The 229018-nt window shown below is 67.3% G+C and carries 195 protein-coding genes, 2 tRNA genes and 1 pseudogene (1 of these 198 cut by a window edge); 97 read left to right on the forward strand and 101 right to left on the reverse strand.

Annotated elements, in window-relative coordinates; all coding sequences use genetic code 11:
* Positions 1-275 precede the first annotated feature (275 nt).
* The gene (locus tag AC07WJ_RS07075; RefSeq protein WP_494933857.1) at positions 276-740 is read left to right on the forward strand and encodes a MarR family winged helix-turn-helix transcriptional regulator; all 465 of its coding nucleotides are present in this window, start codon (positions 276-278) and stop codon (positions 738-740) included.
* A gap of 33 nt (positions 741-773) precedes the next feature.
* On the opposite strand, the gene AC07WJ_RS07080 is transcribed toward AC07WJ_RS07075, so the two are convergent.
* From AC07WJ_RS07080 to AC07WJ_RS07095, 4 genes are read right to left on the reverse strand one after another with little or no spacing between them, the layout of a single operon-like run.
* A complete protein-coding gene (locus tag AC07WJ_RS07080; protein ID WP_494933858.1) occupies positions 774-1385 on the reverse strand; it encodes an EthD family reductase in 612 nt (203 codons plus the stop codon).
* A gap of 7 nt (positions 1386-1392) precedes the next feature.
* A complete protein-coding gene (locus AC07WJ_RS07085; RefSeq protein ID WP_494933859.1) occupies positions 1393-2103 on the reverse strand; it encodes a hypothetical protein in 711 nt (236 codons plus the stop codon).
* Between the two features lie 29 nt (positions 2104-2132).
* Positions 2133-2768, reverse strand: a complete 636-nt coding sequence (locus tag AC07WJ_RS07090) for a flavin reductase family protein (protein WP_494933860.1) — start codon at positions 2766-2768, stop codon at positions 2133-2135.
* 55 nt (positions 2769-2823) lie between these two features.
* The gene (locus AC07WJ_RS07095) at positions 2824-3726 is read right to left on the reverse strand and encodes an IclR family transcriptional regulator (protein ID WP_494933861.1); all 903 of its coding nucleotides are present in this window, start codon (positions 3724-3726) and stop codon (positions 2824-2826) included.
* Positions 3727-3842: 116 nt separating this feature from the next.
* Between AC07WJ_RS07095 and AC07WJ_RS07100 the strand changes: the two genes are divergently transcribed.
* The 11 genes from AC07WJ_RS07100 (at position 3843) to AC07WJ_RS07150 (ending at position 15128) form a co-directional block, all read left to right on the forward strand.
* A complete protein-coding gene (locus tag AC07WJ_RS07100; RefSeq protein WP_494933862.1) occupies positions 3843-4658 on the forward strand; it encodes an SDR family NAD(P)-dependent oxidoreductase in 816 nt (271 codons plus the stop codon).
* Between the two features lie 35 nt (positions 4659-4693).
* On the forward strand, positions 4694-6475 hold the full coding sequence (locus AC07WJ_RS07105; RefSeq protein WP_494934744.1) for an FAD-binding protein: 1782 nt from the start codon (positions 4694-4696) through the stop codon (positions 6473-6475).
* Positions 6476-6518: 43 nt separating this feature from the next.
* Entirely contained in the window at positions 6519-7676 is a 1158-nt protein-coding gene (locus tag AC07WJ_RS07110) for an ABC transporter substrate-binding protein (protein WP_494933863.1), read from the forward strand.
* A gap of 23 nt (positions 7677-7699) precedes the next feature.
* Positions 7700-8575 carry a branched-chain amino acid ABC transporter permease gene (locus AC07WJ_RS07115; protein ID WP_494933864.1) on the forward strand — a complete coding sequence of 292 codons (876 nt, stop codon included), beginning with the start codon at positions 7700-7702 and terminating at the stop codon, positions 8573-8575.
* A 4-nt stretch (positions 8576-8579) separates the two neighbouring features.
* Positions 8580-9539 carry a branched-chain amino acid ABC transporter permease gene (locus AC07WJ_RS07120; protein ID WP_494933865.1) on the forward strand — a complete coding sequence of 320 codons (960 nt, stop codon included), beginning with the start codon at positions 8580-8582 and terminating at the stop codon, positions 9537-9539.
* Positions 9536-10327, forward strand: a complete 792-nt coding sequence (locus tag AC07WJ_RS07125; protein ID WP_494933866.1) for an ABC transporter ATP-binding protein — start codon at positions 9536-9538, stop codon at positions 10325-10327. Before AC07WJ_RS07120 ends, AC07WJ_RS07125 begins: the two co-directional genes overlap by 4 nt.
* On the forward strand, positions 10324-11064 hold the full coding sequence (locus AC07WJ_RS07130; protein ID WP_494933867.1) for an ABC transporter ATP-binding protein: 741 nt from the start codon (positions 10324-10326) through the stop codon (positions 11062-11064). The genes AC07WJ_RS07125 and AC07WJ_RS07130 overlap by 4 nt, the downstream gene beginning before the upstream one ends.
* 57 nt (positions 11065-11121) lie before the next feature.
* Positions 11122-12825 carry an FAD-dependent oxidoreductase gene (locus AC07WJ_RS07135; RefSeq protein ID WP_494933868.1) on the forward strand — a complete coding sequence of 568 codons (1704 nt, stop codon included), beginning with the start codon at positions 11122-11124 and terminating at the stop codon, positions 12823-12825.
* A 10-nt stretch (positions 12826-12835) separates the two neighbouring features.
* Positions 12836-13078: a DUF2783 domain-containing protein gene (locus tag AC07WJ_RS07140; protein WP_494933869.1), complete on the forward strand. Its 243-nt coding sequence runs from the start codon at positions 12836-12838 to the stop codon at positions 13076-13078.
* An 83-nt stretch (positions 13079-13161) separates the two neighbouring features.
* A complete protein-coding gene (locus tag AC07WJ_RS07145; protein WP_494933870.1) occupies positions 13162-13950 on the forward strand; it encodes an SDR family NAD(P)-dependent oxidoreductase in 789 nt (262 codons plus the stop codon).
* A 227-nt stretch (positions 13951-14177) separates the two neighbouring features.
* Complete coding sequence (locus AC07WJ_RS07150; protein ID WP_494933871.1) at positions 14178-15128, forward strand: MBL fold metallo-hydrolase; 951 nt, start codon at positions 14178-14180, stop codon at positions 15126-15128.
* 367 nt (positions 15129-15495) lie between these two features.
* On the opposite strand, the gene AC07WJ_RS07155 is transcribed toward AC07WJ_RS07150, so the two are convergent.
* The 8 genes from AC07WJ_RS07155 to AC07WJ_RS07190 all read right to left on the reverse strand — a co-directional run bounded on the left by AC07WJ_RS07155 (position 15496) and on the right by AC07WJ_RS07190 (position 24673).
* The gene (locus tag AC07WJ_RS07155; RefSeq protein WP_494933872.1) at positions 15496-16560 is read right to left on the reverse strand and encodes a ketopantoate reductase family protein; all 1065 of its coding nucleotides are present in this window, start codon (positions 16558-16560) and stop codon (positions 15496-15498) included.
* A 33-nt stretch (positions 16561-16593) separates the two neighbouring features.
* A complete protein-coding gene (locus AC07WJ_RS07160) occupies positions 16594-17472 on the reverse strand; it encodes an amidohydrolase family protein (protein ID WP_494933873.1) in 879 nt (292 codons plus the stop codon).
* A gap of 5 nt (positions 17473-17477) precedes the next feature.
* The gene (locus tag AC07WJ_RS07165) at positions 17478-19079 is read right to left on the reverse strand and encodes an ATP-binding cassette domain-containing protein (protein WP_494933874.1); all 1602 of its coding nucleotides are present in this window, start codon (positions 19077-19079) and stop codon (positions 17478-17480) included.
* Between the two features lie 53 nt (positions 19080-19132).
* Positions 19133-20128: a branched-chain amino acid ABC transporter permease gene (locus tag AC07WJ_RS07170; protein WP_494933875.1), complete on the reverse strand. Its 996-nt coding sequence runs from the start codon at positions 20126-20128 to the stop codon at positions 19133-19135.
* On the reverse strand, positions 20125-20964 hold the full coding sequence (locus AC07WJ_RS07175) for a branched-chain amino acid ABC transporter permease (RefSeq protein ID WP_494933876.1): 840 nt from the start codon (positions 20962-20964) through the stop codon (positions 20125-20127). The genes AC07WJ_RS07170 and AC07WJ_RS07175 overlap by 4 nt, the downstream gene beginning before the upstream one ends.
* Positions 20965-21024: 60 nt before the next feature.
* Positions 21025-22179, reverse strand: coding sequence for an ABC transporter substrate-binding protein (locus AC07WJ_RS07180; protein ID WP_494933877.1), 1155 nt, complete (start codon positions 22177-22179; stop codon positions 21025-21027).
* Positions 22180-22460: 281 nt separating this feature from the next.
* Complete coding sequence (locus AC07WJ_RS07185) at positions 22461-23252, reverse strand: GntR family transcriptional regulator (RefSeq protein ID WP_494933878.1); 792 nt, start codon at positions 23250-23252, stop codon at positions 22461-22463.
* A gap of 170 nt (positions 23253-23422) precedes the next feature.
* Positions 23423-24673 (reverse strand): NAD(P)/FAD-dependent oxidoreductase, encoded by a 1251-nt coding sequence (locus AC07WJ_RS07190; protein ID WP_494933879.1) that lies wholly within the window; start codon positions 24671-24673, stop codon positions 23423-23425.
* A 194-nt stretch (positions 24674-24867) separates the two neighbouring features.
* On the opposite strand from AC07WJ_RS07190, the gene AC07WJ_RS07195 reads away from it, so the two are divergent.
* Positions 24868-25995, forward strand: a complete 1128-nt coding sequence (locus tag AC07WJ_RS07195) for a CaiB/BaiF CoA transferase family protein (RefSeq protein WP_494933880.1) — start codon at positions 24868-24870, stop codon at positions 25993-25995.
* 51 nt (positions 25996-26046) lie between these two features.
* A complete protein-coding gene (locus AC07WJ_RS07200) occupies positions 26047-26553 on the forward strand; it encodes a MaoC family dehydratase (protein WP_494933881.1) in 507 nt (168 codons plus the stop codon).
* A 60-nt stretch (positions 26554-26613) separates the two neighbouring features.
* Here AC07WJ_RS07200 and AC07WJ_RS07205 read toward each other — a convergent pair whose 3' ends face one another.
* Together AC07WJ_RS07205 and AC07WJ_RS07210 are read right to left on the reverse strand one after the other, a co-directional pair.
* Positions 26614-26934 (reverse strand): 2Fe-2S iron-sulfur cluster-binding protein, encoded by a 321-nt coding sequence (locus AC07WJ_RS07205; protein ID WP_494933882.1) that lies wholly within the window; start codon positions 26932-26934, stop codon positions 26614-26616.
* A gap of 112 nt (positions 26935-27046) precedes the next feature.
* Complete coding sequence (locus tag AC07WJ_RS07210; protein WP_494933883.1) at positions 27047-28354, reverse strand: cytochrome P450; 1308 nt, start codon at positions 28352-28354, stop codon at positions 27047-27049.
* Between the two features lie 350 nt (positions 28355-28704).
* On the opposite strand from AC07WJ_RS07210, the gene AC07WJ_RS07215 reads away from it, so the two are divergent.
* From AC07WJ_RS07215 to AC07WJ_RS07250, 8 genes are all read left to right on the forward strand, one after another.
* Positions 28705-29595, forward strand: a complete 891-nt coding sequence (locus AC07WJ_RS07215; RefSeq protein WP_494933884.1) for an NAD-dependent epimerase/dehydratase family protein — start codon at positions 28705-28707, stop codon at positions 29593-29595.
* Between the two features lie 117 nt (positions 29596-29712).
* Positions 29713-31359, forward strand: a complete 1647-nt coding sequence (locus AC07WJ_RS07220; RefSeq protein ID WP_494933885.1) for a thiamine pyrophosphate-dependent enzyme — start codon at positions 29713-29715, stop codon at positions 31357-31359.
* 73 nt (positions 31360-31432) lie between these two features.
* A complete protein-coding gene (locus AC07WJ_RS07225) occupies positions 31433-33010 on the forward strand; it encodes an aldehyde dehydrogenase (protein ID WP_494933886.1) in 1578 nt (525 codons plus the stop codon).
* A 20-nt stretch (positions 33011-33030) separates the two neighbouring features.
* Positions 33031-34731 (forward strand): thiamine pyrophosphate-binding protein, encoded by a 1701-nt coding sequence (locus AC07WJ_RS07230; protein WP_494933887.1) that lies wholly within the window; start codon positions 33031-33033, stop codon positions 34729-34731.
* Entirely contained in the window at positions 34670-36040 is a 1371-nt protein-coding gene (locus AC07WJ_RS07235) for a CaiB/BaiF CoA transferase family protein (RefSeq protein ID WP_494933888.1), read from the forward strand. Before AC07WJ_RS07230 ends, AC07WJ_RS07235 begins: the two co-directional genes overlap by 62 nt.
* 183 nt (positions 36041-36223) lie before the next feature.
* Entirely contained in the window at positions 36224-37390 is a 1167-nt protein-coding gene (locus AC07WJ_RS07240) for an acyl-CoA dehydrogenase family protein (protein ID WP_494933889.1), read from the forward strand.
* Positions 37391-37423: 33 nt separating this feature from the next.
* The gene (locus tag AC07WJ_RS07245) at positions 37424-38278 is read left to right on the forward strand and encodes an HpcH/HpaI aldolase/citrate lyase family protein (RefSeq protein ID WP_494933890.1); all 855 of its coding nucleotides are present in this window, start codon (positions 37424-37426) and stop codon (positions 38276-38278) included.
* Positions 38279-38355: 77 nt separating this feature from the next.
* On the forward strand, positions 38356-39729 hold the full coding sequence (locus tag AC07WJ_RS07250; protein WP_494933891.1) for an FAD-binding oxidoreductase: 1374 nt from the start codon (positions 38356-38358) through the stop codon (positions 39727-39729).
* Between the two features lie 69 nt (positions 39730-39798).
* Here the strand turns inward: AC07WJ_RS07250 and AC07WJ_RS07255 are convergent, their stop codons facing one another.
* The gene (locus tag AC07WJ_RS07255) at positions 39799-44472 is read right to left on the reverse strand and encodes an autotransporter domain-containing protein (RefSeq protein WP_494933892.1); all 4674 of its coding nucleotides are present in this window, start codon (positions 44470-44472) and stop codon (positions 39799-39801) included.
* A gap of 168 nt (positions 44473-44640) precedes the next feature.
* Between AC07WJ_RS07255 and AC07WJ_RS07260 the strand changes: the two genes are divergently transcribed.
* Positions 44641-45648 carry a helix-turn-helix domain-containing protein gene (locus AC07WJ_RS07260; protein WP_494933893.1) on the forward strand — a complete coding sequence of 336 codons (1008 nt, stop codon included), beginning with the start codon at positions 44641-44643 and terminating at the stop codon, positions 45646-45648.
* 525 nt (positions 45649-46173) lie between these two features.
* Here the strand turns inward: AC07WJ_RS07260 and AC07WJ_RS07265 are convergent.
* From AC07WJ_RS07265 to AC07WJ_RS07275, 3 genes are all read right to left on the reverse strand, one after another.
* Positions 46174-46250, reverse strand: a tRNA-Arg gene (locus AC07WJ_RS07265).
* 294 nt (positions 46251-46544) lie between these two features.
* Entirely contained in the window at positions 46545-48074 is a 1530-nt protein-coding gene (locus tag AC07WJ_RS07270; RefSeq protein ID WP_494933894.1) for an ATP-binding protein, read from the reverse strand.
* Between the two features lie 35 nt (positions 48075-48109).
* Complete coding sequence (locus AC07WJ_RS07275) at positions 48110-49534, reverse strand: dihydrolipoyl dehydrogenase family protein (RefSeq protein ID WP_494933895.1); 1425 nt, start codon at positions 49532-49534, stop codon at positions 48110-48112.
* 254 nt (positions 49535-49788) lie between these two features.
* Here AC07WJ_RS07275 and AC07WJ_RS07280 point away from each other — a divergent pair, with 254 nt between their 5' ends.
* Positions 49789-51126, forward strand: coding sequence for an esterase-like activity of phytase family protein (locus AC07WJ_RS07280; protein WP_494933896.1), 1338 nt, complete (start codon positions 49789-49791; stop codon positions 51124-51126).
* A gap of 11 nt (positions 51127-51137) precedes the next feature.
* On the opposite strand, the gene AC07WJ_RS07285 is transcribed toward AC07WJ_RS07280, so the two are convergent.
* The gene (locus AC07WJ_RS07285; protein WP_494933897.1) at positions 51138-52067 is read right to left on the reverse strand and encodes a LysR substrate-binding domain-containing protein; all 930 of its coding nucleotides are present in this window, start codon (positions 52065-52067) and stop codon (positions 51138-51140) included.
* A 127-nt stretch (positions 52068-52194) separates the two neighbouring features.
* On the opposite strand from AC07WJ_RS07285, the gene AC07WJ_RS07290 reads away from it, so the two are divergent.
* Entirely contained in the window at positions 52195-52620 is a 426-nt protein-coding gene (locus AC07WJ_RS07290) for a tautomerase family protein (RefSeq protein ID WP_494933898.1), read from the forward strand.
* Positions 52621-52684: 64 nt separating this feature from the next.
* A complete protein-coding gene (locus tag AC07WJ_RS07295; RefSeq protein WP_494934745.1) occupies positions 52685-53065 on the forward strand; it encodes a cupin domain-containing protein in 381 nt (126 codons plus the stop codon).
* 3 nt (positions 53066-53068) lie between these two features.
* Here AC07WJ_RS07295 and AC07WJ_RS07300 read toward each other — a convergent pair whose 3' ends face one another.
* The 9 genes from AC07WJ_RS07300 to phnG all read right to left on the reverse strand — a co-directional run bounded on the left by AC07WJ_RS07300 (position 53069) and on the right by phnG (position 60323).
* Positions 53069-53797 carry an FkbM family methyltransferase gene (locus AC07WJ_RS07300; protein ID WP_494933899.1) on the reverse strand — a complete coding sequence of 243 codons (729 nt, stop codon included), beginning with the start codon at positions 53795-53797 and terminating at the stop codon, positions 53069-53071.
* A gap of 178 nt (positions 53798-53975) precedes the next feature.
* Positions 53976-54584 carry a phosphonate metabolism protein/1,5-bisphosphokinase (PRPP-forming) PhnN gene (phnN, locus tag AC07WJ_RS07305; protein ID WP_494934746.1) on the reverse strand — a complete coding sequence of 203 codons (609 nt, stop codon included), beginning with the start codon at positions 54582-54584 and terminating at the stop codon, positions 53976-53978.
* An 8-nt stretch (positions 54585-54592) separates the two neighbouring features.
* Complete coding sequence (locus AC07WJ_RS07310) at positions 54593-55750, reverse strand: alpha-D-ribose 1-methylphosphonate 5-triphosphate diphosphatase (protein ID WP_494933900.1); 1158 nt, start codon at positions 55748-55750, stop codon at positions 54593-54595.
* A gap of 16 nt (positions 55751-55766) precedes the next feature.
* Complete coding sequence (phnL, locus tag AC07WJ_RS07315; protein WP_494933901.1) at positions 55767-56480, reverse strand: phosphonate C-P lyase system protein PhnL; 714 nt, start codon at positions 56478-56480, stop codon at positions 55767-55769.
* Positions 56481-56491: 11 nt separating this feature from the next.
* The gene (gene phnK / locus AC07WJ_RS07320; RefSeq protein ID WP_494933902.1) at positions 56492-57268 is read right to left on the reverse strand and encodes a phosphonate C-P lyase system protein PhnK; all 777 of its coding nucleotides are present in this window, start codon (positions 57266-57268) and stop codon (positions 56492-56494) included.
* A complete protein-coding gene (locus AC07WJ_RS07325; RefSeq protein ID WP_494933903.1) occupies positions 57265-58152 on the reverse strand; it encodes an alpha-D-ribose 1-methylphosphonate 5-phosphate C-P-lyase PhnJ in 888 nt (295 codons plus the stop codon). The genes phnK and AC07WJ_RS07325 overlap by 4 nt, the downstream gene beginning before the upstream one ends.
* Positions 58149-59267, reverse strand: coding sequence for a carbon-phosphorus lyase complex subunit (locus AC07WJ_RS07330; RefSeq protein ID WP_494933904.1), 1119 nt, complete (start codon positions 59265-59267; stop codon positions 58149-58151). The genes AC07WJ_RS07325 and AC07WJ_RS07330 overlap by 4 nt, the downstream gene beginning before the upstream one ends.
* A 1-nt stretch (position 59268) precedes the next feature.
* Positions 59269-59856, reverse strand: a complete 588-nt coding sequence (gene phnH, locus AC07WJ_RS07335) for a phosphonate C-P lyase system protein PhnH (protein ID WP_494933905.1) — start codon at positions 59854-59856, stop codon at positions 59269-59271.
* Positions 59856-60323: a phosphonate C-P lyase system protein PhnG gene (phnG, locus tag AC07WJ_RS07340; RefSeq protein ID WP_494933906.1), complete on the reverse strand. Its 468-nt coding sequence runs from the start codon at positions 60321-60323 to the stop codon at positions 59856-59858. Before phnG ends, phnH begins: the two co-directional genes overlap by 1 nt.
* Positions 60324-60501: 178 nt before the next feature.
* Between phnG and phnF the strand changes: the two genes are divergently transcribed.
* Positions 60502-61236, forward strand: coding sequence for a phosphonate metabolism transcriptional regulator PhnF (phnF, locus tag AC07WJ_RS07345; RefSeq protein ID WP_494933907.1), 735 nt, complete (start codon positions 60502-60504; stop codon positions 61234-61236).
* Positions 61237-61649: 413 nt separating this feature from the next.
* Here the strand turns inward: phnF and phnE (AC07WJ_RS07350) are convergent, their stop codons facing one another.
* The 4 genes from phnE (AC07WJ_RS07350) to phnC all read right to left on the reverse strand — a co-directional run bounded on the left by phnE (AC07WJ_RS07350) (position 61650) and on the right by phnC (position 65281).
* The gene (gene phnE / locus AC07WJ_RS07350; RefSeq protein WP_494933908.1) at positions 61650-62531 is read right to left on the reverse strand and encodes a phosphonate ABC transporter, permease protein PhnE; all 882 of its coding nucleotides are present in this window, start codon (positions 62529-62531) and stop codon (positions 61650-61652) included.
* Complete coding sequence (phnE, locus tag AC07WJ_RS07355) at positions 62528-63424, reverse strand: phosphonate ABC transporter, permease protein PhnE (RefSeq protein WP_494933909.1); 897 nt, start codon at positions 63422-63424, stop codon at positions 62528-62530. Before phnE (AC07WJ_RS07355) ends, phnE (AC07WJ_RS07350) begins: the two co-directional genes overlap by 4 nt.
* A gap of 91 nt (positions 63425-63515) precedes the next feature.
* Positions 63516-64436 carry a phosphonate ABC transporter substrate-binding protein gene (phnD, locus tag AC07WJ_RS07360; protein WP_494933910.1) on the reverse strand — a complete coding sequence of 307 codons (921 nt, stop codon included), beginning with the start codon at positions 64434-64436 and terminating at the stop codon, positions 63516-63518.
* A 38-nt stretch (positions 64437-64474) separates the two neighbouring features.
* A complete protein-coding gene (phnC, locus tag AC07WJ_RS07365) occupies positions 64475-65281 on the reverse strand; it encodes a phosphonate ABC transporter ATP-binding protein (protein WP_494933911.1) in 807 nt (268 codons plus the stop codon).
* A gap of 243 nt (positions 65282-65524) precedes the next feature.
* Between phnC and AC07WJ_RS07370 the strand changes: the two genes are divergently transcribed.
* Both AC07WJ_RS07370 and AC07WJ_RS07375 read left to right on the forward strand, forming a co-directional pair.
* A complete protein-coding gene (locus AC07WJ_RS07370; protein ID WP_494933912.1) occupies positions 65525-66145 on the forward strand; it encodes an LbetaH domain-containing protein in 621 nt (206 codons plus the stop codon).
* Between the two features lie 138 nt (positions 66146-66283).
* Entirely contained in the window at positions 66284-68980 is a 2697-nt protein-coding gene (locus AC07WJ_RS07375; RefSeq protein ID WP_494933913.1) for a bifunctional acetate--CoA ligase family protein/GNAT family N-acetyltransferase, read from the forward strand.
* Between the two features lie 78 nt (positions 68981-69058).
* Here AC07WJ_RS07375 and AC07WJ_RS07380 read toward each other — a convergent pair whose 3' ends face one another.
* From AC07WJ_RS07380 to AC07WJ_RS07395, 4 genes are all read right to left on the reverse strand, one after another.
* Complete coding sequence (locus AC07WJ_RS07380) at positions 69059-69832, reverse strand: GNAT family N-acetyltransferase (protein WP_494933914.1); 774 nt, start codon at positions 69830-69832, stop codon at positions 69059-69061.
* A gap of 302 nt (positions 69833-70134) precedes the next feature.
* The gene (locus AC07WJ_RS07385; protein ID WP_494933915.1) at positions 70135-72765 is read right to left on the reverse strand and encodes a sensor domain-containing diguanylate cyclase; all 2631 of its coding nucleotides are present in this window, start codon (positions 72763-72765) and stop codon (positions 70135-70137) included.
* 138 nt (positions 72766-72903) lie between these two features.
* Entirely contained in the window at positions 72904-73230 is a 327-nt protein-coding gene (locus tag AC07WJ_RS07390; RefSeq protein WP_494933916.1) for a putative quinol monooxygenase, read from the reverse strand.
* 106 nt (positions 73231-73336) lie between these two features.
* Positions 73337-73936, reverse strand: coding sequence for a TetR/AcrR family transcriptional regulator (locus tag AC07WJ_RS07395; RefSeq protein ID WP_494933917.1), 600 nt, complete (start codon positions 73934-73936; stop codon positions 73337-73339).
* Positions 73937-74030: 94 nt separating this feature from the next.
* Here AC07WJ_RS07395 and AC07WJ_RS07400 point away from each other — a divergent pair, with 94 nt between their 5' ends.
* Positions 74031-75224: an acetyl-CoA C-acyltransferase gene (locus AC07WJ_RS07400; protein ID WP_494933918.1), complete on the forward strand. Its 1194-nt coding sequence runs from the start codon at positions 74031-74033 to the stop codon at positions 75222-75224.
* Between the two features lie 104 nt (positions 75225-75328).
* On the opposite strand, the pseudogene ilvD reads toward AC07WJ_RS07400, so the two are convergent.
* Positions 75329-77161, reverse strand: a pseudogene (ilvD, locus tag AC07WJ_RS07405) (dihydroxy-acid dehydratase); the annotation flags it as partial.
* A gap of 229 nt (positions 77162-77390) precedes the next feature.
* On the opposite strand from ilvD, the gene AC07WJ_RS07410 reads away from it, so the two are divergent.
* The 4 genes from AC07WJ_RS07410 (at position 77391) to AC07WJ_RS07425 (ending at position 82748) form a co-directional block, all read left to right on the forward strand.
* The gene (locus AC07WJ_RS07410) at positions 77391-78269 is read left to right on the forward strand and encodes a LysR substrate-binding domain-containing protein (protein ID WP_494933919.1); all 879 of its coding nucleotides are present in this window, start codon (positions 77391-77393) and stop codon (positions 78267-78269) included.
* 222 nt (positions 78270-78491) lie between these two features.
* Entirely contained in the window at positions 78492-79586 is a 1095-nt protein-coding gene (locus AC07WJ_RS07415) for a TRAP transporter substrate-binding protein (protein ID WP_494933920.1), read from the forward strand.
* Between the two features lie 261 nt (positions 79587-79847).
* Positions 79848-81503 carry an acyl-CoA dehydrogenase family protein gene (locus AC07WJ_RS07420; RefSeq protein ID WP_494933921.1) on the forward strand — a complete coding sequence of 552 codons (1656 nt, stop codon included), beginning with the start codon at positions 79848-79850 and terminating at the stop codon, positions 81501-81503.
* 129 nt (positions 81504-81632) lie between these two features.
* Positions 81633-82748 carry a DUF2855 family protein gene (locus AC07WJ_RS07425; RefSeq protein WP_494933922.1) on the forward strand — a complete coding sequence of 372 codons (1116 nt, stop codon included), beginning with the start codon at positions 81633-81635 and terminating at the stop codon, positions 82746-82748.
* Positions 82749-82858: 110 nt separating this feature from the next.
* Here the strand turns inward: AC07WJ_RS07425 and AC07WJ_RS07430 are convergent, their stop codons facing one another.
* Entirely contained in the window at positions 82859-83755 is an 897-nt protein-coding gene (locus AC07WJ_RS07430; RefSeq protein ID WP_494933923.1) for a LysR substrate-binding domain-containing protein, read from the reverse strand.
* A gap of 102 nt (positions 83756-83857) precedes the next feature.
* Between AC07WJ_RS07430 and psrA the strand changes: the two genes are divergently transcribed.
* From psrA to AC07WJ_RS07455, 5 genes are all read left to right on the forward strand, one after another.
* Positions 83858-84964, forward strand: a complete 1107-nt coding sequence (psrA, locus tag AC07WJ_RS07435) for an iron-containing alcohol dehydrogenase PsrA (RefSeq protein WP_494933924.1) — start codon at positions 83858-83860, stop codon at positions 84962-84964.
* Between the two features lie 20 nt (positions 84965-84984).
* The gene (phnA, locus tag AC07WJ_RS07440; RefSeq protein WP_494934747.1) at positions 84985-86229 is read left to right on the forward strand and encodes a phosphonoacetate hydrolase; all 1245 of its coding nucleotides are present in this window, start codon (positions 84985-84987) and stop codon (positions 86227-86229) included.
* Between the two features lie 3 nt (positions 86230-86232).
* On the forward strand, positions 86233-87684 hold the full coding sequence (gene phnY, locus AC07WJ_RS07445; protein WP_494933925.1) for a phosphonoacetaldehyde dehydrogenase: 1452 nt from the start codon (positions 86233-86235) through the stop codon (positions 87682-87684).
* Positions 87685-87802: 118 nt separating this feature from the next.
* Complete coding sequence (locus tag AC07WJ_RS07450; RefSeq protein WP_494933926.1) at positions 87803-89107, forward strand: MFS transporter; 1305 nt, start codon at positions 87803-87805, stop codon at positions 89105-89107.
* 143 nt (positions 89108-89250) lie between these two features.
* Positions 89251-91563 (forward strand): hybrid sensor histidine kinase/response regulator, encoded by a 2313-nt coding sequence (locus AC07WJ_RS07455; RefSeq protein ID WP_494933927.1) that lies wholly within the window; start codon positions 89251-89253, stop codon positions 91561-91563.
* Here the strand turns inward: AC07WJ_RS07455 and AC07WJ_RS07460 are convergent, their stop codons facing one another.
* The 3 genes from AC07WJ_RS07460 to AC07WJ_RS07470 all read right to left on the reverse strand — a co-directional run bounded on the left by AC07WJ_RS07460 (position 91564) and on the right by AC07WJ_RS07470 (position 96768).
* Positions 91564-92223: a response regulator gene (locus AC07WJ_RS07460; RefSeq protein ID WP_494933928.1), complete on the reverse strand. Its 660-nt coding sequence runs from the start codon at positions 92221-92223 to the stop codon at positions 91564-91566.
* A 207-nt stretch (positions 92224-92430) separates the two neighbouring features.
* The gene (locus AC07WJ_RS07465; protein ID WP_494933929.1) at positions 92431-95553 is read right to left on the reverse strand and encodes an efflux RND transporter permease subunit; all 3123 of its coding nucleotides are present in this window, start codon (positions 95551-95553) and stop codon (positions 92431-92433) included.
* A gap of 12 nt (positions 95554-95565) precedes the next feature.
* Positions 95566-96768 carry an efflux RND transporter periplasmic adaptor subunit gene (locus tag AC07WJ_RS07470; protein WP_494933930.1) on the reverse strand — a complete coding sequence of 401 codons (1203 nt, stop codon included), beginning with the start codon at positions 96766-96768 and terminating at the stop codon, positions 95566-95568.
* Positions 96769-96976: 208 nt separating this feature from the next.
* Here AC07WJ_RS07470 and AC07WJ_RS07475 point away from each other — a divergent pair, with 208 nt between their 5' ends.
* The 6 genes from AC07WJ_RS07475 to paaE all read left to right on the forward strand — a co-directional run bounded on the left by AC07WJ_RS07475 (position 96977) and on the right by paaE (position 101751).
* Positions 96977-97870 carry a PaaX family transcriptional regulator gene (locus AC07WJ_RS07475; RefSeq protein WP_494933931.1) on the forward strand — a complete coding sequence of 298 codons (894 nt, stop codon included), beginning with the start codon at positions 96977-96979 and terminating at the stop codon, positions 97868-97870.
* Between the two features lie 111 nt (positions 97871-97981).
* Positions 97982-98974, forward strand: a complete 993-nt coding sequence (gene paaA / locus AC07WJ_RS07480; RefSeq protein WP_494933932.1) for a 1,2-phenylacetyl-CoA epoxidase subunit PaaA — start codon at positions 97982-97984, stop codon at positions 98972-98974.
* Positions 98975-98979: 5 nt separating this feature from the next.
* Positions 98980-99267: a 1,2-phenylacetyl-CoA epoxidase subunit PaaB gene (paaB, locus tag AC07WJ_RS07485; protein WP_494933933.1), complete on the forward strand. Its 288-nt coding sequence runs from the start codon at positions 98980-98982 to the stop codon at positions 99265-99267.
* A gap of 12 nt (positions 99268-99279) precedes the next feature.
* A complete protein-coding gene (gene paaC, locus AC07WJ_RS07490; RefSeq protein WP_494933934.1) occupies positions 99280-100035 on the forward strand; it encodes a 1,2-phenylacetyl-CoA epoxidase subunit PaaC in 756 nt (251 codons plus the stop codon).
* A gap of 7 nt (positions 100036-100042) precedes the next feature.
* A complete protein-coding gene (gene paaD / locus AC07WJ_RS07495; protein ID WP_494933935.1) occupies positions 100043-100549 on the forward strand; it encodes a 1,2-phenylacetyl-CoA epoxidase subunit PaaD in 507 nt (168 codons plus the stop codon).
* A 113-nt stretch (positions 100550-100662) separates the two neighbouring features.
* Complete coding sequence (gene paaE / locus AC07WJ_RS07500; protein ID WP_494933936.1) at positions 100663-101751, forward strand: 1,2-phenylacetyl-CoA epoxidase subunit PaaE; 1089 nt, start codon at positions 100663-100665, stop codon at positions 101749-101751.
* Positions 101752-101767: 16 nt separating this feature from the next.
* Here the strand turns inward: paaE and AC07WJ_RS07505 are convergent, their stop codons facing one another.
* The 4 genes from AC07WJ_RS07505 to paaG are packed head-to-tail and all read right to left on the reverse strand — an operon-like array spanning position 101768 to position 104962.
* Positions 101768-102391: a TetR/AcrR family transcriptional regulator gene (locus AC07WJ_RS07505; protein ID WP_494933937.1), complete on the reverse strand. Its 624-nt coding sequence runs from the start codon at positions 102389-102391 to the stop codon at positions 101768-101770.
* Between the two features lie 2 nt (positions 102392-102393).
* Positions 102394-103704, reverse strand: a complete 1311-nt coding sequence (gene paaK / locus AC07WJ_RS07510) for a phenylacetate--CoA ligase PaaK (protein ID WP_494933938.1) — start codon at positions 103702-103704, stop codon at positions 102394-102396.
* An 8-nt stretch (positions 103705-103712) separates the two neighbouring features.
* Complete coding sequence (gene paaI, locus AC07WJ_RS07515; protein WP_494933939.1) at positions 103713-104168, reverse strand: hydroxyphenylacetyl-CoA thioesterase PaaI; 456 nt, start codon at positions 104166-104168, stop codon at positions 103713-103715.
* Complete coding sequence (gene paaG, locus AC07WJ_RS07520; protein ID WP_494933940.1) at positions 104165-104962, reverse strand: 2-(1,2-epoxy-1,2-dihydrophenyl)acetyl-CoA isomerase PaaG; 798 nt, start codon at positions 104960-104962, stop codon at positions 104165-104167. Before paaG ends, paaI begins: the two co-directional genes overlap by 4 nt.
* 207 nt (positions 104963-105169) lie before the next feature.
* On the opposite strand from paaG, the gene AC07WJ_RS07525 reads away from it, so the two are divergent.
* The 8 genes from AC07WJ_RS07525 to AC07WJ_RS07560 all read left to right on the forward strand — a co-directional run bounded on the left by AC07WJ_RS07525 (position 105170) and on the right by AC07WJ_RS07560 (position 113437).
* On the forward strand, positions 105170-106333 hold the full coding sequence (locus AC07WJ_RS07525) for an ABC transporter substrate-binding protein (protein ID WP_494933941.1): 1164 nt from the start codon (positions 105170-105172) through the stop codon (positions 106331-106333).
* A 111-nt stretch (positions 106334-106444) separates the two neighbouring features.
* The gene (locus AC07WJ_RS07530) at positions 106445-107317 is read left to right on the forward strand and encodes a branched-chain amino acid ABC transporter permease (RefSeq protein WP_494933942.1); all 873 of its coding nucleotides are present in this window, start codon (positions 106445-106447) and stop codon (positions 107315-107317) included.
* Between the two features lie 4 nt (positions 107318-107321).
* The gene (locus AC07WJ_RS07535; protein ID WP_494933943.1) at positions 107322-108323 is read left to right on the forward strand and encodes a branched-chain amino acid ABC transporter permease; all 1002 of its coding nucleotides are present in this window, start codon (positions 107322-107324) and stop codon (positions 108321-108323) included.
* Complete coding sequence (locus AC07WJ_RS07540; protein WP_494933944.1) at positions 108320-109111, forward strand: ABC transporter ATP-binding protein; 792 nt, start codon at positions 108320-108322, stop codon at positions 109109-109111. The genes AC07WJ_RS07535 and AC07WJ_RS07540 overlap by 4 nt, the downstream gene beginning before the upstream one ends.
* Positions 109098-109799 carry an ABC transporter ATP-binding protein gene (locus AC07WJ_RS07545; protein WP_494933945.1) on the forward strand — a complete coding sequence of 234 codons (702 nt, stop codon included), beginning with the start codon at positions 109098-109100 and terminating at the stop codon, positions 109797-109799. The genes AC07WJ_RS07540 and AC07WJ_RS07545 overlap by 14 nt, the downstream gene beginning before the upstream one ends.
* A 146-nt stretch (positions 109800-109945) precedes the next feature.
* Positions 109946-110233: a hypothetical protein gene (locus tag AC07WJ_RS07550; protein ID WP_494933946.1), complete on the forward strand. Its 288-nt coding sequence runs from the start codon at positions 109946-109948 to the stop codon at positions 110231-110233.
* A 1104-nt stretch (positions 110234-111337) separates the two neighbouring features.
* Complete coding sequence (locus AC07WJ_RS07555; RefSeq protein ID WP_494933947.1) at positions 111338-112486, forward strand: HD-GYP domain-containing protein; 1149 nt, start codon at positions 111338-111340, stop codon at positions 112484-112486.
* A 177-nt stretch (positions 112487-112663) separates the two neighbouring features.
* Complete coding sequence (locus AC07WJ_RS07560; protein ID WP_494933948.1) at positions 112664-113437, forward strand: helix-turn-helix transcriptional regulator; 774 nt, start codon at positions 112664-112666, stop codon at positions 113435-113437.
* A gap of 272 nt (positions 113438-113709) precedes the next feature.
* Here the strand turns inward: AC07WJ_RS07560 and AC07WJ_RS07565 are convergent, their stop codons facing one another.
* Positions 113710-115041, reverse strand: coding sequence for an MFS transporter (locus AC07WJ_RS07565; RefSeq protein ID WP_494933949.1), 1332 nt, complete (start codon positions 115039-115041; stop codon positions 113710-113712).
* A gap of 183 nt (positions 115042-115224) precedes the next feature.
* Between AC07WJ_RS07565 and cyoA the strand changes: the two genes are divergently transcribed.
* Genes cyoA through AC07WJ_RS07600 form a run of 7 tightly spaced genes read left to right on the forward strand, consistent with a single transcriptional unit; the run spans position 115225 to position 122245 of the window.
* Positions 115225-116391 (forward strand): ubiquinol oxidase subunit II, encoded by a 1167-nt coding sequence (cyoA, locus tag AC07WJ_RS07570; protein WP_494933950.1) that lies wholly within the window; start codon positions 115225-115227, stop codon positions 116389-116391.
* Positions 116392-116409: 18 nt separating this feature from the next.
* On the forward strand, positions 116410-118413 hold the full coding sequence (gene cyoB / locus AC07WJ_RS07575) for a cytochrome o ubiquinol oxidase subunit I (protein ID WP_494933951.1): 2004 nt from the start codon (positions 116410-116412) through the stop codon (positions 118411-118413).
* 22 nt (positions 118414-118435) lie between these two features.
* Complete coding sequence (cyoC, locus tag AC07WJ_RS07580) at positions 118436-119056, forward strand: cytochrome o ubiquinol oxidase subunit III (RefSeq protein WP_494934748.1); 621 nt, start codon at positions 118436-118438, stop codon at positions 119054-119056.
* Positions 119053-119427: a cytochrome o ubiquinol oxidase subunit IV gene (cyoD, locus tag AC07WJ_RS07585; RefSeq protein ID WP_494933952.1), complete on the forward strand. Its 375-nt coding sequence runs from the start codon at positions 119053-119055 to the stop codon at positions 119425-119427. The genes cyoC and cyoD overlap by 4 nt, the downstream gene beginning before the upstream one ends.
* Positions 119424-120305 (forward strand): SURF1 family protein, encoded by an 882-nt coding sequence (locus AC07WJ_RS07590; RefSeq protein WP_494933953.1) that lies wholly within the window; start codon positions 119424-119426, stop codon positions 120303-120305. The genes cyoD and AC07WJ_RS07590 overlap by 4 nt, the downstream gene beginning before the upstream one ends.
* A gap of 13 nt (positions 120306-120318) precedes the next feature.
* Complete coding sequence (locus tag AC07WJ_RS07595; protein WP_494934749.1) at positions 120319-121719, forward strand: ATP-binding protein; 1401 nt, start codon at positions 120319-120321, stop codon at positions 121717-121719.
* Positions 121712-122245, forward strand: a complete 534-nt coding sequence (locus AC07WJ_RS07600; RefSeq protein WP_494933954.1) for a response regulator transcription factor — start codon at positions 121712-121714, stop codon at positions 122243-122245. The genes AC07WJ_RS07595 and AC07WJ_RS07600 overlap by 8 nt, the downstream gene beginning before the upstream one ends.
* A gap of 204 nt (positions 122246-122449) precedes the next feature.
* Here the strand turns inward: AC07WJ_RS07600 and AC07WJ_RS07605 are convergent, their stop codons facing one another.
* Together AC07WJ_RS07605 and AC07WJ_RS07610 are read right to left on the reverse strand one after the other, a co-directional pair.
* Positions 122450-122803: a DUF1304 domain-containing protein gene (locus tag AC07WJ_RS07605; protein WP_494933955.1), complete on the reverse strand. Its 354-nt coding sequence runs from the start codon at positions 122801-122803 to the stop codon at positions 122450-122452.
* Positions 122804-122884: 81 nt separating this feature from the next.
* Positions 122885-124990 carry a TonB-dependent receptor gene (locus tag AC07WJ_RS07610; RefSeq protein WP_494933956.1) on the reverse strand — a complete coding sequence of 702 codons (2106 nt, stop codon included), beginning with the start codon at positions 124988-124990 and terminating at the stop codon, positions 122885-122887.
* Between the two features lie 272 nt (positions 124991-125262).
* Here AC07WJ_RS07610 and AC07WJ_RS07615 point away from each other — a divergent pair, with 272 nt between their 5' ends.
* Complete coding sequence (locus AC07WJ_RS07615) at positions 125263-125658, forward strand: hypothetical protein (RefSeq protein WP_494933957.1); 396 nt, start codon at positions 125263-125265, stop codon at positions 125656-125658.
* Between the two features lie 12 nt (positions 125659-125670).
* Here the strand turns inward: AC07WJ_RS07615 and AC07WJ_RS07620 are convergent, their stop codons facing one another.
* Positions 125671-126678, reverse strand: a complete 1008-nt coding sequence (locus AC07WJ_RS07620) for a 4-hydroxyproline epimerase (RefSeq protein WP_494933958.1) — start codon at positions 126676-126678, stop codon at positions 125671-125673.
* Between the two features lie 152 nt (positions 126679-126830).
* On the opposite strand from AC07WJ_RS07620, the gene AC07WJ_RS07625 reads away from it, so the two are divergent.
* The 6 genes from AC07WJ_RS07625 (at position 126831) to AC07WJ_RS07650 (ending at position 134628) form a co-directional block, all read left to right on the forward strand.
* Entirely contained in the window at positions 126831-127745 is a 915-nt protein-coding gene (locus AC07WJ_RS07625; protein ID WP_494933959.1) for a LysR family transcriptional regulator, read from the forward strand.
* 114 nt (positions 127746-127859) lie between these two features.
* Positions 127860-129920 (forward strand): hydantoinase/oxoprolinase family protein, encoded by a 2061-nt coding sequence (locus tag AC07WJ_RS07630; RefSeq protein WP_494933960.1) that lies wholly within the window; start codon positions 127860-127862, stop codon positions 129918-129920.
* Between the two features lie 11 nt (positions 129921-129931).
* Entirely contained in the window at positions 129932-131704 is a 1773-nt protein-coding gene (locus AC07WJ_RS07635) for a hydantoinase B/oxoprolinase family protein (RefSeq protein ID WP_494933961.1), read from the forward strand.
* Between the two features lie 66 nt (positions 131705-131770).
* Complete coding sequence (locus AC07WJ_RS07640; RefSeq protein ID WP_494933962.1) at positions 131771-133078, forward strand: MFS transporter; 1308 nt, start codon at positions 131771-131773, stop codon at positions 133076-133078.
* Positions 133079-133101: 23 nt separating this feature from the next.
* Positions 133102-133665 carry a hypothetical protein gene (locus tag AC07WJ_RS07645; protein ID WP_494933963.1) on the forward strand — a complete coding sequence of 188 codons (564 nt, stop codon included), beginning with the start codon at positions 133102-133104 and terminating at the stop codon, positions 133663-133665.
* 39 nt (positions 133666-133704) lie between these two features.
* Positions 133705-134628, forward strand: coding sequence for an alpha/beta hydrolase (locus tag AC07WJ_RS07650; RefSeq protein ID WP_494933964.1), 924 nt, complete (start codon positions 133705-133707; stop codon positions 134626-134628).
* Between the two features lie 17 nt (positions 134629-134645).
* On the opposite strand, the gene AC07WJ_RS07655 is transcribed toward AC07WJ_RS07650, so the two are convergent.
* The 5 genes from AC07WJ_RS07655 to AC07WJ_RS07675 form a co-directional block, all read right to left on the reverse strand.
* Positions 134646-135881: a diguanylate cyclase domain-containing protein gene (locus AC07WJ_RS07655; RefSeq protein ID WP_494933965.1), complete on the reverse strand. Its 1236-nt coding sequence runs from the start codon at positions 135879-135881 to the stop codon at positions 134646-134648.
* A gap of 126 nt (positions 135882-136007) precedes the next feature.
* Positions 136008-136937: a dihydrodipicolinate synthase family protein gene (locus AC07WJ_RS07660; protein WP_494933966.1), complete on the reverse strand. Its 930-nt coding sequence runs from the start codon at positions 136935-136937 to the stop codon at positions 136008-136010.
* A gap of 64 nt (positions 136938-137001) precedes the next feature.
* The gene (locus tag AC07WJ_RS07665) at positions 137002-137994 is read right to left on the reverse strand and encodes a TRAP transporter substrate-binding protein (RefSeq protein WP_494933967.1); all 993 of its coding nucleotides are present in this window, start codon (positions 137992-137994) and stop codon (positions 137002-137004) included.
* Between the two features lie 32 nt (positions 137995-138026).
* Positions 138027-139292, reverse strand: a complete 1266-nt coding sequence (locus AC07WJ_RS07670) for a TRAP transporter large permease (protein ID WP_494933968.1) — start codon at positions 139290-139292, stop codon at positions 138027-138029.
* Position 139293: 1 nt separating this feature from the next.
* Positions 139294-139917 carry a TRAP transporter small permease gene (locus AC07WJ_RS07675; RefSeq protein ID WP_494933969.1) on the reverse strand — a complete coding sequence of 208 codons (624 nt, stop codon included), beginning with the start codon at positions 139915-139917 and terminating at the stop codon, positions 139294-139296.
* 216 nt (positions 139918-140133) lie between these two features.
* Between AC07WJ_RS07675 and AC07WJ_RS07680 the strand changes: the two genes are divergently transcribed.
* On the forward strand, positions 140134-140802 hold the full coding sequence (locus tag AC07WJ_RS07680; RefSeq protein ID WP_494933970.1) for a GntR family transcriptional regulator: 669 nt from the start codon (positions 140134-140136) through the stop codon (positions 140800-140802).
* Between the two features lie 276 nt (positions 140803-141078).
* Positions 141079-142458, forward strand: coding sequence for a protoglobin domain-containing protein (locus AC07WJ_RS07685; protein ID WP_494933971.1), 1380 nt, complete (start codon positions 141079-141081; stop codon positions 142456-142458).
* Between the two features lie 6 nt (positions 142459-142464).
* Here AC07WJ_RS07685 and AC07WJ_RS07690 read toward each other — a convergent pair whose 3' ends face one another.
* Positions 142465-143286 (reverse strand): AraC family transcriptional regulator, encoded by an 822-nt coding sequence (locus AC07WJ_RS07690; RefSeq protein ID WP_494933972.1) that lies wholly within the window; start codon positions 143284-143286, stop codon positions 142465-142467.
* A 47-nt stretch (positions 143287-143333) separates the two neighbouring features.
* On the opposite strand from AC07WJ_RS07690, the gene AC07WJ_RS07695 reads away from it, so the two are divergent.
* The 3 genes from AC07WJ_RS07695 to AC07WJ_RS07705 all read left to right on the forward strand — a co-directional run bounded on the left by AC07WJ_RS07695 (position 143334) and on the right by AC07WJ_RS07705 (position 145573).
* Entirely contained in the window at positions 143334-144512 is a 1179-nt protein-coding gene (locus tag AC07WJ_RS07695) for an MFS transporter (protein ID WP_494933973.1), read from the forward strand.
* 247 nt (positions 144513-144759) lie between these two features.
* Positions 144760-144927: a hypothetical protein gene (locus AC07WJ_RS07700; protein WP_494933974.1), complete on the forward strand. Its 168-nt coding sequence runs from the start codon at positions 144760-144762 to the stop codon at positions 144925-144927.
* 13 nt (positions 144928-144940) lie between these two features.
* Positions 144941-145573: a LysE family translocator gene (locus AC07WJ_RS07705; RefSeq protein ID WP_494933975.1), complete on the forward strand. Its 633-nt coding sequence runs from the start codon at positions 144941-144943 to the stop codon at positions 145571-145573.
* A gap of 40 nt (positions 145574-145613) precedes the next feature.
* Here the strand turns inward: AC07WJ_RS07705 and AC07WJ_RS07710 are convergent, their stop codons facing one another.
* From AC07WJ_RS07710 to AC07WJ_RS07735, 6 genes are all read right to left on the reverse strand, one after another.
* Positions 145614-146429: a MetQ/NlpA family ABC transporter substrate-binding protein gene (locus AC07WJ_RS07710; RefSeq protein WP_494933976.1), complete on the reverse strand. Its 816-nt coding sequence runs from the start codon at positions 146427-146429 to the stop codon at positions 145614-145616.
* 60 nt (positions 146430-146489) lie between these two features.
* Complete coding sequence (locus AC07WJ_RS07715) at positions 146490-147155, reverse strand: methionine ABC transporter permease (RefSeq protein ID WP_494933977.1); 666 nt, start codon at positions 147153-147155, stop codon at positions 146490-146492.
* Positions 147145-148242 carry a methionine ABC transporter ATP-binding protein gene (locus AC07WJ_RS07720; protein ID WP_494933978.1) on the reverse strand — a complete coding sequence of 366 codons (1098 nt, stop codon included), beginning with the start codon at positions 148240-148242 and terminating at the stop codon, positions 147145-147147. The genes AC07WJ_RS07715 and AC07WJ_RS07720 overlap by 11 nt, the downstream gene beginning before the upstream one ends.
* Positions 148243-148320: 78 nt before the next feature.
* On the reverse strand, positions 148321-148512 hold the full coding sequence (locus AC07WJ_RS07725; RefSeq protein ID WP_494933979.1) for a hypothetical protein: 192 nt from the start codon (positions 148510-148512) through the stop codon (positions 148321-148323).
* Positions 148513-148977: 465 nt separating this feature from the next.
* Complete coding sequence (locus tag AC07WJ_RS07730) at positions 148978-150144, reverse strand: alpha-hydroxy acid oxidase (RefSeq protein WP_494933980.1); 1167 nt, start codon at positions 150142-150144, stop codon at positions 148978-148980.
* 184 nt (positions 150145-150328) lie between these two features.
* Positions 150329-151642 carry an MFS transporter gene (locus AC07WJ_RS07735; RefSeq protein WP_494933981.1) on the reverse strand — a complete coding sequence of 438 codons (1314 nt, stop codon included), beginning with the start codon at positions 151640-151642 and terminating at the stop codon, positions 150329-150331.
* Between the two features lie 358 nt (positions 151643-152000).
* On the opposite strand from AC07WJ_RS07735, the gene AC07WJ_RS07740 reads away from it, so the two are divergent.
* Positions 152001-152435, forward strand: a complete 435-nt coding sequence (locus AC07WJ_RS07740; protein WP_494933982.1) for a PaaI family thioesterase — start codon at positions 152001-152003, stop codon at positions 152433-152435.
* Between the two features lie 226 nt (positions 152436-152661).
* Here AC07WJ_RS07740 and AC07WJ_RS07745 read toward each other — a convergent pair whose 3' ends face one another.
* Together AC07WJ_RS07745 and AC07WJ_RS07750 are read right to left on the reverse strand one after the other, a co-directional pair.
* Entirely contained in the window at positions 152662-153540 is an 879-nt protein-coding gene (locus AC07WJ_RS07745) for an ABC transporter ATP-binding protein (protein WP_494933983.1), read from the reverse strand.
* Positions 153541-153544: 4 nt separating this feature from the next.
* Entirely contained in the window at positions 153545-154450 is a 906-nt protein-coding gene (locus AC07WJ_RS07750; protein ID WP_494933984.1) for an ABC transporter permease subunit, read from the reverse strand.
* A gap of 421 nt (positions 154451-154871) precedes the next feature.
* On the opposite strand from AC07WJ_RS07750, the gene AC07WJ_RS07755 reads away from it, so the two are divergent.
* The 4 genes from AC07WJ_RS07755 (at position 154872) to AC07WJ_RS07770 (ending at position 159432) form a co-directional block, all read left to right on the forward strand.
* The gene (locus tag AC07WJ_RS07755; protein ID WP_494933985.1) at positions 154872-155873 is read left to right on the forward strand and encodes an ABC transporter substrate-binding protein; all 1002 of its coding nucleotides are present in this window, start codon (positions 154872-154874) and stop codon (positions 155871-155873) included.
* Complete coding sequence (locus AC07WJ_RS07760; protein WP_494933986.1) at positions 155870-157510, forward strand: FAD-dependent oxidoreductase; 1641 nt, start codon at positions 155870-155872, stop codon at positions 157508-157510. The genes AC07WJ_RS07755 and AC07WJ_RS07760 overlap by 4 nt, the downstream gene beginning before the upstream one ends.
* Positions 157507-157884, forward strand: coding sequence for a 4Fe-4S binding protein (locus tag AC07WJ_RS07765; protein ID WP_494933987.1), 378 nt, complete (start codon positions 157507-157509; stop codon positions 157882-157884). The genes AC07WJ_RS07760 and AC07WJ_RS07765 overlap by 4 nt, the downstream gene beginning before the upstream one ends.
* 342 nt (positions 157885-158226) lie before the next feature.
* The gene (locus tag AC07WJ_RS07770; protein ID WP_494933988.1) at positions 158227-159432 is read left to right on the forward strand and encodes a hypothetical protein; all 1206 of its coding nucleotides are present in this window, start codon (positions 158227-158229) and stop codon (positions 159430-159432) included.
* A 13-nt stretch (positions 159433-159445) separates the two neighbouring features.
* Here AC07WJ_RS07770 and AC07WJ_RS07775 read toward each other — a convergent pair whose 3' ends face one another.
* The 10 genes from AC07WJ_RS07775 to AC07WJ_RS07820 all read right to left on the reverse strand — a co-directional run bounded on the left by AC07WJ_RS07775 (position 159446) and on the right by AC07WJ_RS07820 (position 169546).
* The gene (locus AC07WJ_RS07775; protein WP_494933989.1) at positions 159446-159883 is read right to left on the reverse strand and encodes a YidH family protein; all 438 of its coding nucleotides are present in this window, start codon (positions 159881-159883) and stop codon (positions 159446-159448) included.
* 216 nt (positions 159884-160099) lie between these two features.
* A complete protein-coding gene (locus AC07WJ_RS07780; RefSeq protein ID WP_494933990.1) occupies positions 160100-161647 on the reverse strand; it encodes a hydantoinase/oxoprolinase N-terminal domain-containing protein in 1548 nt (515 codons plus the stop codon).
* On the reverse strand, positions 161644-162729 hold the full coding sequence (locus AC07WJ_RS07785) for an S-methyl thiohydantoin desulfurase family protein (protein WP_494933991.1): 1086 nt from the start codon (positions 162727-162729) through the stop codon (positions 161644-161646). The genes AC07WJ_RS07780 and AC07WJ_RS07785 overlap by 4 nt, the downstream gene beginning before the upstream one ends.
* A 106-nt stretch (positions 162730-162835) precedes the next feature.
* On the reverse strand, positions 162836-163507 hold the full coding sequence (locus AC07WJ_RS07790) for an AroM family protein (protein ID WP_494933992.1): 672 nt from the start codon (positions 163505-163507) through the stop codon (positions 162836-162838).
* Between the two features lie 2 nt (positions 163508-163509).
* Positions 163510-164508 carry an ABC transporter ATP-binding protein gene (locus tag AC07WJ_RS07795; protein ID WP_494933993.1) on the reverse strand — a complete coding sequence of 333 codons (999 nt, stop codon included), beginning with the start codon at positions 164506-164508 and terminating at the stop codon, positions 163510-163512.
* Positions 164508-165557 carry an extracellular solute-binding protein gene (locus tag AC07WJ_RS07800; RefSeq protein WP_494933994.1) on the reverse strand — a complete coding sequence of 350 codons (1050 nt, stop codon included), beginning with the start codon at positions 165555-165557 and terminating at the stop codon, positions 164508-164510. The genes AC07WJ_RS07795 and AC07WJ_RS07800 overlap by 1 nt, the downstream gene beginning before the upstream one ends.
* Positions 165558-165597: 40 nt before the next feature.
* Positions 165598-166401 carry an ABC transporter permease gene (locus tag AC07WJ_RS07805; protein ID WP_494933995.1) on the reverse strand — a complete coding sequence of 268 codons (804 nt, stop codon included), beginning with the start codon at positions 166399-166401 and terminating at the stop codon, positions 165598-165600.
* Positions 166398-167285 carry an ABC transporter permease gene (locus AC07WJ_RS07810; protein ID WP_494933996.1) on the reverse strand — a complete coding sequence of 296 codons (888 nt, stop codon included), beginning with the start codon at positions 167283-167285 and terminating at the stop codon, positions 166398-166400. Before AC07WJ_RS07810 ends, AC07WJ_RS07805 begins: the two co-directional genes overlap by 4 nt.
* A gap of 25 nt (positions 167286-167310) precedes the next feature.
* Positions 167311-168078, reverse strand: coding sequence for an IclR family transcriptional regulator (locus tag AC07WJ_RS07815; RefSeq protein WP_494933997.1), 768 nt, complete (start codon positions 168076-168078; stop codon positions 167311-167313).
* A 139-nt stretch (positions 168079-168217) separates the two neighbouring features.
* The gene (locus AC07WJ_RS07820) at positions 168218-169546 is read right to left on the reverse strand and encodes an FAD/NAD(P)-binding protein (RefSeq protein ID WP_494933998.1); all 1329 of its coding nucleotides are present in this window, start codon (positions 169544-169546) and stop codon (positions 168218-168220) included.
* 182 nt (positions 169547-169728) lie between these two features.
* On the opposite strand from AC07WJ_RS07820, the gene AC07WJ_RS07825 reads away from it, so the two are divergent.
* From AC07WJ_RS07825 to AC07WJ_RS07835, 3 genes are all read left to right on the forward strand, one after another.
* Positions 169729-171003 (forward strand): DUF2325 domain-containing protein, encoded by a 1275-nt coding sequence (locus AC07WJ_RS07825; RefSeq protein WP_494933999.1) that lies wholly within the window; start codon positions 169729-169731, stop codon positions 171001-171003.
* 20 nt (positions 171004-171023) lie between these two features.
* Positions 171024-171620: a DUF2478 domain-containing protein gene (locus tag AC07WJ_RS07830; protein ID WP_494934000.1), complete on the forward strand. Its 597-nt coding sequence runs from the start codon at positions 171024-171026 to the stop codon at positions 171618-171620.
* Positions 171621-171735: 115 nt separating this feature from the next.
* The gene (locus AC07WJ_RS07835) at positions 171736-173007 is read left to right on the forward strand and encodes an extracellular solute-binding protein (RefSeq protein WP_494934001.1); all 1272 of its coding nucleotides are present in this window, start codon (positions 171736-171738) and stop codon (positions 173005-173007) included.
* 22 nt (positions 173008-173029) lie between these two features.
* On the opposite strand, the gene AC07WJ_RS07840 is transcribed toward AC07WJ_RS07835, so the two are convergent.
* The 3 genes from AC07WJ_RS07840 to AC07WJ_RS07850 are packed head-to-tail and all read right to left on the reverse strand — an operon-like array spanning position 173030 to position 174464.
* Positions 173030-173437, reverse strand: coding sequence for an NUDIX hydrolase (locus tag AC07WJ_RS07840; protein ID WP_494934002.1), 408 nt, complete (start codon positions 173435-173437; stop codon positions 173030-173032).
* Between the two features lie 42 nt (positions 173438-173479).
* Positions 173480-174256, reverse strand: a complete 777-nt coding sequence (locus AC07WJ_RS07845) for a class I SAM-dependent methyltransferase (RefSeq protein WP_494934003.1) — start codon at positions 174254-174256, stop codon at positions 173480-173482.
* A gap of 58 nt (positions 174257-174314) precedes the next feature.
* Positions 174315-174464 (reverse strand): hypothetical protein, encoded by a 150-nt coding sequence (locus tag AC07WJ_RS07850; protein WP_494934004.1) that lies wholly within the window; start codon positions 174462-174464, stop codon positions 174315-174317.
* A 108-nt stretch (positions 174465-174572) separates the two neighbouring features.
* Between AC07WJ_RS07850 and AC07WJ_RS07855 the strand changes: the two genes are divergently transcribed.
* Entirely contained in the window at positions 174573-175451 is an 879-nt protein-coding gene (locus AC07WJ_RS07855) for a LysR substrate-binding domain-containing protein (protein ID WP_494934005.1), read from the forward strand.
* A gap of 33 nt (positions 175452-175484) precedes the next feature.
* On the opposite strand, the gene AC07WJ_RS07860 is transcribed toward AC07WJ_RS07855, so the two are convergent.
* The gene (locus AC07WJ_RS07860) at positions 175485-176939 is read right to left on the reverse strand and encodes an aldehyde dehydrogenase family protein (protein WP_494934006.1); all 1455 of its coding nucleotides are present in this window, start codon (positions 176937-176939) and stop codon (positions 175485-175487) included.
* Between the two features lie 213 nt (positions 176940-177152).
* Between AC07WJ_RS07860 and AC07WJ_RS07865 the strand changes: the two genes are divergently transcribed.
* On the forward strand, positions 177153-178229 hold the full coding sequence (locus tag AC07WJ_RS07865) for a substrate-binding domain-containing protein (RefSeq protein WP_494934750.1): 1077 nt from the start codon (positions 177153-177155) through the stop codon (positions 178227-178229).
* A gap of 59 nt (positions 178230-178288) precedes the next feature.
* Positions 178289-178639 carry a gamma-glutamylcyclotransferase family protein gene (locus AC07WJ_RS07870; RefSeq protein WP_494934007.1) on the forward strand — a complete coding sequence of 117 codons (351 nt, stop codon included), beginning with the start codon at positions 178289-178291 and terminating at the stop codon, positions 178637-178639.
* Positions 178640-178664: 25 nt separating this feature from the next.
* On the opposite strand, the gene AC07WJ_RS07875 is transcribed toward AC07WJ_RS07870, so the two are convergent.
* From AC07WJ_RS07875 to AC07WJ_RS07890, 4 genes are all read right to left on the reverse strand, one after another.
* Positions 178665-179915, reverse strand: coding sequence for a molybdopterin molybdotransferase MoeA (locus AC07WJ_RS07875; protein ID WP_494934008.1), 1251 nt, complete (start codon positions 179913-179915; stop codon positions 178665-178667).
* Positions 179916-180104: 189 nt separating this feature from the next.
* On the reverse strand, positions 180105-181511 hold the full coding sequence (locus AC07WJ_RS07880) for an aldehyde dehydrogenase family protein (protein WP_494934009.1): 1407 nt from the start codon (positions 181509-181511) through the stop codon (positions 180105-180107).
* A 109-nt stretch (positions 181512-181620) separates the two neighbouring features.
* Complete coding sequence (locus AC07WJ_RS07885; RefSeq protein ID WP_494934010.1) at positions 181621-182655, reverse strand: helix-turn-helix domain-containing protein; 1035 nt, start codon at positions 182653-182655, stop codon at positions 181621-181623.
* 31 nt (positions 182656-182686) lie between these two features.
* Positions 182687-183052: a winged helix-turn-helix domain-containing protein gene (locus tag AC07WJ_RS07890; protein WP_494934011.1), complete on the reverse strand. Its 366-nt coding sequence runs from the start codon at positions 183050-183052 to the stop codon at positions 182687-182689.
* Between the two features lie 468 nt (positions 183053-183520).
* Between AC07WJ_RS07890 and AC07WJ_RS07895 the strand changes: the two genes are divergently transcribed.
* The 4 genes from AC07WJ_RS07895 to AC07WJ_RS07910 all read left to right on the forward strand — a co-directional run bounded on the left by AC07WJ_RS07895 (position 183521) and on the right by AC07WJ_RS07910 (position 188710).
* Positions 183521-184021, forward strand: coding sequence for an RNA polymerase sigma factor (locus AC07WJ_RS07895; RefSeq protein WP_494934012.1), 501 nt, complete (start codon positions 183521-183523; stop codon positions 184019-184021).
* Between the two features lie 111 nt (positions 184022-184132).
* Complete coding sequence (locus AC07WJ_RS07900; RefSeq protein ID WP_494934013.1) at positions 184133-185065, forward strand: FecR family protein; 933 nt, start codon at positions 184133-184135, stop codon at positions 185063-185065.
* A 131-nt stretch (positions 185066-185196) separates the two neighbouring features.
* Positions 185197-187938, forward strand: coding sequence for a TonB-dependent receptor (locus AC07WJ_RS07905; protein WP_494934014.1), 2742 nt, complete (start codon positions 185197-185199; stop codon positions 187936-187938).
* A 97-nt stretch (positions 187939-188035) separates the two neighbouring features.
* Positions 188036-188710, forward strand: a complete 675-nt coding sequence (locus AC07WJ_RS07910) for a class I SAM-dependent methyltransferase (RefSeq protein ID WP_494934015.1) — start codon at positions 188036-188038, stop codon at positions 188708-188710.
* 228 nt (positions 188711-188938) lie between these two features.
* On the opposite strand, the gene AC07WJ_RS07915 is transcribed toward AC07WJ_RS07910, so the two are convergent.
* Both AC07WJ_RS07915 and msrB read right to left on the reverse strand, forming a co-directional pair.
* Positions 188939-190783, reverse strand: a complete 1845-nt coding sequence (locus tag AC07WJ_RS07915; RefSeq protein ID WP_494934016.1) for a cytochrome c biogenesis protein DipZ — start codon at positions 190781-190783, stop codon at positions 188939-188941.
* Between the two features lie 19 nt (positions 190784-190802).
* Positions 190803-191294 carry a peptide-methionine (R)-S-oxide reductase MsrB gene (gene msrB / locus AC07WJ_RS07920; RefSeq protein ID WP_494934017.1) on the reverse strand — a complete coding sequence of 164 codons (492 nt, stop codon included), beginning with the start codon at positions 191292-191294 and terminating at the stop codon, positions 190803-190805.
* A 357-nt stretch (positions 191295-191651) separates the two neighbouring features.
* On the opposite strand from msrB, the gene AC07WJ_RS07925 reads away from it, so the two are divergent.
* Positions 191652-193142 (forward strand): aldehyde dehydrogenase family protein, encoded by a 1491-nt coding sequence (locus AC07WJ_RS07925; RefSeq protein ID WP_494934018.1) that lies wholly within the window; start codon positions 191652-191654, stop codon positions 193140-193142.
* 627 nt (positions 193143-193769) lie between these two features.
* Here AC07WJ_RS07925 and AC07WJ_RS07930 read toward each other — a convergent pair.
* A tRNA-Val gene (locus AC07WJ_RS07930) sits at positions 193770-193844 on the reverse strand.
* Between the two features lie 78 nt (positions 193845-193922).
* Positions 193923-194288, reverse strand: coding sequence for a cell cycle two-component system response regulator CpdR (gene cpdR, locus AC07WJ_RS07935; protein WP_494934019.1), 366 nt, complete (start codon positions 194286-194288; stop codon positions 193923-193925).
* 452 nt (positions 194289-194740) lie between these two features.
* Between cpdR and AC07WJ_RS07940 the strand changes: the two genes are divergently transcribed.
* Positions 194741-195631 carry an N-formylglutamate amidohydrolase gene (locus AC07WJ_RS07940; protein ID WP_494934020.1) on the forward strand — a complete coding sequence of 297 codons (891 nt, stop codon included), beginning with the start codon at positions 194741-194743 and terminating at the stop codon, positions 195629-195631.
* A gap of 414 nt (positions 195632-196045) precedes the next feature.
* Here the strand turns inward: AC07WJ_RS07940 and AC07WJ_RS07945 are convergent, their stop codons facing one another.
* Complete coding sequence (locus AC07WJ_RS07945) at positions 196046-197329, reverse strand: MFS transporter (RefSeq protein WP_494934021.1); 1284 nt, start codon at positions 197327-197329, stop codon at positions 196046-196048.
* A gap of 190 nt (positions 197330-197519) precedes the next feature.
* On the opposite strand from AC07WJ_RS07945, the gene hisN reads away from it, so the two are divergent.
* Entirely contained in the window at positions 197520-198302 is a 783-nt protein-coding gene (gene hisN, locus AC07WJ_RS07950; protein ID WP_494934022.1) for a histidinol-phosphatase, read from the forward strand.
* 10 nt (positions 198303-198312) lie between these two features.
* Here the strand turns inward: hisN and AC07WJ_RS07955 are convergent, their stop codons facing one another.
* The 3 genes from AC07WJ_RS07955 to AC07WJ_RS07965 form a co-directional block, all read right to left on the reverse strand.
* The gene (locus tag AC07WJ_RS07955) at positions 198313-199263 is read right to left on the reverse strand and encodes an alpha/beta fold hydrolase (RefSeq protein ID WP_494934023.1); all 951 of its coding nucleotides are present in this window, start codon (positions 199261-199263) and stop codon (positions 198313-198315) included.
* A 116-nt stretch (positions 199264-199379) separates the two neighbouring features.
* Complete coding sequence (locus AC07WJ_RS07960; protein ID WP_494934024.1) at positions 199380-199748, reverse strand: hypothetical protein; 369 nt, start codon at positions 199746-199748, stop codon at positions 199380-199382.
* Between the two features lie 102 nt (positions 199749-199850).
* The gene (locus AC07WJ_RS07965; protein ID WP_494934025.1) at positions 199851-200249 is read right to left on the reverse strand and encodes a hypothetical protein; all 399 of its coding nucleotides are present in this window, start codon (positions 200247-200249) and stop codon (positions 199851-199853) included.
* A gap of 337 nt (positions 200250-200586) precedes the next feature.
* On the opposite strand from AC07WJ_RS07965, the gene AC07WJ_RS07970 reads away from it, so the two are divergent.
* A complete protein-coding gene (locus AC07WJ_RS07970) occupies positions 200587-201063 on the forward strand; it encodes an Hsp20 family protein (RefSeq protein WP_494934026.1) in 477 nt (158 codons plus the stop codon).
* Between the two features lie 118 nt (positions 201064-201181).
* Here the strand turns inward: AC07WJ_RS07970 and AC07WJ_RS07975 are convergent, their stop codons facing one another.
* From AC07WJ_RS07975 to AC07WJ_RS08005, 7 genes are all read right to left on the reverse strand, one after another.
* Complete coding sequence (locus AC07WJ_RS07975; RefSeq protein ID WP_494934027.1) at positions 201182-202414, reverse strand: hypothetical protein; 1233 nt, start codon at positions 202412-202414, stop codon at positions 201182-201184.
* 98 nt (positions 202415-202512) lie between these two features.
* Positions 202513-203592, reverse strand: a complete 1080-nt coding sequence (locus AC07WJ_RS07980; RefSeq protein ID WP_494934028.1) for a threonine aldolase family protein — start codon at positions 203590-203592, stop codon at positions 202513-202515.
* Between the two features lie 102 nt (positions 203593-203694).
* Positions 203695-205113: a glutamate synthase subunit beta gene (locus AC07WJ_RS07985; protein ID WP_494934029.1), complete on the reverse strand. Its 1419-nt coding sequence runs from the start codon at positions 205111-205113 to the stop codon at positions 203695-203697.
* 4 nt (positions 205114-205117) lie between these two features.
* Positions 205118-209881: a glutamate synthase large subunit gene (gene gltB, locus AC07WJ_RS07990; protein ID WP_494934030.1), complete on the reverse strand. Its 4764-nt coding sequence runs from the start codon at positions 209879-209881 to the stop codon at positions 205118-205120.
* A gap of 363 nt (positions 209882-210244) precedes the next feature.
* Positions 210245-211531, reverse strand: a complete 1287-nt coding sequence (locus tag AC07WJ_RS07995; RefSeq protein ID WP_494934031.1) for an SGNH/GDSL hydrolase family protein — start codon at positions 211529-211531, stop codon at positions 210245-210247.
* Positions 211532-211667: 136 nt separating this feature from the next.
* Positions 211668-212891 (reverse strand): lytic murein transglycosylase, encoded by a 1224-nt coding sequence (locus AC07WJ_RS08000; RefSeq protein WP_494934032.1) that lies wholly within the window; start codon positions 212889-212891, stop codon positions 211668-211670.
* Between the two features lie 81 nt (positions 212892-212972).
* On the reverse strand, positions 212973-214163 hold the full coding sequence (locus AC07WJ_RS08005; RefSeq protein WP_494934033.1) for a lytic murein transglycosylase: 1191 nt from the start codon (positions 214161-214163) through the stop codon (positions 212973-212975).
* Positions 214164-214426: 263 nt separating this feature from the next.
* Between AC07WJ_RS08005 and AC07WJ_RS08010 the strand changes: the two genes are divergently transcribed.
* Complete coding sequence (locus AC07WJ_RS08010; protein ID WP_494934034.1) at positions 214427-214873, forward strand: baeRF12 domain-containing protein; 447 nt, start codon at positions 214427-214429, stop codon at positions 214871-214873.
* A gap of 151 nt (positions 214874-215024) precedes the next feature.
* Complete coding sequence (gyrB, locus tag AC07WJ_RS08015) at positions 215025-217448, forward strand: DNA topoisomerase (ATP-hydrolyzing) subunit B (RefSeq protein ID WP_494934751.1); 2424 nt, start codon at positions 215025-215027, stop codon at positions 217446-217448.
* Positions 217449-217631: 183 nt separating this feature from the next.
* On the opposite strand, the gene AC07WJ_RS08020 is transcribed toward gyrB, so the two are convergent.
* Complete coding sequence (locus AC07WJ_RS08020) at positions 217632-218402, reverse strand: response regulator transcription factor (protein WP_494934035.1); 771 nt, start codon at positions 218400-218402, stop codon at positions 217632-217634.
* Between the two features lie 45 nt (positions 218403-218447).
* Here AC07WJ_RS08020 and AC07WJ_RS08025 point away from each other — a divergent pair, with 45 nt between their 5' ends.
* The 4 genes from AC07WJ_RS08025 to AC07WJ_RS08040 all read left to right on the forward strand — a co-directional run bounded on the left by AC07WJ_RS08025 (position 218448) and on the right by AC07WJ_RS08040 (position 227208).
* Positions 218448-220574 carry a sensor histidine kinase gene (locus tag AC07WJ_RS08025; RefSeq protein WP_494934036.1) on the forward strand — a complete coding sequence of 709 codons (2127 nt, stop codon included), beginning with the start codon at positions 218448-218450 and terminating at the stop codon, positions 220572-220574.
* A 501-nt stretch (positions 220575-221075) separates the two neighbouring features.
* Positions 221076-223895: an autotransporter domain-containing protein gene (locus AC07WJ_RS08030; protein WP_494934037.1), complete on the forward strand. Its 2820-nt coding sequence runs from the start codon at positions 221076-221078 to the stop codon at positions 223893-223895.
* Between the two features lie 263 nt (positions 223896-224158).
* Positions 224159-226132: a CTQ-dependent glycine oxidase GoxA gene (gene goxA, locus AC07WJ_RS08035; RefSeq protein ID WP_494934038.1), complete on the forward strand. Its 1974-nt coding sequence runs from the start codon at positions 224159-224161 to the stop codon at positions 226130-226132.
* A gap of 35 nt (positions 226133-226167) precedes the next feature.
* Positions 226168-227208, forward strand: a complete 1041-nt coding sequence (locus AC07WJ_RS08040) for an NAD(P)/FAD-dependent oxidoreductase (RefSeq protein ID WP_494934752.1) — start codon at positions 226168-226170, stop codon at positions 227206-227208.
* 121 nt (positions 227209-227329) lie between these two features.
* On the opposite strand, the gene AC07WJ_RS08045 is transcribed toward AC07WJ_RS08040, so the two are convergent.
* From AC07WJ_RS08045 to nthA, 4 genes are all read right to left on the reverse strand, one after another.
* Complete coding sequence (locus AC07WJ_RS08045) at positions 227330-227698, reverse strand: hypothetical protein (protein ID WP_494934039.1); 369 nt, start codon at positions 227696-227698, stop codon at positions 227330-227332.
* A 178-nt stretch (positions 227699-227876) separates the two neighbouring features.
* Entirely contained in the window at positions 227877-228263 is a 387-nt protein-coding gene (locus AC07WJ_RS08050) for a nitrile hydratase accessory protein (protein WP_494934040.1), read from the reverse strand.
* Entirely contained in the window at positions 228263-228946 is a 684-nt protein-coding gene (gene nthB, locus AC07WJ_RS08055) for a nitrile hydratase subunit beta (protein ID WP_494934041.1), read from the reverse strand. Before nthB ends, AC07WJ_RS08050 begins: the two co-directional genes overlap by 1 nt.
* Positions 228943-229018 carry the end of a nitrile hydratase subunit alpha gene (nthA, locus tag AC07WJ_RS08060; protein WP_494934042.1) on the reverse strand. 593 nt of this gene lie beyond the right edge of the window, so only the last 76 of its 669 coding nucleotides appear in the window; its start codon lies off the right edge, out of view; it ends in the stop codon at positions 228943-228945. The genes nthB and nthA overlap by 4 nt, the downstream gene beginning before the upstream one ends.

A 229018-nucleotide genomic window follows, 5' to 3' on the forward strand; every position in this document is an offset into this window, starting at 1 on the left:
CGATATCGGTCTTCCGCAAGCCCTTATATAGCCCGGCCGAACCGGCTTGATGCAATGGCGGCGTTGCCTTCCGGGGCGCGCTTTCGGTGGGCCCTGGTCCTTACCACCGCCATCGTGTGCCTACCCTCGGCCCTTCTCGCGCCCGGTCTGCCGCAGCCGCGAAAAGAGCCATGGCGGGGGCTGGCGCGAACAGTATCACATGATACTAGTTGCCTCAGGTGGCACGAGGCCACAGGCTGATGGCAGTCGAAGGCGGAAGCCCGCACGAGGCAAACATGAACAAGCAGGCATCCGAGTCGTTCCAACTGACAGACTTCTTTCCGTACAGGCTCGCCGTGCTTTCGGAGCGCGTCTCCATGGCGGTTGCCCAGCTCTATTCATACCGCTTCGATGTCACCCGCGCCGAATGGCGGGTTCTGGCGGCCCTGGCGGTCAACAACGCAATGACCGCCAAGGAGATCATCGCCTACTCCACGCTGGAAAAGATGCAGGTCAGCCGGGCCGTCGTCAGCCTTGAAGAAAAAGGGCATGTCGTGCGCTCCACCGATGCGGCCGACCGCAGAGCCCAGATCCTCACGCTGACTGCCGCGGGGCGCGCCCTGTTCAAGAAAATTGTGCCGATCGCGCGGGCGCGGGAATCCGACCTTCTTCAGGACCTGGACGCGGACGAGCTCGCTCTGCTCGAGAGCGTCATGGACAAGATCCTGAACCGTGCGCAGAAACTGGTCGAACGCGGCTAGGCGCGAGCGCCTGCGGGATCACGGCAGGGCCGCTCAGACGATTCGAATTTCTTCGGTCAGGTAGAGCTCGAGGCTGGTTGCCTTGCTGGCGGACGACGCCTGCTCATAGGCAGTCGTCGCCCGGGCCTGGTCCGGGAATCCGGCAATGGCCACAAATGCCGGAGGGTAGGCTTCCGAGGCCAGGACCTGGCGTCGCATCACGCTCGAGACATTCGCCAAGGCGGCGAACGTCTTCTCGCCCAATGAATCGCACAACCGCTCTTCGCGCTTGCCGGGGGCGGCACCCGTCCGGTCTATCGCGAAGATCTTGTAGACGGGCCCGTCATAGAGGCCAGCATCATCCATGATCAGTCCGGTCAGCGCCGCCAGGAAACGGGGCTCGTCGACGATCAGTTTCCGGGTCGTTTCCGAGCTGGCGGCCTCGGCAATCGCCTCGGCATCGCGGAACCACAGTTCGACGAAGCCGTGGACGGGCCACTCGGTGTCACGCTCCGATACGCTGGAGCGCAGCACGTGGTTCTGGTTGTAACGGACGAGACCTGGAAGATGCCGCGCGATCTCGGCATGGGGACCGGCCCAGTGCTGCCGGAAATCGGTGGCGGACATCGCATTGTTGCGCTTAAGCAGGGTGATGCGCTTGCTCATGGGGCTTTCACCGGGATGAATTTGATCGGGCAGGGGTGCCGAAAATGTGGTCGCTCGCGAACAGCCGGGGCGGTCCGCCGGCGACGAAGTGGGCGAGATCCTGAACGATCTCCTTCGCGCCGCGCGGCGAGTCGAAGAACCGCTGTTCGAGAGCTTCTTCGTCCGCGAAGTGGAGTTCCGCGACGCCTCCGATCCGCGGTGCATCCTCGGTGAGCCGTTCGTCCACCGACCACTGCACATAACGGCTCGCGCCGACGTGAACGTCGACGGCGAGATTGGCGTGGTTGGCCCAGCTCCGCCGTATCGCGGGCTCCGGCAGGTCGGGGTGAAAAGCCAGGCCGCGCAGGTATTTTATGCCCGAGGACGGTCGGCCGCCGACAATCGCCCCGTCATCCTTGATGACTGTCCCGGTGACCCGGTAGCTGTGCACCAGGTCCAGCCATTCCGGCAATGCCCGGGAGGTCTCCTGCCCGAGCGCGAAGCCTTGCACGAGAATGGCCGCGTCGTAGGGCGGCCATGGTTCGCTGTTGCCGGCCTCTCGGCGCAGGCTTGGCGGCAGGACGAACCCCGAAGGCTGCGGTCGGCCGGCACTGACGACGGCGTAGGCATCCGCTGCGGCCCGGCGTGCGAACTCATCGGCAACGCGCGGAAGGAGCCAGGCGATGAAGTTCTCGGCGTGAAGGCCTTGTCGCACGCGGACGAAGGACATGATCGGCATGGGACTGTTCACCTGCGGGAGAGCGCCGTTCAGAGGACCGGCAGCGGCATGACGAAACGGTCCCGGGTCCGGGCATAGACGCCGGCGCCGGCGATGCGCCCGACCAGATCCAGCTTGTCGGCGTCCACGTGGTAGCGGTCGGAGATGATGCCGTCGTGGGCATGAATCAGCACGGCTTCGCCGATGACGAGATAATAGGGGGTGTTGCCGAGCTCCACGATGCGTTCGAGCTTGCATTCAAATGCCACGGGAGCGTCTGCGATGCGCGGCGGCTTCACCAGGGTGGAGGGCACGGTGGTGAAGCCGGCGAGCTCCATCTCATTGACGTGAGCCGGGTGCTCGCCGGCGCAGACGTTCATCGCGTCGCGGATCTCGTCGCTCACCAGATGGATGACAAATTCGGGGCAGTGCCTGATGTTGGTCAGAGTGTCCTTCTTGGCGTCCGGCTTGGGTCCGATCGAGAACATCAGCATGGGAGGATCGACCGCGATGGCGTTGAAGAAGCTGAAGGGGGCGGCGTTCGGTCCGTCGGGGCCAATGGTCGACACCAGGCCGATCGGCCGCGGATAGACCAGCCCGCCCATCAGCTTGTACTGTTCCGCCCAGCTCAGGTCGCGGATGTCGAGGCTCTTGCAGGCGGGCGCTGCCAAAGTGCTGGCTTCCATGTCTATCACTCTCGTTCGGGACGTTTTTTCGGAGGCTCGCGGTCCGGGGATCGTGCTAGTCGTCGGCGCGGATCTCGCTCAGCTGGCCGTCGGCGCCGCGCTTGCGGTTCCGCCGTTGCGGAAGCGACGCGTCCCGCGATGAGGCTGCGCCGATCTTCCCTGTGAACCCCAGAAGCTCCGAGATATTCGCCGCCGCCGCGCAGACGTGCCGGACCAGCGCGCTGTCCAGTTCGATGTCGAAACGGTTGCTGCGGCCGAAGACGGTGAGCCCCATCGCAAGCTTGCCGGAGGCGTCGAAAACGGGCGCCGATATCCCCGCAATGCCGCTGCCACCGCCATTGGCGACGGTCGCAACCCCCGTCTTGCGAATATGGGTGGTGATCTCGGACAGTTCGGCCGCGGTCTTGGGTGCGCGTTCCCGGTTGGTGAGGCTGTTCTGTTCGAGCTCGCGCGCGATCAGGTCCCGCGTACGGTTCGGCTCCTCGTAGGCGCTGAACAGCAGGCCCGTCGCCGACCATGTCATAGGGCAGATATGCGTGGCCGGAACGCTGCCCGCCTGCGCGTGGCGGGCTTCGATCATGCGAACGAATCGGGGGCCCTGCTCACCCCATATGACGAGGGCTGCGGTTTCTCCGACTTGCTCGGCCACAATATCGAGAGCCTCGGCGGCGGCGCGCAAGGCGTCGAACCGACCGAAGCCCTGCAAGCCGATCTTCATGGCCATGGGCCCCAGGTCATAGAGACCGCTGACGCTGTCCTGGGCGCACAAGCCGGCTCGAACGAGACTAACCATGTAGCGGTGAACCTTGGCCGCGGGCATGCGTGCCGCATGAGCGATCTCCGACAGCCGTTGCGGGCCGTCCGAGGACAGGATCGCGCGAAGAATTTCTCCAGCAACCTCAACGGATTGAATGCCGGCCTTCGCCTCGTCGATGGAGCCGTCTTTTCGAGCGGGCATGAGCGGGATCCAAATAAGACCGGCAGGAGTGCCTTGACCAAACAATCTCATTTGTGATTATATCTGGCAAGCGTAATTAATTACGCATTGTAAAATTTTTGCATGGGAGGACCTTGATGGCCGGCACTCAGGCGCTCCGCGTGGAGCGCGACGACGATACGGCGATCACGGCGGTCGCCGGCCTTCTTGCGAGGAATGTCGCGCTCGTTACCGGTGCCGGACAAGGCAATGGCGCTGCCATCGCGCGTGGTTTCGCCGCAAGCGGCGCGGCCGTCGCGCTTGCCGACGTGAATGGCGACAGCGCAAAAATGGTCTCCGATGAGATCAATTCGAAGGGCGGGCGCAGCACGTCGTTCAGTCTCGATGTGACCGATCTGCGGCAATGCGAAGAGGTCGCGCGTCAGGTGCAGGCCGCATTCGGTCCCGTATCCGTCGTCGTCAACAATGCAGGGATATTTCGGCGCAATGCGCTGGATGACGACGGATTTCTCGACAGTACCGCGCAGCAACTGCGGGTGAATGTCGAAGGCTCGCTGAACGTCGCGAGGGCTTGTCTGCCTCAGCTGCGCGAGACGAAGGGGCGGATCATCAATGTCGCATCGATCGCGGCCTTCATCGCCTATCGGCGCAACGTGACCGGCTATGCCGCCAGCAAGGGCGCGGTCGTGCAAATGACCAAGGCCCTCGCGTCGGATCTGTCGGCCGACGGGATCCGAGTCAACGCGATTGCCCCCGGACTGATCGCGACGCCCATGACGATCGCCTCCCGTTCGCAGCCTGCGGTCATGGAGGAACTCTACCAGCACGCTTTGATGAAGCGTTTCGCAGAGCCGGAGGAACTGGTCGGTTGCGCCTTGTTCCTGGCTTCCCGCCTCTCGACGTTCGTGACCGGCGTGACGGTTCCCGTCGATGGCGGGTTTCTCGCGGTTTGAGGAGAAGCGCGGTGACACAGGCCGACACCAAGGTCGTGGCTTTGGATGACCATCGCCAGGGCGAAACCATCACCTGCGACCTTCTCGTCGCCGGTTCCGGCGCGGGCGGAATGACCGCCGCGATCGTCGCGCGCAAGCTTGGGCTCGACGTCATCGTGGTCGAGAAGGAGGGGGTGCTCGGCGGCACCACCGCCTTGTCGGGCGGCTATCTCTGGGTCCCCAACAATCCGGTCAACAAGAAGGCCGGCACGGTGGATTCGCGTGAGGCGGCGCGCACCTACCTGCAGCACGAGGCGGGAAACCAGTTCGACGCGGCGCGCGTCGACGCGTTTCTCGAGCACGGCCCGCAAATGATCGACTTCATGCAGGAGAATTCCCACGTCCGCTTCGAGCCGTCGATCGCCTTCTCCGATTACCACCCGGATGCACCCGGAGCGCTGCCGGGCGGGCGTTCGATCCTGACGCAGCCGGTGCGGGCCTCGATACTCGGCGAGCATCTGAGCAAGCTGCGTCGACCCCGGCCCGAGATGACGCTGTTCGGGCTCACGATCGGGTCGGGCAAGGAGCTGTGGCACTTCTATCGCGCGACGCGCCGGCTCGGCTCCGCCGCCTATGTCGCCCGCCGGCTGTTCCTCCATGGCCTGGATGTCGTCACCCACGGCCGCGGCATGCTGCTGACCAATGGCAATGCCTTGTCGGCTCGCCTGTACCGGACGGCCATGGACCTCCGGGTGCCGGTCTGGCTCGACAGTCCGGTGCGCAGCCTCATCAAGGGCGACGACGGCGAGGTCATCGGGGCGGTCGTGGCGTCAGCCCAGGGCCCACGCAGGATCATCGCCCGAAAAGGCGTCGTGCTCGCATGTGGCGGCTTCCCGCAGAATGTCGCCCAGCGGCAGGAACTCTATCCGCACGCCGCGAATGCGAACGAGCATGTGTCGTCGGCGAGCCCGGGCAATACCGGTGACGGCTTGCGTCTGGCTCAATCGGTGGGCGGCAAGGTCGCCGAGGGCTACCCCAATCATGCGGCCTGGGCGCCGACCAGCCTGGTCCCGCGCAAGGACGGTACCAAGGGCCCGTTTCCGCATTTCATCGATCGCGGCAAGCCCGGCGTCATCGCCGTTCGGCGGGACGGCAAGCGCTTCGTCAACGAGGCCAACAGCTACCACGACTTCGTCCAGGCTCTCGCCAAGGCGACCCCGGCCGGGGAGGTCGTCGAGGCGTTTCTCATCGCCGATCACAAGACGATCCGCCGCTATGGCCTGGGTCACGTCAAGCCGGCTCCGATCCCGCTGGGCTCGTCCATCCGTTCCGGCTACCTCATTCGTGGGGAGACACTGCAGGAGCTGGCAAAGAATGTCGGCATGAACGCGACCGCCTTCAAGGAGACGGTCGGCCGCTGGAATGCCGACGTGCCCACGGGCGTCGACTCGGCCTTTGCCAAAGGCAGTACCGCCTATAATCGCTTTCACGGGGATCCTGACGTTCAGCCGAACCCGTGTCTCGCCCCGGTGGCCACAGGGCCGTTCTACGCGGTGCGCGTGGTCGCGGGAGACATCGGGACGTTCACGGGGCTGCGCACGGATGCCGATGCGCGCGTGCTCGACGCGGGTGGCCGGCCCATCAAAGGCCTCTACGCCGTGGGCAACGACATGGCGAGCGTCGCCGGAGGAAACTATGTCGGCGGCGGCATCACCCTCGGGCCGGCCATGACATTTGGCTACATCGCCGGCAAGCACGCGGCGGGCGAGCTCGAGACCGGCCGCCCGGACGCGGCGGGCGCCGCACCAGAGCCGGGCGCGACCAGGCGCCACCAGTAAGCAAGCGCAACCATCCAGAAAAGACAAAAGGGGAGAGACACAGATGAACCGCAGATCGTTGCTGAAATCATTCGCCGCCGCATCGGCATTGAGCCTGACCGGGCGTGCCCAGGCCCAGGCCAGTGAAATCCGGATCGGCTATCTGGGGGCCACATCCGGCCCGGCCGCCTTCATCGGCGCCACCGCGCGCAATGCTTTCGACATGCTCGTCGATCAGTACAACGCCAAGGGCGGCATGTCCGGCAAGAAGATCGTCGCCATTCCCTACGATACCGAGGGCAACAGCACGGTGGCGTCGCAGCAGTTCCGTCGCCTGGCCGAGTCGGATCGCGCCGATGTCATCATCGGACCCAACACGACCGGCGAAGCCCTGGTGACCCGCACCATCGCGGAGGAGCTCAAGATCCCGATGATCTCCATGACGGGCACGGAGTCGATCGTGCTTCCGCCCACACCGCACGTGTTCAAGGTCGCCCCGACCGACCGCGCCGTCTCCCGTCACATGCTCCAGTTCGCGAAATCCAAAGGCTGGAACAGCCTGGGCATCATTACCTCGGCAGATGGCTTCGGACAGGCCGGGGCGACCTACCTCAAGGAGAACGCCCAGAAAATGGATCTCAAGATCGCGCTGGCCGAGGAGTTCGGACCGCGCGACACCGACATGACCCCTCAGATCCTGCGGCTTCGGCGTGCGAATGTCGATGCGATGCTGATCTGGAGCGTCAACCCGGGCCCGACCATCATTCTGCGCAACGCGGCGGCCGCGAGCTTCAACAAGCCGATCATCAACAGCTTTGGCGTCGCAAGCCTCCAACTGCTCGATCAGGCCGGCCGCAACGCCGAGAACACCTATGTCTCGTCGATGCGCCTGCTCGTGCCCGACCAGCTTCCGGCGTCCGATCCGCTGCAGCCTGTCGTCTCCAAACTGGCGTCCGACTATCGGGCCCGCTTCAACACGCCGATCACGACCTTTTCCGGCCACGCCTACGACGCTCTGAAGCTGATCGAACTGGCGGTCGCGAAGGCAAACGGCAGCGTCAGCCGAGAGGCGATCACGGCGGCCATCAAGGCGGGGATCGATTTTCCGGGATGCAACGGCGTCATGAAGTACTCGGCATCGAACCATGGCGGCCAAGACGACGACTTCAGCCCGGTGGTCATGGTGCAAGTCAAGAACGGCAAGTTCGTAATCGCTCAGTAAGACGACAATAGAGGGAGCGTAACATGGACGGCGCCATTCAGATCCTGGTCAGCGGGTTCATCGTCGGATGCATCTATGCGATGGCCGCATTGGGGTTCACCATCGTTTTCAATGCGACACGCATTGTCAATTTTGCCAACGGCGAGTTCCTGATGCTTGGCAGTGTCGCACTGGCTGGCGCCGTCACCACAGCGGGCATGCCGCTCTGGCTCGCCGTGATTGCCGCGATCGCCTGCACGGCGATTGTCGGCATCTGCCTGCAGGTGCTCATCCTGAATTACGCACGCAGCACCAACGAGCTGTCGCTCGTGATGCTGACGATCGGCGCGGGTCTCGCCGTCCGGGGCGCGGCCTCGCTCTTCTTCGGCAGGGAGGTGACCTTCGTTCCGGACTTCGGCCTCTTCCCCATGGTGCTTATGGGCGACGTCTACATCATCAGCCAGGGTCTCTGGATCATCATCACTCTGGCTGTCGTGAGCCTGCTGCTCTGGATCCTCTTCGCCCGGACCACGTTCGGCAAGGCCATGAAGGCGGCCAGCGAAGAGCCGCGCGCCGCCGCCTTGTGCGGCATCGAACCGCGGCGAGCGGCCGCGGCTGCCTTCGGAATTGCGGCCGCGCTCGGTGGCCTGGCGGGCGCGCTCGTCGCACCGATCTCGGCCGCCTTCTACGAGAACGGCGTGTTCCTCGGCCTCAAGGGCTTCGCGGCGGCGGTCGCAGGCGGGCTCGGCAATCCGCTCGGGGCGGTGATCGGCGGCCTCATCATCGGCGTCGTCGAGTCGTTCTCCGCCGGCTTTGTCTCGTCAGGCTACAAGGACGGCGTCGCCTTCATTCTTCTGCTGCTCGTGCTTCTGCTGCGGCCCTCGGGCCTGCTGGGCACGGCGTCGGTGAAGCGGGTCTAGCGCCATGAGAAACCCCAATAGCGGCCTGCTGCGCGACGCCCTCTGTCTCATCGTTCTCGCGGTCTTTCTGGTTGGCCTCGAGCTGACGATCAGCAGCCAATTCTATCGCAGCACCATCATTCTGGGTCTCATTTTCGGGATCGCGGCGGTCGGTCTCACGCTCTTGATGGGCTTTGCCGGGCAGGTCTCGATCGGGCAGGGCGCGTTCTTCGGAGCAGGGGCCTATACCGCCGCCTTCGCGGTCCAGAGGCTGGGCCTGCCGATTCCGGTCTCGCTGGTCCTCGCCGCGGTCGTGCCCGCCATCGTCGGCTACATCATCGCCCGGCCCATTCTCAAGCTCGCCGGCCATAACCTGGCGCTTGCGACCCTGGCCCTCGGCGCGGTTTTCTATGTTCTCGCGACCCAATGGACGAGCGTCACCGGCGGCATCGATCCCGGTATTGCCGGCCTGCCGGCGCTGACCGCCTTTGGCTACGGGCACGGGCGGGTCATCTTCTGGCTGTCGGCCTTCTGCATGGTGGTCTGCACCGGCATCGCCCTGATGCTGGTCGACGGGCGCTTCGGCCGCGCCCTGATGGCGATCAAGACCTCGGAGATCGTCGCCAGCTGCACGGGTGTCGACGTCGCGCGGACCAAGGCGATCACCTTCGCGCTGGCCGCGGGTTTCGCCGGTCTGTCGGGCGCGCTCTTCGGCTTCTTCCTGCGCGCATTCAACGCAACCTCGTTCAACGTGGGCCTGTCGATAGAATTGCTCATGATGGTGATCGTCGGCTCGCTGACGACCGTTTGGGGCGCGCTCTTCGGTGCCTTCATCATCATCGCCCTTCCGAACTTCCTGGAGGGCTTCGACCACGCCAAGCTGCTCGTCTACGGCCTCGCAATGATCGTCATCATGATGTTCGCGCCCAATGGCCTCGGCGAGACCCTGGCGCGCCTGTTCACCGGCCGGAAGGCCACCCCATGAGCGCAAGTCTTACGCTCCACCACGTCTCCAAGGCCTTTGGCGGGCTCCGGGCGGTCGATGATGTCTCGTTCGCGCTGGCCGAGGCGAAGGTCACCGCTCTGATCGGTCCGAACGGTGCCGGCAAGTCGACGATCATCAATCTGATAACCGGCGTTTTTCCACCGAGCGGCGGCAATATTGTCCTTGGCGATACGGATATTTCGGGGCTGCCGATGCATCGGCGCTCCATTCTCGGGGTGGCACGAACCTATCAAACCCCGCAGATGATCCAGGGGCTGAGCGCGCTCGGCAATGCCATGGCCGGTTGCTACCGCTTCGGCTGCTATGGCGTGCTGCGGACCATTCTCACGCCGTGGGCCGTCGCCAAGGAGAACGCCGCGCTGGGAGATCGTGCCGCGGCCGCTCTGCGAACCGCCGGCGTTTCGGAAGACTGGTGGGAGCGCCGTGCGACCGACCTGCCATATGGCATCCAGCGGAGGGTCGAGATCGCGCGAGCTCTGGCACAGGAGCCCAAGATCCTGCTCCTCGACGAGCCGGCCGCGGGACTGAACCCGGCCGAGACCGTCGAAATCGGTCAGCTGCTCAAGCGGATCGCGGCGACCGGCATCGCGGTGCTCCTGGTCGAACACGACATGCCCATGGTGATGTCGATCGCCGATCACGTCGTGGTGGTCAATTTCGGCCGTCATCTCGCCGAGGGCAGTCCCGCCCAGATCGCCGCGGATCCCGAGGTCATCGCGGCCTATCTGGGCACCGATGACGAGGCAACGGAAAGGGCGGTCGCATGACCACATTGCTCGAACTCCAGAACCTCGAGGCGGGCTATGGCCAGGTGTCGGTGCTGAGAGGCATTTCGCTGCAGGTCGCCAAGGGCGAGATCGTCGCGCTGGTTGGTGCGAACGGTGCCGGCAAGTCCACGCTCCTGAACACCATTTCCGGCCTGGTGCCGGTTCGCCGGGGTGCGGTCTCCTTCGACGGTTCCAGCCTGGTCGGCCGGCGGGCGGCCCAGATCTCGCGGCTCGGACTGCGCCATGTGCCGGAAGGTCGCCGCGTGTTCGCGGAGCTGTCGGTCGAGGACAATCTTCGCTTGGGCGCCTATGGCACCGGCAATGCGGAGATCGAAGAGCGGCTCCGGCCGATCTACGAGATGTTCCCGCGTCTGGTCGAGCGCCGAACGCAGCTTGCGGGAACAATGTCGGGCGGCGAGCAGCAAATGCTCGCCATCGGACGGGCGGTGATCGCCAAGCCGCGCCTGCTCATGCTGGACGAGCCGTCCATGGGGCTGGCGCCGCTGGTCGTCGCCGAGATCTTCCGGTTGATACGACGTCTCAAGGACGAGCTGGGTATCGGCATTCTCCTTGTCGAGCAGAACGCGCGCGCGGCGCTGCGAATTGCCGATCGCGCCTGCGTCATGGCGCTCGGCAGATTTGAGATCTCCGGAACCGGCCGGGAACTGCTCAGCAATCCCGCCGTGGTCGAGGCATTTCTCGGCGCCCATGCCAAGCCGATCGCGAAATTGGCCTGATCGATCATTGACGGTCGGCCTTGGCGACAAGACGACCCTTACATCACGAGGTGAAGCGTGCCTTCGGGTTTCAACGCAGAGGCCGTCGATATTCGATCGACCGTCTTCGATTTCTCCCGCAGCCGGGACCAGGACGCGGCAAGGCCTGCTCGCCATCCCGTCGTGGTCGTGGGCGCCGGGCCGGTGGGGCTTACGCTGGCGATCGATCTCGCCCAGAGCGGAACGCCCGTTGTCCTGTTCGATGACGACAATGCCTTGTCCAGCGGATCCCGTGCGATCTGTTTCGCCAAGAGGTCGCTGGAGATTTTTGATCGCCTGGGATGCGGCGAACAGATCGTCGACAAGGGGATCGTCTGGAAAACGGGCAAGGTTTTTTTCCGGGATCAACCCGTCTACAGCTTCGATCTGCAGCCGGAAGCCGGCTATAAGCGCCCCCCCTTCGTCAATCTTCAGCAATATTACGTCGAGGCTTATCTGCTCGAGCGGGCCGCTCAGCTGAAATGTCTCGATATCCGCTGGAACAGCCGCGTGACGAACGTCGAGCAACACGCGGACTATGTCGAGATCGAGGTTGAAACGCCCGACGGCACCTACAAGGTCGAAGCGGATTGGGTCGCTGCCTGCGACGGGGGCCGCAGCACGACGCGCCAGCTGCTGGGGCTCGAGAGCAAGGGCCAGATCTTCAAGGACAGGTTCCTGATCGCCGACATCAAGATGGAGGCGGAGTTCCCGACCGAACGCTGGTTCTGGTTCGACCCGCCGTTCCATCCCGGCCAATCGGTTCTGCTGCACAAGCAGCCGGACGATGTCTGGCGCGTCGATTTTCAACTCGGCTGGGATGCCGATCCCGTTGCCGAACGGGATCCGGCGCGGGTTATTCCGCGCGTGAAGGCTCTGCTCGGCAACGACACGCCCTTCAGCCTCGAGTGGATCAGTGTCTACACCTTCGTCTGCATGCGGATGGACCGGTTCAGGCACGGCCGGGTGCTGTTCGCCGGCGACGCCGCCCATGGCGTCTCCCCATTCGGCGCGCGCGGCGCCAATAGCGGCGTCCAGGATGCGGAAAACCTGGCGTGGAAGTTGCGGCTCGTGGTCGACGGCAAGGCACCGGAGAGCCTGCTCGACAGCTACGACGACGAGCGGAGCCTGGCGGCCGACGAAAACATCCTGCACTCGACGCGCAGCACCGATTTCATCACGCCCAAGAACCAGGCCAGTCTCGATTTTCGCAATGCGACACTCGAACTTTCACGGCGGCACGGTTTTGCTCGCCGCCTCGTGAACAGCGGCCGGCTGTCGGTGCCGGCGGTGTTGACCGGCTCGCCGCTGAGCACGGGCGACACGGAGTTCTTCGAGGGCGCCGCGATGCCGGGAGCCGTCGCGCCCGACGCACCGGTCGAAAGCGGCGGGCAGCGATCCTGGTTGCTCGAGCAGATCGGTGGTCGGTTCACCCTCTTGGCTTTCGCCGATCGGGCGGGGGCGGTGCGCCTCCCGAGCGATCGCGAGATCGCGGAGATCGGCCGAGGCCTCGAAGAGCTCCAGCTGGTGCTGGTGGCGCCGGACGCCGCCGCGGCGGAGCGCCTGACGGCCGCCGGTGTGCGCGTCGTGGTCGATGCGGCTGGCCTGGCATCCCGGCGTTACGACGCGCAACCCGGCACGACCTATCTTCTGCGGCCTGACCAGCACGTGTGCGCGCGGTTTCGCACATTCGAGCCGGGCCGGTCGCGCGCGGCGCTGCTGCGCGCCACGGCAAACCATTGAGGCCTGAGAGATGACCATGCCTGCCCACCTGAATACCGAATCCAACCTCGCGGCTCCCGATGATTTCTATGAGCTGCTGGTGAGCGCACACCGCGATCTGGAGCCGGATCAAAGCCGGCTGGTCAACGCCAAGCTGGTGCTCCTGTTCGCCAACCACATCGGCGACATGGCGATCATCGCCGAGGCGATCGGTGCCGCGCGCGAAGGGGTCGCGCCGGGACATATCCAACCCGACCTGGCCCTCACGGCCTAGCGCGCCCGCGGCCGCGACGCCCGACGGTCGACTGCGGCCCGGGGATTGGCCGCAAGCAAACGTTTTGCATTGGAGATGATCAGATGACCGGGACATTCGGACCAACGGGCGCGGGCCAGGCGACATTGCTGGCTGGTGACGTCGCTGTCGTCACCGGGGCGGCCCAGGGCAATGGCGCCGCCATCGCCCGTGGCCTCGCCCGGTATGGCGCGACGGTTGCGATGGCCGATCGCGACGCGGTCAAACTTCAGGAGACAGTCGCCGGCATCAAGGCCGACGGTGGGCGCGTGTCCGGTTTCGCGCTCGATGTCTCCGATCTCGCCGACTGCCAGCGGTTCGCAGGGGATGTCGAGGAGCAGCTGGGACCGGTTTCGGTCCTGGTCAACAATGCCGGCGTCGTCCGCCGGGTGAGCGTCGAGGATGACGGCTTCGTGGCCTCGATGCGCGATCTGTTCGAGGTCAATACCCTCGGGTCGGCGCATATGGTGAAGGTCTTGCTCCCCCAGCTCAAACGGACCAAGGGCCGGGTCATCCACATCGGATCGATCGCGAGCTTTTCGGCCACGACCGGCGGTGTCGCCTACGGGGCATCCAAGGGTGGTGTGCTGCTCATGACCAAGACGATGGCGGCCGAGCTTGCGCCGTTCGGCATTCGCGTGAACGGCGTCGCGCCGGGGCTCATGGTCACGCCGATGACCGAGCCGACCCGCGCCAATCCCGAAGCCGCCAGGCTTTATCTGGAGCACATTCCGATGAAGCGTTTCGGCGATGCAAACGAACTGGTGGGTCCGGTGATGTTCCTGGCCTCCGAGCTGTCGTCCTACGTGACGGGCGTGATGCTCCCGGTCGACGGCGGCTACCTGTCTGTCTGACGCAGCGACGACGGCTGGGGCGACCCAAATGAGCGGGAAGATCGTCCTCGCAACGGGCAGCGGCGGTGGAATTGGGCGCGGCATCGGGTTGCCCGCCAGCCAACCCGGTTGGTCCGTGGCCGTGAACCACATATTGGCCGCCGATGCGGCGGAGGACGCCGATCGTCGCCGCTAGCCAGGGCCATCCGTTTCATCTTCGACCCGGCACGAGCATTCAGGAGTTCATCATGAGCAAACCCAGCTTTGCGTCCACCGGCGATGGCCAGGACAAGGCCATCTCCTTCACCGAGATCGGTCGCGATCTCTATGCCTTCACGGCGGAGGGCGATCCCAATACCGGCGTCATCATCGGCCCGGAGAGCGTCATGGTCATCGACGCTCAGGCGACCCCCGTCATGGCCAGGACGGTGATCGAACGGATCCGCACCGTCACCGACAAGCCGATCAAGCACGTGCTGCTGTCGCATTACCACGCGGTGCGCGTCCTCGGGGCATCCGGTTTCGAGGCGTCGGAAATCATCGCCTCGCGCACGACGCGCGACATGATCGTCGAGCGCGGCCAGGAGGATTGGGACAGCGAGCTCGGCCGGTTCCCCCGGCTGTTCCGGGCCGCGGAGTCGGTGCCCGGGCTCACCTGGCCGACGATCACCTTCGAGCGTGAGATGTCGGTCTGGCTCGGCAGCCGCGAGGTCCGCATCAAGCATATCGGGCGTGGCCACACCGCCGGCGACACGATCGCCTATGTCCCCGATGCCAACGTGGTCTTCTCGGGCGATCTCGTCGAATACCACTCGGCCTGCTATTGCGGCGATGCGCATTTCGAGGATTGGCCGGAGACCCTCGATCGGCTGGCAGCGCTCGATCCAACCGCCATCGTCCCCGGCCGCGGTGCCGCCGTGACCGGCCGCGACGTCGCCGATGCGATCTCGTTGACGCGCGACTTCCTGTCGACCCTCTACGGCTCGGTGAAGGCCAGTGCGGCAAAGGGCGAGAGCCTCAAGCAGGCTTTCGATGCCTGCCGTCGCGTCATGGATCCGAAGTTCAAGGATTTTGCGATCTACGAGCACTGCCTGCCGTTCAATGTCGCGCGGGCTTTCGATGAAGCGCGCGGCATCGGCCATCCCCGCATCTGGACCGCCGACCGTGATCGCGAGATGTGGAGCAACCTCCAGGGTTGAGGCCGCGAGGCGGCCGACGAAAACGCCATGGCGAACCAGCTGGGCAGTATCCCGGAGCCGACCGAGGACGGCAAGACGCCGATCCGATTGGCTTCGGGACGCAAAATCGGACGATCCGTCGGTGGCCTTGAACGCCCCGCCTGGATCGACGGCGCCAAAGGCAGCCTCGGATCCTCGCGACCAATTCGGAAGCGGCCGGGTCCAAGGTCAGGATCGGCCGAAGCCGGCCGCGCGTTGTCGCGGCCCTTTCGAAGGACGCCGCCCCGATCCTTTCAGCCCACCTTTCCGTCACCGCATCGCGATCGGATCCTCCGATCACGATGCCGGTGGCCACGATGCCGTCCCAACCTGGCTGTCGAAGAGCCGACTAGCTTGCGAGAGGCAGCAAGTTCTCGGGGCGGGCCGGCAGAAGGCCACGCTCGACCTTCTTGACAATCTCGGTCAGGGCCTTGTGCGTGGGGGCTTCGACGCCGGCTTCCTGTCCCTTGGCGACAATGAAGCCGTTGATTTCCTCAATCTCCGTCCGGCGGCCCTTCTCCATGTCCTGAGCCATGGAGGGGCGTTGGAGATTGCTGCGAACCGAGCCCTTGGTTCCGGCCAGCAGCGAGGTCTCGACCTCCTCCAGCGAGACGGGGTCTCCGTGCATGGCCCGGACGAATTGCCGCGGCTCCAGCTTCAGGAAGGGTTCGAGCTCGTATCCCAGGGCCTCGCCCACGAGCACGGCCTCGCCCGCGAGACGGATGGCGACCTTCCGGATCTGGTCGTGCGCGTCGCGGGCATTGCCGCCGAGCCCGGTCGCGGCCGAGACGCCGTTGCGCATGCCGTTCACGCACAGCTTCGACCAGCGCACGCCCCAGAGATTGTTGGTCACGCTGGTGGTGTCCACCGCCGACAGGATCGCGCCCAGTTCTTTCACGCGCGGGCTGGTGCGGCCATGAACCTCGCCGACCTGCAGGCTGTAGACCTTGTCGCTGCGAGGCATGGTTCGGCGGATATGCCCGGCCTCGTGCAGATCCACGGTGAAGTTGTTGCCGACCATGCAGCCGACCACACGTCCCCAGCCGACAATGGCGGCGATGCGCTCTTCATTGATGCCGTTCTGCGCCGAGACAACATAGCCGTCGCTGGCGAGATAGGGGGCGATCAGCTGGGTGGCCCAGGCCGTGTCATAGGATTTGGTGGCGATGATGGCGATGTCGACCGGCTTCTCCTTCGAGAGCCCCTGCAGCTCGGTGAGATGCAGCGTCCGCGGAGCCGCCGAGATCGTTTCCTCATCGGTCATGCCGGTGAGCGACAGGCCCTGCCGGCGAATGGTTTCGACATGTTCCGGCCAGGGATCGACCAGGGTGACGTCTTCGCCGGCACGGGCGAGATAGGTCCCGAAATAGCCGCCGACCGCTCCGGCGCCGACGATAACGATACGCTTGCCCATCGATATTTCCACTCTTTGACAGGAGGTGATGTCTTAAAAGCCGTAGAGCCGAGCCGGATTGTCCAGGAGGATCTTCCGGTAGGTCGCCTCGTCCCGCGCCCACCCTGCGAGCAGCGAAAACACGCCGGCATCGTCGATCGGCATGGGTTGCGATACCATTGCGGGGGGTCGGGTCGGATCCGGGTGCGGCCAGTCGCTGCCCCAGAGGACGCGATCCGGATTCGCGTCGATGAAGGCATGCGCGATGGGTGAAAGATCCGGATAATCCGGCGGCTGCAGCGACGACCGGTAGGCCGCCGAAACCTTGACATAGGCGCGGCCGGTGCCAACCAGGTCGATCACGCCGGCAAGCCCGGGCTGGTCCAGGCCTTTTGCTCCCACGGCGCCGGCGAAGTGGTCGAAGACCACCGGAACCGGAAGAGCCCGGATCGTATCCAGGAAAGCCGCGATGAGGGGAAGCTGGGCATAGACCTGGATGTGCCAGCCATAAGGCGCGACCTTGTCGGCCATGTTTTCCAGGTGGCGGGCAGCGCGCCTGTGGTCGTGTTCGCCGCTCAGTTCGAAATTGACGCGGATGCCCCGGACGCCGCCGGCGGCCAGCCGCTCGAGCTCGGCCCTGCTGGTGCTGTCCTCGATGACGGCGACACCGCGCGCACGATCGAGGCCGATGTCCCGGATCCCCGCCAGCGTCGCCGAATTGTCGCTGCCGTAGACGCTCGGCTGGACGATCACCACACGTTGCAGGCCGAGGCTGTCCAGCAGGGTGGTTAGCGCGGCGCAACTGGCGGGCGGCGGGGTGTATTTGCGGTTTTCCGCGTAGGGATAGAGCGCGGGATCGAGGAAGACGTGGGTGTGGCAATCACACGCTCCCCCCGGCACCCGGTCGGTACGGGTGCTGGCAAGCTGGGACATCTCTCTCACTCCTGGCTTTGGCGCGAGGCCTCGAGCCCCTCGTCCGGAAAATAGCGCCGGATGATGCGATCGGGATCGGACAATTCGGAAACATCGCCCTCGCCGGATATATGCCCGTCGGTCAGGACGACGAAGCGATGCGCGACACGCGCCGCGAAGGGAAGATTCTGCTCCGTCAGGATGATGCTCATCCCGTCCTTGCACAGGCGCTCGGTGACCGACTGGAGCGCGTCGTAAATGGCCGGCGCTAGCCCCTGCGAGGGTTCGTCGAGCAGCAGCACGGACGGCTTTCGGCCCACCGCCATGGCGATGGCCAGCATCTGCTGCTCACCGCCGCTGAGCATTCCGGCCATGGTCTGCATGCGCTCGGCGATGATCGGGAACAGGTCCAGCAGGTAGCTGTAGATCGCCGCGCGCTCGGCACCGGAATAGGGTTGCGTCGCGATCTGCAGGTTCTCCCGTACGCTGAGAGCGGTGAAGATGTTGCCGCGGGTTTCGGGAACGAAGCCGATGCCGGCGGCGACGCGGTCATGCGCCTTCAGCGCATCGATCCGCTTGCCCCTCAGCGAGATCGGTCCGGTGTTGCGCACCAGTCCGGTGATGGCGCCGAGCAGGCTGCTCTTGCCGGCACCGTTCGGCCCGAGCACCGCGAGCAGTTCCCCGGCCGCGAGCCGCAGACGGATGCCGTTGCAGGCCCTGATCGGGCCATAACTCGCCGACAGGCCGGTGCATTCCAGGGCGGCCTGCGCCGTGGCGGCCGGCGAGGCCGCGCGCGGGGCCGGCTCCACCGTGGCGGCGGCCGTCGACGATGTGCCGCTGCTGCCGAGATAGGCCTCGATGAATTCCGGGCGATGGCGAAGAGTCTGGAGGCCGCCGCGCAGCAGGATCTCGCCGCGGTTCAGGACGGTCACCTGCTCGCAGAGCTCGCTGATCATCGCGAAATTGTGCTCGACCAGCAGAATACCGGTACCTTCGGCGGCGAGCGAGCGGATCGTCGCCACCAGCCGGCGCTGCTCGGCTTTGGCGAGCCCGGCGGCGGGCTCGTCCAGCAGCAGGTAGCGCGATCCGGCCGCGACTGCGCGCCCCACGTCGACCAGTCGCACCTGGCCGAGCGGCAGATTGCCGAGGCGGATATGGGCAACCTCGGACAGTCCGAGGCGGCCCAGCAGGCCGGCGCATTTGGCGCGCAGGGCCTGTTCGGCTCCGGTGAGGTGATGGAGCCCGAACAGGCTCGCCAGCATGCCGGGTTTCACGCTCGGATAGAAACCGCACATGACGGCGTCTTCCACGGTCAGATCCGGGTCGATGCGCGGCGTCTGGAATGTTCGCGTCACGCCGATGCGCGTTCTCAGGGCTGGCGACAGGCCGCCAAGATCGGTGCCGTCGAGCTTCACCGAGCCCGAGGTCACCGGCACGAAGCCGGTGATGGCGTTGAAGAGCGTGGATTTTCCGGAACCGTTCGGGCCGATCAGCCCCAGGATTTCGCCGGGCCTGAGCGATAGATCGACGCCGCGCAGCGCGCGCACGCCACCGAAACGAACCTCGAGGTCGGTGACGTCGATGCCGACGGAAAGCCCGGCCCCGGCGACGACGGTTGCGCTGGCCACGCGCGATGGCGGGCTCGTTTCAGGCCTTGCGGGAGCGGATGCCATGTCCGTCGTCATGCCGGTTCCTCCGAATTGGCGATCGTCTCGCATCGTGGCGCGGGGGCGGCAAGGCGGCTGGCCAGGCCCGCCAAGGCGCCGACGATGCCGGCGGGGGCGATGAGCAGCACGAGCGTCAGCGTGCCGCCATAGAACATGCCCTGGACTTCCTGGCCGGGTACGTATTTGACGATCAGCGTCAGCAGGATCGCTCCGACGACGGGGCCGAGGACGAACCGGCTGCCGCCGACCACTGCCATCAGCAGCGCACTGATGGACACGTGCATGCCGAGCGATTCCGGGCTGATGAAGGTCGTGTAATGGGCATAGAGCCAGCCCGCGAGGCCGGCGATCGCGGCGCCCAGGCTGAACATCTGGCTCTGGACCTGCCGGATGCCGATGCCATCGGCGCCGGCGCGCAGCGTGTCGTGCCGGATGGTGTGGATCGCGCGGCCGAATGCGCCCGAAACGGCGTTCGCATAGAGCAGGACCACAACCGTCACGCAGATCCACGCGACGAGGTGGAAGCTCCAGGGCGAGTCGAGGCCATCCAGCGCGGGCACACCGGAAAGCCCGATATAGCCGCCGGTGAATTCACCGCCTGAGCGCAGGCCGACATCGACGATCTTGCCGAACAGCAGCGTCGCGATGGCCAAGGCGAGTGGCGAGAGACGGACGACCTGATAGGCGACCGGATAGGCGCACAGCGCGGGAAGCAGGATGGCCGCGGGCAGGCTGGCAAAGGGTGACCAGCCGTAGCGGATGGTGAGGATCGCCGTGGCATAGGCACCGAGTGCCGCGAACGTGCCCTGCGCCACGGAGAGGATGCCGACCTGGCCATAGGTGACGCCCACCGAAAGGGCGATCAGGGAATAGATCGCGATCAGGGTGGAGACATTGAGCCAGACGAGATTGTCGCCGATCAGCAGGCAGGCGATGGCGATGCCGACCGACAGGATGACCGCCGAATGCCCGGCGAGCCGCCGGATGCGGTTTTGCGCAGGGCCGCTCATGCCCGGCCTCCCGACGTGATCTGGGACGGCCGCGCGACCAGCACCAGGAAGATGAAGACGAGAGGCAGCAGCACGCTCACCTCATGCGGGGCGTAGGCCGTCGAGAGAGCCTCGACCGTGCCGATCGCGAGCCCGCCGAAGAAGCCGCGCAGGGGGCTATGCACGCCGAAGATGATCGCGGCGCCAAAGCCTGCCAGGGTCAGGTCCATTCCCACCGAATAGTCGAGGCCGAAGGTGTAGAGATAAAGCAGCCCCGCGACGCCGGAGAGCACGCCGGCGGCGACGAAGGTGAAGAACTGGACCAGGTTCACCGGGATGCCCGCCAGCGTCGCGCCCCTGGCATTGACGGCCGCGGCCCGGATCGAACGGCCGAGCGGCGTCTTGAAGAGGATCAGCATCAGCGCGCCGAGCAGTGTCAGCGCCACCACCAGATTGATGCCCGCTTGCGGCGAGATCGAAATGCCGAAGATGTGCCAGTAGGTGTCGAACAGGTTGCGCGTGAACGGGTCCTTGCCGAGCAAGGTCAGCACGAGCGATTGCAGGAACACCGCGAAGCCGAAACTGGCCAGGACGAGCGCCAGGTGATCGCCGGAGCCGCGTCGACGCAGCAGTTCCGAGACCAGGCCGATGCAGCAGGCGGCGGCCACCGCGGCGAGCACGCCCGCCGCGAGCCCGAACGCACCTCCGACGACGAAGGCCGTTCCCGCCGCGAAGACCGCATAGCACCCCAGGGCGAAATCGATGGTGCCGGTCGCCACGAAGAGCAGGCTGAGCGGCATGGCCAGCAGGCCATAGTTCACGCCTAGGATCAGGCCCCGGATAATAAACTCGAACATGTCGCTCTTCCTCTGGACGAAACCAGCCTGCGAGAAGGCTCTGGGACGGTTTTGTCCTGATCAGCTCAGGGTCACGTACTTGCCGGAGCGGATCTCGGCCGGGACCAGCGTCTTGTCGGTCCAGCCATTGTGATCTTCAGGCGAGAAACAGGCGCTGGATGCTGCGAAGGTCTTGAGACCGCAGGTGCCCTCCATCGCCAGCCTGAGCTTGTCGCCGACCGCCGTGGGATCGGCCTGAAGCGCCTGGACGATATGCAGGAGGGCATTGGTCGCCGAGATCTCCGGAAAGCCGGCCGGCAGTTTGCCGGCCGCTGCGAGAAGATCAGCCAGCTTCTTCAGCTCCGGGGTCGGATCATCCCAGTTGCCGAGCAGCATGGCACGGATGCCGTCGCCATCCTTGCCGAGCGCTTCGGCGAAGGCCCTCTGGCCGAAGCCGATGCCGCCCCACAGCGGCGCGGTCAGGCCAACCTGCCGTGCTGCGCGGGCGAAGGACGCGGCGAGCGTCGGCGGCGACACCTGCACGATGACGGCTTCCGCGCCAGCGTTTCGCAACTTGGTGGCCTGCGCGGTCAGATCCGTCGCCGCGAGCGAGGAGGTGACCTTGGCGACCACTTCGAGACCGTATTTCGACGCCGCCTCGGAGACGAAATCGGCCGTGAACTTGCCGTATGCGTCCTCCTGATAGAAGATGCCGATGCGCTTGGTTCCGCTTGCCGCCAGTCTCTGGAGCATGCTCGCGGTGGTCACCGTGTCGTCGGGCTGGGCCCGGAACACCCACGGGTAGAAGGTGTTCGCCTTGGAGATGACCGGCACGCTTGCGACGTTTGCGGCGACGGGAATCTTCGAGCGGGCAGCGACCGGTGCGAGGGCCAGGGCGCTGCTGCCGCTCGTCGGCCCGACGATGGCGACCACCTTGTCCATCTGGATCAGCTGAATTGTGCCGCGCACGGCTTCCGTGGGATTGGTTCCATCGTCGAAAACGACGAGCTGGAGCGGGTGCCCGCCGATGCCGCCACGGGAATTGATGTCGTTCACCACCGCGGTCACGGCGTCGCGCTGGGGCACGCCGACACTGGCAAGGGGGCCGCTCAGGCTGGCGACGAGACCGATCTTGATCGGCGCCTTGCCCTGCGCCAGGGCGGGCGCGTCCGGGAGCAAGGCGGCCAGGCCGGTGGCGGCGATACCACGCAGAAACACGTCACGGCGAATGAACATCGATTTCCCCCTCGTGTGAAAAAACACGCTATCGTCGACCTTGCCCGGCGGTGCTCGCTGGAACTTGACGGTCAAACATATGCGTACAGGTTGAGTAGTTTCTCAACATGTCCGTACATTAATAAAGCTCGCAGGGGGAAGTCAATTCCAAATATGGGTGGAGTGGCTGCCGGCGGCGCTTGCTGGCGCGCGCGGGCGCCGGTTTCGACGCCGCACTGCAGGCGATGTTGTCCGTATAAGATGGGCGGGCGAGGTGCCGGAGCCCGCGCCGCGCTGCAAGGTCACCGGCCGGGTTTGTCGGCGCTCGCGGCCGCGCCGCGTTTCTGGAGCGTCATCGCGTAAGTGAAGCGGTCCGCCGGGTGGAGGTTGAACGCCACCTCGACGAGCTCGCCGTTCGTGAGCCTGTAGGATCGCGAGATCTCGACGGCCGGACTGCCGGCTTCGCTGGCCAGGAGCCCGCCGATGTCGTCGGGCATGCGCGTGACCCGCAGAACTTGCCGCACCTCGCCGACCTGCACGTTGTACATTTCCTCGATCCAGGAATAGATCGTGCCGGGTTGCCGCCCGATCATCAGGCCGACGCCGGCATAGTCCGAATGGACGAAGACCTCGGTCCAGCAGACGGGAATCTCCTGGCCCGGCCTCATTCGCAGACCTTCCAGCCGCAGCCAGCGTTGACCGACCAGGCAGCCGAGCCGATCGGCCAGTGCTTCGTCGGCGATGACAATCCCGCTTTTCGCGACTTCGTATCGCACTTCGGTCGCATATTGCAGCAGTTCTTCGAGCGAGGAGACCGACGAAGTATAGACCAGGGGCGGGGAGCGCCGCAGCACGGTGGAGCCGGCACCCTGGCGCGACGCGATCAGCCCTTCGTCGCGCAGTTCCCGAAGCGCGATGCGGATGGTATGGCGGCTGACGTCGAACTGATGGCAAAGATCATCTTCCGTCGGAAGCTTCTCGCCGACCTCCCAGGTGCCGGAAATGATCTGCTGCCGGATGATGTTCACGATCGTGCGATAGCGGGGGATATTGGTTGATCGGCCTGGTTCGTCCTGCGCGTCGAGCTGCGCCATATCTTCGTTTCCTTCATCCGGTCGATTCGTTCACGCGCCGTGCTGATCTTGCTTTCGTGCCGGATCAGGTTGGCGCTCACGGCGAACCTCGCTCGCGGAGATCGTGTGGACCGGATCATCTCGCTTCTGACTTGTTCGGTCAACTGCAGGGGCCGATGCGGTGCGTCCGATCAAGCTGTGGCTTCAGATGGCCTGCGATCCTGCAGCTCCCAGTCCCGCAGGCTGAAGCCGGGTTGCGCCGCGTCGGCGGGTGTCAGGCGGTTCTCGCGCGCCAGGAGCTTGCGGCCGGCGACGAAATCGCCGGGGCGGTTCGCACATTCCACCGCCACGAGCTGCTCTCGCCTGAACAGCAGCACCGAAAGGGCTTCCGAGGCCGGGGGCTGCATGACGACCGCGGTGCTCTCCGTATCGGACAGTCCGGCCATTTGCAGCTTCTGGTCACCCTGGTCCGACCAGAACCAGGGCAGGGCTGTGTAGGGGGCGGGCTTGCCGACGACGCGCGCGGCGACGGCACGCGCCTGGTCGCTGGCGTTCTGCACCGATTCGAGCCGTAGCCTTCGGCCGGATCGCGAGCAGGGAAAGCTGGCGCAATCGCCGATCGCGGAGATCCGGGAATCACCGGTCAGCAGATGGGCGTCCACCGTCACGCCGTTTTCGACCGGGAGCCCCGCTTCGGCGGCGAGCCGGATGTTGGGTTCGACGCCGATGCCGACCATGACGAGATCGGCGGGCAGGACCCTGCCATCGGTCAATTCCACGGCCGAAACCGTGCCGGCGCTTCCACGGATGCGCGAAACGGCCGCGCCGAAGCTGAAGGTCACGCCGCGGCGGGCATGGGTGTCGGCGATCAGGGCCGACATCGGCCGGGAGACCGCCCGCGCGATCGGCCGGGCGGCCTGCTCGACCACGTGAACGGCGGCTCCGGCGGCCCGTGCGACCGCGGCGAACTCCAGGCCGACGAAGCCGGCGCCGATCACGACGATCTGCCGGGCATCCGAAAGCCGGGACTTGATGGCGTCCGCATCGGCCAGGTTGCGCAGTTCGAGCACCCCATCGAGCGTTGCGCCTTCCACCGGCAGCCGCCGTGCCTTCGCCCCGACGCAGAGCACGAGGTGGTCGTATTCGAGCCGCGAACCGCCGGCCAGGCCAATGTGGCCGGCCGCGCGGTCCAGCGTTTCGACCGGGTGCGACAAGAGCTCGATCCGGTTGTCGTCGAAGAATCTGCCGGGCCTGAAGACGAGGCTGTGCGCGCTCATCTTGCCTTGGACATAGGCCTTGGACAGCGGCGGGCGCTGATAGGGGAGGCCCGGCTCCGCGTCCACCAGCACGATCCTGCCGTCGAAACCTTCCTGCCGCAGCGAAGCGGCTGTCTGGAAGCCGGCCTGGCCGCCGCCGACAATGACGATGCTCCTCAAAATCATTGAACAAATTCTCCGTGCTGGGGGGCGCCGTTCACGCTCGATATCGCCGCAACGGCGCGGTGACGGGCTTGTTTCGCTGCAGAGGCCACCTTCTGATGGCTTGACCGGCTTTGTATCCCAGCCTACTTATACGTACAAGTTTTACAGTTGCCGTGCCTCCGGATGAGAGGTGCGGCGCAATCCGGGGCAGAGCGATGAAGTTGAAGGGCCTCCGGGTCGTGGACCTTTCGGTGTTTCTGCCGGGCCCCTACCTGACAATGAGCCTTGCGGATCACGGTGCGGAGGTCATCAAGATCGAAGCGCCCGGGGCAGGCGATCCGGGCCGCGCCATCGGTCGGAAGGATGGTCCGGGTGGGGTGTTCTTCCGGACGATCAACCGCGGCAAGCGCAGCGTGGTGCTGGATCTCAAGACCCCCGATGGCCGGGAGGCGCTGCTTCGGCTGGTGGATACCGCCGATGTTTTCGTGGAGTCGTTCCGGCCCGGGGTCATGAAGCGCCTCGGTTTCGATTTCGAGGCCATCGCCGAGCGCAATCCCCGCATCGTCTACTGTTCCATCAGCGCGTTCGGCCAGGACGGCCCGTACCGGGACCGCCCGGCCCATGACATCGCGACCCAGGCGATCGCCGGCGTGCTGAGCATTACGCTCGGCGCCGACCGTCAGCCGGCGATTCCGGGAATGGCCGCAGCCGACATCGTGACGGCGCTGCAGGGCCTCTCGGGCATCCTCATGGCGCTGTACCGCCGCGAACGGACCGGCAGGGGCGATTTCATCGACGTCTCGATGCAGCAGGCGACGCTCGCCGCCTGCACCAATGTGCTCGGCACGGCGCTCGCCGACGGCCAGCAGCCGCGCACCGAGGACGAGCGCTCACTTGGCGGCTCGGCATTCTACCGGATCTATGCAACGTCCGATGGTCGTCACCTGGTTCTCGGCGGACAGGAGATGAAGTTTGTCCGGACGCTGCTCGAAGCCCTCGGACGGCCCGATTTCGCGGCGCTGTGCGAGCGCGGGGCCGGGCCGCATCAGGCGCCGCTCATCGCGTTTCTGGAAGCGGCCTTCCGGCAGAGGACGCTCGCCGAATGGATGGCCTGGCTCGACGGGCGCGACGTCTGTTTCTCTCCCGTGAACACTTTGCCTGAAGCCCTCGACGACGCGCAGATTGGCGCGCGCGGGGCGGTCTGCACCGACGCCGATGGCCGGCGCCACCTCGCGCCGGCGATCCGCTTCCGGAACGAGCCGGCATCGCCCGATTGGCGCGAGCCCGAACTGGGGGAGGCGACGCTGTTCTATGGCGCGCACCCGGTTCCGGCGCAGCGGTGAATGCCGCGCGACGTCCTCAACGCATCACATGGCAATCAGGAGCAAACCACCATGTCATCGGTCACGCAAAACCAGACGCGACGGAGCCGAACTCAGATCGGCCGCTATCTCGAGGACTTCGAGATCGGCGACATCTACGAGCACCGTCCCGGCCGGACGATCACCGAGTCCGACAACATCAACTTCTCGCTGATGACGATGAACATGCATCCGCTGCACTGCGACCGCGCCTATGCGGAGAAGAGCGAGTTCGGCCGGCCGCTGGTCAATAGCGGGCTCAGCCTGGCGATCGTGCTCGGGATGACGGTGAACGACGTCAGCGGAAAGGCGATCGCCAATCTCGGCTGGAAGGAGATCAATCTCGTCGGGCCGGTCTTTCCGGGTGATACGCTCTATGCCGAAACGGAGGTCCTGGAGAAGCGCGAATCCAGATCGCGGCCGACGCAGGGCATCGTCACGGTCAGGACGCGTGCCTACAAGCAAGACGGTTGCGCCGTCATGGATTTCATCCGTAGCGCGCTGGTGCCCAAGCGCGGCCATGGCGCGGACGATCTCTGATACGCAACGGCCCCCGCAGTTCTCCGGCGGGGGCCATGGCGACAAATGGAGACTGCGGATTTAGTGCTGGGGCGCGAGTTCCACGGTCAGCCCGTCCCATTCGGGCCTCATGACGATCTGGCAGCTCAGCCGCGACCGTTCGCGGTCATAGGTGTCGAGCAGACCGAGCATCTCGATCTCGACTTCCTCGCGCGGCGGCAACCGGTCGCCCCATTCCGGCGCGACATAGACGTGGCAGGTCCCGCAGGACGCATAGCCGCCACAGGTGCCCTCGACCGGCAGTCCGGCGTCGCGCAAGGCGTACATCACCGGTGTGTCCTCGCCGATCTCGACATCGGTTGTCTCGCCCTTCTCCTTATCGATAACCCTGACATTCAGCATGAGCTTCTCCGTTTCGTTCGATGGTCATGCGCTGAGGCAGGCGCCACCCGGGTGGCTTGCGCGGTGGCGCCTTCCTTCAGGCGAGATGACGGCCCGGGCGGGCCGGCGGGCGTTACTCGGCGGCCTCGGGACCCCGGCTTTGCAAGGCATGGAGCCGGGTGAACTTGATCGGCACTTCCTTGAAGGCGGAATAATGCGTCGCCGTCTCGGGAACCGGCGGCCGGCGCTCGTCGAGGGTGAGGCCGGCGCGATAGAGGCCACGCGCAATGGCGACGAGGCTGCCGTCGACGTCGGTGCGGGCCTTCATGCTCCGGTTGCCGACGACCAGGGGCCGGCCCGGACAGGCATGCGCGCCCGCTCCGAAAGACAGTCCCCAGGGGGCCAGGTCGCCGACATCGCGGTGGGGATTGAACGTATCCGCGTCGCTGCCGAACCGGTCCTTGCTCATATTGGCGGGGATCAGCAGCAGGGCGACACTTTCGCCCTGTTTGATCTCGCGGCCGCTGGCAAGGCGGACGTCGCGCAACGCAGTGCGCACGCGCGCCGGCGCGCCAACGGTGAGCCGAAGCGATTCAAAGGCGGCCGACCGCAGAAAGTTCGGATCGGTATCGAGCAGGCTCCGGTCCGCCGGATGCGTCTCGAACCATTCTTCCAGCCGCAGCACCAGCAGGATCAGGCTGCCCGACGTGGTTGCCGAGGCTCCCACCAGGAACAGGCAGATTTCGCGCAATGGCAGATCGTCGTCGCCGTCCCAGGCGTCCTCGTCATGCAGCAGGGTTTGCATCAATACGTCTTTTGGAGCGTCGGCGGCCTGCCGCCGGCCATCCTTCACCTCGCGGGCGATTTCCATCCGCTTGTCGTAGGAGGCCTTGAAGAACTCCGCCTCGAATTCCTTCTGGGCGATTTCCGCATCGGCCAGCACCTTCGCCACCGGCTCGCGGGAAAATTCGACCTGGACGCCGGCACCGATCCGCTTCACCAAGTCAACCAGCCGGTCGGTGGCCTGCGGCGTGCTTTCGCAGTCGACACCGGCCACCGCCGCGGCAATCCGCTGGATGCAGCGCTGGGCCAGCGGCACGAGGTCGGCGTAGAGAACGCCATCCGCCTGCGTTTCCGAACTCGCCAGATCGGCCAGCGTCCGGTGGATCGAAGGATTGAGAAACTGCTCGCGCGTGGTCGCGATATGGCTGTCGTTCATGATGCGGCTGAGGATGCCGCGCCGCTTCATGTGCCGCTTGCCGTCAACTGTGATCAGGGTGTCCGTGATCAGCTTCTCGCGCGCATCGGTGAAGCCGCCCTGGATGAAGTTCGACGAGAGCAGGATCTGGTTGATTTCATCGAACCGCGAGATCTGCGACATGTGGGCGACGGATGGCAGATCCATGTGATCGCTGGCGAACGGTATCGTTGAAAATTTCATCTCTTCCTCTCCTTGCCGCAGTTCGCGTCGCCGGACCGGTCGTTACGGTTCGGCGCGCGTTTCTGAGATTTCGTCCGTTCGGATCGCCGTTCTTGTTCCGCATCCGCGCAGGGGAGCGTCGTGATCGCCCTTCACGGATCGGTCTTGATGCTCGAATTGCGCCGTCGCGGCGATTCTCATAATCGATGCCATGCTATCGATCAAATGTTATCCGTACAAGATGCGAGTGTGTGTCCTGGCTCTGCTTTTGAAGTGTAGGCGCCATGCGGAAAAATTCCCTTTCCATGCACGATGGCTGATCATAAGATGAAAGTTGTTCGTACATATTGGCGGCTGTAGAGAGGGTGGTCATGCGCGTTCTGGTCACGGGAGGAGGTGGCTTTCTCGGCGCCTTCGTCATCAGGAGAATGCTTGCCCGTGGCGCGCAGGTGAGGGTCCTCGACGTCAGTGGCGACCGCGCTCTGGCGCGCGCGATTGCGGGCGACGAAGCGGACCGGATCGACTGGATTGTCGGCGACATCAGCCATGCCGGGACGGTGGACGAGGCCGTGCGCGGGTGCACGCATGTCGCCCATATCGCCGGCGTCCTGACACCGGTTTGCCGCGCCGACCCGCTGCGGGGTGCCGAGATCAACCTCATGGGAACGCTGCACGTCTTCGAGGCCGCGCGGCGGCATGGCGTCGAACGGATCGCCTATACGAGCTCGGCCGGCGTCTACAGCGAGACCCAAGGGGCCTATCCCGACCCCTCGACCCATTACGGCGCGTTCAAGCTCGCCGCGGAAGGGTCGGCGCGGGCCTATTGGGAGGACCATCGGATCAGCAGCACCGGCATCCGCCCGCTCGTCATCTACGGTCCGGGCCGGGACGGCGGGCCGAGCGCAGGCATCAGCCTCGCCTGCCGGGCGGCCGCGGAGGATAAGCCCTATGTCATCCCGTTCTCCGGCCTTTCCGGCTTCGTCTATGTCGACGAGGTGGCGCGGGTGGTCGAGATCGGCCTCGACGCCGAGCCGGGCGCTCGGATCTACCCGATGAAGGGCGAGGTCGCGACCGTCGACGAGATCATCGCCACCATCCGGACGCACCGGCCCGCCGCGCGGCTCGCCTGCGAGGGCAAGCCGATCTGGCTGACGACGGCGTTCGACGACGGCGCGCTCTACCGGGATCATCCCGGCCATGAGCGCGTCCTCCTCGCCGATGGTCTCAAGCGCACGCTGGACTTCTACGCGTCGCGGCATTGACCCGCGCGCGGCGCCGGGCCCGGCTGGCGCCGGCCCTGTTCCTTCCCCGCACTGCGGCGCATGTGGTGCGCCTCCTGCTCCCGCGCGTGCGGGTTCAAATCATCGACGAGGTAAGAGATGAATACGGCAACCGGCATGATGGTCACGGCATCCCACGCCGTCCTGCGCATCCTGTCCGACAACGGGATCGACCGCATCTTTCTGGTTCCCGGCGAGAGCTTCCTGTCGCTGCTCGACGCGCTGGGTGATTTTCCCGGCATCGATCCGGTGACCTGCCGGCACGAATCCGGCGCCGGTTTCATGGCCTGCGCCGACGGCCGGATGACCGGGCGCCCGGGCGTGCTGATGGTGAGCCGCGGTCCGGGCGCCAGCAATGCGGCCATTGCGGTGCATACGGCGCAGCAGGACGCGGTGCCGCTGCTGATGATCGTCGGCCATGTCGCGCGGGCCGATATCGGCCGGGCCGCGTTCCAGGAAATCGACTACCAGGCGATGTACGGCTCGATCGCGAAATGGGTCTTCCAGATCGCCGATCCCGCACAGATCCCGGAAGTCTTCATGAAGGCCGTGCGGCTGACCACGGCCGGCACGCCGGGCCCCGTCGTCGTCGTCCTGCCCGAGGATGTGCAGCAGCAGCCGATCCCGCTGCCGCGCCGCGCCGTCTATTCGGCGGGCAAGACCGTGCCGACGCCCGGAGAGGTCGACGGGGTGCTGCAACTGTTGCGGGCGGCGAAACGGCCGGTGCTGATCGCCGGGGGCGCGCTGGAAAGCGACGAGGGGCGCGCGGCGCTGCTGGCGTTCTCCCGGGCCTGGCGGGTGCCGCTGGCGGTGTCGCTCCGGCGGCACGATCTGTTCCCGAACGAAGACCCGCTGTTCCTCGGCCATCTGGGGCACGGTTATCCCGCGCCGCTGCTCAAGCTGCTGGAAGGCAGCGATCTGATCCTCGCTATCGGCACCCGTCTCGGCGACATCACGACCCAGGGCTACGCCTTTCCGCGTCTTCCGGTGCCGGACCAGACGCTCGTCCATTGCTATCCGGATACCGGGGCCGTGGCCTGGAACTATTCGCCGGCGGTCTCGCTCGCCTGCGATCCGGTGTCGCTCCTGCGTGACCTCACGTCGGCGCATGGCGCCGGCGAGCCGGACTGGGCGCCCTGGGCCGCAAGCCTGCGACGCGCCTATGAGGCGGGCAATGCATGGCCTGCCGGGCAGCCCTCCGACGGCATCGAGTTCAGCCATGTGGTCCGGGAGATGCTCCGGCAGGCCAAGGATGATCTGGTGCTGTGCGTCGATGGCGGCGCGTTCACGGTGCCGATCTACCGTTATGCGCGCTACACGCCGCCGCAGCGCCTTCTCAGCCCCCTCGCGGGAGCGATGGGCTATGGCGTCCCGGCGGCCCTGGCCGCCCAGCTGCGCCTGCCGCGGTCGAAGGTCGTCTGCATGGTCGGCGATGGCGGGTTCATGATGACGGGCAATGAGATGATCCTGGCCATCGAGCGCCGGCTGCCGGTCCTGTTCATCCTGGCCAACAATTCGAGCTACGGGTCGATCCGCATGCACCAGGAACGGGAATTTCCCGGCCGGGCGATCGCGACCTCGCTCACCAATCCCGATTTCGTGGCGCTCGCGGCGGCATTCGGGATGAAGGGCCGGGTGCTCAGCCGCCATGACGATATCGCGGCGGCGATCGAGGAGGGCCTCGGCGCCAATGGGCCGTTCCTGCTCGAGGTCAAGACCAGCTTGGAGGCCATCCTGGGTCGCTGATCCAGCCGTCCCGAAGACCTTGCGGTCGGAGCGGAAGCCGGTCGCGTCGGTTTTTGAATCTTGTCCTTGCAAGTTGTCATTTATTCCATATTGTACGTACAACAAATCGAGGCGGCAGCATTTGGCCGCTGCTCGATTCCGGGAGGCCGCCATGAATGCACACCCCGGCGCCGACATCAGGCGCTATGCCAATCACATCAACGGACAGGAGACCCAGGGGCGCGACGGGGCGACCTTCGCGTCGGTCAATCCCACCACCGGCGCGCTCTGGGGGCATTTCGTTGAGTCCGGCGCGGTCGACGTGGATGCAGCGGTGCGCGCCGCGCATGCCGCGTTCGAGGGACCCTGGGGGGCTCTGTCGCCGACCCGCCGCGGCCGCCTGATGATGCGATGGGGCGAACTGATCTGCGCCGATGCCGACCGGATCGGAACGATCGAGACCGAGCAGAACGGCAAGCTGTTCGCCGAGATGCGCACGCAGGCGCGCGTCGCCCAGGACTGGCTGTATTATTTCGGCGGTCTGGCCGACAAGATCGAAGGCAGCGTCATTCCGCTCGATCGGACGAGCGTGCTGAACTACACCGTGCGCGAGCCGCTCGGCGTGGTCGCCGCGATCGTGCCGTGGAACTCGCCGACCTTCCTGACGATCATGACCGTCGCGCCGGCGCTCGCCGCCGGCAATACGGTTGTCATCAAGCCTTCCGAAGTGACGTCCGCCTCGGCCATCGAGCTGGCGCGCCTGGCGGAGGCCGCGGGAATTCCGCCCGGCGTCATCAATGTCGTCACCGGCGGCAGGGCGGCGGGGGAGGCGCTGGTCGACCATCCGCTCGTGGCCAAGGTCTCCTTCACCGGCAGCGACGCCGCCGGCCGCGCCATCGCGGCCCGCGCCGGGCAGCGCCTCGTCGGTTGCACGCTCGAGCTCGGTGGCAAAAGTCCGAACATCGTTTTCGACGACGCGGATCCGGACCAGGTCGAAGCCGGCGTCCTCTCGGGCATTTTCGCGGCTGCCGGCCAGACCTGCGTGGCGGGCTCGCGCGCCTTCTTCCAGGAGAAGATCTATGACCGGCTCGTCGGCCGGCTGGTCGAGCGGGCGCGCAATATCCGTCTCGGCGACCCGTTGAAACCGGAGAGCCAGATGGGTCCGGTGGCGACGGCGGCCCAGCTCGCAAAGGACGAGCGGATGGTGGCGCGAGCGGTCGCCGACGGTGCGGAGGTTCTGGCCGGCGGCGAGCGTGTCCGCCTCGATGGCCTGGAGAACGGCTTCTTCTACGCGCCGACCATCCTGCAGGGGGCACGGTCGGATGACTTCATCATGCAGAACGAGGTGTTTGGCCCCGTACTGTGCGTCGTGCCGTTCAAGGACGAAGACGACGTCGTCGCCATGGCGAACAGCACGCCCTTCGGGCTCGCCGCGGGCGTGTGGACCAACGATATCCGCCGCGGCCATCTCATGGCGCGGCGCCTGCGCGCCGGCACCGTATGGATCAACACCTATCGGGCGCTCGCCTTCAACTCACCCTTCGGCGGCTACAAGGACAGTGGCCTCGGCCGTCAGAACGGCGCGGAGGCGGTGAACCAGTTCCTCCAGACCAAGAGCGTCTGGTGCGAGTTGAGCCGGGACATCCAAGACCCCTTCGTCATCAAGACCTGAGACGAGCCACAGAGCCTCCCATGCGAACAGTTGCCACGGTCATAGTCGAGATGTTGCGGGACGCGGGCGTCGACCGGGTCTTCAGCGTATCCGGCGAAAGCTATCTCGGCCTCCTCGATGCGCTCGAGAAGAGCAACGGCATCGATGTCGTCACCTGCCGTCACGAAGGCGGGGCCGGCATGATGGCGGTTGCCGACGCCAAGCTCACCGGTCGTCCCGGCGTGTGCATGGTGAGCCGCGGCCCGGGCGCCGCCAATGCGGCGATCGGCGTGCACGCGGCGCATCAGGACACGGTGCCGTTCATCCTGTTCGTCGGGCAGGTGGCGAAGGAGCATCTGCGCCGGGACGCCTTCCAGGAAGTCGACTACGGCAAGTTCTTCTCCGGCACGGTGAAGTGGACGGCCGAGCTGTCCGAGCCGGCGCGCGTGGCCGATGTCGTGTCGCGGGCGATCCATGTCGCGATGTCGGGCACGCCGGGGCCGGTCGTCATATCCCTGCCCGAGGACGTGCTCGCGGAGCCGGTCGACGTGCCGGTTCCCCGGCCGCATCGGCGGCTCCCGGCGCGGCCGGACGGTGCAGCGCTGGACGAGGTGCTGGCGCTTCTGAGGAGCGCCAGCCGGCCGCTGCTGATCGCCGGGGGCGAACTGGCCAATGCCGGTGGCCGGGCGGAACTGCTGGCGGCCGCCACCGCCTGGTCGCTGCCGGTGATGTGCAGCTTCAGGCGGCACGATCTCTTCCCCAACGCCCATCCGTTGTTCGCGGGTGAACTCGGTTTCTTCAATACGCCCGAGCAGATGGCCTGCCTGGAGGAGGCGGACCTCATTCTCGCGGTCGGAACACGGCTCGGCGACCTGACCACACATGGCTATACCTTTCCCGCGTCGCCGGCGCCGCGGCAGAGGCTCGTCCATGTCCACCGGGACGAAGCGGTCCTGGGAACCAATTTCGTCGCCGATATCGCGCTGCCTTGCGGCTCGCAGGCATTCCTGCGGGAGCTCGCCGAGGCAGCGCCCGCGCCGCCGCCGCGCCGTGACGCGTGGACTGGCGAGCTGAAGCGCCATCTCGCCAAGGTGACGACCTGGATCCCGAAGACCGCCCCCGATGGCGTCGTGTTCGGCAATGTGGTCGCGGAACTTGGCCGGCACATCGCTCCTGACGCGATCGTCTCGATGGATGCCGGCGTCTCCGCCGGGATGATGTATCGCTACTATCCCTGGTCTCCGCCCCAGATCCTGCTGACGCCGATCGCCGGCACGATGGGCTGGGGCATGCCCGGCGCCGTTGCCGCCGGCTTGCGCTATCCGGACCGGCAGGTGATCTGCATGATCGGTGACGGCGGCATGCTGATGGGCGGCATGGAGCTGGCCGTCGCGGCGGGGCGAGAGCTGCCGCTGGTGATCATCCTGGCCAACAACGCCAGCTACGGCGCCATCCGGGTCAATCTCGACCGTGCCTATCCCGGCGGCCGCACCGCCACCGAACTCCACAATCCGGATTTCGGGCGGCTGGGCGAGGCCTTCGGGTGCCGGGTGTTCTCCATCGCGGCCGAAGCCGACATCGGCCCCGTGCTCGCCGAGGCTTTCGCGCAGCGCGCCCTCACGCTCGTGGAGGTGAAGACCAGTCTCGCGACGGTCCTTCCCTCGCGCGAGAGCGCATCGCTTGCCGCCACGGGGCCCCGCGCCGTCGCCTCGGTTCTCGAACCGGTCGGCGCGGGGTCATGAGCCGGCCGGCATTTTTTCGCGGCGACGGAGCCGCAATGCCGGGCGGGATCGGACGCTCCACCCCCCGGTGGCTTCGGTTTGGAAACGATATGGCGGGGCCGGCGCCGGCCTGCCTTCAGAAAACGGAGAATGCCAGATGAAGCCGCTAGAGGGGGTGCGTATCCTCACGCTGGAGAGCTTCGGTGCAGCCCCTTACGGGACGATGCTGCTCGCCGATCTCGGCGCGGAGGTCATCAAGATCGAGAATCCCGCCGCGGGGGGAGATGCCTCCCGCTCCGTCGGGCCGCATCTGCTGGGGCCGGAGGACAGCCAGTATTTCCAGTCCTTCAACCTCGGCAAGCAGAGTCTCGCGCTCGACCTGACGATCCCGGCGGACCGGGCATCCTTCCATGCCCTGGTTGCGACGGCCGACGCGGTGGTCAACAACCTGCGCGGCGACCTGCCGGAGAAACTCGGGGTCGACTTCGCGAGCCTCCGCGACATCAACCCGGCTATCGTCTGCCTGCACATCTCCGCCTATGGCCGCGACAACAGTCGCCGCGGCTGGCCGGGTTATGACTTCCTGGCCCAGGCGGAAGCCGGCCTGATGAGCGTGACGGGCGAGCCGGACGGGCCGCCGAGCCGCATCGGCCTGTCGATGATCGACTATATGACGGGCATTACCGGCATGGTCGGCCTGCTCGGATGCCTGATGGCGGCGCGGGCGAGCCGGCGGGGATGCGACGTGGACACCAACCTGTTCGACGTCGCGACGCATCAGCATTGCTATCTCGCCACCTGGTATCTGAACGCCGGCGCCGAACCGCAGCGCCTCCCGCGGAGCGCGCATCCCTCGATCATCCCGGTTCAGTCGGTCCGGACCAAGGATGGCTGGATCTACGTGATGTGCATGAAGGACAAGTTCTGGGAGGCATTCGCGCTGGGCATCGGCCGGGCCGACCTCGTCACCGATCCGCGCTTCTCCAGTCAGGAGGCCCGCCGCGGCAACCGCGACGCGCTCACCGTCGAGCTCGACGCGGCGATGGCGCTGCGCACGACGCAGGAGTGGCTTTCCGTGCTCGCGGGGGGCATCCCGGTGGCGCCCATCTATTCCGTTCCCGAAGCCTTCTCGAACCATTTCATGGCGGAAGCGGGAATGGTGACGTCGGTCCGCCATCCGGCCGAGCCCAATCTGCAGGTTCTGGCATCGCCGCTGAAGATCAATGGCGAGCGCCCGCCCAAAGCGGCATGCCCGCCGCTCGGCTCGGGCAATGCGCGCTATCTCGCGGAACTCGCCGCGCGCGGGCGGGAGCTCGTCTGCGGGAACTAGTCTGATTGCGTTTTCGGCGGCGACGCGGGGGTGTCGTCGGCGTGAGACAGCGGTCGGTCAGGACCTTCGACGCCGGACGGCCGCTTGCCGGTTCCTCGGCGAGGCGCGTCTCTCATTCAACACCAGGACGGCGCAGCGGCCGATCGGTTGCCGTCGCCGCGCAACAACAGGCGGAGCTTTGACATGAATAGGGCAATGGGCGCGCAGGCCGACGAGGACGAGGCGCTGATCCTCGACAGCGTCGATCGCTTCCTCGAGGTGGAGGTGAAGCCTTATGTGCGCGATCTCGACGATCGCGATGAATATCCGACCGAGATGGTCGAAAAGATGAAGGCGCTCGGCCTCTTCGGCTGCACCATCGATGCCGAGTATGGTGGCCTCGGGCTCTCCGCCAAGACCTATGTCAAGGTTATCGAGCGGATGTCGGCGGTGTGGATGTCGGTCGCCGGCATCGTCAACTCTCATCTCATCATGTGCATGGCGGTGCAGCGCTTCGGTACGGAAGCGCAGAAGCGCGCCTACCTGCCGCGTTTCGCGACCGGCGAGTTGCGCGGCGGCGTCGGCCTGACCGAGCCCGATTGCGGAACCGACCTGCAGGCGATCCGCACCGTGGCGCGCCGCGAGGGCGACACTTACGTGGTCAACGGCGCCAAGAGCTGGATCACCAATAGCCTGTACGGCAATACTCTCGCCTTGCTGGTGAAGACCGATCCGAACGCGACGCCGCGGCACAAGGGCATGAGCCTGCTGATCGCGGAGAAGGGACCGGGTTTCACCGTCGCGCGCAAGACGCCCAAGCTCGGCTATCGCGGCATCGAGACCTGCGAACTCGTCTTCGAAGACTATCGGGTTCCCGTCGATCGCCTGATCGGCGGCGTGGAGGGCCATGGCCTGCAGCAGATCCTGGGCGGGCTGGAACTGGGGCGGATCAACGTGGCGGCGCGCGGGGTCGGCGTATCGGCCGCCGCCCTCAAGCAAGCGGTGGCCTATGCGCAGATCCGCCGGACCTTCGGCAAGCCGATCTGCGAGCATCAGGCCATCCAGCTCAAGCTCGCCGAGATGGCGACGCGCACCGAGGCGGCGCGCCTGCTCACCTACAAGGCGGCGGAAGCATTCGACCGTGGCGAACGGTGCGACATGGAGGCCGGCATGGCCAAGTATTTCGCCACCGAAGCGGCCATGGAGAACAGCCAGGAATCGATGCGGATCCACGGCGCCTATGGCTATTCGAAGGAATACGATGTCGAGCGGCTGTATCGCGACGCGCCATTGCTGGTCATCGGCGAAGGAACCAACGAGTTGCAACGCATCATCATCGCCAAGCAACTGGTCGCCCGCAGTCCCGTCTGAGGGGGCGGGAACATCTGAAGGCAGGGCTTCTGGATGCATAACGCGTGCAGCCATCTCTTCGTGCCCGGGGACCGGCCGGAGCGCTTCGCCAAGGCGGCCAGGTCCGGGGCGGATGCCGTCATCATCGATCTCGAGGATGCCGTGGCGTCCGAGCGCAAGGACAGCGCCCGCGACGCCCTGCGCGGCGACTTCGGCTGCCGACCGATCCTCGTGCGCGTCAACGGCATCGGCACGCCCTGGCACGCGGCCGACATGGCCGCGCTCGCCGGACACGGTTTCGCGGCCGTGATCGTGCCCAAGGCGGAGGCGAGCCTTGCATTCGGCGCGCTATGTGAGGCTTCCGCGCTCCCGGTGATCGCTCTGATCGAGGGCGCACGCGGCCTCGCCGATGCGCGCCGCATCGCGAGCACGCGGAACGTCGTGCGCATCGCATTCGGCAGCGTCGACTTCTGCGCCGATCTCGGCTGCGCGCATAGCCGAGAGGCGCTGCTGGCGGCGCGTGGCGAACTGGTCCTGGCCTCGCGCCTCGCAGGGCTGCCCGCGCCGATCGACGGCGTGACGACAATCATCGACGATGCCACGCTGATCGCAAACGATGCGCGCCACGCCCGCGCTCTCGGCTTCGGTGGCAAGCTCTGCATCCATCCGCGCCAGATCGGCGCCATCCATGCGGGCTTCGCGCCCAGCGAAGCCGAAATCGCCTGGGCTCGCAAGGTCCTCGCCAGCGGCGACGGCGCGGTCGCGGTCGACAACGCCATGGTCGACGAGCCGGTGCGGGTCCGGGCTCGTGACACTCTCGCGCGTTCCAGCCGACATGGCGCTCGCCATGCTCTTGTGGCGACGGAACGGCGCCATGACGATACGCGTGACCGTCAAGCGGATGGTTGACCGTGGCGTCAAGACGCCCTGTGAGGCCGGAGGGTTCTGGATCCGGCCCGGCTCTCTGCTCCCAAGGGTTTGCTCCTATGATCGATGCGTTCCGTGATTTTCTCGGCGAGGGCGCGGTGCTGACATCGGCGGAGGACATGGCGGTCCACGCGACCGACTGGCGCCACACGACGAAGGGCACCCCGGCCTGCGTGCTGCGGCCGCGCGACACGGCGGAAGTGGCCGCCGTGATGCGCTTGGCACACCAGCGCGGCATCGCCATCGTTCCGCAAGGCGGCAATACCGGGCTCGCCGCCGGCGCCGTACCGGATGACAGCGGCCTGCAGGTCGTGCTCTCGCTCTCGCGGATGAACGCGATCCGCCATGTCGATCCGGTCGGGATGACGCTGACGGTCGAAGCCGGCTGCATCCTTGCGACGGCCCAGGATGCGGCTGCTGAAGCCGGACGGCTGCTGCCTGTCAGCCTCGCCGCCGAGGGCTCGGCTCAGATCGGCGGCGTGATCGCGACCAATGCCGGCGGCTCCAATGTGCTGCGTTATGGCATGACGCGGCAACTGGTTCTCGGGCTCGAGGTCGTGTTGCCGGATGGCACGATCGTCAACGGCTTGCGGCCGTTGCGCAAGGACAATGCCGGCTATGACTGGAAACAGCTCTATATCGGCACGGAGGGCACACTCGGCGTCGTGACGGCCGCGGTGCTGAGGCTTCTGCCGCAGCCCCGACATGTCGTCACCAGCCTGCTCGCGGTGCCCGATCCGGCGGCGGCGCTGCGTCTGCTCAAGGTGATGCAGGATGAACTCGGCGACACGATCAACGCCTTCGAGCTGATTTCAGGCTTCTCCCTGCATATCGTCGACAGGCATTTCGGATTGAAGGCGCCGGTGGCGGGCGAGGGGTGGTTCGTGCTGCTGGAAGCCTCGGCCAGCCTCGAAGGGCTGCGCCACGCGGTCGAGGCCGCGCTCGCCCGGGCGCTCGACGAGGAGATCGCGACGGATGGTGTGATCGCTGAATCGCAGACCCAGGCGGAGCGGCTCTGGGCGCTGCGCGAGCGTGTCACCGAGGCCGAGCAGAAGGAGGGGCGCAGCCTCAAGCACGACGTTTCCGTGCCGATCCCGGCGCTGCCGGCCTTCCTGGCCGATGCGGCGGCGCGGCTGGAGACCGCGGCTCCCGGCGCGCGGCTCAATGCCTTCGGCCATGCCGGCGATGGTAACGTCCATTTCAACGTGCTGGTGGGGCCGGAGGTGGACGGTGCGGCGCTGAACCGCGCGGTGCATGATGTCGTGGCGGCCCATGGCGGCTCGGTCTCGGCCGAGCACGGCATTGGCGGCTATCGCGTGGCGGAACTCGCGCATTACCGGGCCGGGCCGGAGCTCGACCTCATGCGGTTGATCAAGCGCAGCCTCGATCCGAGGGGAGTGTTGAACCCCGGCAAGGTGATCGCCGCCGAGTGACGTCCTGTTGCCGGAAACGCAGAAGGCTTTCGCCGCGACTTCCAACAATCCTGACCCCGACACCTGATGTCAGAACTTCCAATTGAAAGTGCCACGGATACTTTGGTCGGAAACGCGGGAGCCGAACTGGCCATTATAGGAGATGCCGAGCGTAGCGTTGGGCGCGATAGCAAAGTCGAGGCCCGCCTCAACCACGGCCGCGTCACGCGCGATCGGCACGCCAGCGATCGTGAACGCGGAGCTACCCGAGAAAGCCATGGTAGAAAGCGGCGTCACGTCGCCGAACGCGTGGCGCCAGCCGAACGTGCCACGGACCGTGGCGTCGATGCCGCCAAGATTGAAGGTCGTCGAGGCACGCAGACCCAGTGTGGTGAAGGCCGTACCCGTCGAGCTGGCGTTGCTGGATAGCGCCGCTGCTTTGCCGGTCTCGCGGAGGCTGTCCGTATGAATGCTCACATAAGCCAGGTTGGCGAAAGGCTCGAAACCGACATTCCCGGCATGGATACCATAGGCCAGTTCGCCAAAGGCCTGTGCTGTTGCGGCATTGTACCTGCCTTTCAGGCTATCGGAGAAGCCGGGGAAAACAACCGAGCGGCTGGTGGAGATGTCGTGCCATGTATAAGCTGCACCGGTGCGCAAGGCGAGATTGCCCCACTGAGTGCCGCCATAAAGGCCGAGGTGATAATTGTCGCTGGTGCCCGACGAACTGCGGTCGCGAACGCTGAAGTTGGTGCGGCTGTAGCCGGCCAGGAGGCCGAGACGCCAAGTGTCGAAGGCAAGCGCATCACCGCCGACGAAGAAGCCTCCGGTTGAGCGGTTGAGGCGCGCGGCATTGCCGTCACCGTTGGTATGGCCCCAGGAGCCGAAGACGCGGCCCCAGAACGCGAAGCGGTCGGTGGTGGCTGGCACATATTCGGGGCCGCCGGATGCGTAGCTCATCACCGGCGTCCTGGCCGCGCCGACGGCATCGAAGGCCGAGCGCAGACGGTCGATCGCCGCCTCGCGCACGAAGCGGCTGTCTTCGATCAGCGCCGTCTTCGCGGAGGCGTGCATTTCGCCCGAGAGCTGATCGAACGCATGGCGGGCGGTCGGCATATCAAGCGGGACAAGAGCGTTCACCAACGGGCTCGACGGTGACACTGTGTCCAACCCTCCGCCGGTCGCGATCTGGTTGAGCGTCTGGCCAGCCGAGGCGAAGGTCACGGTGCTGCGGGAAATGTCGAGATAGGCGTTGTTCGGATCGTAGCTCAGGCCGAACGAAAGGAACGGCGTCGAAAGCGACTGCGTCAGCCCATCGAAGACCCCCGACCGGCCGCCGGCCGCCGTCAGAATGGTGTAGCGCGTTCCTAGCCTATAGGTGCCTGGCGCATTGAAGACCTGGACCGTTCCTCCGTTGATCGTCGCTATGCCAGTCGCATTGATCCGGTCGGATTGACCAGCCGCATTCACCTCGACCTGATAGATCGAGCCCGCCTTGAAGGTCACGGTGCCAATGACATTCAAGGTGCCGATCGAGTTACCCGGCGCGACAGTGCCGCCGACATTGACGACCAACCCGCCGACGGTACCGTTGCCGCCGAGCGTGCCGCTGTTGTTCACCGTCACGGGGCTTGCCGCGATCGAGCCGTTGACGACGAGCGTGCCGCCATCGACCATGGTGGGGCCGGTGAAGGCGTCGCTTGTCGCGGTCAGGACGGTCGTGCCGGCTTCGACCAACACCGCACCCGCGCCGGACATGACAGGAGCGAACATGTAGTCCGAGGCCGTGTGGTTGAAGACGATCCGGCCGTTGCCCGCCCCGAAAGCGACGGTCGGGGTGTTCAACGTACCGGGCGCCGCGGCGGGGTCGCCGATCCCGGCGCCGATGTTGAGCGTGCCGGTCGAACCGGCGTTAGCGGCAATGGTGACGCCCGAAGCCGAGACCGAGCCGCCGTTCTGGATGGTCAGCTTACCGGTGCCGGAATAGCCGACATAGAGAATGTCGGAATTGGTCCAGGTCGAGCCATCCACCGTCACCGTGCCGGTCGCGCTGGGGGTGGCGCCGATAACTCCGAACGTGTTGCTGACCTTGCCGCCGTTCCGGATCGTCAGATTGGCGGCGCCGGAATAGCCGACAGCAAGAGCACTGGAATTGGTCCAGGTCGAGCTGAAGCCGTCCACGGTCACCGTGCCGGTCGAGCCGGTGTTGGAGCCGATGAACCCGAACGTGCTGCTGACCGTGCCACCGTTCCGGATCGTCATCGTGCCGGCGCCGGAGTTGCCGACAATGATGTCGCCGGAATTCGTCCAGGTCGTACCGGAACCGTCGACCGTCACCGTGCCGGTCGTGCCGCCGTTGAGGCTGATAACTCCGAACGTGCTGCTGACCTTGCCACCGTTCTGGATGGTCAGCGTGCCATTATTCGTGATGCCGCCATTCGCGGTCAGCGCGCCTCCGTCAGTGACGGTGACGAGGCCGCTATTGGTCAGCGGCCCTGCGAGGGTATAGTCGCCGGTGGCTGCGACAGCGAGGGTTGCGCCGCTGGCGTTGCCGAACGTGCTATTGCCGGTGACGACGCTGGTAACGTTGAAAATACCGCCGGCGTTGTTGACGATCGCGCCGTTGAGCGCACCGCCATTGGCGTTCACCGTGCCGGCGTTGGACACGCCGCCCGAGACGCTGCCGCCGGTCTGGGTGAAGGTCGCCCCCGCATTGTTGGTCACGCTGCCGGCAACCGTGCCGGCGTTCTCGAACCTCGCGTTGTTGGTGACGTTGGAGGTGATACCGCCTGTCGACGTGATCGCCAGCGTGCCGCCATTGATCGTCGTCGGGCCGGTGTAGGTGTTCATCGCCGAAAGTGTCAGTCCGCCGCTGGCCAGCGTCAGCCCCAGCCGGCCCGCGCCGCCATCGCGGATCAGGCCGGAGAAGGATGAGTTTCCTGCGGTCGAGCCGTCGATCGTCAGGATGCTGCCGGCAGCGCCGCCATTCTCGATCACACCCGAACCGGCCGACAAACTCTGGATGGCGCCGACCACGGTGCTGTAACCGTTGAGCCGCAACGTACCGCCGACGCCGCCAAATTGATTGTCAAAATTGACCGTCACATCCTTCGTGAGCGCATTGTCGGCCAGCACGTTCAATGTGCTGGTGTGGTAGAAATACTGCGCCCCGCCGCTGACGGCATTGGCGGCGGAGGCGTTGAGAGTGCTGGTGTTGTTGAAATTCTGCTCCCCGCCGCTGACGGCATTGGCGACCGAGGCGTTCAGCGAACTGGTGTCGTAGAAAAACTGCAACCCGCCGCTGACGGCATTGGCGGCCGAGGCGTTGAGCTTGCTGGTGTCGCCGAAATTCTGCGTCCCACCGCTCACCGTATTGGCGACCGAGGCGTTGAGCTTGCTGGTGTCGCCGAAATTCTGCGTCCCACCGCTCACCGCATTGGCGACCGAGGCGTTGAGCACGCTGGTGCTGTAGAAATTCTGCGTCCCGCCGCTGACGGCATTGGCTGCCGAGGCGTTGAGTACGCTGGAGTCGATGAAAAACTGCGTCCCACCGCTGACGGCATTGGCAGCCGAGGCGTTGAGTGTGCTGGTGATGTAGAAATATTGCGTCCCGCCGCTGACCGCATTGGCGGCCAAGGCGTTGAGCGCGCTGGTGTCGTTGAAACCCTGAAACCCGCCGCTGACGGCATTGGCGGCAGAGGCGTTGAGCACGCTGGTGTTGTAGAATATCTGCGTCCCGCCGCTGATCGCACTAGCGGCGGAAGCGTTGAGCACGCTGGCGTTGTTGAAATTCTGCGTCCCGCCGCTGACGGCGTAGGATGCCGAGGCGTTCAGCGCGCTGGTCTGGTTGAAAACCTGGGTTCCGCCGCTGACGGCGTTGGCCGCTGAGGCGTTCAGCGTGCTGGTGCCCCAGAATTCCTGCGTCCCGCCGCTGACGGCATGGGCGGCTGAGGCGTTGAGCACGCTGGTATCGTAGAAATACTGCTCCCCGCCGCTGACGGCATTGGCGGCCGAGGCGTTGAGTGCGCTGGTGGCGTTGAAATTCTGCCTCCCACCGCTGACGGCGTTGGCGGCCGAGGCGTTGAGTGCACCGCTCTCCCAGAAGTACTGCGTCCCGCCGCTGACGGCGTTGGCGGCAGAGGCGTTCAGCGCGCTGGTTTTGTTGAAATACTGATACCCGCCGCTGACGGCATTGGCGGCGGAGGCGTTGAGCGTGCTGCCGTCGTAGAAATACTGCGTCCCGCCGCTGACGGCATCGGCGGCCGAGGCGTTCAGCGCGCTGGTGTTGTTGAAATTCTGCGTCCCGCCGCTCACGGCATTGGCGGCCGAGGCGTTGAGTGTGCTGGTGATGTAGAAATTCTGCGTCCCGCCGCTGACGGCATTGGCGGACGAGGCGTTCAGTGCGCTGGTGTCGAGGAAAATCTGCGACCCGCCGCTGACGGCATCGGCAGTCGAGGCGTCGAGCGTGCTGCTGGTGTAGAAATACTGATACCCGCCGCTGACGGCATTGGCGGCAGAGGCGCTGAGCACGCTGGTGTTGTAGAAATACTGCCTCCCGCCGCTGACGGCATTGGCGGCCGAGGCGTTCAGCGCGCTGGTGTCGTAGAAAAGCTGCGTCCCGCTGGCAAATGGGCCACTCGTCGTCTGGCTGCCGGTGAAGGTCTGCGCGGCAGCTTCCGATCTCAGGCAGATGGCCACAACCCCAACCAGCGCCGTGCTCCCGAGCAGAAGGGAGATGCGGCTCTCGCCACGATTGTTATTCATGATCCTCGCCCCCGCACCGTAGCCAGCCACTTCAGAAATAAAGGCAACGCGCAGCTTGCGATCGGCGCAGGGGCTCTTTTTCTTCGGCGCAAGGGCTCATCTCATGATGAGCCGGCATACAATGATGCGGGCAGTTGAAAGCGGCTTGGGGAAGATTTAAACGAAGACATGGAGGACAGGCTTTTATTATCGACAAACTCCGTCGAGCCGGATTTGCGCAGCGATTACTGGCGCGAGATGGTTGCCCCGTTTTTTGATGCCGAGCCGCTTGAAAGTGCGCGCAACACCCATCTGGAAGGATCGATCGACGCACGTTTTATTGCCGGACTGATCGTCTCCCGTACGACCTTCGGTGCCCAGCACCTTAACCGAAGCCGGCGCCTGACCCTGAGGAGTGAGATGAGCGATTTCTACATGCTCGAACTTTTCACGGCGGTGAACGGAAAGATGGATTGCCAGGGGCACACGATGACCATCGAAGATGGCGATGTCTGCCTTCTGGATCTTGGCCGGGCTTTTACAAGTCAGTTTTCTGCTGGTTCAGGGCTGCCCCTTGTTTTGCCGCGCGCGCCGCTGGATCGGGCGCTGGCCGGCCGGCCCCTGGACGGCCTCGTCCTCAAGGCCGGCCTGCCGGTCACCCAGCTGATTTCCGATCTCATTTTGAGTCTGGACCGCTTGCCATCCATGGGCATCGCGGTTGCGCTCGCCATCGAGGAGGCGGTCACGACGCTGCTCGTCTCCGTGATTGCCGGCCGGACGGTCGACGAGCTGCCGGAGGATCCGGTGCTGAGCCGCATATTCCGCCAACGTGTCCTGCAATTCATCGATGCGAACCTACACCGCCCGGACCTCGATCTGGCACTTCTCATGCAGCAGTTCCGGGTGTCGCGCTCCCATCTTTACCGGATGTTCGCCGGGGACGGCGGGGTGCGGGCCGTCATCCGCGACAGGCGGCTGAATGCCGCCTACCGCCAGCTCCTTTCGCACCGAGGCAAGACCGCTTCGATCACCAGCATTGCCCACAAGTTGGGTTTCTCCAGCAGCAATCAGTTCTTGCGGGCTTTCCGCGAGCAGTTTGGCGTGACGCCGAGCGAGGTTCGGTATGAGGGCATGTCGATTGCGTCTGGCGAGGCGGAACGCGGTTTCCAGGCCTATCTTCGCAAAGTGAAGCGATAGCTTGGATGTTCAGTCCCGGCATGGCCATGTCTTGCTGGTCTTGCCAGCCTTCGCCATGATGGCGGCGATCCGCTACCATGCCAAAGCCAAGCCGCAGCCCCCAAAAAAATAAGAACCTCCACAAGGCGCAAAACCGGCACTTGATCCGCTGGCCAGTTCAGGAAATCCGCCGCATTGCAAACCCGTCTGGCCCAACGGCGTATCGAACCCGCACATGTCATCGCCTGGTCGCTCTGGCGGCGGGTTCATCAAGCGGCCGAAAGACAAGCTCATCTCAAGTCAAAAGCGCAACTGTAATGTTAGAGCGCGAAACGCCGGATCGTGTCGTCATGTTCGGTGGAGATACGGGCAACTGCGAGGCAGTGAGGGCAACACGCGCAGTTGCAAGGTTAGCGACTGGAGAAGTGCGACACCGACTTGATGTCTTGTTCTTTTCTGAGCGCTGTCCGACGCTGCATTAGGTTGGGAGCCAAGCACTTGCGATACAGATCGCAAGCGACAGAGTTCGCACATCCTGAGGTGTAATGGCGCGCCCGAAAGGATTCGAACCTCTGACCCCCAGATTCGTAGTCTGGTGCTCTATCCAGCTGAGCTACGGGCGCGCGCCGCGTTCGGAAGCGACGAGCGCCTCGAACGGAGGCGGTCGAATAAGCTGTTTCTCCGAGGATTGCAAGAGCATGTCCGGCACCTTGTGGATGATTTCTCGGGTGCCGCGAAAACACTGGATTTGGCCAAGGCCCGGCGAGCACGGTGCCGGAGCGGGCGTCGGCCGAAGACCTGCTGCCCTGCGCGAATCCATCGCCGCCTGGCGTGCGGTGACCGAAGCCGTCGCGGCGCCCGGTGGTCTTGATTCGGCGATCGGCCATTGGCCAGGCGAGCGCCGGGGCGGCGGCCGTTCAGGCGCGCCGCTTCTGCGTCTTGCGGACGGCGGCCAGATCGATCGGCCGATCGGGAATGGCGATCCGGAAGGTCGCGCCCAAAGTGCCCTCGGCGAGCGCGATGGTGCCGCCATGGGTGCGCACCAGTTCGGAGGCGATGGCAAGGCCGAGGCCGGTGCCGCCGGGCCGCGTCGAGCCCTGGAAGGCTTCGAACAGGTGGGCGCGTGCCCGCTCGGGAATGCCGGGACCGGTGTCGGAAATCTCGATGACGGTGACGGCGCCTTCGCGCCGGCCGATGACCCGGATCTGGTCGCGAACGGGATCGTTCGGCGCGCGCGCCTCGAGCGCCTGCTGGGCATTGCGGCCGATATTGAGCAGCACCCGGAACAGGTGATCGGGATCGGCATCGATGGTCAGGGTGTCGGGCACGGCGTTGACGAAGGCGATCCGCGCTTCGTGGCCGAGGCCCATGGTGTCGCGCACCTCGTCGGCAAGCCCGGCCAAGGCGACGGCGCTGCGCTGAGGAGGGGCCTCATGAGCCCTGCCATAAGACAGCGTCGACTGGCAAAAGGCGATGGCGCGGTCGAGGGCCTGGATCATTTTCGGCGCGAAGCGCTGCACCGTCGGGTCGGGCACATCGGCCAGCCGGTCGGAAAACAGCTGCGCCGAGGCGAGCAGATTGCGCAGGTCGTGGTTGATCTTGGAGACCGCCAGGCCCAGCGCCGCGAGACGCGAGCGCTGCGCCAGCATGTCGTGCAGCGACTGCTGCATGGTCTGCAGTTCGTATTCGGCGACACCGACCTCGTCCTTGCGCCCGCTGGGCACGATGACCCGGCTCAGATCCTCCGGGTTTTCGCGGAAGGCGATCATCGTATTGGTCAGGCGCGCCATCGGCCGGACGAACATGAGATGCAAGGTGAGATAGACCAGCGCCGCGGTAATGCCGGAAATGAACAGCGAGAGCAGCAGAATGGTCTTCGAGAAGCGCAGCATGGCGCGCCGCAGCGGCGTTTCGTCCATGACGATCTCGACGAAATCGCCGGCGCGGGGTGCCGTGCCCATGACCCGGAGCGTGCGGCCGTCGCGTGCGAACAGGGTTTCGAACGCGCTTTCGATCGAGCCGAGCAAGGTGCGCTCGCGCACGTCGACGGTGACGTCGACCTCGGGCGGCTGTTCCGACACGGCGAGCAGGCGGCGGGCCTGACCGGTCTTCAGAGCCACGGCCTGGGCGCCGGCGCTGTTCAGCAGTTCACGCACCAGCGCTTCCGGCACCATGCCGCTGGGGGCCGCCTCCAGCACCAGGGCGGCGGTGCGCGCGGAGGCCAGCCGGTCGTCCAGCCAGCTCATGCGGTAATTGGCGATGGAGGGCAGGAAAATCAGGATTTCCGCCACCATCACGAAGATGCCGGTCAGAATCAGCAGCTTGCCCGAGAGGCCGACGCCGCGCGAGGGAATCGGTGCCGCGACGTCCAGGTCAGCCCGCCGCCGCTCGGCGAGGGCTTTCGCCGCCGCGTCCTCTGCCGGGTCCTGTGACGTCTGTCGCGGCATGAATCAGGATCCAAAAAGCCAATGCGATCATAGACTCAGCCGAAGCGCCGCAGAAGACGGATCATTCGACCGAGCCAGGGAGAGCCGAGGCGCGACTGGAAATAGGTACCCGCCGCGCGTTTGCCCACCTCTGATAAGCCTGGATAGGGCAGAACGATGGCGGCGATATCGGCGGCGCTCGCGCCCTTGGCCAGCGCCAGCGCGTAATAGCCGATGATTTCGCCAGCTTCGGGGCCGACGACGGAACAGCCGAGCAGCCGGCCCCGGGCCGAGACGATCAGCTTGATATGGCCCCGGCGGCGGCGGGTGGCCACCGCCTGGTCGTTTTCGGCGAAAGGCCAGCGCAGCGTCCGCGCCTTGGGGTCCTGCCGTCGCGCCTCGGCCTCGGTCAGCCCGACCTGCGCGATGGCCGGATCGGTATCGACGACGCGCGGCACGGCGACGCCGTCGGTGCGGACCGGCCGGCGGAACAGGATGTTCTGCGCCACCATCTGGCCATGCCAGCCGGCGACAGGGGTGGATTGCGGGCCGCCGCCGGCATCGCCCACGACATGGACCCGTGGATTGGTGGTGCGCAGGCGCTTGTCGATGGTGATGCCCGCGGGGCCGACGGCAATGCCGGCGGCCTCGAGCCCGAGACCATCGGTGCGGGCGCCGCGGCCGGTCGCGACCAGCACGTGCGACACCGCGACGGCGCCCTCGTCGTCGCCCTGCCTCGCCACCAGGCGCAGCGCGCCGGCTTCCCCTTCGACCCGAATCACCTCGGCGCCCTCGACCAGGGCGATGCCCTCGTCCTGCAATTGGCGCCTGACCACATCGACCAGTTCCGGGTCCTCGGCCGGCAGCAGCCGGTCGCGTTCGAGCACGGTCACCTCGGCGCCGAGCCGGCGGAAGGCTTGCGCCAGTGCAAGGCCGGCCGGGCCGCCGCCGAGCACGCCGAGATGTCGCGGGCAGGCGGTGAGGTCGAACAGCGTGTCGCAGGTCAGAAACGGCAAGCTGTCGAGCCCGGGGATATCCGGGACCAGCGGCCGCGTGCCGGTGGCGATGACGAAACGCCGCGCCGATATCGCGATGTCGCCGACCGCGACCGCGCGCGGGCCGGTGAAACGCGCCGCCCCCCGGATCACCTTGACCCCGAGCGCGCCGAAACGCGCGGCCGAGTCATTCGGCGCGATGGTGGCGACCACCTCGCGCACATGACGCAGGACCGCGGCGAAATCGATGCGCGGCTCGCCGGCCGTGATGCCGAAACCCGCGGCCTGGCGGATGTCATGGGCACGCCGGGCCGCCGCCATCAAGGCCTTGGTCGCCACGCAGCCGCTGGTCGCGCCGCCGCCGGCCGTCGCGTCCGTTTCGACCAGCACGACCGGCGCGCCGAGCGCGGCGCAGAAGGCGGCAACCGTCAGGCCGCCGGAACCGGCGCCAATGACGCAGACATCGGGGGAGAGCGGCTCTGGCACGGGGCGTCCTCGAGGCGTCGTTGGGGCGTCTGGAAGCGTGGCGCAACCTCCTTGTCGGCCGGCTCACCGGCCCTGTCGAGAGCTCATTCGGAGCGGCCGGGCCTCCCGTTACGTCTCGCTGCGGCCGAGCGTCGCAACCGGGCGGCGCCGGGGGAGGGTCATCCAGGTGTCATGGAACCGTAACGCGCCTGTCAGGCTGATCCCGCAGGGAACGCGCGTTCGATTACCCCTGTTCAATCTCCTTGGAGCCATTGATGCGCGCTCTCGTTCTCGCCGCCGCGGTCTTCGCGGCATCCCCCGCTTTTGCCCAGCAGGAATTTCCGGCGACGCTCGCCGGTCATGCCATGCTGCCGGCCGCGACCTTCATCCAGCCGCCGTCGGATGCGCCGGCCGACCTGCAGACCCCGGGCAAGTTTACCGGCGCCGCGCGCAACGACGCCGTCGGCTCGGTGATGGGGCTTTCCGCCGGCCGGCCGACCGGCCTGTCGGTGCCGTTCCGCGGCCAGCCGGCCCAGGGCCATTCGGGCATCAAGCGCATGGCCGACGGCACCTTCTGGGTGATCACCGACAACGGCTTCGGCGCCAAGGCCAATTCGCCCGATTCGATGCTCTACCTGAACCGCTACCGGATCGACTGGGAGAAGGGCTCGTTCGAACGCCTGCAGACCATCTTCCTGTCGGATCCGGACAAGAAGGTGCCGTTCCGCATCGCCAACGAGGCGACCGAGCGGCGCTACCTCACCGGCTCGGATTTCGACCTGGAGAGCTTCCAGATCGTCGGCGACAAGATCTGGATCGGCGACGAGTTCGGCCCCTATCTGATCCGCATCGACATGACCGGCAAGGTCGAGGCCGTGTTCGACACGCTGGTCGACGGCCAGGTGGTGCGCTCGCCGGACAATCCGGCCGTCACCACGCCCGCCGTGCCGGGCGGACCGGTCAATTTCCGGGTGCGCCGCTCCAAGGGCTTCGAGGGCATGGCCGCCTCGCCGGACGGCCGCTTCCTCTATCCGCTGCTCGAAGGCGCGCTGTGGGACACCCAGACCAATGCGCTCGAAATGCTCGACGGCAAGCAATATCTGCGCATCCTGGAATTCGATGTGCAGGCCGCCCGCTGGACCGGCCGCCACTGGAAGTTCATGCTCGACGAGAACAACCTGTCGATCGGCGACTTCAACATGATCGACGCCACCACCGGCATGATCATCGTGCGCGACGACAATGAAGGCGTGCCGGAGCGGGCCTGCCCGCAGGGCCAGCGCGCCGAGAACTGCTTCCATGCGCTGCCGCGCATCAAGCGGATCTGGAAGATCGAAATGACCGATGCCAATGCCGGCGGCCCGGTCCGCAAGATCGGCTTCATCGACCTCCTGCGCATCCAGGATCCGGACAAGCGCGCCCGCGTGCCGCTGTCCGGCGGCGTCTTCCAGTTCCCGTTCTTCACCATCGAGAATGTCGAGATCGTCGACGCGGACCACATCATCGTCGGCAATGACAACAACCTGCCGTTCTCGTCGAGCCGCGACCCGAACCGGGCCGACGACAACGAGATGGCGCTGCTGCGCGTGCCGGAATTCCTGCGCGCCCGCTGAGCGGTCCGCCCTTAGGCCAACAGAGGGGCTCGGCTCACGCCGGGCCCCTTTTTCATAGGCGCGGCCGGCGCCGCTTCGTCGAGCGCTTCGAGCATGATCGTGGCAAGACGGGCGGTGGCCGGCGCGGGCTCGGCTTCGGCCAGATGCAGGGCGAGCCCGACCGAGGGCAGGGACGGCAGTCCCGCCTCGCCCGGCGCGAGCGCGCGCAGCGTCGCCGGCAGGCCGATTTCGGTCCTGACACTCAAGCCGAGCCCTGCCGAGACCGCGGCCCAGAGACCGCCAAGGCTCGGACTGGTGAAAGCTGCCCGCCAGGCCAGGCCGGCATGGTCGAGCGCGCTGGTCGCCGCGCTGCGCATCAGGCAAGGCGCTTCGAAGGTCGCCAGCGGCACGGCTTCTCCGGTGCCATAGGGCCAGGGGCCGGCGGCGGGCCCGATCCAGCGCATCGGCCAGTTGCCGAGGTGGCGGCTGTTCAGCCGCGCCGTGCCGTCGTCCCAGGCCAGCGCCAGATCGAGCTTGCCCGATATCAGCCGGTCCACGATGTCGGCATTGCGGCCGACCCGGGCCTCGATCCTGACCTTCGGATTGGCGCGGGCGAAACGGCCGAGCACATCAGGCAGCAGCACCTCGCCGAAATCCTCGGGCATGCCGAGCCTGACCCACCCTTCGAGCTCGACACCGCCGACGGCCGCGGCGGCCTCGTCGTTCAGTTCGATCAGGCGGCGGGCATAGCCAAGCATGACTTCGCCGGCATCGGTCAGGGCCAGGCCCCGGCCGGCGCGGCGGAAGACCGGCGTTCCCGCCTGATCCTCGAGCTTCTTCAACTGCGCGCTGACCGCCGAGGTCGATCGGCCCAGCCGGTCGGCGGCGCGGGCGAAACTGCCGAGTTCGACGCCGGTGACGAAGCTGCGGAGAACGTCGAGGTCGAAGGTGATCCGGTGCATGTCATTGTCCTGAATATCAGGATTATTGATCCATGATTTCCTGATTTTACGGATCATGTTGTGGCCCCATGATGGCTTCCGTCAAGCGCGCCAAGGCGCCTGGCCTGTCGCATCAGGAGGACGGCCCATGCCGTTTGCACGCATCTCGCTTCTCAAGGGCAAGTCGCCGGACTATCTCCGGGCGCTGTCCGGCGGTCTTCATCAGGCCCTGGTCGAGGCTTTCGACGTGCCGCAAGACGACCGTTTCCAGGTGATCCATCAGCTCGCGCCGGGTGAACTGGTCTTCGACCGGCATTATCTCGGCGGTCCGCGCTCGGATGACTTCGTGCTGATCCAGATCACCGCCGGCCGGCTTCGCAGCACCGCGGTCAAACAGGCTTTCTATCGGCGCCTGGTCGCCTTGCTCGCCGCGGCACCGGGGCTATGCCCTGCGGATGTCATGGTGATCATCTCCACGACCCATGCCGACGAGTGGTCGTTCGGTGGTGGCGAGGCGCAGATGGTGGCGGCGAGCGATACGCGCGCGGAGGTCGGTCATGCACAGCGGTCCTGACCGGGCGGAGCTGCCTTTCATCCGTGACGACGGCGTGGACGAAAAGCCGCGGGTGCCGCAAGCCATGACGATCATCCGTGCGGGGAGCGCGATCACCCGCGGCCCCACGGCCATCGCCAGCGGGCCGTTCTGGGCGGAGACGCTGATCGCCAGCGCCGTCGACGGCGAACCGACCGTGGTGCGCGCGACCTTCGAGCCGGGCGCGGCGACCCATTGGCACAGCCATCCGCTCGGCCAGGTGCTCTATGTGCTGACCGGTGTCGGCCGCGTGCAGCGCGACGGCGGGCCGGTCGAGGAGGTGAGGAGCGGCGACTGCGTCTGGTTCGCAGCCGGCGAGCGCCATTGGCATGGCGCTTCGCCGGACAGCCTGTTCGCCTATGTCAGCATCCAGGGGATCAGGGACGGCACCGCCGCGCACTGGATGGAACCGGTCGCCGGCGGATAGGGCTCAAAGCGTGATCGCCGGCCGCCGGGTCATCCGGGTGACGTTCTTGCGCACCGCGAAGATCCGGCCATAGGCGTCGCCCTTCAGGTCCTGCCGGTAGCCGCGATAGTCGAGCAGCGGGTCCCAGGAACATTCCTCGTCGTGCAGGGTCTCGAAATCGGCCGCCAGGATGTCGCGGATCTGCGTGCGGTTCCTGCGGTTCTGGAATTCCAGCAGGACGAGCGAGGTCTTCGACAGGTCGAGATGGGACAGGACGTCGCCTTCGCCGCCCTCGATGTCGATCTTGACCACATCGGCCGAGGGCAGGCTCGCCGGATCGACCACGTCGACCTCATAGGTCTCGGCCATGTGGCCTTCGACGAAAGTGTCACCGGAATAGGCGGCAAGGCCGGATTCGCCGTCGCCGGCATAACGGCTGACGAAGGTGGCGCGCTTGTCGGGCCCTGGAAACAGGGCGGCGTTGACGATGGTGATGTCGCGCCGGCCCTCGGTGTTGCGCCGCAGATAGTCGAATGTACCAGGGTGCGGTTCGAAAGACTTCACCGCGCTGCCCGGCCAGCGGGCCGCGGCCCAGAGCGTGAAGGAACCGACATTGGCGCCGATATCGAGGATGTCGAGCCCGATGCCGTCATAGTCGGCCTCGTATTCACCTTCGAGCACGTCCTTGATGGCGAATTCCATCGGTTCCGGGCAAAGCACCATCATGGGAATGCGGGCGACATAACGATTCAAGGAAGGATCCTCCTGCGGGCCTGGAGCCGTGGCGCCTCGACGCGGCGGCATCATGGAGCAAGCTACCGCGCGTCGCGCGCTTTTCCAGGGGCTGTGGCGGGATTGATCGCCGTGGGCACCGCATGGCGGCCGGTCATGCCCCCAGGGGGCCGTTCGTGGTCTTCGGTTGCCGGCGGTTCTAGCGTGCGGTACCGGCCGGCTTGCCGGAGATGTCGACGATATCGAGGAACTGCCGGATCGCGCCCTCGACCGGGCCGTCATTGAGGATGGTCACGTCGGCGGGCGCACTGGTCTCGACGAGACGGGCGACCCGGGCCGCGGCGTCGCCGTCGGTGGAACGGGCGCGTGCCGCCACCCGCGCCGCGAGCACCTCGGGCGGCGCGGTGATCTCGACGACGATCACCGCCTCGTAGCGCCGGCGGGCGGTCTCGATGACGCCGCGCGAGACATTGCAGACGACCGTGCGGCCCTCGGTCAAGAGGTGATCGATGGCGACGGGAATGCCGTAGTGGTGGCCGTGCGCCGACCAGGACAGGGCAAAGCCGCCGACCTTGGCGAGCGTCGCGAAGGTCGCGGCGTCGACCTCGGCATTGGCTTCCGCCGCCGAGGGCGGCCGGGTGACGACCCGGCTCGGGAACAGCACGGCGTCGCCGCCGGCAAGCCGCCGGCGTGCCGCGTCGATCAGGGTGTCCTTGCCGGCGCCGCTCGGGCCGACGACCAGCACGAGCCGGCCCGGCCCGATCCGGGCGGGCCTGTCGGCCGGCGTTGGGTCAAGCGCGCCGGACATGGACATGGTCAGGAGATCCTGAGGCCAGTGCGCCAGACCTGGCGGACCACCGGCTGGTTGCCGACGAGCGCCACGCGCACCAGGTCACCGCGCTTGCCGAGCGCGATCTCGCCGCGATCGGTCATGCCGGTCGCCGCCGCCGGCGTCTTGGACACCGTGCGAATGGCACCGGGCAGGCCGCCGACCGCTGGCACGCCGGCGAGGCCGAAGGCACCCTGGATCAGGCTGATCGGCACATAGTCGGACGACAGGATGTCGAGCACGCCGGCTTCCGCCAGTTCCACCGCCGAGACATTGCCGGAATGCGAGCCGCCACGGACGACGTTGGGCGCGCCCATCAGCACCGAAATGCCGGCGGCATGGGAGGCCCGGGCCGCTTCCACGGTGGTCGGGAATTCGGCGATCGACACCTGGTCGGCGAGCGATTCCGTCACATGCTCTTCCAGCGTGTCGTCATGGCTCGCCAGCGCGATCCGCCGCTCGTGGGCGAGCGCCACCAGGCCACGCTTGTTCGGCTCGGCGATGATGGCGGAGCGCGCCTTGCGGGATTCGAACAGGGCGGTCAGTTCGTCCTCGGCGAGGCCGCTCTTGCCGCGATAATAGATCCGCTGCTTTTCCTCGTCGCGGAACTGGCGCTGGCCGGGCGTGTGGTCCATCAGCGACATCAGGCGCACGTCGAAACGGGCGAGATAGTCGGCGGCCTCCTCGACCACGCCGCGCGAGGGGATCTCGCAGCGCAGGTGGGTGTGGTGGTCGGCGCGCAGCAGCCCGGTCTTCTTGGCCGCCTCGATTGCTTCCGAGAGTTCCAAAAGCGCGTCGGAGACGCCGGGGCGGTCGTCGTCGCGGCCGACCCGCAGGCTGTCGAACACCGTGGTGATGCCGGAGGCGGCGATCTGCGCGTCATAAGCGAAGACCGCCGAGAGCGGATCCCAATAGACCTTCGGCCGCGGCGCGTAATGCGGCTCGAGATGGTCGGTGTGCAGCTCGACCAGGCCGGGAATGATCAGGTCGTCGCCGCAGTCGATGGCGTCGGAACGCTGGCGGTCCTCCTCCAGCCCGACGATCTCGCCGTTCTCGACGACGATGGTGGCCGCGACCTCGCGATCGGCGAGGACGACGCGGCGGGCGAAGAGCGAGGCGGAGCCCTTGTCGGTGGTTGCTCTCATGGTCGTCTCTGGCTCCTCATGCGGCACGTGCGGCGAATGTGGTGACGTCGACGATGCGGGTGGCGACCCGCTCACGGACGTCGTCGTCGTGGAAGATGCCGACGATCGCCGTGCCGTCGGCCTTCTTGGTGTCGATCAGCTCGACCACCGCGGCGCGGTTCCTGGCATCCAGCGAAGCGGTCGGTTCGTCAAGCAGCAGGATCGGATGATCGGCTATGAAACCGCGCGCGATGTTGACGCGCTGCTGCTCGCCGCCGGAAAAGGTCGAGGGCGGCAGCGACCATAGCCGCTCGGGCACATTGAGGCGGGTCAGCAGCGCCCGGGCACGGGTCTCCGCCTCGTCGCGGTCGATGCCGAAGGCGATGGCCGCTTCCGCCACCACGGCGAGTGCCGGCACGCGCGGAATGACCCGCAGGAATTGCGAGACGTAACCGACGGTGTGGCGGCGCAGCGCCAGGACGCGGCGCGGCGCGGCGGTCGCGATGTCGACGGTCTCAGGCGCGGCGCCGCCTTGGGCGACGATGCGGATGGCCCCGGAATCGGTGCGGTAATTGCCGTAGATCATTTTCAGGATCGACGACTTGCCGGCGCCCGAGGGGCCGCCGAGCACGATGCATTCGCCCGGCGCCACTGCGAGCGAGACGCCGCTGACGACGGGAATCGTCAGGCCGCCCTGCAGGTGCATGGTGAAGGTCTTGCCGACATTGTCGAGGGTCAGGATCGCGGTCATGTCGACGCTCCTCACGGCTGCAGGATCGAGGAGACGAGCAACTGGGTATAGGGCTCGCGCGGATCGTCCAGCACCTGGTCGGTCAGGCCGGTCTCGATGGCGCGCCCATCCTTCATCACCAGAATGCGGTGGGACAGAAGCCGCGCCACGGCAAGATCGTGGGTGACGACGATCGCGGCGAGACCGAGATCGGCGACCAGGCCGCGCACGAGGTCGAGCAGGCGGGCCTGGACGGAGACGTCGAGGCCGCCGGTCGGTTCGTCCATGAAGACCAGGCGCGGATTGGTGACGAGGTTGCGGGCGATCTGCAGCCGCTGGCGCATGCCGCCGGAATAGGCCGCCGGCTTGTCGTCGATCCGGTCGGGGTCGATCTCGACCCGGTCGAGCCAGGTCTCGGCCTCCTCGCGGATGCGGCCGTAATGACGCCAGCCGACCGCCATCAGCCGTTCGCCGACATTGGCACCGGCGGAGACCCCCATGCGCAGGCCGGCGGCGGCGTCCTGGTGGACGAAACCCCAGTCGGTGCGGAACAGGAAGCGCCGCTCGGCCTCCGACAGCGAGACGATGTCGCGGGTGACGCCGTCGCGCATGGCATACATCACCCGGCCGGCGGAGGGCGCCATCTGGCCGGAGAGCAGTTTCAGGAGCGTCGACTTGCCCGAACCGGATTCGCCGACCACCGCCAGCACTTCGCCGGCATGGAGGTCGAAGGAGACATCGCGGCAGCCGGTGCGGGCGCCGTAGAATTTCGACACGTTTTCCGCGGTCATCAGCGGCTGGTCGGTCATGATGCTGCTCCCGCGATGGCCTTCGGTGCTTCTCCGAGCAACTCGCCGCGATGGCCCTCGGCCCGGCGCTCCTCGCAATGGTCGGTGTCGGAACAGACGAACATGCGGCCGCCGCGGTCGTCGGTGATGACCTCGTCGAGATAGGTGTGGCGCGCGCCGCAGAGGTCGCAGGGCCGGTCGAACTTGGTCGGCTCGAACGGATGGTCCTCGAAATCGAGCGACACCACGCTGGCATAAGGCGGCACGGCGTAGATGCGCTTTTCGCGGCCGGCGCCGAACAGCTGCAGGGCGGCGCAGTCGTCCATCTTCGGATTGTCGAATTTCGGCGTCGGCGAGGGGTCCATGACATAACGCCCCTCGACCTTCACCGGATAGGCATAGGTCGTGGCGATATGGCCGTGAGTGGCGATGTCCTCGTAGAGCTTCACATGCATGAGGCCGTAATCTTCCAGCGCATGCATGACGCGCGTCTCGGTCTCGCGCGGCTCCAGGAAGCGCAGCGGTTCCGGGATCGGCACCTGGTAGACCAGCACCTGGTTGTCGGTGAGGGTCTTTTCCGGGATCCGGTGGCGGGTCTGGATGATGGTCGCATCCGCCGTCGCCGTGGTGGTCGCGACGTCTGAGGTCTTTTCGAAGAACTTGCGGATCGACACGGCATTGGTCGTGTCGTCGGCGCCCTGGTCGATCACCTTCAGCACGTCGTCGGCGCCGAGGATTGCCGCGGTCACCTGCACGCCGCCGGTGCCCCAGCCATAAGGCATGGGCATTTCGCGCGAGGCGAAGGGCACCTGATAGCCGGGGATGGCGATGGCCTTCAGGATGGCCCGGCGGATCATCCTTTTGGTCTGCTCGTCCAGATAGGCGAAATTATAGTGGGCGGTCATTCCGCGGCATCCTTCAGATCGGGCGTTTCCAGCGGCGTCCTGGCTTCGCGCGCGGCGAGCTCCTGGCGCATCTTGCGGACCAGGCCGAGCTCGGCCTGGAAGTCGACATAATGCGGCAGCTTCAGATGCTCGACGAAGCCGGTGGCCTGGACGTTGTCGGAATGCATCAGCATGAATTCCTCGTCCTGGGCCGGCGCCGTGACCTCCTCGCCGAGCTCACGGGCGCGCAGCGCCCGGTCGACCAGCGCCATGGCCATGGTCTTGCGCTCGCAATGGCCGAAGGCGAGGCCATAACCGCGGGTGAAGCGCGGCGCCTCGGTGGACGAGCCCTTGAACTGGGTGACCATCTGGCATTCGGTGATGGTGAGGTCGCCGAGCGGCACGGCGAAACCGACATCCTCGACTTCGAGCTCGATCTCGACCTCGCCGAGCCGGATCTCGCCGGCAAAGGGATGGGTGCGGCCATAACCGCGCTGGGTCGAATAACCGAGCGCCAGCAGGAAGCCCTCGTCGCCACGCGCCAGGTTCTGCAGCCGCAGGTCGCGGCCGGCGGGGAAATCGAGGGGTTCGCGGGTGAGGTCGCCGACCGGCGCGCCGGGCTCGGCCTGCGGGTTGCGCTCGATCAGGTCGTCCTGGCCGAGCAGGTCGGTGACCCGCGGCATGGCGGTGTCGTCGGCCGGGGCGGTCGGCGGTTCGGCGACGGGGGCGCCGGCTTCCAGCAGGAAGTCGAGCAGGCGGTGGGTGTAGTCGAAGGTCGGCCCCAGCACCTGGCCACCGGGCAGGTCCTTGAAGGTCGCCGAAACCCGCCGGCGCACCGCCATGTCGGCGGTGTCCACCGGCTCGCTCGCGCCGAAGCGCGGCAAGGTGGTGCGGAAGGCGCGGATCAGGAAGGCGGCCTCGACCAGATCGCCGCGCGCCTGCTTGATGGCGAGCGCGGCGAGATCGCGATCGTAAAGCGAACCTTCGGTCATCACCCGGTCGACGGCGAGCGTCAGCTGCTCGCGGATCTGCGCGGGCGCCACCTCGGGGATCGCGGGATCGCCGCGCCGCGCATGGGCGAGCAAAGCGTGTGCATTGTCGATGGCGCGTTCGCCGCCTTTGACTGCCACATACATGTCAGGCCTCGCTGATGCGGGTGGTGCGCGGCAGGGCGGCCACGCCGTCGGGGCCGGCCAGGACCAGGTCGACCCCGCGCGGGAACAAGGCGTGGTTGTCGGCGAGGCGGGCGACGATGTCGGCCGGCAGGTTCTCGACGGCCAGTCCGGCGGAACCCTTGATGCCAGGGCCTTCCAGCTTGAGGGCGCGGCCCGCGTTCAGGCTCGGCACCTGCAGGATCAGCGTGGTCGAACGATCCGGATAGGCGTCGGTGCCCAGCGCGAAAGTGTCGAAACCGCCAAGTGCCGGCGGGTCGGCGATCACGGCGAAGGCGGCCTGCGACGGTTCGCGCGTCAATTTGGCGCCGCTGTGGAAGCTGAGATAGGTCCGGATCTCGTCGGTCGACAAGGCTGCGTCGAGAAAGACCGAGGTCTCGAAATCGGCGAGCGCCAGGATGACCGCGGCGGCAACCGGGGTTAGCGGGGCGGGCGCTTCGGCAAGGCCCATGACCGGCTGGATCGTGCCGGGGCGGGCGAGCGCATTCATCACGGCGCGGAAGGCCTGCTGCGCCTCATGCACCGGGTCGGCATAAGCAAGGGCGATGGCCATCAATTGTCTCCCCGCACCATGGTGAAGAAGTCGACGCGGGTCGCGGCGGTGCGCTCGGCCTTCAGGGTCTTTTCGGCGGCGAGGCGCCGGCGCACCGGCTGCAGCGCCGTCTCCACCGCCGCGCGATGGATCTCGCTCTGCCAGAGCGCGTCGGCGAGCGCCGCCAGCCGGGCTTTTTCGCCATCGCGCCCGAGCACGTGGCCGAAGCCGACCTCGCCGCTCGGCAGCGCCACGGCGGCGCGGGTGACGGTCGCCTCGCCCAGATTGAAGGGGGCGCCGTCGCCGCCGATGCGGCCGCGCACCATGACGAGGCCGATCTCGGGCGCCCGGAGCGTGCGGACCGCCGGCATGGGCGAGATCGTGGTTTCGATCAATGCCAGCTCGGCCGATGTGGCCCGGGCGGCGATGGCCATGGCGGCCTTGCGGGCGGCCTGGATGGCGTCGGGTGGGGAATCAGTGTCGGTCATTGGCTGGGTCATGGGTTGTATATTCATCTAGATGACTATACTTTTATGACAGTGCCGCTGGATGATCAAGCCGAATGATCACATCGTCCCGGCGTGATATCGACGATCGGATGAAAAGGGGGCTGCGGCGGGCCGCCGCGACGCGCGGCGCATTTCCCACCGGGGCCATGACAGGCGAATGACGAGGCAAGCGATGCTGGCACGCGGCGGCGGTGTCACGGTCTGGCGGCAGATCGCCGAGGCGATGGAGGCCGATATTGTCGGCGGCGGCTTGCCGCCGGGGTCGCGCATGCCGACGGAAGCCGCCTTGTCGGCGCGCTTCGGCGTCAACCGGCATACCGTTCGCCAGGCGTTGAAATCGCTGGTCGAGAAGGGGCTGGTGCGGGTGGCGCAGGGGTCGGGCACCTATGTCGAGGCCAAGCCGCTGGCCTATCCGATCGGCATGCGCACGCGCTTTTCCGAGATCGTACTGGACCAGGAACGCGAGCCGGCGGGCCGGCTGATCGCTCACCGTATCGCCGGGGCGACGGCCGAGGTCGCGGCCGCGCTGCATCTGGTGCCCGACGATCCCGTCGTCATGGTCGACAGCATGCGTTTCGCCGACGGGGTGCCGATCTCCTGGGGCTATTCAGCCTTTCCCTTGCCGCGCTTTGCCCGGGTGCCCGAGGTCTATGCCGCGACCGGCTCGATCTCGGCCGCGCTCGCCGCTTGCGGCGTGCCGGATTACCGGCGGACCTCCACCCATGTCGGCGCGGCTATCGCCGACCGGATCGATGCCGAACGGCTGGAAGTCGGCCTCGGCCGGCCGATCCTTGTCATGGAGGCCGTCAATGTCGACCCCGACGGCATTCCGATTCAGTGGGGCCGCTCGCATTTCTCCGCCGACCGGGTGCGCATCACGGTGGGAAGCTAGGACCGGCTTGCCGGTGATTGTGACCCTTTGGCTGGATGGGCGTCGCGGCGCCTGTCGCTGCGCTTTCAGCCGTGAACATTCAGTTGACCCGGGTTTGGTTGGCATTGCGCCGATGGACCCAAGCGGAAATCGCCCATTGGAATGGCGCACACCCCGGAACGGCCGTTCTCTATGAGCAATAGGAGTGAAGTCGTGGATGGCCGGGACAAGCCCGGCCAAGACGAGAAGTGCCTTCGAGGGGGCCTCGGGCTCGATAGCCACAAGTCCGTGCCGCGGCCCAGGGTCGTGTGAGGCTCGCACATCGTCTTGCCCGGGCTTGTCCCGGGCATCCACGACTTGTTTGCAGCCAAATCGGCCAGTCAAAATCTCCGCGCAGCGGCACCAGCCTGAAGTTCGCGCACTGCCTCCGACGCTCAGCGCCTCTGCGCGCTGTCGCCGATCAGCGCGAAGCGCAGGCGGGTCGAGACGACGTCGATGGCCATGACGGTGATGAGGACCATCAGGATCAGGGCCGAGACCTGCTGATATTCCAGCACCCGGATCTGCTCGGCCAGATGCAGGCCGATGCCGCCGGCGCCGACAATGCCGATAATGGTGGCCGAGCGCGTATTGCTTTCGAAATAATAGAGCACCTGGCTGCCGATGACCGGCAGGATCTGCGGAAGAAGGCCGAAGCGCATGGCGTCGAGCCCGCTGCCGCCGACCGAGGCGACGCCTTCGACCGCCTTGCGATCGGCCGCCTCGATGGCTTCGGAAAACAGCTTGCCGAACACGCCGAAATTGGCGGTGACCAGCGCCAGCACGCCGGCAAAGGGACCGAGGCCGACGACGCTGACCCAGATCAGTGCCCAGATCAGTTCGTCGACACCCCTGATGGTGTCGAGAAAGCGCCGCGACAGGAAATGCACCACCCCATTGGGGATGACGTTCTTGGCGGCGAGGAAGCCGAAGGGAAAGGCGAGCAGGGCGGCCGCCATGACGCCGAGAAAGGCGATGGCGACGGTTTCGGCCAGGGCGTGCAGGTAGATCAGGAATTTCGACCAGCTGCCGGTCGAGGGCGGGATCATGCGCCAGAGAAATTCGGCGAGCTTGCCGAGGCCGAGCAGCAGTTTCGGCAGGGAGAATTCCAGCTGGACGAGGCCGAAGACGAGCAGGGCGGCAAGCGCCACCAGCGTGCCGATGACCCGGGCGCGATGGCCGATCGAGGGCGTGAAGATATCGGGATAGCGGGTTCTGAGGTCGGCCTCGCGGGCGCGGGCATCGGCGACGATGGGGTGCAGCGTGTTCGCGGTCATGACCGCTTCTCCATGCCGATCAGCTGGTGGCGCACACGCTCGGTGGCGAGATCGATGACCATGACGGTGACGATGATCAGCACCAGGATCGCCGAGACGTCGGAATAGTAGAACTTGCGGATGGCCTCGATCAGGTCCTGGCCGATGCCGCCGGCGCCGACGAAACCCATCACCGCCGCGCCGCGGACATTCACCTCGAAACGCAGCAGCGCATAGCTGACGAAATTCGACAGGACCTGCGGCACCACGGCGAAGCGCACGGTCTCGGTCCAGGTGGCGCCGGTGGCGGTCAGGCCGTCGACCGGCTTCATGTCGATATTCTCGACCACTTCGGCGAACAGCTTGCCGAGCGCGCCGGCGGTGTGAATGGCGATGGCGAGCACGCCGGGAACCGGCCCGAGGCCGAAGGCGACGACGAAGATCAGGGCGAAGACGATCTCGGGAACGGTACGGCAGAATTCCAGGAAGCGCTTGGCGCCGACGCGGATCCACGGGCTCGGCGTCAGGTTGCCGGCGGCGAAGAAGCAGAGCGCGAAACCGGCAATGGCGCCGAGCACGGTGCCGACATAGGCGATCAGCAGCGTCTCGGCCAGAAGCGTCAGCCATTTGCTGAAGCCCCACATCCACTCGACCGGATCGACGAGCACGAAACGTCCGGTGGCCGGCCCGTTGTCCAGCGTGAAGATGCGGCCGATGTAATCGGTGAAACGCCAGAGATTGCCGACGAACTTGGACAGATCGACATCGGTGACGGCGCCGGCGACGAAGGTGGCGCAGCCGAACAGGACGAGGCCGAGGATCAATTGCCGGCGCTTGGCGCCGACCGCTTCGCCATAGGCGCGCCGAAGCGGCTCGAGCTGCTGGTCGGGCAGGCGGGGAATGGCGCTCGCCATGAACGTGTCTCCGGAGAAGGATTTGAGCGCCCGGCAAAGAAACGGGGTGGGCCGCGAAAGGACCCACCCCGGGAGGTTGCTCGGAGGTCGCTCAGGAACGCGCGCGGCGCATCTGGTCGACGAATTTCTGCAGCTCGACAATGGTTTCGTAGTCGCGATGCGAGACGGCGTGGAAGCCGAGATCCTTGCCGTCGGACAGGCGGTCGAAGGCGGCCTTGGCCTTGGCCGGGGCGTCCATGAAGGCTTTCAGGATGGCCGCGCGGGCTTCTTCCGGCAGCGAGGTGATGAAGGCGTAGGGCGAGCCGGCGATCAGGTCGGACTTGAAGATCATTTTGAAGTCCTCGGCGCGCACCATGTTCTTGTTGGCCATGCGCGAGAGGTTGGAATCGGTCTCGGAGTTCCACCAGTTGAAGGCGGCGTCGCAGGTGCCCTGCTGGACGGCGGTCACGGCGTTCTCGTGGGAACCGGCATAAACGACGCGGGCGAAGAACTGGTCGGGATTGGTGATGCCGAGCTTGCTCAGGGCAAAGCGCGGCACATTGTTGCCGGAGGTCGAATTGGGGTCGACGAGACAGAGGTTCTTGCCGCGCAGATCTTCGATCTTGGTGGCCGGGTTGTTGGCGCGCACATAGAGCACCGAATAATAGCCGATCGAACCGTCGGAATTGATCGAGGTGACGAAGGGCTCGACGGCGCCGTTGGTGACGGTGCGGGCGCGGACATAGGATGCCGGGCCGTAATAGGCGAGCTGGATCTGGCCGGCGCGCTGGCCTTCGATGACCGCGGCATAGTCATTGGCGATGCGCAGCGTCACCTTGGTGCCGAGCTCGCGCGCCAGATAGTCGACGAAGGGAGCGTAGCGCTCGGTCACGCCCGAGGCGTTCTCGGCCGGGATGACGGCGAGCACCAGCTCGGGATAGCGGCTCTGCCAGCTCTGCGTCTGGGCCTGCACGGCGGTGGCGGCGATGGCGAGGCCGGCGAGGCCGGCCAGCACGTTGCGGCGGGTGAACATGGTCGTGTCTCCGAAAAAAGGCGGATTGGGCGAACGGGTCAGGCCAGAGCCGCGGCGGCAAAGGCGCCGGCCGCCGCGGGAACCGGGGTATGGCTGTCGATGACGTCGTCGGCCTCGATGCCGTAGAGCTCGCGCGCTGCGGCATGGGTCAGTTCGGCCGGCGAGCCGTCGAACACGACCCGGCCCTGGGCCATGCCGACGAGGCGGTCGCAATAGGTCTTGGCGAGGTCGAGCGAATGAAGATTGCAGATCACCGTGATGCCGTAGTGACGGTTGATCCGCTGCAGCGCGTCCATGACGATGCGGGTGTTGCGCGGGTCGAGCGAGGCGATCGGCTCGTCGGCGAGAATGAATTTCGGTTCCTGGACCAGGGCGCGGGCGATCGCCACGCGCTGCTGCTGGCCGCCGGACAGGCTTTCGGCGCGCTGGCTGGCGAGCGAGCCGATGTCGAACTGTTCCAGCGCCGACAGCGCGATGGCCTTGTCCTCGGCCGTCCACAGCTTGAGCAGGGCGCGGGCCTGGCTGACATGGTTGAGCCGGCCCATCAGCACATTGGTCAGCACGTCGAGGCGGCCGACCAGGTTGAACTGCTGAAAGATCATGGCGCAGGACTGGCGCCAGGCGCGCAGTTCGGCGCCGTGAAGGCCGGTGACGTCGCGGCCGTCGAACAGGATACGGCCTTCGGAGGGGTCCTGCAGGCGATTGATCATGCGCAGCAGCGTCGATTTGCCGGCGCCCGAACGGCCGATCACGCCGATGAAGGCCCCCTCGGCGATGTCGAGCGAGACGTCCGACACGGCGGCCTTCGCGCCAAATCGTCGGGTGACCTTGTCGATGGTGAGCATGGGGCTGAGCCTCGGATGAAACAACGCGGCAGGCAGCGAGCAGAGGCCGCCATCTCGTCATCTCTCGGCTCTAGGACAGGCGAATAACAGTTTTGTGACGATGTTCTGCCGGGAACCTCAAGCAATAGTCGCAGATGATTACTTCGGAATTGTCATCCAGGTGTCATTGTTGTGTCATTCGGGCCGGCAAGACGATCCGGCTCGGCCCCCTGGGCGCGCGCACGCACAGCAGAAAGACCCGACATGACCAAGCTCGGCCTCGAACCGTCGATCCACCCGGACGCCATCGTCCGCAACAGCCGGTTCGGCGCCTATACCGAGGTCGGTGCGCGCACCGTGATCTCCGAAACCGTCATGGGCGACTATTCCTACATCGTCCAGGACGGCCAGATCGACATGTCCGATATCGGCAAATTCTGCTCGATCGCCGCGCATGTCCGGATCAATCCGGGCAATCACCCGACCGAGCGGGCGAGCCAGAGCCATTTCCTCTATCGCGCCTCGCGCTATTTCGACGGCGAGCCGGACGAAGCCGGCTTCTTCGACTGGCGCCGCTCCCATGCGGTGACGATCGGCCATGACGTCTGGATCGGCCATGGCGGGGTGGTGCTCGCCGGCCGCACCGTCGGCACCGGCGCGGTGGTGGCGGCCGGCGCCATCGTCACCAAGGACGTCGCACCCTATACGATCGTCGGCGGCAATCCGGCGCGGCCGATCCGTCGCCGTTTCGACGAACGGGTCGCCGAACGGTTGCAGGCGCTGGCCTGGTGGGACTGGACGCATGAACAATTGCGGCTGGCCTTGCCGGATTTCCGAAAGCTCGCCATCGAGGCTTTCCTGGACAAATACGAAAGCGAGGCCTGATATCGCGGCCGATATCGGCGCGGCCCGCCGCGGGGTGTCATGACGACGCCGGTTTGACGTTGTCGATCCGGTCCGCTTGATCCCGCGCGGGCGAACCTTCAGCATCGGTCGCGAGCGTCGGTTCGCTCGGGAGGTCCCATGTCTCTCTACCGGCTCGATCGCTATTTCACGCCGTCGTCGGTGGCCATTGTCGGCGCCACCGACCGGCAGGGTTCCATGGGCATGGCTTTGCTCGCCAACATGCGCCGGGCCGGCTACGAGGGCGGGCTCTACCCGGTCAACCCGCATCACCAGATGCTCGACGGGCTCGCCTGCTATCCGTCACTCGGTTCTCTGCCCGCCGTCCCCGACCTGGTCGTGCTGGCGACCCCCGGCCGCACCATTCCGGGGCTGGTCGCCGAAGCCTCCGCGCTCGGGGTGCCGGCGGCGGTGATCATCTCGGCGCTCGAGCGCGACGGTTACGGCGCGGCGGCGGGCCAGATCGCCAAAGCGGCCCGCGCCCATGGTCTCCGGATCGTCGGGCCGAACTGTTTCGGCGTGATCGCGCCGCATGGCAAGGTCGACGCGAGCTTTGCCTCGCGCGGCGCGAGGCCCGGGTCGCTCGCCTTCGTGTCGCAATCGGGAGCGATCGCCGCGGCCCTGCTGGAATGGGCGCATATGCGCAATATCGGCTTTTCCGGAGTGGTGACGATCGGTGATCAGCTGGATGTCGATGTCGGCGACTGGCTGGACTATTTCGCCGCGGATTATCGCAGCCGCGCCATCCTGCTCTACATCGAGGCGGTCACCGACGTGCGCAAGTTCATGGCCTCGGCCCGGGCGGCGGCGCGTTCCAAGCCGGTGATCGTGCTGAAATCCGGACGGCACCGGGCGGCGGCCAACGCGGCCCGATCGCATACCGGCGCCCTGGCCGGCGCCGACGACGTCTATGCCGCGGCCTTCGCGCGGGCCGGCCTGGTGCGGGTGAGCGACCTGGACGAATTGATCGCGGCGGCCGAGACGCTGTCGCGCTTCACGCCGTTTCACGGCGACCGGCTGGGCATCGTCACCAATGGCGGCGGCCTCGGCGTTCTCGCGGTCGACAGCCTGATCGATCGCGGCGGCAAGCTCGCCAGCCTCGGCGCCGCGACCTTGACCCGGCTCGAGGCGTCGATGCCGGCGATCTGGTCGCATGGCAATCCGATCGACATCATCGGCGACGCCGACGCCGCCCGCTATGACGAGGCGATGCAGGCGGCCCTCGACGATCCCAATGTCGACGCGGTGCTGGTGATGAACTGCCCGACCGCCTTGCTGCCGAGCCATGAGGCGGCCTCGGCGGTCGCCAATGTGGTGACCTCCAGGCGGTCCAGGGGCGAACGGGTCAAGCCGGTCTTCTCGGTCTGGCTCGGCGACCAGGAGGAGGCGACGACGATCTTCGCCGAGGCCGGCCTGCCGAGCTATCCGACCGAGTCGGAAGCCATTCGCGGCTTCATGCATATCGTCGGTTATACGCGCGGCCAGGCGGCCCTGCTGGAGACCCCGGAAAGCGCCGAGATCGTGCCGCCGGCCGACCTCGCCAGGCTGCGCGCGGCGATCGCCGAGACGGTCAAGGCGGGACGCCGATGGCTCGATCCGCTCCTGGTCGACCGCATCCTGTCGGCCTATGGCATCGCCACCATCCCGATCCGGCTGGCACGGACGGCCCAGGAAGCCGGCGACCACGCGGTGGAATTCCTGCGCGACGGCCACGCCTGCGCGGTGAAGATCCTGTCGCCCGACATCGTGCACAAGTCGGATGTCGGCGGCGTGCAGCTCGGCCTCGCGACGCGCGAGGCGGTGGAAGCGGCCGCCGCGGACATGTTGACCCGCATCATCAGGGAGGTGCCCAAGGCGACCATCGAAGGCGTGACGGTGCAACCGATGATCCACCGCCCGGGCGCCATCGAGTTGATCGCCGGTCTCGCCGACGATCGCACCTTCGGTTCGGTGATGCTGTTCGGCCGCGGCGGCAAGGCGGTCGAACTGATCAAGGATCGCGCGCTGGCGCTGCCGCCGCTCGACATGCGCATCGCCCGCGACATGATCGCCCGCACGCGCATTGCCAAGCAGATGGCCGGCTATCGCGACGTGCCGGCGGTCGATGGTGCCAAGGTTGCCGAGGTGCTGGTGCGCCTGTCGCAGCTGGCCGCCGATCTCGCCGACATCGCCGAGATCGACATCAACCCGCTCTTGGCCGATGCCACCGGGGTCCTGGCGCTCGACGCCCGCATCGCGGTCGGCGCGCCGAAGGCCGCAAAGCTCGGCGCGGGCGGCCATCCGCGCTTCGCCATTCGCCCCTATCCGAAGGAATGGGAACGCACCGTGGAGACCGAAAGCGGCTATCGGTTCCGCATCCGGCCGGTGCGGCCGGAGGACGAGGCGATCTTTCGCGATTTCCTCGAGCGGGTCGATCCGGACGACCTGCGCCAGCGCTTCTTCGCGCCGATCAAGCAGTTCAGCCACGCCTTCATCGCCAAGCTCGCCCAGATCGACTATGCGCGCTCGATGGTGCTGGTAGCGCTGGAGGAGGCGACCGGCGACCTCATCGGCACGGTCAGGCTGCATGCCGATCCCGACAATGAGAATGCCGAATATGCGGTGTTCATCCGCAGCGACATGCAGGGCCGCGGCCTCGGGATCACCATGATGCGGCTGATCATCGACTATGCGCGCGAGCAAGGCACGAAGCGCATCTACGGCCAGGTGCTGAACGAGAACCACCGGATGCTGGCGCTGGCGCGCGATCTCGGTTTCGTCGTCGGCGTCGATCCCGACGACCATTCGCTGCAGCGGGTGGTGCTGGAGCTGACCTGAACGGCGAGGGGTGCGATCCACGGATCGGCCCGTCCGAGGACAGCCGCGTCCCGGCCGCCGGCCGGGACGCGGGTCGTTTCAGCGTGAGATGTGCAGCATGGTGCCGCAGTCGGCGAAGCCGATCCGGCGGTAGGTCCGCCACGCCGCGTCCTCGCGCGCCGCCATCAGGAACGGGAAGGCTATGCCCCGGTCCATGGCGCGCGCCGCCAGCAGGGCGGTGACGCCGCCGCCGATGCCGCGCCGGCGGGCGGCCTGCCTGACACCGATCGCGGCGATCTCGGTGACGCCGTCATGCGGCGGTGCATAAAGGCCGGAGCCGAGCGGTTCGCCGTTGCCGGTAGTGCGGGCCAGGACGACGGCGCCGCCCTTGCGCACGGCATGGCGCAGGCGTTCGATATCGGCGGTGGTGGTCTCGGGAACGCCATGGGCTTCGTTCTGGACGTGCGCGGCGGCCTCGAGATCCGCCGCCTGTTCGGCGACGAGCCATTCGATGCCGGGCAGCTCGGGCACCGGCGCCAATGTTGCCCGCGTACAGGTCATCAAGGGCAGGAGGCGCTCGATCCTGAAGCCGTTCGACAGCAGGCGGGGCAGAACGGCCGGAACCAGGTCGGGGACATATTCGAGCCGGGGCGCCCGGCCTTTCGCCGCGAACAGCGCGACGAGGTCCGCGACCTCGCCGTCGGCCGGTTCGGCGCCGTCGTCCGGTATCGCGTAATTGCGGAAGGGATCGGCGCTCGCCGCGTCGATCATGACGGTGAAGGACGGCAGGCGAAAGACATTGTCGCCGCAGTTCATGGTGGCGCGGAGGCACGCGGAGACACGGCGCATGGCCGCGCGGTTGTCGGTGGTCATGGGGAAACTCGGCAGGCGTCGTGGCGACGCTTGGTCGGGACTCGGGTCGGATGACACGAGCGCGGAGATCGCTGCCGTATGGCCTGTCGGGGCGTCGTTTCAGGTCAGGACCGGAAGGTCCTCAGAAAGACGCGGCCCAGCCGGCCATGGCGGCGGCAATGGTCATGGTGCGGACAATCACGGGCATCTCCATCCAACGGGCCGCGTGTCATAGCCAAACCGCCGGCAGGCATCAAGCGCCGGCAAAATGCCGCCCGCCGGCCAAGGCGGCGATCGCATGGGTGGCCGAGGCTTTGCCGCCGTCAGCGGGTCGCCTTGACCGGACCGAGCGTCGGCTTGGCGTCAGCCGAAGGCTGCAGCGGCGCCGGCGACGCGGCGTTGCGGTCGGTGACCACGACGCGGTTCCGGCCCTGGTCCTTGGCCCGATAGAGTGCGGCATCGGCGACGGCCAGCAGATCCTCGCCGTCTTCGACGTGCAGCGGCATGACCGCCAGCCCGATCGAGGCGGTGATGCCGTCGATCGTGCCGCCCGACCAGGCGACGCGCATGCGGCGCACCGCGGCGAGCACCTGGTTGGCGCGCTGCTCGGCCGCGGCCAGCCCGACACCCGGCAGCAGCAGCAGGAACTCCTCGCCGCCATAGCGGCCGACAATGTCGGTCTTGCGCACGGTCTCGTAGAGGATCCGGCCGATATCGCGCAGCACGGCGTCGCCGGCCTCGTGGCTGTGGCTGTCATTGATGCGCTTGAAGTGGTCGATGTCGAGAATGGCCAGCGACAGCGGCTTGCCGCCACGCGCGCTGCGGCCGATCTCGCGCGTCAGCGCCTCCTGGAGGTAGCGGCGGTTGTGCAGTCCGGTCAGCGGATCGCGAATGGCCTGGCTGAGCAATTGCTCGCGCAGTTCGAGATTGGCGATCGCCAGCGAGACCTGCTCGGCCAGCATGGTCGCCAGCTGATTGGCGGCCGCGCCCGCGGCCTCCTCCTCGGCCATTTCCCGATAGAGCAGGCCCAGCAAATTGTTCTGGGCGATCAGCGGTTGGCAGACGAAGGCCGAACCCGGCACGGCGCAGCAGGCCGCCGCGTGGCCGCAGGTCAGCCCCTGGCTGGCTTCGGACATCGGGAAGGTCCGGCCGCGGCGCAGGGCCCAGCAAGCTTCGGGGTGGAACGAGGCGACATCGGCCTTCAGCGCGCCCCAGTGGGCCCCGCGCTGCACGGCGTCGCGGCTCTCGTTGAACAGGTAGAGGGCACCGGCTTCCGCCGGAAAGAGATGGCCGGCATAGCTCTGCACGGCCGCGAAGATCTCGTCGAGGCTCTGGCAGGATTGCAGGAGACCGCTGAGCTCGGTCAGAAGCGCGATCTCCCGGGTGCGGATCTGCGCGGCGTGCAGCGAGGCGGTCAGGCGCCGGTTGGCGTCCTGCAACTCGCGGGCATGGTCACGCCGCTCGGCCTCGACCAGCAGGGCGTCGGTCCGGTCCTGGATGACCCAGAGGATCTCGCCCGGACCGTTGCGCCCACCGGCGGTCAGCGGCTTGCCATAGGCGTCGACCATCAGCGTCGTGCCGTTCCGGCGGCGAATATGCAGCTGGACCTCGGTCGCCATGGCGCTGTCGCGGATCCGGGTCAGGGCCGCGTCGAAGGCCTCGGCATCGGTCTGGGTCGCCACCAGATCATTGATCGCGCTGCCGGGCAGGTCGTCGGGCGCGCGCCCGCACAGGTCGGCGATGCGCCGGTTGCCGCGCAGGATCCGATGTCCCCTCGTGAACAGAATGCCGGCCAGGGGGTTGTCGACCAGCGCACGCTGTTCGGCGTCGAGCGCGCTGAGGCTGCCGGACAGGCGCCGCGACCGCATGGTGAGGATCGACAGGAGCGTGACCAGCAGGCTGATCACCAGGCCGCTGCCGAACACCAGGTTGGGCACCGAACGATCGAGCTCGTAGGTCGAGCCCGCGCGGGCGGTGAGCTCGACACGCCAGACCCGCTCGCCGACCACCAGCGATCGCTCGGCCGAGATGCCGAGCGGCGAGGAGGCGACCGGCGTGACCAGCCGGAGGTTGGGCTCCAGGCTGTCATACATCAAGGTCGCGATGCCGCCTTCATCCTCCGGCTCGGCCGTGATCACGCCCTCCGGCGTCGCCTTGGCGTAACCCCGGTCGACCACGCGGATATGCATTTGCTGCAAGGTGCGGACATCCAGCACGCCGCGCATCAGGTCGTTCATCCGGTAGACGGTCGCGACGAAGCCGCGCAGCGCCGCCATGCGCTGCAACGCGGTCTGGGCCGGTTCGCCGACCCGATAGATCGGCGCGCGCAGGATGAAGCCCTGGCCGCCCGATGTGTCCTGCACAAGCCGGACCGGCGGGGTCGCGACCAGGCGGCCGGTCTCGGCGGCGCGGCGAAGCGAATCGAGCTGCGCCGGATTGGCGCCGGCGTCGAAGCCGAAGGCGTTTTCGTTGCCACGCAACGGTTCGACGAATTCGACGACGTTATAGCTGGCGCGCTGCCCCGGAGGCTGGACGGCGAAGTCCGGCTGCCCCTGCGGGTCGACACTGGTATCGCCCCTGACCTCGGCCACGAAGGCGTCGAGGTTTTCCGGCCTGACATAGCGCAGCGACTGCAATGCCTGGAAGCCGGGATAGCGGCGCGCCAGATCCAGCACGTCGACATAGCGGCGGAACTGTGCCCGGTCGATACGGCCGATCGAGGCGTAGAGACCCTGCATGCTGACCAGGACCTCGGCATGGGTGCGCAGGCGCTCGCCGACCGCCGTGGTGGTGTCGCCGGCATCGGCGACGAATCGCCGCTGCATGTCGGCGGCGATCCAGCGTTCGGCGATCGTCCGGGCAGCGAAGGTCGCGGCCAGCCCGGCGACGAGGATGACGCTCGCGACGACCGTCATCCGCCGCGCCGACGGCGCCAGCAGATCCCTCAATCCCATGGCCATGAGCCCCCGGTATGGACCCGCCCGTGTCGGGCCGGTCGATGCAAAGCGCCGCATCATTCTCCGGGGGCATTGATAATGTGTTGCACTGCAAGGTGCGGGCCCGCGGAGCCGTCCCGCAGGGTGTCGGAATCCTTACCCCGCCCGCGGCGCCTCGGCCTTGAAATCGGCACGCAGCGGCTGCCAGGCGGCAACCTGCCGCGGCTCGCGCAACAGGTCCGGCAGTCCCTGCCAATAGGCGGTGCGGTAGGCGCGCGCCATCTGCACGTCCTCGAGATCCCTCGCATCGGCCCAGGTTTCGTAGAGCATGAAGCGATCCGGGTCGCCGCCGTCCCGGTGCAGCACCGCGTTGACGAATGTCGCCTCGTGCCGCATGGCGTCGAGAACCGGCGTCAGCAGCGCCAGGAAGGCGGCTGCCGCACCGGGCTTGAGGGCGATCTCGATGGTATAGACGATGGCCATGGGCGCTCCATATCGTGGATGAGCAACCCTTTTAGGGACCCCATGGCCCAGGTCGATGACCTCGGAGGTCATGATGTCGGCACCGGCACGTGCGTAATGCCCCGGTTCAGCGCGGCGGCTGCCGGCCGATCGCCAGGGCGGCCGCCTTGGCGCCCGATAGGAAGCCGTCGGACAGCGCTGGATCGGTCACTGCGCGGGCCATCTGCAAGGCGCCGACCATGGTCGAGAAGATGGCCCCGGCGGCGGTGTCGGCCTCGCTTGCGGAAAATACCGGCGGCAGCTCGGCCCTGATGACGGCGACGGTGGCGCGGATCTGGTCGGTGAGAACCTCGCGGGTCTCTTCCGGGTGGCGGGCAAGTTCGGCGCCGAGGCTTGCGATCGCACAGCCGATCTCGGGCCGGTCGCGATGGCCCGGGCGCAGATAGGCGGTCACGATCGCTTCAAGTCCGTCGCGGCCCTCGGCGCGGGCGGTCGCGGCCTCGGCCGCCAGGTGATCGCGGGCGGCGGTCAGCGCCGCAACGACCGCGTCGCGGACCAGGGCCTCCTTCGACGCAAAATGGGCGTAGAAGCCGCCGTGGGTGAGGCCGGCATCGGCCATGAGGCCGGCCACCCCGGCCGCCTCGATGCCGTCCTTGCGGAAACGGCGCGCCGCGACGTCGATGACGCGGCGACGGGTTTCCTCGCGATGTCCTGCGGCATAACGCATGGAAAGGATCCCCCGATCGGCCAGCTCCCCGGTCCTTGATGGAGTGCGGGTTTCCGTATTATATGTCAAGCATCATGTAATAAGGAGAATGCCGATGCCCGCATCAGATCCTGTCGTGATCGTCTCCGCCGTTCGCACGCCGCTCGGCCGGTTCCGCGGCGAGATCGCCGCCGTCCCGGCGCATCAGCTGGGCGCAGGCGTGATCCGCTCGGCGGTCGAGCGGGCAGGGCTCGCGCCGGAGTGCGTCGACGAAGTGCTGATGGGCTGCGTGCTGCCGGCCGGCCAGGGCCAGGCGCCGGCCCGCCAGGCCGCGCGCCATGCCGGGCTGCCGGATGCGGTCGGCGCGACTACCGTCAACAAGGTCTGCGGTTCCGGCATGAAGGCGCTGATGCTCGGCCACGACCTGATATCCGCCGGTTCGGCCGATATCGTGGTGGCCGGCGGCATGGAGAGCATGTCGGGCGCGCCCTACCTGCTCGCCAAGGCGCGCGGCGGCTATGGCGCCGGCCACGATCGCCTGATCGACCACATGATGCTCGACGGGCTCGAAGACGCCTATGAAGGCGGCCGCGCCATGGGCACGTTCGGCGAGGATACCGCCGAACGCTACCAGTTCACCCGCGAGGCCCAGGACGCCTACGCGATCGAGACGCTCCGGCGCGCCAAGGCGGCGATCGAAACCGGCGCCTTCGACAAGGAGACCATCGCCGTCACCGTGGCCGGCGCCAAGGGCGGCGAGACGGTGTTCAGCCAGGACGAGCATCCGCGCAAGCTCGACGCGGCGAAGATCCCGACGCTGAAGCCGGCCTTCCGCGCCGGCGGCACGGTGACCGCGGCGAGCTCGAGCGCCAATGCCGACGGCGCGGCGGCGCTGGTCGTCATGCGCGCCTCGGACGCCGAGCGGCAGGGGCTGACGCCGATCGCCCGCATCGTCGGCCACGCGACCCATTCGCAAGACCCGGCCTGGTTCACCACCGCGCCGATCGGCGCCATCGGCAAGCTGCTGACACGGATCGGCTGGTCGGCCCGCGAGGTCGATCTGTTCGAGATCAACGAGGCCTTCGCCGTGGTGGTGATGGCGGCGATGCGCGATCTCGACATCGGCCATGACCGGGTCAACGTCAATGGCGGGGCCTGCGCGCTCGGCCACCCGATCGGCGCCTCGGGCGCGCGGATCGTGGTGACCTTGCTGCATGCGCTGGAACGCCAGGGCCTGAAGCGCGGCGTCGCCAGCCTGTGCATCGGCGGCGGCGAGGCGACCGCGCTCGCCGTCGAGCGGCTGAACTGAGCGGGCCGCGGCCGACCGCTCGGTCAGGCGACGGTTTCGGGCGCGCGCATGCCCTGCCTGGTGCCCGGGGCATTTGCCAGCCGGTGCGGCTCGGCCGCCGCGGCAATGGTGCGAACCGCCCCTCGGCTCGCGTCCGAAACAGTCGCGGCATAGGATTGCAGGGCTTTCGAGACCAGGCGGGTGCGCGATTTCGGCCGCCAGTTCGCGCCGCCCGGGCTCTCCATCGCCTGCCGCCGCCGATCCAGGATCGCCGCCTCGACCTTCAGCATGAGCATGCGCGCCGGGATGTCGATGGCGATGAGATCGCCGTCCTCGACCAGGCCGATCACGCCGCCGCCCGCCGCCTCCGGCGAGACATGGCCGATCGACAGTCCGCCCGAGCCGCCGGAGAAGCGGCCGTCGGTGACGAGCGCGCAATGCCGGTCGAGCTTCATCGACTTGAGAAAGGTCGTGGGATGCAGCATTTCCTGCATGCCCGGCCCGCCGCGCGGTCCTTCATAACGCACCACGACGACGTCGCCGGCCGCGACCCGGCCGCCGAGGATGCCCTCCACCGCGTCATCCTGGGATTCGAACACCCGGGCTGGGCCTTCGAACACCAGCATCTCCGCCGCGACCGCGGCCGTCTTGATCACGGCGCCCTGGTCCGCGAGATTGCCGTGCAGCACCGCCAGCCCGCCGTCGCGGCTATAGGCATGGGCGAGGTCGCGAATGCAGCCGGCCGTGCGGTCACGATCGAGGTCGGGATAACGCTTGTCCTGGCCGAAGGGCACGATGGTCCTGACGCCGCCGGGCGCGGCGCGGTAGAAATCGGCGAGCCTCGCGTCGTCCGACCGCAGGATGTCCCAGGCGTCGATCGCCGCGCCGAGCGAAGCGCCCTGCACGGTCGCCGTACCGCGATCGATCAGGCCGGCACGATCGAGTTCGCCGAGGATGGCCATGATGCCGCCGGCGCGGTGAACGTCCTCGATGAAGTAGCGGTCGGTGGCCGGCGACACCTTGCAGAGATTGGGCACGCGGCGCGACAGCTGGTCGATCGCGGCCAGGTCGAAGGCGACGTCGCCCTCCTGCGCGGCGGCCAGCAGATGCAGGATCGTGTTGGTCGAGCCGCCCATGGCGATGTCGAGCGTCATGGCATTGGTGAAAGCCGAGGCGGTGGCGATGCCGCGCGGCAAGGCGCGTTCGTCGTCCTGCCGGTACCAGCGCCGGGCCAGCGCGACGATCGTCCGCCCGGCCTCGGTGAAAAGTTCGCGCCGCAGCTTGTGCGTCGCGAGAAGCGTGCCGTTGCCGGGCAGCGCCAGGCCGAGCGCCTCGGTCAGGCAGTTCATCGAATTGGCGGTGAACATGCCGGAGCAGGAGCCGCAGGTCGGGCAGGCGGCCCGCTCGATCGCGGCGAGCGCCGCATCCGATGTCTGCGGATCGGCGCCGTGACGGATCGACGAGATCAGGTCGAGCCGGGGCGCCCCTGGTTGGTTCGGCACCCGGCCGGATTCCATCGGGCCGCCCGAGACGAAGATGGTGGGTATGTTCAGCCGCATGGCCGCGAGCAGCATGCCCGGCGTGATCTTGTCGCAGTTCGAGATGCAGACCAGCGCGTCGGCGCAATGGGCATTGACCATATATTCGATGCTGTCGGCGATGATCTCGCGCGACGGCAGGCTGTAGAGCATGCCGGCATGGCCATTGGCGATGCCGTCATCGACCGCGATGGTGTGGAACTCGCGCGGCACGCCGCCGGCGGCCCAGATCTCGGCGGCGACGATGTCGCCGACATCCTTCAGGTGCACGTGGCCCGGAACGAACTGGGTATAGGAATTGGCGATGGCGATGATCGGCTTGCCGAAATCGCCGTCCTTGAGGCCGGTTGCGCGCCACAGCGCCCGCGCACCGGCGCGCTCGCGGCCCTCGGTCGTCATGTTCGATCTCAAGGCTGGCATCGGTTCGCTTCCTTCCGGCGGCTCTGGCGCCACCGGGACGCCCGGCCGGACGCTAGTCGCGGCAAGGCGGGCCGGGAAATTGGAAAGCGGCATCGGAGCCATCGGCGGAATCGATCATGGCGTGGTCAGGCGCGGCGCCGCGCCGGGGCTTGCGGCGCGCTCTGCTTGGCTCGATCCTGGCCGTGGCGCGTCCGCTCGCGGGCTTGGCGCCGTCACCGGGCGTGCCGACATGCTGCGAAACATCGATATCGATCTCCTGAGGTGCTTCGTCACCGTGGCCGAGCTGCGCAGCTTCACGCGTGCGGCTTCCGCCCTGTTCAGGACCCAGTCGACCATCAGCACCCAGATCCGCCGGCTCGAGGAGTTGGCCGGCCAGACCCTGCTGCAGCGCTCGCCGCACGAGGTGCAGCTGACGCGCATCGGCGAGGATTTCCTGGCCTATGCGCGCCGCATCGTCGCGCTCCACGACGAGGCGCTCGACGTGGTCAATGCCAAGGGCGTCAGCGGCACCGTGCGGCTCGCCGTGATGGACGACTATGCGACGATCGTGCTGCCGGACACCCTGGCGCGGTTCGTCCGGTCGCATCCGGGCGTCGAACTGGAGGTGACCACGGGCTTCACGCGCGACCTGCTCAACGATCTCGGCGGCGGCTACGACCTGGTGCTGGCGACGCAGAAGGCGGGCGACGGCCGCGGCGACGTCCTGAGGATCGAGCGCACCTCCTGGGCCTGTTCGGACAGCCATGACGGCGCGCGCATCGAGCCGCTGCCGCTGGCCCTGCTCAAGGCACCGAACATGTATCGGGAATGGGCACTCGAGGCACTGAACGCCGCCGGCCTGCGCTGGCGGCTCTTGTTCAGCAGTTCGAGCATCGGTGCCGTCGAGGCGATGGCCGCCTCGGGCGCCGCAGTGACCGTGGTCAAGGCCGGCACAGCCCGTCCGGGGCTGCGGCTGATCGGCGCCGAGGCCGGCCTGCCGCCTCTGCCGGCGTCCGAAATCGCGCTGCATCTGGCGCCCGGCCGGCCCAGTGCGGCGACCCGGGCGCTGCGGGATCACCTGCATGCGTCGCTGAAGCCGGGCGATGCCGCCGAAGCCGGCATCGGCTAGCCCGATCGTGGCCATCGGCGGAATTCATTTCGGCCGATCCGCGCGGCTTCCTAGGGTTTCACCGGACCGTTTCCCAGACGGGCTGCCGCGACGATAAAACAGTTCAATGGCGAGGGTGATCGGGCTAGGTTCCGCGCCTTCGCTGGCGGCGCGGCGATGCGGCCCGGTTCGATGGCCGCCATCAGCCCTTGCCGCCACAAGAACCCGACACGAGGAATCCTCATGGACCGCCGCAAATTCATCAAGACCTCCGGTCTCGTCACCGGCGCCGCAGCAGCGGTCGCGACCCCGGCCATCGCCCAGTCGCTGCCGAAAGTTTCCTGGCGCCTGACCTCCAGCTACCCGAAGAGCCTGGACACGCTTTATGGGCTCAGCACGCACCTCGCCAAGCGGGTGGCGGAGATGACCGACAACCAGTTCCAGATCCAGCCCTTCGCCGCCGGCGAGATCGTGCCGGCGCTGCAGGCGCTCGACGCGGTGCAGAACGGCACGGTGGAATGCAGCCATACGCTGTCGAGCTTCTATATCGGCAAGGATCCGGCCTTCGCCTTCGACACCTCGCTGCCCTTCGGCCTGAACACGCGCCAGCAGAACGCCTGGCTGCACCAGGGCGGCGGCATCGAACTCGTCCGCGAGTTCATGAAATCCTACAATGTCCACATGATCCCGTCGGGCAATACCGGCGCGCAGATGGGCGGCTGGTTCCGCAAGGAGATCAAGTCGGTCGCCGACCTGAGGGGCCTGAAGTTCCGCATCGCCGGTCTCGGCGGCACGATCCTGGCCCGCCTCGGCGTGGTGCCGCAGCAGATCGGCGGCGGCGACATCTATCCGGCGCTGGAGCGCGGCACGATCGATGCGGCCGAGTTCTCCGGCCCGCATGACGACGAGAAGCTGGGTTTCCAGAAGGTCGCCAAATATTACTACTATCCCGGCTGGTGGGAGGGCTGCGCCAACGTTCCGCTGGTCGTCAACATGGACAAGTGGAACGCCCTGCCGGCCCATTACAAGGCAGTGGTCGAGGCCGCCTGCACCGAGACCTTGCTGCTGAGCATCGCCAAATATGACAACCAGAACCCGGATGCGCTGTTCCGGTTGGTGGCCAATGGCGCGGAGCTGCGCGGCTTCCCGCAGGACGTCATGCAGGCCGCCTTCAAGGAGGCTTTCGCGCTTTATGGCGAACTCGCCGCCTCGAACCCGAACTTCAAGAAGTTCTACGATTCCTGGCTGCCCTACTGGAAGAAGGAGCATGTCTGGTTCCGCGTCGCCGAGCTGCCGTTCGACGCTTTCGTGTCGAACCAGGCCCAGACCCTGCGCTGACGCCGCGCCACGATAACCGTCCGGTGGCGCGGCCTCGCTGCGCCGCCGGTTCGACCGGCCGGCAGTCCCTGCTTCGCAAAACGGCGGGGCATCGTGCAGGACGCCGAAGCCAGCGCCCTTTTCGCGACGCGACGCCGCTCGCCCCGTCGCTCATGGGGCGGTTGCACGCCAGGCCGGGCTAACGCACCGGTTTCAACCTATGGTCGCCGCCGGCGTTCCGTGGCAAGCTTCGCGTCCCACGAGAATGCGGAGAGACCGGTCATGCCTCGCTACGCGCCCGCAACCCGGCTTGTCACTCACGACGTTACCAACCAGCCGCCGGAGTTCGCCGGCCGCAACCTGTTCCTGTCGGACCCCGTGCTGCACGAGGCAGCGCGGCGCGAGGGTGGCGAATGGGTCGAGCAGTCTTTGTCGGCGCTCGGTGCCGAAATGGGTTCGGAAGATGTGCTGGCGCTCGGCGAGGAGGCCAATCGCTTTCCGCCGGAACTCACCGTGTTCGACCGCTACGGCCGGCGCATCGACGAAGTGCGCTTCCATCCGGCCTATCACCGGCTGATGGAGATCGCGATGCGCCACCGCATCCATTCCATCGCCTGGGCCGAGAACCGGCCGGGCAGCCATGTCGCGCACGCGGCGGCGCTGGCGCTGTTCACCGAGGCCGAGCAGGGCGTGATGTGCCCGATCAGCATGACCTATGCGAGCGTGCCGGCGCTGCGCCATCAGCCCGACGTCACCGCGCCCTGGCTGGAGAAGATCATCGGCGGCCGCTATGACGGACCGCTGAAGCCGATCGCCGGCAAGGCCGGCATCACGGTCGGCATGGCGATGACCGAGAAGCAGGGCGGCAGCGACGTCCGCGCCAATAGCACGGTCGCGCGGCGCGACGGCGAGGCCTATCGGCTGGTCGGCCACAAGTGGTTCTGCTCGGCGCCGATGAGCGACGGCTTCCTGACGCTCGCCAATACCGAGCGCGGCCTGTCCTGTTTCCTGGTGCCGCGCATCCTGCCCGACGGCGAGCGCAATGCGTTGCAGGTCATGCGGCTGAAGGACAAGCTCGGCAACAAATCGAACGCCTCGAGCGAGATCGAATATCACGACACCTATGCCGTGCTGCTCGGCGAGGAGGGACGCGGCGTCCCCGTCATCATCGACATGGTGCACCACACCCGGCTCGACACCATGGCCGGCACGCTCGGCATCATGCGCATGGCACTGGCCCAGGCCCATCATCACGTCAGCTATCGCCGCGCCTTCCAGAAGACCCTGATCGACCAGCCGGTGATGCGGGCGGTGATCGCCGATCTCGCCCTGGAATACGAAGCGGCGGCGGCGCTGACCATGCGGGTGGCCCGCGCCTTTTCCGGTGAGAGCGAGACTGAAAAGGCCTTTGCGCGGCTCGCCGTGGCGGTCGGCAAATATTGGCTGACCAAGCGCAATCCGAACTTCGTCTATGAATGCATGGAGTGCCATGGCGGCGCCGGTTATGTCGAGGAGAGCCCGCTGCCGCGGCTCTATCGCGAGGCGCCGCTCAACGCCATCTGGGAAGGCTCGGGCAACGTCATCGCGCTCGACATCCTGCGCACGCTGATGAAGGAACCGGCGGCGCGCGACGCCTATGCCCAGGAGCTGGCCCTGTCGCGCGGCGTCGATTCCCGTCTCGACCGTTATGTCGACGACCTGCAGGCCGGCCTGAAATCCGTGCCGCAGGAAGCCCAGGCCCGTCAGTTCGCCGAGCGCATGGCGCTGGCGCTGCAGGCCTCGCTCCTGATGCGGCATACGCCGCGCGCGGTGGCGGATGCCTTCATCGCGACGCGCATCGCCCATGATGGCGGGCGTTCCTACGGCATCCTGCCGCAAGGCGCCGATATCAACGCCATCCTGCAGCGGGTCGCGGCCTCCGCGGCGGCCGGCGGCTGAGGGCGCGCCCGACTTTCGACCATCTGGCGGCCGTCGTCCGGTATCGTGTATCGATACGCGTCAGCCGCCGGTTCCGCCGACTGTCCAGCCGGATCGTCGGATGTGGCGCGGACCAACGGGAGACCAGGCATGACCGAAGGCGCTGCGGTGTTGAACGCGGTGAATTTCGAAGTGAGCCGGCATGACCTGCGCCGGTCGCGGCTGACGACCGAGCCGATCGACGTCGCGGCGGCGGTCGCGGCTGGCAAGGCGGTGCTGGCGCTCGATCATTTCGCCCTGACCGCCAACAACATCACCTATGCCGCCTTTGGCGACCAGATGTCCTATTGGGACTTCTTCCCGGCGGGCGAAGGTTTCGGCCGCATCCCGGTCTGGGGCTTCGCCGATGTCGTCGCGTCGGGTGCCGAAGGGCTCGCCGTCGGCGAGCGGATCTACGGCTATTTTCCCATGTCCTCGCATCTGGTGGTCGAGCCCGGCCGCCTGTCGCCGAAACGCTTCATCGATCTGAGCGAGCACCGGAAGAACCTGCCGGCGGTCTACAACGTCTACGAACGGGTCGCCCATGATCCGGCCTATTCGCGGACCGGCGAGAGCGTGCAGATGATCCTCAAGCCCCTGGTCGTGACGTCCTTCCTGATCGCCGACTTCCTCGAGGACAACGGCTTTTTCGGTGCGCGCCAGGTGCTGGTGTCGAGCGCTTCGTCCAAGACCTCGCTCGGCCTCGCCTTCTGCCTGAAGCGGCTGGCGGCCCATGATGTCGCCGTGGTCGGGCTGACCTCGCCGGGCAACCGCGCCTTTGTCGCGGAGGTCGGCTATTTCGACCGGGTGGTGACCTATGACGGCATCGGCGGTCTCGATGCCGCGGTTCCCAGCGTCTATGTCGACATGGCCGGCAGCGCCGCGGTGCTGACCCGGGTGCATGAGCGTTTCGCCGAGCGGCTGGTCTATTCCTGCCGGGTCGGCGGCACCCATTGGGAGGGCCTCGCGGGCCGGATGGATCTGCCGGGCGCGCGGCCGAAATTCTTCTTCGCGCCGGACCAGATCGCCAAGCGCCATGGCGACTGGGGCCCGGGCGGACTGGAGCAGCGTTTCGCCGGCGTCTGGACCGAATTGTCAGCTTCCGTCGATAGCTGGCTGAAGGTCGAAGACCATCATGGGCCGGCGGCGATCAAGGCGGCCTATCACGATACGCTGGAAGGCAGGATCTCGCCGGCGACCGGCCTGATCATGTCGCTCAAGCCCTGACGCGTGCGGTGCCTGCCGGGGAGATCGATCGCGTCGCCGCCGTGAGCGGCTGCGGGGGCTGATCCGCGCCTTCGGCCCATGTTCTCCGCGCCTCGCCGGCCCGGCGCCGGTCAACGTTGCGAGGCACCCGCCCGGGACTTTCTCAGCCCCTTGGTGACGGCAAGGAAGGCGCCGATCAGGCGCGAATGGATGCGATCGCGCATGCAGACGATGCGGGCATAATTGTAGATCTGCGCATCGATCACCGGCAGGTAGGTGAGCCGGTCGTCGCCGATATATTCGGCGACCGAGACCACGCCGAAGCCGACGCCGCTTGCAACCGCCTCGCGCACCGCTTCGCGGCTGCCGATTTCCATGACGATGCGGGGCGTGACACCGGCCTTGACCATGGCCTCCTCGGTCGCGCGCCGCGTGTTCGAGCCATGTTCTCGCATGACCATGGCCTGGTCGTGCAGTTCGTGGATCGAGATGCCGGCGCGCGCGCGCTCGAACAGCGGATGGTCGCGTCGGCCGAAAGCCACGATCGGATCCTTGCTGTATTGGGAAATCCAGAGGCGCGGATCCGGCTCGACATGGGCGAGGATCGCGACATCCGAGCGAAACTCGAGCAGGCTCTGCAGAACGTCGTGCGAGTTGCCCACCGAGACGGAAATCTCCATCTGCGGATAGCGGGCGTGGAAGGCGACGAGCATTTCGGTGACGTGAAACGGGCCGACGGCGCCAACCCTGAGATGGCCGGTGCGCAACTCGCTGCTCTCGGTCAGGAAATGCCTGGCGTCCGCCTCCTCGGCGAAGATGCGCCGGGTGATCTGCTGGAGCTGCCGGCCAGCCTCGGTCAGCCGCATGCGTCCGCCGGTCCTGACGAACAGCTCGACGGAATATTCTTCTTCGAGCGCGCGTATCTGGGTCGTGAGCGTCGGCTGGCTGACATGGAGCTGGCGCGCGGCCGCGGTCACGCTGCCGGCCGCGGCGACCTCGTGGAACGAGCGGAGCTGCGTGTGCCTCATAGTTTTTTTATATAGGCTTGGAAGAGTAAATCAATTCGACATATGGGGTGACGAGGCGCTTCCTTTCGGGACAAGAGCAGACCCGTTGGGAGGATAAGAGCCGTGCCATCCTGGACCTACGCCAACCCCGTCAGTGTAACGTTCGGCGAGGGTGCGATCTCCTCGATCGCAGAGAAGTTGAAGGGGCGGCGCTATTGCCTGCTGACCTATAACGACAATCCCTATTTCGACGCGCTCGTCGATCAAGTCGTTCGCCATACTTGGCAGCCCGCGGTCGTCGTCCGCGATGTCGAACCGAATCCGAGCTTCAACGGCCTGCGCGTCGCGTGCCGCACGTTCGGCACGGCGACCGAAGCCCCCGAGGCCATCGTCGCGCTGGGCGGCGGCTCGGTCATCGACACGGCCAAGGTGCTGTCCGCATCGGGCGGCGATTTCTCCCGCGTGCAGGCCTATCTCGAGGGCCGCAGCGGCGCCGAGACGCTGCTCAACGTCCCGATCATCGCGGTTCCCACGACGTCGGGCACGGGCAGCGAGGTCACCTGCTGGGCGACCGTCTGGGACACCGAAGCCAAGCGGAAATATTCGCTCGCCCGCCCGAACCTCTATCCCGAGCACGCCATTCTCGATCCGGAGCTGACGCTCGGCATTCCCAGGGCGCTGACGCTCAGCACCGGCCTGGACGCATTGTCCCATGCCCTCGAGAGCATCTGGAACGTCAATGCCAACCCGGTCTCGGCGAACCATGCGGTGTTCGCGGCAAGCGAGATCCTGATGGCGCTGCCGCCGCTGCTGCGCCGGCTCGACGACGTCGCGCTCCGGGCCCGCGTCGCCCGCGCCAGCCTGTCGGCGGGTCTTGCCTTCTCGAACACCAAGACGGCGCTCGCCCATTCGCTGTCCTATTACCTCACGCTCCACCACGGCACGGTCCACGGCATAGCCTGTTCGTTCAGCCTGCCGGCGGTGATGCGCAGCGTCATCGGCAAGGACGAGGCCTGCGACGCCGCGCTGAAACGCATCTTCGGCGACGACCTGCTCCAGGGCGCCGACCTGCTCGACGGCTTTCTCACCGCGCTCGGCGTCTCGACCCGCGCGACCGATTACGGCGTGACCCGCGAGAACTGGATCGGCGCGATCGACGAGGCCCTGAAGGGCGAGCGCGGCCGCAACTTCATCGGCAGCCGCGAAGCGGTCCTGGCCGCGGCGGCCTGAGGGGAGGCGACATCATGACCATGCATCACAGGATCGATACCGACGTCGTCATCAACGGCCGGGCCTACCGGCGGCCGGACAGACCCGTCGTCGTGATCTGCATCGACGGCTCGGAGCCCGGCTATATCGAACAGGCGATCGAACAGGGCCTGGCTCCGAACCTCGCCCGGCTGATGACGACCGGTGCCAATACGACCGCGCTCTCGGTCATCCCGAGCTTCACCAATCCCAACAATCTCTCGATCATCACCGGCCGGCCGCCGGCCGTGCACGGCATTGCCGGCAATTTCTTCTACGACCGCGAGGCCGGCGAAGAGGTGATGATGAACGATGCGCGCTTCCTGCGCGCGCCGACCATCCTCGCCGCGTTCCAGCAGGCCGGCCTGAAGGTCGCCATGGTGACCGCCAAGGACAAGCTCAGGACCTTGCTCGGCAAGGGCCTCGACTTCACGAGCGGCACGGCCATCGCCTTCTCCTCGGAGAAGGCCGACAAGGCCAGCAAGGTGGAAAACGGCATTGACGACGTACTCGGTTTCGTCGGCCTGCCCTTGCCGGAGGTCTATTCGGCGGATCTCTCGGAATTCGTCTTCGCCGCGGGCGTGAAGCTCATCGGCAGCTTCCGGCCCGACCTCATGTATCTGTCGACCACCGACTACGTGCAGCACAAGGCCGCGCCCGGCTCACCGGTCGCCAACAGTTTCTACGCGATGTTCGACCGCCATGTCGGTCTGCTCGACGCCGCCGGCTGCACGCTGGTGATGACCGCCGACCACGGCATGAACGACAAGCACCTGCCGAACGGCGAACCCGACGTGATCTACCTCCAGGAGATCCTGGACCGGCGCTTCGGTGCCGGCGCGACGCGCGTCATCCTGCCGATCACCGATCCCTATGTCGCCCATCACGGCGCTCTGGGGTCCTTCGCGACCGTCTATGTCGATGCCGGCAGGCAGGCCGACGTCATCCGGCTGCTGGCCGATGTCGAGGGTGTCGAAGTGTCGATCTCGGCACGCGAGGCCTGCGAACGCTATGAGCTGCCGGCCGACCGGATCGGCGACGTGGTGGTGCTGTCCGGGCGCCACAAGGTTCTCGGCACCGCAGCCGCGCGCCACGACCTCTCCGGCCTCACCGAACCGCTGCGCTCTCACGGCGGCCTGACCGAACAGACCGTGCCGATGATCGCCAACCGCAGGATCGAGGTCCCGGCCGGCCGGACGCTGCGCAATTTCGACGTCTTCGACGTCGCCCTGAACCTGGTGAGGTGAGCCATGAACGCCAACGTCAAGCTGCCGTTCCGCCGCGAATCCATGCGGATCGCCGGTCGGCTGGTGCAGACCGACGACATGGTCGAGGTCTTCAACCCCTATGACAATGCGGTGGTCGGCACGGTGCCGGCGGCGCGCGCCGAACATGTGCGCGAGGCCTTCGCGAAAGCCAGGGCCTTCAAGCCGGCCCTGACCCGCTACGAGCGCCAGCAGATCCTGCAGAAGACCGCTGAGATGCTGCGCGACCGCAGGCAGGATTTCGCCCGGCTGATCACCGCCGAAACCGGCCTGTGCTGGAAGGACTCGCTCTATGAGGCGAGCCGGGCCTATGACGTCTGGTCCTTCGCCGCCCAGCTGACCATCAAGGACGACGGCGAGATCTACGCCTGCGACATCTCGCCGAACGGCAAGGCCCGCAAGATCTTTACGACCCGCCTGCCGCTGCTCGGGGTGATTTCGGCGATCACGCCGTTCAATCACCCGCTCAACATGGTCAGCCACAAGCTCGCCCCGGCCATCGCCACCAATAACCGCGTGGTGCTGAAGCCGACCGAATTGACCCCGCTGACCGCGCTGGCCTTGGCCGATGTGCTCTACGAGGCCGGCCTTCCGCCGGAGATGCTGTCGGTCGTGACAGGCAATCCGTCGACCATGGGCGATGCGATGATCACCGATCCGGATGCCGCCCTGGTGACCTTTACCGGCTCGGTGCGCGTGGGCAAGCACATCGCGGCGACCGCCGGCTACAAGCGCATCGTGCTCGAGCTCGGCGGCAACGATCCCCTGATCGTCATGGAGGATGCCGACCTCGACAAGGCGGCCGAGCTCGCCGTGCAGGGCGCGACCAAGAATTCCGGCCAGCGCTGCACAGCGGTGAAGCGCATCCTGGTGGTCGACAGCGTCGCCGACGATTTCTCCAGGCTGGTGGTCGACAAGGCGAAGATGCTGAAATCGGGCGACCCGATGGACCCGGCGACCGATGTCGGCACGGTGATCAACGAACGCTCCGCCATGCTGTTCGAGAACCGGGTCAACGATGCGGCGAGGCACGGGGCCGAGATCCTCCACGGCGCGCCGCGGCGGGGCGCGCTGTTCGCTCCGACCGTGGTCGACCGCGTGCCCCATGACTGCGAACTGGTGCGCGAGGAGACCTTCGGTCCGGTGATCCCGATCATCCGCTGCCCCGACGACATCGCCGAGGTCATCCGCGTCTCGAACTCGACCGCCTATGGCCTTTCGTCGGGGGTCTGCACCAACCGGCTCGACTACGTCCAGCGTTTCGTCGCCGAGCTCGAGGTCGGCACGGTCAATGTCTGGGAAGTCCCGGGCTACCGCATCGAGATGTCGCCGTTCGGCGGGATCAAGGATTCCGGCCTTGGCGACAAGGAAGGCGTGGTCGAGGCGATGAAGAGCTTCACCAACGTGCGGACCTGGTCGATGCCCTGGACGGCCTGACCTGCGCCCCGGCGCATCCGCGCGGACATGATTGCAGACAACCCGAGATCCGAGGCCGTTCGACGATACCACGCAGAATAACGACCAAAACAAATAAGCCCCCCGGGAGGGACACATCATGAGCAGCGTCTCATACAATACGCCTGCCTATCCGGCCGCGACCGTGACGGACGAGGCCTTTCGCAGAGCCCAGTGGCGCATGCTTCTGGCGGCGATGTTCTGCTACCTTTTCTTCTACACCGGCCGTCAGACCTTCGGCTTCGCGATCCCCGGCATCCAGGCCGAATTCGGCGTCACCAAGGAGACGCTCGGCTGGGTCAGCGCGGTGATGCTGTGGGCCTATGCCATCGGCCAGGCGATCAACGGCAATCTCGGCGACAAGTTCGGTGGCCGCCGCGTGATGAGCGCCGGCGCCATCCTGTCCTGCGCGATGAACTGGGCGACGAGCTTCGCCACCGGCGTGGTCAGCCTGGGCGTCTGCTGGGGCATCAACGGCTATTTCCAGGCCATGGGCTGGGCACCGGGCAGCCGGCTCCTGTCCAACTGGTGGGGGCGCAACGAGCGCGGCAAGGTGTTCGGCTGGTATGTTTTCGCGGCGGGGCTTGCCTCGGTGCTGTCCTTCGTCACCTCGCTGATCGTCGTGCACTACCTGCATCTGGACTGGCGCTGGATCTTCCGCATCCCGGTCCTGCTGCTGCTGGTCGGCGGCATCACCTTCTATCTGGTGGCGCGCGAGCGTCCGGAGGACATGGGCTTCAAGTCGCCGCATGACGCGACCGACAACGACAAGGCGACGGTGGTCGCCGACGACGAAAGCTCGTTCGAGCGCTACAAGGGCGTGCTGAAGAACTGGCGGCTGCTGGTCGGCGGCCTCGCCATCGGCTTCCAGAACGCCGCGCGCTACGGCCTGCTGATCTGGGTGCCAGTGCACTTCCTCGGCTCGAACTGGGCGAAGGCCGGCGCCGGGGCCTCGGTCATCGATCCGAAATGGATCAGCATCGCGCTGCCGGTCGGCATGGCGATCGGAGCCGCCACCAATGGCTGGGTGTCGGACCGCATCTTCAACTCGAAGCGCTATCTGGCGATCGTGCTCTACATGGTGCTCGCGGCGATCACCTCGCTCTACATGTACACGATCCCGGTCGCGGATGTTTACAAGGGCCTGGTCGTGCTCTTCCTCTGCGGCTTCTTCGTCTACGGTCCGCAGTCGTCGTTCTGGGCGCTCTGTCCCGATCTCGTCGGACATAAGCGCGCCGGCACCGCGATCGGCGTCATGAACTTCTTCGCCTATCTGTTCGCCGGGCTCGGCGAGCCGCTGATCGGCAAGTTCATGGACACCCACAACGACACCTCGCTGGTGTTCCTGATCGTGGCGATCGCCAGTGCGTTGAGCGCCACGGTCGCGCTGTTCATCCGCCGCTAGTCAAATCCTCGCCCGGCAGAGCCCCCACGCCCTGCCGGGCACCGTTCCGTGCCGCTCGCCCGGCGGCAGACCCGCCGCCGGCGCGTGCCAGTTCCGGCGGCTTCGGCTTTGACGCGCGCGCGCCGAAAGACGACACTTGGCCCATGGCCATTTTCGCGACGCCACTTGCCCGCCCGGGTCTGCGCGGCATCCTCACCGGCACGCTGGCGGTGCTGACCGCGGCACTGATCTTCAGTGTCACGGCGGTGGTCGTCTGGACCGCGACGCGCGAGGCGCAGCGTTCGATCGGCCGGTCGCTCGCCGACCTCGCCGGCTTCATGCGCGAGGCGCTGGAGAGCGATGTCTACGAGCGCTGGCGCAGCCTGCGGACCATCGCGACCATCCCGGCCTTCGCGGATCCACAGAGTTCCTACAAGGCACGGCGCACCATTCTCGACCGGGTCAGGGCCAATGTTGAAGAGGTGGTGTGGATCGGCGTCGCCGATACCGCCGGCCAGGTGACGGTCGCCTCCGGCGGCCTCGACGAGGGCTCCAATGTCAGCGAGAGGCTGTGGTTCAAGTCGGCGCGGGACCGCGCGGGTGCGACCAACGAGAGCGGCCAGCGGCCGCAATCCCTGACACCGACCGGCGAGCGGGTGATCGAGATCGGCTCCAATGTCCGCAATGCCGAGGGCGAGGTGATCGGCCGGCTCGGCATGCTGATCAGCTGGGACTGGCTCGGTCACCTCCGCCGCTCCCTCATCGCGCGCTCGCGCGAGCGACAGTCGGACCTCGAAGTGATGGTGCTCGACCGTGACGGCCGGGTGATCATCGGCGACCCCGCCCATCTCGACCCCGGGCTCGCCCGAAACATCGCCGAGCGTCCCGACGGCTTCGAGATCGAAAAGATCGCCGATGGCCGGGTCCTGCTGATCGGCACCAGCCGCGCCGCCGGCGGGCGCGGTGTCGACGGGCTCGGCTGGCAGATCGTGGTGACATCGAGCGCGGAGATTGCCTTTGCCCCGGTCGATACGCTGCGCCGGCAGATCATCGCCGCCGGCGGTTTCGTCGGCCTGCTCGTGCTGATGGCCGGCTGGTGGGTCGCCGGCCGCATCGCCAGCCCGATCCAGGCGATCGCGGCACGCGCCGATCGCGTCGGTCTCGCCGAGGCGCTCGATGGCGTGGTGATCGAGGTGCCGCAATCCTCGTCCAAGGAGGTGGTGTCGCTGGCTGCCTCGCTGCAAGGCATGATCGATCGCCTGGCCGATAACGAGGAGGCGTTGAGGCACCTCGCCAATACGCTGGAGGTGCGGGTCGCCGACCGCACCGCCGAGCTGGAAACCGCCAACCGGGCGCTGAGCATGGCGCGCGACGACGCGGTCGCCGCGACGGCGGCGAAATCGCGGTTCCTGGCGGCCGCCAGCCACGACCTGCGCCAGCCGCTGCACGCGCTGTCGCTGTTTGCCAGCGCCCTGGCCCGGCGGGTCAGCGGCGAGGAGCCGCGCCGGCTCGTCGCCAATATGGAGACGACCCTGTCGTCGCTGCAGGACATGTTCAACGCCTTGCTCGACGTGTCGAGGCTCGATGCCGGCATTGTCGTCGCCGAGCCCAGGGTCTTCGTGATCGGCGACCTGCTCGAGCGGGTCGCCGCCGGATTTCGCGCGCAGGCTGCCGCCAACGGGCTCGAGTTCCGGCTGGTGGCCTCGCGCCTTGCCGTCGTCAGCGACCCGATCCTGATCGAGACGGTGTTGCGCAACCTCGTGGCCAATGCGCTGAAATTCACAGCCTCGGGAGGCGTCCTGGTCGGCGTGCGCCGGCGTGGGGCCGTCGCCGTGCTGGAAATTCACGATACCGGTTCCGGGGTGGCGATCGAGGATCGCGACCGGATCTTCGAGGAGTTCGAGCGATCGAAACAGGCGGCCCATGGCCAGAATGACGGCCTGGGGCTTGGTCTGTCCATCGTCCGGCGGCTCTGCAACCTGCTCGGCCATCGCGTCGGTGTGGCGAGCCATCGCGGCCGTGGCACGGTTTTCCGGGTCGAGTTGCCGATCGCCGACCATGGCGCGCCGGCGATCGAGGCGCGGCCGGGCATTCCCTCGGTCTCGCTCGCCGGCCGGCATATTCTGATCCTCGACGACGAGCCCATGATCGTCGACGCGCTGGCGCGAACGCTGCGCGACGATGGTGCCACCGTCACCGCCGCGAACAGCGCCGAGGAGGCGACGCGGGCACTCGCCCAGGCCCTGCCGATCGATCTGGCCGTCATCGACCTCCAGCTCGAAAAGGGCATAGACGGGCTGGATCTGGTGCGTGGCTGGCAGCAGGGCAGGGGCGTGAAGCTGCCGGCGCTGATCGTCACGGGCGCGACCGACCCGCTGACGCTGGCGCGGCTGCAGTCGAGCGGCATCGCCTGGATGACCAAGCCGGTGGCGGTGCCGGCGCTGCGCGCCACCGTCGCGCGGCTGGTCGCCGCCTGATCAGGCGCGCGGCAGGAGGGCCGCGGCCGCGGCGACGGCGGCCGCCCGGTTGCGCACGCCGAGATGCCGGAACAGCGCGGCCAGATGGATCTTGACGGTGCCGTGGCCGAGGTCGAGATCGCGGGCGATCTCCTTGTTGGAATGGCCGCGCAGCAGCAGGGCCAGCACATCGCGCTGGCGCGGCGTCAATCGCGCGAGATCGGGCGGTTCGCCGGTCCGCTCCGCCATGTCGGATGCGGGCGCGCGCGGCGGCATGCCGCTGGCGAGCGAAGCGGGGACGAAGATCGCGCCATCGACGATGGCCTTCAGCGCGGCGACCAGATCGTCCTCGATGAGCCGTTTCGGGACGAAGCCGTTGACGCCGGCGGCGAGCGCCTCGAGCACGTCCTTGCGATCCTCGGAGGCGCTGACCACCGCGATGGGCAAATCGGGATAACATTCGCGCACGGCCGCGAGGCTCGCGGCACTGGCCATTCCGGGCATCGAGAGGTCGAACAAGGCGAGCGCGACGTCGCCGATCTCGCCGAGCTTCTCCAGCGCCTCGTCAAGCGAGCTCGCCTCTTCGACGTCGTCGAAACCAAGCCGGTCCTTCAGGGTGAAGGCCAGGCCCATGCGGTAAAGTCCATGATCGTCGGCGACGACGGCGATGCGGCGAGACATGTCCGACAGGGGTAAGGCTCAGGGTGTCATGCTGTCAACGCAGGACACCGCGATAGGCCCGCGGATCGGCCTCCGGATACGTTTGGATACGTTTTTCACCTGTCCCCGAGCCCGAAACCCGGAATTCCGATCCAGGGTAGCGGGCGCGGTCGCCAAGGGCCGCCCCGGGTGGACGTCTGGAGACGTCCACCCGGGGCGCTTCCGGCCCTATTCGGCGGGCGTGCCGTGGGGGACCGCGGCGGCGGCCGCGGCCTTCTGGCTGCCGCGCCGGCTGAACCAGTCGCTGAGGCCGTCGAACATGATGTAGATGACCGGCGTGATGAACAGCGTCAGCAGCTGCGACATCATCAGGCCGCCGACGACGGCCAGGCCGAGCGGCTGGCGCAGCTCGGCGCCGGCACCCGCGCCCAGCGCGATCGGCAAGGCGCCGAGAATGGCGCAGAGCGTGGTCATCATGATCGGCCGGAAACGCAATGTCGCGGCCTCGATGATCGCCTCCTTGGCCGCGATGCCGTGGTGTCGGCGCTCGACCGCGAAGTCGACCATCATGATGGCGTTCTTCTTGACGATGCCGATCAGCATGACCACGCCGATCATGGCGATGACCGAGAGGTCGAGGCCGAAGAACTGCAGGGTCAAGAGCGCGCCGATGCCGGCCGAGGGCAGGCCCGACAGGATGGTCAGCGGGTGGATGAAGCTCTCATAGAGCACGCCCAGCACGATGTAGATGACCAGCACGGCGGCGAACAGCAGCAGCCCCTGGTTGGCGACGGCCTGCTGGAACACCTGGGCGGAGCCCTGGAAGCTGGTCGCGATGGTCGCCGGCAGGTTGACATCGCGGGCCGCGGCCTCGATCCGCTCGACCGCCTGCGACAGGGCGACGCCCGGCGGCAGGTTGAACGAGATGGTCACCGCCGGAAGCTGGGCGAGGTGGCTGACGGTCAGTGCGGTGGGCTGTTCGCGGATGGTGGCGACCGCGTCGAGCGGCACGATGGTGCCGCTCGGCGTGCGCACGGTGAGCCGGCGCAGCATGGCGGCGGTGTCGTTATATTTGGGATCCGCTTCCAGGATGACCTGATAGGTGTCCTCGGGCGCATAGATGGTCGAGACCTGCCGGACGCCGAAGGAGGAATAGAGCGTCGAGCGGATCTGGTCGGCGGTCAGGCCGAGCCGCGAGGCGGCGTCGCGGTTGACGTCGACCAGCGTCGAGCGGGCCTTCATCTGCAGGTCGGAGTTGACGTCCAGAATGCCCGGCAGCTCACGCACCTTGGCCTCGAGGATCGTCGCGTAGTGGCGCAAGGCTTCGAGGTCGGGCGATTGCAGCGTGTACTGATACTGGCTGCGGGTCTGCACGGCGCCGATGGTGATCGACTGGATCGGCTGGAAGAACGCCTGGATGCCGGGGATCTGGTTGGTGACCCGGCGCAGACGCTGGATCACCTCGTTGGCGCTCGCCTTGCGTTCGGGCTTGGGGCGCAGGGTGATGAACATGCGCCCGGAATTCTGGGTATTGGCGGCGTTGCCGCCGCCCACCGTCGAATTGATCGAGATGACGTCGGGATCGCGGGCGATCGCGTTGGAGAGTTCGGTCTGGCGGGTCACCATGGCGTCGAACGAGGAATCGTCCGGGCCGAGCGTCGAGACCGTGATGAGGCCGTTGTCCTCGACCGGGAAGAAGCCCTTGGGGATGTCACGGAACAGGATGACGGTGAACACGAAGGTGGCGAGGGTCACGCCGATCATGATCAGCGGCACGCCGACGACCTTGCGCAGCGCCCAGCTATAGCCGCGGGTGAGTCCGGTGAAGAAGCTCTCGAACAGGCGCAGCGGCAGGATCGGCCGGTAATTGTGGTCGACCGGCTTCAGCAGGCGCGAGCACAGCATGGGGGTAAGGGTCAGCGACACGACACCCGAGATCAGGATCGCCATCGAGATGACGAGGCCGAACTCGGCGAACATGCGGCCGACGACGCCGCCCATGAACAGCACCGGGATGAACACTGCGACCAGCGAGATGGTCATCGAGATGATGGTGAAGCCGACCTCGCGCGAGCCGACCAGCGCCGCCTGGAACGGCTCCATGCCCTCCTCGATATGGCGCATGATGTTTTCGAGCATGACGATGGCGTCGTCGACGACGAAGCCGACCGCAAGGGTCAGCGCCAGCAGCGAGATGTTGTCGATGGAATGGCCGAGCAGGTACATGCCGGCAAAGGTGCCGACCAGCGAGATCGGCAGGGCGACCGCGGGAATGATGGTCGCCCGCACGCTCTTCAGGAAGAACCAGATCACCAGCACGACGAGGCCGCCGGCCAGCATCAGCGAGAACTCGACGTCCTCGATGGACGCCCGGATCGATTCCGAACGGTCGTTGAGCACCTTGATCTCGTAGGAGGCCGGTGCCTCGCCCTGGATCTGCGGCAGCAGCGCGCGGATGCGATCGACCACTTCGACGGTGTTGGCGTCGGGCTGGCGCTGGACGGCGAGCACCAGCGAGCGCTTGCCGTCGAGCCAGGCAGCGACACGGTCGTTCTCGACGCTGTCGACGGGGGTGGCGACATCCGAGACGCGCACCGGGGCGCCGTTCTGCCAGGCGACGATGACCGGGCCGTAATCGACGGCGCGGTTGACCGGGCCGGTGGCATCCAGGATCGCCGAGCGCGAGCCCTCGTTGACCGAGCCGACCGGACGGTTCGAATTGGCGTTGACCAGCGCATTTTGCAGGTCGGTGAGGCTCAGGCCGCGCGAGGCGAGCTGGTCGAGGTCGGCGCGGATGCGCACGGCATATTTCTGGCTGCCGAAGACCAGCACCTGGGCAACGCCGGGCAAGGTCGAGATGCGCGGCAGGATGGCCGAATTGGAGAAGCGGTCGAGGTCGGACAGCTTGGCCAGGTCAGAGGCGATCGACAGGAAGACGATGGGCTGGTCGGCTGGATTGACCTTCCTGAAGCTCGGCGGGGTCGGCATGTCGACCGGCAGGCGGCGCATGGCCGACGAGATCTGCGACTGGACGTCGAGCGCGGCGCCGTCGATGTTCCGGTTGAGGTCGAACTGCAGCACGATCGAGGTATTGCCGAGCGACGAGGTCGAGGTCATCGACGATACGCCGGCAATGGTCGAGAACTGCTTCTCGAGAATCAGGGCGACCGAGGACGCCATGGTCTCCGGGCTGGCGCCGGGCAGCTGGGCCTGAACCTGGATGGTCGGAAAGTCGACGCGCGGAACCGCGGCGACCGGCAACTGCTTGTAGCCGAACATGCCGGCTGCGATGAACGAGACCATCAGCAGGATGGTCATGACCGGTCGGCGGATGCAGAGCTCCGAAAGCATGGTCCTGGCCCCTCAGCTCTGCTTGCCCGGCGCGGCGACTTCGTTGGCCGCGGCATTCGGCCGGGCCACCACGGCGATGCCGGCGACCAGGCGAAGCTGGCCCGAGGTGATCACGTCCTCGCCGCCGGCGAGACCCTTGGAGATGACCGCGACGTCGCCGGAGGAGCGCGCCACCGTGACATTGATGACGGCGGCACGGCCATCCTTGACGGCGAAGACATAGGGGCCGTTCTGGCCGACCTGCAGGGCCGCCGAGGGGATCACCACGGCATCGTTCTCGATGCCGAGGGTCACCTTGACCGGCACGAAAGCGCCGGGCCAGAGCTGCTCGGCGCCGTTTTCCATGCGTGCCTTGGCGATCACCGTGCCGGTGGTCGGATCGATGGTGTTTTCGATGAAGGCGATGCCGCCGCGCGAGGTCTGGCCGCCGACAGTGGCCTCGACCGTCACCTGCTGGGCGCCGGCGGCGCCGGCATTCAGGATCGCGCGCATTTCGTAGAAGGTGTTCTGCGGCACCGCGAAGGCGATGTAGATCGGATCGATCTGGTTGAGCGTGGCGAGCGGCGCGGTGTCGGCGGAGCGCACGAAAGCGCCGGGCTTGGCGACGATCGAGCCGATGCGGCCGGCGACCGGCGCCGTGATCTGGGTATAGGTGAGCTGGGCGACGAGGGCGTCGCGGCTGGCCTCGTCGGCGAGCAGCTGGGCCTGCAGCGACTTCAGCGCGGTGATGGCCTGGTCGCGGGTCAGTTCCGAGCCGACGCGGCGGTTGGCCAGGTCGGTGGTACGGTCGCGGTCGCGGACGGCCTGCTCGATCTGTGCCTTGTCCTTGGCGACCTGCGCTTCCATCTGGCCGATCTGGGCCCTGAGGACGCGGTCGTCGAGGCTGAACAGCAGCTGGCCTTCCTTGACCTGGGCGCCTTCGGCGACGTGCACGGCAACCACCTGGGTGTCGAGGCGCGGCTTGATCTGGATGGAGGCGATCGGCTGCACCGTGCCGATGGCGTCGACGGTGATCGGCACGGAGCGGCGCTCGGCGCGGGCAAGGGTCACCGGTACCGCCGGCGGCGGACCGCGGCGGGTGGTCTCGGCGGCCGGCGCCTCGCGCTTCATCAGCGCCTGCGCCTTGACATAAACCTGCTCGGCGAGATCGGGGCGCCAGGTCGCGATGCCTCCCGCGATGGCCAGCAATCCGAAAACGATGACAACCCTCAGCATGCGATCATTCCTTCGAACGCGCAGACCGCTTGAAATCGCAAACGATTGCGCAAGACCTGGTTTCCCTAACGTCCCTATAGTCTTTGTCTGCTCCGGCAGACATTCGGCCCGATGGCCTAGACCATGCCGGCGAGCCGGCCGTCCGCCGCGGCGGGCCGGCCGCTGCGGGTGATTGCGCGCGGCGCCGCGCCGCGCTAGCGCTCATGACATGGAAACGCGCAGACCCGACATCACGGCGGCGGCCGAAGGCCTCAGGCACCGGTTCCTGGCGAACCGGCCGGTGCGCACCGCATCGTTGATCGTGACGCTGTTCGGCGACGCGATCGTGCCGCGCGGTGGCGAACTGTCGATCCGGGCGCTGATCGACCTGATGGGAGGCCTCGGCATCGAAGCCGGCGCGGTGCGCACGGCCATGTCGCGGCTCGGCGCCGATGGCCTGTTCGTCCGGCGCACCGCCGGCAAGCGGCCGCGCTACGGCCTGTCGGCTTCGGCCGAACGCACCTTCGCGGAGGCCTTCAGGCGGGTCTATGCCGGCGAGCGGCCGGCCGCGGGTGGTGGTTTCCGCATCGCCATCATGCCGGCCCAGGCCAAGAAGGCGCTCGATATCGCCGATCTCGCCGCCGCCGGCTATCGCCCCTTCGTGCCGGGCGTGTTCGTGGCGCCGGCATCGGCGGCGCCCGCCAGGCTGCCCGACGGCGCCTTCCTGCTCGACGCCTCGGCCGATGATGCGACGACCCGGCGGCTCGCGACCGAGGTCCTCGGCATGGCCGCGACCGCCGACGGCTACCGCCGCTTCGTCGCGGATCACGCCGGTCTGCGCGCCGCGGCCGGCGATGGCGTGGGCCTGCGGCCGGCGGATGCCTTCGTGCTCAGGATCCTGAGCGTCCATGCCTTCCGGCGGATCGTCATCCGCGATCCCGGCCTGCCCGAGGACCTGCTGCCGCCGGACCGGCCCGATCGCCAGGCCCGTGATCTCGTCGCGGCGCTCTATGCCGCGCTCGCCGCGCCGTCGGAGGCCCATCTCGACCAGGTCGCGGCCGCCGACGCCGAACGGCTGGCGCCGCCGGTCGTCGACCTGGCGCGCCGTTTCCGCAGCCTCTGAAACGAAACCGCATGCTGCATCGCAGCGACGAATCTTGCGTGTTGTATTACGAAAAATATTGCTTTCTAGAATTTTTGTAACATACTGGCTTCACTCATCCGGAGGCGCGCCATGTACACGCAGGCCCTGAACGTGAAGGACGACGGACCGGTTCCGGTCGATGAGGTCAAGGACGCCCGGTTTCAGGCGCGCATCGACCGCGACGAAAAGATCGAGCCGAACGACTGGATGCCGGAGAAATACCGGCGCACCCTGATCCGGCAGATCTCGCAGCACGCCCATTCGGAAATTGTCGGCATGCTGCCGGAGGGCAACTGGATCACCCGCGCGCCGAGCCTGAAGCGCAAGGCGGCGCTGCTCGCCAAGGTGCAGGACGAGGGCGGCCACGGCCTCTATCTCTATTCGGCGGCGGAGACGCTGGGCATCAGCCGCGAGGAGATGAACGACCAGCTCAATACCGGCAAGGCGCGTTATTCCTCGATCTTCAACTATCCGACCCTGACCTGGGCCGATATCGGCATGGTCGGCTGGCTGGTCGACGGCGCGGCGATCATGAACCAGATCCCGCTGTGCCGGACGAGCTACGGCCCCTATGCGCGCGCCATGGTGCGCATCTGCAAGGAAGAGAGCTTCCATCAGCGCCAGGGCTACGAGATCGTCATGACGCTGGCGCGCGGCAATGCCGACCAGAAGGCCATGGCCCAGGACGCGCTGAACCGCTGGTGGTGGCCGGCGCTGATGATGTTCGGGCCGCCGGATGCGGAAAGCCTGCACACCGACCAGAACATGGCCTGGCGGATCAAGCGTTTCTCCAACGATGAGCTGCGCCAGAAATTCATCGACGCCACCGTGCCGCAGGGCCATTTCCTCGGTCTCGAATTTCCCGACAAGGAGCTCGCCTTCGACGAGGCGACCGGCCATTGGCGTTTCGGCCCGATCGACTGGGACGAGTTCAAGCGGGTGCTGGCGGGCGAGGGCCCGTGCAACCGGCAGCGGCTGGCCCAGCGCAACCGCTCGCACGAGGCGGGTGCCTGGGTGCGCGAGGCGGCCATGGCGCATGCCGAGAAGCGCGCCGCGCGCCGTCTCGCCCAAGCCGCGGAGTGAACACCATGACCACGCAGAACTGGCCGCTCTGGGAAGTCTTCATCCGCTCGCGCAACGGCATGGCGCATCGCCATGTCGGTTCGCTGCACGCCGTCGACGCCGCCATGGCGCTGCAGGCGGCGCGCGACACCTATACCCGGCGCGGCGAGGGGCTTTCGATCTGGGTCGTGCCGTCGCAGGCGATCACCGCCTCGGATCCGGCCGACAAGGACATGCTGTTCGAGCCGACCGCCTCGAAGATCTACCGGCATCCGACCTTCTACGAAGTGCCCGACGATGTCGGGCATATGTGAGGAACCGAGGTCATGACCGACAGCCCGCTGTTTCTCGCAACCCTCAGGCTTGCCGACGACGCCCTGGTGCTCGGCCATCGGCTGTCGGAATGGTGCGGCCACGCGCCGGTCCTGGAAGAGGACCTGGCGCTCGGCAATCTCGGCCTCGACCTGATCGGCCAGGCGCGCTCGCTCTACAGCCATGCCGGCGCGGTCGAGGGCAAAGGCCGCGACGAGGATCAACTCGCCTATCTCCGGCGCGAGGGCGAATATCGCAACCTGCTGCTGGTCGAGCAGCCGAACGGCGATTTCGCCGTCACCATGGCCAGGCATCTCCTGTTCTCGGCGTTCATGCATCCGTTCCATCAGGCGATGACCGCGTCGAGCGACGCGACGCTGGCGGCGATCGCCGCCAAGGCCGAGAAGGAAATGGCCTATCACGTGCGCCATACCGGCGAATGGCTGATCCGGCTCGGCGACGGCACGGCGGAAAGCCACCGGCGGGCTCAGGCCGCGCTCGACGAGCTCTGGCCCTATTCCGGTGAATTGTTCGACGTCGACGCCGCCATGCGCAGTGCGATCGATGCCGGTTTCGTGCCCGACCCGGAGGCGATCCGGCCGCAATTCGAGGCGACCGTCGACCACGTCCTGGCGGAGGCGACCCTGACCCGGCCGCGGGTCGGCGCGTTCCAGTCCGGGGGGCGGGCAGGCCGGCACAGCGAGCATATGGGTTTCCTGCTCGCCGAACTCCAGTACATGCAGCGCACCTATCCGAACGCCACCTGGTGAGGCCGATATGGCTGCCGTCACGTCTCTCGATCTGGCACGGCAACAGGCTTCGGCCTGGGCGGTCGCGGCTGCCGTCTGCGATCCGGAAGTGCCGGTCCTGACCATCGAGGATCTCGGCGTGCTGCGCGAGGTCAATATCGTCGGCGGCCGGGTCGAGGCGGTCATCACGCCGACCTATTCCGGCTGCCCGGCGATGAACCTGATCGCGCTCAATGTCGAGGTGGCGCTGGAAGAGGCCGGCTTCACCAACGTCAAGGTGACCAGCGTGCTGTCGCCGGCCTGGACCACCGACTGGATGAGCGAGGCCGGCAAGGCCAAGCTCGCCGCCTATGGCATCGCGCCGCCCAAGGGCAAGGCCGGCCGGCGCGCGCTGTTCGGCGAGGAGACGGTTGCCTGTCCGCGCTGCGGCTCGGCCGATACGGCCAAGGTTTCCGAATTCGGTTCGACCGCCTGCAAGGCGCATTGGCGCTGCCGGGCCTGCGCCGAGCCGTTCGATTATTTCAAATGCATCTGAGAGTTTGTGCATCTTTCCCAGAATGGCCGCTTTCGCTCCCTCTGAGCCTTTGATTCCGTTCATCCGAAAAATCACAAACGTCGAAAGATTCACAAACTCTGAGGGCGCCGATCATGACCCCTGCCCATGCCCCGCATTTCCATCGCCTTGTCGTCAGCGATATCAGGCGCGAGACGCAGGATACCGTGTCGATCGCCTTCGCGGTGCCCGACGCGCTGAAGCCGGCTTTCCATTTCGAGCACGGCCAATATCTGACGCTGAAGACGGCGGTCGAAGGCGAGGAATTGCGCCGCTCCTATTCGATCTGCACCGGCGTCGACGACAATGACCTGCGCGTGGCGGTGAAGCGGGTCGACGGCGGCCGCTTCTCGACCTTCGCCAACGAGATGCTCAGGATCGGCGACCCGATCGAGGTGATGACACCGATGGGGCGCTTCACCACGCCGCTCGAACCCCTTGAACCGCGGGTCTACCTGGCGATCGCCTGCGGCTCCGGCATCACGCCCGTCATGTCGATCATCCGCACCGTGCTGACGCGCGAGCCGGCGAGCCGCTTCGTGCTGATCTACGGCAATCGCAATGCCGCATCGATCATCTTCAAGACCGCGCTGGAGGACCTGAAGGACACGTTCCTCGGCCGCTTCTCGGTCCATCACGTGCTGTCCCGCGAGGCCTCGGATTTCGCGGTGAGCCACGGCCGCATCGATGCCGAAAAGATCCGGACTTTCGTGCTGCAGGGATTGCAAGGCGGCACCGTGGACCAGGCCTTCCTGTGCGGGCCGCAGACGATGATCACGGAGGCGCGCGCGACGCTGGAAGCCCTCGGCATCGCGCATGACCATATCCATTCCGAGCTGTTCGCCACCGAGGGCAGCCGGCAGGCCCCGGCCGTGGTGCGCAAGCCCGATATTTCCAACGGGTTGCCGCTGTCGATCCGGCTCGACGGGGCGCTGCACAGCATCGCCATGGATCCGACCGAGACGGTGGTCGAGGCGGCGATCCGCCACGGGCTGGACCTGCCCTATTCCTGCAAGGGCGGCATGTGCTGTACCTGCCGCGCCAAGCTGGTCGAGGGCGTGGTGGCGATGGACCAGAATTTCTCGCTGGAACCCTGGGAGGTCGAGGCGGGTTTCGTGCTGACCTGCCAGAGCCGCGCGACGGCGGGCACCCAGGCGGTCAGCGTCGATTTCGATTTCGCCTGACCCGCTCCGCGCCGGGCTATTCGGCCGCTTCCAGCCGGCCGCGCTCGGCGATGTCGCGGGCGCCGGCCAGGATCAACCGGGTGACGAGGTCGGCATAGGCCTCGCGGGTCATCGGGCCATCCGGCCGGAACCACATGTAGTGCCAGTTGAGCATGCCGAAGAGCGACATGGTCACCGGCTTCAGCAACGCGCCCTGGCTGGCGAGCTGCGGCACCGCCAGCGCCAGCGCATCGGAAAACAGCACGACCAGCGCGCGTTCCACCGTCTTGAGCTCATCCTGGTAGGGTGGCGGCAGGCGCGACAGCTCGCTGACCTGGATCTTGTGCAGGGTGTCGGCGTCACGATAGGCCTCGAGCAGGGCGCCGATGATGGCGCGCAGCCTGACATCCCCCGGCGGCGCCGCGCCGGCCGCCCGCTGCACCGCCTCCAGGAGATCGGCCAGGTGACGGCGGATGATGTCGACCAGCAATTGTTCCTTGTTCGGATAATAATGATAGATCAAGGCCTTGGAAACGCCGCAGGCTCCCGCGATGTCGTTGATCGAGGTGCGGTCGTAACCCTGGCGTGAGAACAGCTCCGCCGAAGCGTGCAGGATATGCGCACGTTTGTCGTCATAGTCGGCGGCGCGGGGACGAGCCACGATCAGTGCCTCGGGCGCTTGTCGAGCACGCGCTGGGCCTTGCCGAGCGAGCGTTCGAGCGTGCCGGGCGCGACCACCGTGACGGTCGAGCTGATGCCGATGGTTTCCTTGATCGCCTGGGCCAGCCGCTCGCCGGCGCGCTGGCGGTCCTCCGGACCGATCGCCTCGGGCCGCGCCTCGACTTGGATGTCCATTTCGTCGAGCCGGTCCTCGCGGGTCAGCACGACCAGGTAATGGGCCGACAGCTCAGGCACGGTCAGGATCTTTTCCTCGATCTGGCTCGGGAAGACGTTGACGCCACGCACGATCATCATGTCGTCCGAGCGGCCGGTGATTTTCTCCATGCGCCGCATGGAGCGCGCCGTGCCGGGCAGGAGCCGGGTGAGGTCGCGGGTGCGGTAGCGGATAATCGGCATGGCCTCCTTGGTCAACGAGGTGAAGACCAGTTCGCCCTTCTCGCCATCCGGCAGCACCTGGCCGGTGACCCGGTCGATCACCTCGGGATAGAAATGATCTTCCCAGACATGCAGGCCATCCTTGGTCTCCACGCATTCATTGGCGACGCCCGGCCCCATGACCTCGGACAGGCCGTAGATGTCGACCGCGTCCATGGCGAAGGCATCCTCGATCTCGGCGCGCATCGAATTGGTCCAGGGCTCGGCGCCGAAAATGCCGGTCCGCAGGGACGATTGCCGGGGGTCGGCGCCAATTCGCCTGAATTCGTCGAGGATCGCCAGCATGTAGCTCGGCGTCACCATGATGATCTCGGGCTTGAAGTCCTGAATGAGCTGGACCTGGCGTTCGGTCATGCCGCCGGAGACCGGGATCACCGTGCAGCCGAGCTTCTCGGCGCCGTAATGGGCGCCGAGCCCGCCGGTGAACAGGCCGTAGCCATAGGCGACGTGGATCTTCATGCCGGGCCGTCCGCCGGCCGCCCGGATCGAGCGGGCGACGACATCGGACCAGGTGTCGATGTCCTTGCGGGTGTAACCGACCACCGTCGGCTTGCCCGTCGTGCCCGAGGAGGCGTGAACGCGGACGACCTTGTCCTGGGGCACGGCGAACATGCCGAAGGGATAGTTGTCGCGCAGGTCCGCCTTGGTGGTGAACGGGAATTTGGCGAGGTCTTCGAGCCGGCTGAAATCGTCGGGATGAACGCCGGCTTCGTCGAACTTGCGCCGGTAGGCCGCCACGTTGTCATAGGCGTGGCGCAGCGACCATGCGAGGCGCTCGGTCTGCAGGGCGGCGATCTCGTCGCGCGAGGCCCGTTCGATCGGATCGATCAGCGGTTGGTAGCGGGTCTTGTCCAGCATGGCTTGCCTCACAGGGCCGGATGGTCGGGCGCGATCGCGCCACCAAGGGTGCGGGAATGGCCGCGGAAAATGGCGACGACGGCGCCGGTCTGGTCGGTGACGGTCACATCGGAAATGCCGGACCGGCCGGTGCGCGAGATCTCCCGGGCGGTGGCGGTCAGCAGGTCGCCGCGCTTGCCCGAGGCGACGAAGGTCACCGCGCAATGATGCGCGACGGTGCGGGTGTTGTGGCTGTTGCAGGCAAAGGCGAAGGCGCTGTCGGCCAACGTGAAGATATAACCGCCATGGCACATGCCGTGGCCATTGGTCATGGCCTCGGTGACCGGCATGGTCAGGACGGCGCGGCCCGGGCCGGTTTCGACCAGGGTCATGCCGAGAGCGCGGGAGGCCTTGTCGTCGGCCCACATGGCCGCGGAGGCGGCCCCGGCAACGGCGGTCTCGTCGATGGCATGCCCTTCCTTCATGGGCGGCCTCCGAATACCGGTTTGCGTTTCTCCATGAAGGCGGCGACGCCCTCGGCATAGTCGCGGCCGCGCCCGAGCCGGCGCTGCTCGTCGCGCTCGTAGTCGAGCTGCGCGTCGAGGCCATTGCCGTCGGCGATGTCGAAGGCACGCTTGATCGCAGCAAGGCTCGCGGCGGAGGCGGCGGCGAAGCGCTGGCACAGCGCTTCGGCCTCGGCGATCAGGGCCGCGTCGTCGACCACCTTGTGCACGAGGCCCCAGGCCTCGGCCTGGTCGGCCTTCAGCGTGTCGCCGGTGAGCGCCCAGGCCCGCGCCCGGGCCGGGCCGATCAGCCGCGGCAGCAAATAGGTCGCGCCCGAGTCGGGCAGGAGGCCGATCTTGACGAAGGCCTGGCCGAAGCTCGCCGCGCGGCCGGCGATGACCACGTCGCTCGCCAGGGCCAGGCTGACGCCGGCGCCGGCGGCAACCCCGTTGACCGCGCAGATGACCGGCAGCGGCAGGGCCCGCAGCTTGCGGATCAGCGGATTGTAGTTCTTCTCCAGCGCCTCGCCGAGGTCGGGCATATCGCCGTCTTCCGCCGCGATCTCCGGATCGGCCAGATCCTGGCCGGCGCAGAAGCCACGGCCGGCTCCGGTGATCAGCAGGGCTTTGCAGCTCTTGTCGGCCTCGGCCTCATCGAGCGCCGCCTTGAGCGCACGGTGCATGACGCCGGTGAAGGAATTCAGCTTGTCGGGCCGGTTCAACGTCAGCACGTGATAACCCGGCCTGATGTCGACGAGCACGGTTGCCTCGTCCATCGTCCACTCCTGGTGTTTCCGCGTCCGCACGCCCCGTCGCATGATGCCGGGCGTGTCGATCTTCATTTGTCCGCTCGGTTTTGGCGAGTTGCCACTTGACTGACCGGGCGGTTGGTTAATTAATACGCGGACAGCGTGAGGTGTCAACGCGGGTCGGACGAACGAACCCCAGGTGCCTTGCAGGAAACGAGACCAGGGAGGATTGCCATGGCGGGTTGGACCCGACGGATATTCACGAGCGCCGCCGCGGCCGCGCTCGTCGCCTTCGCAGCCGGAGCGGCCGAGGCTCAGATCAAGATCGGCGCGGTGCTGTCGGCGACCGGGCCCGCCTCTTTCCTCGGCGATCCCTCGAAGCGGACGCTGGAAATGTATGTCGAGCAGATCAACGCCGCCGGCGGGGTCAACGGCCAGCGCCTGCAACTGATCGTCTATGACGACGGCGGTGACGCCAATCAGGCCCGCACCTTCGCCACGCGCCTGGTCGAGGACGACAAGATCGTCGCCATGGTCGGCGGCTCGACCACCGGCACCACCATGGCGATGATCCCGATCTTCGAGGAAGCGCGCGTCCCGTTCATCTCGCTCGGCGGCGCCATTCAGATCATCGAGCCGGTCAGGCCTTATGTGTTCAAGACGCCGCATACCGACAAGATGGCCTGCGAGAAGATCTTCCAGGATCTGCAGCGGCGCCAGCTGACGACCATCGCGATGATCTCGGGCACGGATGGGTTCGGCGCCTCGATGCACGACCAGTGCGTGGCGGTGGCGCCGCGCTTCGGCATCACCATCGCCCATACCGAACGCTACGGCCCGCGCGATTCCGACATGACGCCGCAGCTCACCAATATCCGCAACCGGGCCGGCGTGCAGGCGGTGGTCAATGCCGGTTTCGGCCAGGGCCCGGCGATCGTCACCCGCAACTATCGCCAGCTCGCCGTGCCGTTCCCGCTCTACCAGAGCCACGGCGTCGCCTCGAAGCAGTTCATCGAGCTCGCCGGCGAAGCGGCCAACGGCGTGCGCCTGCCGGCGGCGGCCTTGCTGGTGGCGGCCAAGCTGCCCGACTCGGACCCGCAGAAGCCGGTGGTGGTCGGCTACAGCACGACCTACGAGCAGCGCTCGGGTCAGCCGGTCTCGACCTTCGGCGGCCATGCCTATGACGGGCTGATGCTGCTGGTCGAGGCGATCAAGAAGGCCAATTCCACCGACCCGAAAAAGATCCGCGACGCGCTGGAGCAGATCCGCGGCTTCATGGGCACGGCCGGCGTGGTCAACATGAGCCCGACCGATCACATGGGTCTCGACCTCACCGCCTTCCGGATGCTGGAAATCCGCAACGGCGACTGGACCATCGTGCCGGAAGGCGGCAGCTGACCGGTCGTGAGCCATTCCGGGCCTCGGCCCGGATTTTCGCGCATGCTCGCAGGTTGAAGACGTGGATGGCCGGGCCAAGCCCGGCCATGACGATCGCGGTTTAGGATCATCATGGCCGAATTTCTGCAGTTCGCCTTTTCCGGGCTCACGGTCGGCGCCGTCTATGCGCTGGTCGCGCTTGGCTTCACGCTGATCTACAACGCTTCCGACGTGGTCAATTTCGCCCAGGGCGAATTCGTCATGCTGGGCGGCATGGCCACCGTGTTCCTGACGCTGGCCGGGCTGCCCGTGCCGCTCGCCGCGCTCGGGGCCATTCTCGCCACCACCGCCATCGGCATCGGCCTGCACCGGCTCGCCATCGAGCCGGCGCGCGGTGCCTCGCCGGTGACCTTGATCATCATCACCATCGGCGCCTCGATCTTCCTGCGCGGCGCCGCGGCGATCGTCTTCGACAAGCGCTTCCACCAGTTGCCGCCCTGGTTCGGCGACGATCCGATCCGGATCGGCGGCGCCTCCGTGCTGCCGCAGAGCCTGGTGGTGCTGGCCGGCGCCGCGGTGGTCGTGGTCGCGCTCTGGGCCTTCTTCGAGCGCACCCTGTTCGGCAAGGCCGTGCTGGCGACGGCCGCCAACCGGGTCGCCGCCAGGCTCTCCGGAATCGATACCAGCTTCGTCATCGGCTTCTCCTTCGCCGTGTCGGCGGCCATCGGCGCGGTGGCGGGCGTGCTGGTCACCCCGATCACGCTGACCAGCTACGATGTCGGTACGCTGATGGGGCTGAAGGGGTTCGCCGCCGCCATGCTCGGCGGCATGGGCAATCCGCTGGGGGCGGTGGTCGGCGGGCTGGGCGTCGGCCTGCTCGAGGCCTTCGGCGCCGGCTACATCTCCTCGCAATACAAGGACGCGGTGGGCTTCATCGTCATCCTGGCGGTGCTGTTCGTCATGCCCAACGGCCTGTTCGGCCGCAGCAAGATCGAGCGGGTCTGAGACGATGGCCAATCCCACCGCCGCCCCGACCGGACCGTCGCCGAGCCCATTCGCCCGTTTCACGGCCGCGCTCACGGGCGACAAGCTCGGCACCCTTGTCGTCCTGGCCTTGCTGGTGGCGCTGCCGCCGCTGGTGTTTCCGTCATCGTTCTACTACCGGGTCGGCGCCATCGTCTGGATCCTCGCGATCGCGTCGATCGGGCTCAACCTGCTGATGGGTTATGCCGGCCAGGTCAGCCTCGGCCATGCCGGGTTCATCGGCATCGGCGCCTATGCGGTGGCGATCCTGCCGCAGCGCTTCGGCTTGCATGGGCTTGCCGCCATGGCCGTGGGTGCCGCCGTCTCGGCGCTGCTCGCCTATGTCGCCGGCCGGCCGATCCTGCGCCTGCGCGGGCATTACCTGGCGGTCGCCACCCTCGGCTTCGGCATTCTCATCGCCATGGTGTTCACCAACGAGGCGGCCTGGACCGGCGGGCCCGACGGCATGCGCGTGCCCCGGCTGGAGCTGTTCGGCTGGGCGGTGCGCGGCTCGGACACCTGGTACTGGATCGGCGGCGGCACCATGATCATCGCCGCCTGGCTGGCGCTCAACCTGATCGACAGCCCGACCGGCCGGGCGCTCCGGGCGATCCACGATTCGGAAGTGGCGGCCAAGGTCGTCGGCGTCGACGTCAGCAGCTACAAGCTCACCGTCTTCGTCATCTCGGCGGTCTATGCCTCGCTCGCCGGCAGCTTCCTGGCGCTGTTCGACGGCCACATCACGCCGGACGCCGCGGGCTTCCTGCGTTCGGTCGAGCTGGTGACGATGGTGGTCATCGGCGGCATGGGGTCGATCGTCGGCTCGGTGATCGGCACGGCGGTCATCGTGGTGCTGCCGCAGACGCTGACCTTCCTGTCCGACTACAAGCACCTGATGATCGGCGCCTTCATCATGCTGTTCATGATCTTCCTGCGCTCGGGCATCGTGCCGACCCTGCGCGAGAAGCTGTTCCGGAGGGCGGCATGAGCGTGGTTCTCGAGGCGGACGGTCTCGGCATCGCCTTCGGCGGCGTCAAGGCGGTGGACGGCGTGTCGTTCAAGGCCAGGGCCGGCGAGATCCTGGCCATTATCGGCCCGAACGGCGCCGGCAAGACGACGCTGTTCAACATGGTCTCCGGCGTCTACCTGCCGAACAGCGGCCGGGTGCTGATCGGCGGCGACGACGTCACGGGGCTGGAGCCGCACCTGCTGGCGGCGCGCGGCCTGTCGCGCACCTTCCAGAACCTGCAGATCTTCTTCCGCATGAGCGCGGTCGAGAACGTCATGGTCGGCTGCCATCTGCGCGAGCGGCGCGGCGTGCTGGCGCACCTGTTCGCCTGGCCTTCGGTTCGCAGGCAGAACCGCGAGACGCGTGCCCGGGCGCTCGCGCTGCTCGATCTGGTCGGGCTGAAGCCGGTGGCCGACCTTCCGGCCGGCTCACTGCCTTATGGTGCGCTGAAGCGGCTGGAGATCGCACGGGCGCTCGCCGTCGAGCCGAAGCTCATCCTGCTCGACGAGCCGGCGGCCGGCTGCAATCCCGTGGAAACCGAGGAGATCGACCGGGTCATCCACGGCATCGCCGCAAGCGGTGTCGGCGTGGTGCTGGTCGAGCACGACATGAAGCTGGTGATGAAGATCTCGAACCGGATCCTGGTGCTCGATCACGGCAAGCCGCTCGCCGAGGGCAGCCCGCGGGAGGTGCGCGCCAATCCGGATGTCATCCGCGCCTATCTCGGCGGTCTCGGAGCCCGGGAGGCTGCCCATGCTCTCGGTTGAGGGGTTGCGCTCCGGCTATGGCCGGATCGAGGCGCTGCACGGTGTCTCGCTCGAGGTGAAGGCCGGCGAGATCGTCACGCTGGTCGGTGGCAATGGTGCCGGCAAGACCACCTTGCTGCGGGCGATTTCCGGCGTTCAGCCGGTGACCGCGGGCGCCATTCGTTTCAAGGGCGAGGTCATCGACCGGATCGATGCGCATAAGCGGGTCGGCCTCGGCATCGCCCAGGTGCCGGAGGGCCGCCAGGTGTTCTCGCCGCTGTCGGTCGAGGACAATCTCCGGCTCGGCGCCTGGTCGCGCCAGGATGGCGGGATCGCCGCCGATCTCGACGGCGTCTATGCGAGCTTCCCCGTGCTCGCCGAGAAACGCGCCCTCCAGGCGGGCGGGCTCTCCGGCGGCCAGCAGCAGATGCTCGCCATCGGCCGGGCCCTGATGGCCAGGCCCGAGCTCATCCTGCTGGACGAACCGTCCATGGGGCTCGCGCCGATTCTGGTCGAGCAGATCTTCGAGGCGATCCTGGCGCTGAAGGCGCGCGGCATCACGGTGCTGCTGGTCGAGCAGAACGCCTATTCGGCGCTGTCGATCGCCGATCGCGGCTATGTGCTGGAAACCGGCACGATCACGCTGACCGGCGAGGGCCGCGCCCTGCTCGCCGATCCGAAGGTGCGCGGCGCCTATCTCGGCGTGTAGGACCCGGCGTCGGCCCCGGTGACGGCGCCGCCGACCCTTCGGTCGACGACGGTCATTGACGAAACGACGATCCGGTCGGCTCTGGATCGTCTGATGGCTTCGCCGAAGCTGCGCGTTTCGGAGCGGAACCGCCGATTCCCCTGCTCATGCACTACATGAAGGGGGAATCCGACGCGGTCGATAATCTGAAAATGATGGCTGTTTCTGCGGGCGGTCTCAATATCACCGATGCGATCATGGCGGCGGCCTATGGCCAGCTCGGCCGCACGGACCAGGCCCGCGAGCGCGTCGAGAATCTGCTGTCCCCATGCCCGGAATATGAGCGCGAATTCTGCGAGGATGTTCGCGCGCGCAAATTATCCCGGCGACATCATCGAAAGCCTTGCCGATGGCCTGCGCAAGGCGGGGCTGGACGTGCGCGACGACTGACATAGGACCTTCCGGCAGGATCCCTTGGGGGAGGGGCCGAACCCTGTGGCCGGAGTTCCGGAACAGCACGCGCAAGGCAAGGCGCCGGGTGTCCCCGACCCGACCGGATCGATTTGCCTCATGCCACGGCGGCTGCCGGCTGTGACGTCACCATGACGGCTCGCTGCCGGGGCAGAGTGGTCAATGGCGGCGGAGCGACCCGGATCGGCCAGAATGGGTCGTCCGTCGTGCCGGCCGCTTCTGCACCAGCCCGTGGCTGCATCAACGTCTTAGTCGCGAGATGGTCTTTCGCGCCAACCGGCCTGCGGCGCCTGTATCGCCATCAGGACGATCGTCCATCGGGCGGATCATCGTTCTATAACCAGCGATGAAATTGCTGTGAAAACGTCCCGACGATTCGACTGCAGGTCGAATCAGCACTGCGGCTCTGCCCCGTGAAGGACGGAGCAGTCCAAGATCGGCAGGCGAACTGCGCGTCGGGGGGCGATTTCGAGATCATGCGGACTTCCCCGTTTTCGGGTTTTCGGTGTTCGATTTCATGGCCTGCGAGCGATCCTGCCGCTTACGCGCAGGAAGCCGCCGGTCCGGCTCTTCCTCCTTCCGGAAGAATGTGTCCGGCGCACTCCACCGGAATTGGCGCCGCAGCATTGCGAGCGCGCCTTCTTGCCTCGAAGGCGATCCTCGCGGACGCAATGATGGCGTGCGACCTGTCGACCGATCGCAGCGATACGTCGGCATGTGGCATCGGGGTTGATGGGCCCGGCCCGAAAGGCACGGCCATTGCCGGCCGGCCATGCGCCCTCGGTCCCTATGGTCCGGCTGCCAACGAAAGGAGAACCGGATCGGCGATCGCGGACAGTGGACAATTCGTCACCATCACCGTTCCGGGTCCGAATTTCGCATGCGGCGACCCCGGCCTCCCGGCTCCCGGACTTGGCAGTTTGAAGCGCGTTGCGAATGGCAATGACCGGCTGGATCTCGGGCCCCGGAACCAGCCGGACGCGAATCGCGAAGGTCTTGTGCCGATCGCTTCCAGCCGGTCGCTTCCTGGTGCGCATGCGGCGCTCATCCGCCGCATTCGACGTCGCGGGTGATGGAAATCGAAAGCCATGTCGTTATCCTGCCTCGTCATATCGGATGCCGGTTCGCGCGATTCCATCCTGCCCGCCACGCTCCGGGAGGTCGGATATGCCGAGATGATCGGCGTCGACGACTTGACCAGCGCGGCCATCAACCGCCGGGACATTGTCGCGGTCGATGTCGATCTCGGGAATTCGCACAATGTGACGATGTTGCGCCGGGCAGCGCCACTCGCGGTGCGGCGGCCTGATTGCAGGTTCCTGTTCGTCACCGGCACGAACAGGCTCGAGGCGGTTCAGGCACAGAGCCTGGGAGCCGACGTCATGGTTCGCCGCCCGCTGCGGCGAGAAGAGATACTGGAGGCCTTCTCATGCCTTCGGCAGGCCATCTCTCCGCCTCTTGATCGGGCCGTCCAGTCGGTGGGACTGGCCCTGAACGAGATGATGACGAAGGCTTCGCGCGACGAGCTTCCGACGCTCGGTGAGTTGAAGGACGTTGCCGGAAGCATTGACGATGCGCTCAGGCTGACGTCTCTTGCCCAATGGGTCGAGAGCGCGATGAGCTTTCATCTTCAGACCCAGCGGCACGTCCTGCTCGTCGCGGGACTGGCGAACGGTTTTGCGATCCATCTGGGCTTTCGGCGCGACGATCGCGCCAGGCTGGCCGAGGCCGCGCTCCTGCATGACGTCGGCAAGGCGCGCATCCCCCTGTCCATTCTCGACAAGTCGGGGCCTTTGACGTCCGACGAGATGGCGGTCATGCGAACCCATGCGGCGATCGGTGGCGACTTCATTGCGATGCATTATCCGCGGGAGCACGATCTCTGCGACGTCGCGCGCCATCATCACGAATTGCTGGACGGTAGCGGCTATCCGGACGGCCTGGCGGGCGCCCGGATCACCGATCCGGTCCGCCTGATCACCATCTGCGACATCTTCGCGGCGCTGATCGAGGAACGGCCGTACAAGAAGGCGTTTTCCAGCACGCAAGCCTACGAGATGCTTGGCACGATGCGCGGCAAGCTCGATCCCGATCTTCTTCGCGAGTTCAAGGGCGTGGCATTGGCCGCGAAGATCGGCGCGCAACCGGCACCGGGCGATGCCCTGGATAGGTTTGCGCGCCGGCCGGGTGCGGCAGGGCCGACGGGCCGGTTTGCGGCGCGGACGGCCAAAAAGTGATGCGAACCAACCTAAGTCACAGTTCCAGGCGACAACTCATGGGTTGTGTCTGTTCCCGGTGAAGTGTCCAGGACATGCAGGGTTTTTCTCTCGATCGGGTCAGCCCGCTGCGGACTGAGCCCGCGCCACGGATCGTCTCCAGCTCAATGGGGGCGCGGATGGTCGGCGCTCTGTGCAATGGTGCTGCAGGAGGCGCCTCATCACAATGTCTACGAGGATACGCCGCACCTTTGGCTGACCATTGCCCCGAAGCAGGTCACGACGATCCGCCGAACAATCATGGGTTCGCAAACGACAAGCCTGGTGCCTCCCGGTACGGTCAACCTGTCGTACAATCATGGCGCGCTCGGCGTCACCTTGGATAATCCTGTCGAAGCGATGCATGTCTGTTTGCGCGCCCGTATCGTCAGCGGGGTCGGCGCCGTTCTGTTCAGGGGTGATCCCGAGAAGATCGCGCTGGTTCCAGCCCTGGGCGACGATGATCCGGTGACGCTGGCAATCTTCGAGAACATCAGGCAGGCACTCAGCCTGCCGTCGTCGCGAGGCCAGCTGTTCAGCGACGACCTGGCGCGTGCGCTCGTCGCCCATCTGCTGACCCGTCATGCGACACGCCAGGACCTGGCCCTTCCCCGCACCGTCGCCGGCCAGTTCAGCAAGGCCAAGGCGGACGACGTCATCAGCCATATCAGGGAGAATGTCGCAAGCGACATCGGCATCGAGGAGCCGACGGGCGCCGTCCATTGTAGCGCCAGCCATTTCGCCAGGACGTTCAAGGCGACATTCAATTGCTCGCCGCATCAGTCCCTCATGCAGGCCAGGATCGACCGCGCCCGGGAATTGCTGTCATCGTCAATTCTGCCGGTGGGCCAGGTCGCCGCCGCCTGCGGGTTCCCCAATCATGCCCATTTCTCGGTGGTGTTTCGGCGGCTGATGGGCATGACGCCGGCGTAATATCGCTCTGCCAACGGAAACTGTCGTTGTTTCCACGGCGCCGGATACGGATTGTTGAGGAGCTGTTCCGCCGCCGCCTCGGCCGGTCGCGGCCGTACCATGGGAGGGGGTGGCATGGACGGGACAACAATAGGATGGGCGGTCCGGCGAGCGCGGCGAGATGAGCAGGCGGATGCCCAGGGCGCGAACGGCACTGCCCGCGCGGCGCGGTGGCCATCCCGTAAAGGGCGCCTGCCGCTGCCGCGGCCTGCAGGCCCGTGCCGCGCCGCGGGTCAGCGATCGTAGAGTTCCAGCTGCCTGTTGGCGCTGAGCGCGATCAGCGTGCAGACGGCGCCGGACAGGAGGTAGGCGCCGGCCATGATCAGTCCGAAGCGGCTCGACAGGATCAGCGCGACGAGCGGGGCGAAACCGGCGCCGAACATCCAGGCGAGATCCGAGGTCAGGGCCGATCCGGTGTAACGATGGGCCAGCGAGAAGTTCGAGGCCATCGCCCCCGAGGACTGGCCGAAGGACAGGCCGAGCAGCACGAAGCCGAGGATCATGAAGATCGCCTCGCCGAGGTCGCCGCCGTCGAGCAATTGCGGCGCGAATCCGCTGAACACGGCGATCGCCACGGCCGAGGCGCCGAGCAAGGTGCGTCGGCCGAACCGGTCGGCGATCGGGCCCGAGGCGATGATGGCGGCGACGCCGAAGGCCGCGCCGATGGCCTCGATGACCAGGAAGCGGGCCGGGCCCTGCTGGGTGAACAGGAACACCCAGGACAGCGGGAACACCGTGACCATGTGGAACAGGGCGAAGCTCGCCAGCGGCGCGAAGGCGCCGATGACCACATTGCGGCCCTCGGCCCTGACCGTGTCCTTGATCGGCGTCGGCTGCAGCTCGCGGCTGTCGAACAGATGGGTGAATTCCGGCGTCACCACCATGCGCAAGCGGGCGAACAGGGCGACGACATTGATGGCGAAGGCGACGAAGAACGGATAGCGCCAGCCCCAGCTCAGGAAGTCGTCGGCTGAGAGATTGCCGACGAAGAAAGCGAACAGGCCGCTCGCCACCATCAGGCCGAGCGGCGCGCCGAGCTGCGGGATCATGGCGTACCAGCCGCGCCGCGCCGGCGGTGCGTTGAGCGCCAGCAGCGAGGCAAGCCCGTCCCAGGCGCCACCGAGCGCCAGGCCCTGGCCGATCCGGAACACCGCCAGGAGCACGGCCGAGGCCGAGCCGATCTGGTCGTGACCGGGCAGGAAGGCGACGGCGACCGTCGAACTGCCGAGCAGGAACAACGCGATGGTCAGCTTGACGCTGCGGCCGTGGGCGCGATCGATGGCCATGAACAGGATGGTGCCGATCGGCCGCGCGACGAAGGCGAGTGCGAAGATGGCGAAGGAATAGAGCGTGCCGGTCAGCGGATCGGCATAGGGGAAGACCAGTTTCGGAAACACCACGACGGAAGCGATGGCGTAGACGAAGAAGTCGAAGAACTCCGATGTCCGGCCGATGATGACGCCGATCGCGATCTCGCCGGGTTTGGCGCCGCCATGCGAGGCGCTGGGGGGGACGGATGCCTGCTCCAGCAAGGATGACGATGGCTCGGTGACCTGCGCATTCATGGCGGGCTGCGCTCCTTACTCCGGCGCCGGCGTCCCATTGGACGACATGGCGGACTGGTTCATCGGTCTGTCTTGTCGCGGATCGCGGCGCGAGGGGATTGGGCAAATTGTCCAATGTCGCCCATGTTGCGCCGCAGCTAACGAAAGAGCCGGATTGTCTCGCCTCCCTTGATCGAGGTCATTTTGAGCCGCTTTCGCGCCGTTGCCCTGTTGCCGCTGTTCCTGCTGCTGAGCGCCTGCAACGCCGTGGTGCTGACCCCGTCGGGCGATATCGCCGCGCAGCAGCGCGATCTCGTGATCATCTCGACGGTGTTGATGCTGATCATCATCATACCCGTGATGGTGCTGATCGTCCTGTTCGCCTGGCGCTACCGCCAGTCGAACGCGGCGCGTTACGAACCGGATTGGGACCATTCGACCCAGCTCGAACTGGTGATCTGGGCCGCGCCGCTGTTCATCATCATTTGCCTGGGCGCGCTGACCTGGATGGGCACGCATCTGCTCGATCCGTTCCGGCCCCTCGGCCGGATCACCCAGGGACAAACGGTCGCCCACGAGACCAGGCCGCTCGAGGTCAATGTCGTGGCGCTCGACTGGAAATGGCTGTTCATCTACCCGGAATATGGCATCGCCACGGTCAACGAACTGGCGGCCCCCGTCGACCGGCCGATCAGCTTCCGCATCACCTCGTCCTCGGTGATGAACTCGTTCTACATCCCCGCGCTCGCCGGCCAGATCTATGCCATGCCCGGCATGGAGACCAAGCTTCACGCCGTGATCAACGAGGCCGGCAGCTTCCGGGGCTTCTCGGCCAATTACAGCGGCGCCGGCTTCTCCGGCATGCGCTTCGCCTTTCTTGGCCTCGCCCAGGCCGATTTCGACACGTGGGTCGCCGACCAGAAGGCCGCCGGCGGTGCGCTGACCCGCAGCAGCTACCTGGTGCTCGAGCGGCCGAGCGAGAATGAGCCGGTGCGCCGCTACGCCTCCGTCGATCCCGGGCTCTACCGGGCGATCCTCAACATGTGCGTCGAAGCCAGCAAGATGTGCATGAGCGAGATGATGGCGATCGACGCCAAGGGCGGCCTCGGCCTGGCGGCGACCCGCAACGTCCTGCCGCTGCAATATGACAAATATGTCCGGCGAGGCGCGATCCTCGGACCCGAGCGCGCCTTCGTTCCGGCCATCTGCACGGCCGAGGATGTCGCGCAGCTCAACCTGGAGGCAACGCCGCGCCGCCAGGCCAATGCCTCGCCGCTGCTCGGCGCGGGCCTGCCCCGTCCATCCTTCGCGCCGATCCGCTGGCCGACGACCTCCTCGCTCGTCGAGACGCGGCGGTCCCCCAATTCCTGACCCGAGGGCGCTGACACCATGTTCCCCGATGCCGCATTTTCGAAGATGATCTTCGGGCGCCTGACGCTGGAATCGCTGCCGCTGCACGAGCCGATCCTGGTCGTCACCTTCGCCGTGGTGGCGCTCGGCGGTCTCGCCCTGGTCGGCCTGCTGACCTATTTGCGCCTGTGGGGCTATCTCTGGCGCGAGTGGTTCACCACCGTCGACCACAAGCGCATCGGCATCATGTACATGGTGCTCGGCCTGGTCATGCTGCTACGCGGCTTTGCCGACGCGATCATGATGCGGCTGCAGCAGGCCATGGCTTTCGGCGGTTCGGAAGGCTACCTGAACGCCCATCACTACGATCAGATCTTCACCGCCCACGGCGTGATCATGATCTTCTTCGTGGCGATGCCGCTGGTCACCGGCCTGATGAACTACGTGGTGCCGCTGCAGATCGGCGCCCGCGACGTGTCCTTTCCCTTCCTCAACAATTTCAGCTTCTGGATGACCACCGCAGGCGCGCTGCTGGTGATGATGTCGCTGTTCGTCGGCGAATTCGCGCGCACCGGCTGGCTGGCCTATCCGCCGCTCTCGGGCATCGGCTACAGCCCGGATGTCGGCGTCGACTACTACATCTGGTCGCTGCAGGTGGCCGGCGTCGGCACGCTCTTATCCGGCATCAACCTGATCGCCACCATCGTCAAGATGCGCGCGCCGGGCATGACCATGATGCGGCTGCCGGTTTTCACCTGGACCTCGCTCTGCACCAACGTGCTGATCGTCGCGGCCTTCCCGGTGCTCACCGCAGTGCTGGCGCTCCTGTCGCTCGACCGTTATCTCGGCACCAATTTCTTCACCAACGACTTCGGTGGAGATCCCATGATGTATGTGAACCTCATCTGGATCTGGGGCCATCCGGAGGTCTATATCCTGATCCTGCCGGCCTTCGGCATCTTCTCCGAGGTGACCTCGACCTTCGCCGGCAAGCGCCTGTTCGGCTATACCTCGATGGTCTACGCCACCGTCGTCATCACCATCCTCGCCTATCTGGTCTGGCTCCACCACTTCTTCACCATGGGCTCGGGCGCCAGCGTGAACTCGTTCTTCGGGATCACGACGATGATCATTTCGATCCCGACGGGGGCCAAGATCTTCAACTGGCTGTTCACCATGTATCGGGGCCGCATCCGCTTCGAGCTGCCGATGATGTGGACGGTGGCGTTCATGCTGACCTTCGTGATCGGCGGCATGACCGGGGTGCTGCTGGCGGTGCCGCCGGCCGATTTCGTGCTGCATAATAGCCTGTTCCTGGTCGCCCATTTCCACAACGTGATCATTGGCGGCGTGCTGTTCGGCCTGTTCGCCGGCATCAGCTACTGGTTCCCGAAGGCCTTCGGGTTCAAGCTCGATCCGTTCTGGGGCAAGCTGTCGTTCTGGTTCTGGGTGGTGGGTTTCTGGTTCGCCTTCATGCCGCTCTATGTGCTCGGCCTGATGGGCGTGACGCGGCGGCTGCGCCATTTCGACGATCCGTCGCTGCAGATCTGGTTCATCATCGCCGCCTTCGGCGCCTTCCTGATCGCGCTGGGCATTCTCTGCTTCCTGGTGCAGATCTATGTCAGCATCCGCAAGCGCGCGGCGCTGACCGACGTGACCGGCGACCCCTGGGACGGCCGCACGCTCGAATGGTCGACCTCCTCGCCGCCGCCCGACTACAATTTCGCCTTCACGCCGGTCGTGCACGACAACGACGCCTGGTGGGACATGAAGCGGCGGGGCTATGTCCGGCCGGTGCAGGGCTTCCGGGCGATCCACATGCCCCGGAATACCGGCACCGGGGTCATCCTCGCGGGGATCAGCATCGTCTTCTCCTTCGCGATGATCTGGTACATCTGGTGGCTCGCAGCCTTGAGCTTCGTGGCCCTGCTGGCGGTCGCCATCGGCCATACCTTCAACTACGGGCGCGACTTCCACATTCCCGTCGAGGCGGTCGTCGAGACCGAGGACCAGCGGACGCGCCTCCTTGGCGCGCGGGTTTGAGATCATGACCACGACAGCGATCATGGACGCGGCGACCGCCCCGAAGGCGCCGGTCTTCTATCTGGCGGACGAACACGATCATCCCGAAGGCGGCAGCACCATGCTCGGCTTCTGGATGTACCTGATGAGCGATTGCCTCATCTTCGCGGTGCTGTTCGCCACCTTCGGCGTATTGGGCGGCAAATATGCCGCCGGCCCCGCACCCAAGGACCTGTTCGACCTGCAACTGGTGGCGCTCAACACCTCCATGCTGCTGATGTCGTCGATCACCTATGGTTTCGCCATGCTGGCCATGGTGAAGCGGCGGGTCGGCGAGACCCAGTTCTGGCTGGCGATCACCGGCCTGTTCGGCCTCGCCTTCCTCGGCATCGAACTCTACGAATTCGCCCACATGATCCATGAAGGGGCGACGCCGCAGCGCAGCGCCTTCCTGTCGTCGTTCTTCACGCTGGTCGGCACCCATGGCCTGCATGTCACCTTCGGCCTGATCTGGCTGGTGACGCTGATGGTGCAGGTCGGCCAGCGCGGCCTGATCGTGGCGAACCAGCGGCGGCTGATGTGCCTCAGCATGTTCTGGCACTTCCTGGACGTCATCTGGATCGGCGTCTTCACCTTCGTCTACCTGATGGGAATGCTGCGATGAGTTCGGACGCGCATCACGGCCACGACGCCGGGCATGACGCCGGCGAGAGCCACGGCTCGCTGAGGACCTACCTGATCGGCTTCGGCCTGTCGGTCGTGCTCACCGCCATACCCTTCTGGCTGGTCATGACCGGCGCACTCGGCAATGCCCAGGCGACGGCCCTGATCATCACCGCTCTGGCGGTGGCGCAGATCGTCGTCCACATGGTGTTCTTCCTGCACATGGACACCAAGTCCGAGGGCGGCTGGACCATGATGGCGCTGATCTTCACGCTGATCGTGGTCGGCATCACGCTGGTCGGATCGCTCTGGGTCATGTTCCACCTGACCACCAACATGATGCCCGGCCACGACATGGGGTCGATGCGGTGACCGCGGCGGCCGGCGCGCAGCAGGGCCGGGCCGGGCGGGGCCAGCTTGGCGCCGCGGCGGCCGGATCGCGCGTCGGCGATCGCGAGAGGCGGCCGCGCCCGGCCTTCGCCCTGGCCTTGCTCGGCCTTCTCGCGGCGCTGGCGGTGGCCGCCCTGGCGGGGCTCGGCGTCTGGCAGCTGGAACGCCGGGTCTGGAAGCTGGGGCTGATCGCGCAGGTCGAACAACGCATCCATGCCGCGCCGGTGGCCGCACCGGGGCCGCTCGCCTGGCCGTCGCTGAATGCCCGCGACGACGCCTACAGGCGGGTTCGCATCAACGGCGTGTTTCTCAACGATCTCGAGACCCAGGTGCAAGCCGTGACCGAGCATGGCGGCGGCTTCTGGGTTCTCACCCCGCTCCGCACGCCCGAAGGGTTCACCGTGCTGGTCAATCGTGGCTTCGTCGCCGCCGGCCGGCGCGATCCCGCGACGCGGCCGGCGGGGCAGATCGCGGGACCGGCGACGGTCACCGGTCTCGTCCGGATGAGCGAGCCCGGCGGCGCCTTCCTGCGCAGCAATGACGCCGCGGCCGGACGCTGGTTCTCGCGTGATGTCGGCGCCATCGCCGCGGCGCGAGGACTGGCGTCGAACGCGCCCTATTTCATCGACGCCGATGCCCTGTCGGGCGGCGGGGGCGGGCCGCTCGGCGGCCTGACCGTCATCACATTCGCGAACAATCATCTGGTCTATGCGCTGACCTGGCTCACGCTGGCGCTGATGGTGGCGGCGGCGGCCGTTTTCGTCGCGCGCGACGAATGGCGCCTGCGGGCGAGCCGGCATAGGATCGTGGCGGCGGAGACCAGACAGCCGCCCTTAAGGCGAAGCGACACGCGTGCGTGACTGGGCCGAGATCATGAGCCGGTGGACCGGCGCAAGCCTGGGGGACGGGGCCGCCCGCGGGGGGGCCGTCTCCGGCGTCGTGCATTCCGGCCTGCCGGCGACACCGGCGAACCGCGACGCGCCTGCCGGCCTGCCGGCGGCCGACGGCGCGGCCAACGCCAAGAACATGATCCTGCTGATCCAGCTCCGCTGGATCGCGGTGGTCGGCCAGATCGTCACCATCGCCGTGGTCGAACTCGTGCTCGGCATCGCCCTGCCGCTCGGGCCGATGTCGATCGTGCTCGGCGCCTTGGTTGCGCACAACCTTGCCAGCGTCGCCTGGCTCAGAAACCGGACGGATGTCGGCAACAACCAGTTGTTCATGACGCTGATCCTGGATGTGGCGGCGCTGACCGCCCAGCTCTACCTGAGCGGCGGCGCCACCAATCCGTTCACCTCGCTCTACCTGCTGCAGGTCATTCTCGGGGCGGTGCTGCTCGACAGCCGGCTGACCTGGGCGGTCGTCGCCGCGGCCTGCCTGAGCTTTGTCGGCCTGACCCAGTTCTACCGGCCGCTCGCGCCGCACCATCCGGAGTTCGGCGACACCATCACGCTGCACATCGCCGGGATGTTCGTCTGCTTCGTGCTGGACGCCATCCTGCTGGTGGTTTTCGTCACCCGCATCAGCCAGAACCTGCGCGAGCGCGACGCCCGTCTCGCCGCGCTGAAGCAGCATGCCGCGGAAGAGGATCACATCGTCCGGATGGGCCTCCTGGCTTCCGGCGCGGCGCATGAACTGGGCACGCCGCTTGCGTCGCTGGCGGTGATTCTCAGCGACTGGCGGCGCATGCCCAAGCTCTCCGACGATCCGGAACTGGCCCAGGAGATCCAGGAAATGCAGGCGGAGGTGCAGCGCTGCAAGTCGATCGTCACCGGCATCCTCCTGTCGGCCGGCGAGGCGAGGGGCGAGGCGCCGCGGGTGACCACGGTCAACGCCTTCCTCGACGAGCTCGTTTCCGAATGGCGGGCCGCGCGCTCGGCCACGACGCTCGCCTATCAGAACGCTTTCGGCGCCGATGTCGCGATCGTTTCCGATTCGGCGTTGAAACAGGTGCTGTTCAGCGTCCTCGACAATGCCCTCGAGGCATCGCCCGGCTGGATTCGGTTTGCCGCCGGACGCAATGCCGGCATGCTGGTGCTGCAGATCAGCGACAAGGGCGCCGGCTTCCCGCCGGAGATGCTGGCGCAGTTCGGCAAGCCCTATCAGTCGAGCAAGGGACGGCCGGGCGGCGGCCTCGGCCTGTTCCTGGTGGTCAATGTGGTGCGCAAGCTCGGCGGCGTCGCGTCGGCCGCCAATCGCCCGCAGGGCGGCGCGGTGGTGACGATCGAATTGCCGCTCGCCACGCTCACGATCGGAGGCCGCAGACATGCCTGATGACCGGCTGCTGGCCATCGTGGAGGACGATACCGGTTTCGCGCGGACCCTGAAGCGGTCGTTCGAGCGGCGCGGCTACGAGGTTCTGCTGGCGGCCGGGCGCGACGAATTGGTGGTGCTGCTGAAGGACCATTCGCCGGGCTATGCGGTCGTCGACCTCAAGCTCGCCGGCGCATCGGGGCTCGCCTGCGTCGAACTGCTGCATGCCCATGATCCGGCCATGCTGATCGTCGTGCTGACCGGCTATGCGAGCATCGCCACTGCGGTGGAGGCGATCAAGCTCGGGGCCTGCCACTATCTCGCCAAGCCGTCCAATACCGACGATATCGAGGAGGCGTTCAGCAAGGCCGCGGGCGACGCCGGCGTCGCCCTGTCGGAACGGCCGACCTCGATCAAGACGCTGGAATGGGAGCGCATTCACGAGATGCTGGCGGAGACCGGCTTCAACATTTCCGAGACCGCGCGCCGGCTCGGCATGCACCGGCGCACGCTCGCCCGCAAGCTGGAGAAGCGGCAGGTGAAGTAGGGGCGGGGAGAGGTGTGAAATGATCCTCTCCCAGAGGGAGAGGGTGGCAGCGGCAGCTGCCGGGTGAGGGGACGTCCCTCTCCGGATGGGGCGGCATGCGGCGTGAGCGTCGGCTGCAGGCCTGAGAGCTCACGCCCCTCACCCGGCGCCTGACGGCGCCACCCTCTCCCTTTGGGAGAGGGTTGATCCACCAGCGTTTTACGCTCACCGCGTGAACAGCACCAAGGCCAGTGCGATCGCCGCCGGCACGGCCTGGATATACAGGATCTGCAACTTGGCGGTGGCCGCGCCGAAGACGCCGGCGACGATGACGCAGAGCAGGAAGAAGATCTGCACCGGCGCGGAGGCGATCGCCAGGCCCCAGGCGAGACCGGCGGCGAGGAAGCCGTTATAGAGCCCCTGATTGGCGGCGAGCGCCTTGGTCGAGGTGGCGAATTCCTGGGTCATGCCGAAGGCGCGCAGGCCTTTCGGCTTGTCCCAGAAGAACATTTCGAGGACCAGGATGTAGAGGTGTTCGAGCGCGACCAGCGCGACCGCGATCATGGCCAAGGTCTTCATGCGTCCCACCCATTGCCCCGAAGAATCACCCGATCATCCCCGGCCGGGTGACGTTGCGCAAGGTGGGCGGGGAATTCGGCCTCAGAACCGGACCGTCGCGAACAGCCGGACGTTCCGGCCGGGCATCAGCACCTCGTCCTTGCGGAACGACACGGCGTTGCGAATGTTCTGGTCGAGCAGATTGGTGCCGACCAGGCCGAGCGTCACGTCCTTGAACGCCGAGCCGCGCAGCGCCATGCGGTAGCTGACCTCGGCGTTGAGCAGATTGTAGCCCGGGGTCGGCGTCTCGTTGGGGGCGATGTCGTTCTGGCTGAAGGCGTGCAGCAGGGTCATGCGGGCGAACCAGTTGTCGTTGCGCCAATAGACGCCGCCGCCGAGCCGGTGCGGCGGGATGCGCGGCACGTTGGTGTTGTCGGCGAAGCGGGCGCGCACGAAGTCATACTGGCCCTCGACGCCGATCGTGCCGCTCCCGAGCTCGCCGATGTCGAGCTGGCTGCGCAGTTCGACGCCGTAGAAGGTCGCGTCCTGCTGGCTGAACACGATCTGCTGGAATTCCGTGCCGCTGCCGCAGGACGCGAAGTCCTCGTCACAGCGGGCGCCGGTCAGGCGCTTGTAGATGAAGCCGGAGAAGCGGGTGAAATAGGCCGAGGCGTCGAACCGCCACGGCCCCTGGGCGCGCCGGAGCCCGAGCTCGATGGTCGTCGCGGCCTCCTTGCGCAGGTTGGGATCGCCGATCTCGAAGGTGCCCGAGGCTTCATGCGGACCTTTGGAGAACAGCTCCTGGGCGCGTGGTGCCCGCTCGGTATATTGGCCGGTCAGGCTGCCGACGAAGCCGTAGGGCAGGTCCTGCGACAGGCCGAGGCTGGCGCTCATCGGCGCGAAGTCGCGTGCGCGCGCCTGTTCGATCATCGGGCCCGAGCCGCCGAGAAAATCGGCGGGGAACAGGGCCTGGGTGCCGGCGACATGGGTGTTTTCCAGGCGGAAGGCCGCCTGCATGCGGGTCGAGGCGGAGAAGGCGAGCTCCCCGAAATAGAAGGCGGCGGCGCTGCGGGTGGTCGAAGGCGCCAGGAGCCCGCCGGCCTCGCCCGAGGTGCCGAGATTCTTGGCGCCGACCTGGATGCCGAAGACCGAATTGAGCGTGCCGATCGGGGTGCCGAGCGGCTTGAACTGCGTCTCCACGCGGCCCTCCAGCTCCTGGCTGCGGAAGGTCGCGCCGATCTCCCAGCCGGGAGGCGCGTAATTGACCTCGTTATGGCGATAGAGCGAGCCGCCGAACCAGAACCTGACGGCGTCGATCACCGGGCTGTCGAAGCGGAATTCGCCCTTGGAGGCGATCCGTGTCTGGATCAGGTCGATCCGGGTGCGATTGGCGGCAGGCTCGACGCCGGGAATGCCGTAGAGGCTGCGGAACTGCGAGATCGAGGCGCCGACATAGCCGTTGTCGAAGAAGTAGGAAGCGCCGAACGAGCCGCCGAAGGAATTGGCGAAACTGTTGGCCTGACGGCCGCCGGGAATGGCGTAGTCGCCGGCATTGCGGCCGAAGACATCGGCCGAATAGGCCCAGTTGCCCGAGCGGCCGCGCACCTGGGCGGCACCATCGATGCCGTTGTCGCCGGATGACAGCGAGCCGCGCACCATGCCGGAGACACCCTCGGGGCCGAGGCGGGTCGGGATGCGCTCATTGCTGACATTGACCACGCCGCCAATGGCCGCCGAGCCGAAGCGCAGCGCTGCCGGGCCGCGGATCACCTCGATCCGTTCGGCCGCCAGCGGGTCGATCGGCACGGCATGGTCTTCCGAGAGGTCGGAGACGTCCTGCGCGCCGATGCCGTTTTCCTGGATGCGCACGCGGGCATTGTCGAGGCCGCGAATGACCGGCCGGTTGGCGGCGCCGGGAGCGAAGCTGTTGCCGGTGATGCCGGGCAGGTTGAACAGCTGGTCGCCGAGGGTGGCGCCGCCATTGCGCTGGATGTCGCGCTCGTTGACCACGGTGACCGGGACGAAGGCGCGGTCGATGACGGTGAGCTGGCCGTCGGTCAGGCCGGTGGCATTGGCCGCGGGCGCGGCACGCGGCGCCTCGATCAGGATTTCGGGCAAGGTCGTCGTCTGGGCCCGGGCCCCCGGCGACAGGATCGACAAGGCGAGGAGGCCGAGGGAAGACGACTTCAAGGCATCAGGGAAAGGCATGCGTGGCTGCTCCGGACCGCCTGCGGCAGCGGCAAGTTATGTAATAACGTTACATACAAGGTGCGCCGTTCTGTCAAGCCTGACCGCGGCACGACGGTGGACCGCACCCGCCTGCTCACGCCTTGGCGACACGTCCGGCACCGAGATCGAAACACGGCGGTGCGGCGGAGCCGTCGAACTGAAATGTCGATGCGCGAAACCCGTCCTCACACGCCGGACGGATACCGCTCGCCGGCTCCAGCTGTTCGCCCGATTTGCCAGGAGATCCCGTTATGGCCCTCTCGACCTCGATTGCCCGTCGCAGCCTGATGGCCGGCAGCCTCGCCGTGCTGACGGCAGGGCTCGCCGGCAGCGCGGCTTCCGCCGTCGGTTCCGCCCAGGCCGCCAGCGGCATCGCCCTGTTCAAGGTGATCGGGCCACGCGACGAAATCTTCATCGGCGTGCCGGATGCGGAATTGGCGACGCTCGGCGCGGGGGCCCAGGCGGAAGTGATTTCGCGCAAGATCGCCGCTGAGGGACAGATGTCGCTCTGGCGCTATTCGGTACAGCGCGGCGCCGATGGCGCCTTGGTCATGGCACCAATGGCCAAGGTCGGTGTCTTCGCGGCGGGCGTCGTCCGCATCGAGCCGTTCACCTCGGTCTATCCGGTGGTCGCGCCGCGGCCTTGAGCCGGCCTGGCGCTATCGATCGGCGACCTGGAACCCGGCCCAATAGGGGTCGCGCTGGTCAATGGTGATCGTGCTGGTGCCGGTCACCCGCGCCCAGCCTTCGATCGAGGGGATGATCGCTTCGCGATCGCCGACGCGGGCGCGTCCCTCGATCCGGCCGGTGAATTTCGAACCGATGATCGATTCGTGGACGAAGGCGTCGCCCGCGGCGAGCCGGCCGGTGGCGGCGAGCTGGGCCATGCGGGCCGAGGTCCCGGTGCCGCAAGGCGAGCGGTCGATCGCCTTGTCGCCGTAGAACACGGCATTGCGTGCGGTTCCGCCATGAAGCGGCCGGCCGGTCCACAGCACATGGGTGAGCTGATCGAGCGCCGGATTTTCCGGGTGAGCGATCTTGTGGCGCGCGTTGAAGGCACGGCGCAGCGCCGGGCTGAAGCGCAGCACGTCCGAGGGCTGCAGGTCCTCGAGGTCGCGATATCCAGGCTGCGGCTCGACGATGGCGTAGAAATTGCCGCCATAGGCGACATCGACCTGAATGGCGCCCAGCCCCTCGACCTCCACCTCGTAGCCGCGACCGAGCAGGAATGACGGCACATTGGTCAGCCGGACGCTGTCGACAGCGGCGCCGTCCTGGACATAACGCGCCTCGACCAGGCCAGCCGGCGTATCGAGCCTGAGCAGGCCCGGCGTCTTCGGCGTGACCAGGCCATGCTCGATGATGGTGGTCACCGTGCCGATGGTGCCATGGCCGCACATGGGCAGGCAGCCGGATGTCTCGATGAACAGGATGCCGACGTCGCAATCGGCGCGCGTCGGCGGGTAGAGAATGGCGCCCGACATCATGTCGTGACCGCGGGGCTCGAACATCAGGCCGGTGCGGATCCAGTCGAATTCGCGCAGGAAATGCTGGCGCCGCTCGAACATGGTGTCGCCGGCAAGCCGCGGGATCGAGCCGCCGGTGACGACGCGCACCGGGTTGCCGCAGGTATGGCCGTCGATGCAGAAGAAGGTGGTGCGGGACATGGCTCGGCCTGCTTCAGGTGTCGTTCTCGGTATGCGGCGGCCCGCGCCGGCTTGCAACCCGTGTTCGCCGGAGCAAGCCTTCGCCGTCGGGCGTCGATATCGATGACCGACATCTGCTACTGTCGCCATCGAAGCTCCGGCCGTAGTCGCAAATGGATATCGACGCTTTCCGCCTTTTCTGTTCGGTGATCGATCGGGGCAGCATCGCCGCTGCCGCACGGGAATTCGGCCTTTCGCCGTCTCTCGCGAGCCGGCGCCTGACGGCGCTGGAAGCCGAGTTCGGCGCGAAGCTCCTGTTGCGAACGACCCGGTCGCTGGCTCCCACCGAGGCCGGCATCGCGCTGCTGACCTGGGCCCGCTCGGCGCTGTTCGACTGGAACAAGATGCGGGACGAGATCGGGGCCATGCAAGGCCAGGCCTCGGGCGTCGTGCGTCTCGCCACCAACGACTATGCAGCGGCCGCCTACCTGCCGACGATCCTGGCAAGCTTCGCCCAGCGCCAGCCGGATGTTCACGTGGCGATCTCGATCACCCAGGAACCGGCTCGCCTGCTCGACGGTGCCTGTGACCTGGCCATGCATGCCGGCCGGCGGCCCGACGCCAATCTCGTCGGCCGGCGCGTCTTCGGCTATCGGCGACGGCTCGTCGCCTCGCCGGCCTATCTCGCGTCGCACCCGGCGCCGCAGACGCCGGCCGATCTCGCACGCCACCTTTGCCTGACGCAGACGGTCAGCGAGCCATCCGAATGGGCGTTCGAGGCGGCGGATCGAAGTCTCCACTCCGAACGGATCAATTCGCACATCTCCTGCGACAGCTGGACGCTGCTCGTCGCGCTGGCGAAGCAGGGATTGGGAATTGCGCGCCTCGCCGAGGAGCTCGTCCATGAGGCCCTGGCGGCGGGCGAGCTGGTCGAGCTGCTGCCGCATCTGAAATGCGTCTATCCCGACGGCGATCCGCCGGCCATGTGGGTCCTCGTGGCCCATCGGGCAGTGCCGCTGCGCACGCGGCTGCTGGCCGATCATATCGCCCAGGAACTGCTTCTTCTGCATCGCCGCCTGTCGCCGTGAGGCTCCGGCATTCGTGCAGATTCCGCACTGTCATGTGTCCGGCATCGCGCCTATTCGCTCGCCCCGCCCGTCGGCACTCTCTGACCAGGATAATAACGGTCGGGGAGACGCCAGGTGCAATTCATCGCCGCGGACACGGGTGGAACGTTCACGGACGTCACCGTCTATGACGCCGGGGCCGGCGAAATCCGGTTCGGCAAGACGCTGACGACCTATGGCCATCTGGTCGATGGCGTCGTCGCCGGCATCACCGAGGCAAGCGGGTCGGCGCGTGAAGCGGCCTGGCTTCGCCATGGCACGACGCATGTCATCAATGCCTTCCTTCAGCGCCGTGGCGCGCGGGCCGCCCTGGTTGCGACGCGCGGCTTTCGCGACGTGCTGGAAATCGGCCGCGGCAATCGCCCGGCGCCCTTCGACACGAAGCGCCGTCGCGAACCGCCGCTCATCCCCCGTGCCCTGCGCTTCGAGGTGACCGAAAGAATCGGATCGGACGGGATGGTGATCGAGGCCCTGGCGGAGGAAGAGGTGGCGGCGCTGGTCCCCGTGCTGAGGGCGGCCGGCGTCGAGGCGGTCGCGGTCACCTTTCTCAATGCCTATGCGAACCCGGCGCACGAGCAGCGGGCCGCGGAACTCCTGAAGGCGCAACTGCCGGGTGTCTATGTCACGGCCGCGACCTCGCTGTCGCGCGAATGGTTCGAATACGAGCGTTCGTCGACCGCCGCGGCCAATGCCTATGTCGGACCGGCCATTGCCCGATATGTCGACGGGTTTTCCGAGCGGCTCTCCGCGGAAGGATTTTCCGGGACCTTCGCGATGATGGGCTCGAATGGTGGGGTCATGCCCTTCGGTGCCTCCGTCGAGCGTCCGGTCTCACTGGTCGAGTCCGGCCCGATCGGCGGCGTCATCGCGGCGGCCGAATATGCCCGCGGCCTCGGGCTCGCGCGCGTCGTCGCCTTCGACATGGGCGGTACGACCGCCAAGTGTGCGCTGGTCGAGCAGGGCGAGTTCGAGGTCCAGTCGACCTATTGGGTGGGCGGCTACGAGCAGGGTTTCCCCATCCGCAGCCCGGTTCTCGATATTGTCGAAGTCGGCGCCGGCGGCGGCTCGATCGCCTGGGTGGATGGCCAAGGCCGTCTGCGCGTCGGCCCGAAGAGCGCGGGCTCCGAGCCTGGACCTGCCTGCTTCGGGCGCGGCGGCCTCGATCCGACGGTGACGGACGCCAATCTCGCGCTCGGGCGGATCGGTCACGGCTCGTTTCTGGGCGGGCGGCTCAAGCTCGATCGCGAGGCGTCGATCCGCGCCATCCAGGACCGCGTGGGCGAACCGCTCGGCTACGGCCGCGACGCGGTCGCCACCACCCGTGTCGCCCAGGGCATTCTCGATCTCGCCACGACGCTGATGGCGGGGGCGATCAAGGAAATCACGGTGGCGCGCGGCCATGATGTCCGCGACTTTGCGCTGCTCGTCTTCGGCGGCGGCGGTCCGATCTTCGGCGCGGAGCTTGCCCGCCAGCTCGGCATCCGCCAGGTCGTCGTGCCGCCCCAGCCCGGCAATTTCTCAGCGGTCGGCATGCTGCTGGCTCACGCGCGGATCGACATCGCCCGCACGCTCGTCGCCGCTCTCTCGCCCGCCGGCATGACCGCGCTCGCAACCGTGCGCGAAGAACTCGAAGCGGAGGTGCTGGAGGCGGCGGCCCGCGAATTCGGCGATGAACGGGCGACGCTTCACTGGCAGGCCGACATGCGCTACCGCGGCCAGCGCCACAATGTGACGGTCGGCTTCGACGGCGAACTCTCGGAAGAGGCATTGCTGGCCGCCTTCGAGACGATCTATGCCAAGCGTTTCGGTCGCGTGCTGGGGCAGGGCTTCTTCCCCGAGGTGGTGGGCCTGCGCGTGATCGCACAAGGCGACGCGCCTCGCCCGAGCCTCGCAGCGCTTGCCGTCCTGCCGCCTCGGACATCGCAAGGGCCGCGCCATGAGACGCGGCAACTCTCCGTGCGATCGCGTGGCTGGGTCGATGCCCCGGTCTGGCGCCGGGCGGATCTGCCGGCGGGCTTCACGATCACGGGCCCCGCGATCGTCGAGGAATACAGCTCCACGCTGCTGATCGGCGCGGGTGACACGGCCATCGTCGGGATGCTCGGCGAGATCACCATTTCCATCGGACAAGGCTGAGGAACCGATCCATGAGCGACGCCCTCACCCAAGCAGCCGTGGCTGCCGATCCGATCGAGATCGAGATCCTCAGGCATGAGATCCTGTCGATCCCGAACCAGATCGAGCGCAATATCGAGCGCAGCGCCTTCAGCCCGCTCGTGCAGGAATACAAGGACTATTCCGTCGGCCTGGTCGACGCCGACGGCGCGCTGATCGCCCAGTCGCGCGGCAGCCTGCCGATCTTCGTCGCCAATGCCTTGGGAACGGGGGTGCGCGAGGCCCTGTCCGTCCACGGCGCCGACACGCTCTTGCATGGCGATGCCGTGCTGACCAACTCGGCGGCGACGCTTGGACAGCACCTCAACAACGTCGTCCTGCTCACGCCCGTGCGCGAGGGCGGTGAGGCGAACGGCCCGCTTCTCGGCTTCTTCTGCGTTCTCGTCCACTGGATTGATGTCGGTGGCTCGACGCCCGGCTCATGCACGGGAACCGAGACGACCGATGTGTGGCAGGAGGGCCTGCAAATCCCCTGCATGCGCCTCCTCGATCGCGGACGGCGCAGCGAGGACGTCTTCCGCCTGTGCGCCGCCAACAGCCGCTTCCCGCGCCTGCTGCTCGGCGATCTGGAAGCGCAGCTGGCCGGCTGCCTGCTCGGCCGGGACCTGATGCTGGACATCGCCGGCCGCCGGGGAGCGCCGCTCCTCCGGACGACGCTGACGACAATGCGCGCGCAGGCGCGGGCCGCGGCCGGCCAGGTGATCGCCAAGGCCAGGCCCGGAACCTTTGTCGCCGAGAGCTTCCTTGACGGCGAGAAGGGCGTGCGCGTGCCGATCCGCGTCGCCGTGCGGGCCGAAGACGGGCGTATCGGCGTCGACCTGTCGGGCCTCGGTCCGCAAATGGGCGGCCCGTCGAATGCCGGACGCAATGGCGGCGCGATCGCCTCGGCCCGTATCGCCGCGAAATATGTCCTGACGCCCCAGGAACCGGTGAACCAGGGCGACTTCGACCTCCTGGATGTCGAGGCGCCCGATGGCACCTTCCTCACCGCCAGCCCGGATGCGCCGATCGGCGGCTCGGGCAACACCATCCCGACCGTTGTCGATACCATCCTGAAGGCGCTGGGACAGGCATTGCCGGACCATGTCGCCGCGGCTCATCACGGCACCTATGGCGTCCATTCCTTCTTCGGCCGGCTGCCGCGCACGGGAGAACTGTTCGCCAATCTCGACACGGCGACCGGCGGCTGGGGCGCGACGGCCGACGAGGATGGCGCCTTCCCGCTGCGCTCGAATGCCCATGGCGACGTGCCCGACATTCCCGCCGAGATGCAGGAGGCGCTCTACCCGTTCCTGCTGGTCTCGAAGGAGCTGCGGGCGGACAGCGGCGGCGCCGGCCGCCGGCGCGGTGGCCTGGGCGTCGAGAAGACCTATCGGATCGTCGCGCCCTGCCAAGTGAACCTGCAGTTCGAACGCGGCCAATGTCCACCCTGGGGGCTCGCCGGCGGACAGCCCGGCCTCGCCTGTTTCGTGGATATCATCGGCAAGGACGGCAAGACGACGCGGGCCTGGAAGGGCCGTTTCAGTCTCGAGGCCGGTGACCGGTTGCGTGTCGCCTCCGGCGGCGGCGGCGGCTACGGACCACCCCACCAACGCGACGTCGCACATGTGCTGGCGGATATCGAAGCCGGCTACGTAACGGCCGCCCACGCCGTCGATGCCTATGGCGTCGTCCTCGACCCGGCCGGCGCGCTCGACGCCGAAGCGACGCGGATCCGGCGGAGAGCCATGGAGGACGAGCAGTAAGACGGCCGACATCAATCAACAGAAACGGGGTGATCCAAGCAATCATCCCAACGATGGGAGGAAACAGTGACGATCACGTCATCGATACAGAACGCATCCGCGGGCGTTGACGCCAATCGCCTTCGCTCGCTGCGCGCGACGATCACGGGCAATGTCCTCGAATGGTTCGATTGGACTGTCTACGCGACCTTCGCCCCCTATATCGCGCGCGCGCTCTTCGCGCCGACCGACCCGCTTTCGGCGCTCCTGCAAACGCTCGCGATCTTCGCCGTCGGCTTTGTCGCCCGCCCGATCGGAGGGCTGCTGTTCGGCCGCTTCGCCGACAGGCGAGGCCGCCGCATCGCGCTGGTGGTGTCGATGATGGCAATGGCGTTCGGCAGCTTGATGATCGCGGTCATACCGAGCTATGCGAGCATCGGCGCCGCCGCCTCGGTCCTCCTCGTGGTGGCGCGGATCATCCAGGGGCTCGCCCATGGCGGGGAGAGCGCGGCAGCCTATGTCTATGTGAGCGAGATCGCGCCGCCCAGGTCCCGCGGGCTCTGGTCGAGCACCGTTTTCACCAGCATCGCCTTCGGCGTCATCCTCGCCACCCTGTTCGGCGTCACCCTGACCCAGAGCCTGACGGTGGAACAGCTCGCGTCCTGGGGCTGGCGCATACCCTTCCTCGTCGGGGCGGCGGTGGGCGTCTATGCCTATTATCTGCGCCGCTCCGCCATCGAGACCGAGGTGTTCGAGGCCGAGCAGAAGCCGACGGAGCGGACCGCCGCACCGGAAAGCACGGCCTCGCTGCTGTGGAGCTGCACGAGGCTGGTCCTGATCCTGGGCGCGTCCAACGTCGTCTATGCGACCTGGCTGACCTTCGCCTCGACCTACGCGATCACCATCCAGAAGGTGCCGGCCGCGGAAGCGTTCCGGGCGACGCTGGCGGCGCAGGTGATCGGCATGCTGGCCTTCCCGATCTTCGGCGCGCTGTCGGACCGCTTCGGCCGCAAACCGATGGCGCTGCTCACCTGCGGCGGCTTCGCCCTGATCTCCTTCTGGTTGCTCAGCCTGCTCAATTCGTCGGCCTGGTCGCTCTTCGTCGCTCAGTCGATCGCGCTGGTCCTGTGGGCCTCCCTCGGTGCCATCTGGCCGGCGTGGATGGCGGAGCAGGTTTCGACGGGCTCCCGCTCCGTTTCGATCGGCATCGCCAGTTCGCTCGGCGGGGCCATTTTTGGCGGCACGGCGCCCTACCTGAATACGTGGCTGAGCGCGCAGGGCATGCCCTGGGCCTTCACCGCCTATACCGTCGTCCTCAACGTCATCGCGGTCGGGCTGATCCTGACCATGCGCGAGACGCGCGGGATCGATCTCAAGACGATGCGCAGCGCGTGAATTGCGGGAAGGAGGATAGCAGCATGGCACAGGCCACCGCAAAGACGCCGCCCGGGTGGAGCTTCGAGACGCTCGCTCAGCTCACGCGGGACGAGCTGGACGCGCTGTTCAGGACGCTGCCGGCTCCGACGGTCGCCGAAATGGACGGCGAATTCATCTCTGCCCTGCCCGGTTACAGCAGTGCCGAGTGGCGATCGACGATGGCGAGCCTCGGAAAGGATTACTGGCTCGGAAAATCCTACAAGCCCGAGGCCTTCGGCCGTCACATGGGTCACGGGCTGAACCGCTACCGGACGAAAGCCGGAGAGATATGCCGGCTTTCGCGGTTCGTCTGGAACATCGCGCCGTCGACGGTCGATCGCCGCCCCTCGCTCGTCATGCACTATTCGGCTTTCCCCAACTGGGGCGGCGGGCTCGACCTCATCGACGAGATCCGCGTCGCGGCAGCGGGCGTCTATCTGGGCCTTTTCCACACCGCCAGGCCGGTGCCGGGTTTCACGCCGCGCGACGGCGGCGCCAGGTCCGGCATTGAATTCTTCTTCCTGTCCGGTCCAGTCTCTGCCTTCGTCGAGGCCGAACAGGACTGACCGGTGCCCGTGAAGAACGACCCAAGGTGGGACCCCGAAATGCTGGAGGTCCTGAAGCTCATCGAGCGCGAGGCGCTGCGGGCGGGACCGATCGACCAGGATCTGCCCTTTGCCTGGCAACGCGAACGCCTCGACGCGGCGACCCTGTTTGCCAATGAGCAGCGTCCCGCGGTTTTTTCGGTATCCGACATCTGGGTGCCCGCGCGGGGCCGGCGCGTGCAATGCCGGCACTACCGGCCGAACGCCGGCAAGCGCCTGCCGGCGGTTGTATTCTTCCACGGGGGAGGATGGGTTCGCTCCTCGATCGAGACACATGATCGGCTGGCGCGGGAGATCGCGCTTGCCGCGGGCGCGGCGGTCATCAGTGTCGACTACGCCCTGTCGCCCGAAGCCCGGTTCCCGCACGCGCTGGAGGAGTGCGCGGACGTCACACACTGGATCCGGCTGAACGGCCCAAGCCTCGACATCGACGCGGGGCGCCTGGCCGTGGCGGGAGATTCCGCCGGCGGGAACCTCGCCCTCGGTGTCGCGCTCTGCCTGCGCGACAGAGGCGAGGACATCCTGAAGGCCGTCGCGACCTTCTATCCGGTCTGCGACTTCGACCTCGCAACCCCGAGCTACCGGGAATTCGCCGAAGGCTGCTTTCTCACCCGCGACCTCATGCGCGGGTTCTGGGAAGCCTATGCACCGGGGCAGGCGCTGAGGCACCATCCTTATGCCGCACCGCTTCGTGCCGGCCTTTCCGGCCTGCCGCCGACGCTCATCCAGTTGGCCGAGCTCGACGTGCTGTTCAGCGAAGGCGCGGCTCTCGCGGCCAAGCTCAAGGCCGCCGGCGTCGATGCGACATGTGAACCCTACAGGGGCATGGCGCACGGCTTCATGCGCCATACCGGTCGGGTCGGCATGGCGCGGACGGCCATGGCGCGCCTCGGCGAATGGCTCGGAACCCATCTCGACGGATGAGCGCCGGGCCTGGACGCCTAGGCCGCCGAGCGGTTGCCCGGGGCTGATCCGGTCGCGGCGTCGCGGGCGGGAGGCAGCGCAGCCCAGAGCGGGCTCGCCGCGGTGACGCCCGGAGTTGCCAGAGCGCAGCGGCATTTGCCCAGGGATTTCGCGACATAGAGCGCCGCGTCGGCGGCGGCCAGCAAGGTCGCGACATCGGTGCCATGGTCGGGCGCGCAGGCGATGCCGATGCTGACGCCGATCAAGGCCTCGGCGCCCTGGCCGAGATCGTATTTGCCGGCGATCTCATGGATCAGCCGTTCGCCGAAACCGGCCGCCGCGGTCGGATCGATGGCCTCGGCCAGCACGACGAATTCGTCGCCGCCGAGCCGGGCGGTGACGTCGCCGATGCGCACCAGCCGGTTCAGCCTGTCGGCGACCATCTGCAGCACGCGGTCGCCGGCGGCATGGCCATAGGTATCGTTGACCGTCTTGAAACCGTCGAGGTCGAGGTAGAACAGGGCCAGGTGCGCCTGGCCATCGCCATGCGCCTTCAGCCGGTCGCTCATCGCGGTGGTCAGGCCGGTACGGTTCGACAGCCCCGTCAGGGCATCGTGGCGCGCGCGATGGGCATTTTCCTGCTCGGCGATCATGGTCGAGACCAGCATCCGGTTGAGCCGGAACGAGGCGGCGCTCATGCTGTAGAGATAGAAGGGGATCTGCAGGAAGACGACGAGCAGCATCAATTCGCCGGAAAAGAGCGCGCCGAGGCAACAGGGGCCAAGGCTGAGCACGATCATGATCGCGGCCATGCGCGGCGCGCCGAAATTGCGGAAGCAGATGCCGCCGACCATGGCGGCAGCCGACAGGCAGGTCAGGGTGGCGATCACCCAGTCGCCGCAGGTCATGCCGAGAAAGGTGCCGAAGCCGACACTGGCGCCCCAGCACACCGCGAGAATGATGGAAATGTCGGTCGGTGTCTTGCGGCCCTCGGCCACGGCCCGTTGCGCGACCAGCAGCACGGCCAGGCGCGACAGGCACAGGATGATTTCCAGGCAGAGCCAGGCGATGAACAGCGGTTCCGGTTTGCGCAGGGCGATGGCGCCGGACACCAGGATGGTGTTGATGACACCGCCGGCGAAGATCGGCAGCGTGCCGAACAGGCTGGCGATCAGGGCCTGGCGAATATTGTCGGGAACGCCGGCGCCCGGCTCGACCAGCCAGCGCGTGACGCGCCAGGTCGGCAGGCTGAATGTCGTCGCGGTCCTGTCCATCGAACGCCCCTGGGTCGAGGGGCAAAGGACCCGACGGCGCTCAACAGCGGGTTAACCCCGGCCGCGCCCCTCCGCATCGTGCTTAATGGCCAGCAAATGCGGAGGAGCGTTATGTGACGTGCTGCGTCAGGCCGCGATTTTCAGCCCGACATCGGGCAGCACAGGCCGGCTCTTCAGGGCGGCGGCCATGATCGCCTCGACCTCGGCCTTTTCGTTGGGCAGCAGGGCCAGCCGCGGCGGACGGGTCAGCCAGGTGCCGCGGCCCATGATGTGCTCGCACAGCTTGATGCACTGGACGAGGTCCGGCCGGGCGTCGAGATGCAGGAGCGGCATGAACCATTCATAGAGCGGCATGGCCTCGGCGAAACGGCCCTGCTTGGCCAGCCGGAACAGGGTCTCGCCCTCGCGCGGGAAGGCGTTCGACATGCCCGAGACCCAGCCCGCGGCACCCATGGCGACGCTCTCGACGATGACGTCGTCGAGGCCGGCGAACAGCACGAAGCGATCGCCGACCTTGTTGCGCGTGTCGATGAAGCGGCGGGTGTCGCCGGAGGAATCCTTGAAGCAGACCACCGTCTCGACATCGGCAAGCGTCACCAGGATGTCGGGCGTCACGTCGTTCTTGTAGATCGGCGGGTTGTTGTAGAGCATGACCGGCAGATCGGTGGCGGAAGCGACCGCGCGGAAATGCGCGGCGGTTTCATGCGGCTTGGACGAATAGACCAGGGCCGGCATGACCATGATGCCGTCGATACCGACACGTGCCGCTTCCCTGGCGGTCTCGACCGCGAAGGCGGTGGTGAATTCGGCGATGCCCGAGAGCACCGGCACGCGGCCGGCGGCGACCGATTTCGCCGCCTCCATGATGGCGACCTTCTCCTTGCGCTCGAGCGAGGTGTTCTCGCCGACCGAGCCGCAGATGATCAGGCCGGAGACGCCGTCGCGGATCAGGCCGTCCATGACCTTGGCGGTGGCGTCGATGTCGAGGGAGAGGTCGTCGTGGAACTGGGTGGTGACGGCCGGGAAGACGCCTTCCCAGGAAATGCGCGGGCTCATTGGTGGTCTCCAAAGGCAGGGGAGGCGGCGGGCCTCGCCCCTGAAACGATGAACGGGAGAGGGCTCAGAGGCTGGCGCCGACCTTGCGCAGGTCGGCGAGAACCGGCGCCTTGGGCAGCCAGATCTTGTCGAATTCCTGGATGACCGCCTGGGCGTCGGCGACATTGGCGGTGCGGATCGGAATGGGGGCGGCGCGGAATTGCTCGATGAGCTTCGGTTCGTTCAGCGCGAGTTCGTCGACCTGGGCATCCAGCGCGGTCTTGACCGCCTTGGTGATCAGTTCGCGATCGGCCGCCGGCACGGTCTGCCAGACGCGGCCGGAGACCAGCGCGATCATCGGCATGAACACGGCATTCATCTGCAGGATGACCTTGGACACCTTGTCGAAGCGCTGGTTCCAGGAGAATTCGAGATCGGCCTCCAGGCCGTCGACCTGGCCATTGGTCATGGCGTCGAACACGGCGGGCGTCGGGATTGGCGTCGGCGCGGCGCCGAGCGCCTGGTAGAAGTCGCGATAGACCGGCGTCGCATTGATGCGCAGCTTCATGCCGCGGATATCGGCGAGCGTTGAAATGTCGCGCGCCGAGAAGATCGCGCGCATGCCGGTGGTGCCCCAGGCCAGGCCGACCGTGCCGGTCTCGCGCGGCAGCACGTCGAAGAGCTTCATCGCCACGGGATGGCGCACCAGCTTGGCGATCTTCGGTGTCGAATCGACCACATAGGGCGCGGTGATCGCGGCAATCGCCGGCACGCGCGAGCCGAGTTCGGCGGCCATGATCCAGCCCATATCGAGGGCGCCCGACTGCATCTGCTGCAGCATGGCGGCTTCGTTGCCGAGCTGGCCGGAATGGAACACGGTCAGCGACAGGCGGCCATTGGTCTCGGCCTTCAGGAGATCACCGACCTTCAGCGCCGCCTTGTTCCAGGGATGGCCGTTGGGAGTGAGGATGCCCAGGCGGAATTCGCGCGCCTGGGCGAGCGCCAGCGACGGCGCGGCCAGCGGAAAGGCAATGCCGGCGGCGGCGGCCGTGATGAGATGACGACGGCTGAGGGTCATGGATCACTCCGGTGGGTTCGAGGCAGTGGCGGTCATTTCAGGAGGGCGAGCGACAGGAACGGATAGAGCGACAGCAGCACGAGCAGGACGCAGGAGACGGCGAAGAACGGCATGGTGACGAGGAACATCTTGCCGGGCTTGGCGCCGGTGACCGCGGCGGCGACGAAGAAGCAGAGGCCGACGGGGGGCGACAGCAGGCCGAGCACCAGGTTGACCACCACCACCACGCCGAACTGCCGGGGGTCGATGTGGTAGACCTCGGTGGCGATCGGCAGCAGGATCGGCACGGTCATGATCAGGCCGGGAATGCCGTCGATGACGGTGCCGATGACCAGCAGGATGACATTGACCAGCAGCATGAAGCTGATCGGATCCTTGGCGACCGACTGGATCCAGGCGGCGGCCTCCTGCGGCACCTTGCCGAAGATCAGAACCCAGGAGAACACCGCGGCCGCGGCGACCAGGAACAGCACGACGGCGGAATAGATGCCGGCGCGCAGCATCATTTCGGGCAGCCGGGAGAACGAGAACTCCTTGGTCCAGTAGCGGCCGACCAGCGCCGCGGCGATGGTGCCGACGGCGGCGGATTCGGTGGCATTGGCGAGGCCGCCGAGGATCGAGCCGACGATGACGATCGGGATGAGCAGGGTCGGGCAGGCGCCGAGAATGGTGGTGACGCGCTCGCGCAGCGTCATCGGTTCGGCGCGCGGGTAGTTGTAGACATAACCCATCAGCGCAATGACCACGCAGAACAGGGCGGTCAGCACCACGCCGGGCAGGATGCCGGCGATCAGCATGTCGCTGACCGAGACCTGGGCCAGCACGCTGTAGACGACGAACATGACCGAGGGCGGGATGATCGGGCCGAGCATGCCGCCATAGGCGGTCAGGCCGGCGGCGAAGGTCTTGTCGTAGCCCTTCTTCTCCATTTCCGGGACCATGATCTGGGCCATGATCGCGACCTGCGCGGTCGCCGATCCCAGGATCGAGGAGACGAACATGTTGGCGAGGATGTTGACATAGGCGAGCCCGCCGCGGAGCTGGCCGATGAAGGCCATGGCGAGGTCGATGATGCGCTTGGTGATGCCGCCGCCATTCATGATCTCGCCGATCAGGATGAACAGCGGAATGGCGATCAGGCCGTAGCTGTCGACGCCGCCGAACAGCTGCAGCGGAAAGCTCTGGAACAGCAGCGGATTGCCGGAAGCGACGATGTAGACCATGCCGGCGATGCAGAGGCAGAGACCGATCGGCACGCCGACCAGCATGATGACCATGAAGGCTGCGGACGTGACCATGTCAGTTCACCGCGTCGACATCGGAGAGCCGGAAGCCGGGATGGGCCGCCCTGGGCACGAACTCCAGGTCCTCCAGGATGTTGGCGGCGCCGTGCACGGTCATCGAAACCGCGAAGATCGGCAGGATCAGGTAGAGCACCCAGGTCGGCCAGTTCAGCGTCTGGGTGCGCTCGGTATAGAGGAAGTTGAAGGTCTCGCCGGCGAACTCGCGGGCGTCGAAACCGGCGCGCGCGATGCCGACGGGGTCCATCCACAGCCAGCACATGGCGGCGAGCGCCAGGCCGAAGGCGACGACCGCGCCGGTCGAGATCACCTTGGCAATCTTCATCGCCCGGGCCGGCAGGCGCTCGGTCAGCATGGTCACCGCGAAATCGAGCCTGAGGCGGGTCATCGCGGAGGCGCCGATGAAGGTCAGCCAGACCACCGAATAAACAGCCGATTCGTCGATCCAATAGATCGGAAAGCCGGTGTAGCGGGTCACCACATTGACCAGGATCAGCCCGGTCAGAAGAAACATGAGGCCCATGATCGCCAGGCGCTCGGCGGCCAGCAGCCGGTTGGAGGCGCAGGTGATCAGCCGATAGGGCGCGATGACCGCCGGTGATGGGATCGCGTGTTCGATCATCGATGCCCTCGCTTTTTTGAGTGCGTTTTGCTCTGGAATTTTCGGATCGTAGATTTTATACAATATCCGAGTCAAGCGCCGGCGAAGCAATTTCTCCAGCGTCGGGCGCGGGCCGCCGGCCGCTCCGCCACGTCGTGGTAACTCCTTGTTCTGGCGCATTTTCCTCCCTCTTTCCGATGCTGCGCCCGGCGCAAAATGCTGTAAGGTGGGTCTCGCATGAACGTTCCCCTGAAGCACAAGACCCTGTCCGCCGCGATCGCCGACCAATTGCGTCAGGCGATCCTCGACGGGTCCCACGTGGCCGGCGCCCAACTGCGCCAGGACGCGCTCGCCGAGACCTACGGGGTGAGCCGCATTCCGGTCCGCGAGGCGCTGTTTCAGCTGGAGGCCGAAGGCCTGGTCCGGATCGCGCCGCACAAGGGCGCGATCGTCTCCGAGCTGTCGCTCGACGAGATCAACGACGTGTTCGAGCTACGCGCCATTCTCGAGCCGCGCATGCTGGCGCAGTCGGCACCTCTGTTCGATACGCAGGATTTCGCCAGGCTCGACGCGATCCAGAAGCAGTTCGTCGGCGCGATCGCCGCCCATGACGTCAGTCGCTGGGGCGTGCTCAACGCCGATTTCCACATGGCGCTCTATGCCCGGGCGAAACAGCCGCGGACGCAGGCGATCGTCATCTCGCTCTTGCAGACCAGCGACCGCTACACCCGGGTTCAGCTCAGCCGGACCGAAGCCATGGGGACGGCCGAGCGCGAGCATGGCGAACTGATCGCGCTGTGCCGTGCCGGCAAGATCAAGGCGGCCTGCGGTTTCCTGCAACAGCATATCGCGGCGGTCCATGCCGATCTGCTGCGCGTCCTGGGCAGGGCGCCGTCGCTGCGTTGAGGGCCAATCGTCGCCTCCGTCGCCAAGTCTAATGCGCCGGGGTGCGCCCGACGAAATGACGGAAGGGCCAGTGCGGCAGGCTTGTAGCCCCTGCGTCGCGATTATTTGACGCTGATTTGCTTTTGTTTGATTTAGAGCAATGCGAAATTTTTTGTCCGTTATTTCGTTTCATATTCGACATTTCGGCTTCTCAAGCCTGGTTATGTATAAACAATCCATTAAGCATTCTTGGGCAGTTATCCGGCATCGTATTTCGTTGCATGGGACGGCTGCTTCATGACACAGGACCGGGATCTCGCCGCAAGGCTGGCTTTCGCGCGGATCGACCGTGGCACGGAAGCCGATCTCAAGCCGCTGTGGGCCCTGATCGCGCCGGCGCTGGGCGGCATCCTGCAGCGCTTTTATGCCCATCTGCAGGCCGAGCCGCAGATGGCGGCACTGATCGGCAGCCGGCAAGGCGCGCTGGAAAGCGCCCAGGTCCGGCATTGGGAGCGGCTGTTCAGCGGTACCTTCGATGCCGGTTATGCCGAAAGCATCGACCGCATCGGGCGTGCTCATCATCGCATCGGGCTGGAGCCGCGCTGGTATATCGGCGGCTACCAATTCATGCTGTCGGAGCTCGCCCGTCTCGTCCTGAAGAAGCACCGTTTCGCGCCGGCCACGGCCGCGCGGCTGATCGAGAGCCTGAACAAGGTGGTGCTGTTCGACCTGGACCTCGCCATCTCGACCTATCAGCAGGTGCTGCTGGAAGAGCGGGCGGCCCGGAACGAGCAGGTCAACGCGGCCGTCGCGGCGTTCCGGCAGGCGACCGAGGGCGTGCTGCAGATCGTCGACGGCAGCGCCCGGCGCATGCAGGCGACGTCACAGTCGCTGACCGCCATCGCAGCAAGCGCTTCCGACGAGGCGATGTCGGCGGCGACCGCGTCGGAGGAAACCTCGGTCAATGTCCAGACGGTCGCCTCGGCGGCCGAGGAACTGACCCAATCGATCCACGAAATCTCGCGCCAGGTCGGCAATGCGACAATGGTGGTGCGCAGCGCCACGGGCATGACGGAAGCATCCTCGGCGGATGTGGCGCGGCTTTCCGATGCGGCTCAGAAGATCGGCGACGTGGTCGGCCTGATCCAGGCGATCGCGTCGCAGACCAACCTCCTGGCGCTCAACGCGACCATCGAGGCGGCGCGGGCCGGCGAGGCGGGGCGGGGGTTCGCGGTCGTCGCGCAGGAGGTCAAGCAGCTCGCCGCCCAGACCTCCAAGGCGACGGGCGAGATCGCCCAGCAGATCGCCGGCATCCAGACCTCGACCGCGAGCGCGGTCAGCACCATCCGCGACGTGGCGCGCACGATGACCGAGATCCACGCGGTCACCAGTTCGATCGCCGGGGCGATCGAGGAGCAGGATGCGGCCACCCGCGAGATCGCGGCGAGCGCCCAGATGGCGGCGCAGACCACCCGCACATTGTCGTCCAACGTGTCGCAGGTGAATGACGGGATCGACCAGACCAAGGGCGTGGCCGCGGAGGTGTTCACCACATCGGGCGATCTCGCCGAACAATCGTCGCGGCTCGCCGAAGAGGTGCGCCACTTCCTGCACGCCCTGACCAGCGAGCCGGAGGCCGCGGCCAAGGCCGCGCAGCCGCTGCCCCGCGCGGTGTGAGGCGCCTCAGCCGGCCTGGCCGCTATCGGCGGACCGGCCGGCCGGATCGAAGAAGCTGCCCGGGCTCTTGCCGGTGACGGCCTTGAAGGCGACGCCAAAGGCGGCCGAAGACGAAAAGCCCAGGGCTCGCGCCGCCTCCTTGACGGAGGCGCCGCGGCCGAGCACCTGGATCGCCGCCATGATGCGGGCGCGCTGGCGCCAGGCCTTGAAGGTCAATGCCGTCTCCGCCGGAAACAGCCGGGAGGCGGTGCGCACCGAGGTGCCGGCGCGCGCCGCGAGATCGGCGAGGTCGGCCGTGCCGGCGGGATCGGCGATGACGGCCTCGGCGAGCCGGATCATCGCCTGGCTGCGCGGCATCGGGACGAAAGTCGGCGCCGGTTCGGCGCGCGCCACTTCGTCGAGCAGCAGGGCTGTGATCGCCCGGCGGCGGCCAGCCGTCAGCGGCCGATCGAACTGGGCGAGAATGAGTGCGCGCAGCAAGGTCGAGACCGCGATCACCCGATCCTGGCTTGGCGCCGGCGCGACCCAGCCGCCATGGGGCGCGGAGGCGGCGACATAGGTCGAGCGCATCTCGACATCCGAGAGCATGTCGATGGCATGGGCGAAGCGGACCGGCACCCAGACGGCGCGCTCGGGCGGCACCAGCCAGCGGCCGGTCGGCGTGGTGACCTGCATGGTGCCCGCCACGGCAAAGATGAGCTGTGCCGTTTCGTGCCGGTGCAGGGCCAGATGGGTGCCCTGGGGATAGCGGCGGGCCAGAACGCCAATGCCGGCCTCGAAGGCGGTGTCTGGCGTCTTGTCGACAGGAGTTGGCGTTACATCCTTCATAAGCCATCCTAGTCTGGCCAGGCTGATCCCGCCAATGGACGCCTCCGATGAACCGCCCGACCACCGTCATCGCCTATATCAATATCGCGCATGCGCTCGACCACCTGATGATGCTGATCTTCGCCACCGCCGTGCTGACCATGGCGACCGAGTTCGGCGTGCCCTTCGGCGACCTCTTGCCGCTGTCGCTCGGCGGCTTCATCGCCTTCGGCGCCCTGTCGATGCCGGCCGGCTGGCTCGGCGACCGCTGGAGCCGGCGCAACATGCTGGCGATCTTCTTCATCGGCGGCGGGTTGGCGGTGGCCGCCACGGGCCTTGCCCGCAATGCCACCGAACTCGCCATCGGGCTCACCGCCATTGGCGGCTTCGGCGCGATCTATCACCCGGTCGGCACGGCCATGCTGGTGTCACACGCCCAGAAGCTCGGCCGCGACATCGGCATCAACGGCGTCTGGGGCAATCTCGGCGTGGCGTTTTCGGCGCTGATCACCGGCGCCCTGACCCAATGGTTCGGCTGGCGCGCGGCTTTCTTCATTCCGGGTTTCGTCAGCATCGTCGTCGGCATCGCCTTCATGGCCAATGTCCGGGACGAGAAGCGGCTCGGCTCGAAGGCCGGCGGCCAGGCGCGCATCGGCCGCGACGAGATGATGCGGGTCTTCGTCATCCTGCTGTTCGTGGCGTTTTCGCTCGGCATCACCTTCAACGCCGTGACGGTGGCCCTGCCCAAGCTGATCCAGGAGCGCATCACCATGTTCGGCTCGGCGCCGGCGGTGGTCGGCACGATCGGCTTCATGGTTTATCTCTGCGGTGCGATCTCCCAATATACCGTTGGTCATCTGATCGACCGCTATCCGTTGCGGACCTTGTTCATCCCGATCGGTTTCGCGCTGACACCGTTCCTGCTGTTGGCCTCGGTCGCCCAGGACTGGGCCATGCTGATCGCCGCCACCGGGGTGGTCACCGTCATGTACAGCCAGGTGACGCTGAACGATGCGATGACCGGCAAATATACCAGCGACGAGTGGCGGGCCCGCGCCTTCGCGGCGCGCTACACCATCACCTTCGGGGTCGGCGCCTGCGCGGTCTGGCTGGTCGCCTGGCTGCATCGCACCGGCGGCTTCACGCTGACCTTCCAGGTGCTGGCGGGCCTGTGCACGCTGATCGCGCTCGCCGCCCTGACCTTTCCGCGCGACCGCGAGGTGACGGCTGTGGTGCCGGCGGAGTGAAGGGCGGGATCTACGGGCCGCGAGGTTTTCCGGAAACGTCGAAGCGAGCGAAAGCGCAGCGAAATCAACCTTCTCCCTTTGGGAGAGGGTTGATTCGGCTGCGCTTTTCGTCTGGCGGCAGGGCAAACCGGCCTTCTCGCTTCAACCGAAATGGCCCTTCACGGCAGACCGCTTCCACGCGAGTATGACGGTCGCGCCAGCCGGCGGCCGCCAACCGGGTCGCCGTCGAAAAGAAGGACCCGCAGCCTTGTACATGCCTCTGCAGTTCAAGATGGAAGATCTCGCCGACATCCATGAGGCCATGCGGGTGGCGCGCCTGGCGACCGTCGACCGGGCCGGCGTCGTCGCCGGGCCGTCGCAAAGTCCGGACCCGCGGGAGCGCGAGGTTGCGACCCGCATTCCGACCATGAGTTGAGGCGAGGCCCGCAATGCCTTCCCTGGACGTGCTCCTGGCGTTCTTCGTCACGACCGCCATCTTCGCCTTCATGCCCGGTCCGGCCATGCTCTATGCCGCCGCCCGGACGCTGGCCGGCGGGCGCTGGTCCGGCTTCATGGCGTCACTCGGCATTCATCTCGGCGGCTATGGCCATGTGATCGCGGCGGCGGCCGGGCTGTCGATCCTGTTTCACGCGGTGCCGATCCTCTACATGGTGGTGAAGTTCGCCGGCGCCGTCTATCTGGTCTGGCTGGGCATTTCGCTGTTCCGCGCCAAGGGCGAGGCCGGTGGCGGGGCGGCCGGTGCCACGCCGCAATCCGGCCGGCGTGCCTTCCTGGAGAGCGTCACCGTCGAGCTGCTCAATCCGAAGACGGCGGTGTTCTTTCTGGCCTTCCTGCCGCAGTTCATCGATCCCGCGGGCGGCGTGCCGATCTGGCTGCAGTTCGTTCTGCTCGGAACCTTCGTCAACCTGATGTTCTCGCTCGCCGATATCGTCTGCGTGCTGCTGGCGAGCGCGGTGGAGACGCGGCTGCGGCGCTCGAGCCGAGCGCAGCGCCTGCTGCGCCGGGCGGGTGGCGCGATGCTGGTCGGCCTGGGCGCGCACCTGGCGTTGCAACGGAGCTGAGCAAGGGCCGGCCCGCAGGCCGGCCCCTGTTTCGGCGGCTTTACCAGGCCGCGATCACCGAACCCTGGAAGGTCTTCTCGATGAAGGCCTTCACCTCCGCCGACTGGTAGCTTTCGACCAGCGGCTTGATCCAGGGCTTGTCCTTGTCGACCGCGCGCACCGCGATCAGGTTGACATAGGGGCCCTTCGGGTCTTCGCGCAGCAGCGCGTCGCGGGTCGGGTTGAGGCCGGCGGGAATGGCGAAATTGGTATTGACCGCGGCGGCCGCGACATCGTCGAGCGAGCGCGGCGTCTGCGCCGCCTCGATCTCCAGGAAGCGGAACTTCCTGATATTCTCGATGATGTCGACGACGGTCGGGCTGTAGCCGACGCCGGCCTTCAGCTTGATCAGGCCCTTGTCCTGGAACAGCAGCAGCGTGCGGCCGCCATTGGTCGGGTCATTGGGAATGGCGATCTGGGCGCCATCCGGCACCTCGGCCCAGGTCTTGTACTTCTTCGAATAGACGCCGAGCGGGAAATTGACCGTCAGGCCGACGCTGACCAGGTCATATTTGCGGTCGGCGTTCTGCTGATCGAGGAACGGCTTGTGCTGGTAGGAATTGGCGTCGAGTTCGCCGGCGGCCAGCGCCGCGTTCGGGATGATATAGTCGGAAAACTCGGTGATCTTGAGGTCGAGGCCACGCTTGGCGGCGACCGGCTTCACCGCTTCCAGGATCTGCGAATGCGGGCCGCCGGTGCCGCCGATGCGGATGACGGTCGGGGCCTGCGCGCGGGCGATGCTGGGCGCTGCCAGCGCGGTGAGGGTGAAGGCGCCGGCGCCGAGCAAGGTGCGGCGGTCGAAACGATGATCGGACATAGGGATCTCCAGGTTCGAAGGGAATGAGTTGACGAGGGGATTTGGGGGAACTCCGGCGGCTCAGGCGCCGCGGATGCGCTTGTTGACCTTGCGGGCGATCGCCTCGCCAATGGTCTGGACCGCCTGGACCAGCACGATCAGGACCACGACCACGGCGGCCATGACGTCGGGCATGAAGCGCTGGTAGCCGAACCGGATGCCGAGATCGCCGAGGCCGCCGGCACCGACCGCGCCGACCATGGCGGAATAGCCGATGAGGCTGACGACGGTGAGCGTCAGGCCGAGCACGATGGCCGGCAGGGCCTCGGGCAGGAGCACCTTCAGCACGATCTGCAGCGAGGTCGCGCCCATCGCCTTGGAGGCCTCGACCAGGCCTTGGTCGACCTCGCGGATCGCCGCTTCGATGATGCGCGCGATGAACGGGGCGGATGCCACCGTCAGCGGCACGATGGCGGCCGTGGTGCCGATGGATGTGCCGGCGATCAACCGGGTGAACGGGATGATCGCCACCACCAGGATGATGAAGGGGGTCGAGCGAGTGGCGTTGACGACGACGCCGAGCACCCGGTTGACCGGAACGCATTCGAACAGCTCGCCCTTGCCACTGGTGGCGAGGAACAGGCCGAGCGGCAGGCCGATGAGGGTGCCGACAAGGGCCGCGGCGGCGACCATGTAGAGGGTCTGGCCGGTGGCGGCCCAGATCAGGTTGATGATTTCAGGCGACATAACCGAGCACCTCCACCTTCAGGCCATGGGCGTTGATCAGCCCGGTGACGGCCCCGACGGTTTCCGTCTTCGCCGGGATGGTCACCATGAGATTGCCGAAGGGCTGGCGGCCGATCTCGTCGACCTGGCCGGACAGCACGTTGACGTCGATGTCGAGCGAGCGCGACAGCCGCGACAGGATCGGGGCGGTGGCGTTCTCGCCGGTGAAGACGATGCGCAGCACGGCATGGCGGGCGCCGGCCGGGTCGGAGGTCAGCCGCGCGGCGATGTCGCGCGGCAGTTCGCCACCGGTGACCGAGGAGACGAAGGTACGGGTCGTCTCGGTGCCGGGCGCGGCGAAGACCTGGTAGACCGGTCCCTCCTCGATGATCCGGCCGGCCTCGATCACCGCGACCTGGTCGCAGATCTCCTTGATCACCTGCATCTCATGGGTGATCAGCACGATGGTGACGCCGGTGATCTCGTTGACCCGGCGCAGCAGGGCGAGGATCGACCGGGTGGTTTCCGGGTCGAGTGCCGAGGTCGCCTCGTCCGACAGCAGCACTTTCGGCTCGGTGGCGAGCGCCCGGGCGATGCCGACCCGCTGCTTCTGGCCGCCGGACAATTCGGCGGGGTAGCGGCCGCGCTTGTCGGCCAGGCCGACCAGCTCGATCAGATTGTCCACACGCGCCTTGATCGTCGGCTTCGGCGTGCCGGCGAGTTCGAGCGGCAGGGCGATATTGTCGAAGACGGTGCGCGAAGACAAAAGGTTGAAGTGCTGGAAGATCATGCCGATGCGCCGGCGCAGGTTGCGCAGGCCGGCCGTGTCGAGGGCCGCGACATCGATATTGTCGACGAAGACCGAGCCGGAGCTCGGCCGCTCCAGGCCGTTGATGGCACGCAGCAAGGTCGACTTGCCCGCGCCGGAGCGGCCGATAATGCCGGCGATCGCGCCCTTGGCGACCGACAGGGTGACCGCGTCGAGCGCCGTGACCGCCGGATCGGCATTGCGGGCCGGATAGACCTTGGACAAGGCCTCGAAGCGAATGGCCGGCTCGGCGGCCGGCAGGACCGCGACGGGGTCCCTGAATTGGGTGACGGCGTTCATGATGCAATGGCTTCGTTCAATGGGGCGACGGCCCCGGGATCGGAACCCCGGGTCCTGTCGCGATCGGGAATGACTGGATCAGGCGGCGCGGCGCCGCGCCGTCGCGATCAGGTCGCGGGCGGCGCGCTCGATGCCGTGGATCGAACGGAACACCTGATGGTCGAGGGACTGGACCGATCTGGCGGAGGCGAAGAAGCGCAGACCCCCGCGGGTACGCTGGCCAAGGCCGATGGGCTCGTCGTCGAGTTCAATGATGATGGTGTCGGACATGAAAAATCTGCCACCGGACGTCGCCGGCGCCTCTTCGAGGGGAGGTCGAGGGAGGGATGATCGACGCTTGGGAGCGTCGACACGACCCCATCACCGAGGACATCCGGTGGCAGTGTTCAGTCTGGGAGGAAGCGCCCGAAGGCCAAGTCCCGAAGCTCATCGCAAACTCTCCAAAACGGGAGCCCACGAATTCGCTTCGTGGCGCTTTAGCCCTTGGTGACGCGGTGCAAGCTGCTCCATCAAATCCCGCGACCGTCCAGCGCCGGGCGCTGTGCAGTGAGTTCAAAATGATGGCGTCCGGTCGTTATGTCAACCGAATTGTTCTTTTAAAAGAATGCGCGAATTGGAAATTTATTGTCGCGAATGGCCGGTTTGAAAAGATGATCCTGTCTCGCCGCGGCGGCAGGCGCGCCGCGACGATAAGTTCTTCCTCTTTCTGCAAAAGGGCCGCGCCCGGCAGATGGGTCAGACGGGCATGTTGGAGCTGGAGCCCGGGGTGACCAGGATGTTGCGGTCGACGGTCTTGACGTCACGCAGGCCGCACAGCGCCATGGTGGTGTCGAGCTCCTTGCGGATGATGTTCAGGCAGGTCGTGACACCTTCCTCGCCCATGGCGCCGAGGCCATAGAGGAAGGCGCGGCCGATGAAGACGCCCTTGGCGCCGAGCGCCAGCGCCTTGATCACGTCCTGGCCGGACCGGATGCCGCCGTCCATCAGCACCTCGATACGGTCGCCGACGGTCTGCACGATGGAGGGCAGGGCCGCGATCGAGGACATGGCGCCGTCGAGCTGGCGGCCGCCATGGTTGGAAACGATCAGCGCGTCGGCGCCGCTGCGCGCCGCGAGCTCGGCATCCTCGGGATCCAGGATGCCCTTCAGGATCAGCTTGCCGCCCCAGCGGTCCTTGATCCACTTGACGTCGTCCCAGCTCAGCGTCGGGTCGAACTGCTCGGCGGTCCAGGCCGACAGCGACGTCATGTCCTCGACGCCCTTGGCGTGGCCGGCAATGTTGCGGAAGGTGCGCCGTTTGGTGCCCAGCATGCCCAGGCACCAGCGCGGCTTGGTGGCGAGATTGATCAGGTTGGCGAGCGTCGGCTTGGGCGGCGCGCTCAGGCCGTTGCGGATGTCCTTGTGGCGCTGGCCGAGGATCTGCAGGTCGAGGGTGAGCACCAGGGCCGAGCAGCGGGCCGCCTTGGCGCGGTCGATCAGCTTGTTGATGAAGTCGCGGTCGCGCATGACGTAGAGCTGGAACCAGAACGGGCTCGAGGTGTTCTCGGCGACGTCCTCGATCGAGCAGATGCTCATGGTCGACAGCGTGAAGGGAATGCCGGCCTTTTCGGCGGCGCGGGCGGCCAGGATCTCGCCGTCGGCGTGCTGCATGCCGGTCAGCCCGGTCGGCGCGATCGCCACGGGCATGGCGACTTTCTGGCCGACCATGGTGCTTTCGAGCGTCCGGTTGCTCATGTCGACGGCAACCCGCTGGCGCAGCTTGATCCGGCCGAAATCGGCCTCGTTGGCGCGGTAGGTGCTCTCGGTCCAGGCGCCGGAATCGGCATAGTCGTAGAACATCCGCGGCACCCGCCGCTTGGCGATCAGGCGCAGGTCTTCGATGCAGGTAATGGTCCGGGACATTGAAGTCTTCTCTCAGCAGCACTGCCTTCGCCGGTTCGGGCGCGTGGCAGATCTGTAACACAGGCCCGGCCAGGCAGGCGACCGGGCGCCGAGCGGCCCGCCCATGCCGGAAAGACCGGCTCGCGCGGGCCGACCGCCAGGCCTCGGCCCGCCTCGGCGCCGCCTGCCGATCGGGCCGGGCCGCTCAGTCGTGCCGGTGCATGGCCGAGTTGTGTTTGGTGTCGCGCATGCTGGCATAGACCAGCAGCGAGACGAAGATGACGCCGGACAGGTAGTAGTAGAACCACTGCTCGTGGCCTTGCTGCTTGAACCAGAGCGCGATGACCGGCGCCGTGCCGCCGAAGATCGAGACGGTGACGGCATAGGGTACCGCGATGCCGGTCGCCCGGATCGAGGTCGGGAACAGCTCGGCCTTCACCACGGCGTTGATCGAGGTGTAGCAGGCGGTGAAGATCCAGGCGCCGGAGATCAGGAGGAAGGCCATGAAGGGCGACTTCGTGCCGGCCAAGGTGGTCAGGATCGGCACGGTCAGCAGCGTCCCGGCAAGGCCGAAGAAGATCAGCAGGGGCTTGCGGCCGACCCGGTCCGACAGGGCGCCGTAGAGCGGCTGCAGCAGCGCGGCGAAGATCAGCGAGGCGGCGATCACATAGGTCGTGGTGAGATCGTCGAGCCCGACCGTCTGGCGGACGAAGGTCTGCATATAGGTGGTGAAGGTGTAGAAGGCGGCGGTGCCGCCGGCGGTCAGGCCGACGACGATGGCCACCTCGCGCGGATAGTTGAGCAGGCCGCGCAGCGAGCTCGTCCGTTTCGGCGCCTTGTTGGCCTCCAGGAAGGCCTCGGTCTCGTGCATATGGCGGCGCATGAAGGCGGCGACGATGGCGAGGCAGGCGCCAATGACGAAGGGGATGCGCCAGCCCCATGCCACCAACTGCTCGTGGGTGAGGAAGACGTTCTGCAGGAGCAGCAGCACCAGGATGGCGGTGAGCTGGCCGCCGATCAGCGTCACATATTGGAAGCTCGAATAGAAACCGCGGTGGTTCGGGTCGGCCACCTCGGTGAGATAGGTGGCGCTGGCGCCATATTCGCCGCCGAGGCTGAGGCCTTCGATGATGCGCGCCAGGCCGAGCATGACCGGGGCCGCGAAGCCGATCGTGGCATAGGTCGGCGTCACCGCGATGATCAGCGATCCCACGCACATCATGATCACCGAGACGGTGAGCGAGACGCGCCGGCCGTAGCGGTCGGCGAGATGGCCGAACAGCCAGCCGCCGAGCGGCCGGACGATGAAGCCGGCGGCGAACAGGGTGGCGGCGTTCAGCTGCTGCACCACCGGATCGGTCGAGGGGAAGAAGGCCGGCGCGAAATAGAGCGCGAAGGCGGTATAGGCGTAGAAGTCGTACCACTCGACCAGATTGCCGACCGAGCCGATGAAGATCGCCTTGATGCGGCGCTTCGCGTCGTCGAGATGGATGTGGGTGTCGATGGCGGTGTCGGTCACGCGCTTCTCCCGATGCGATCGAATGTCCGCTCCATCGGTCCGGCGGCGCGGCGTCAAGGGCACTGCAGTCATGCCGTCGGGGCTGCGTCGGCCAGGGTGTCGAATACGTCGTCGGGAGCGAACAACGGTCGGCAAAGTCTAGAAGCTCGGGCCGGGCGGCACTATCAGAGGAAAGGCTTACCCGGGCGGGTGCAATGCGGCTCCTGGCCGTGGAGGTCGGTCGCGGGCCCGGCCGGCGCGGGCGATGGCGAGGTTCGGGGTGGCGCGCGATGCCGGGTGATCGTGCCGCCGCTGTTGCCGCAACGCTGTCAGCAGCGGGCCGTCATGCTCGCCGCGTTCAATCCGGCGCGGAGGTCCCATGATCGATTGTCCTGCAATGCCGCGGTCGCCGTCGGCGGACCTGCTCGGCTGGCGGCTTCTCGCCTGTGACCGGGCAAAGGGCACGGTGCGCATCGGTTTCGAGGGCCGGCCGGAATTCCTGAACCCGGCCGGCACGGTCCAGGGCGGCTTCCTGGCCGCCATGCTGGACGATTGCATGGGGCCGGCGGCCTGGATCATGAGCGGCGGCGAACGCTATACCGCGACGATCGACATGAATGTCAGTTTCCTGGCGCCGGCCAGGCCCGGGCCGCTCGTCGGCGAGGGGCAGGTCGTCCAGCTCGGCCGCACCATCGCCTTCCTGGAGGCGCGCCTCTATGGGGCCGACGGGCAGCTGGTCGCGCGGGCAACCTCCACCGCCCGCCTGGTCGACGGGGCGTCGGTGGTCAAGCGGGCGCCGGCGGATGCCATATAGGCCGGCACGTCGTCAGCTGTCCTGAGCCCTCGATCGCCCAGGCTGGGGCTCGTGGTGCAGCTCCGGTCGAAGGCGGCCGTCCCGTCGATCCTGGTGGGCGGCGCGCCGTGGCGGGTGAACAGGTCGGTTTCGCCCTGCGTTTCGCGCACCACGGTGTGGTCGATGGCGATCGGTGCCTTGCGTTTGGTTTCGAGCGAGCCCGGCACGATCGCATCGGCCCAATGGGTCAGTGCATGGCGGCATAGATCGCCGCCGCCCGGCCGGGCGCCGCCTGGTTGGAAACGGGTCCGTTCGCCGGCGACGGGCGGACATCGACATCTGTGCCGCCGGCCACCGCTTCGCTCTCGATGCCGCCGATCTCGTTCTCGTCGACGCCGAGCTCGGCGAGCAGGCGCGCGCGTAGTGCGATAAAGGCCGGGTCACCATGGCGGCGCGGCCTCGCGAGCCGGATCGGGATATCGGCGATGATCCGGCCCTGGTCCAGGATCACCGCGCGATCGGCGAGCAGCAGCGCCTCGTCGACGTCGTGGGTGACCAATAGCACGGCCGGTGCATGGGCCCGCCACAAGGAGGCGACGAGGCCCTGCATGCGCAGCCGTGTCAGCGCGTCGAGGGATGCGAAGGGTTCGTCGAGCAGCAGGAGCTTTGGCTCCCGGACGAGCGCGCGGGCGAGCGCCGTGCGCTGCGCCTCGCCGCCGGACAGGGTCAGCGGCCAGGCCTCGGTGCGGTGCGACAGGCCGACCTCGGTCAGTGCGGCCAGCGCCCGCCCGCGGACATCAGGCCCACGCAGGCCGAGCGCCACATTGCGCCAGACCCGCTTCCACGGCACCAGGCGCGGCTCCTGGAACACCACAGCCCGTTCCTGGGGCACCTCGACCGTGCCGGCCGGCGCCTGGTCGAGCCCGGCGAGCGTGCGCAGCAGGGTCGACTTGCCCGAACCGGAGCGTCCGAGCAGGGCGACGAAAGCGCCGGGGGCGATGGCGAGATCGAGGCTGTCGAGGATATTCGGGCCGCCGAATGCGCGGGTGAGGCCGGAGACGCGGACGACGGGTTCGGCGGCCGGGCCGGCAGGCTCAAGGGCGATCGGGCCGACATGGATCGTCATCGGGTCACTCCTTCACGAAGCTGGGGCGCCAGACCAGCACCGCGCGCTCGACGGAGCGGACGATCTGGTCGGCCGCGAGGCCGAGCATGGCGTAGACGATGAGGGCGACGAAGATGATGTCGGTGCGCAGGAAGTCGCGGGCCGACATGGCGAGATAGCCGATGCCGCTGGTGGCATTGATCTGTTCGCCGACCACCAGGCTGAGCCAGCCGACACCGAGCGAATAGCGCAGGCCGACCAGGAAGGAGGGCAGGGCGCCGGGCAGGATGACATGGCGGATCAGCTCGAGCCGGGTCAGGCCGAGCGTGCCGACCGCCTCGACCACCTTGGTGTCGACGCCGCGGATGCCGGAGAACAGGTTCAGATAGATTGGGAACAGCGTGCCGAGCGCGACCAGCGCGACCTTCGGCGTCTCGCCGATGCCGAACCACAGGATGAACAGCGGCACCAGCGCCAGATGCGGCAGGGTCCGGACCATTTGCAAGGTGGCGTCGACCGCGTCCTCGCCCTGTTTCGACAGGCCGGCGACCAGCGCCAGGACCGTGCCGAGCGTCACGCCGATGGCGAGGCCGGCGGAGACGCGGCCGAGCGAAATCAGGAGATGCTCGAACAGCTCGCCGGACCGGATCAGCCCCCAGAAGGTCGCGAGGATCTGCACCGGCGAGGGCACGGAGCGCCCTGGGGTGACGCCGAGCGAGGAGGCGATCTGCCAGGCCGCGACGAGCGCCAGCGGCGCGGCGAAGCGGCGATAGCGCACCAGAGCCGCGAGCGGTGACGGGCGCGCCGCCGCCGATGTCGTCACCGCCCCCGTCATGGTCACCTCGATCGTGTTCGGCAGCGTCCGGCCCGATGGCCGGAGCGCCGGTTCCAGAGCCGCTCCCCGGGCTTCGAAAGCCGTCTCAGGGTTCACGGCATGATGGCCGGAGTCAACAAGAACGTTCTTTTTAAAGAACGGTACAGGGGGGCTGACAGTTCTCTTCAGGATGGCTCGGGGAGAATGCAAATGCCGTCTGCCGATTTTTCAGGCGGAAAATGACGTTGCGATCGGACCTGTTTTGCGAGTTGAAATCGGGTCGGCGGCTTTTCCTGCCACTTTTGAGCGCGCGCAGTGCGTGCGTGGGAAGAAATGCTTCGTCGTGGTTCCAAGGGAGATCCTTCTTTGGCGATCGTATCGTTCTTAATAAAGAACATTCTCGTTGACAGTGCAGGATGCCGCCCGGACACTTCAGGCCTCTTCGGAGCAGGCTCGCCGGAGCGATCGGGAGCCCGTTCGGATGACGTCATCGGGGCCGGCGCGCAGGCTCCGCGGCATATCACAGGGATATCGAGCAATGAGCAGAGACATCGTCCTCGGCGCTATGGCGGGTGGTCCGGCGACGACCTCGCGCCGGACCTTGCTGGCGGCAGGCGCGGCGTTGCTCGCCGCGCCCGCGCTGGTCCGGGCGCAGCCGTCGGTGCTGCTTCGGCTCGGCGACCAGAAGGGCGGTGTCGAAGCCCTGCTGAAGGCTTCGGGCCAGCTCGCCGACCTGCCGTTCCGGATCGAGATCAACCAGTTCGTCGCGGCAGCGCCCCTGCTCGAGGCGCTGAATGCCGGCGCCGTCGATCTCGCCTGGGCGGGCGACGCGCCGACCACCTTCGCGCTCGCCAATGGCACGCCGGCCAAGATCGTCGCGGCCCATCGCACCACCGGCGCGGCGACCGCCCTGCTGGTCAAGCCCAATTCGCCGATCGGGACGGTTGCCGACCTGAAGGGCAAGACGATCGGCACCAGCCGCGGTTCGATCGGCCAGGCCCTGGTGCTCTCGGCGCTGAAGGCGCAGGGCCTGCCGTTCAACACGGTGAAATTCGCCTTCCTGCTGCCGGCCGAGGCCAAGACCGCGCTCGAATCCGGCGCGGTCGACGCATGGTCGACCTGGGGCGTGTTCATCGCCCAGGGCCGCGTCGTCGACAATTACCGGGTGGTGGTCGACGGCTCGAACGGCATCCTGAGCGGGCTGAGCTATCTCAACGCGCTCGACAGCGCGATCGTGGCCAAGCGCGCGGCGGTGGCCGAGATCGTCCGGCGCGTCGCGCTCGCCAGGCTCTGGGCGAACAGCCATGTCGACGACTATGCACGCTTCTGGGCGGGCCTGGTCGGCGTCTCCTTCGAGGTCGCCAAGTTCTCGTTCGAGACCGCGCCGAGCAATCCGGAACGGATCGACGACAAGGTGGTCGCCGACCAGCAGGCGACCGCCGACCTCTATACCGCCGCCGGCCTGGTGCAGCGCCAGCTCGACGTCCGGCAATTCTTCGACACCTCGTTCAACAGCGCGGTGGTCGTCGGACCGTCATGACCGGCATCGACCGCACTGGGAGCCGAAACAGCCTGCCGGACCGGTTCGAGCGCGCCGCCGACGTGCTGGTCATCGGCGGCGGCATGGCCGGCGCCTGGGCCGCGGCGGCGGCCGCCGCCGAAGGCGCTTCGGTGGTGCTGGTCGACAAGGGCTATTGCGGCACGAGCGGCGTCACCGCCACGGCCGGGCCCGGCCATTGGTGGGCGCCGCCCGATCCGCCGGAGGCGCGCGAGAATGCCGTTCGCGGCCGCCAGGCGATTGCCTTCGGTCTCGGCGATGCCGATTGGATGCATGCCATCATCGACCAGACCTGGCGGACGCTGCCGACGCTCGGCCGGCACTATCGCTTCCCGACCGACGATCGCGGCGAGGTCAATTACCGCGCCGTGCGCGGGCCGGAATATATGCGCGCGCTGCGCGCCCTCGCGGCCGAACGCGGCGTGACCATTCTCGACCACAGCCCGGCGCTCGAACTGCTGGCGACGGCCGACGGCACGATCGGCGGCGCGCAGGGCCTGCAGCGGCAGCAGGCGAACCGGCCCTGGCGCATCAGCGCGGGAGCGGTGGTGCTCGCCGCCGGCGGCACCAGCTTCCTGTCGCACCTGCTCGGCTCGCGCACCAATACCGGTGACGGCTATCTGATGGCGGCCGAGGCCGGCGCCGCGCTGTCGGGCATGGAATTCACCGCCGCCTATACGATCGCACCCGCGCGATCGACCATGACGCGGACCATGTCCTATGCCTTCGCGACCTATTACGACGCCGACGGCCGGGAGATCGACGCGCCGTTCGGGCCGGACCAGACCGAGCGCATCGCCCGGGCCCTGCTGGCCGGCCCGGTGTTCTGCTCGCTGCATCGCCTGCCCGCCGACATCCAGGCGCGGCTGCCGACCATTTCGCCCAATGTCATGCTGCCTTTCGACCGCTGGGGCATCGATCCCTATCGGCAGCGCTTCGCGGTGACGCTGCACAATGACGGCACGATCCGCGGCATCGGCGGGGTCCAGGTCGTGGGCCGGGACTGCGCGACCACGGTGCCCGGCCTCTTTGTCGCCGGCGACAATGCCAGCCGCGAGCGCGTCGCCGGCGCGAGCTCGGGCGGTGGCAATGTCAATTCCGCCTGGGCGCTGTCGTCGGGCACCTGGGCCGGACAGGGAGCGGCGGCCTTCGCCCGCCGGGCCGGGGCGAACGACCGGGCGGGGTTGAGGCCGCTCGGCCGCGCCGGCCTCGCGCCGACGGCTTCGGCCGGGCCGGTCGATCTCGCCGCGCTGCGTTCGGCCGTCCGCTCCGAGATGCATCCTTATGACAAGAACCTGTTCCGCTCGGGCCCACGGCTCAGCCGGTCGCGCCAGGCGCTCGACGCGGCCTGGCGTCTCATCGCCGATCACGCCGGCGGTGACGGTTCCCAGATCCTGGCGTCGCGCGAGACCGCCGCGCTGATCGCCGCGGCGCGCTGGTCGCTGACGGCGGCGCTCGCCCGCGACGAGAGCCGTGGCATGCACAGGCGCGAGGACCGCCCGGGCCTCGATCCGGGGCTCGGCCAACGCCTGCTGGTCGGCGGTTTTGACGACATCCGGGTCAGGCCGGACGCGGGCTCGCCGCCATCGGCTGTCCGTGCCGGGGAGTTGGTATCGTGATCGAGCTGGTGATCACCGAGCGCTGCACGGCCTGCAATGCCTGCGTCGCGGTCTGCCCGACCAATGTGTTCGACGCCGCCGAGGCCGGCCCGCCCGTGATCGCCCGCCAGGCCGACTGCCAGACCTGCTTCATGTGCGAACTCTATTGCCGGGCCGACGCGCTTTATGTCGCGCCCGACTGCGAGCGGCCGACGCACGTGGATCCGGCGGCGATCCTCGCTTCGGGCCTGCTCGGCCAGTATCGCCGCGATTCCGGCTGGGACGAGTGGGCCGACCGCTATCCGAACGAGCAATGGCTGATGGAGACGGTGTTTCGCCGGGCGGCGCAAGAGGTGAAACACGCCGGCAAGCCGGCCGGACCCCCCGTGCCGTAGCGCCTTGTCGGGCGCCCGGGTGCGACGGTCTCAGTATTTGTTCCGTTTCCACCCCAGGGCATTGCCTGATCGCCATGACGTCCGATCGGGGGCTTCATGACTGCGCCCGATGACGGGCTGCATCCTCGCCTGGCGCATGGTCTGCGCCGGTCGTGCGTCTCCTCCCCGAGCGTCTCGACCCCAAGTCCAACTGAAGGCCGCCGATGGGTGGCCTTCATTTTTATCGCGGCGGCGAACCGGCCGACCGGTCGACGGTGACGATGCCACGCCGGTTCGGGGCCTTGCCCGATCCACATCCGCCCCGGTTGCGCCGTGCAGCGGGCCGCTCGCGAGGGATGCGCCATGACCGCCGAGACGAGCCGCTACGGTCCAGATATCGCGGACGCCACCGCGGAGACGCTGCTGTTCGAAGGTGGGCCACCTCGCCGCGTCCAGAGCTGGATCGGGCTCGTGCGGCCGGGCCGGCCCAATGTGCCGCGCCGGGCGCTGGTCGCGGTGCTGGTCGGCTGGGTGCCGCTGTTCGTGCTCGTCGCGCTTCGATCCGGACCGGCGCAGACGGGCGGGCTCGGCGGGCCGCTGCTCGATTTCGGCCTGCACGCCCGCTCGCTCTGCGCCGCCCCGTTGCTGATCCTGGCGGAGGCCGGCTGCGCGCGGCAGCTCGGCGCCATCATCGGGCATTTCCGCGAGGCACGGCTCGTCCGCGACGCCGATGACGGCCGGTTCGAGCAGGCCTTGTCGTCGACCCGGCGACTGCTCTGGTCGCCACGCGCCGAGCTGGTCACGGCGGTTCTGGCCTTCCTCGCGGTGGTCGCCGTGATGTCCGCGGTTCAGCCGGAACATGTTCCCGCGTGGCAGAAATCCGCCGGCGCGGCCGTCGGCCTGTCGGCGGCCGGCTGGTGGCATGCCCTGGTCAGCCTGCCGCTGCTGCTGCTCCTGTTTTTCGGTTGGCTCTGGCGCCTGGTGCTGTGGACACGCCTGCTCTGGCTGGTGTCGCGGCTTGACCTCAGGCTGGTGGCGTCTCACCCGGATCGTTCCGCCGGCCTGCTGTTCGTCGGCCATTCCCTGCGCGCCTTCGCCGTGGTGGCGCTCGCCACCAGCACGATCGTCGCCGGCCGTTTCATCAACGAGTTCCTGGAGAATACGGCCTTTCCGCCGGCCCAGCAGGTCGCCGCGGTCAGTCCCCTGGTCGTCGTGCTCGGACTGCTGGTCGCGCCGGTCATGATGTTCACCGGCACACTCATCCGCGAAGCCCATCGCGGCGTGTTCGCCTATGGCAGGCTCGCCGGCGAAGTCGGGCAGCAATTCGAAGCGCGATGGATCGCGGGGGACCGCCGGGTCGCCGAAGATGCGCTCGGGGCGCCGGATTTCTCCGCGACCACGGATCTCTATCAGGTGGTCGGCAATGCCCAGTCCATCCGCGTCGTGCCGATCGACCTGCAGAGCGTCGTCATGCTCGTCGCCAGCATGGCGCTGCCCTTCATTCCCGTCCTGCTGATGAAACTGCCGGTCGATGTCGTCCTGCACAGCCTTAAGGGCCTGCTGCTCTAACGCGGGGCCGCCTTCAGCCGAATGGACCGACGTTGAAGGCCATGCTGGCGATCGCGGCAAGGCCGGTCAGGAACAGGAGAAGCCCGACGACCATGGTCAGCGAGACCGGGCCGGCGCGGCCGTCCGGGATCAATCCCGTGGCGATCATCTCCTGCCGTTCCGCCCGCAGCCCGGCCATGAAGCGCACATAGTGGACGAGGCCGATGGCCTGCATGCCGACGCCGAGGAGCACCAGGGTCAGGCCGAAATTGCGCGGTGCCGGACTGCCGCTCGCCAGCAGTCCGGTCTCCCTGAGATGGCCGAAGAACTGGAAGATGGTGAAACCGAAGCCGATCAGCGACAGCGACGTCCGGATCACCGCCATCAATGTCCGCTCGGCAGCCATGCGGGTCCGCTGCAGCGCCATGCCGGTGCGGCAGGCGGCGCTTTGGTCGGAAACAGCGCGACCCATCTGCGGAGCCGAAGATGGTTGATCGGCCATGCGTCACCCGGCTCGGCCGGGCGCGATGGCTCGAGGGCTCCCCGGTTCCGACGCGCAAGGTGCTCCGTGCGCCGGCGCGGGACTATCGGGCCCCGCGCCGGTCGGGCTCGGGGAAAACCCGAGGCCTTGCCGGCGCGGTCATCGTCCGGCTCGTCGCGTCGCGGCCGGACGATGACCGCCGCGGGCTCAGGCCCGCGCTTCGCTCGCCACGTCGCCGACGACCCGGACCCGGACGCGCAGCGAATTGCCCGGCAGATAGGCGATCGGCATGTCCTCGGTCTCGATGGTCTTGAGCGTCGCGCGGTCGGCCCCGGCGCCGGCGGCGCGATCGGCCGCGATGGCGGTGGCCGCAGCGATGGCGTCATTGCGGGTCAGGTCGCGGAAGATCTGGTCGCATTCGCCGGAGACCTGGGCGATCGCCGCGCCCACCGCATTGGCGCAATCGCCATGGGCGACGCGGATCACCCGCGAGACGCCGTCGATCCGGTCGGGGATCAGGAAGGCGCCGCCGCCGACCGCGATCAGCGGCACGTCGCCGGCTTCCGTCTTCATCCGGTCGACGGTCTCCTCGACCATGCGCCTGGCCTCGGCGAAGACGCGGTCGCAGGTCGCGGCGTCGAGATGTGCCACCCTCGCCTTGTCGCCGAGCGGCAGCAGGCCGGAGGCGACCGCAATGTCGGTGGTGGTCAACTGGCCGCCGCCGAAGGCGATGCCGTCCTGGAGCAGGCGATAGCCCACCGACACCGGCCCGATGGCGAGCGGGTCGAGCGTCACGTGGCTGCCGCCGCCGAGCCCGATCGAGACCAGGTCGGGCATGCGGAACAGGGTGCGCACGCCGCCGACCTTGACCACCGAATTGGCCTCGCGCGGGAAGCCGTTGCGGAGCTGACCGATATCGGTGGTGGTGCCGCCGACATCTGCCACCATGGCTTCGTCGAGGCCGGAGAGATAGGCCGCGCCCCGCATCGAATTGGTGGCGCCGGAGGCGAAGCTGTAGACCGGCAGCTTCATCGCCTGGTGGGCTTCGGCCACCGTGCCGTCGTTCTGGGTGATGAACAGCGGTGCGTCGATCCGGCTGTCGCGAATGGCCTGCTCGAAGGCGGCGATGGTCTCGCGGGCGAGATCGGTCAGCGCGGCGTTCAGCAGGCCGGCATTCTCCCGTTCGAGCAGGCCGATGCGGCCGAGCTCGGATGAGCAGGTGATCACCGCGTCGGGGTTTTCCTGAAGCACGATGGCCGCCGCCTCGCGCTCGTGGCTGGGATCGAGCGGCGAGAAGATCGACGAGATCGCGACCGCCGTCAGGCCCCTGGCCTTCATGTCGCGGGCGGCCGCCGTCACCGCGTCGCGGTCGAGCGGCATGAAGGGACGGCCGTCATATTCGTGGCCGCCCTCGACCATCCAGACGCCGCCGCGGACGAGTTCGGCGAGGTCGGCCGGCCAGTCGCAGAAGGGCGGCAGCGAGGCGCTGGCGGGCATGCCGAGGCGCAGCGCCGCGACCCGCGACAGGCTCTTGCGCTGGACCACGGCATTGATGAAGTGGGTGGTGCCGATCATCACCGCGTCGACACGGCCGTCGCGGAGAAGCCCGGTTGCGGCGAGCTTGGCCAGGGCCTCCAGAATTCCGGTCGTGACGTCGGCACTGGTCGCCGCCTTGACGGCGCGGGCGACCTTGCCGTCCTCGATCAGCACGGCGTCCGTATTGGTGCCGCCGACGTCGATGCCAATTCGTCTCATGATGCGAACACGCTCTTGAAGTCGATATCGTAGTTGAAGGCCCGTGGGCCGACATAGGCGAGGCCTGCCGGGGTCAGGAACACCGGCGGCGGCGGCAGGGCGATGACGGTGACGCGCTGGCCGTAGCGAATGGTCTCGGTGCCGACCGCCTCGCCGGTGACGCTGTCGAGCACGCAGATCAGGTCGGGCGACATGGCGATCGGTTCGCCGTCCTGCCAGGCGACGATCCACTCGTTCTGGAAGCTCAGCTCGAGCTTGGTGCCACGCCAGCCGTCGAGGCCGTCGAAGCGGGTCGAGCCGCGCAGGAAGCCTTCGGTCGCCCGGCGCTCCACATCGATGACCTTGCCCTGATAAATGAGCTTGCCCGGCTCGACCGACAGGATGGCGGCGATCGGATCCTCGTGGCGGCGCTGCGCCTCGCGCACCGCATGGCCGATCTTGATCGCCTTGGTGGTGGTGCCGTGAATGCACCACTGCTTGACCTCGGCGCCGGTGCGCGGCGCCTTGCAGGTCGAGGCGATCGAGCCATATTCGGCGCAGACCTTGCGGCTGACCCGCTCCATCCATTTCCAGGTCGGCACTTTTTCGATGACGGCCTCCAGGCCGCGGCAATCGACCGTGCTGAGCGGATAAGGCTTCAGGCCTCCGACCGCGACCGAAGTCATCTGCGCTTCGGGATAGGCGCGGCCCATCATGTCGGCATCGATGACCGGCCGGCCGAGATGGGCCGCCGCCATCAGCGGCTGGATCGCATTGCCGCCGCCGATCTCCAGCGCCATGATGCCGCGAAAGCGGAAGCCGGTATGGTCCTCCATCAGGCTGACGGCGCGGGCAATGGTGCGGCTGTCGGTCAGGCGCTCCTGGCCAACCAGCGGCGCGCCCATGTTGGACACGGCGGCGACCCAGTCGTCGTCGGCGAGCTGGTCGGGCTGCATCAGCTGGACCTTGAGGCCCTCGGCATAGAGCGCCCGCATGTTGAGCAGGCCGTGATAGGAGCTGCCGCCGCCGCCGGTGCCCAGGATCCAGGCGCCGACGGCGAGCGATTCGATATCGTCGAGAGTGATGTCGCGGGTTTCGGTCATGGGGATCTGGTCATGGGGTTTCGCAAGGCGTGACGAAGCGCCAACGCTTCAAGGATAGGCCGTTCGCCCGGGAACGCCGCGATGCGAGCGCCCCGGGGCCGGTGGTTCAGGCCAGCAATTCGTTCATGACGCGGCCGGTGGCGGTGATCGCCAGGATGGTCGGCACCGGCAGGACGGCCTTGACGGCCGCCTTGGTGGCCGGCGTGTAGCTCATGCAATCCATGGCGACGAGGTCGGGCCGCTGCGTGGCCAGGAGCCGCGCGACTGCGGCGGCCTCCTCCGGCGTCGCGCTCGGCTTCAGCGCTTCGGCGACGATCTCCAGGCCGGGCCGGGTCCATTTGGCCTTGAGCTTTTCCGCCTGTTCGGGCAGCGGCACCAAGAGGCCGAGCCGGCCCTGCGGCAGCAGCGCGGTGGCGAGCCCGTTCAGCACACGCGAGGGATAAAGCACGCCCGCGTCCCCGGCCAAGGGCGGAAACTCGCCGGTGCAGGCAAAGACGATGGCGTCACAGCCGTCGGCGCGCAGCAGGCCGAGCGTTTCCGGCGCGCGTTCGATGACGAAGGCCTTGGAGATCTTGACGTCCTGGTCGCCGCGCAGGCGGGTGTAGAGCGTATCGGCGCCGTCAAGCGGCGGCCTCGCCGCGATCGCCTCGTCGGTGAGACCGTCGAGGCAACCGCGCAGGACAACGCGGGTGCCGGCCGGCGCATGGGCGGCGAACAGCGCGGCGATGTCGTCGCGCGGCGCCTGGCCGATAGTGGCCACGCCAAGGGTGCGGGACATGGTCAATTCTCCAGTTGGACGGCGTCGGTCGGGCTCCAGCCGAGGCGGACCTGGTCGCCGATGGCGCGGATCGGCCGGTCGCCGATATTGGTTTCCTTGGCCAGCAATTGCCGGCCGTCGGCCATGATGATGCGATAGAGCGTCTGGCCGCCGAGGAAATTGGCGCTGTCGATCCGGCCGGTCGGGCCAACCGTCGAGGCACCGTCGAGCACGATCTTTTCCGGCCGGACCGCCAGGGTGCGGCCGCCGGGCTGGTCGATCAGATTGATCTCGCCGATGAAGTCGGCGACGAAGCGGGTGCGCGGGCGCTCATAGATGTCGCCGGGCGTGCCGATCTGCTCGATCCGGCCGGCATTCATCACCGCGATCCGGTCGGACATGGCGAGCGCTTCTTCCTGGTCGTGGGTGACGAAGACCAGCGTCACCCCCAGCTCCTTCTGCAACTGCTTCAGCTCGAACTGCATCTGCTGGCGCAGCTTGCGGTCGAGCGCGCCGAGCGGCTCGTCGCAGAGCAGCACCGGCGGACGAATGACGATGGCGCGCGCCAGCGCCACGCGCTGCTGCTGGCCGCCGGAGAGCTGGCCGGGCTTGCGGTCCTCGTAGCCGGTCAAGGCGACCTGGGCGAGCGCCGTGCGGACCCGCTCGGCGATCTCCGGCTTCGGCACGCCGCGCATGCGCAGGCCGAAGGCGACGTTTTCCGCCACCGTGCGGTGCGGGAACAGCGCATAGGACTGGAACACCATGCCCATGTCGCGCTTGTGCACGGGAACGTCGGTGACGTCGCGATCGCCGATCCTGATTCGCCCGGTATCGACCGTCTCGAAGCCGGCGATCATGCGCAGCGTCGTGGTCTTGCCGCAGCCGGACGGCCCGAGCAGGGAGAAGAACTCTCCCGGCGCGATGGTCAGCGAGATGTCGTCGACGGCCCGCACGCGGCCGTCATAGCTCTTGACGATGGCGTCGAGGGTGATCGACGCCGGAGACGAGGGGGCGGTCGGCATCAGCCCCTCAGGATCCGGGCGACGCGCAGGTCGATGTCGTCCTTGCGGGCATTGTACCATTTCCAATCCATCTGGATCAGCTGGGCGACCCTTTCCGGCGTGTTGAACAGCTTGGCCTGATATTTGGCGTCGAGCTGTACCTTGGTGTTGCAGGGCGAATACCAGACGGCTTCGGCGAGCTTCTTCTGCACGTCGGGGCGCAGCATATAGTCGATGAAGGCGTAGGCGAGCTCCTTGACCTTGGAGCCCGGGGTGACGTTCAGCACCTGCTCCAGCGCCAGCACGCCTTCGCTGGGAATGGCGAAGTCGACCGGCTCCGGCGTGCCCTCGTAGCGGTAGACGCCGCTGTCGTGGATGATGCCCATGGTCACTTCGCCCGACAGCAGGGCCTTTTCCATCTGGCCGGTGAAGTCGAACAGCTTGATGGGTTTAAGCGCTTCCAGCGCCTTGTAGGCGGCGTCGAGATCGTCATAGCCGCGGCCATAGAGCTTGCCGAGCAGCATCAGGTGGGCCTGGCCGAGGCTGTTGACCGGGATCAGGTAGCCGCCGCGCTGGCCGGCGAGCTTGGCATCGGCGAGCGCCTTCCAGGAGGTCGGCTTGGCCAGCCCCTTGTCGGTGCGGTAGCCCAGCCCAATGGCGGAGGTGAAGATCGACACGCCGACGATCTTGTCGCTGACCGCGTAGGGGTAGACGTCCTTCAGGTTGGGCACGTCGCGGACGCTCAGCTTGGCGCCGACAATGCCCTCGTCGAAGGCCTTCCACTGCTCGTTGGAATTGGTGTGCAGCACGTCATAGATCGGCGCGTTGCGCGGGCTCGCCTGCAGCTTGGGCAGGAACGGGAAGGCCTGGTCGGCCATGACCGAGCACTTGAACTCGCGCTCGAAGGCCGGCAGCAGGTCGGCCTTCATGATCTCGCCCCACTTGCCGCCCCAGGTGGTGATGTTGAGGGTAGCGGTCTGGGCCTTGAGGATGGACGGCGCGCCGAGCGCGAACATCGCGGCGGCGCCTGCCTTCAGGGCGGAACGCCTGCTGGTCCTTGATGATGTCATGAGAGCCTCCCGTCGGAATCTGGAAATCGAATGGCTTTGTTCAGAGTTTCACATAGGCCTTCAGCCCGATGACCTTCTCCAGCAGCACCACCACCGAGACGGCCATCAGGATCGACACCATCGAGGCGGCGGCGATCGCGCCGTCGAGGTCGAATTTCATGTAGTTGAACAAGACGACCGGCAGCGTCTCGCCCTTGGGCAGCACCAGGAACAGCGAGATCGGGAACTGGTCGAAGGAGACGATGAAGGCGAAGATGCCGCCGGCCACGACGCCCGGCTGGATCAGCGGCAAGGTCACTTCGTAGAAGACCCGCCAGGGCGGCGCGCCGTGGACGGCCGCCGCCTCCTCGATGCGCCGGTCGAAATTGTGCAGCACCGCCAGCGTCGTGCGCAGCACATAGGGCACCGCGACCAGGGTATGGCCCATCACCAGCCCCCAGACCGGCCGGCCGATGCCGGAGAGCAGGTAGAGCTGGAACAGCGCCAGGCCGGTGAGGATCGCCGGCAGCATGAGCGAGGACATGAAGAAGGCGGTCAGGACGCGGCTGCCCGGCAGGTTGCCGCGCGCCAGCCCGAGCGCGCAGAGCCCGCCGATCAGCATCGACAGCACCAGCACGATCACCGCGACCTTCAGGCTGAGCCAGAAGGCGCCCATGAACTCGCTGCTGGTGAAGAATTTCTCGAACCAGCGCAGGGTGATGCCGGTTGGCGGGAACGAGATATAGGGGGTCGGATTGAGCGCGAAGACCGCGACGATGGCGATCGGCGCCAGCAGGAACACCAGGATGGCGCCGTTGAGCGTGTAATAGGCCGTCCGGCCCGGATCGAAACCGCGGCCGCTCATGCCATTTTCTCCCCGCCGGCAAAGCGGCCGAGCACGTTGTTATAGGCGATGATGATGACCAGCGAGACCGCCAGCAGCACCACGCCGAGCGCGCCGGCGAAGCCCAGGTTGAAGCTCGCGCCGACCTGTTGGTAGATCAGCATGGGCAAGGTCAGCACGTCGGTGCCGCCCATCAGGAATGGCGTCACATAGGCGCTGATCGACAAGGCGAAGACCAGCAGCGAGCCGGCCATGATGCCGGGCAGGCTGAGCGGCAAGGTGACTTCCAGAAAGGCGCGGAAGCGGTTGGCGCCGAGATTGCGCGCGGCCTGTTCGAGGCGCTCGTCGATCCGGCCGATCACGCCGGTGAGCGTCAGCACCATGAAGGGCACATAGATGTGGACCAGCGCCACCACCGTGCCGAACTCGTTATACATCAGCTTCAGCGGGTGGTCGGTGAGGCCCCAGGACATCAAGGTGACGTTGATCACGCCGCGATCCTGCAACAGCGTCATCCAGGCGAAGGTGCGCACCACGATGCCGGTCAGCATGGGGGCGATCACCGCCATCAGCAGCAAGGCGTGGCCGGTGCGCGACTGGATCCGCGCCATCCAGTGGGCGAGCGGATAACCGACCAGCAGGGAGACCAGGGTGGTGATCGCGCCGATGCGCAAGGTGGCGACCAGTGCCTCGAAATAGAGCGTGTCGCCGACCAGCCGCTCATAGTGGCGGGTGGTGAAAAAGACGTTCGGATTGGTCGTCGGATTGCCGCTCAGGAACGACAGGAGCGCCATGGCGGCGAAGGGGGCGACGAAAAACACCACGAACAGCAGCAGCGCCGGGCCGATGGCCCAGGCGACCGGCGAAATGGCGGGCCGGGGCGGCCGGATCGTTGCATCAGCCATGGGTCGGTCAGTAGCCACGGGTCGGTCAGTCATGGGCGCGTTCCAGCAAGTCCAGTGCCGACCGTGGCGTGCCGCCGAGCCGGGCTGCCATGTCGAGCAACATGTCGGCGAGTTCCTGTCGCTCCGGCCGCCCGACCTGGGCGGCGGAGAAGGCGAAATAGGGCGAAAAGGGCGTGGTGCCCTCGGGGTCGAGAATGGCGACCGAAATGCCGCTGACGCCGGCGAGCGACTCGTCGTTGGACTCGTCGAAGCCGCGCCGGCGCGTCAGCGCGATGCGCTGCATCAGGGCGTCGAGGTCGTTGGGCGCGCCGGGGCGGGCCGGCGGCGGGAAGGGCGTAAAGCGCCTGGCGATCTCGGCATCGGGCAGGCGCGCCAGCAGGCAGCGGCCGGTCGAATTGGCCCAGGCCGGCCCGCGGGTGCCGGGCGGCGTCACCACCCGCAGCGGATTGGTGCCGGCGCGGCTGCGCAGCACGACGATCTCGGTGCCGTCGAGGATCGAGATCCCCGTCGAATAGCCGGTGCGGGCGGTCAGCGCGCGCAGCTCGGCGTCGACCGCCTCGATCAAGGGTTCGCGCGAGAGATATTGCCGGCTGAGCTCGAGCATCAGGAGGCCGGGCCGGTAGCGGCGGCTGAGCGGGTCGCGCTCCAGAAGGCCATGGGCGGCCATATCCTTGAGCAGGCGCGAGGCCGAGCTCTTCGGCCAGCCCATGGCCGCCGACAGCTCGCCGACCGCGACATCGACACGGTCGCGTTTCAGCCAGTGCAGGACGGCGGCGGCGTTGGCCAGGCTCATCAAAGTTCCATTATTTGCAACTAGGTTGCAATAATCGGAATTCTAGGGCCGAAGCGAAAATCTTGTCAACGGATCAAAGGGCGTAGCTGTGCGATCGGCCGACGGGGCGGCCGCGCGATCTCCGTTGATTGCGAATCCGTCAGGGCGTGATCGTGCGGATCAGCTCTGCGGCCATCGTCGCGGCGCGCTTGCGAATGTCCGGGATCGCGGTGATCTCCCAGTGGCGGCCCCGGGTCGGCGGCCCGAGCGCCAGCAGGCGGGGGGAGGCGGTGCCGGCTCGGCCGAGCAGCGCATCGTCGTCGCCGACGTCGAAGCCGAGACCCAGCGGATCGACGCGCACCAGGCCGTCTCGCGCCAATTGTGCTTGAAGCGGCGCTTCGCCATCGAGGTCGGTGCGCGGGCCGGTACAGTCGATGACCCGGTCGAAGTCATGGACCTCGCGCCGGCCGCTGCCGCGCAGGCCGATGGTGACGCTGGCCGGGCCGGAGGCCGCATCGATCGCCACGACACGCCCGGCGACGATCGAAAGCTGGCCGGCGGCGATGACGGCCTTCAGCCCGCGCCCGACCTGCGGCGGCACGCGATGGCGGTGGACGTCCCACCAGGGCCGCAGATGGCGCAGGAAGCGGCGGCGCTGCCGCTCGTCGAGGCTTTGCCACAGCGCGGCGTTGTGCGGGCGCAGCGCCTGCATGACCGCCTCCCAGCCGGCCCCCGCACGGGCCATGGACCGGAACGCGGCAAGGCGTGCCGAAAGCTCGCCGGCAAACAGGGCGTCGGTGGCGCCAACCACGGCCGGGCGTGGGACCCTGGGGTGGGTCCTGGGCAGCAGCCCGCGCCGCGACAGGGCCACGATCTGTCCCACATGGTCCCGTTCCATCAGCGAGATGACCACGTCGATCATCGTCAGGCCGGTACCGATCAGCAGGACCGGGGCCGTGGCAGCGAGCCCTTCGAGCGCATCCGGGCTCCAGGGGTCGCCGCGCAGGGCAACGCCGCGATCGGTGCTCGGGGCGCGATGGCCGGTCGCCAGAACGGCCAGCCGGGCGAATATCGGCACCGCGCCGCCGATCGTCAGCAGCACGCCGTCGCGGTCCGGCGCCGCCGCGACGACCTCGCCGGCGACGAGGCGCAGCCGTCCGGCGCTTTGCTCGGCGGTGTGCCTCAACATGGCCTGGAGATAGCGTCCATAGGTTTGCCGCGAGACGAAGTCGCCGCTGCCGGCATCGACGCCGAGCCAGCGGACGAAATGATCGGGCTCTTCCGGTAGCGCGCTCATGTCGGCGGCCCGGGTGTTGAGCAGATGGCCCGCGCAGCCCGTGGCATAAGCGAGCCCGAAACCGATATCCGGACCCCGGTCCACCAGGGTCACCCCCAGGCGGCCGGCGGCCTGGCGCATGAGCTGGATCGCGAGCAGGACGCCGCTTGCGCCACCGCCGACAATGGCGATGTCAGTGGGTTGATATTGCATGCCGGGGATCGTGTCCTCTCGCGGAACGGCGCTCCGGCAACCGCCGGCTCTCCCGACGCTGGGCCCGGGCGGGAATAGCGCCAGGTCCATGGGGATCGACGGTTGACACGGCCAGAGTGTTGCGGACGGCGGGAAAGCCGGTTAGCGTTATGTCTGTATGAACATAACGATGCGAGCGGCACGTGTCGATCCTGACAGTCCTCCACCGCCATCAGCACACCGGGATCGGTTCGGTCCTCGACCGGGCGCGCAGCCAGGCGCCGCTCGTCGTCAGCGATCCCAAGGGGCATCGCCGCTCGAAGATCTGGGACATCTCGCCACATTTTCACTGCTCGATCGTCGGCACGTGCCTGAGCGCCGCCGAGTTGCGCCAGTTCTTCGTGAAGCTGGGCGAAGCCGATGCGAAGACCGCGACCGACCACGTCCTGCACGGGCGCGGCGTGCGCGCTGCCGGCCAGCACGATCTCGCCGGCAAGCTGCTGCACAAGGCGCTCGACAAGCGTCACGAGCCGGCGATCAAGCGGTTCGCCAAGGCTTCCACCGTGGCCGAGGTGCGGGAGCTCTGGCTTCAGGCGCTCGATCAAGGCGACATTCCCGGCGCCTATTGGGCCGTGCTGACTCACCCGGCCGCCGATCGCCCGCTGATCCAGGAGGTCTTCGGCGAAGTTCACATGCTGTCGCATATGGTCGGTACCTCCAACCGGGTCGATATCGCGCGCCTGCGCAAGCTCGAACGCGATCTCGGCGAGCGCGACGAGAAGATCGCCCGCCAGGAGGCTCGCCTCATGGCCGCCGCCAATGAGCGGTCCGAACTGTTGCGGCGCGTCGAGGGCCTGGAGATCGAGATATCCAGGCGGGCCGTGTCTGACCAGGCGAGGCCCGACCCGCAGGCCGGCGCGGCGATGTCGGCGCTGGCACAGCGGTTCGATGCCGAGAAGGCGCACGCGCAGGCCCTGGCCGCGCGCCTGAGGGAGGCCGAAGAGCAGGTCCTGGCCGAGCGGAAACGCAATGCCGAACTGGCCGACCGGGAGGATCACCTCCAGGGCGAGCTCTCGGCGCTCGAAGACGCGCTGCGCCTGGGCAGGCCGGACGACGATCGGCCGGCGCCGATCGCGCGGGATCTGCAGGATCTGACCCTGCTCTATGTCGGCGGCCGGCCCAAGCTGCTCGACCAGTTGAAAGTCCTGGCGGCCGGGCGCGGCGGCCTGCTGCTCGCCCATGACGGCGGGATCGAGGACAATGCCGCCTTGCTGCCAGGTTTGATCAGCCAGGCGGACGCCGCCTTCTTTCCGGTCGATTGCATCAGCCATCACGCCGCCGGCCAGGTGAAGAAGCTCTGCCGGGATGCGGGCAAGCCGTACATCCCGCTGCGCACGGCGAGCCTTGCCAGTTTCGTCGCCGCCATCGCCGCGCCGGATCGCTTCGCGCGAGCGGCGGAGGCGACGGCCGCGGCCTGAGCCCGGAAGCGAGGACGGCGATGACGGAGCAGGCGAGGCCCAGGTTCCGCAGGCCCAAGTTCCACGGCGATTGCGATGTCGCGGCCATGGTCTATGGCCCCGGCGACAATCCGGATCTCGTGCTGCGCGGTTTCGTTCGTCACCTGCTGGGGCAAGGCTTCGACGCACTCGGCGTCGTCCAGCGCCGCCGCCCGGGCGAGCCGGGTCCTGGCGGCGCGGCCGAGTTCATCCTGGTTCCCGATGACGACGAGCCCGGCGACGCGGCGGGCGCGGAAAAGGCCGTCACCGCGGCCTGCGGCACGGCCTTGCAGAGCATCGGCGCCCGCTTGTCCCTGGCATTGAGGCGACGGCCCGACATCGTCATCCTCAATCGCTACGGATCCCTGGAAATGGCGGGGGCGGGGCTGCTCGAGGTCCTGGCGGACGCGATCGAGCGCGACATTCCGGTGCTGATCGCCGTTCCCGAGGGGTTGTTCGGATCCTGGCTCCGGATGGCGGAGGGTCTCGCGGTGAAGCTGAGGCCGGACCGGCCGAGCCTCGAGGCCTGGTGGCGCTCCCTCGGAAAGGCCGCGTCGGACGTCGCCCCGGGCGCGACCTTCTGCGAACGCTACAAGTGATCGCCGCCGGTCGCCGGATCGCGCGGCCTGGATTGCGGATTCGCTATATCCAGTGACATATAGCGCGATGCCGGCCGCGCGGTCTTCGCGTGGGCCCGGGACGAGCGAGGCCAATATGCGGAGCGGGATTTTCGCCAGGCGCCGAACCGGCGCCATCGTGCTGGCGACGATGCTGGCGTTGCAGTTCAGCGCGGTTGCCGCCGTCGCGCAGCCATTGCGGATCCTGGCCGCCGGCAGCCTCGGCGCGCCGCTCAAGGACGTCATCGCCGCCTCCGGCGTGGCCGCCGAGGCGGTTTTCGGGCCCTCGGGTTCGCTGCGCCAAAGGCTCGAGGGCGGTGAGCCGGCCGACCTGTTCCTGTCGGCGGACCTGGCGCATCCGCGCCTTCTGGCCGCGGCCGGCCGCGCCGCGCCAGTCGTGGCCTTCGCCCGCAACAAGCTCTGCGTCCTGTCGCGGACGAGCCTCGGCCTGACCGACGAGAACCTGGTCACCCGCCTCATCGATCCAGCCGTGCGGCTCGCCACCTCGACGCCCGGCGCGGATCCCGGCGGCGACTATGCCTGGCAGGTCTTCGCGCGGGCGGAAGCCGTTCGGGCTGGTGCCAGGAAGGTGCTGGAAGACAAGGCGCTGCAACTGGTCGGAGGGCCGAATTCTCCGGCGCCGCTGCCGGGACGGACGGCCGCCGCCTCGATCTTCGTTGCCGACAAGGCCGATATCCTCCTGTCCTATTGCAGTGGCCATGCCGAGGTCATGCGCGATGTGCCCGGCCTGGTGTCGCGGCGCCTGCCGGCAACACTCGACGTGACCGCGGTCTACGGCCTGGCGGCCATGTCGGAGCGGCCCGAGGCCCGGCGCTTCGCCCTGTTCCTGCTCTCGGAGGCCGGCCAGTCCATCCTGGCGCGCCATGGCCTGCTGCCGGTGGTCGAGACCGACCCGGCGGCCGGGCGGGTTGCCGAACCGGCGCCCGCGCATGCGGCTCCGGGTCTGCTGCTCGAGCGCAAGGACGGCACCTCGGTGGCGCTGACGCTCGATCGCCTCGCGGCTTTCACCCAGACGACCCAGCGGGTGACGCAGCGCACCGGCCGCGGCGAGGAGACGACGGAATGGAGCGGGCCGCTGCTCTGGGACGTCCTGACGACATCGGGGGTGATCGATCCGGCGAGGCACGGCGACCACCCGCGCATGACCCTGCGCGCGGTCGGCAAGGACGGCTACACGGTGGCGGTCGCGGTTGCCGAGCTGTCGCCGGAATTCGCCGGCAAGCCGGTCATCATCGCCAACCGGCTGAACGGCGCCGCCTTGCCGAACCAGGGCTTGCGGCTGGTGGTGCCCGGCGATCGGCGGGCCGGCCGCTCGGTCCGCGACCTGGTGCGGATCAGCGTCGACTGACGGCCCCGCCCGCGGGCAGGGATCACATGCCCGCAGCCGCGAGCAGCGGCAGGATCGTCTCGCGCAGCAAGGGAGCAAGCTTCGCCTCGCCAGGGGCTTGCGGATCGAGCCAGATGATCTCCTCGATCTCGGCCGCCGGCGCGACCGGACCGCTCAGCGCGACCTCGTAGACGAGCGCGTCCACGGAGCGTCCGGCTTCGTTCGCGGCCGAGGCGCTGAACCGCCCGCGGAAGATCGCCGCGGTCGGGTCGAAGGCTGCTCCCAATTCCTCGGCGATTTCCCGCCGGAGCGCCTGGATCGGCGTCTCCGCCGCTTCGAGCTTGCCGCCGGGCTGAATGAAGGTCTCGGTTCCGCGCTTGCGAACGAGCAGAATGTGGCCACGCCGGTCGCGCGCGATGGCGGTGACGATACGGATTGGATGATGGTTCATCGCCGGCGCCCGAGCAGTGATCGTCGCGTCAAGGTGCGATGTTCAGGCGCGCCCGACAATCAGTTTCAGCGAACCTTCGAAGACCGGCTGCCGGCGCAGGTGGCCATGTCCCTGGTCCCACAGGCCGCTGTCGAGATCACGCCGCAGGTCGGCGGCGAAACGGTCGCCAAGGGTCGGGTCGACGAAGCTCCAGGCCGAGTTGGCGAGGCGGGCGCCGGGATCGAGCAGCAGCTCGGGCCGGCCATAATAAGCCTCGCCGAAACCGTCGGTGCAATGCAGGGGGATCGGCACCGAGGTCACCGTGCTGGTCTCGCCGAGGATGGCCGCGATCGTCTCGATGGGGGGATAGCGCCGCGCTTCGACGGCGATCACCGCCGGGGCATAGGACACGAGCCAGAAGCGGTCGAGTTCGGCCGGATCGCAGGTCAGGACAATGACAGGCCCACGCGTCACGCGGCGCATTTCGATCAGGCCAGCCGCCAGGTCTGGCCATTGGTGAACCGTGAAGGTCGCCATGCTCGCGTCGAAGCTGCGATCGGCAAAGGGCAGGTTCTGGGCGACGGCATCGACCGCCCGCGGCAAATGGGCCGGCCGCTGCGCCCGCATCGAAGCCGAAGGCTCGACCGCGGTGACCTGGCGGTCGATCGGTTCATAGGAACCGGCGCCGGCACCGACATTCAGGACCGTGCGGGCATGGCCCAGGGCTGCTCCGATGACGGCCGCAATGGCGGGATCGGGCTGGCGATACCTGGCATAGTCGATGCCGATGACGCCGTAATTCGCATCGCCGGCACTGCCGTCGTCATGCCTGTTCGACACTCTCGCACCTCATTCGCGGACGTTTCGCATCGGTTTTGGTTCGGCGGTTCGGCCGGCTTCAGAACGACTGCCGGGATCCATGCGTCCGGTGGGCGCGCCGATGGCCGGCATCGCTGGAGCGGGGTGCGCGCGCTTCCACGAATGTCTTGCGCCGCAACGCGCTGGTAAGCCATGCCAGAACCAGGAACAGGACCCAGGTCACGATCATCGTCTTGTTCCTTTTTCGTCTGCGACCGTTTTCACGAGGCGACAAAGGCGCTCTTTTGCTCTGGCGGGAAAGCGATATGATCGAACAGAACTTGTTCGGAAAACTCACATGGCTCGCCGGCTTCCGTCGCTCAATGCCCTGCGTGCCTTCGAGGCCGCGGGCCGCCTCGGCCGCATGACCCTGGCGGCGGAGGAATTGCACGTGACCCACAGCGCGGTCAGCCGCCAGGTGCAGCATCTGCAGGATGTCCTGGGCGTTGCCCTGTTCGAGGGGCCAAAGAATGCGCTGCGCCTGACGGAGGCCGGGCGGCGCTTGCTGCCGGGGCTCGTTTCGGCCTTCGACCAGATGGACATGGCGATCCGCCTGGTCGCCGATACCGAGGACGGCCCGCTCGACGTCTCCTGCCCCGGCACCTTCACCATGCGCTGGCTGATCCCGCGGCTCTATCGTTTTCAGGCCGCCCATCCCGGCATCGAGGTCCGGCTGACCGCTTCGGCCGGCCCGGTCGATTTCGGCCGCGACGGTTTCGACGTGGCGATCCGTGCCGGGGCCGGCCCCTGGCCGGATGGCGCCGAGGTCATCCACCTCTTCGCCGAGCAGATCGGCCCGGTTGTGGCGCCGTCGCTGGTGCGATCGGCGCCTCCGGTTCTTGCCGGCGTTACGCTGCTGCACGCGCGTACGCGGCCCCGGTCCTGGCCGGATTGGTGCGCGCGCTCCGGCATCGCGATCGAGGATGGAGCGGGCACCACCTACGAGCACTTCTATTTCATGCTGGAGGCGGCCACCGCCGGGCTCGGCGTCTGCATCGCGCCCTGGCCCTTCGTCTCCGACGACATTCGGGCCGGCCGGCTGATCGCGCCCCACGGGTTCATCGCCGGCGGCCAGGACTATGTCGCGCTCAGACGCCCGCGACGGCACCGCAAATCGTCGCTGTTCTGCGCCTGGCTTCAGCACGAGGCGCAGCAGTTCGACGCTTCGTCGCGATGATCCCGTGGCGCCGCGACCCGGCGCCGGGGCCGATCAGCGGCCGGTATTGATCCAGACCGCCTTGGGTTCGGTGAAGTTCTCGATCGCCATGTCGCCATGCTCGCGGCCGAAACCGGAATCGCGCGAGCCGCCCCAGGGCAGGCGCACGTCGGTCGGGCCGAATGTGTTGACCCATACCGTGCCGGCCTTCAGTCGCCGGATGAAACGATGCACCCGGCGAATGTCGGCGCTCCAGATGCCCGCTGCCAGGCTGAAGGCGGTGCCATTGGCCATCCGCAGGGCGTCGTCTTCGTCCTTGAAGCGGATGACCGCGGCCACCGGCCCGAAGATTTCCTCCTGCGAGATCCGCATGCCGTGCTCGACCCCGGCGAAGACCGTGGGGGCCACGAAATAACCGGTGTCTCCGACACGCCGGCCGCCGGTGACGATCGAGGCGCCTTCCTTCACGCCGATATCGATGTAGTCGAGGATGCTGTTCATCTGCACCTTGGAGACCACCGGCCCCATGCCGGTCGCGACGTCGCCGGGATCGCCGAGACGGATCGACTCCGCCCGCGCCGCGAGCCGCTCGACCACCTCGTCATAAACCGCGTCGTGGACCAGGATGCGCGAGCCGGCCGAACAGACCTGGCCGCTGTTGAAGAAAATGCCGGCGGCCGCCGCCTTGACCGCCGCGTCGAGGTCGGCGTCGGGGAAAATGATATTGGCCGACTTGCCGCCGAGTTCCAGGGTGACGCGCTTGAGGTTGCCGGCCGCGCCCCGGAGGATCTGGCGGCCGACGCCGGGCGAGCCGGTGAAGGTCACCTTGTCGATGTCGGGGTGGTCGACCAGGGCCTGGCCGGCGACCCGGCCGAAGCCCGGCAGGACGTTGAGAACGCCGGCGGGAAAGCCTGCTTCGATGGCCAGTTCGCCGATCTTGAGTGCCGTCAGCGGGGTGATCTCGGCGGGTTTCAGCACGACCGTGCAGCCGCAGGCGAGCGCCGGCACGATCTTCCACATGCCGATCATCAAGGGAAAGTTCCAGGGCACGATGGCGGCGACCACGCCCAGCGGCTCGCGCACGGTATAGGTGAGAGCGTCGGCGCGGGTCGGGATGACCTGGCCGTTTATCTTGTCGGCGAGGCCGGCATAATAGGCCAGGGTGTCGAGCACGGCGGGCAGATCCTGACGCCGGATCGACGACACGGGCTTGCCGGTATCGAGGCTCTCCAGCGCGACAAGCTCGTCCTGGTCGCGGCGGATCAGCTCGGCGAGCCTCAGCAGGAGTTGGCCGCGCTCCGCCGCGCGGATCTGGCTCCAGTTGCCCTCGAAGGCGGCGCGCGCCGACCTCACGGCGACATCGACGTCCTCGACCCCGGCCTCGGCGACCGTGGCAATGGCCCTTTCGGTGGCTGGGTTCAGGGTTTGATAATAACGGCCGGACAGGGGCGGAACCCGCCTTCCGTCGATGAGCAGCTCCTGCGCGGCGACAACGCGACCATCAGCCATGACGTTTCTCCAAATATGAAATTTACAGCATATTTAAGAGCAGAACCGTGCTCGTCTGGCCTTGATCCATACGCCACTTTCAGTCGTTGCAAAATATGATATGGATTGCCTATATTCGACTGTAAGCGCATGTCGGACGTCGAAATCCCCAGCCTCGGCAATTATGAATCCAATTGCATAATTGAGCGGGCTCTCGGGCGTGAAGGGGCGGCAGTGATCCGGATCGAGATCGAACCGGTCTGGCGGTTCAGCAAGGACGGCGAGCCGCAGTCCATGCTGGTCATGCTGGACTTCCTCAATGAGATCCGCGCGACGGGCAAGATCGCCGGCGCGGCCGATCAGGCCGGGATGTCCTACCGGCATGCCTGGAACCTGATCGAGAAATGGTCGGCCTTTTTCGAAACGCCGCTGGTGGAGCGCCGACGGGGCCGGGGAACCACGCTGACGCCGTTGGGCGACAAGCTGGTCTGGGCCGGTCAGCGGCTGCGCGCGCGTCTGAAGCCGCAGCTCGAAAACCTTTCGCAGGAGCTCGAGACGGAAATCAACCAGTTGATTCCGCATCGCCCGTCGATCATCCGGGTGCATGCGAGCCATGGCTTCGCGGTTGCCGCCCTGCGGGATCTGCTCGCGCGCGAACCAGGCCTCGAGATCGATTTGCGCTACGTGAGCAATCAGACCTCGCTGGCCTCGCTGGCGCGCGAGGGCTGCGACCTTGCCGGCATGCATTTGCCGCGCGGTGCGCTGCGCCGGCAAAGCATCGCCGCCCAGAGGGAATGGCTGGCGCCGGGCCTGCACCGGGTGATCGGTTTCGTGACCCGCGAAATGGGATTGATGGTCAAGCGCGGCAATCCCCTCGGCATCGGTTCGCCTGCCGCGCTCACGCGCCCGGGCGTCAGCTTCGTCAATCGGGATCCCGATTCCGGGACGCGCCTGCTGTTCGACCAGATCCTGGCGCAGCACCGGATCGAGGGCGCGCGGATCGAGGGCTATTCCAAGATCGAATTCACCCATGCCGCCGTCGCCGCCTATGTCGCCAGCGGCATGGCCGATGTCTGCTTCGGCGTCGAGGCGGCGGCCCGCCAGTTCGGGCTCGATTTCATCCCCCTGCTGACCGAGGACTATTTCTTCGTCTGCCAGCGGCAATTGCTGGAACAGGACGCGATGAAACGCGTTCTGGCCGTGATGCGGAGCCCGGTTTTCCACGACGCGATCGCGCGCCTGCCCGGCTATGCCATCAACGACGCGGGAGTGGTGAAGACTGTCAAGGATGTCTTCCAGCGGGCAGAATGAGGGTCTGCGGCCCGAATCGTCCACGACCTCGCGGCCGGACGACGAACGGAGCCTGACGAATGAGCGGCAATGAACGGATGGTACGCCTCTTCTCCTATGGAACCCTGCAGCAGGAGGGGGTTCAACTGTCCTCCTTCGGCCGCCTCCTGACGGGCTCGGACGACGCGATGCCGGGCTACAGGCAGTCGATGATCGAGATCACCGACCCTGACGTCATTGCCAAGAGCGGCACCAATTTCCACCCCATCGTCATGGCGAGCGACGATCCGCAGGACGCGGTCGCGGGCAAGGTCTTCGAGATCAGCGAGGCCGAACTGGCGGCGGCGGATGCCTATGAGGTCGCCGACTACAAGCGGGTCGCGGTGCGGCTGAAATCCGGTGTCGAGGCCTGGGTTTATATCAAGGCCTAGCTCAGGCCGGCGGTGGCTCGCCGCCTTAGAGAATGCTGCGGAACGGATGGAAGCGCAGCTCGTCGCCGGGGGCGACGCCCTCGTTGCCGGCGGCGATTTCGGCGAAGCCGTCGGCGATGACCAGCGGCCTCAGCCTGGCCGAACCACCGCGTCCGAGAATCTCGATTCCCGCCCGGCCTTGCTCGTCGCTCGCGAGAATGGCCGGAACGAATTCGGTGCGGCCCGGCCGCCGGCGGAACCATGACAGGCTGCGGACCGGATAGCCGCGATCGCGCTGCGGCCGCGCGCCGACCAGGGCCGAGGCCATGGCCCGTCCGAGCAGCATCCAGGAGACCATGCTGGCGACGGGATTGCCGGGCAGGCCGAGATAGCCGGTCGCGCCGATCCGGCCGACCACCGCCGGCTTGCCGGGCTTCAGCGCGATCTTGAGCGCCTCGCCGACGCCGCCGGCGAGCCTGAGCGCGGCGGCCGAGTGGTCCGCTTCACCGGCCGAGGCGCCGCCGGTCGTGACGATCAGGTCGCATCCGCCAGCGAGGCTCGTCAGCCGGCTGGCAATGGCCTCGGATCGATCGGGGACCCAGCCGCCGTCTTCCGCCGCGAAACCGGCGGCCGAGATCAGCGCCAGCAGCATCAGCCGGTTGGAATCATAGATGCTGGCGGGCGCCAGGTCCTCGCCGGGCTGGCGCAGCTCGTCGCCGGTCGAGACGACCGCGATCACAGGCCGCCGCACCAGATCCACCTCGCGATAACCTTGCGCCGCGATGAGCCCGATATGGCGGGCATCGAGCCTGGTTCCTTGGTCGAGGATGCTCTCGGGGGGATCGATATCCTCGCCGCGCGGACGGACATTGTCACCCGCGCGCATGGCCCGCCCGATGGTGATCGTGCCGGCATCGCGCCGGACGTGTTCCTGCATGATCACGGCGTTGGTCCCCGGGGGCAGGGGAGCACCGGTGAAGATGCGCGCGGCCTCGCCTTCTCCGACGGGTCGGCCGCCGTGACCGGCCGCGACGCGATCGGTGACGACCAGCGTGGTCGCCTCGGCGAGCCCCTGGCCGGCGCGCAGGGCGTAGCCGTCCATCGCCGATTGGGTGAAGGGTGGAATCGCGATGCGGGCCATGAGCGGCGCGGCCAGCACCCGTCCGACCGCCGCGGCCAGCGGAACCGTCTCGGTGCCGGTGATGGGGCGGATGAGGCTCGCCGCCCGCGCGCAGGCCTCGTCGACCGAGAGCAGGCCCGCCGGCTTTGCGCGGCCGGCAGCCGGGGCGGTGCGCAAGCTTTCGTCAGGGGCTTTTTGCTCGGTCATAAAGGGCCGGTTCGCATCGTCGGAACCACCATGAAGGCCGATTTTCCGGCGCCTGTCGATGGCCCTCGTCCGGCCGGCTCGCCATGCGCGGCCCGAAGGCGGATCCATGGCCGGGCGGGTCGCCGGCCCGGACCCGCCCTCGGCAGGTGCCGACCAGGCTCAGCAGAAGACGGTCTGGATGGTGGTGAATTCCTTCAGGCCTTCGGCGCCGAACTCGACGCCGATGCCCGACTGCTTGACGCCGCCGAAGGGGGCATTGGGCTGAATGGCGCCGTGCTTGTTGATCCAGACCGAACCGCATTCGAGCTGGCTCGCAACGGCCTTGGCCTCGGCGAGATCCCGGCCCCAGACCGAGCCGCCGAGCCCGGCGGCATTGTCGTTGGCTTTGCGGATCGCCTCGGCGACATGGTGATAGCGAATGATCGGCAAGGCTGGGCCGAATTGCTCGTTGTCGACCAGGCGGCAGCCGTGATCGACGTCGGCGACCAGCGTCACCGGATAGAAATAACCCTGGCCGCCGGCCGGCTTGCCGCCGGTCAGGATCCGGGCGCCCTTGGCGCGGGCTTCGTCGACATAGGCCGAGACGATGTCGAACTGCATGCGGTTCTGCACCGGCCCGAGCACCGAGTCCTCGGCAAAGCCGTCGCCGACGACCACCTTGCGGGCATAAGCCGCGAGCTCAGCGCAGACCGCGTCATAGATGCTGTCATGGACATAGAGCCGCTTCAGGGCGGCGCAGGTCTGCCCGTTGTTGATGAAGGCGCCCCAGAACAGGCCTTCGGCGATCTCGGCGGGCCGGGCGTCGGGCAGGACGATGCCGGCATCGTTGCCGCCGAGTTCCAGCGTCAGGCGCTTGAGGGTTGCCGCGGCGCTCGCCATGATCTTGCGGCCGGTCGGCGTCGAGCCGGTGAAACTCACCTTGGCGATGCCGGGGTGAGACGACATCAGGGCGCCGATATCGTTCTCGCCGGTGACCACGTTGACCACGCCGGGGGGCAGGACCTCGTTGATCAGCTCGACCAGGCGAATGGTGCTGAGCGGGGTCATGGGCGAGGGCTTGATGACGACGGTATTGCCGGTGCGCACCGCCGGGATGATGTGCCAGCAGGCGATCATGACCGGCCAGTTCCAAGGCGTGATGGAGCCGGTCACGCCGATCGGCTTGCGGTGCAGCTCGACCCGGCCGGCCTCGCCGTCCTCAAGCACCTCGACCGGCAGTTCGATATCGGCGGTGTGGCGCGTCCAGGCGAGCGCGCCGCCGATCTCGAAACGGGAGCCGAGGCCGTTCAGCGGCTTGCCCTGCTCCTCGGTGAGGAGGCGGGCGAGCTCTTCCGCATGGGCTTCGATCGTCGCGGCGATCCGGCGGCAGGCTTCGGCCCGTTCGGCATCGGGCACCAGCCGCCAGGCCTGGAAGGCCGCGGCGGCCGCGGCGACCGCGTGGTCGAGATCGGCTGGGGTGGCGAGCGGCATCCGACCGACCACCGATCCGGTGGAGGGATTGGTGACATCGGCGAAGCGGTTGGTGGCGACCCGTTCGCCGCCGATGACCAGCGCGTAGCGATCCATGGATTGTGCTCCTCCCAAGGCGTTTTTTGCCATTAGGCGAGCATCGGGCAGGTTTGTCTTGGTCAGCGGCGCAGCGCGAATTGGACCAGGGCGCGACCTGCTCTTAGGGCTAATGCGGCAGGATGTCTTTCGGCGAGCAGTCGAATGCTCGCTTGAAACAGCGATTGAAGTAGGAAATGTCGTTGAAACCCGAGGAATAGGCGACCGCGGCAATGGTCGGGCCAGCGTCGGCCGGCCGGCTCTGGCGCAGCTGATCGCGGGCAAGGTGTAGCCGGCGCGTGCGGATCAGCGATGTCGCGGTGGTGCCGAGCGTATTGAAGTCGTCCTGCAGCGTGCGCAGGGAAATGCCGATCGTGTCGGCCAGCCATTGCGGCGTCAGGCGCTGGTCGGTCAGATGCCGGTCGATCAGGATCTGGACGATCTCCAGCCGGCCGCAGGCGCTGTCGGAGGGCCGGGCACGGTCGTCGTCGCCGTCCGCGGCGAAGGCCTGGCGTGTCGCGTCGAAAAGCAATTGGCGCAGGTGCGGTGCGCGCCGGTCGCCGGCATCCGTGCCGACCAGCTTGGCCACCAGCGCGCGCAGCATGGCCGACATCGGGTCGCCCGCCTCCAGGCGCCGGGACACCTCGAACCGCACCGACTTCGAGGAGAACAGCATCTGGCGCGGCAAATGCACCGACAGGTGATTGGAGAACTTGCCGCCGAAGTGGAAGACCGAGGGGCTGGCGGAATCCACCAGGATGCAGTCGCCCGGCGCGATGACCGACTGGCGGCCATATTGCTCGATGCCGCAGACCCCCTCGAGCTGGACCAGCAGGAACAGGCTCTCGCCGTAGTCCGCCCGGATATCCTGCCGGTCGCGCCTGATGACATCGAGATCGTTGGCGATGCGTGCCAGTTCCAGGCCGCCGGCCAGCGTCATCGCCGGCGCGCCGGTCACGAGACGGGACGCTTCCAGCGGCTTCGGCTGGAAGCGCCCGCAGATGCCTCTCAGCCTGTCGGACCATTCCTCGACCGGATATCGCTGCCGGCTGGCGGGCATCATGTCCTTGAGCGTGACCAGCTCCATGTCCGGTGTCCCCGACTGCGATGACGGACGCGCCGATGGAGTGGCGAGGCCGACCGACGGCTTGTCCTGGCCGATCATGCGGTGAAGCCGCGGACTTGTGAACCGGGTTTCAGTCCGGCGCGGCGGGCGGGGGCGCGTCTTGCGCCATCTCGGCCGCGAGCGAGGCGAGATAGGGGCGCGCGGCGGCGAAGGTCGCCCGCTCGATCGCGCGATAATGCGCGATCAACGCGGCGCCGAACGGGGTCAGCGTGGCGCCGCCGCCATGCTTGCCGCCCGACTGGCTGACGACCACCGCGTGGCCGCAGATCCGGCCGAGCTCGTCGACCAGTTCCCAGGCGCGGCGATAGGACATGCCCATGGCGCGGCCGCCGGCGGAGATCGATCCGCTCTCGGCGATCTTTTCCAGGAGGTCGATCTTTCCCGGTCCGATGCGGCCTGTCGGGTCGATGTCGATTCTGAGGCTGAGCGTGAGCATGGGCCGTGGCTTGGACGGGGGAGGGACGGTCTCAGTCTAGAGCCATAACAAAGCCAACTCACGGCCTGATTGGTGTTTTCAACGGGCATCGCAACCGGCCGGCCGGGCAGATGGCCGACGGGCCGCCTGTCCCTGCCGTCCCGGCGAGAGGCGGACGGCGGCGGCTAGGCACGAGCTGAGCTGCGCCAACCTGATGTGGCATGACTGCAACAGCGGGGGCCGATCGGCGTGTCCGCGCCGCAAGAGCGAGTGCCGGCCGCGTCTTCCGCGATGCCCGGCACATTCGATATTTCAGCCGCTTGCACGGCTTTCGTCGAACCGCTCAAAAGACCGGCCAGCCGACTTTAGAGACGATCTAAAACATTGTATTTGAACACGAAATTTGATTCGCCTATCGAGTTCCCAGCATCGGACGTCTGGGGCGCCGTTCCCCTGCCGTGTTTCCGGCACGGTGCATGAGCAGGGCCCATGACCACGCAAGCGATCGACCTGGCGAACCTCTATACCGCGGAGCGAGGCCGGCTCGGTCAGCTCATCCGGCGGCTTGTCGGCAACAGGACGACGGCCGACGATCTCGTCCATCAGACCTTCGTCAAGCTGATGGCCAAGGTGGACGCGGACAGCCTGGAGAACTGTCCGGCCTATCTCACCGTGACGGCGCGCAACCTGGCGCTCAATCACCTGCGTGACGCCGCCCGCAAATTCGAGGTCGCGCTGACGCCGGAGGAGTTTCAGGCGATCGCCGATCCGGCGCCGACGCCCGAGATCATGGCGCTCCACCGCAGCGAGTTGCGGCGGGTCCTGCGGGCTGTCGCGGCCTTGCCGCCACGGCGGCGCGAGGCCTTCGTCCTGCACAAGTTCGAGGAGCTGAGCTATGACGAGATCGCGGCGCGCCAGGGCGTCTCCCGCAACACCGTGATCAGCTCGATCGTCGCGGCGCTCGCCGACCTGAACCGGCGCCTCGGATAAAAAACACCCCCGCATCATCATCAGGCGCGTCCCGGGTGTCATAGACAAGAGGGCCGCCGTTGCGCGTCGCGGGCGGAGGCGGCCAAGACAATGATCGGGACCGAGAGGGCCATGGGGCAAGACGCGACGGAACCGTTGGTGCTCGAAGCCCTGGAATGGTTCGTCCGGCTGCGCGACGAGAGCGTCAGCGACGACGAGCGCCGCGCGTTCCGGGCGTGGCTCGATGCCGACGCGTCCCACGCGGCCGCCTGGGCCCATGCCGAGGCGCTGTGGAAGCGCTTCGACATCGTCCAGCCGGAAATGCAGCGGTTGCGCCGCCGTTCGTCGCCCGTCAGCCGGCGTCGGGTGCTGGGCGGCATCGCCTTGCTCGCCGGAGCTTCCGCGATCTATGGGTTCGGCCGCCGCGACCTGTTCGCCGACTACACCACCGACATCGGCGAACGGCGATCCGTCTTGCTGCCCGACGGCAGCCATGTCGAACTGGGCAGCTATTCGGCGCTGTCGCTCGATTTCACGCCGAAGTCGCGAAAGGTCGTTCTGCATCGCGGCGAGGCCTTCTTCGAGGTCGCAGCCGAGGCCGGCCGCATTTTCGCGGTGGCGGCGGGCGGCGGCCGGACCGAGGCGCTCGGCACGCGCTTCGACGTGAAGCATGTCGACGATCTGGTGACCGTCACGGTCAGCGAACATGCCGTCCTGGTGCGCGCGGCGGCGGCCGCGCCGGTCAGGGTCGAGCAAGGCTGGCAGGTGAGCTATGACGGCACGGGACCGGGGGGCCTCAGCGAGGCCGACCTGGCGGTGACCGGCGCCTGGCGCCAGGACAGGATCGTGTTTCAGGACGTGCCGCTGCGCCGGGTTCTCAGCGAGCTGGAGCGCTATCGGCGCGGACGCATCATCCTGACCGACAGCCGCATCGGCGAGACGCCGGTCACCGCCATTTTCGACAGCCGGCAGCCGGGCGATGCCTTGCAGACCATCGCCGAGGCGCTGCCGATCAAGGTCCTTCACGTCTCGCCCTATCTGGCCATCGTCTATCCGGCGCGATGAGCGATCGGGTCGCGAAATTTCTGTCCGGCCCGATCATTGGTTCGGCCCTTCCGGGTGTCAGACCCATTGAGGGGATGTTCACGGCGCCCTTCGGCGGTCCCGCCGCAAGCGGGAAGAAGCGCGGGTGGACCATGCGAAGCAGGACGGCAGGCACAGGCAATTTCGAGGCAGCGGCGAGCGGCGGCGGCTCTCCGTCGACCGCGCGGCGGTCGGTCCTGGCGGCGATGCTGATGGCGAGCACCGGGCTTGCCGCGACCATGGTGCCGCAGCAGCCCGCCTTGGCCCAGGCCCGGCCGGCGACCGCGCCGGTATCCCTCAACATTCGCCCGCAGCCGCTGTCGCAGGCATTGCTGCAACTCGCCAACGTCACCGGGCTCCAGCTTTTCTTCAATGCCGATCTGGTGCGCGGCATCAACTCGCCGGGCGTCCAGGGCTCCTACAGCCGCGCCGAGGCTCTGAGCCGGCTCCTGGCGGGCTCGGGCCTGAGCTATCGGTTCAGCAATGCCAATACCGCGACGATCCAGCGTCCCGCGACGTCGGCGGCCGGCGAGGCCGGGCCCGACGGCGCGATCGCGCTCGATACGATCGATGTCTCGGGCGGCCGCATGGCGGGCGCCGACGAGCCTTATGGGACGCCCGGCCCGGTCAGCCATATCTCACGCGAGACGATCGAGCGCTTTCGCGGCTCGAGCCCCGCTGACATCTTCCGCGGAACGCCCGGTGTGATGTCGGGTGAGGCACGCAACGGCGCCGGTTCGATCGACGTCAATATCCGCGGCATGCAGGGCATGGGGCGCGTGGCGGTGACGGTGGACGGCGCCGAGAACGGGGTGACGGTCTATCAAGGCTATCAGGGCGTCTCGAACCGGACATTCGTCGATCCTGACCTGCTCGCCAGCATCGACGTCAGGAAGGGCTCGGACGTCGCCTCGCGTGGCATGGCGGGCACGGTGACGATGCGGACGCTCGCGGCCGACGACATCATCGATGCGGGCCGCAACTGGGGCGTGCGGGCCAAGGGCGAGATCGGCACGAACTCGTCCTCGCCGATGCCCGGAGCGGTGGGCGGTTATAGCTGGCCGTTCACGCCGGGGGCGGCTCCCGTCGCCACGCCCTCCCGCAGCGGCATGGACCGGCCCGGCCTGCTCACGCCGACCAACGGCTCGGGCAGCCTGGTGACCGCCTGGCGCCAGGAGAATTTCGACATTCTGGTCGGCTATGCCCAGCGCAGCCGCGGCAATTATCACGCCGGGACCAACGGGCCGGCGGCCGAACCGGTCAATGTCGGGCCGCGCCGCATCTGCAACAGCTATGGATGGTGCCAGAACTGGCCGAACTATCTGCAGAACGGCGGCATCACCAATTACCGCGCGGGTGAGGAGGTTCTCAATACTCAGCTCGAGACGCGCTCCTGGCTGGCCAAGGGAACCCTGCGCTTCGAGGGCGGCCACAGTGTCCAGATCGGCTATACCGGCTATCGCAGCGAGGCCGGCGACCTGCTCGCCTCCCAGTTCACCGACGATCGCGGCCAGCCCAGGCAGCAAAGCCAGACGGCCGGCACCCGTCTCGATACCGGCACGCTGCGTTACCGGTGGAACCCGGTCGGCAACGATCTCATCGACCTGAAGGCCAATCTGTGGCTGACCTATCTCGAACTGCGCAATCCGCGGCGCGGCTCGCCGATCCCGACCCCGCAATCGCTTGGCTTGCCGGCCAATTTCCGTACCGGTTCCGATACCCGGATGTGGGGCGGCGATGTCGCCAATACCTCGGCATGGTCGCTCGGACTGGGGCAGGTGAAACTCACTTACGGGCTGTCCTACCAGACCGAGGATACCCGCCCGAGCGCCTATACCAACGCCCTGGAAGGCTGGCTCAACCTGCGCGACGGCGTGAGACGGGAAAGCGGAACCTTCGGCAAACTCGAATACAAGCCGTTCGAGTGGCTGACGCTCAATGGCGGCCTGCGCTATTCGCATTATTGGTCGGAGGACAGGCGCACCCAGGCCAACAGCCCGGAGCAGTTGAACCCGGTCCCCAACCGCAGCGAAGGCGGCCTCAGCCCTTCGGCGGGCGTGACGGTCGAGCCGTTCAAGGGTACCCAGTTCTATGTGAACTATTCCAACGCGCTGCGCTTCCCGAGCCTGGTCGAGACCATGTCGGCCTTCACGCTGATCCCCAATCCCAACCTGCGGCCCGAGCGCTCGAGCAATTGGGAGGTCGGCGCGAACCTGACGCGTGAGAACCTCGTTGCCGCCAATGACCGGCTGCAGATGAAGTTCGGCTATTTCAACTGGGACGTCAGCAACTATATCGCGCGTGAATTCCGGCCGTTCGACGATCCGCGCGGCTTCACCTGGTACGGCATGCAGATCTACAATATCGACCGCGCCAAGTTCGAGGGCCTGGAGTTCTCGGGCCGCTATCAGGTCGGCGGCTTCAGCCTCGAGCTGGCGGCCAATTATTATCTGGGTGTCCAGTTCTGCCGGACCGCGAACTCATGCGCCAGCAGCTCGTTCTACGGCGACTACGCCACCAATCATGTGCCGCCGCAATATTCGGTCAATGTGACGGTGGCGCAGAAGCTGCTCAACGACGCACTCACCGTCGGCGGCCGGATCAGCCATGTGGGCCCAAGGGCGATCGGCCACGGCGCCGTGACGGCGCAGGGGCTCGGCCAGTTCATCGCGCAGATCAACTGGCGGCCTCACACGCTGGTGGACGTCTTCGCCGAATACAAGCTGACCGACAACCTGACGGCCAATCTCCGGATCGAGAACCTGACCGATGTCTACTATGTGGACCCACTCGGGCTGGTCAATCAGCCGGGGCCGGGCCGCACCGTCTATGCCGGCATGACCGCCAAATTCTAGCGGAAGCGCGGCGGGGGCCATTGCGTTGGCTCCCGCCGTCGGGGACCGGGTCGCGGCCGGACACATTCGAACCACGACGCCTTATCCGGGAGTACTGATGGACACGCTGGAGCTTCTGGAACAAACGTTTCGTCCGCTGGCCGGGAAGACCATCTTGGATATCGGCTGTGGCGGCGGGCTGCTCGCCGGTGCGCTCGTCAGGCGTGGCGCCGCGGTGGTCGGCGTGGACCCGGATCCGGCCGCGGTTGAAAAGGCCCGCGCGGGCGCGCCGGGCGCGACCATCCTGCAGGCGCCGGCCGAGACATTGCCGTTCGCGAGCGGCAGCTTCGACGGCTGCGTGTTTCTCAACTCGCTGCACCATGTGCCGCCCGAGGCCATGGCGGCCGCCTTGCGGGAGGCCTGCCGCGTCGCTCGCCCGTCGCGGCCCATCGTGGTCGTCGAGCCGCTTGCGAAGGGCAGCTTCTTCGAGGCGTTCCTGCCGGTGGAGGACGAGACGGAGGTGCGCGCATTGGCCCAGGACGCGATCGACGCCGCCCAATCCGGCGGGCTGCTGCAACAGCGTCAGGCCATCGTCTTCAGCCGGATCGAGCGGTTCGAAAACGTGGCAGCCTTCGTCGCGCGCGTCACCGCCGGCGACCCGGCCCGCATGGCGGCGGCGGCCGCCGGCGCGCAGCGGATCGAGCGGGCATTCGCACGCCTGGCGATCCCGGGCCGCGACGGGCGTTTCGAACTGGAGCAGCCGCTGCTGGCGCGCGTACTCGAGGCCGCGTGAGGCGCCGGAGGCGCTTCACATGTCCTCGCCCCCAGGCTTTCCGAGAGGCTTGTGCCGCTCGACGGTGCCACCATGGATAATCGAGGACGGCGCGCGTCGCCGCCTCGCGAGCGTGGTCCGCGGTCGAATAAGCTGCAGACCCGATTGCGGTGCCGGAGGTCTTGTCCGTCGCGCTCACGTGCCGGCGGGACTCTTGTCCCACGCCGGGCCTGACGGCCCGCCTAGTTTTCAGCCGAAGGTGAAGGCATAGGCCTCCACCCCGGGATCGAGAAACCTGATCTCGAAGGTGCGATCCCCGATCGTTCCGCCCTGGCGGATGAGCTGGTAGAGACGCTGGCCGGTGACGGTCCCCAGGCCATCGGCATCGACATCCATGCCGTGACTGGCGCCGGGCGGCGCGCCATCGATCGTGACGCGAAACCGGACCGGACCCCGGTCCGGCGCAAGTCCGAGCACGAGATGCAGATCACGCGCGTGAAAGCGATAGACGATGGAGCCCTCCGGGGTGTTGAGCGCGGCGTGCTCGCCGCCCACCGTCCAATCGCCCGAAAGTCCCCATTCGTTGAGCCTCGGCGCCGGCGCGTCATAGACGTGACGGGTATCCTGAACCGCGCCGCCGGGCGAGATGAAATTGGCCGCCCGCTCGTAACCGACATAGGTTTCGGGGGACCGGACGTCGGCGGTCGCGGCGGCCTGCACGCCGGCGGCATTCACCGCCACCACATCGGTTGACAGGCCGGTCTTGCCGGCCTCCGCCAGGAGCTGCTGGATAATCCGCTCGGAGGCCTCATAACCCCCTTCGCCGAACTGGTGATGGCGCACGCGACCTTGCGTATCGATGAAGTAATGCGCCGGCCAGTAGCGGTTCCTGAAGGCGCGCCAGATCGCATAATCGTTGTCGATCGCGACGGGATAGTCGATCCGCAGATCGGAGACGGCGCCGCGGACATTTGCGAGGTTCTTCTCGAACGCGAATTCGGGAGCGTGAACACCGATCACCACCAGCCCTTGATCCCGGTACTTTTCGGCCCAGGCCCGCACATAGGGGATCGCGCGCAGGCAGTTGATGCAGGAATAGGTCCAGAAATCGATCAGCACGACCTTGCCCTTGAGCGCCTCGGCGGTCAGGGGGGCCGAATTCAACCAGGCGACCGCACCCGACAAGGAGGGCAGCTCGCCTTCATCAGGCAGCTGCTCACTCCGGGCGACCGGCCTGCCCTGCATCATCATGCCCGGATTGCCACCGGTCATCGCAGGCGCGCCGCTCATCATGGCGGGATTTCCGTTCATCATGGCAGGGCTGCCCGGCATGACCACCGAGGACTGCGCCGGCCTATCGGTCTCGCGTTGGAACCGATCGAGCAGGCCCTGCTCCAGGCTCGCCGTGCTCGCCAGCGAGAGGCGGGTGAGGAAGCCGGTATCGAGCCCGAGCCCAATGGCCGCGACGGCGGCGAGCACCGCGGCGCCAAGACCGCGGCGGACCCATTCACTCGCCCCGAGCGAATGTTTCATCGCGGCAAAGACCCGGCCGCCGACAAGCAGGGCGAGCGCGAGCGAGGTTGCCGCTCCGGCGGCGTAGGAGGCCAGCAGCAAGGAGGTCTCGACATTCGCACCCTGGAGCGCCGCGCCGGTCAGGATCAGGCCCAGGACCGGTCCGGCGCAAGGGGCCCAGAGGAGACCCGTCGCGATGCCGAGCAGCAGCGACGGCAGCAGCGTCGCGCCGCTCGCCTCGGCGCCGCGTTCGGCTGATCGGGACAGGCGCGCGCCGAGCCCGACGAGCGGCCGGGTCGCCCATTCCGACACCTGGGGCAGCAACAGCGCGACGCCGAACAAGGCCAGGAGCACCAGGGCCGCGGTGCGGCCATATTGGTTGGCTTCGACCGCCCAGCCGCCGCCGACGGCGGCAAGCGATGCCACTGCGGCAAAGGTCACGGCCATGCCGGCCAGCATCGGCAGGCCGTTGCGCAGGAACGGCCGTTCCGCCCGCGCGAAAACGAAGGGCAGCACGGGCAGAATGCAAGGACTGACAATGGTCAGGACGCCGCCGAGATAGGCTAGCAGGAACAGGATCATGGCAAAGGCCTCCCGGCGATCAGGCGGCCACGGCCTTGAAGCGCATGGCGACGCCGTTCATGCAATAGCGCAGGCCCGTCGGCCGGGGCCCATCGTCGAAGACATGGCCGAGATGGCCGCCGCAGCGGCGGCAGTGGACACCCGTCCGGACCATTCCGAAGGAGGTGTCCCGGGTCGTGCCGATCGCGTTTTCCAGCGGCGCCCAGAAGCTCGGCCAGCCGGTGCCGCTGTCGAATTTGGTGGTGGAGGAAAACAGCGGGAGGTCGCAGCCGGCGCAGGTGAAATCGCCGCGCCGTTCCTCATGCAGCAGCGGACTGGTGTAGGGACGCTCGGTGGCGCTCTGGCGCAGCACGGCAAATTGATCGGCGCTCAGGCGCTTGCGCCAGTCCGCGTCGCTCAGGGCGACCTCGAAGGTTTCGGCGGCGGCCGTGGCGCCGGCCAGCCACGGTGCGCCGGCCGCCGCGACGAGGCCGATCGCACTGCTGGCCAGGAGAAGACGTCGTGTCATCATGGGCATGACCTCCCGTTTCGACGCGCCCGAGCGCATGTCCTATTGGCCAATACAGAGGTAATCGTTATATCGTTACGGGAATAACGAGGGTCACGCGCATGTGATCGAGGACGGGCGATCGCCGTGGCCGGACCCCGTCCTGCCCGTCGGCCCTCGGCCGGGCCGCCGATCGGTTGCATCGGGCAAGGCGCGCAGGCTGTCCTTCATCGAGCCGATGGAGAGGCCGCCACCTGTGAGGGCAGGCCTGCAACGTTGGCGGCAACCCGTGCTGGACACGGTTCCAAGATCCTCGTTATGTTTTCTTGAATATAGCGCACAAGGATCGGCAATGCCGATCCGCCATTGAGGTCGAAAGCCATGACCATTCATGTTCCGGCGGCCCGCCACCCGTTCCTGGACGGCAAGACCAAGCGGATGTTCATCGACGGCAGGTGGGTTGACGCGGCTTCGGGGAAAACCTTCGAGACGATCAATCCGTCCACCGGCGCGGTGCTCGCGACCGTCGCCGAGGGTGACCGCGAGGACATCGATCGCGCGGTCGCCGCGGCACGCCGGGCGTTCAACGGCGCCTGGAGCAAATTCAAGCCGTTCGAGCGGCAGAACCTGCTGTTGAAGCTCGCCGACCTGGTCGAACGGAATTTCGACGAGCTCGCGGCTCTCGATACGCTGGACATGGGTGCGCCGATCAGCCGCACGACCGCCAGCCGGCTGCGCGCCATCGGCATGTTGCGCTATTACGCCGGCCAGGCGACGGCGATTCATGGCGAGACGATCGAGAACTCGCTGCCTGGCCACTATGTCAGTTTCACCGTCAAGGATCCGGTCGGTGTGGTCGGGGCGATCATTCCCTGGAACGGGCCGTTGACCGCGTCGATCTGGAAGATCGGCCCGGCGCTCGCCACCGGATGCACGGTGGTGCTGAAGCCGGCCGAGGAGGCGCCGCTGACGCCGTTGCGGCTGGCCGAACTCTGCGAGGAGGCCGGGATTCCGCCGGGTGTCGTCAATGTCGTGCCCGGATATGGCGAGACCGCCGGCGCCGCGCTCGCCGCTCATCCCGATGTCGACAAGGTGGCCTTTACCGGGTCCCACCTGACCGGCCAGAAGATCATCCAGGCCTCCGCCGGCAACCTCAAGCGGGTCTCGCTCGAACTGGGGGGCAAGTCGCCCGACATCGTTTTCGCCGATGCCGATCTCGACGCCGCGGTGCCGGGCGCCGCGATGGCGGTGTTCGCCAATTCCGGCCAGATCTGCAGCGCCGGTACGCGGCTTTTCGTCGAGCAGAAGATCTATGAGGAGTTCACCGCCCGCGTCGCCGCTTTCAGCAAGACGCTCCGGGTCGGCAATAGCAGCCATCCCGACACGCAGGTCGGGCCGCTGGTTTCGCCGGAGCAGCTCGAGCGGGTCACCGGCTATCTGACGATCGGCCGGGAGGAGGGCGCACGCGCGCTGTCCGGCGGCGCCAGGCTGACCGATGGCGACCTGGCGCATGGCTATTTCGTGCCGCCGACCGTCTTCGCCGATGTGAAGGACGACATGCGGATTGCCCAGGAAGAGATCTTCGGACCGGTCATCTCCGCCATTCCCTTCACCGATATCGAAGAGGTGACCGAGCGGGCCAACCGCACAAGCTTCGGCCTCGGCAGCGGCGTCTGGACCCGCGACGTGACCAAGGCGCATACGCTTGCCCGCAGCATCCGCGCCGGCTCGGTCTGGATCAATTGCTACCAGGCGATGGATCCGGCGGTGCCGTTCGGCGGTTACAAGATGAGTGGATATGGCCGCGAGAGCGGCATGCAGCACGTGGAGGAATATCTCAACGTGAAGGCCGTCTGGATCAAGACGGCCTGAGGGCGGGCGCCTTGACCGGTTGCCGTCGCCCTCCGTGGCGGCGCGTCGCGTAGAGCGCGCGGCAGGCCCCCGGCAAGAGCCTCATGGTCCGGCCCGACGGGGGGGGCGGCCCGCGCATCCGATCTGGGCGCGCCGCCGCCCAGGCGGCGACGGTGGGAAACGCAAAAGGCCGCGGTCGCGCCGGGGCGACGCAGCCTCCGCGGCATCGTAGTTGGGTTTGTCTCCGATCCGGCCCGGGAGCCAGCCCGATCCGCAGGCCGCGACGGAATGGCGTTTCGATCGCCGTCCCTGTTGCCGCACAAGGCAATTCGCCACGGCCAGGGGAAGGATGATCGATGCACTGTGCGCGTCGGATCACGGGCGTGCCGATTTGCACAATGACCCCATCGGAATGTTCGCCGATCCCGGTCGGGGAACCTGGGCCGACCGCAGTTGGCGAGGCATGATCGCGGCCGGCTTCGCAAGCTGGGCCGTCCGAAGCAGCTTCGCGCGCCAGGGCCGACATGCCGTCTTGGGCGGTTTCAGGACATCGATGGCGTTCGAGATCAGCCTTGTGATCTCCGGCTCCGCATCGCGGCCGCAAAAGAAAAACCCCGGCGGAGCCAAAGGCTTCGCCGGGGTTTTAAATGGTGGGCACGACTGGGATCGAACCAGTGACCCCTACGATGTCAACGTAGTGCTCTCCCGCTGAGCTACGCGCCCTTTGCGGCCGGGGCCGCGAATGCGAGGCGCTCCGTATAGTGGGGAACGCCGGCCGGTGCAAGACCGGTTGGGGACAGATTATGCGGCTTGTGCCAGCATTTTTTCGACCTCGTTGACGAGGTCGCGCAGATGGAACGGCTTGGACAGGATCTTGGCATCCTTCGGCGCCTGCGAGTCGGGCTGGAGCGCGACCGCCGCGAAGCCGGTGATGAACATCACCTTGATCTCCGGGTCGAGCTCGGTCGCCCGGCGCGCCAGTTCGATGCCGTCCATTTCCGGCATCACGATGTCGGTCAGCAGCAGCTCGAAGGGTTCCTCGCGCAGGCGGTGATAGGCCGACAGTCCATTATCGAAGGAGGCCACGTCGTAGCCGGCATTGTGCAGTGCCTTCACCAGGAACCGGCGCATGTCGTTGTCGTCTTCAGCCAGCAGAATTTTGCCCATAGGCCCGTCCGGTCCTTCGCCATGCCAGGAAATGCAGTGCGGCCGAACCGGAGTTCGCCAGCGGGCAATACTCAACACGCGGACGGTAAATATGGCGTGAAGGGGAAAGCAAGAATACTGCCGACAGGTAGCGCTCGGGCGGTTTATGCACAGCCCTGAGACGTGGCCAAAGGCGGGCCGCGCGGAAGCTGGATGGGCGATACGGAGCTGTTTTCAAGCCCCGAACGGTGACCTGAAACCGACATGGGCCGGCATCGGGCAACATGCGCGGCAGCGCGGCATGGCCGTCGCCGCGACGCGGCCGCTGCCGACCGGCGGGCGGGCGCTGCATGGGAGCAGGGCTGTTCCGACCTTTTCATCGCGAAGCGGCATGGGCTAAGCTCGACCAAGGACATCCTGGGCATGCGGCATTCGGGGTGGCAACCGCCAATGAGGCCAGATACGGACCTGCGATGAGCGACGCCCTTATCAGCGATTTCGATCCGGCTTTCGAGGCGCTCGAACCGGATGTTCTGGTCGCTCCGGTGGTGTTCAACTCGCCGCATTCCGGCCGCGTCTATCCGCCGCGTTTCCTGCAGCAGGTGCGGCTCGACCTGTCGACCTTGCGGCGCTCCGAGGATACCGATGTCGATGCCCTGTTCGAGGGCGTGGTCGAGCGCGGCATGCCGCTGCTGCGGGCGCATTTTCCGCGCTCGATGGTGGATGTGAACCGCGAGCCCTACGAACTCGACCCGCGCATGTTCGACGGCCGCCTGCCGACCTTCGCCAATACCCGCTCGATGCGGGTGGCGGGCGGGCTCGGAACCGTGCCGCGCGTGGTCGGTGAAGCCCAGGAGATCTATGCGCGCCGGCTGCCGATCGAGGAGGCTCTGGCGCGCATCGAGGCGATCTACAAGCCCTATCATCGGACCTTGCGGCGGATCGTTGCGGGTGCCCACCGGGCCTTCGGCGAGGCATTGCTGGTCGATTGCCATTCCATGCCGTCGCTGGCGCCGGCGCGGGAAGATCGCCCGCGCGCCGATATCGTCATCGGCGACCGCTACGGCACCAGCTGCTCGCCGGTGGTGAGCGACGTCATCGAAACGGTCCTGCGCGGCCGCGGCTACAATGTCGTGCGCAACAAGCCTTATGCCGGTGGTTTCATCACTGAACATTACGGCCAGCCACAGGCCGGCACCCACGCCGTGCAGATCGAGATCAATCGCGCGATCTATATGGATGAGCGCACCTATCGCCGCAGCCCCAGCTTCGACGCCTTGCGGCTGGACCTGATGGCGCTCGCCGACAGCCTGATGCGCCTGCCGCTCGATCGGCCCGGCGGCTGGCGGATCGCCGCGGAGTAGCCAGAGCAGCTATTCGCGAGGTGCATGGCTGAGGCGTCGCCGAGGCGACTCGCAGCTGTGGCCGGGCCTTGGGGAGGTCGCGACTCGGGTCTGACTGTTCAATTGATTAGGGTGCAATGCACAATAAGCCGATGTGTCGCGGCAGCGCGACAGCACCGAGGACCGGCCCCTGACGTGCCACGGAAGTGCCAGGTCTTCTCTTTGAAAATGTTCGAGAAATTGGACCTTGAAAAGAAAGAGGCCGCCCACTTTCGTGAGCGGCCCAAGTCTAGGGAGGAAACGCCCAAGGAGGGCTGCGCGATGTCGCAGGGCGACACCGCACTGCAACAATATGGCTGGGACCTCCGAAAAAGGCAAGATGGTTGACCCATTTTTTTCGCAAGGGCTGACGGCCAGCACCGCGTCGGCAGACGATCAGCGCAGGGCGCGGCGCGGATCCGGCGCCCCGGCATAGACCAGCGCCGCGGTGGCCAGGAGGATCGCCTGCATGCCGAAGGCGGCCTGGAAAGCGGCAACCGGATAGACCAGGGCAGGGCCGGCCACCGCCTTCACCGCGAGGCCGGTGAGCCACTGGGTGGCGAAACCACCGCCGACCGTGCCGATGTTGAGCAGCGTCATGCCGCGGCCGGTGAGGGTGGCGGGAAACATCGACTTGCCATGGGCAACGATGACCGGCGCGAAGGCGCAGCTGAAGCCGAGCGCGGCGATGATGGCCGCGGCGCCGGGCAGACCGACCCGGTGGCCGAACAGGATGAGGCTGGCGAGCAGGGCGACGCTCAGGCCGGCGGCGGCGAGGGTGACCGGCCGATAGGCCCTGACGACCCGGTCGGCCATGCCCCAGAACAGCATGCCGCCGACCTGGGCGATCGCCATGGCGAGCAGCACCTGGCCCTGGGTCTGCACGTTGGCGCCGTGAATATGGGCGAGATAGGGGCCACCCCAGAGGCCGATGATCAGGCCGAAAGTGGAGTAGCTGGAGCACTGGATCAGGAACAGCCGCCAGAAGCCGACGACCCGGGTGGCCCGCGCGACCCCCCTCAGCGCATCGGCGAGCGTCTCCTTCGGCGCTAAGCCTTGCGGTTCGACGAAGGAGCCCCTGACGATGGCGAAGATCGCGAAGGTCAGGGCGACGCAGGCCAGCCCTGCCGCGACGAAAGCCGCGCGCCAGCCGAAGGCCTCGGTGGCAAGCGCCAGCGGCACGGTCGCGCCGATATTGCCGAGGCTGGCGATCGACAGGTGCAGGCCGGTCAGCGAGGCGAAGGTCGCCGGCGGGAATGCCCTGCTGTAGATGACCAGCGGTGCCATCAGGAAGGTCGAGCAGCCGATGCCGAGCAGCGACCGACCGGCGAGCAGGCCGATATTGCCCTCGGCCAGCGCGAAGACGGCCGATCCGAGCACCACGAAGGCGGCCGAACCGAGCATGGCGGTGCGCGGGCCGTAGCGGTCGATGACGATGCCGACCGGGATCTGGCACAAGGCGAAGACCAGGAAGAAGCTCGATGACAGGGTGCCGAGCTGGGCGGCGGTCAGCCCCAGCTCGCCGGTCAGCGTGGTGGCGATGACGCCGACCGAATTGCGATAGAACTGACTGAAAGCGGTGGCGAGGCCGAGCGTGCCCACCAACGCGATCATGGCGGGTCTCGCCAATGCCGTTTCGCCCATGCCCTTGATGATCTCCTCCGCGGCGGGACCCTGCATGGTCGCATCGGCCGGGACAAGAGCATCCGGGACAGCGCAGGCCCCCATCCATGGCTGGCGGCGCGCATGCCGCGCCCATCCGGGCCATCCGAATGGCTGGGCCCGCCCGCAGACGGGTTGCGGGGTTTTGCTCCGCCGGCCTATAGCTTTTGGACAGGCTACCCGGCCGGCAGAGAAGAGGACGTCCCCCGTGAGCGCCGTCGACATCGAGGCTTTCGTCCACGAACTGGCAAAGATATCCGGCGAAGCGATCCTGCCGTTCTTCCGATCGAGCATCGGCGTCGAGAACAAGGCCGAGGTCGGCGCCTTCGACCCGGTCACCGAGGCCGACCGGGCGGGTGAAGCGGCAATGCGCCGGATGATCAAGGCGGCCTTTCCCGCCCATGGCATCGTCGGCGAGGAGCACGGCACCGAAAACCCCGATGCCGAGCATGTCTGGGTGCTCGATCCGATCGACGGCACAAAGGCATTCATCGCCGGCATCCCGGTCTGGGGCACGCTGATCGGGCTGGCCCGCAAGGGCATGCCTGCCTTCGGCATGATGCATCAGCCGTTCACCCGCGAGACCTTCTGGGGCGATTGCGCCCGGGCCCGCTATGAAGGCCCGGCCGGCGCGCGGGCGCTGCGCGTGCGAGGCTGTGCGGCGCTGGCCGAGGCCACCATCATGACCACCTCGCCGAAGATGTTCGGCGATGCCGACAAGGCCCGCTACGATCGGATCGAAAGCCAGTGCCGGACCTATCGCTACGGCGCCGATTGCTATGCCTATTGCATGCTGGCGGCCGGCCATGTCGACCTGGTGGTCGAGGCCGGCCTGAAGCCTTATGACATCCTGGCGCTGGTGCCGATCATCGAGGGGGCGGGCGGCATCGTCACCACCTGGGACGGCGGCCCGGCCGGCGACGGCGGACGGATCCTGGCGGCCGGCGACAAGCGCGTGCACGCCCAGGCCATGGCGATCCTGAACGGCTGACGCCCGCGCGCTACAGGAACGGCTGTTCCCCCGGCACGAAGGCATCGAAGGCGGCCCAGAACTGGCGCCGATAGACGTCACGCTCGAACAGCATTTCGTGTTTGGCGCCGGGCACCACGACCGTGTGGCCGGCGCGCAGGCGCGTGCCGAACGCCTCGGCCGCGGGTGTCGAGACCAGCGGGTCCTTGCCGGCGGCGATGATCAGGATCGGCTGGCGGATATCGGCGGCATAGAGCGGATGCGCGAAGGCCGCGGTGGCCTTCAGGCTTTCACGCGCCCAGGAGATGGTCGGCGAGCCCATGCCGAGGCGCCGGTCGATGTCGGCATAGGCGCCGACACGGGCATAACGCGCGGGGTCCGAGGTGACCGGATTGGTCCCGAACGGGCGCTTGGACAGAGGTTCGAGCGAGCCGCCGGGAATCGTCATGCTGCCGAGCCCGAGCCATGACAAGGCGGTCAGGGCCGCGAGTGGCAAGGTCGGCCGCGGCACCTGGGCGAGCCCGATCATCGGGGCACTCAGCACGACCCGGTCAAACCAGGTCCGGCCGGCCTTCAGCGCCTCGATCATGATCGCGCCGCCCATGCTGTGGGCGAGCGCGTGGAACGGCGGCCGGCAGTCCGGCAGGGCGACCGTGTCCATGATCGCGGCGAAATCGATCTGATAGTCGGAAAAGCGCCGGACATGGCCCTTGCGGATGTCGCCGGTGAGCCGCCCGGAGCCGCCCTGGCCGCGCCAGTCGAAGGTCAGCACGCCGAAGCCGCGGTGGCGCAATTCGTCGATCACGTCGAAATATTTCTCGATGAACTCGGTGCGCCCCTGGACGATCACGAGGGTGCCCTTGCGCGGCGCGCCAGTCGGCTCCCAGCGGGCATAGCGAATCGGCACGCCGTCCGCGGTGGTGACCGTGCCGGCGCGGGCGCCTTCGGGGACCGGGCGGTCGGGCAGGGCGACAAGATCCATCAGCGCACCAAGGTCGCGAATCGGCGAGAGCTCAAGAGGATAGCGCCCGTCCGGCCACGGTGACATGACCATGCCGGCGGGAGCAACGAGGGACGGCTGCGAGACGGCGTTCGCCTCTACCAGGCCGGCACCAGCCGCCAGCGGTAGACCGGGCGGCCGCGGCCGTCATAACCGGATGGCGGGACGACGACCAGGGCGGGCGGGGCCGGCGGCAGCAGGTAGACCTCGCCCCTGGCTTCCCGGCAATAATAGGAAGCGGGCTCCAGCGCGTAGAACGCCCGCCCCCAATCGTCATGCTTGGTGACACGGATCGGCGGGGCGCCGGGCGCGCAGGGGTCGAACGGATAGTTACGTGGCAGCCATTGCACCGGCAGCGCCCGGCCGGCCGAAAGGTCCGACCGAGCGGGCGGCACGACCGGCATGGCCGAGGCTGCGGCGGGCGCGACGAGGGCCAAGGCGGCGGCGAGCACGATCTGCAAAACCATGAGCCCGCTCCGTCTCCCTGAGGCGCTGGAAGAGGGATGGTTCCCACGGATCCGGTCCAGCGCCAAGGATTTGGCCGCGCGATGGTGAATGATGCGGGAATGTCAGCGCGACGGAGGCGGTGTCACCGGCGCCTTGGGCTCGGCCCCGTGCGGTCGCGGCCGGTCGATGTCGACACGCCGCATGCCGATGATCTCGGCATTGCGTCCGTCGATGACGATGCGCAGGCGGCGACCGTGGCCGTCGACGCCGGTGGCCATATAGGTCGGGCCGCGCCGGATCATCGGCTCGCTGAGGGCATAGCCGCGCCGGCCGAGCTGGCCGGCGATCTCGGCCGAGGGCAGGACGGCCTCGTCCAAGGGCGCGGGCGCCGGCCGCGCGCCGCTGTCCGGCGTCGTCGAGACCAGATTGGCGGGGCCGGCGAGTGCCAGGGTTCCGATCGAGCCCAGCACGATGCCGGCCCAAAGCAGAAGCACCGCCTTGCCGGGGGCGACCATGATCATCGGGAAACCTCGGGACTCCTGGACAGGGCGCCGGCCGAACCACCGGTGCCTGATCGTCTCATCGCGCCGATCATGCCCGCCGCCCGCTGAACCGGCCCGGACAGCCGCGTTCACGTGGCTTTCAGAAAGCCGGCGCCCCGCGCGCGCGCCAATTCCGATCCTCGGAGACCCCTTGCCCGACTTTCGCGGGGACCTTGCCCGGCTTTTGGAAGGGGGCTTGCGAAGCGGAAATGTGATCCCCAACTCAATTGCCGTGCAGGCCCCTGGCGGCTGCACCTCACGAACGGCCCGGCCATCCGGCGGGCCCCACTCTGATGTCGCTTGAAGGAGGACATCCATGCGTACGTTCGATCTTGCTCCGCTCTACCGTTCGACCGTCGGCTTCGATCGCTTGTTTTCGTTGCTCGACCAGGGATCCGGCGCCGATGTCCCGGTTCCCGGTTATCCGCCCTACAATATCGAGAAGACCGGCGAGACCGCCTACCGGATCTCGGTTGCCGTTGCCGGCTTCACCGAGCAGGACCTGTCCATCGAAGTGAAGGAACAGGCGCTCACCATTCGCGGCGAGAAGGTCGCGGCCGAAGGTGAAACCAAAGCCGAATATCTGCATCAGGGCATTGCCGCCCGCGCTTTCGAGCGCCGGTTCCAGCTTGCCGACTATGTCTTCGTCAAAGGTGCGGCGCTCCAGCACGGCCTGCTGCATGTCGACCTGGTTCGCGAAATCCCCGAGGCGATGAAGCCGCGGCACATTACCATCGCCAATGGCGACGGCGCCCGCGTCATCGAGAGCACCCAGGCCAAGAAAGCCGCCTGAGGCTCACCGTCTCCGACAGTGCCTGCACCGGCCTCCAACCGGTTCTCCCATGCGCGAACGCCCCGGTGCTTGCACCGGGGCGTTTCGTTGTGGCGGTCCCGCAGGGCCGGCGGATCGGTCAGTCGGCGGGCTGGCCCTGCGGCGTGACCTGGCGGACGCCGGCGCGCGGCTCTGGTGCGCCGGGCAGCGTTTCGCCATTCGGGCCGAGGAAGCGGCCGTCGACCATGACGCCGTCATCCGGTTCGGCCGGCCTTGCCGCGGCGGTCGGCGGCGTCGCCGGCGGGACGGCCGGGGCGGCCTCGACCGGCGCAGGCACCGTCGGAACCGGCGTGATCACCGGCGCCGGGGGCGGTTCGACAGGGGCTGGGGGGAGTGCCGCGGTCGGCGGTGCCGGAACCGGCGGTTCGACCGGCGTGGCCTGCGGCGGCGGCACGATCTCGGGCGTCGGTACGATCACCGGCGGCTCCGGAACGGGAGCCGGCGGCAAGGCGGCGGTCGGCGGCGGCGCGGGTGCGATCGGGGCCGGAGGCGTCGCCTCCTGCACCGGCGGAGCGGCGGGCGGGGTGAACGGGATGCGCGGCTCGACGCTCAGGGGTTGATCCTGGGGCGCGATACGGGCGGCCGGCGGCGGTGCGGCCGGAGTGGCATCGGCCGGCGGAATGGCGACGGGCGGCAGGACGGCCGGCGGCACCATGCCGGGCGGGTCGATCTGCGGGCGGGGCACCGGCACCGGCACCAGCCGCGCGGTGATGTCGCGTTCGGGTTTCGCCGCGCGCTGCGGCCGTTCGGGCCGCTGTTCGGGACGCTGTTGCCCAGGCCGATCGAAGTCCTGCTCGAGCCGGCCGTCGCGCTGCATCGGCTGGCGGCCGTCGCGGGACTGGAAGTTCGGCCGCTCCTCGGGCCAGACCGGCGGCGTGCCGAAACGTGGCCCCTGCGGATCGATGTAGCGCACGCGCAGCGGCCGGCCGCTGAAGGCGTCGATCGAAACGCGCACGCGCAGGCCCTGGCGATCGATCGTGTCCATCACCCAGGCGCCCTGGACGAGCCTCGGCCGGGTCGTCGCGCGATAGCCCATCGAACGGGTGATGGTGACGGCTTCGCCGGGATGAATGGCGTCGGTTTCCGGTTCCGGATCGAGATAACGTGGTTCGCGGAAGCGCGGTTCGTAGCGTGGTTCGTAGCGCGGCTCGTCGTAGCGTGGCCCCCAGCCGCCGCCCCAATATTGCACCTGGACCGTTTGGCTGGCCGCGCCGGCGGCGTCTTGCATCGCGCCGAACGGCAACGCCTGGGCCGGGCTCATCCCGACGGCGAGAGCGGCCACGGCGGCCGCCAGATATAGATTTTGGCGCACGATCTGCGTCCTCTTTCCCCAGCGAAGCCCCAGGTCAACACTTCGGCAAGGAGAACGGCGATTTAAGGGCAGCTCGCGAAAAGTTCAGCGCGGCCTGGTCATTCCGCGGCAAGCGGAGCGGCGGCCTCGGCAGCGGTCGCGATGAACCGGTCGACGTCCTCGGGCCGGGTGGCGAAGCTGGTGATCAGGCGCACGACGGTTTCGTCCGGACCAACCGTGGTGCCGGCCGGCAGGCTCCTGTCCGACCACGGGTAGAACACCGCGCCGGCGGCCTTCAGGCCCGCTTCCACGGGTTTCGGCAGGATCGGGAAGACACCGTTTGCCTGGGGGGTGAACGGCACCTTGACGCCCGGCACGGCCGCCAGGCCCGCGGCGAGCCGGGTCGCCATGGCATTGGCGTGGCCGGCAAGCTCCAGCCAGTGGCCGTCGCCGATGAAGGCCTCCATCTGGGCGGCGAGGAACCGGTGCTTGGACAGGAGATGGCCGCCGCGCATCCGCCGCCGCACCATGTCGGCGCCCTTGGCCGGATCGAAGAAGACCATGGCCTCGCAGGCGAGCCCGCCGCCCTTGGTGGTGCCGAAGGACAAGACGTCGACGCCGGCCTTCCAGGTCAGTTCGGCCGGACTGCAGCCGAGCGAGGCAACCGCATTGGCGAAGCGCGCGCCGTCCATATGGACGTTCAGGCCCCTGGCCTTGGCGATCGCAGTCAGCGCCTTCACCTCATCGACCGCATAGACCAGGCCATATTCGGTCGATTGGGTGATCGACAGCGCATGGGCCGGTGCATTGTGCGGCACGCGCTTGGGCAGCCGGGCGAGAGCCTGTTCGAGCGCTACCGCGCTGAACTTGGCGCCGGGGCCGGGAATGCCGACGAGCTTGGCGCCGCCGGTGAAGAATTCCGGGCCGCAGCATTCGTCTTCGATGATATGGCTTTCCTCGTGGCAGAGGATGATGCCCCAGGGCGGCGTCAGCGTCGACAGCGCCAGCCCGTTGGCCGCCGAACCGGTAATGACCATGTAGACGCCGACGTCGTGCTCGAACAGGTCGGACAGCATCCGCTCGACCTTCTTGGTGCCATCGTCATTGCCATAGCCGAGCCGGGGGCCGGCATTGGCGGCGACGATCGCCTGCATGACCTTGTCGGAGGCGCCGAGCCCGTTGTCGCTTGCGAAAAACATCGAATGGAATCCCTGTGCCCGAACCCGGATTTTTCACGCGGGCAATAACCGCTGTGAGAAATCCGGGCGAGCTTATGCGGGAGACAGGGCCGATGTCACCGCTCAACGCGGCAGGGTGGTCGTGCCCATCAGGTCCTTGTCGATCGCATGGGCCGCCTGCCGGCCCTCGCGGATCGCCCAGACGACCAGCGACTGGCCGCGGCGCATGTCGCCGGCGGCATAGACCTTGTCGACCGAGGTCTTGTAGTCGGTCTGGTTGGCCTGGACGTTCTTGCGCGGGTCGAGTGTCACGCCGAGGCTTTCCAGCATGCCGGCATAGACCGGATTGACGAAGCCCATGGCCAACAGCACCAGATCGGCGCGCAGGTCGAACTCGCTGCCGGCGATCGGCTGCATCTTGGCGTCGACGCGCACGCAACGCAGCTTCTTGACCTTGCCGTTGACGCCGGAGAACTCGGTGCTGAGCACGGCGAAATCGCGCTCCGCACCTTCCTCGTGGCTCGACGAGGTCCTGAGCTTCAACGGCCAGAGCGGCCAGGACAGCGCCTTGTTCTCCTTTTCCGGAGGCTTCGGCATGATCTCCAGCTGGGTCACCGAGACGGCGCCCTGGCGCACCGACGTGCCGATGCAGTCGGAGCCGGTATCGCCGCCGCCGATCACCACCACATGCTTGCCGCCGGCGAGGATCGGCTCATTGGTGCCGATCGATTCGTTGGAGACGCGGCGGTTCTGCTGGGGCAGGAAATCCATGGCAAAATGGATACCGTCGAGATCGCGGCCGGGGATGGGCAGGTCGCGCGGCTGTTCCGAGCCGCCGGTCAGCAGCACGGCGTCGTAGTCGGCGATCAGCTTGTCGACCGGCGTGGTCACGCCGACATGCTCGTTGTAGCGGAAGGTCACGCCCTCGGCTTCCATCTGGCTGATGCGCCGGTCGATCAGGCGCTTCTCCATCTTGAAGTCGGGAATGCCGTAACGCAGCAGGCCGCCGGCCTTGGCGAATTTCTCATAGACATGGACGTCATGGCCGACGCGGGCGAGCTGCTGGGCAGCCGCCAGCCCCGCCGGGCCGGAGCCGACAATGGCAACCGTCTTGCCGGTCTTCTTCGCCTTGACCTCCGGCTTGATCCAGCCGGCGTTCCAGGCCCGGTCGACGATCGCGCATTCGATCGTCTTGATGGTGACCGGCGTGTCCTCGATGTTGAGCGTGCAGGACGCCTCGCAGGGCGCCGGGCAGACCCGTCCGGTGAATTCCGGGAAGTTGTTGGTCGAGTGGAGGTTCTGGCTCGCCTCCTCCCAATTGCCTTGATAGACGAGGTCGTTCCAGTCCGGGATCTGGTTATTGACCGGGCAACCGGTGTGGCAGAAGGGAATGCCGCAGTTCATGCAGCGCGACGCCTGGTTGCGCGTGCTTTCCTCGCTCAGCGGGATGACGAACTCGCGGTAGTGGCGGATACGGTCGCCGGCCGGCGCATAACGCCGGTCCTGGCGATCGACTTCGAGAAAACCCGTTACCTTCCCCATTTCATTATTCTCCTGCCAGCGCGAAGGGGCGCTGTTCGGCCTGCGCGGCCATCTCGGCGAGCGCGCGGCGGTATTCGACCGGCATCACTTTGCGGAACTTCGGCAGCATCTCGGACCAGCGGTCCAGGATGTCCTGCGCCCGTTTCGAGCCCGTATAGCGGGCGTGATTGGCGATCAGCTGGTTCAAACGCTCGGCGTCGAACCGGGTCATGTCGCTCATCACGTCGACCCGGCCATGGCCCTCCAGGCCGCCGGACTGATGGTAGTGCTGCGCCAGCAGTTCCTCTTCCTCGAGCACGTGCTCGAGCTCGACCATCGACATGTTGCAGCGCGAGGCGAAATCGCCGGCCTCGTCGAGCACATAGGCGATGCCGCCGGACATGCCGGCCGCGAAGTTGCGGCCGGTCTGGCCGAGCACCACGACGATGCCGCCGGTCATGTATTCGCAGCCGTGATCGCCGGTGCCCTCGACCACCGCGATGGCGCCCGAGTTGCGCACGGCGAAGCGTTCGCCGGCGACGCCGCGGAAGTAGCACTCGCCCTCGATCGCGCCGTAAAGCACGGTATTGCCGACGATGATCGAGTTGTCGGCGTCGAGGTCGACGGCTTCCTTGGCCGGATAGATGGCGATGCGCCCACCCGACAGGCCCTTGCCGACATAGTCGTTGGCTTCGCCTTCGAGCTCCATGGTGACACCGCGGGCAAGCCAGGCGCCGAAGCTCTGGCCGGCGGTGCCCTTCAGCTTCACATGGATGCTGTCGTCGGCCAGGCCGGTATTGCCGTGGACCGCCGCGATGGCGCCCGACAGCATGGCGCCGGTCGAACGGTTGACGCTGCCGATGCGGGTTTCGATGACCACCGGCTTGCCGTCCTCGATGGCGGGACGCGCTTCCGCGATCAGCTTGCGGTCGAGCACGGCCTCCAGATGGTGGTTCTGGTCTTCCAGGCGGCGGATGCCGACGGTGTCGGGCACGTCGGGCTTGTGGAACAGCCTGGAGAAGTCGAGGCCCTGGGCCTTGCCATGGGCGACGACCGCCTTCTTGTCGAGCATCTGCATCTGCCCGACCATTTCGTCGAACTTGCGATAGCCCATGGCCGCCATCAGCTCGCGCACTTCCTCGGCGACGAAGAAGAAGAAGTTGACGACATGTTCCGGCTGGCCGCGGAAGCGCTTGCGCAGCACCGGATCCTGGGTGGCGACGCCCACGGGACAGGTGTTCAGGTGGCACTTGCGCATCATGATGCAGCCGGCCGCGATCAGCGGCGCGGTGGCGAAGCCGAACTCGTCGGCGCCGAGCAGGGCGCCGATGACCACGTCGCGGCCGGTGCGCAGGCCGCCGTCGACCTGCACCGAGATGCGCGAGCGCAGGCGGTTGAGGACGAGCGTCTGGTGGGTTTCGGCAAGGCCGATCTCCCAGGGGCTGCCGGCATGCTTGATCGAGGTCAGCGGCGAAGCGCCGGTGCCGCCCTCGAAACCGGAGACCGTCACATGGTCGGCGCGCGCCTTGGCGACGCCGGCGGCGACCGTGCCGACGCCGACTTCGGAGACGAGCTTGACCGAGATGTCGGCGGCCGGATTGACGTTCTTCAGATCGTAGATGAGCTGCGCCAGATCCTCGATCGAATAGATGTCGTGATGCGGCGGCGGCGAGATCAGGCCGACGCCGGGCGTCGAGTGGCGCACCTTGGCGATGACCGCATCGACCTTGTGGCCGGGCAGCTGGCCGCCTTCGCCGGGCTTTGCGCCCTGCGCCATCTTGATCTGGATCATGTCGGCATTGACCAGATATTCGGTGGTCACGCCGAAGCGGCCGGAGGCGACCTGCTTGATCGCCGAGCGCATGGAACGCCCGTCCGGCAGCGGCTTGAAGCGTTCGGCCTCTTCGCCGCCTTCACCGGTGTTCGACTTGCCGCCGATCGAGTTCATGGCGATGGCGAGCGTGGTGTGGGCCTCGCGCGAGATCGAGCCATAGGACATGGCGCCGGTGGCGAAGCGCCGGACGATGTCGGCAGCCGGTTCGACCTCGTCGAGCGGCACCGGCGTGCGGCCGGCCTCTTCCGCCATCTTGATGTGGAACAGGCCGCGTATGGTCTGCAACCGGCCGGCCTGCTCGTTGATCAGGCGCGAGAACTCGCGATAGCGGTCCTGGCTGTTGCCGCGCACGGCGTGCTGCAGTGCTGCGACCGTATCGGGCGCCCAGACGTGGTCCTCGCCGCGAATGCGGTAGGCATATTCGCCGCCGACCTCGAGCGTGGTGCGCAAGGTCGGATCGTCGGAGAAGGCGGCGGTGTGCCGGCGCACCGTCTCGTCGGCGATCTCGGCCAGGCCGGCGCCTTCGATGCGGGTGGCGGTGCCGGTGAAGAAGCGCTGGACGAATTCGGTGGACAGGCCGACCGCGTCGAAGATCTGCGCGCCGCAATAGGACTGGTAGGTCGAGATGCCCATCTTGGACATCACCTTCATGATGCCCTTGCCGATCGACTTGATGAAGCGCTTGACCACCTCGTCGGCATCGACCTCGGGCGGCAGCTCGCCGCGGGCGTGGATCTCCTCCATGGTCTCGAAGGCGAGATAGGGGTTGATCGCCTCGGCGCCGTAGCCGGCCAGACAGCAGAAGTGATGGATCTCGCGCGCTTCGCCGGTCTCGATGACGAGGCCGGCCGCGGTGCGCAGGCCCTTGCGGATCAGGTGGTGGTGGACGGCGGCGACCGCCAGAAGCGACGGGATCGGGATGCGGTCCGGACCGACCATGCGGTCGGACAGGATGATGATGTTGTAGCGGCCGTGGACGGCCGCCTCGGCGCGGTCGCACAGAAGCTGCAGCGCTTCCGCCATGCCGCCGGCGCCCTTGGTCGAGGGATAGGTGATGTCGAGCGTCTTGGTGTCGAAGGAATCCTCGCGATGGCCGATGCAGCGGATCTTTTCCAGATCCTCGTTGGTCAGGATCGGCTGGCGCACTTCCAGGCGCTTGCGGCGCGAGGTGCCGTCGAGGTCGAACAGGTTCGGCCGGGGTCCGATGAAGGACACCAGGCTCATGACGATTTCCTCGCGGATCGGATCGATCGGCGGGTTGGTCACCTGGGCGAAGTTCTGCTTGAAATAGGTGTAGAGCAGCTTCGACTTGGTCGACAGCGCCGAGATCGGCGTGTCGGTGCCCATCGAGCCGACGGCTTCCTGGCCGGTGGTCGCCATCGGCGCCAGCAGGATCTTGGTGTCTTCCTGGGTGTAGCCGAAGGCCTGCTGCTTATCGAGCAAGGGCACGTCGGTGCGCGAGGCCCGCGGCTCGACCGGCGGCAGGTCCTCCAGGATGATCTGCGACTTGGTCAGCCAGTCCTTGTAGGGGTTCTGGCTGGAGAGATCCGCCTTGATCTCCTCATCCGAGATGATGCGCCCCTGCTCGAGGTCGACCAGCAGCATCTTGCCCGGCTGCAGCCGCCACTTCCGGACGATCTGGTCTTCCGGCACCGGCAGGACGCCCATTTCGGACGCCATGATGATGCGGTCGTCCTTGGTGACGAACCAGCGCGCCGGGCGCAGGCCGTTGCGGTCCAGCGTCGCGCCGATCTGGCGGCCATCGGTGAAGGCGATGGCGGCCGGACCGTCCCAGGGCTCCATGACCGCGGCGTGATATTCGTAGAAGGCGCGCCGCGCCTCATCCATCAGCTTGTTGCCGGCCCAGGCCTCGGGCACCAGCATCATCACCGCATGGGCGAGCGAATAGCCGCCCTGGACCAGGAATTCGAGCGCGTTGTCGAAACAGGCGGTGTCGGACTGGCCCTCGTAGGAGATCGGCCAGAGCTTGGAAATGTCGTTGCCGAACAGCTCGCTGTCGACGCTGGCCTGGCGGGCGGCCATCCAGTTGACGTTGCCGCGCAGCGTGTTGATCTCGCCGTTATGGGCGACCATGCGGTAGGGGTGGGCGAGTGACCAGGTCGGAAAGGTGTTGGTCGAGAAGCGCTGGTGGACGAGCGCCAGAGCGCTTTCGAACGCCTCATCGTGCAGGTCGGGATAATAGCTGCCGAGCTGGTCGGCCAGGAACATGCCCTTGTAGACGATGGTCCGGCACGACAGCGACACCGGGTAATAGCCTAGCGTCTTCGGGTCGTTGCGGTCATAGACCACATTCGAGATGACCTTGCGCAGGACGAACAGCCGGCGCTCGAACTCGTCTTCCGAGGCGACATCGGCGGCGCGGCCGACGAACAGCTGCATGTGCTTCGGCTCGGTCGGCGTCACGCTGAAGCCGAGCGAGGCGTTGTCGGTCGGCACTTCGCGCCAGCCGAGCAGGGTCTGGCCCTCGTCGGCAATGACCTTTTCGATGGTCTCGCGGACGATCGCCTGGCCTTCCAGGTCGCGCGGGAAGAAAATGTAGCCGACGGCGTAATGACCGGGCTCCGGCAGTTCGAAGCCGAGCTCGGCGGTCTTCTTGGCGAAGAAGGCGTGCGGGATCTGCACCAGGATGCCGGCGCCGTCACCGGCGCGCGGGTCCGCGCCGACCGCGCCGCGATGTTCCAGGTTGAGCAGGATCTGCAGCGCGTCCTGGACGATCTTGTGCGACTTGCGGCCCTTCATGTCGGCGATGAAGCCGACGCCGCAGGAATCCTGCTCGTTGGCCGGATCGTAAAGACCTTGCGCCGCCGGCAGGCCGGGATGGACGATCGGGCGCGTGCGGTTTTTCGTACGGGTGGCCGTATTGGCTTTCGTGGTGCGGTTGGTCCGCGCCTCGATACCCCGACCCTTGCCCGCACCAAAACCGTGAGCGCTCATCTTCGACCTCGTTTCGCGGCAAAGTGCCGCCGTTTCATGCCCTGACTGTGACACACCCAGCCGGCTGCGACCCCGAGGTTCCCGGTGCCGGCCGGCTTGTCACTTTGCGGCCTTGGGCCGCTTTCGACTACCCCTGCGGGGCCTATTGCAGATAGGGCAGCGATGCTGACCTTTCTGAAGTCGCTTCTTTGACAGATTTCAAACAGGGTTACAAGCGGCAATCCATGGTGAAAAGTCGGTTTGGATGCGGTTTGTTGCCAGCGGCTGTATTGCCGAATCATAAATGGAAGGCAATCGGCTTGTGCAGCGCAATATTATTGCCGAAGCGCTCGTGATGGCGCCACTGGCCAAAGGGCCGAGGGTTCAGCGTGTGGGTGGCGTTCCGGCGGTCGCGGCCGACTGTCCGGTTGCATTTTCCGGCACGGACGTGGCCACCGCGCCGCGCGGCCAGCGGAAATCGTCGGCGCGTCCCGGGGTGGGCGTCGGCTCCTCGCCACGAACGAGAACGGCGGCGGCCGCCCCTTGCACCGGCGCCGGTGGGCGCTCGCCGGCAAGCCCGAGCGCCGCGGCCGGGGCAGGGGCCGGCGGCGGATTGCCGGAGGCCGACGGGCGGGGAATGGTCGGATTGCCGGCGAGCGGCAGGATCGGGCCCATCAGCGGCCGCGGCTTGGGCGGCTCGGTCTCGAGATTGGGGATCGCCGCCTCCGGCAGGGGCATGCCGCCGTCGGGGGCACGCGGCCGCTCGGCGGCGGGGGCGCCGGGCACGGCCGGGGTAATGCGGCCGACCAGATCGCGGCGCAGGTCCTGTTCGACGAACAGGGCGAGCTTGCGGGCGCCGGCTGACGTGAAGTGGACGCCGTCGGCGGTGCGCAGGCGCCGGATCTGACCGGCGAAGTCCGGGCCGAACTGCGAATACTGGCCCTGCTCGTCGACAAAGCCGTTCCAGACGTCGACATAGGTCACGCCGTTGCGGGCGGCGCGTTCCTTGTAGATATCGTTGAGATAGGCCATGTCGGCCGAGGCGCGCTGACCGCGCAGCGGTGGCATGCCGACCCAGTAGACCGGAACGCCACGGGCTTTCAGCGCGAGCATCGCGGCGTCGACCCGCTGGATATAGAGCTCGCGCCAGCGCTCCGAGCGCGGCTCGAACGTGTCGCGTTCGACGCGCAGCGCCTGGCGGTCGTTGGAGCCGAGCATCATGACGATGAAATCGACCTTGGTCTCATGCGCCAGGATTTCGGGGATCGCCTTGGCCCAGTCATAGAATTCGGAGCGAACGAGGCCGGACGACAGGCGTGTCTTGTCGGTGACGCCGATCTCCGGCACGTCTTCGAAGGCGCGTTCGACGCCGAAGGCGAGCCATTCGGCGAGATTGTCGCCGAGCACCAGCACGAAGGTGGTAGGGGCAACCTCGGGCGTGGCGGCGGCGCCGGCGCGTTCATGCGGCGGCCGGGTGGCCTCGGCCGGCGCCGGCTGGACCGTCCGCGCCACGGGCACCGGGCGGGTGGATTGCGGCGGGATGGTGAACAGGCGCGGGCGCTGGTCGCGCGGGGCGAACAGATGTGGGAAGCGGTCGTCGGAATAACCGGTCTGGGCGCGCGAGGAGCCGCTGACCGCGGCTGAAGCGACGGCCAGGACCAGCAAAGCCAAGACATATCCGAACCGCTTCACGCCTGGACCTCGGTTCCGATGCCCCCCGGCGCCGGACCTCTCCTTCTATCACGAAGCCGGAGCGCGGCTACAGGCCCGCATGGCGCAAGGGTGGACATGCGGTGTCACCCCCGTGTCAGCCGCCGCGGCGCAGCCGCTGCAGCACGGCCGCGGTCGGAAAGCCGTCGGCGGCCATGCCGGCGCGCGCCTGGAACCGCTGCAGCGCCTCGCGGGTGCCGGCGCCGAGCTTGCCGTCGACGGTGCCGCTGTAAAGACCGACCTGGGCCAGCCGCTGCTGCAATTCGATACGTTCGTCGCGCGACAGGGCGCGCTCCGTGACGGGCCAGGGGCGCATGAACGGGCCGCCGCCATGCAGCCGGTCGGCGAGGTGGCCGACCGCCATCGCGTAGTTTTCCGAGTTGTTGTATTTCATGATCACCCGGAAGTTCGGCAGCATCAGGAAGGCCGGGCCGCGGGCGCCGCCGGGCAGGTGCAGGAAGGCCTGATCGTTGCGGCGCGGGAACGGCCGGCCACCGGCGCGGGTTACGCCGCGCGCTTCCCACTGGGCGATGCTCTGCGGCCGGTCGCGGCCGGCCAGCGCCAGGTCGAGATTGGCCGGCAGCACCACCTCGTAACCCCAGCCCTGACCGCGGGCCCAGCCCTCCTCGCGCAGCAGGTTGCCGGTCGACATCATGGCATCGGCGACCGAGCCGAGGACGTCGATATGGGCAGCCCCCGAACCGGAGCGCGCGGCGCGCAGGAAGGTCGAAGGCATGAACTGGGTATGGCCGAAGGCGCCGGCCCAGGAGCCGCGGAAATTCTGCGGCGCGACGTGGCCGCGCGCGACGATCTGCAAGGCGGCGAGGAATTCGTCGCGGAAGAACTCCTGGCGGCGGCCGTAGCAGGCGAGTGTTGCGGTGGCACGCAACACCGAGGTATTGCCCTTGGCCTTGCCGAAGCTGGTCTCGATGCCCCAGATCGCGGCGATGATGTGCCGGTCGACCCCGGTTACCTGCTCGGCGCGGTCGAACACGGCCTTGTGCCGCTGCAGCAGCTGGCGGCCTTCGGCGATGCGGTTCGCCGCCACCAGCCCGTTGATATATTCCCAGGGCTGACGGGAGAACTCCGGCTGGGCGTCGAGCAGCCGCAGGATGCTGGTGTCAGGGGTCAGGTCGGCGGTCGAGCGCTCGAAAACCTGCGGCAGAATGCCGCGCTGCTGGGCGTCACGGCGCAGGGTCTGAATGCAGCTGGAAAAGCCGCCATCCTGGGCGCCGGCAGGCGCCGGCGCGGCCATGACGGTTGCCAGCGTCGCCACCAGGACGACGGCGAAGCCTTGCAGGGCCTTGCGGGAACGATCCATGCCAAACGCCTCCGACCCGGGTCGCGACCCGCCGAAGAACCAGTGGAACAATGGCCATGGTGAACGAAGCGTTAAGCCGGTTCAACCGCCGCGCCTGAGCCGCTCCAGGAAGGCCCGGTCGGCATCGCCGGTCGCCGGCATGCCGAAGCGCCCCTGCATCGAGCGGATCGCCACTTTCGACTTGTCGCCGATGATGCCGTCGGGATCGCCGAGGTCGAAACCGAGCGCGTTCAGCCGGCGCTGGATCTCCTCGCGCTCGGCGTGGACGAGCCCGCCTTCGCCCGGCGGCCAGGGCTTGGAAAAGCGTCCGGCGCCCTTGATCCGGTCGCCGAGATGGCCCACCGCCAAGGCGTAGGAATCGGCGTTGTTATAGCGCTTGATCACATTGAAATTGCCGGTGAGCAGGAGATGCGGCCCGGCTTCGCCGGCCGGTTTCCACAGGCTCGCGGCGGCGCCGCCCGCCATCGATCCGCCGCCGATGCGGGTGACGCCCTGGGCGCCCCAGGCGCTGATCGCCTGGCGGCTGCCACGATTGCCGGCAATCCCGGGCGCGTGAACTTCGAAGCCCCAGGGCACGCCGGCGGTCCAGCCGTTGCGCAGGAGATAATTGGCGGCCGAGCCCATGGCGTCGGGGACCGAATTCCAGATGTCGCGCTTGCCGTCGCCGGTGAAATCCACGGCGAAGCGCAGGAAGCTGGTCGGCATGAACTGGACATAGCCCATGGCGCCGGCCCAGGAGCCCATCATGGTCTGCGGCGCCGCGTCGCCGGCTTGCAGGATGCGCAGGGCGGCGATCAGCTCGCTGCGGAAGAAGTCGGTGCGGCGGCCGGCATGGGCGAGCGTGGCCATGGCCTGGACGACGTAATGGTCGCCCTTGAACGTGCCGTAGGAGGTCTCGTTGCCCCAGATCGAGCAGACGATTTCGCCCGGCACGCCGAAGCGGCTCTCGACCGCGGCGAAAACCGCGCGATGCTCGCCAAAGGCGGCGCGGCCATTGGTAACACGCTTGTTGGAGGTGCGCAGATCGACATAGTCGCCGAGCGTCTTGCGAAACTCCGGCTGGCGCTGCGACAGCTCGATGACCCGCGGGTTCGGCTGGACGCCGGCGAAGGCGCGGTCGAATGTGCCGCGGGCGACGCCGGCCGAGGAGGCCTGAGGCCACAGGCTCTCGACGAAACCGGCGAATGTCGCCGCCCGGGCCTCGCCGACGAGGGCAGGCGTCGCCAGAGAAGCGGCGCCGATGAGGACGGTGCGGCGGTTGAGCGTGCTCATGTCGGGCCTCCAGTCTGGTCCGGCCAAGCCGTTCCCGTCCGGCGGGGGCCGGTCACGGAAAAGGATGATTCGCCCGCGAAGATAGCCTGCGCGCGGCCAACCGGCACGCGGCAATCGGGCCGGCCGGAGACGACCTTTGGCCGCAGCCGGCCACCCGTCGGAACGCAGGTAGCCGTCACGGGTTCTTCTTCAACCCAGGATTTCTCTTCAGCCCGGCCTCTTCTTCGACCCGGCCTCTTCTTCGACCAAGGATCAAGGTGACCATGCCCGACATCAGAATTCCCCACGATGCCCTGGTTCTCATCGGCGACGGCGAGAAGGCGCTGTTCCTGCGCAACAAGGGGCATGCGGCGCGGCTCGCCCTGGTTATCGAGGAGGTGCTCGCGCACGACAACCCGGCAACCCGCGAACAGGGCACGGAGCGCCCCGGGCGGTCCTTCGCCGGCACGGGCACACGCCGCAGCGCCATGGAACAGACCGACTGGCATCGGCTCGGCGAGGAGCGTTTCGCCGTCGAGATCGCCCAGGCGCTGCATCGCTACGCACAGGCCGCCCGGTTCAAGGAGCTGGTCGTGGTTGCGCCGCCCCGGGTTCTCGGCAACCTGCGCAAGGCATTCCACCGCGACGTCGCCGAACGAATCAGCGGCGAGGTCGGCAAGGAGTTGACCGCGCATCCGCTGGAGGACATCCAGCGCCTCCTGGCCGGGTAATCCCCAGCCGGCCGCCCGAACGGCTTATCTGCCGGCTTGCCCTCGCGTGCGTGGGCGCGAGCGACTATATGAGTATCTCCCGCTACACTGGCGAACCGAATCGCAAGGCACAGATTGTGGCCTTTCCGGCCGCTTTGGAGACCCGCCCACCATGGCTGAAACCGCCCGCAAGGACGTCCCGGAAGCCGAATATGGCGCAGACAGCATCAAAGTCCTCAAGGGCCTGGATGCCGTCCGCAAGCGCCCCGGCATGTATATCGGCGATACCGATGACGGGTCCGGCCTGCACCATATGGTCTATGAGGTGGTCGACAATGCGATCGACGAGGCGCTGGCCGGCCACGCGACCGCCGTCACGGTGACCCTGAATGCCGACGGCTCGGTGACGGTGACCGACAACGGCCGCGGCATTCCCACCGATATCCATAGCGAAGGCGTCTCGGCGGCCGAGGTCATCATGACCCAGCTGCACGCCGGCGGTAAGTTCGACCAGAACTCCTACAAGGTTTCCGGCGGCCTGCATGGCGTCGGCGTGTCGGTGGTCAACGCGCTGTCGTCCTGGCTCAGGCTGTCGATCTGGCGCGGCGGCAAGCATCATTCGATGGAATTCCGCCATGGCGACCCGGTCGCCCCGCTGGCGGTGCTGGGCGAGGCCAACGGCAAGCGCGGCACCGAGGTGACCTTTCTCGCCTCGACCGACACCTTCACCATGGTGGAGTATGATTTCGCCACGCTGGAACACCGGCTGCGCGAGCTCGCCTTCCTGAATTCCGGCGTCCGGATCATCCTGACCGATCTGCGTCACGCCGAGGAAAAGCGCGTCGAGCTGTTCTATGAGGGCGGCATCGAAGCCTTCGTGCGCTACCTCGACCGCAACAAGGCCGGCCTGTTCGAACAGCCGATCATGATCAAGGCCGAGCGCGACGGCATTACCGTCGAGGTCGGGCTGTGGTGGAACGACAGCTTCCACGAGAATGTGCTCTGTTTCACCAACAATATCCCGCAGCGGGATGGCGGCACACATCTCGCCGGCTTCCGTGGCGCCCTGACGCGCCAGGTCACCAGCTATGCCGGCGCGTCCGGCGTCACCAAGAAGGAAAAGGTCGATCTGACCGGCGACGATTGCCGCGAAGGCCTGACCGCCATCGTCTCGGTCAAGGTGCCGGATCCGAAATTCTCGTCGCAGACCAAGGACAAACTGGTCTCCTCCGAGGTGCGTCCGGTGGTCGAGAGCGTGCTCAACGAGGCGCTGGGCAGCTGGTTCGAGGAACATCCGACCGAGGCCAAGGCGATCGCCCACAAGGTGGCCGAGGCCGCCGCGGCGCGCGAGGCCGCGCGCAAGGCGCGTGATCTGACCCGGCGGAAGACTACGCTGGACGTGGCCTCCTTGCCCGGCAAGCTGGCCGATTGCCAGGAGCGCGACCCGGCGAAGTCGGAACTGTTCATCGTCGAGGGTGACTCCGCCGGCGGCTCGGCCAAGCAGGGCCGCGATCGCGCCTTCCAGGCGGTGTTGCCGCTGCGCGGCAAGATCCTGAATGTCGAGCGCGCGCGCTTCGCCAAGATGCTGTCGTCGGAAATGATCGGCACGCTGATCACCGCGCTCGGCACCGGCATCGGCCCGGACGAGTTCAATGCCGACAAGCTGCGCTATCACAAGATCATTCTGATGACCGATGCCGACGTCGACGGCTCGCACATCCGGACGCTGCTTCTGACCTTCTTCTTCCGGCAGATGCGCGAGATCATCGACCGGGGCCACGTCTACATCGCCCAGCCGCCGCTCTATAAGGTCGCGCGGGGGAAAAGCGAAACCTACATCAAGAACGAGCGGGCGCTGGACGACTACCTGGTGAACGGCGGCCTCGACGACGCCGTGCTGGTGATGGGCACGGGCGAGATCCGCGCCGGCGCGGATCTTGCCGCGATCGTCGACGAAGCGCGCCAGGTGAAGAACCTGATCGGCAGCATCCATTCGCGCTATAATCGCGCGGTGGTCGAGCAGGCGGCCATCGCCGGCGCGCTCGATATCGAAGCGATCAAGGAGCCGACGCTGGCCGAGGCGATCGCCGCCAAGACCGCACTTCGCCTCGATGCCATCGCCGAGGAGATGGAGCGCGGCTGGGAAGGCCGTTTCGACGGCCAGTCCTATGTGTTCAGCCGCACGGTGCGCGGCGTGAAAGAGGTCGCGGTGCTCGACGCGGCATTGCTGTCCTCGGCCGAAGCCCGCCGCATCGACGAGCACACCAAGAGCCTCAACGAGGTCTATGACAAGCCGGCGGTGTTTCGCCGCAAGAGCGGCGAATTGCCGATCTCCGGGCCGATCGCCCTGTTCGAGGCGATCAAGGAGGCGGGTGCCAGCGGCGTCAAGCTGCAGCGTTACAAAGGTCTCGGCGAAATGAACGCCAGCCAGCTCTGGGAAACCACGCTCGACCGCAATGCCCGCTCGCTCCTGCAGGTCAAGGTGAAGGAGGTCGACGAGGCCGACGACATCTTCGTCAAGCTGATGGGCGACGTGGTCGAGCCGCGGCGCGAGTTCATCCAGGAAAATGCATTGAACGCGACGGTCGACGCCTGAGCGGCCGCATTCCGCTGTGAAGGACGCCAAGGCCGGGCTCGGGCCCGGCCGGTATGGCGTATGCGGCACAAGCCACAGGCTCATCCGGTACGCCCGCGCGATGCAATTCAGGCATCGATGGCGCGCCGGCGATACGGGCCGGCCCGCGTCGCGCGAAACGCGCGGATGCCCGGACCTCGGCGCTCAGACAACCCTGATCGTTTTGACCAGGCGCAGGCCGGTGCCGTGAACAACCCGCACCGGCAGGTCCATGCCTTCGGCCCTGAGCTTCGAGCGCAGCCTCGCAAAGGCTGCATCGATGCGCCGGCTTTCGGGGGCCGGTGCGGCCTGGCCGAACAGCGTGGAAATCTCGTCCCGCGAAACCGTAACGCCCGGACGCTGGGCCATGTATTCCAGCAGGACGGTTTCTCGCGCCGACAGCCTCGCAAAAGCGCTTCCTGGTGATCGCAGCACCTGGCCCTGCCGGTCGAGCCGCCATGGCGCATCCTCGCCCGCCGCGGCGGGCGCCGTCTGCTCCGTGACCTTCCCGGCTCCGGCCCGGCGGATGCGGTGACCGAGATTGATGATGGCCAGCGCGAGCTCCTCGCTGTCGACCGGCTTGGTCAGGTAGAGATCGGCGCCATCCGCGTAGCCCCGGACGCGATCGTCCCGGCCGGTGCGGGCGGTCAGCATGATGACCCCCATATCCCGTTGGGCGGCAATGTCGCGGGCCAATTCGAAACCGCTGACGTCGGGGAGATTGACGTCCAGGACGGCAATGTCATAGCGCTCTTGCCGCAGAGCCTTGTAGAGCGCGATCCCGGATGCGACTTCGGTGACATGTATCTTCCGCAGCCGCAGGTAGTCTGCAATGCTTTGCCGCAGATCATGATCATCTTCGACAAGGATGACCCTGAAGTCGTGAAGGATACTCTCATCAGCCGGGTTTTTCGAGAAGACAGATGCTGTCGTCATGACCGTCGCTGGACCAGTAACTGCGAAAGTGTGTTCCGGGTGCGGATGCTGAAGACACTGAGTGGCGCGATCGGCCGCGGGGTTCAAGCTAAAATCGGGCGTTCCGGAGAAACAGATCTGCCGTGCATGCGCCGCCTGAGGAACCTGACGTCGATTCGGTTCGTCGCCTTGCTGCTGCTCGCGCTGTTCCAGGGATTTTCGCCCTCGGCTTCCGCATGGGGCGCGCAGGCCGGCGCGCCGGCTCTGCCCGCGTTGAACGGCACCGTCTCGGTTCTGGCCGATGCCTCATCGGCGCTGACCCTTGCCGATATTCTCGATCCAGCCCAACAGCGACAGTTTCGTCCCGTCCCAGGACAAGACATTAATTTCGGTTATGTCGGCACCGCGATCTGGGTCAGGCTGACGCTGCCCGGCATTGCCAGGACGCCGGCGGTTCTGTCCCTGACGCCGAATTTTCTCGACATCATCGACATCTATGCCGCGCAACCCGGCAGGGGCGCGGAGGCGAAGGATTTCCTCCGCCATGAGACGGGCGATCACCGGCCGTTGCCTCAGGACGGTCTCTCCGGGCTGGACAACGCCGTCCGTCTCGAACTCGCGGAGGGGATGACCACCGAGGTCTATATCCGCATCCTCAACACCAACTCGGCCACATATCTCAATCTGCGGCTGGACTCGGTGGCGGACCGCGGGTGGCGGACGGTGGCGACCGCCGGCGCCTATGGCGCCTGGCTCGGCGGCATGGGCGCGCTTTTCGTGACGCAGTTCATCTTCTTCTACTTCGACCGCAAGGTGCAGTATCCGGTGCTGGCCTTCAGTACGCTGGGCATCATCCTGATTTACATGGGAAATCTGGGCTTCAGCCACGTCTACCTGTTTCCGGACGACGGCGCGGCCAACGACATATTTCTCGGCTTCAACGCCTGGGCCGGGCTGGCCGCCAGCGCGCTCGCCTATTCGAGCATCCTGGAACTGCGCAAGACGGCAACTCTGCTCCACCGCCTCTATCAGTTCGCCGCTCTGGCCGGCATCGTCGGCGTCGGTTTCGCTTTTGCAGGCCGCAATCTCGTTTTCGGTCCGGTCGGTACGGCCTTCAGCATCGCCATGGCCGTCGTCAATATGGCGCAGGGGCTGCGCCAGATGAATGACGAGGGGGCCGCCAGCCGCCTCAGGGCCGCGGCCTTCGCGGTTCTCTTCGTCGGCGCCTCTCTCTCGATGATGCAGCGTCTGGGCCATGCCTGGCTGCCGCACTGGACCGTTCACAGCTACGGGATCTCGGGGCTGATCCTGACGATCCTGCTGACCGGGTCGCTGGCCGTCCGCTTGCGCGCCGCCGAGGCCCTGAACCGCCGCATGCGCGAGGACGCGCTTCTGACCGCAAAGGCCGCCGAACAGGTGGCGAGCCGGCTGGTCGAGGAGAGGACCGGCGAGCTCGTGAAGGCGCGCCGGACCGCGGAAGAGGCGCTCCTGGCGGAGAAGCAATCCCAGTTGCAACAGGTGCGCTTCCTGGAAGTCATCTCGCACCAATACCGCACTCCGCTCGCCGCCATCCGCTCGACCGTCGACAGCATCGGCCTGGCGCTGGGGCGCGACGACGGTTCGAACCGCGGCCGCATCGAACGCATCAGGCGGGCGATCGCCCGGCTCGTCGAAATGCTCGAAATCAATCTTGCCCGGAGCAAGCTGCAAGGCCCTGCTTTTCGCGCGCAGATCATTCGCGTCAGCGCCGCTTCAGTCGTCGCCTCCGCCTTCCAGCGGGCGCGTGATCTCTTGAGCGAGCCGGACATCCGGTTGTCGGTGCATCCGCGGGCGGCGGCGGTATCCATCATGGCCGATGCCGGGATGCTCGAGTTGGCCATCGTCAATGTGCTGGAGAACGCGGTCAAATATACCGCCTTGAAAGGCAATGAGCCGGTCGAGTTGTCCCTCACGATGGCCGGGGCGGATATCGTGATCGCGGTTGCGGATCGCGGCATCGGCGTTCCCGCTGACGACCTGCCCCATGTGTTCACGAGCGCCGCGCGCGGCTCAAACGCCGAGAGCGTGGAAGGCTCGGGGCTGGGACTGTTTCTCGTCGAGAAAATCGTCCGGGCCCATGACGGACATGTCGCGGTGGAAAGTACAGAAGGTGAGGGCACAAGCGTCAGGATCACGCTCCGCGCGGTGATGTGATGACCTCCGATTGACCGGCGGGTGAAGCCGGCAAAGCGGCAATTTGTCGCCCTGATGCGGCGCCGCCACGCTTTCCGTTACATCGCGTTACATCTCGCGACATTCGTTACATTTGAATTCTGGCGTCGCCCAAATGCCCTGTTCTATCCTGGCGAGAAGGGGCGATCAGAGAGCGTATACCAAAGCCAAGATATCGTGACCCGATACCGGCAATGTGGGGCAGCTCGTGGCTTCGGCAATGTTTCGGATTTCATTCCGATATCCGTGCGAAAATCCCGTAACCCTGAGAAGGTCGAAAACCGGCTCCCCGGTGCCGGCGTGTTCTTCAATGCCGAGGGCGGGGCGCGCAGACGCTCCGGGGGCGATGCCCTCGGCGCGCCAGCAGGCGTGGCGATGCGGCGCGGGTGGGCGGCGCCGTGAGCGGCTGTCGCGCGGGATCTTGCGGATATGAACCCTTTCCTTCGTGCTTCTGCCTTGGGCCTTTGCCTTCTGGGGCTTGTCGTGCCTGGGGCGGGTTCCCTCGGGGCGCAGAGCCTGTCGGCCTGGGAAACGCCGGAATATTTCCGCTCGGGCGCGCTGGCGCAGATCAATGCCGCCCAGGCCTATGCGCTCGGCTTCACGGGTGCCGGCGTCGTGGTCGGGATTGCCGATTCAGGGCTCGATGCGCGGCATCCGGAATTCGCGGGCAGAGTGCTGCCTGGCTACGACTTCTCCAGGGATCGTCCGATCCTGCCGGGCGACATGGCCGATCCCGACGCACACGGAACCCACGTCGCGGGGATCGTCGCCGCCGCGCGAGACGGTGTTGGAATGCACGGTGCGGCGTTCAATGCGGTGGTCATTCCCGGACGAATCGGAAGCTACAACAGCGAGCATGTCCGCGTACCGACGGCGGACCATTATTTGAGCAGCGCCTGGGGCTTTCTCACCGGCCAGGGGGCAAGCATCATCAACAGCAGTCTCTCCGTAAAATGCGATCTGCATCCTGGCCGCTGCAACGTCGCCGACTACTCACGGAGCGATCTCGACGGCTTCTTTCCCCTCACGATCGCCCGGGCAAAGGCGGCTGTGCAAGCGGGGGCGTTGATGGTTTTCGCCGCCGGAAACGACAGCCAGCCCCATGTGGATGTGCTTGGCGGCCTGCCCGTTCTCGTCCCCGAACTCGAGAGGGGCTGGCTGGTCGTGGTGGCGGTCGACGCCAACAATCAGATCGCATCTTTCAGCAATCGATGCGGCAGCGCCAAAAATTTCTGCCTCGCCGCGCCCGGCGTCGATATCTATTCGACCGGTCCTGGAAGTACTCCCTATCGGGTGGACTCGGGCACGTCGATGGCCGCTCCCGTCGTGTCCGGGGTCGCGGCGCTGGTGAAGGAAGCCTTTCCCTGGTTCACGGCCCAAGACCTGCAGCAGGCCTTGTTGACCACGGCGACGCCTCTTGGCGCCGGCGGCGTCAACGACGTCTATGGCTGGGGCCTGGTCAATGCCGGCAAGGCCGTCCTCGGCTATGGCATGTTCGTCGGGACGACCGTGCTCGATACCCAGGGCATGACCTCGACCTTCGCGAACGACATTTCCGGCGCGGGCGGCCTGATCAAGACCGGCGCGGGCGAACTCATTCTCGCCGGAGCCAATAGCTATACCGGCGGCTCCTACGTCGCCGGCGGCAGCCTCTCGATCAACGGGTCGGTCGCTTCCGCCGTGGTGGTGGGGACGGACGGCACGCTGCGCGGCACCGGCATCATCAACGCGCCATTGAGCGTGGCCGGTCGCCTGGCCCCAGGAAATTCACCCGGCACGCTGACGGTGGCGGGCCCCGTGGCCCTGTCGGGCAGCGCGACATTCCAGGTCGATATCGACGGTACGGGAACCGGGACGGGGGCGGGCAATTATTCCCGCTTGGTCGCGACCGGCGTCGACGGAACGGTCACGGTCGCGGGTACGCTTGCGCCCATGCTGCGCGGCATCACCGGCAGCGCGACCAATGCCTTCACCCCTGCGCTCGGCACATCCTTCTCGATCATCCAGGCGAGTGGCGGACTGGCGGGGTCATTTTCGGCCCTGACGCAACCTCTCGACGGACTGGCGCCCGCCACCCGCTTCGACGCACTCTATGGTGGCCATGGCCTGAGCCTGGTCGTGACGCCGACCGCTTATGGCAACCTCGCCGCCAACGGCCTGCGGGCCACGGCGAATGCCAATGCGGTGGGCGGCGCGCTGGACAATGCGCGGCCCGCGGCCGGGCTGGCGCTGAGCGGCGCCGCGGGCGCGCTTTACGCCGGTCTCTACGGGGTCGCTCCCACGGCGCTGCCGTCCGCGCTGAGCCTGCTCGCAGGCGAGATCCATGCCTCCGCCCGCACGGTGCTGATCGAGGATAGCCGCTTCGTGCGCAATGCCGCCATCGACCGGCTGCGCTCGGCCTTCGACACCGTCGGTGCCTCGCGTGCTCCGGTCGTGCGTTACGAGGACGGCCAGCCGCGGGCGATTGCCGCGGACACCGGGCGTTTCGCGGTCTGGGGCCAGGCCTTCGGCTCCTGGGGCCATACCGGCGGCGACGGCAATGCCGCGCACCTCTCCCGGTCCACCGGCGGTTTCCTGATCGGAGCCGACGGGCTCGCCTTAGAGACCTGGCGGCTCGGTCTCGTCGCCGGCTACAGCCGCACGAGCTTCAACATCCGCGATCGCAGTTCCGCGGGCGCGAGCGACAATTACCATGCCGGTCTCTATGGCGGCACCATGTGGGGTGATCTCGCGCTCCGCATGGGGGCCGCCTATGCCTGGCACGACCTTTCGACGAGCCGCTCGGTGAGCCTCGCGGCCTTGGCCGACAGCCTGAAAGGCAATCTCCACGCCGGCACGGCGCAGGTGTTCGGCGAATTCGGCTACGGCATTCGCGCCGGCAAGATCGCCTTCGAGCCTTTCGCGAACCTGGCCCATGTGAGCCTTGCAACCGGCGGCCTGCGTGAGGCGGGCGGTCCGGCGGCACTGTCGGCGGCGAGCGCCACGACCAACGCCACCTTCACGACGCTCGGCGTGAAAGCCTCGAGCGCCTTCGAACTCGGTGGGATCGGCGCCGAGGCGCGGGGCATGCTCGGCTGGCGGCACGCCTTCGGCGATGTGACGCCGCTCGCGTCGCTGGCCCTGGCCGGCGGCAGCGCCTTCACGATTTCGGGTGTGCCGATCGCGCGTGACGCCGCCGTGGTCGAGGCCGGTCTCGACTTCGCGGTCTCGCCGACCGCCATCTTCGGGGTCACCTATGGCGGCCAGTTCGGCGCGGGCCTTTCCGACCAGACGGTCAAGGCCAACCTCAACCTCAGGTTCTGAGAGCCGGGGAGGCAGCCCCCAGCGCCTCACGCGGTATTGCCGCGCGATGGCGCCCGGCTCGGGGGCCGAGGGCGCCTGGCGGCGTTTCGTGGGGTCGGGATCGCGCCGGAGCGGGCTGGTGGCTTGGCCATCCGCCCGCCCGGCAAGCACGGTGCAGGCGGCGGGCCGGCATCCATCGGCGGCGGCATCTTGCTCGACGTCGCGAGGCAATGTCCCATTAAAGATTTTTCTCTACGGAACCGAATAAAGCGAAGGACTGTCGCATGAAACGTCGCGATTTTCTGATCAACGCATCAGTTCTCGGCCTCGCCGCGCCGGCCCTGTTCAAGGCGGCCGTGTCGCCCGCGCAGGCGCAGCAACCGGCTCCCGCCGGGGCGCGGATCGTTCGCGCCGCGATTTTTCCGGCCATCGGCTTCTCGCGTGTCGGCAATGGCGATGAATGGTTCCTCGCGCCCGAGGTTCCGGGCTTGATGATCGAGCCGCCGGGGGGCTTCAAGCAGGGGCCGGATCGCATCAAGAAGCAGGTCCAGCGCTTCCGGGTCTATGGCTATGACGATCAGGGCCGCGTGGTGCGGGAGCTCGGCGCGGCCGACGGCTTGCGCTGGACGGTGCATGTCGCCAACAGCAAGGCGGCCTGGTACGGCTACTCGAACGCCATGGACGGCGGTGAGCACGCGCCCGGCATCCCCGGCCCGCTGCGCAACGCCTCGATCGCGCCGAACCGTCGCGAGAAAATGCTGGTGATCGATGCCGGGCCGGTGCGCATCGGCGGCGCTGCCGAGAATGGCGAGGGACGCAACCCGGCCTACCAGATGGCGGGCACGTTCTGGAACAAGCTGCCCGTGACGCTTGGGCATCTCCGCACCGACGACACCGGTCGCCTCCTGGTATTTCCCGCCGACGGCGTCTCGGCCACCGCCTTGCCGCAAAACCCGGTGCGCGACTTCACCAACAATGACGGCTGGCACGACGACTGGTGCGACGGCTGGGTGAAAGCCACCGTGCGGGCCGGCGCGAGCGACATGGAATGCGAGCCGGCCTGGGTGGTTTCCTGTGGCCCGAAATTCGCGCCGCAGATCGAGCCGATCGTCAGCCTCTACGATGCGGCGCGGGAGGCGATGATCGCGGCGGGCCACATGCAGGCGCCCGCTGGTCCCTTGTCCTTCCGCCGCGATGTACTGCCGATCCTCAGGCGTTCGGGGACGATGCAATGGGTCGCGCAGGCGTCCTTTCTCGGCAAGGCCTGGCACGATCTCGAGGATCTCTCCGATCCCGCGGTCGTCACGTCGCTGGCCGATCCGGGACCGGGCGCGCGCGCTGCGCGCGACAAGGTGCTGGCGGCGTTCCGCAAGCCGGGGGGTGACGACGTCCGCGCCGACGCATTGCCGCCGATGCTCGGTGACGGCGTCAACTTCCCGGGCAGCCCGACCGGCTGGCTCACGCTGACGCCGACCCAGCACAAGATCCTGAGCGACTGGGCGAGCGGCAATTTCGTCAACGACCTGAACGATCCCGCCGCCGATGCGGTCCGGCAGATCGACGACATCCCTCTGTCGCTGCGGCCGGAAGCACTCACGCGGGCAGCCCTCGACGCCTGCTCGGGCGGTGCATTCCATCCGGGGGTCGAGATCACCTGGCCGATCCGTCACGCAGCCCTCTACCGGTCGCCGAAGGAAACGCCGCTGCCGTTCCGCATCGCCATATCCAACCGGAAAGGCCTGGTTCAGGACGTCGGGCTGCAGCTCAACCCGCAGAACGTATTCGCCGGCCATCCGCTCCGGCGCGACCATGGCGCCCCGGTCGGGCCTCAGGCGCCCGGCGATCTGACGCGCTGGATGGGTGTGCCCTGGCAGGGCGACGCGTTCAGCTGCCAGTCCGTCCTCACCGGCGACGGTTTCCCGACGCCCGTCTGGTGGCCCGCGCTGCTGCCTGTCGATGTCCTTCCGGAGGGCTTCTACAGGCAGATGATGCGGGCCGATATTCCGCTCGAGGAACGCCTGCGCTTCTATCACGCGCGCGTCGCCTGGTCGCGCGGCGCGGCCGGCATCGGCCTGCATGTCGAGGCCGGCTACACCGACGGCCTGCGCCGGATGATCGAGCTGTGGACCCGGATGGGCGTGGTGGTGCGCCGCGACGGCCCGAAGGATGTCCCGGCCATTCCCAGGGAGGTCTTCGTCGAAGTCCAGCGGGGATCGATGGACCTGGGCCTGAACCACGCGCCAGACCGGCGGGAATGAGGCCGGTCGTCGTTCTGGGCGCGGGCATGGCAGGCATGGCCTGCGCCCGGAGCCTGCTGCTGCGCGGCCATCGGCCGCTGCTCGTCGCGCCGCGCGGCGATATCGCCAATCGCGGCGAAACGCTTTCGTTTCGTGCGTCGACGCAGCTCGAAAGCCTCGGCTGGCTCGGACTGCTCGACGACGAGACGGCGCTGGCGAGCGAGGGACGCTATTCCGTCTGGGGCGGCTCCTCGCTGCGGCGTGCCGCGGCGTCCGAGGCGGGCGCATCGGGTTGGCATATCGACCGGCGGCGGTTGGAGGCGCGCATGTCGGCGGCGCTCGACGCCGGCGGCGTGGAGCGCGCCCTGGGCATGGTCCGGGGGCTGTCGCGATCGCCGGACCAGGTTGTCGTCGCGCTGAGCGACGGTTCATCGATCGGGACTGAATTCGTGGTCGATTGCACCGGCCGTTCCGCCATCTCGTCCGCCGCCGCGCCGCCGCTGCGCCGGCTCGACAAGATGGTGGCCTGCTTCCGCCTTCTGCCGCTGGACGAGGATGTCGAAACCGCCGCCGCCACGCTTGTCGAGGCGGTGGCGCTGGGCTGGTGGTACATGGCGCCGATGCCGGGTCGCCGCATCATGACCGGCCTCTTCACCGATTCCGATCTGCTGCCGGCCGGCCTCCGACACGACGTCGCGACGTGGGCCGACATGGCGTCGCGGACCATCGCGATCGCACCGCGCCTGTCGAGCCTCGGCCTCGATCCGGCCCTGGCGGGCGATCTCCACTTTGCGGCTGCCAGCACCGTGACGGCATCAAGGCTGGTCGAGCCGCGCATCATCCGTGCCGGTGATGCCGCAAGCGCCCTTGATCCGCTCGGCGCGAACGGGCTCGCCACCGCGCTGTGGAGCGGCATCCAGGCCGCCGAAAGCGTCGCGGGCCTGCTCGCCGGCGACACTGCCGTGGCGCTCCGCTACGAAAACAGCTTCCTGGAGGGGATCGCGGCTCATCTGAGCGGGCAAATGGCGCTCTACGCCTCCGAGCACCGTTTCACCGATATGCCGTTCTGGCAGCGGCGGCGCGGCTTGCCGCCTTGATCCGGACCGTGACGAGCCGGCATATCCCGGATCGGTATGTGACGAGGGGCGGTCCCGATCGGGCCGCCCCTTGCCGGTCTTCGCAGCGGGCCAGCCACCCGGGGCAGCTCCGCCGCCTGCCTCATTCGGTGACGAAGCGGGTGGTGCCGGCCTGACGATTCCAGAACAGCGTCACCTTGCTCACCGAGCAAAGGTTCACGCCACGGAATTCCGAGGTGTCGCCGTCGCTGTAGACGACCTTGATGTCCCAGCTGCAGGCCTGGACGCCGGGGCGGAACGAGACGTTGAACTGCTGGCCGTGCTCGAGGCTGTCGTCGCCGGCAAGGTCCTCGCCCCAGCTATTGGCCGAGGCCGGGCTGACATAGATCTCGTCGATCGTGTAGCCGGTCTGGTTGATCATGGTGAAATCCTGCTGGCCCTGGGCCCGTGCGGTCACCGGCGAGGCAAGGAGGGCGAGGGCGGCGAAAGCCGCGAAAAACAGAGCGCGCATCGGTATTCCCTGTCGCTCCTTCCGGGGACGGGCGGGCGGAGGCTGGTGGCGGAGATCGGGCTTTAGGAAATGCTTTGCGTCCCGCGGCACGGAACCTCGCGCCTCGCGCAGCGTCAACTCGCGGAGCTACTTATTTCGCCGGTCCCGGCACGGTTTTCGGATCACGTGCGCGTGGTCATCAAATCGTCTTGGAATTCAATACGATAGGATGACCGTGCGGGGTTGCTTCGGCGGCCCGATGCCAGGCTTCCGTGGTCTGGTCGATCAGGCTTTCGGTGGCGACGCCGCGGGCGATGACCAAGGTCTCCAGCGCCTTCAGCCAATGGACGTAATAGGTCTCGCCGGTATCGGGGTCGCCGGAAGCCTGCGCCCGGCGGATCTCCGCCGACAGCGTCTCGGCCCATTGCGGCCAGGTGAACAGGCCCTTGCCGTGCAGGCTGATGGCCAGCGCGAAGGCGTGAGCCTCCCAGGGCTCCCGGAATACCGGGCCTTCCGCGTCGCAGGGGATATGGGGCAGGGCGGAAATGTCCTGCGGCGAGATGCCGTTGGCTGGGGAAGCGGTCATCAGGCGGGGCTCAGATAGCTGTCCCAGGCGTCGACCGAGACGGACGTCGTCGGATCGGCCTCGGGACCGAACAGGTCGGTGCCGGCGAAACGCACGGTGTAGAGCCATTCCGGAGCCTCGCCGGCGCCGGTGGCATTGGCGTCGGGGAAGGCATGGCCGCCGTGGATATGGGTGACGGTGCCGGTCTTGCCCTGGACGTAGCGCGGCAGGCGCGTATGGCCGGTCGGGACCGGGATCTCGCGTGTCCTGACCCGGTCACCCACCGCGAAACGGGCGGGCGCGGCGACGTCGCGGCTGGTCGGGCCGCCGCGCGCCAGCACCGCGGCGACATTCTCCGCCATCAGCTTGCGCGGCAGCGGCCTTGCAGGGCTAACGGCATGGCCGGCCTCGATGTCGGCGGCGGTGATCAGGCCGCGCTCGATCATCAGTCGCTCGATGCCCGCGGTCCAGATCTCGAAATAGCTCATGTCGAGATAGTTCGGTTCCTGTTCGCGGGCTGATCGCGACTGGTCGATGTTCCAGGAACCGGTGGCGCCCATGGCCAATGTCAGGGCGAAGGCGCGCTTCTCCCAGGGCGCATGAAACCAGGGCTCGTCCTTTTCGGGCACGATCCTGCCGAGCCCGGTCCGGCCGCCGAGATCGGCATGGGTGACATAGCCCGGTCCGGCGCTGGCGGCGGTCATGCGGCCTCCGGCGGGTTGGCAAGACCGGTGCCGATCATCGAATCGCGGGTGACCAGCCGGGCAAGTTCATCC

The organism is Phreatobacter sp. GW821-FHT04C01, from assembly GCF_059420385.1.

Bases quoted from the DNA above. Each gene is read 5' to 3' on its own strand.
- AC07WJ_RS07110 (WP_494933863.1), top strand. From the start codon at position 6,519: ATGAACCGCAGATCGTTGCTGAAATCATTCGCCGCCGCATCGGCATTG.
- AC07WJ_RS07800 (WP_494933994.1), bottom strand. From the start codon at position 165,557: ATGACATCATCAAGGACCAGCAGGCGTTCCGCCCTGAAGGCAGGCGCC.
- AC07WJ_RS07685 (WP_494933971.1), top strand. From the start codon at position 141,079: ATGACACAGGACCGGGATCTCGCCGCAAGGCTGGCTTTCGCGCGGATC.
- AC07WJ_RS07095 (WP_494933861.1), bottom strand. From the start codon at position 3,726: ATGCCCGCTCGAAAAGACGGCTCCATCGACGAGGCGAAGGCCGGCATT.
- AC07WJ_RS07885 (WP_494934010.1), bottom strand. From the start codon at position 182,655: ATGATCGGCCAGGACAAGCCGTCGGTCGGCCTCGCCACTCCATCGGCG.
- AC07WJ_RS07190 (WP_494933879.1), bottom strand. From the start codon at position 24,673: ATGATTTTGAGGAGCATCGTCATTGTCGGCGGCGGCCAGGCCGGCTTC.
- AC07WJ_RS07130 (WP_494933867.1), top strand. From the start codon at position 10,324: ATGACCACATTGCTCGAACTCCAGAACCTCGAGGCGGGCTATGGCCAG.
- AC07WJ_RS07860 (WP_494934006.1), bottom strand. From the start codon at position 176,939: ATGGCTGATGGTCGCGTTGTCGCCGCGCAGGAGCTGCTCATCGACGGA.
- AC07WJ_RS07115 (WP_494933864.1), top strand. From the start codon at position 7,700: ATGGACGGCGCCATTCAGATCCTGGTCAGCGGGTTCATCGTCGGATGC.
- AC07WJ_RS07910 (WP_494934015.1), top strand. From the start codon at position 188,036: ATGGACACGCTGGAGCTTCTGGAACAAACGTTTCGTCCGCTGGCCGGG.
- nthB (WP_494934041.1), bottom strand. From the start codon at position 228,946: ATGACCGCCGCCAGCGCCGGACCGGGCTATGTCACCCATGCCGATCTC.
- AC07WJ_RS07550 (WP_494933946.1), top strand. From the start codon at position 109,946: ATGCACTACATGAAGGGGGAATCCGACGCGGTCGATAATCTGAAAATG.
- AC07WJ_RS07565 (WP_494933949.1), bottom strand. From the start codon at position 115,041: ATGAATGCGCAGGTCACCGAGCCATCGTCATCCTTGCTGGAGCAGGCA.
- cyoB (WP_494933951.1), top strand. From the start codon at position 116,410: ATGTTCCCCGATGCCGCATTTTCGAAGATGATCTTCGGGCGCCTGACG.
- AC07WJ_RS08000 (WP_494934032.1), bottom strand. From the start codon at position 212,891: ATGGATCGTTCCCGCAAGGCCCTGCAAGGCTTCGCCGTCGTCCTGGTG.
- AC07WJ_RS07415 (WP_494933920.1), top strand. From the start codon at position 78,492: ATGGACCGCCGCAAATTCATCAAGACCTCCGGTCTCGTCACCGGCGCC.
- AC07WJ_RS08050 (WP_494934040.1), bottom strand. From the start codon at position 228,263: ATGACCGCTTCCCCAGCCAACGGCATCTCGCCGCAGGACATTTCCGCC.
- AC07WJ_RS07285 (WP_494933897.1), bottom strand. From the start codon at position 52,067: ATGCACCGGATCACCTTCGACCTCGACGTTCTCCGCAGCTTCGTCACC.
- AC07WJ_RS07380 (WP_494933914.1), bottom strand. From the start codon at position 69,832: ATGACCACCGACAACCGCGCGGCCATGCGCCGTGTCTCCGCGTGCCTC.
- AC07WJ_RS07310 (WP_494933900.1), bottom strand. From the start codon at position 55,750: ATGAGAGCAACCACCGACAAGGGCTCCGCCTCGCTCTTCGCCCGCCGC.
- AC07WJ_RS08025 (WP_494934036.1), top strand. From the start codon at position 218,448: ATGCTGAAGACACTGAGTGGCGCGATCGGCCGCGGGGTTCAAGCTAAA.
- AC07WJ_RS07260 (WP_494933893.1), top strand. From the start codon at position 44,641: ATGGAGGACAGGCTTTTATTATCGACAAACTCCGTCGAGCCGGATTTG.
- AC07WJ_RS07470 (WP_494933930.1), bottom strand. From the start codon at position 96,768: ATGCTGAGGGTTGTCATCGTTTTCGGATTGCTGGCCATCGCGGGAGGC.
- AC07WJ_RS07880 (WP_494934009.1), bottom strand. From the start codon at position 181,511: ATGGATCGCTACGCGCTGGTCATCGGCGGCGAACGGGTCGCCACCAAC.
- AC07WJ_RS07425 (WP_494933922.1), top strand. From the start codon at position 81,633: ATGACCGAAGGCGCTGCGGTGTTGAACGCGGTGAATTTCGAAGTGAGC.
- AC07WJ_RS07545 (WP_494933945.1), top strand. From the start codon at position 109,098: ATGCTCTCGGTTGAGGGGTTGCGCTCCGGCTATGGCCGGATCGAGGCG.
- AC07WJ_RS08040 (WP_494934752.1), top strand. From the start codon at position 226,168: ATGGCCTGCGCCCGGAGCCTGCTGCTGCGCGGCCATCGGCCGCTGCTC.
- AC07WJ_RS07625 (WP_494933959.1), top strand. From the start codon at position 126,831: ATGGATATCGACGCTTTCCGCCTTTTCTGTTCGGTGATCGATCGGGGC.
- AC07WJ_RS07600 (WP_494933954.1), top strand. From the start codon at position 121,712: ATGCCTGATGACCGGCTGCTGGCCATCGTGGAGGACGATACCGGTTTC.
- AC07WJ_RS07660 (WP_494933966.1), bottom strand. From the start codon at position 136,937: ATGAGCCCGCGCATTTCCTGGGAAGGCGTCTTCCCGGCCGTCACCACC.
- AC07WJ_RS07220 (WP_494933885.1), top strand. From the start codon at position 29,713: ATGAATACGGCAACCGGCATGATGGTCACGGCATCCCACGCCGTCCTG.
- AC07WJ_RS07780 (WP_494933990.1), bottom strand. From the start codon at position 161,647: ATGAGACGAATTGGCATCGACGTCGGCGGCACCAATACGGACGCCGTG.
- AC07WJ_RS07740 (WP_494933982.1), top strand. From the start codon at position 152,001: ATGATCGATTGTCCTGCAATGCCGCGGTCGCCGTCGGCGGACCTGCTC.
- AC07WJ_RS07840 (WP_494934002.1), bottom strand. From the start codon at position 173,437: ATGAACCATCATCCAATCCGTATCGTCACCGCCATCGCGCGCGACCGG.
- AC07WJ_RS07155 (WP_494933872.1), bottom strand. From the start codon at position 16,560: ATGGGCAAGCGTATCGTTATCGTCGGCGCCGGAGCGGTCGGCGGCTAT.
- AC07WJ_RS07890 (WP_494934011.1), bottom strand. From the start codon at position 183,052: ATGCTCACGCTCAGCCTCAGAATCGACATCGACCCGACAGGCCGCATC.
- AC07WJ_RS07330 (WP_494933904.1), bottom strand. From the start codon at position 59,267: ATGTATGTGGCAGTCAAAGGCGGCGAACGCGCCATCGACAATGCACAC.
- AC07WJ_RS07100 (WP_494933862.1), top strand. From the start codon at position 3,843: ATGGCCGGCACTCAGGCGCTCCGCGTGGAGCGCGACGACGATACGGCG.
- AC07WJ_RS07905 (WP_494934014.1), top strand. From the start codon at position 185,197: ATGCGAAGCAGGACGGCAGGCACAGGCAATTTCGAGGCAGCGGCGAGC.
- AC07WJ_RS07560 (WP_494933948.1), top strand. From the start codon at position 112,664: ATGGTGCTGCAGGAGGCGCCTCATCACAATGTCTACGAGGATACGCCG.
- phnK (WP_494933902.1), bottom strand. From the start codon at position 57,268: ATGACCGACCAGCCGCTGATGACCGCGGAAAACGTGTCGAAATTCTAC.
- AC07WJ_RS07830 (WP_494934000.1), top strand. From the start codon at position 171,024: ATGACGGAGCAGGCGAGGCCCAGGTTCCGCAGGCCCAAGTTCCACGGC.
- AC07WJ_RS07215 (WP_494933884.1), top strand. From the start codon at position 28,705: ATGCGCGTTCTGGTCACGGGAGGAGGTGGCTTTCTCGGCGCCTTCGTC.
- phnN (WP_494934746.1), bottom strand. From the start codon at position 54,584: ATGTCCGGCGCGCTTGACCCAACGCCGGCCGACAGGCCCGCCCGGATC.
- AC07WJ_RS07540 (WP_494933944.1), top strand. From the start codon at position 108,320: ATGAGCGTGGTTCTCGAGGCGGACGGTCTCGGCATCGCCTTCGGCGGC.
- paaG (WP_494933940.1), bottom strand. From the start codon at position 104,962: ATGGACGAGGCAACCGTGCTCGTCGACATCAGGCCGGGTTATCACGTG.
- AC07WJ_RS07810 (WP_494933996.1), bottom strand. From the start codon at position 167,285: ATGGCTGATGCAACGATCCGGCCGCCCCGGCCCGCCATTTCGCCGGTC.
- AC07WJ_RS07940 (WP_494934020.1), top strand. From the start codon at position 194,741: ATGAGCGACGCCCTTATCAGCGATTTCGATCCGGCTTTCGAGGCGCTC.
- AC07WJ_RS07150 (WP_494933871.1), top strand. From the start codon at position 14,178: ATGAGCAAACCCAGCTTTGCGTCCACCGGCGATGGCCAGGACAAGGCC.
- phnF (WP_494933907.1), top strand. From the start codon at position 60,502: ATGACGAGGCAAGCGATGCTGGCACGCGGCGGCGGTGTCACGGTCTGG.
- AC07WJ_RS07455 (WP_494933927.1), top strand. From the start codon at position 89,251: ATGGCCATTTTCGCGACGCCACTTGCCCGCCCGGGTCTGCGCGGCATC.
- phnG (WP_494933906.1), bottom strand. From the start codon at position 60,323: ATGACCGACACTGATTCCCCACCCGACGCCATCCAGGCCGCCCGCAAG.
- AC07WJ_RS07390 (WP_494933916.1), bottom strand. From the start codon at position 73,230: ATGGCCATCGTCTATACCATCGAGATCGCCCTCAAGCCCGGTGCGGCA.
- phnA (WP_494934747.1), top strand. From the start codon at position 84,985: ATGCATCACAGGATCGATACCGACGTCGTCATCAACGGCCGGGCCTAC.
- AC07WJ_RS07475 (WP_494933931.1), top strand. From the start codon at position 96,977: ATGGAAACGCGCAGACCCGACATCACGGCGGCGGCCGAAGGCCTCAGG.
- AC07WJ_RS07450 (WP_494933926.1), top strand. From the start codon at position 87,803: ATGAGCAGCGTCTCATACAATACGCCTGCCTATCCGGCCGCGACCGTG.
- AC07WJ_RS07290 (WP_494933898.1), top strand. From the start codon at position 52,195: ATGCCGTTTGCACGCATCTCGCTTCTCAAGGGCAAGTCGCCGGACTAT.
- goxA (WP_494934038.1), top strand. From the start codon at position 224,159: ATGAAACGTCGCGATTTTCTGATCAACGCATCAGTTCTCGGCCTCGCC.
- gyrB (WP_494934751.1), top strand. From the start codon at position 215,025: ATGGCTGAAACCGCCCGCAAGGACGTCCCGGAAGCCGAATATGGCGCA.
- phnY (WP_494933925.1), top strand. From the start codon at position 86,233: ATGAACGCCAACGTCAAGCTGCCGTTCCGCCGCGAATCCATGCGGATC.
- AC07WJ_RS07465 (WP_494933929.1), bottom strand. From the start codon at position 95,553: ATGCTTTCGGAGCTCTGCATCCGCCGACCGGTCATGACCATCCTGCTG.
- AC07WJ_RS07770 (WP_494933988.1), top strand. From the start codon at position 158,227: ATGACCGCCGAGACGAGCCGCTACGGTCCAGATATCGCGGACGCCACC.
- paaC (WP_494933934.1), top strand. From the start codon at position 99,280: ATGACCGACAGCCCGCTGTTTCTCGCAACCCTCAGGCTTGCCGACGAC.
- phnD (WP_494933910.1), bottom strand. From the start codon at position 64,436: ATGTTCACCCGCCGCAACGTGCTGGCCGGCCTCGCCGGCCTCGCCATC.
- AC07WJ_RS07430 (WP_494933923.1), bottom strand. From the start codon at position 83,755: ATGAGGCACACGCAGCTCCGCTCGTTCCACGAGGTCGCCGCGGCCGGC.
- paaI (WP_494933939.1), bottom strand. From the start codon at position 104,168: ATGAAGGAAGGGCATGCCATCGACGAGACCGCCGTTGCCGGGGCCGCC.
- AC07WJ_RS07180 (WP_494933877.1), bottom strand. From the start codon at position 22,179: ATGTTCATTCGCCGTGACGTGTTTCTGCGTGGTATCGCCGCCACCGGC.
- AC07WJ_RS07325 (WP_494933903.1), bottom strand. From the start codon at position 58,152: ATGACCGCCCACTATAATTTCGCCTATCTGGACGAGCAGACCAAAAGG.
- paaD (WP_494933935.1), top strand. From the start codon at position 100,043: ATGGCTGCCGTCACGTCTCTCGATCTGGCACGGCAACAGGCTTCGGCC.
- AC07WJ_RS07090 (WP_494933860.1), bottom strand. From the start codon at position 2,768: ATGGAAGCCAGCACTTTGGCAGCGCCCGCCTGCAAGAGCCTCGACATC.
- AC07WJ_RS07970 (WP_494934026.1), top strand. From the start codon at position 200,587: ATGCGTACGTTCGATCTTGCTCCGCTCTACCGTTCGACCGTCGGCTTC.
- AC07WJ_RS07855 (WP_494934005.1), top strand. From the start codon at position 174,573: ATGGCTCGCCGGCTTCCGTCGCTCAATGCCCTGCGTGCCTTCGAGGCC.
- AC07WJ_RS07720 (WP_494933978.1), bottom strand. From the start codon at position 148,242: ATGAACGCCGTCACCCAATTCAGGGACCCCGTCGCGGTCCTGCCGGCC.
- AC07WJ_RS08045 (WP_494934039.1), bottom strand. From the start codon at position 227,698: ATGCGCGCTCTGTTTTTCGCGGCTTTCGCCGCCCTCGCCCTCCTTGCC.
- AC07WJ_RS07535 (WP_494933943.1), top strand. From the start codon at position 107,322: ATGGCCAATCCCACCGCCGCCCCGACCGGACCGTCGCCGAGCCCATTC.
- AC07WJ_RS07775 (WP_494933989.1), bottom strand. From the start codon at position 159,883: ATGGGTCGCGCTGTTTCCGACCAAAGCGCCGCCTGCCGCACCGGCATG.
- AC07WJ_RS07785 (WP_494933991.1), bottom strand. From the start codon at position 162,729: ATGACCGAAACCCGCGACATCACTCTCGACGATATCGAATCGCTCGCC.
- AC07WJ_RS07955 (WP_494934023.1), bottom strand. From the start codon at position 199,263: ATGGATCTTGTCGCCCTGCCCGACCGCCCGGTCCCCGAAGGCGCCCGC.
- phnE (WP_494933908.1), bottom strand. From the start codon at position 62,531: ATGACCGCGAACACGCTGCACCCCATCGTCGCCGATGCCCGCGCCCGC.
- AC07WJ_RS07745 (WP_494933983.1), bottom strand. From the start codon at position 153,540: ATGACGATCCATGTCGGCCCGATCGCCCTTGAGCCTGCCGGCCCGGCC.
- AC07WJ_RS07895 (WP_494934012.1), top strand. From the start codon at position 183,521: ATGACCACGCAAGCGATCGACCTGGCGAACCTCTATACCGCGGAGCGA.
- paaA (WP_494933932.1), top strand. From the start codon at position 97,982: ATGTACACGCAGGCCCTGAACGTGAAGGACGACGGACCGGTTCCGGTC.
- AC07WJ_RS07675 (WP_494933969.1), bottom strand. From the start codon at position 139,917: ATGATCGAACACGCGATCCCATCACCGGCGGTCATCGCGCCCTATCGG.
- AC07WJ_RS07420 (WP_494933921.1), top strand. From the start codon at position 79,848: ATGCCTCGCTACGCGCCCGCAACCCGGCTTGTCACTCACGACGTTACC.
- AC07WJ_RS07820 (WP_494933998.1), bottom strand. From the start codon at position 169,546: ATGCAATATCAACCCACTGACATCGCCATTGTCGGCGGTGGCGCAAGC.
- AC07WJ_RS07650 (WP_494933964.1), top strand. From the start codon at position 133,705: ATGCTGGAGGTCCTGAAGCTCATCGAGCGCGAGGCGCTGCGGGCGGGA.
- AC07WJ_RS07980 (WP_494934028.1), bottom strand. From the start codon at position 203,592: ATGTTTTTCGCAAGCGACAACGGGCTCGGCGCCTCCGACAAGGTCATG.
- AC07WJ_RS07370 (WP_494933912.1), top strand. From the start codon at position 65,525: ATGACCAAGCTCGGCCTCGAACCGTCGATCCACCCGGACGCCATCGTC.
- AC07WJ_RS07460 (WP_494933928.1), bottom strand. From the start codon at position 92,223: ATGTCTCGCCGCATCGCCGTCGTCGCCGACGATCATGGACTTTACCGC.
- AC07WJ_RS07080 (WP_494933858.1), bottom strand. From the start codon at position 1,385: ATGAGCAAGCGCATCACCCTGCTTAAGCGCAACAATGCGATGTCCGCC.
- AC07WJ_RS07705 (WP_494933975.1), top strand. From the start codon at position 144,941: ATGCCTTCCCTGGACGTGCTCCTGGCGTTCTTCGTCACGACCGCCATC.
- AC07WJ_RS07230 (WP_494933887.1), top strand. From the start codon at position 33,031: ATGCGAACAGTTGCCACGGTCATAGTCGAGATGTTGCGGGACGCGGGC.
- AC07WJ_RS07610 (WP_494933956.1), bottom strand. From the start codon at position 124,990: ATGCCTTTCCCTGATGCCTTGAAGTCGTCTTCCCTCGGCCTCCTCGCC.
- cyoD (WP_494933952.1), top strand. From the start codon at position 119,053: ATGAGTTCGGACGCGCATCACGGCCACGACGCCGGGCATGACGCCGGC.
- AC07WJ_RS07960 (WP_494934024.1), bottom strand. From the start codon at position 199,748: ATGGTTTTGCAGATCGTGCTCGCCGCCGCCTTGGCCCTCGTCGCGCCC.
- AC07WJ_RS07715 (WP_494933977.1), bottom strand. From the start codon at position 147,155: ATGTCGCCTGAAATCATCAACCTGATCTGGGCCGCCACCGGCCAGACC.
- AC07WJ_RS07710 (WP_494933976.1), bottom strand. From the start codon at position 146,429: ATGTCCGATCATCGTTTCGACCGCCGCACCTTGCTCGGCGCCGGCGCC.
- AC07WJ_RS07140 (WP_494933869.1), top strand. From the start codon at position 12,836: ATGACCATGCCTGCCCACCTGAATACCGAATCCAACCTCGCGGCTCCC.
- AC07WJ_RS07280 (WP_494933896.1), top strand. From the start codon at position 49,789: ATGCGCGCTCTCGTTCTCGCCGCCGCGGTCTTCGCGGCATCCCCCGCT.
- AC07WJ_RS07250 (WP_494933891.1), top strand. From the start codon at position 38,356: ATGATCGATGCGTTCCGTGATTTTCTCGGCGAGGGCGCGGTGCTGACA.
- AC07WJ_RS07925 (WP_494934018.1), top strand. From the start codon at position 191,652: ATGACCATTCATGTTCCGGCGGCCCGCCACCCGTTCCTGGACGGCAAG.
- AC07WJ_RS07850 (WP_494934004.1), bottom strand. From the start codon at position 174,464: ATGATCGTGACCTGGGTCCTGTTCCTGGTTCTGGCATGGCTTACCAGC.
- AC07WJ_RS07635 (WP_494933961.1), top strand. From the start codon at position 129,932: ATGAGCGACGCCCTCACCCAAGCAGCCGTGGCTGCCGATCCGATCGAG.
- phnH (WP_494933905.1), bottom strand. From the start codon at position 59,856: ATGGCCATCGCCCTTGCTTATGCCGACCCGGTGCATGAGGCGCAGCAG.
- AC07WJ_RS08005 (WP_494934033.1), bottom strand. From the start codon at position 214,163: ATGAGCACGCTCAACCGCCGCACCGTCCTCATCGGCGCCGCTTCTCTG.
- cpdR (WP_494934019.1), bottom strand. From the start codon at position 194,288: ATGGGCAAAATTCTGCTGGCTGAAGACGACAACGACATGCGCCGGTTC.
- AC07WJ_RS07205 (WP_494933882.1), bottom strand. From the start codon at position 26,934: ATGCTGAATGTCAGGGTTATCGATAAGGAGAAGGGCGAGACAACCGAT.
- AC07WJ_RS07160 (WP_494933873.1), bottom strand. From the start codon at position 17,472: ATGTCCCAGCTTGCCAGCACCCGTACCGACCGGGTGCCGGGGGGAGCG.
- gltB (WP_494934030.1), bottom strand. From the start codon at position 209,881: ATGAGCGCTCACGGTTTTGGTGCGGGCAAGGGTCGGGGTATCGAGGCG.
- AC07WJ_RS07805 (WP_494933995.1), bottom strand. From the start codon at position 166,401: ATGAGCGGCCGCGGTTTCGATCCGGGCCGGACGGCCTATTACACGCTC.
- AC07WJ_RS07655 (WP_494933965.1), bottom strand. From the start codon at position 135,881: ATGGACAGGACCGCGACGACATTCAGCCTGCCGACCTGGCGCGTCACG.
- AC07WJ_RS07270 (WP_494933894.1), bottom strand. From the start codon at position 48,074: ATGCCGCGACAGACGTCACAGGACCCGGCAGAGGACGCGGCGGCGAAA.
- AC07WJ_RS07525 (WP_494933941.1), top strand. From the start codon at position 105,170: ATGGCGGGTTGGACCCGACGGATATTCACGAGCGCCGCCGCGGCCGCG.
- AC07WJ_RS07900 (WP_494934013.1), top strand. From the start codon at position 184,133: ATGGGGCAAGACGCGACGGAACCGTTGGTGCTCGAAGCCCTGGAATGG.
- AC07WJ_RS07200 (WP_494933881.1), top strand. From the start codon at position 26,047: ATGTCATCGGTCACGCAAAACCAGACGCGACGGAGCCGAACTCAGATC.
- AC07WJ_RS07645 (WP_494933963.1), top strand. From the start codon at position 133,102: ATGGCACAGGCCACCGCAAAGACGCCGCCCGGGTGGAGCTTCGAGACG.
- paaB (WP_494933933.1), top strand. From the start codon at position 98,980: ATGACCACGCAGAACTGGCCGCTCTGGGAAGTCTTCATCCGCTCGCGC.
- AC07WJ_RS07385 (WP_494933915.1), bottom strand. From the start codon at position 72,765: ATGGGATTGAGGGATCTGCTGGCGCCGTCGGCGCGGCGGATGACGGTC.
- AC07WJ_RS07295 (WP_494934745.1), top strand. From the start codon at position 52,685: ATGACGATCATCCGTGCGGGGAGCGCGATCACCCGCGGCCCCACGGCC.
- AC07WJ_RS07255 (WP_494933892.1), bottom strand. From the start codon at position 44,472: ATGAATAACAATCGTGGCGAGAGCCGCATCTCCCTTCTGCTCGGGAGC.
- paaK (WP_494933938.1), bottom strand. From the start codon at position 103,704: ATGCTGGACAAGACCCGCTACCAACCGCTGATCGATCCGATCGAACGG.
- AC07WJ_RS07945 (WP_494934021.1), bottom strand. From the start codon at position 197,329: ATGCAGGGTCCCGCCGCGGAGGAGATCATCAAGGGCATGGGCGAAACG.
- msrB (WP_494934017.1), bottom strand. From the start codon at position 191,294: ATGATGACACGACGTCTTCTCCTGGCCAGCAGTGCGATCGGCCTCGTC.
- AC07WJ_RS07400 (WP_494933918.1), top strand. From the start codon at position 74,031: ATGCCCGCATCAGATCCTGTCGTGATCGTCTCCGCCGTTCGCACGCCG.
- AC07WJ_RS07410 (WP_494933919.1), top strand. From the start codon at position 77,391: ATGCTGCGAAACATCGATATCGATCTCCTGAGGTGCTTCGTCACCGTG.
- AC07WJ_RS07915 (WP_494934016.1), bottom strand. From the start codon at position 190,783: ATGATCCTGTTCCTGCTAGCCTATCTCGGCGGCGTCCTGACCATTGTC.
- AC07WJ_RS07965 (WP_494934025.1), bottom strand. From the start codon at position 200,249: ATGATCATGGTCGCCCCCGGCAAGGCGGTGCTTCTGCTTTGGGCCGGC.
- AC07WJ_RS07815 (WP_494933997.1), bottom strand. From the start codon at position 168,078: ATGAGCCTGGCCAACGCCGCCGCCGTCCTGCACTGGCTGAAACGCGAC.
- paaE (WP_494933936.1), top strand. From the start codon at position 100,663: ATGACCCCTGCCCATGCCCCGCATTTCCATCGCCTTGTCGTCAGCGAT.
- cyoC (WP_494934748.1), top strand. From the start codon at position 118,436: ATGGACGCGGCGACCGCCCCGAAGGCGCCGGTCTTCTATCTGGCGGAC.
- AC07WJ_RS07075 (WP_494933857.1), top strand. From the start codon at position 276: ATGAACAAGCAGGCATCCGAGTCGTTCCAACTGACAGACTTCTTTCCG.
- AC07WJ_RS07690 (WP_494933972.1), bottom strand. From the start codon at position 143,286: ATGAAGGATGTAACGCCAACTCCTGTCGACAAGACGCCAGACACCGCC.
- AC07WJ_RS07145 (WP_494933870.1), top strand. From the start codon at position 13,162: ATGACCGGGACATTCGGACCAACGGGCGCGGGCCAGGCGACATTGCTG.
- AC07WJ_RS08010 (WP_494934034.1), top strand. From the start codon at position 214,427: ATGCCCGACATCAGAATTCCCCACGATGCCCTGGTTCTCATCGGCGAC.
- AC07WJ_RS07245 (WP_494933890.1), top strand. From the start codon at position 37,424: ATGCATAACGCGTGCAGCCATCTCTTCGTGCCCGGGGACCGGCCGGAG.
- AC07WJ_RS07615 (WP_494933957.1), top strand. From the start codon at position 125,263: ATGGCCCTCTCGACCTCGATTGCCCGTCGCAGCCTGATGGCCGGCAGC.
- AC07WJ_RS07185 (WP_494933878.1), bottom strand. From the start codon at position 23,252: ATGGCGCAGCTCGACGCGCAGGACGAACCAGGCCGATCAACCAATATC.
- AC07WJ_RS07755 (WP_494933985.1), top strand. From the start codon at position 154,872: ATGAGCAGAGACATCGTCCTCGGCGCTATGGCGGGTGGTCCGGCGACG.
- AC07WJ_RS07665 (WP_494933967.1), bottom strand. From the start codon at position 137,994: ATGACCCTCAGCCGTCGTCATCTCATCACGGCCGCCGCCGCCGGCATT.
- phnE (WP_494933909.1), bottom strand. From the start codon at position 63,424: ATGGCGAGCGCCATTCCCCGCCTGCCCGACCAGCAGCTCGAGCCGCTT.
- AC07WJ_RS07835 (WP_494934001.1), top strand. From the start codon at position 171,736: ATGCGGAGCGGGATTTTCGCCAGGCGCCGAACCGGCGCCATCGTGCTG.
- AC07WJ_RS07395 (WP_494933917.1), bottom strand. From the start codon at position 73,936: ATGCGTTATGCCGCAGGACATCGCGAGGAAACCCGTCGCCGCGTCATC.
- AC07WJ_RS07605 (WP_494933955.1), bottom strand. From the start codon at position 122,803: ATGAAGACCTTGGCCATGATCGCGGTCGCGCTGGTCGCGCTCGAACAC.
- AC07WJ_RS07240 (WP_494933889.1), top strand. From the start codon at position 36,224: ATGAATAGGGCAATGGGCGCGCAGGCCGACGAGGACGAGGCGCTGATC.
- AC07WJ_RS07620 (WP_494933958.1), bottom strand. From the start codon at position 126,678: ATGTCCCGCACCACCTTCTTCTGCATCGACGGCCATACCTGCGGCAAC.
- AC07WJ_RS07085 (WP_494933859.1), bottom strand. From the start codon at position 2,103: ATGCCGATCATGTCCTTCGTCCGCGTGCGACAAGGCCTTCACGCCGAG.
- AC07WJ_RS07760 (WP_494933986.1), top strand. From the start codon at position 155,870: ATGACCGGCATCGACCGCACTGGGAGCCGAAACAGCCTGCCGGACCGG.
- AC07WJ_RS07530 (WP_494933942.1), top strand. From the start codon at position 106,445: ATGGCCGAATTTCTGCAGTTCGCCTTTTCCGGGCTCACGGTCGGCGCC.
- AC07WJ_RS07170 (WP_494933875.1), bottom strand. From the start codon at position 20,128: ATGAGCGGCCCTGCGCAAAACCGCATCCGGCGGCTCGCCGGGCATTCG.
- AC07WJ_RS07555 (WP_494933947.1), top strand. From the start codon at position 111,338: ATGTCGTTATCCTGCCTCGTCATATCGGATGCCGGTTCGCGCGATTCC.
- phnL (WP_494933901.1), bottom strand. From the start codon at position 56,480: ATGACCGCGATCCTGACCCTCGACAATGTCGGCAAGACCTTCACCATG.
- AC07WJ_RS07730 (WP_494933980.1), bottom strand. From the start codon at position 150,144: ATGTCCCGGACCATTACCTGCATCGAAGACCTGCGCCTGATCGCCAAG.
- AC07WJ_RS07870 (WP_494934007.1), top strand. From the start codon at position 178,289: ATGAGCGGCAATGAACGGATGGTACGCCTCTTCTCCTATGGAACCCTG.
- AC07WJ_RS07120 (WP_494933865.1), top strand. From the start codon at position 8,580: ATGAGAAACCCCAATAGCGGCCTGCTGCGCGACGCCCTCTGTCTCATC.
- AC07WJ_RS07670 (WP_494933968.1), bottom strand. From the start codon at position 139,292: ATGGTCACGTCCGCAGCCTTCATGGTCATCATGCTGGTCGGCGTGCCG.
- AC07WJ_RS07210 (WP_494933883.1), bottom strand. From the start codon at position 28,354: ATGAAATTTTCAACGATACCGTTCGCCAGCGATCACATGGATCTGCCA.
- AC07WJ_RS07790 (WP_494933992.1), bottom strand. From the start codon at position 163,507: ATGTCCCGCACCCTTGGCGTGGCCACTATCGGCCAGGCGCCGCGCGAC.
- AC07WJ_RS07680 (WP_494933970.1), top strand. From the start codon at position 140,134: ATGAACGTTCCCCTGAAGCACAAGACCCTGTCCGCCGCGATCGCCGAC.
- AC07WJ_RS07375 (WP_494933913.1), top strand. From the start codon at position 66,284: ATGTCTCTCTACCGGCTCGATCGCTATTTCACGCCGTCGTCGGTGGCC.
- AC07WJ_RS07125 (WP_494933866.1), top strand. From the start codon at position 9,536: ATGAGCGCAAGTCTTACGCTCCACCACGTCTCCAAGGCCTTTGGCGGG.
- AC07WJ_RS07795 (WP_494933993.1), bottom strand. From the start codon at position 164,508: ATGCCGACCGCCCCCTCGTCTCCGGCGTCGATCACCCTCGACGCCATC.
- AC07WJ_RS07175 (WP_494933876.1), bottom strand. From the start codon at position 20,964: ATGTTCGAGTTTATTATCCGGGGCCTGATCCTAGGCGTGAACTATGGC.
- AC07WJ_RS07695 (WP_494933973.1), top strand. From the start codon at position 143,334: ATGAACCGCCCGACCACCGTCATCGCCTATATCAATATCGCGCATGCG.
- phnC (WP_494933911.1), bottom strand. From the start codon at position 65,281: ATGCTCACCATCGACAAGGTCACCCGACGATTTGGCGCGAAGGCCGCC.
- AC07WJ_RS07595 (WP_494934749.1), top strand. From the start codon at position 120,319: ATGAGCCGGTGGACCGGCGCAAGCCTGGGGGACGGGGCCGCCCGCGGG.
- AC07WJ_RS07725 (WP_494933979.1), bottom strand. From the start codon at position 148,512: ATGTCCGACACCATCATCATTGAACTCGACGACGAGCCCATCGGCCTT.
- AC07WJ_RS07985 (WP_494934029.1), bottom strand. From the start codon at position 205,113: ATGGGGAAGGTAACGGGTTTTCTCGAAGTCGATCGCCAGGACCGGCGT.
- AC07WJ_RS07195 (WP_494933880.1), top strand. From the start codon at position 24,868: ATGAAGTTGAAGGGCCTCCGGGTCGTGGACCTTTCGGTGTTTCTGCCG.
- AC07WJ_RS08020 (WP_494934035.1), bottom strand. From the start codon at position 218,402: ATGACGACAGCATCTGTCTTCTCGAAAAACCCGGCTGATGAGAGTATC.